This is a genomic window from Bacillus sp. LH1 (assembly GCF_057924895.1).
The window spans coordinates 1,955,731-2,186,416 of the sequence record NZ_CM175007.1; the positions used below are offsets into that span (position 1 = coordinate 1,955,731).

At 34.1% G+C, this 230,686-nt stretch carries 239 protein-coding genes, 8 pseudogenes and 4 other annotated features (2 of these 251 running past the window's edge); of the genes and pseudogenes, 190 read left to right on the forward strand and 57 right to left on the reverse strand.

From position 1 onward, the window contains the following. The 8 genes from ACX9TM_RS10260 to bcbE all read left to right on the forward strand — a co-directional run. Nucleotides 1-1,330, forward strand: partial view of an IucA/IucC family protein gene (locus ACX9TM_RS10260; protein WP_001163352.1) — the 3' portion only. 479 nt of this gene lie to the left of the window's left edge; the window shows 1,330 of its 1,809 coding nt (coding positions 480-1,809); its start codon lies off the left edge, out of view; its stop codon occupies nucleotides 1,328-1,330. Nucleotides 1,331-1,390: 60 nt separating this feature from the next. Then, nucleotides 1,391-3,229, forward strand: a complete 1,839-nt coding sequence (locus tag ACX9TM_RS10265) for an IucA/IucC family protein (protein WP_139256952.1) — start codon at nucleotides 1,391-1,393, stop codon at nucleotides 3,227-3,229. Further along, complete coding sequence (locus ACX9TM_RS10270; RefSeq protein WP_063219871.1) at nucleotides 3,216-4,454, forward strand: AMP-binding protein; 1,239 nt, start codon at nucleotides 3,216-3,218, stop codon at nucleotides 4,452-4,454. Before ACX9TM_RS10265 ends, ACX9TM_RS10270 begins: the two co-directional genes overlap by 14 nt. Next, on the forward strand, nucleotides 4,451-4,726 hold the full coding sequence (gene asbD, locus ACX9TM_RS10275; RefSeq protein ID WP_001250560.1) for a petrobactin biosynthesis protein AsbD: 276 nt from the start codon (nucleotides 4,451-4,453) through the stop codon (nucleotides 4,724-4,726). The genes ACX9TM_RS10270 and asbD overlap by 4 nt, the downstream gene beginning before the upstream one ends. A gap of 23 nt (nucleotides 4,727-4,749) precedes the next feature. After that, nucleotides 4,750-5,733, forward strand: coding sequence for a DUF6005 family protein (locus ACX9TM_RS10280; protein ID WP_000200729.1), 984 nt, complete (start codon nucleotides 4,750-4,752; stop codon nucleotides 5,731-5,733). Between the two features lie 37 nt (nucleotides 5,734-5,770). After that, nucleotides 5,771-6,613 carry a sugar phosphate isomerase/epimerase family protein gene (locus tag ACX9TM_RS10285; protein WP_000877687.1) on the forward strand — a complete coding sequence of 281 codons (843 nt, stop codon included), beginning with the start codon at nucleotides 5,771-5,773 and terminating at the stop codon, nucleotides 6,611-6,613. A gap of 122 nt (nucleotides 6,614-6,735) precedes the next feature. After that, entirely contained in the window at nucleotides 6,736-6,942 is a 207-nt protein-coding gene (locus ACX9TM_RS10290; protein WP_000113545.1) for an alpha/beta-type small acid-soluble spore protein, read from the forward strand. 235 nt (nucleotides 6,943-7,177) lie between these two features. Then, nucleotides 7,178-8,407, forward strand: coding sequence for a bacillibactin exporter BcbE (gene bcbE, locus ACX9TM_RS10295; protein ID WP_002197672.1), 1,230 nt, complete (start codon nucleotides 7,178-7,180; stop codon nucleotides 8,405-8,407). Between the two features lie 53 nt (nucleotides 8,408-8,460). Here the strand turns inward: bcbE and ACX9TM_RS10300 are convergent, their stop codons facing one another. Further along, a complete protein-coding gene (locus ACX9TM_RS10300; protein ID WP_001287303.1) occupies nucleotides 8,461-9,075 on the reverse strand; it encodes a LysE/ArgO family amino acid transporter in 615 nt (204 codons plus the stop codon). Between the two features lie 118 nt (nucleotides 9,076-9,193). Here ACX9TM_RS10300 and ACX9TM_RS10305 point away from each other — a divergent pair, with 118 nt between their 5' ends. Together ACX9TM_RS10305 and ACX9TM_RS10310 are read left to right on the forward strand one after the other, a co-directional pair. Beyond that, complete coding sequence (locus tag ACX9TM_RS10305) at nucleotides 9,194-10,636, forward strand: aminotransferase-like domain-containing protein (RefSeq protein ID WP_065382294.1); 1,443 nt, start codon at nucleotides 9,194-9,196, stop codon at nucleotides 10,634-10,636. A 12-nt stretch (nucleotides 10,637-10,648) separates the two neighbouring features. After that, nucleotides 10,649-10,816, forward strand: a complete 168-nt coding sequence (locus ACX9TM_RS10310) for a DUF3933 family protein (RefSeq protein WP_000816389.1) — start codon at nucleotides 10,649-10,651, stop codon at nucleotides 10,814-10,816. Nucleotides 10,817-10,928: 112 nt separating this feature from the next. On the opposite strand, the gene ACX9TM_RS10315 is transcribed toward ACX9TM_RS10310, so the two are convergent. Together ACX9TM_RS10315 and ACX9TM_RS10320 are read right to left on the reverse strand one after the other, a co-directional pair. Next, nucleotides 10,929-11,894: a patatin-like phospholipase family protein gene (locus tag ACX9TM_RS10315; RefSeq protein ID WP_000686807.1), complete on the reverse strand. Its 966-nt coding sequence runs from the start codon at nucleotides 11,892-11,894 to the stop codon at nucleotides 10,929-10,931. Between the two features lie 87 nt (nucleotides 11,895-11,981). Continuing rightward, nucleotides 11,982-12,122, reverse strand: coding sequence for a YjcZ family sporulation protein (locus ACX9TM_RS10320; protein ID WP_000540419.1), 141 nt, complete (start codon nucleotides 12,120-12,122; stop codon nucleotides 11,982-11,984). A 218-nt stretch (nucleotides 12,123-12,340) separates the two neighbouring features. Here ACX9TM_RS10320 and ACX9TM_RS10325 point away from each other — a divergent pair, with 218 nt between their 5' ends. The 4 genes from ACX9TM_RS10325 (at nucleotide 12,341) to ACX9TM_RS10340 (ending at nucleotide 15,202) form a co-directional block, all read left to right on the forward strand. After that, nucleotides 12,341-13,093 (forward strand): YwqG family protein, encoded by a 753-nt coding sequence (locus ACX9TM_RS10325; RefSeq protein ID WP_001034844.1) that lies wholly within the window; start codon nucleotides 12,341-12,343, stop codon nucleotides 13,091-13,093. Between the two features lie 150 nt (nucleotides 13,094-13,243). Then, entirely contained in the window at nucleotides 13,244-14,404 is a 1,161-nt protein-coding gene (locus ACX9TM_RS10330) for a transglutaminase domain-containing protein (protein WP_000520865.1), read from the forward strand. 107 nt (nucleotides 14,405-14,511) lie between these two features. Continuing rightward, a complete protein-coding gene (locus ACX9TM_RS10335; protein WP_001048104.1) occupies nucleotides 14,512-14,709 on the forward strand; it encodes a DUF4083 domain-containing protein in 198 nt (65 codons plus the stop codon). A 31-nt stretch (nucleotides 14,710-14,740) separates the two neighbouring features. Continuing rightward, nucleotides 14,741-15,202 (forward strand): NUDIX hydrolase, encoded by a 462-nt coding sequence (locus tag ACX9TM_RS10340; protein WP_000024999.1) that lies wholly within the window; start codon nucleotides 14,741-14,743, stop codon nucleotides 15,200-15,202. Between the two features lie 49 nt (nucleotides 15,203-15,251). On the opposite strand, the gene nadE is transcribed toward ACX9TM_RS10340, so the two are convergent. Then, nucleotides 15,252-16,070 carry an NAD(+) synthase gene (gene nadE, locus ACX9TM_RS10345; RefSeq protein WP_000174901.1) on the reverse strand — a complete coding sequence of 273 codons (819 nt, stop codon included), beginning with the start codon at nucleotides 16,068-16,070 and terminating at the stop codon, nucleotides 15,252-15,254. A 270-nt stretch (nucleotides 16,071-16,340) separates the two neighbouring features. On the opposite strand from nadE, the gene ACX9TM_RS10350 reads away from it, so the two are divergent. The 3 genes from ACX9TM_RS10350 to ACX9TM_RS10360 all read left to right on the forward strand — a co-directional run bounded on the left by ACX9TM_RS10350 (nucleotide 16,341) and on the right by ACX9TM_RS10360 (nucleotide 19,850). Then, nucleotides 16,341-18,221, forward strand: coding sequence for an FtsX-like permease family protein (locus tag ACX9TM_RS10350; RefSeq protein ID WP_065382526.1), 1,881 nt, complete (start codon nucleotides 16,341-16,343; stop codon nucleotides 18,219-18,221). 118 nt (nucleotides 18,222-18,339) lie between these two features. Next, nucleotides 18,340-18,627 (forward strand): AbrB/MazE/SpoVT family DNA-binding domain-containing protein, encoded by a 288-nt coding sequence (locus tag ACX9TM_RS10355; RefSeq protein ID WP_000648324.1) that lies wholly within the window; start codon nucleotides 18,340-18,342, stop codon nucleotides 18,625-18,627. A 275-nt stretch (nucleotides 18,628-18,902) separates the two neighbouring features. Then, nucleotides 18,903-19,850, forward strand: a complete 948-nt coding sequence (locus ACX9TM_RS10360) for a serine protease (protein WP_000099762.1) — start codon at nucleotides 18,903-18,905, stop codon at nucleotides 19,848-19,850. A gap of 42 nt (nucleotides 19,851-19,892) precedes the next feature. Here ACX9TM_RS10360 and ACX9TM_RS10365 read toward each other — a convergent pair whose 3' ends face one another. Continuing rightward, complete coding sequence (locus ACX9TM_RS10365) at nucleotides 19,893-20,201, reverse strand: ArsR/SmtB family transcription factor (RefSeq protein ID WP_001259909.1); 309 nt, start codon at nucleotides 20,199-20,201, stop codon at nucleotides 19,893-19,895. Between the two features lie 106 nt (nucleotides 20,202-20,307). Here ACX9TM_RS10365 and ACX9TM_RS10370 point away from each other — a divergent pair, with 106 nt between their 5' ends. The 4 genes from ACX9TM_RS10370 to ACX9TM_RS10385 all read left to right on the forward strand — a co-directional run bounded on the left by ACX9TM_RS10370 (nucleotide 20,308) and on the right by ACX9TM_RS10385 (nucleotide 23,227). Further along, the gene (locus ACX9TM_RS10370; RefSeq protein WP_065382319.1) at nucleotides 20,308-21,243 is read left to right on the forward strand and encodes an aldo/keto reductase; all 936 of its coding nucleotides are present in this window, start codon (nucleotides 20,308-20,310) and stop codon (nucleotides 21,241-21,243) included. A 47-nt stretch (nucleotides 21,244-21,290) separates the two neighbouring features. Further along, on the forward strand, nucleotides 21,291-22,466 hold the full coding sequence (locus ACX9TM_RS10375) for an MFS transporter (RefSeq protein ID WP_001082489.1): 1,176 nt from the start codon (nucleotides 21,291-21,293) through the stop codon (nucleotides 22,464-22,466). A 48-nt stretch (nucleotides 22,467-22,514) separates the two neighbouring features. Continuing rightward, entirely contained in the window at nucleotides 22,515-22,721 is a 207-nt protein-coding gene (locus ACX9TM_RS10380) for a hypothetical protein (protein ID WP_001101741.1), read from the forward strand. Nucleotides 22,722-22,864: 143 nt separating this feature from the next. Continuing rightward, nucleotides 22,865-23,227, forward strand: a complete 363-nt coding sequence (locus tag ACX9TM_RS10385; RefSeq protein ID WP_001198796.1) for a DUF805 domain-containing protein — start codon at nucleotides 22,865-22,867, stop codon at nucleotides 23,225-23,227. Nucleotides 23,228-23,426: 199 nt separating this feature from the next. Here the strand turns inward: ACX9TM_RS10385 and ACX9TM_RS10390 are convergent, their stop codons facing one another. Beyond that, nucleotides 23,427-23,651 (reverse strand): hypothetical protein, encoded by a 225-nt coding sequence (locus ACX9TM_RS10390; protein ID WP_000162602.1) that lies wholly within the window; start codon nucleotides 23,649-23,651, stop codon nucleotides 23,427-23,429. A gap of 84 nt (nucleotides 23,652-23,735) precedes the next feature. Next, a complete protein-coding gene (locus tag ACX9TM_RS10395; protein WP_000426317.1) occupies nucleotides 23,736-24,083 on the reverse strand; it encodes a DUF4257 domain-containing protein in 348 nt (115 codons plus the stop codon). A 196-nt stretch (nucleotides 24,084-24,279) separates the two neighbouring features. On the opposite strand from ACX9TM_RS10395, the pseudogene ACX9TM_RS10400 reads away from it, so the two are divergent. The 6 genes and pseudogenes from ACX9TM_RS10400 to ACX9TM_RS10425 all read left to right on the forward strand — a co-directional run bounded on the left by ACX9TM_RS10400 (nucleotide 24,280) and on the right by ACX9TM_RS10425 (nucleotide 29,415). After that, nucleotides 24,280-24,806 (forward strand): annotated as a pseudogene (locus tag ACX9TM_RS10400) (DinB family protein). 182 nt (nucleotides 24,807-24,988) lie between these two features. Further along, nucleotides 24,989-26,041: a ribosome small subunit-dependent GTPase A gene (rsgA, locus tag ACX9TM_RS10405; RefSeq protein ID WP_001073076.1), complete on the forward strand. Its 1,053-nt coding sequence runs from the start codon at nucleotides 24,989-24,991 to the stop codon at nucleotides 26,039-26,041. A gap of 302 nt (nucleotides 26,042-26,343) precedes the next feature. Then, a pseudogene (locus ACX9TM_RS10410) lies at nucleotides 26,344-27,282 on the forward strand (HAMP domain-containing protein); the annotation flags it as partial. A gap of 123 nt (nucleotides 27,283-27,405) precedes the next feature. Then, nucleotides 27,406-28,224, forward strand: a complete 819-nt coding sequence (locus ACX9TM_RS10415) for a methyl-accepting chemotaxis protein (protein WP_406741423.1) — start codon at nucleotides 27,406-27,408, stop codon at nucleotides 28,222-28,224. Between the two features lie 197 nt (nucleotides 28,225-28,421). Next, on the forward strand, nucleotides 28,422-28,727 hold the full coding sequence (locus ACX9TM_RS10420; protein ID WP_000539569.1) for a hypothetical protein: 306 nt from the start codon (nucleotides 28,422-28,424) through the stop codon (nucleotides 28,725-28,727). 322 nt (nucleotides 28,728-29,049) lie between these two features. Further along, nucleotides 29,050-29,415, forward strand: a complete 366-nt coding sequence (locus ACX9TM_RS10425; protein ID WP_063219878.1) for a DUF3979 family protein — start codon at nucleotides 29,050-29,052, stop codon at nucleotides 29,413-29,415. Nucleotides 29,416-29,449: 34 nt separating this feature from the next. On the opposite strand, the gene ACX9TM_RS10430 is transcribed toward ACX9TM_RS10425, so the two are convergent. Next, the gene (locus ACX9TM_RS10430; protein ID WP_000370205.1) at nucleotides 29,450-30,490 is read right to left on the reverse strand and encodes a YkvI family membrane protein; all 1,041 of its coding nucleotides are present in this window, start codon (nucleotides 30,488-30,490) and stop codon (nucleotides 29,450-29,452) included. 240 nt (nucleotides 30,491-30,730) lie between these two features. Here ACX9TM_RS10430 and ACX9TM_RS10435 point away from each other — a divergent pair, with 240 nt between their 5' ends. The 3 genes from ACX9TM_RS10435 to ACX9TM_RS10445 all read left to right on the forward strand — a co-directional run bounded on the left by ACX9TM_RS10435 (nucleotide 30,731) and on the right by ACX9TM_RS10445 (nucleotide 32,891). Continuing rightward, on the forward strand, nucleotides 30,731-31,174 hold the full coding sequence (locus ACX9TM_RS10435) for a Dps family protein (RefSeq protein ID WP_000105199.1): 444 nt from the start codon (nucleotides 30,731-30,733) through the stop codon (nucleotides 31,172-31,174). 103 nt (nucleotides 31,175-31,277) lie between these two features. After that, nucleotides 31,278-31,733, forward strand: coding sequence for a DUF3939 domain-containing protein (locus ACX9TM_RS10440; protein ID WP_000488210.1), 456 nt, complete (start codon nucleotides 31,278-31,280; stop codon nucleotides 31,731-31,733). A gap of 213 nt (nucleotides 31,734-31,946) precedes the next feature. Further along, nucleotides 31,947-32,891, forward strand: coding sequence for an alpha/beta hydrolase (locus ACX9TM_RS10445; RefSeq protein ID WP_000798324.1), 945 nt, complete (start codon nucleotides 31,947-31,949; stop codon nucleotides 32,889-32,891). 44 nt (nucleotides 32,892-32,935) lie between these two features. Here ACX9TM_RS10445 and ACX9TM_RS10450 read toward each other — a convergent pair whose 3' ends face one another. Next, entirely contained in the window at nucleotides 32,936-33,937 is a 1,002-nt protein-coding gene (locus ACX9TM_RS10450) for an LLM class flavin-dependent oxidoreductase (protein WP_000594045.1), read from the reverse strand. A 104-nt stretch (nucleotides 33,938-34,041) separates the two neighbouring features. After that, nucleotides 34,042-34,233, reverse strand: coding sequence for a DUF3896 family protein (locus tag ACX9TM_RS10455; protein ID WP_000683364.1), 192 nt, complete (start codon nucleotides 34,231-34,233; stop codon nucleotides 34,042-34,044). A gap of 177 nt (nucleotides 34,234-34,410) precedes the next feature. Between ACX9TM_RS10455 and ACX9TM_RS10460 the strand changes: the two genes are divergently transcribed. Both ACX9TM_RS10460 and ACX9TM_RS10465 read left to right on the forward strand, forming a co-directional pair. Beyond that, nucleotides 34,411-35,874, forward strand: coding sequence for a flavin monoamine oxidase family protein (locus ACX9TM_RS10460; RefSeq protein WP_065382096.1), 1,464 nt, complete (start codon nucleotides 34,411-34,413; stop codon nucleotides 35,872-35,874). 84 nt (nucleotides 35,875-35,958) lie between these two features. Further along, nucleotides 35,959-36,543: a GNAT family N-acetyltransferase gene (locus ACX9TM_RS10465; protein ID WP_065382095.1), complete on the forward strand. Its 585-nt coding sequence runs from the start codon at nucleotides 35,959-35,961 to the stop codon at nucleotides 36,541-36,543. 24 nt (nucleotides 36,544-36,567) lie between these two features. On the opposite strand, the gene ACX9TM_RS10470 is transcribed toward ACX9TM_RS10465, so the two are convergent. After that, nucleotides 36,568-37,470, reverse strand: a complete 903-nt coding sequence (locus ACX9TM_RS10470; RefSeq protein ID WP_065382094.1) for an aldo/keto reductase — start codon at nucleotides 37,468-37,470, stop codon at nucleotides 36,568-36,570. A 165-nt stretch (nucleotides 37,471-37,635) separates the two neighbouring features. On the opposite strand from ACX9TM_RS10470, the gene ACX9TM_RS10475 reads away from it, so the two are divergent. Continuing rightward, entirely contained in the window at nucleotides 37,636-38,586 is a 951-nt protein-coding gene (locus ACX9TM_RS10475; protein WP_000613422.1) for a CobW family GTP-binding protein, read from the forward strand. A 112-nt stretch (nucleotides 38,587-38,698) separates the two neighbouring features. Here the strand turns inward: ACX9TM_RS10475 and ACX9TM_RS10480 are convergent, their stop codons facing one another. After that, complete coding sequence (locus ACX9TM_RS10480) at nucleotides 38,699-39,169, reverse strand: GNAT family N-acetyltransferase (RefSeq protein WP_001048677.1); 471 nt, start codon at nucleotides 39,167-39,169, stop codon at nucleotides 38,699-38,701. 138 nt (nucleotides 39,170-39,307) lie between these two features. Further along, nucleotides 39,308-40,258, reverse strand: coding sequence for a metal ABC transporter substrate-binding protein (locus tag ACX9TM_RS10485; protein ID WP_001126148.1), 951 nt, complete (start codon nucleotides 40,256-40,258; stop codon nucleotides 39,308-39,310). Nucleotides 40,259-40,523: 265 nt separating this feature from the next. On the opposite strand from ACX9TM_RS10485, the gene ACX9TM_RS10490 reads away from it, so the two are divergent. Further along, nucleotides 40,524-40,673 (forward strand): hypothetical protein, encoded by a 150-nt coding sequence (locus tag ACX9TM_RS10490; RefSeq protein ID WP_000540932.1) that lies wholly within the window; start codon nucleotides 40,524-40,526, stop codon nucleotides 40,671-40,673. Nucleotides 40,674-40,788: 115 nt separating this feature from the next. Next, nucleotides 40,789-41,448, forward strand: coding sequence for an oxidoreductase (locus ACX9TM_RS10495; protein WP_001042735.1), 660 nt, complete (start codon nucleotides 40,789-40,791; stop codon nucleotides 41,446-41,448). 29 nt (nucleotides 41,449-41,477) lie between these two features. On the opposite strand, the gene namA is transcribed toward ACX9TM_RS10495, so the two are convergent. Further along, complete coding sequence (namA, locus tag ACX9TM_RS10500; RefSeq protein ID WP_025687615.1) at nucleotides 41,478-42,515, reverse strand: NADPH dehydrogenase NamA; 1,038 nt, start codon at nucleotides 42,513-42,515, stop codon at nucleotides 41,478-41,480. Between the two features lie 133 nt (nucleotides 42,516-42,648). Between namA and ACX9TM_RS10505 the strand changes: the two genes are divergently transcribed. The 6 genes from ACX9TM_RS10505 (at nucleotide 42,649) to ACX9TM_RS10530 (ending at nucleotide 47,519) form a co-directional block, all read left to right on the forward strand. Continuing rightward, on the forward strand, nucleotides 42,649-43,101 hold the full coding sequence (locus ACX9TM_RS10505) for a methylated-DNA--[protein]-cysteine S-methyltransferase (RefSeq protein ID WP_000283912.1): 453 nt from the start codon (nucleotides 42,649-42,651) through the stop codon (nucleotides 43,099-43,101). Between the two features lie 7 nt (nucleotides 43,102-43,108). Continuing rightward, nucleotides 43,109-44,113: a DUF2628 domain-containing protein gene (locus ACX9TM_RS10510; RefSeq protein ID WP_002195426.1), complete on the forward strand. Its 1,005-nt coding sequence runs from the start codon at nucleotides 43,109-43,111 to the stop codon at nucleotides 44,111-44,113. A gap of 84 nt (nucleotides 44,114-44,197) precedes the next feature. Next, nucleotides 44,198-45,859, forward strand: coding sequence for a peptide ABC transporter substrate-binding protein (locus ACX9TM_RS10515; RefSeq protein WP_025687478.1), 1,662 nt, complete (start codon nucleotides 44,198-44,200; stop codon nucleotides 45,857-45,859). 59 nt (nucleotides 45,860-45,918) lie between these two features. Further along, entirely contained in the window at nucleotides 45,919-46,335 is a 417-nt protein-coding gene (gene fosB / locus ACX9TM_RS10520; RefSeq protein ID WP_000943772.1) for a FosBx1 family fosfomycin resistance bacillithiol transferase, read from the forward strand. Nucleotides 46,336-46,348: 13 nt separating this feature from the next. Next, on the forward strand, nucleotides 46,349-46,894 hold the full coding sequence (locus ACX9TM_RS10525; protein WP_065211646.1) for a short-chain dehydrogenase: 546 nt from the start codon (nucleotides 46,349-46,351) through the stop codon (nucleotides 46,892-46,894). Between the two features lie 13 nt (nucleotides 46,895-46,907). Then, nucleotides 46,908-47,519: a phosphoserine phosphatase 1 gene (locus ACX9TM_RS10530; RefSeq protein ID WP_000858827.1), complete on the forward strand. Its 612-nt coding sequence runs from the start codon at nucleotides 46,908-46,910 to the stop codon at nucleotides 47,517-47,519. Nucleotides 47,520-47,564: 45 nt separating this feature from the next. Here ACX9TM_RS10530 and exsB read toward each other — a convergent pair whose 3' ends face one another. Next, complete coding sequence (gene exsB, locus ACX9TM_RS10535) at nucleotides 47,565-48,125, reverse strand: exosporium protein ExsB (RefSeq protein WP_000817482.1); 561 nt, start codon at nucleotides 48,123-48,125, stop codon at nucleotides 47,565-47,567. Between the two features lie 181 nt (nucleotides 48,126-48,306). Between exsB and cotH the strand changes: the two genes are divergently transcribed. From cotH to ACX9TM_RS10575, 8 genes are all read left to right on the forward strand, one after another. Beyond that, a complete protein-coding gene (gene cotH, locus ACX9TM_RS10540; RefSeq protein ID WP_065382093.1) occupies nucleotides 48,307-49,383 on the forward strand; it encodes a spore coat protein CotH in 1,077 nt (358 codons plus the stop codon). 104 nt (nucleotides 49,384-49,487) lie between these two features. Then, a complete protein-coding gene (locus tag ACX9TM_RS10545) occupies nucleotides 49,488-50,105 on the forward strand; it encodes an NUDIX hydrolase N-terminal domain-containing protein (protein WP_000153584.1) in 618 nt (205 codons plus the stop codon). A gap of 104 nt (nucleotides 50,106-50,209) precedes the next feature. Beyond that, the gene (gene uptA / locus ACX9TM_RS10550; RefSeq protein WP_000880691.1) at nucleotides 50,210-50,812 is read left to right on the forward strand and encodes an undecaprenyl phosphate transporter UptA; all 603 of its coding nucleotides are present in this window, start codon (nucleotides 50,210-50,212) and stop codon (nucleotides 50,810-50,812) included. 97 nt (nucleotides 50,813-50,909) lie between these two features. Continuing rightward, complete coding sequence (locus ACX9TM_RS10555; protein ID WP_000678845.1) at nucleotides 50,910-52,289, forward strand: putative polysaccharide biosynthesis protein; 1,380 nt, start codon at nucleotides 50,910-50,912, stop codon at nucleotides 52,287-52,289. A 332-nt stretch (nucleotides 52,290-52,621) separates the two neighbouring features. Then, nucleotides 52,622-53,563 carry a magnesium transporter CorA family protein gene (locus ACX9TM_RS10560; protein ID WP_000932389.1) on the forward strand — a complete coding sequence of 314 codons (942 nt, stop codon included), beginning with the start codon at nucleotides 52,622-52,624 and terminating at the stop codon, nucleotides 53,561-53,563. 198 nt (nucleotides 53,564-53,761) lie between these two features. Next, nucleotides 53,762-54,658, forward strand: a complete 897-nt coding sequence (locus ACX9TM_RS10565; RefSeq protein WP_065382092.1) for a permease — start codon at nucleotides 53,762-53,764, stop codon at nucleotides 54,656-54,658. A gap of 3 nt (nucleotides 54,659-54,661) precedes the next feature. Continuing rightward, nucleotides 54,662-55,531 carry a TIGR03943 family putative permease subunit gene (locus ACX9TM_RS10570; protein ID WP_000488043.1) on the forward strand — a complete coding sequence of 290 codons (870 nt, stop codon included), beginning with the start codon at nucleotides 54,662-54,664 and terminating at the stop codon, nucleotides 55,529-55,531. 119 nt (nucleotides 55,532-55,650) lie between these two features. Further along, the gene (locus tag ACX9TM_RS10575; RefSeq protein WP_000141164.1) at nucleotides 55,651-56,157 is read left to right on the forward strand and encodes an acyl-CoA thioesterase; all 507 of its coding nucleotides are present in this window, start codon (nucleotides 55,651-55,653) and stop codon (nucleotides 56,155-56,157) included. A gap of 126 nt (nucleotides 56,158-56,283) precedes the next feature. On the opposite strand, the gene ACX9TM_RS10580 is transcribed toward ACX9TM_RS10575, so the two are convergent. Further along, on the reverse strand, nucleotides 56,284-56,370 hold the full coding sequence (locus ACX9TM_RS10580) for a YjcZ family sporulation protein (protein ID WP_000505094.1): 87 nt from the start codon (nucleotides 56,368-56,370) through the stop codon (nucleotides 56,284-56,286). A 160-nt stretch (nucleotides 56,371-56,530) separates the two neighbouring features. Between ACX9TM_RS10580 and cls the strand changes: the two genes are divergently transcribed. The 4 genes from cls to ACX9TM_RS10600 all read left to right on the forward strand — a co-directional run bounded on the left by cls (nucleotide 56,531) and on the right by ACX9TM_RS10600 (nucleotide 59,335). Then, nucleotides 56,531-57,715, forward strand: a complete 1,185-nt coding sequence (gene cls, locus ACX9TM_RS10585) for a cardiolipin synthase (RefSeq protein ID WP_002023919.1) — start codon at nucleotides 56,531-56,533, stop codon at nucleotides 57,713-57,715. Nucleotides 57,716-57,746: 31 nt separating this feature from the next. Beyond that, on the forward strand, nucleotides 57,747-58,205 hold the full coding sequence (locus tag ACX9TM_RS10590) for a spore coat protein (RefSeq protein WP_000340527.1): 459 nt from the start codon (nucleotides 57,747-57,749) through the stop codon (nucleotides 58,203-58,205). 225 nt (nucleotides 58,206-58,430) lie between these two features. Continuing rightward, complete coding sequence (locus ACX9TM_RS10595) at nucleotides 58,431-58,610, forward strand: hypothetical protein (RefSeq protein WP_001045960.1); 180 nt, start codon at nucleotides 58,431-58,433, stop codon at nucleotides 58,608-58,610. Nucleotides 58,611-58,711: 101 nt separating this feature from the next. Beyond that, the gene (locus ACX9TM_RS10600; RefSeq protein WP_065382091.1) at nucleotides 58,712-59,335 is read left to right on the forward strand and encodes an NAD(P)-dependent oxidoreductase; all 624 of its coding nucleotides are present in this window, start codon (nucleotides 58,712-58,714) and stop codon (nucleotides 59,333-59,335) included. Nucleotides 59,336-59,359: 24 nt separating this feature from the next. Here ACX9TM_RS10600 and ACX9TM_RS10605 read toward each other — a convergent pair whose 3' ends face one another. The 3 genes from ACX9TM_RS10605 to ACX9TM_RS10615 form a co-directional block, all read right to left on the reverse strand. Further along, nucleotides 59,360-59,842, reverse strand: a complete 483-nt coding sequence (locus ACX9TM_RS10605) for a DUF456 domain-containing protein (RefSeq protein WP_000217339.1) — start codon at nucleotides 59,840-59,842, stop codon at nucleotides 59,360-59,362. A 1-nt stretch (nucleotide 59,843) separates the two neighbouring features. Next, nucleotides 59,844-61,151 (reverse strand): hemolysin family protein, encoded by a 1,308-nt coding sequence (locus ACX9TM_RS10610; RefSeq protein ID WP_000353738.1) that lies wholly within the window; start codon nucleotides 61,149-61,151, stop codon nucleotides 59,844-59,846. A gap of 208 nt (nucleotides 61,152-61,359) precedes the next feature. After that, nucleotides 61,360-62,229 (reverse strand): hypothetical protein, encoded by an 870-nt coding sequence (locus ACX9TM_RS10615; RefSeq protein WP_000055268.1) that lies wholly within the window; start codon nucleotides 62,227-62,229, stop codon nucleotides 61,360-61,362. Nucleotides 62,230-62,485: 256 nt separating this feature from the next. Between ACX9TM_RS10615 and cbpA the strand changes: the two genes are divergently transcribed. The 4 genes from cbpA (at nucleotide 62,486) to ACX9TM_RS10635 (ending at nucleotide 65,869) form a co-directional block, all read left to right on the forward strand. After that, a complete protein-coding gene (gene cbpA, locus ACX9TM_RS10620; protein WP_001220526.1) occupies nucleotides 62,486-63,133 on the forward strand; it encodes a cyclic di-AMP binding protein CbpA in 648 nt (215 codons plus the stop codon). Nucleotides 63,134-63,589: 456 nt separating this feature from the next. After that, nucleotides 63,590-64,927, forward strand: a complete 1,338-nt coding sequence (brnQ4, locus tag ACX9TM_RS10625; RefSeq protein ID WP_011110049.1) for a branched-chain amino acid transport system II carrier protein BrnQ4 — start codon at nucleotides 63,590-63,592, stop codon at nucleotides 64,925-64,927. A 65-nt stretch (nucleotides 64,928-64,992) separates the two neighbouring features. Continuing rightward, complete coding sequence (csaA, locus tag ACX9TM_RS10630; protein ID WP_001263013.1) at nucleotides 64,993-65,322, forward strand: chaperone CsaA; 330 nt, start codon at nucleotides 64,993-64,995, stop codon at nucleotides 65,320-65,322. Then, nucleotides 65,303-65,869, forward strand: a complete 567-nt coding sequence (locus ACX9TM_RS10635) for a DUF1572 domain-containing protein (RefSeq protein ID WP_000435830.1) — start codon at nucleotides 65,303-65,305, stop codon at nucleotides 65,867-65,869. Before csaA ends, ACX9TM_RS10635 begins: the two co-directional genes overlap by 20 nt. On the opposite strand, the gene ACX9TM_RS10640 is transcribed toward ACX9TM_RS10635, so the two are convergent. Continuing rightward, nucleotides 65,842-66,147, reverse strand: a complete 306-nt coding sequence (locus tag ACX9TM_RS10640; protein ID WP_002164560.1) for a hypothetical protein — start codon at nucleotides 66,145-66,147, stop codon at nucleotides 65,842-65,844. The genes ACX9TM_RS10635 and ACX9TM_RS10640 overlap by 28 nt on opposite strands. Before the next feature lie 4 nt (nucleotides 66,148-66,151). After that, complete coding sequence (locus ACX9TM_RS10645; protein WP_000770738.1) at nucleotides 66,152-66,448, reverse strand: hypothetical protein; 297 nt, start codon at nucleotides 66,446-66,448, stop codon at nucleotides 66,152-66,154. A gap of 88 nt (nucleotides 66,449-66,536) precedes the next feature. Between ACX9TM_RS10645 and spoIIP (ACX9TM_RS10650) the strand changes: the two genes are divergently transcribed. The 5 genes from spoIIP (ACX9TM_RS10650) (at nucleotide 66,537) to ACX9TM_RS10670 (ending at nucleotide 71,336) form a co-directional block, all read left to right on the forward strand. Continuing rightward, entirely contained in the window at nucleotides 66,537-67,691 is a 1,155-nt protein-coding gene (spoIIP, locus tag ACX9TM_RS10650) for a stage II sporulation protein P (RefSeq protein WP_001079278.1), read from the forward strand. Nucleotides 67,692-67,959: 268 nt separating this feature from the next. Then, nucleotides 67,960-68,457: a GNAT family N-acetyltransferase gene (locus tag ACX9TM_RS10655; RefSeq protein ID WP_000617568.1), complete on the forward strand. Its 498-nt coding sequence runs from the start codon at nucleotides 67,960-67,962 to the stop codon at nucleotides 68,455-68,457. A gap of 11 nt (nucleotides 68,458-68,468) precedes the next feature. Further along, entirely contained in the window at nucleotides 68,469-69,209 is a 741-nt protein-coding gene (locus ACX9TM_RS10660) for a M15 family metallopeptidase (RefSeq protein WP_000747649.1), read from the forward strand. 23 nt (nucleotides 69,210-69,232) lie between these two features. Further along, nucleotides 69,233-69,679, forward strand: a complete 447-nt coding sequence (locus ACX9TM_RS10665; RefSeq protein WP_000178293.1) for an NUDIX hydrolase — start codon at nucleotides 69,233-69,235, stop codon at nucleotides 69,677-69,679. 181 nt (nucleotides 69,680-69,860) lie between these two features. After that, on the forward strand, nucleotides 69,861-71,336 hold the full coding sequence (locus ACX9TM_RS10670; protein ID WP_065382147.1) for an amidase family protein: 1,476 nt from the start codon (nucleotides 69,861-69,863) through the stop codon (nucleotides 71,334-71,336). A 49-nt stretch (nucleotides 71,337-71,385) separates the two neighbouring features. On the opposite strand, the gene ACX9TM_RS10675 is transcribed toward ACX9TM_RS10670, so the two are convergent. Continuing rightward, a complete protein-coding gene (locus tag ACX9TM_RS10675; protein WP_001245231.1) occupies nucleotides 71,386-72,603 on the reverse strand; it encodes an MFS transporter in 1,218 nt (405 codons plus the stop codon). A gap of 274 nt (nucleotides 72,604-72,877) precedes the next feature. On the opposite strand from ACX9TM_RS10675, the gene ACX9TM_RS10680 reads away from it, so the two are divergent. From ACX9TM_RS10680 to ACX9TM_RS10705, 6 genes are all read left to right on the forward strand, one after another. Then, a complete protein-coding gene (locus ACX9TM_RS10680) occupies nucleotides 72,878-73,306 on the forward strand; it encodes an NfeD family protein (protein ID WP_000741976.1) in 429 nt (142 codons plus the stop codon). Nucleotides 73,307-73,308: 2 nt separating this feature from the next. After that, nucleotides 73,309-74,277 (forward strand): SPFH domain-containing protein, encoded by a 969-nt coding sequence (locus ACX9TM_RS10685; RefSeq protein ID WP_000226251.1) that lies wholly within the window; start codon nucleotides 73,309-73,311, stop codon nucleotides 74,275-74,277. A gap of 20 nt (nucleotides 74,278-74,297) precedes the next feature. Then, nucleotides 74,298-75,503: a stage II sporulation protein P gene (gene spoIIP / locus ACX9TM_RS10690; RefSeq protein WP_306427315.1), complete on the forward strand. Its 1,206-nt coding sequence runs from the start codon at nucleotides 74,298-74,300 to the stop codon at nucleotides 75,501-75,503. Between the two features lie 87 nt (nucleotides 75,504-75,590). Continuing rightward, entirely contained in the window at nucleotides 75,591-76,181 is a 591-nt protein-coding gene (locus ACX9TM_RS10695; protein WP_001166435.1) for a histidine phosphatase family protein, read from the forward strand. Nucleotides 76,182-76,187: 6 nt separating this feature from the next. Beyond that, nucleotides 76,188-76,964: a Cof-type HAD-IIB family hydrolase gene (locus ACX9TM_RS10700; protein WP_000278977.1), complete on the forward strand. Its 777-nt coding sequence runs from the start codon at nucleotides 76,188-76,190 to the stop codon at nucleotides 76,962-76,964. A gap of 39 nt (nucleotides 76,965-77,003) precedes the next feature. Beyond that, nucleotides 77,004-77,375 (forward strand): MFS transporter, encoded by a 372-nt coding sequence (locus ACX9TM_RS10705; RefSeq protein ID WP_011110050.1) that lies wholly within the window; start codon nucleotides 77,004-77,006, stop codon nucleotides 77,373-77,375. Between the two features lie 15 nt (nucleotides 77,376-77,390). Here ACX9TM_RS10705 and ACX9TM_RS10710 read toward each other — a convergent pair whose 3' ends face one another. Continuing rightward, nucleotides 77,391-77,852, reverse strand: a complete 462-nt coding sequence (locus ACX9TM_RS10710; RefSeq protein WP_065382145.1) for a DinB family protein — start codon at nucleotides 77,850-77,852, stop codon at nucleotides 77,391-77,393. Nucleotides 77,853-78,023: 171 nt separating this feature from the next. Here ACX9TM_RS10710 and alr point away from each other — a divergent pair, with 171 nt between their 5' ends. Next, nucleotides 78,024-79,199 carry an alanine racemase gene (gene alr / locus ACX9TM_RS10715; RefSeq protein WP_065382148.1) on the forward strand — a complete coding sequence of 392 codons (1,176 nt, stop codon included), beginning with the start codon at nucleotides 78,024-78,026 and terminating at the stop codon, nucleotides 79,197-79,199. A 22-nt stretch (nucleotides 79,200-79,221) separates the two neighbouring features. Here the strand turns inward: alr and ACX9TM_RS10720 are convergent. The 3 genes and pseudogenes from ACX9TM_RS10720 to ACX9TM_RS10730 all read right to left on the reverse strand — a co-directional run. Then, nucleotides 79,222-79,484, reverse strand: a pseudogene (locus tag ACX9TM_RS10720) (class I SAM-dependent methyltransferase); the annotation flags it as partial. Continuing rightward, nucleotides 79,485-80,354: a GNAT family N-acetyltransferase gene (locus ACX9TM_RS10725; RefSeq protein ID WP_000354420.1), complete on the reverse strand. Its 870-nt coding sequence runs from the start codon at nucleotides 80,352-80,354 to the stop codon at nucleotides 79,485-79,487. It abuts the pseudogene before it with no gap. A gap of 23 nt (nucleotides 80,355-80,377) precedes the next feature. Next, a pseudogene (locus ACX9TM_RS10730) lies at nucleotides 80,378-80,539 on the reverse strand (nitrate reductase); the annotation flags it as partial. 379 nt (nucleotides 80,540-80,918) lie between these two features. Here ACX9TM_RS10730 and ACX9TM_RS10735 point away from each other — a divergent pair. Further along, complete coding sequence (locus ACX9TM_RS10735; RefSeq protein WP_065382144.1) at nucleotides 80,919-82,127, forward strand: macrolide family glycosyltransferase; 1,209 nt, start codon at nucleotides 80,919-80,921, stop codon at nucleotides 82,125-82,127. 180 nt (nucleotides 82,128-82,307) lie between these two features. Further along, a complete protein-coding gene (locus ACX9TM_RS10740; RefSeq protein WP_000755126.1) occupies nucleotides 82,308-83,153 on the forward strand; it encodes a YitT family protein in 846 nt (281 codons plus the stop codon). Between the two features lie 89 nt (nucleotides 83,154-83,242). Here the strand turns inward: ACX9TM_RS10740 and pdxR are convergent, their stop codons facing one another. Next, on the reverse strand, nucleotides 83,243-84,658 hold the full coding sequence (gene pdxR / locus ACX9TM_RS10745; RefSeq protein WP_065382143.1) for a MocR-like pyridoxine biosynthesis transcription factor PdxR: 1,416 nt from the start codon (nucleotides 84,656-84,658) through the stop codon (nucleotides 83,243-83,245). Nucleotides 84,659-84,787: 129 nt separating this feature from the next. On the opposite strand from pdxR, the gene ACX9TM_RS10750 reads away from it, so the two are divergent. Together ACX9TM_RS10750 and ACX9TM_RS10755 are read left to right on the forward strand one after the other, a co-directional pair. Next, nucleotides 84,788-85,210, forward strand: a complete 423-nt coding sequence (locus ACX9TM_RS10750; RefSeq protein WP_001101108.1) for a GNAT family N-acetyltransferase — start codon at nucleotides 84,788-84,790, stop codon at nucleotides 85,208-85,210. 173 nt (nucleotides 85,211-85,383) lie between these two features. Continuing rightward, nucleotides 85,384-86,511: a metallophosphoesterase gene (locus ACX9TM_RS10755; RefSeq protein ID WP_000721379.1), complete on the forward strand. Its 1,128-nt coding sequence runs from the start codon at nucleotides 85,384-85,386 to the stop codon at nucleotides 86,509-86,511. 20 nt (nucleotides 86,512-86,531) lie between these two features. Here the strand turns inward: ACX9TM_RS10755 and ACX9TM_RS10760 are convergent, their stop codons facing one another. Then, nucleotides 86,532-87,158 (reverse strand): DUF1648 domain-containing protein, encoded by a 627-nt coding sequence (locus ACX9TM_RS10760; RefSeq protein ID WP_065382142.1) that lies wholly within the window; start codon nucleotides 87,156-87,158, stop codon nucleotides 86,532-86,534. Nucleotides 87,159-87,294: 136 nt separating this feature from the next. Between ACX9TM_RS10760 and ACX9TM_RS10765 the strand changes: the two genes are divergently transcribed. The 33 genes and pseudogenes from ACX9TM_RS10765 to ACX9TM_RS10925 all read left to right on the forward strand — a co-directional run bounded on the left by ACX9TM_RS10765 (nucleotide 87,295) and on the right by ACX9TM_RS10925 (nucleotide 116,712). Next, on the forward strand, nucleotides 87,295-87,861 hold the full coding sequence (locus tag ACX9TM_RS10765; protein ID WP_072770357.1) for a GNAT family N-acetyltransferase: 567 nt from the start codon (nucleotides 87,295-87,297) through the stop codon (nucleotides 87,859-87,861). Between the two features lie 6 nt (nucleotides 87,862-87,867). Further along, entirely contained in the window at nucleotides 87,868-88,428 is a 561-nt protein-coding gene (locus ACX9TM_RS10770; protein WP_063220146.1) for a 2'-5' RNA ligase family protein, read from the forward strand. After that, complete coding sequence (locus ACX9TM_RS10775) at nucleotides 88,425-88,910, forward strand: GNAT family N-acetyltransferase (RefSeq protein WP_000221051.1); 486 nt, start codon at nucleotides 88,425-88,427, stop codon at nucleotides 88,908-88,910. The genes ACX9TM_RS10770 and ACX9TM_RS10775 overlap by 4 nt, the downstream gene beginning before the upstream one ends. 12 nt (nucleotides 88,911-88,922) lie before the next feature. Further along, nucleotides 88,923-89,288 carry a cupin gene (locus tag ACX9TM_RS10780; protein WP_053564670.1) on the forward strand — a complete coding sequence of 122 codons (366 nt, stop codon included), beginning with the start codon at nucleotides 88,923-88,925 and terminating at the stop codon, nucleotides 89,286-89,288. A gap of 3 nt (nucleotides 89,289-89,291) precedes the next feature. Beyond that, entirely contained in the window at nucleotides 89,292-89,720 is a 429-nt protein-coding gene (locus tag ACX9TM_RS10785; protein WP_063220147.1) for a GNAT family N-acetyltransferase, read from the forward strand. A gap of 302 nt (nucleotides 89,721-90,022) precedes the next feature. After that, nucleotides 90,023-90,319 (forward strand): WXG100 family type VII secretion target, encoded by a 297-nt coding sequence (locus ACX9TM_RS10790; protein WP_000918601.1) that lies wholly within the window; start codon nucleotides 90,023-90,025, stop codon nucleotides 90,317-90,319. 126 nt (nucleotides 90,320-90,445) lie between these two features. After that, entirely contained in the window at nucleotides 90,446-94,207 is a 3,762-nt protein-coding gene (gene esaA, locus ACX9TM_RS10795; RefSeq protein ID WP_077393147.1) for a type VII secretion protein EsaA, read from the forward strand. Continuing rightward, a complete protein-coding gene (gene essA, locus ACX9TM_RS10800; protein ID WP_000595655.1) occupies nucleotides 94,179-94,682 on the forward strand; it encodes a type VII secretion protein EssA in 504 nt (167 codons plus the stop codon). Before esaA ends, essA begins: the two co-directional genes overlap by 29 nt. Before the next feature lie 4 nt (nucleotides 94,683-94,686). Then, the gene (locus ACX9TM_RS10805) at nucleotides 94,687-94,938 is read left to right on the forward strand and encodes an EsaB/YukD family protein (RefSeq protein WP_001007571.1); all 252 of its coding nucleotides are present in this window, start codon (nucleotides 94,687-94,689) and stop codon (nucleotides 94,936-94,938) included. A 73-nt stretch (nucleotides 94,939-95,011) separates the two neighbouring features. After that, entirely contained in the window at nucleotides 95,012-96,211 is a 1,200-nt protein-coding gene (essB, locus tag ACX9TM_RS10810) for a type VII secretion protein EssB (protein WP_065382455.1), read from the forward strand. 39 nt (nucleotides 96,212-96,250) lie between these two features. Beyond that, the gene (gene essC, locus ACX9TM_RS10815) at nucleotides 96,251-100,762 is read left to right on the forward strand and encodes a type VII secretion protein EssC (RefSeq protein ID WP_072770255.1); all 4,512 of its coding nucleotides are present in this window, start codon (nucleotides 96,251-96,253) and stop codon (nucleotides 100,760-100,762) included. Between the two features lie 12 nt (nucleotides 100,763-100,774). Continuing rightward, the gene (locus ACX9TM_RS10820) at nucleotides 100,775-101,197 is read left to right on the forward strand and encodes a YwqH-like family protein (RefSeq protein ID WP_000510565.1); all 423 of its coding nucleotides are present in this window, start codon (nucleotides 100,775-100,777) and stop codon (nucleotides 101,195-101,197) included. A 3-nt stretch (nucleotides 101,198-101,200) separates the two neighbouring features. Continuing rightward, nucleotides 101,201-101,500: a TIGR04197 family type VII secretion effector gene (locus ACX9TM_RS10825; protein WP_044307211.1), complete on the forward strand. Its 300-nt coding sequence runs from the start codon at nucleotides 101,201-101,203 to the stop codon at nucleotides 101,498-101,500. Nucleotides 101,501-101,512: 12 nt separating this feature from the next. Continuing rightward, nucleotides 101,513-103,063, forward strand: a complete 1,551-nt coding sequence (locus tag ACX9TM_RS10830; RefSeq protein WP_063220151.1) for a T7SS effector LXG polymorphic toxin — start codon at nucleotides 101,513-101,515, stop codon at nucleotides 103,061-103,063. Nucleotides 103,064-103,094: 31 nt separating this feature from the next. Beyond that, a complete protein-coding gene (locus tag ACX9TM_RS10835; protein ID WP_063220152.1) occupies nucleotides 103,095-103,892 on the forward strand; it encodes a hypothetical protein in 798 nt (265 codons plus the stop codon). A 101-nt stretch (nucleotides 103,893-103,993) separates the two neighbouring features. Beyond that, a complete protein-coding gene (locus tag ACX9TM_RS10840) occupies nucleotides 103,994-104,455 on the forward strand; it encodes a DUF5085 family protein (protein WP_063220153.1) in 462 nt (153 codons plus the stop codon). After that, nucleotides 104,452-104,895 (forward strand): DUF5085 family protein, encoded by a 444-nt coding sequence (locus tag ACX9TM_RS10845; protein WP_063220154.1) that lies wholly within the window; start codon nucleotides 104,452-104,454, stop codon nucleotides 104,893-104,895. The genes ACX9TM_RS10840 and ACX9TM_RS10845 overlap by 4 nt, the downstream gene beginning before the upstream one ends. A gap of 356 nt (nucleotides 104,896-105,251) precedes the next feature. Further along, nucleotides 105,252-105,485 carry a hypothetical protein gene (locus ACX9TM_RS10850; RefSeq protein ID WP_224742176.1) on the forward strand — a complete coding sequence of 78 codons (234 nt, stop codon included), beginning with the start codon at nucleotides 105,252-105,254 and terminating at the stop codon, nucleotides 105,483-105,485. 238 nt (nucleotides 105,486-105,723) lie between these two features. Next, nucleotides 105,724-105,952, forward strand: a pseudogene (locus tag ACX9TM_RS10855) (hypothetical protein). 470 nt (nucleotides 105,953-106,422) lie between these two features. Further along, nucleotides 106,423-106,683 (forward strand): hypothetical protein, encoded by a 261-nt coding sequence (locus ACX9TM_RS10860; protein ID WP_001016543.1) that lies wholly within the window; start codon nucleotides 106,423-106,425, stop codon nucleotides 106,681-106,683. A 12-nt stretch (nucleotides 106,684-106,695) separates the two neighbouring features. Continuing rightward, nucleotides 106,696-107,334 carry a hypothetical protein gene (locus ACX9TM_RS10865; RefSeq protein WP_048519319.1) on the forward strand — a complete coding sequence of 213 codons (639 nt, stop codon included), beginning with the start codon at nucleotides 106,696-106,698 and terminating at the stop codon, nucleotides 107,332-107,334. 400 nt (nucleotides 107,335-107,734) lie between these two features. Further along, nucleotides 107,735-108,142, forward strand: a pseudogene (locus ACX9TM_RS10870) (hypothetical protein); the annotation flags it as partial. A gap of 63 nt (nucleotides 108,143-108,205) precedes the next feature. Next, nucleotides 108,206-109,003 carry a hypothetical protein gene (locus ACX9TM_RS10875; RefSeq protein ID WP_063220156.1) on the forward strand — a complete coding sequence of 266 codons (798 nt, stop codon included), beginning with the start codon at nucleotides 108,206-108,208 and terminating at the stop codon, nucleotides 109,001-109,003. 94 nt (nucleotides 109,004-109,097) lie between these two features. Beyond that, a complete protein-coding gene (locus tag ACX9TM_RS10880) occupies nucleotides 109,098-109,376 on the forward strand; it encodes a hypothetical protein (RefSeq protein ID WP_001030798.1) in 279 nt (92 codons plus the stop codon). Between the two features lie 92 nt (nucleotides 109,377-109,468). Next, nucleotides 109,469-110,254, forward strand: coding sequence for a hypothetical protein (locus tag ACX9TM_RS10885; RefSeq protein WP_072770257.1), 786 nt, complete (start codon nucleotides 109,469-109,471; stop codon nucleotides 110,252-110,254). Nucleotides 110,255-110,453: 199 nt separating this feature from the next. After that, nucleotides 110,454-111,257, forward strand: a complete 804-nt coding sequence (locus tag ACX9TM_RS10890) for a DUF3952 domain-containing protein (RefSeq protein ID WP_063220158.1) — start codon at nucleotides 110,454-110,456, stop codon at nucleotides 111,255-111,257. A gap of 33 nt (nucleotides 111,258-111,290) precedes the next feature. Further along, a complete protein-coding gene (locus ACX9TM_RS10895; RefSeq protein ID WP_063220159.1) occupies nucleotides 111,291-112,106 on the forward strand; it encodes a DUF3952 domain-containing protein in 816 nt (271 codons plus the stop codon). Between the two features lie 147 nt (nucleotides 112,107-112,253). Continuing rightward, entirely contained in the window at nucleotides 112,254-112,301 is a 48-nt protein-coding gene (locus tag ACX9TM_RS10900) for a hypothetical protein (protein WP_229163603.1), read from the forward strand. 206 nt (nucleotides 112,302-112,507) lie between these two features. Next, entirely contained in the window at nucleotides 112,508-113,269 is a 762-nt protein-coding gene (locus ACX9TM_RS10905; RefSeq protein ID WP_000267152.1) for a hypothetical protein, read from the forward strand. Nucleotides 113,270-113,331: 62 nt separating this feature from the next. Then, nucleotides 113,332-114,090, forward strand: a complete 759-nt coding sequence (locus tag ACX9TM_RS10910; protein ID WP_063220160.1) for a hypothetical protein — start codon at nucleotides 113,332-113,334, stop codon at nucleotides 114,088-114,090. 62 nt (nucleotides 114,091-114,152) lie between these two features. Continuing rightward, nucleotides 114,153-114,923: a hypothetical protein gene (locus tag ACX9TM_RS10915; protein ID WP_000267165.1), complete on the forward strand. Its 771-nt coding sequence runs from the start codon at nucleotides 114,153-114,155 to the stop codon at nucleotides 114,921-114,923. Nucleotides 114,924-114,985: 62 nt separating this feature from the next. After that, nucleotides 114,986-115,762, forward strand: coding sequence for a hypothetical protein (locus ACX9TM_RS10920; protein WP_063220161.1), 777 nt, complete (start codon nucleotides 114,986-114,988; stop codon nucleotides 115,760-115,762). Nucleotides 115,763-115,914: 152 nt separating this feature from the next. After that, nucleotides 115,915-116,712 carry a DUF3952 domain-containing protein gene (locus tag ACX9TM_RS10925; protein ID WP_065382259.1) on the forward strand — a complete coding sequence of 266 codons (798 nt, stop codon included), beginning with the start codon at nucleotides 115,915-115,917 and terminating at the stop codon, nucleotides 116,710-116,712. A gap of 293 nt (nucleotides 116,713-117,005) precedes the next feature. Here ACX9TM_RS10925 and ACX9TM_RS10930 read toward each other — a convergent pair whose 3' ends face one another. After that, nucleotides 117,006-117,791, reverse strand: coding sequence for a GNAT family N-acetyltransferase (locus tag ACX9TM_RS10930; RefSeq protein WP_065382258.1), 786 nt, complete (start codon nucleotides 117,789-117,791; stop codon nucleotides 117,006-117,008). A 132-nt stretch (nucleotides 117,792-117,923) separates the two neighbouring features. Between ACX9TM_RS10930 and ytfJ the strand changes: the two genes are divergently transcribed. The 4 genes from ytfJ to ACX9TM_RS10950 all read left to right on the forward strand — a co-directional run bounded on the left by ytfJ (nucleotide 117,924) and on the right by ACX9TM_RS10950 (nucleotide 119,940). Continuing rightward, nucleotides 117,924-118,349 carry a GerW family sporulation protein gene (gene ytfJ, locus ACX9TM_RS10935; protein WP_000349991.1) on the forward strand — a complete coding sequence of 142 codons (426 nt, stop codon included), beginning with the start codon at nucleotides 117,924-117,926 and terminating at the stop codon, nucleotides 118,347-118,349. Nucleotides 118,350-118,509: 160 nt separating this feature from the next. After that, nucleotides 118,510-119,286 (forward strand): oxalate:formate antiporter, encoded by a 777-nt coding sequence (locus ACX9TM_RS10940; protein ID WP_000014087.1) that lies wholly within the window; start codon nucleotides 118,510-118,512, stop codon nucleotides 119,284-119,286. A gap of 51 nt (nucleotides 119,287-119,337) precedes the next feature. After that, nucleotides 119,338-119,658, forward strand: coding sequence for a hypothetical protein (locus ACX9TM_RS10945; protein ID WP_000761174.1), 321 nt, complete (start codon nucleotides 119,338-119,340; stop codon nucleotides 119,656-119,658). Nucleotides 119,659-119,727: 69 nt separating this feature from the next. Further along, nucleotides 119,728-119,940, forward strand: coding sequence for a hypothetical protein (locus ACX9TM_RS10950; RefSeq protein WP_000798747.1), 213 nt, complete (start codon nucleotides 119,728-119,730; stop codon nucleotides 119,938-119,940). Nucleotides 119,941-119,969: 29 nt separating this feature from the next. Here ACX9TM_RS10950 and ACX9TM_RS10955 read toward each other — a convergent pair whose 3' ends face one another. Further along, entirely contained in the window at nucleotides 119,970-120,308 is a 339-nt protein-coding gene (locus ACX9TM_RS10955; RefSeq protein ID WP_001253201.1) for a hypothetical protein, read from the reverse strand. Between the two features lie 205 nt (nucleotides 120,309-120,513). Between ACX9TM_RS10955 and ACX9TM_RS10960 the strand changes: the two genes are divergently transcribed. The 6 genes from ACX9TM_RS10960 to ACX9TM_RS10985 all read left to right on the forward strand — a co-directional run bounded on the left by ACX9TM_RS10960 (nucleotide 120,514) and on the right by ACX9TM_RS10985 (nucleotide 126,251). Then, nucleotides 120,514-121,194 (forward strand): class I SAM-dependent methyltransferase, encoded by a 681-nt coding sequence (locus ACX9TM_RS10960; protein WP_000160043.1) that lies wholly within the window; start codon nucleotides 120,514-120,516, stop codon nucleotides 121,192-121,194. 94 nt (nucleotides 121,195-121,288) lie between these two features. After that, nucleotides 121,289-122,977: a formate--tetrahydrofolate ligase gene (locus tag ACX9TM_RS10965; RefSeq protein WP_013141915.1), complete on the forward strand. Its 1,689-nt coding sequence runs from the start codon at nucleotides 121,289-121,291 to the stop codon at nucleotides 122,975-122,977. A gap of 90 nt (nucleotides 122,978-123,067) precedes the next feature. Continuing rightward, entirely contained in the window at nucleotides 123,068-123,595 is a 528-nt protein-coding gene (locus tag ACX9TM_RS10970) for a hypothetical protein (RefSeq protein WP_000460219.1), read from the forward strand. Nucleotides 123,596-123,614: 19 nt separating this feature from the next. Beyond that, nucleotides 123,615-124,784 carry a DEAD/DEAH box helicase gene (locus ACX9TM_RS10975; RefSeq protein WP_072770258.1) on the forward strand — a complete coding sequence of 390 codons (1,170 nt, stop codon included), beginning with the start codon at nucleotides 123,615-123,617 and terminating at the stop codon, nucleotides 124,782-124,784. 218 nt (nucleotides 124,785-125,002) lie between these two features. Next, on the forward strand, nucleotides 125,003-125,812 hold the full coding sequence (locus ACX9TM_RS10980) for a sugar phosphate isomerase/epimerase family protein (protein ID WP_000375204.1): 810 nt from the start codon (nucleotides 125,003-125,005) through the stop codon (nucleotides 125,810-125,812). A 55-nt stretch (nucleotides 125,813-125,867) separates the two neighbouring features. Further along, on the forward strand, nucleotides 125,868-126,251 hold the full coding sequence (locus ACX9TM_RS10985) for a VOC family protein (protein ID WP_072770259.1): 384 nt from the start codon (nucleotides 125,868-125,870) through the stop codon (nucleotides 126,249-126,251). Between the two features lie 45 nt (nucleotides 126,252-126,296). Here ACX9TM_RS10985 and ACX9TM_RS10990 read toward each other — a convergent pair whose 3' ends face one another. Both ACX9TM_RS10990 and ACX9TM_RS10995 read right to left on the reverse strand, forming a co-directional pair. Further along, on the reverse strand, nucleotides 126,297-126,935 hold the full coding sequence (locus ACX9TM_RS10990; protein ID WP_065211624.1) for a hydrolase: 639 nt from the start codon (nucleotides 126,933-126,935) through the stop codon (nucleotides 126,297-126,299). A gap of 29 nt (nucleotides 126,936-126,964) precedes the next feature. Further along, entirely contained in the window at nucleotides 126,965-127,951 is a 987-nt protein-coding gene (locus tag ACX9TM_RS10995) for a quinone oxidoreductase family protein (RefSeq protein WP_000644629.1), read from the reverse strand. A gap of 208 nt (nucleotides 127,952-128,159) precedes the next feature. On the opposite strand from ACX9TM_RS10995, the gene ACX9TM_RS11000 reads away from it, so the two are divergent. Continuing rightward, the gene (locus ACX9TM_RS11000; protein WP_000642662.1) at nucleotides 128,160-128,738 is read left to right on the forward strand and encodes a sigma-70 family RNA polymerase sigma factor; all 579 of its coding nucleotides are present in this window, start codon (nucleotides 128,160-128,162) and stop codon (nucleotides 128,736-128,738) included. Next, nucleotides 128,735-129,415, forward strand: coding sequence for a DUF3600 domain-containing protein (locus tag ACX9TM_RS11005; RefSeq protein WP_000050701.1), 681 nt, complete (start codon nucleotides 128,735-128,737; stop codon nucleotides 129,413-129,415). Before ACX9TM_RS11000 ends, ACX9TM_RS11005 begins: the two co-directional genes overlap by 4 nt. 103 nt (nucleotides 129,416-129,518) lie before the next feature. Here ACX9TM_RS11005 and ACX9TM_RS11010 read toward each other — a convergent pair whose 3' ends face one another. The 4 genes from ACX9TM_RS11010 to ACX9TM_RS11025 form a co-directional block, all read right to left on the reverse strand. After that, nucleotides 129,519-131,465, reverse strand: a complete 1,947-nt coding sequence (locus tag ACX9TM_RS11010; RefSeq protein ID WP_000466006.1) for an ABC1 kinase family protein — start codon at nucleotides 131,463-131,465, stop codon at nucleotides 129,519-129,521. A 110-nt stretch (nucleotides 131,466-131,575) separates the two neighbouring features. Next, a complete protein-coding gene (locus tag ACX9TM_RS11015) occupies nucleotides 131,576-132,010 on the reverse strand; it encodes a hypothetical protein (RefSeq protein WP_001170914.1) in 435 nt (144 codons plus the stop codon). An 85-nt stretch (nucleotides 132,011-132,095) separates the two neighbouring features. Then, on the reverse strand, nucleotides 132,096-133,067 hold the full coding sequence (locus tag ACX9TM_RS11020) for an MBL fold metallo-hydrolase (protein WP_000754964.1): 972 nt from the start codon (nucleotides 133,065-133,067) through the stop codon (nucleotides 132,096-132,098). 95 nt (nucleotides 133,068-133,162) lie between these two features. Continuing rightward, nucleotides 133,163-133,372, reverse strand: a complete 210-nt coding sequence (locus ACX9TM_RS11025) for a DUF3925 domain-containing protein (protein WP_000844985.1) — start codon at nucleotides 133,370-133,372, stop codon at nucleotides 133,163-133,165. A gap of 224 nt (nucleotides 133,373-133,596) precedes the next feature. Between ACX9TM_RS11025 and bsaA the strand changes: the two genes are divergently transcribed. Beyond that, on the forward strand, nucleotides 133,597-134,079 hold the full coding sequence (gene bsaA / locus ACX9TM_RS11030; RefSeq protein WP_000219440.1) for a glutathione peroxidase: 483 nt from the start codon (nucleotides 133,597-133,599) through the stop codon (nucleotides 134,077-134,079). Between the two features lie 83 nt (nucleotides 134,080-134,162). On the opposite strand, the gene ACX9TM_RS11035 is transcribed toward bsaA, so the two are convergent. The 3 genes from ACX9TM_RS11035 to ACX9TM_RS11045 are packed head-to-tail and all read right to left on the reverse strand — an operon-like array spanning nucleotide 134,163 to nucleotide 138,564. Then, nucleotides 134,163-136,391 carry a transglutaminase TgpA family protein gene (locus ACX9TM_RS11035; protein WP_065211622.1) on the reverse strand — a complete coding sequence of 743 codons (2,229 nt, stop codon included), beginning with the start codon at nucleotides 136,389-136,391 and terminating at the stop codon, nucleotides 134,163-134,165. Next, nucleotides 136,388-137,602 (reverse strand): DUF58 domain-containing protein, encoded by a 1,215-nt coding sequence (locus tag ACX9TM_RS11040; protein WP_000827536.1) that lies wholly within the window; start codon nucleotides 137,600-137,602, stop codon nucleotides 136,388-136,390. The genes ACX9TM_RS11035 and ACX9TM_RS11040 overlap by 4 nt, the downstream gene beginning before the upstream one ends. Further along, on the reverse strand, nucleotides 137,602-138,564 hold the full coding sequence (locus ACX9TM_RS11045; RefSeq protein ID WP_001135810.1) for an AAA family ATPase: 963 nt from the start codon (nucleotides 138,562-138,564) through the stop codon (nucleotides 137,602-137,604). The genes ACX9TM_RS11040 and ACX9TM_RS11045 overlap by 1 nt, the downstream gene beginning before the upstream one ends. Nucleotides 138,565-139,068: 504 nt before the next feature. Here ACX9TM_RS11045 and ACX9TM_RS11050 point away from each other — a divergent pair. From ACX9TM_RS11050 to narI, 4 genes are read left to right on the forward strand one after another with little or no spacing between them, the layout of a single operon-like run. Next, nucleotides 139,069-142,752, forward strand: a complete 3,684-nt coding sequence (locus ACX9TM_RS11050; protein WP_065382200.1) for a nitrate reductase subunit alpha — start codon at nucleotides 139,069-139,071, stop codon at nucleotides 142,750-142,752. Beyond that, nucleotides 142,742-144,217 (forward strand): nitrate reductase subunit beta, encoded by a 1,476-nt coding sequence (narH, locus tag ACX9TM_RS11055; protein WP_065382201.1) that lies wholly within the window; start codon nucleotides 142,742-142,744, stop codon nucleotides 144,215-144,217. Before ACX9TM_RS11050 ends, narH begins: the two co-directional genes overlap by 11 nt. A 19-nt stretch (nucleotides 144,218-144,236) precedes the next feature. After that, nucleotides 144,237-144,767 (forward strand): nitrate reductase molybdenum cofactor assembly chaperone, encoded by a 531-nt coding sequence (gene narJ, locus ACX9TM_RS11060; protein ID WP_000814216.1) that lies wholly within the window; start codon nucleotides 144,237-144,239, stop codon nucleotides 144,765-144,767. 17 nt (nucleotides 144,768-144,784) lie between these two features. Next, a complete protein-coding gene (narI, locus tag ACX9TM_RS11065; RefSeq protein WP_000969213.1) occupies nucleotides 144,785-145,474 on the forward strand; it encodes a respiratory nitrate reductase subunit gamma in 690 nt (229 codons plus the stop codon). Between the two features lie 136 nt (nucleotides 145,475-145,610). Here narI and ACX9TM_RS11070 read toward each other — a convergent pair whose 3' ends face one another. Continuing rightward, nucleotides 145,611-146,303 carry a Crp/Fnr family transcriptional regulator gene (locus ACX9TM_RS11070; RefSeq protein ID WP_000013865.1) on the reverse strand — a complete coding sequence of 231 codons (693 nt, stop codon included), beginning with the start codon at nucleotides 146,301-146,303 and terminating at the stop codon, nucleotides 145,611-145,613. 324 nt (nucleotides 146,304-146,627) lie between these two features. Here ACX9TM_RS11070 and moaA point away from each other — a divergent pair, with 324 nt between their 5' ends. The 9 genes and pseudogenes from moaA to ACX9TM_RS11115 all read left to right on the forward strand — a co-directional run bounded on the left by moaA (nucleotide 146,628) and on the right by ACX9TM_RS11115 (nucleotide 154,273). Further along, nucleotides 146,628-147,641 (forward strand): GTP 3',8-cyclase MoaA, encoded by a 1,014-nt coding sequence (gene moaA, locus ACX9TM_RS11075; protein WP_065382594.1) that lies wholly within the window; start codon nucleotides 146,628-146,630, stop codon nucleotides 147,639-147,641. Nucleotides 147,642-147,658: 17 nt separating this feature from the next. Continuing rightward, nucleotides 147,659-148,672, forward strand: coding sequence for a molybdopterin-synthase adenylyltransferase MoeB (locus ACX9TM_RS11080; protein WP_072770260.1), 1,014 nt, complete (start codon nucleotides 147,659-147,661; stop codon nucleotides 148,670-148,672). Nucleotides 148,673-148,713: 41 nt separating this feature from the next. Then, complete coding sequence (locus ACX9TM_RS11085; protein WP_065211618.1) at nucleotides 148,714-150,003, forward strand: molybdopterin molybdotransferase MoeA; 1,290 nt, start codon at nucleotides 148,714-148,716, stop codon at nucleotides 150,001-150,003. 44 nt (nucleotides 150,004-150,047) lie between these two features. Beyond that, nucleotides 150,048-150,518 carry a molybdopterin synthase catalytic subunit MoaE gene (gene moaE / locus ACX9TM_RS11090; protein WP_000149962.1) on the forward strand — a complete coding sequence of 157 codons (471 nt, stop codon included), beginning with the start codon at nucleotides 150,048-150,050 and terminating at the stop codon, nucleotides 150,516-150,518. Then, nucleotides 150,515-150,748, forward strand: coding sequence for a molybdopterin converting factor subunit 1 (gene moaD, locus ACX9TM_RS11095; RefSeq protein WP_000573688.1), 234 nt, complete (start codon nucleotides 150,515-150,517; stop codon nucleotides 150,746-150,748). Before moaE ends, moaD begins: the two co-directional genes overlap by 4 nt. Nucleotides 150,749-150,828: 80 nt before the next feature. Further along, entirely contained in the window at nucleotides 150,829-151,998 is a 1,170-nt protein-coding gene (narK, locus tag ACX9TM_RS11100; RefSeq protein ID WP_000841841.1) for a nitrate transporter NarK, read from the forward strand. Between the two features lie 274 nt (nucleotides 151,999-152,272). Beyond that, nucleotides 152,273-152,401, forward strand: a pseudogene (locus ACX9TM_RS11105) (PspC domain-containing protein); the annotation flags it as partial. Nucleotides 152,402-152,701: 300 nt separating this feature from the next. Further along, nucleotides 152,702-153,619 (forward strand): AEC family transporter, encoded by a 918-nt coding sequence (locus ACX9TM_RS11110; protein WP_000497498.1) that lies wholly within the window; start codon nucleotides 152,702-152,704, stop codon nucleotides 153,617-153,619. Nucleotides 153,620-153,853: 234 nt separating this feature from the next. Beyond that, a complete protein-coding gene (locus tag ACX9TM_RS11115; RefSeq protein WP_072770268.1) occupies nucleotides 153,854-154,273 on the forward strand; it encodes an STAS/SEC14 domain-containing protein in 420 nt (139 codons plus the stop codon). 186 nt (nucleotides 154,274-154,459) lie between these two features. Here the strand turns inward: ACX9TM_RS11115 and ACX9TM_RS11120 are convergent, their stop codons facing one another. The 7 genes from ACX9TM_RS11120 to ACX9TM_RS11150 all read right to left on the reverse strand — a co-directional run bounded on the left by ACX9TM_RS11120 (nucleotide 154,460) and on the right by ACX9TM_RS11150 (nucleotide 161,867). Further along, nucleotides 154,460-154,933 carry a precorrin-2 dehydrogenase gene (locus ACX9TM_RS11120; protein ID WP_000282587.1) on the reverse strand — a complete coding sequence of 158 codons (474 nt, stop codon included), beginning with the start codon at nucleotides 154,931-154,933 and terminating at the stop codon, nucleotides 154,460-154,462. Beyond that, nucleotides 154,926-155,636, reverse strand: a complete 711-nt coding sequence (locus ACX9TM_RS11125) for a sirohydrochlorin chelatase (protein ID WP_000676471.1) — start codon at nucleotides 155,634-155,636, stop codon at nucleotides 154,926-154,928. Before ACX9TM_RS11125 ends, ACX9TM_RS11120 begins: the two co-directional genes overlap by 8 nt. Continuing rightward, complete coding sequence (locus tag ACX9TM_RS11130; RefSeq protein ID WP_065382334.1) at nucleotides 155,633-157,057, reverse strand: uroporphyrin-III C-methyltransferase; 1,425 nt, start codon at nucleotides 157,055-157,057, stop codon at nucleotides 155,633-155,635. Before ACX9TM_RS11130 ends, ACX9TM_RS11125 begins: the two co-directional genes overlap by 4 nt. Nucleotides 157,058-157,115: 58 nt before the next feature. Next, nucleotides 157,116-157,433: a nitrite reductase small subunit NirD gene (nirD, locus tag ACX9TM_RS11135; RefSeq protein ID WP_000581982.1), complete on the reverse strand. Its 318-nt coding sequence runs from the start codon at nucleotides 157,431-157,433 to the stop codon at nucleotides 157,116-157,118. A gap of 15 nt (nucleotides 157,434-157,448) precedes the next feature. After that, nucleotides 157,449-159,854, reverse strand: a complete 2,406-nt coding sequence (nirB, locus tag ACX9TM_RS11140) for an NADPH-nitrite reductase large subunit (protein ID WP_072770262.1) — start codon at nucleotides 159,852-159,854, stop codon at nucleotides 157,449-157,451. Nucleotides 159,855-160,062: 208 nt separating this feature from the next. Next, nucleotides 160,063-160,770, reverse strand: a complete 708-nt coding sequence (gene ric, locus ACX9TM_RS11145) for an iron-sulfur cluster repair di-iron protein (RefSeq protein WP_000401371.1) — start codon at nucleotides 160,768-160,770, stop codon at nucleotides 160,063-160,065. A 203-nt stretch (nucleotides 160,771-160,973) separates the two neighbouring features. Continuing rightward, nucleotides 160,974-161,867 carry an excalibur calcium-binding domain-containing protein gene (locus tag ACX9TM_RS11150; RefSeq protein WP_000154137.1) on the reverse strand — a complete coding sequence of 298 codons (894 nt, stop codon included), beginning with the start codon at nucleotides 161,865-161,867 and terminating at the stop codon, nucleotides 160,974-160,976. A 208-nt stretch (nucleotides 161,868-162,075) separates the two neighbouring features. On the opposite strand from ACX9TM_RS11150, the gene exsG reads away from it, so the two are divergent. Both exsG and ACX9TM_RS11160 read left to right on the forward strand, forming a co-directional pair. Beyond that, nucleotides 162,076-162,228, forward strand: a complete 153-nt coding sequence (gene exsG / locus ACX9TM_RS11155; protein ID WP_000395679.1) for an exosporium protein ExsG — start codon at nucleotides 162,076-162,078, stop codon at nucleotides 162,226-162,228. A gap of 218 nt (nucleotides 162,229-162,446) precedes the next feature. Beyond that, complete coding sequence (locus ACX9TM_RS11160) at nucleotides 162,447-162,656, forward strand: hypothetical protein (protein WP_000824196.1); 210 nt, start codon at nucleotides 162,447-162,449, stop codon at nucleotides 162,654-162,656. 96 nt (nucleotides 162,657-162,752) lie between these two features. Here the strand turns inward: ACX9TM_RS11160 and ACX9TM_RS11165 are convergent, their stop codons facing one another. After that, nucleotides 162,753-163,592 carry an arylamine N-acetyltransferase family protein gene (locus ACX9TM_RS11165; protein WP_000988900.1) on the reverse strand — a complete coding sequence of 280 codons (840 nt, stop codon included), beginning with the start codon at nucleotides 163,590-163,592 and terminating at the stop codon, nucleotides 162,753-162,755. 553 nt (nucleotides 163,593-164,145) lie between these two features. Between ACX9TM_RS11165 and ACX9TM_RS11170 the strand changes: the two genes are divergently transcribed. Beyond that, nucleotides 164,146-165,747: an esterase/lipase family protein gene (locus ACX9TM_RS11170; protein WP_001238704.1), complete on the forward strand. Its 1,602-nt coding sequence runs from the start codon at nucleotides 164,146-164,148 to the stop codon at nucleotides 165,745-165,747. A 155-nt stretch (nucleotides 165,748-165,902) separates the two neighbouring features. Here ACX9TM_RS11170 and ACX9TM_RS11175 read toward each other — a convergent pair whose 3' ends face one another. Next, nucleotides 165,903-166,415 carry a hypothetical protein gene (locus ACX9TM_RS11175; RefSeq protein WP_000536148.1) on the reverse strand — a complete coding sequence of 171 codons (513 nt, stop codon included), beginning with the start codon at nucleotides 166,413-166,415 and terminating at the stop codon, nucleotides 165,903-165,905. A gap of 609 nt (nucleotides 166,416-167,024) precedes the next feature. Here ACX9TM_RS11175 and ACX9TM_RS11180 point away from each other — a divergent pair. From ACX9TM_RS11180 to ACX9TM_RS11195, 4 genes are all read left to right on the forward strand, one after another. Next, entirely contained in the window at nucleotides 167,025-167,300 is a 276-nt protein-coding gene (locus tag ACX9TM_RS11180) for a stage V sporulation protein S (RefSeq protein ID WP_000427801.1), read from the forward strand. A gap of 315 nt (nucleotides 167,301-167,615) precedes the next feature. After that, a complete protein-coding gene (locus ACX9TM_RS11185; RefSeq protein ID WP_002025705.1) occupies nucleotides 167,616-167,903 on the forward strand; it encodes a nucleoside triphosphate pyrophosphohydrolase family protein in 288 nt (95 codons plus the stop codon). Nucleotides 167,904-167,961: 58 nt separating this feature from the next. After that, nucleotides 167,962-168,267: a hypothetical protein gene (locus tag ACX9TM_RS11190; protein ID WP_000966109.1), complete on the forward strand. Its 306-nt coding sequence runs from the start codon at nucleotides 167,962-167,964 to the stop codon at nucleotides 168,265-168,267. A 203-nt stretch (nucleotides 168,268-168,470) separates the two neighbouring features. Then, a complete protein-coding gene (locus ACX9TM_RS11195; RefSeq protein ID WP_065382617.1) occupies nucleotides 168,471-168,764 on the forward strand; it encodes an HNH endonuclease in 294 nt (97 codons plus the stop codon). A 338-nt stretch (nucleotides 168,765-169,102) separates the two neighbouring features. Here the strand turns inward: ACX9TM_RS11195 and ACX9TM_RS11200 are convergent, their stop codons facing one another. Beyond that, a complete protein-coding gene (locus ACX9TM_RS11200) occupies nucleotides 169,103-169,384 on the reverse strand; it encodes a YolD-like family protein (RefSeq protein WP_042866846.1) in 282 nt (93 codons plus the stop codon). Nucleotides 169,385-169,607: 223 nt separating this feature from the next. Between ACX9TM_RS11200 and ACX9TM_RS11205 the strand changes: the two genes are divergently transcribed. The 8 genes from ACX9TM_RS11205 (at nucleotide 169,608) to ACX9TM_RS11240 (ending at nucleotide 177,417) form a co-directional block, all read left to right on the forward strand. Beyond that, nucleotides 169,608-170,726 carry a tyrosine-type recombinase/integrase gene (locus tag ACX9TM_RS11205; RefSeq protein ID WP_001265870.1) on the forward strand — a complete coding sequence of 373 codons (1,119 nt, stop codon included), beginning with the start codon at nucleotides 169,608-169,610 and terminating at the stop codon, nucleotides 170,724-170,726. Nucleotides 170,727-170,737: 11 nt separating this feature from the next. Further along, nucleotides 170,738-172,843: a tyrosine-type recombinase/integrase gene (locus tag ACX9TM_RS11210; RefSeq protein ID WP_000824133.1), complete on the forward strand. Its 2,106-nt coding sequence runs from the start codon at nucleotides 170,738-170,740 to the stop codon at nucleotides 172,841-172,843. Beyond that, nucleotides 172,836-173,216: a DUF6262 family protein gene (locus ACX9TM_RS11215; protein WP_000205101.1), complete on the forward strand. Its 381-nt coding sequence runs from the start codon at nucleotides 172,836-172,838 to the stop codon at nucleotides 173,214-173,216. The genes ACX9TM_RS11210 and ACX9TM_RS11215 overlap by 8 nt, the downstream gene beginning before the upstream one ends. A 328-nt stretch (nucleotides 173,217-173,544) precedes the next feature. Beyond that, the gene (locus tag ACX9TM_RS11220) at nucleotides 173,545-174,252 is read left to right on the forward strand and encodes a CotZ-related putative spore coat protein (RefSeq protein WP_001082941.1); all 708 of its coding nucleotides are present in this window, start codon (nucleotides 173,545-173,547) and stop codon (nucleotides 174,250-174,252) included. Nucleotides 174,253-174,378: 126 nt separating this feature from the next. After that, nucleotides 174,379-175,422, forward strand: coding sequence for a BclA C-terminal domain-containing protein (locus tag ACX9TM_RS11225; protein ID WP_011040467.1), 1,044 nt, complete (start codon nucleotides 174,379-174,381; stop codon nucleotides 175,420-175,422). A gap of 112 nt (nucleotides 175,423-175,534) precedes the next feature. After that, entirely contained in the window at nucleotides 175,535-175,879 is a 345-nt protein-coding gene (locus tag ACX9TM_RS11230; RefSeq protein WP_017562367.1) for a DUF3992 domain-containing protein, read from the forward strand. A gap of 342 nt (nucleotides 175,880-176,221) precedes the next feature. Continuing rightward, the gene (locus ACX9TM_RS11235; protein ID WP_000109855.1) at nucleotides 176,222-177,295 is read left to right on the forward strand and encodes a response regulator aspartate phosphatase; all 1,074 of its coding nucleotides are present in this window, start codon (nucleotides 176,222-176,224) and stop codon (nucleotides 177,293-177,295) included. Continuing rightward, nucleotides 177,292-177,417: an aspartate phosphatase gene (locus ACX9TM_RS11240; protein WP_000709201.1), complete on the forward strand. Its 126-nt coding sequence runs from the start codon at nucleotides 177,292-177,294 to the stop codon at nucleotides 177,415-177,417. Before ACX9TM_RS11235 ends, ACX9TM_RS11240 begins: the two co-directional genes overlap by 4 nt. Nucleotides 177,418-177,712: 295 nt before the next feature. Here ACX9TM_RS11240 and ACX9TM_RS11245 read toward each other — a convergent pair whose 3' ends face one another. Further along, nucleotides 177,713-178,495 carry a hypothetical protein gene (locus tag ACX9TM_RS11245; protein WP_065382441.1) on the reverse strand — a complete coding sequence of 261 codons (783 nt, stop codon included), beginning with the start codon at nucleotides 178,493-178,495 and terminating at the stop codon, nucleotides 177,713-177,715. 109 nt (nucleotides 178,496-178,604) lie between these two features. Between ACX9TM_RS11245 and ACX9TM_RS11250 the strand changes: the two genes are divergently transcribed. The 16 genes from ACX9TM_RS11250 (at nucleotide 178,605) to ACX9TM_RS11325 (ending at nucleotide 199,097) form a co-directional block, all read left to right on the forward strand. Further along, nucleotides 178,605-179,252, forward strand: coding sequence for an HD domain-containing protein (locus ACX9TM_RS11250; RefSeq protein ID WP_065382442.1), 648 nt, complete (start codon nucleotides 178,605-178,607; stop codon nucleotides 179,250-179,252). Then, nucleotides 179,249-181,144 carry an ABC-F family ATP-binding cassette domain-containing protein gene (locus tag ACX9TM_RS11255; RefSeq protein WP_000783160.1) on the forward strand — a complete coding sequence of 632 codons (1,896 nt, stop codon included), beginning with the start codon at nucleotides 179,249-179,251 and terminating at the stop codon, nucleotides 181,142-181,144. Before ACX9TM_RS11250 ends, ACX9TM_RS11255 begins: the two co-directional genes overlap by 4 nt. A gap of 75 nt (nucleotides 181,145-181,219) precedes the next feature. Beyond that, entirely contained in the window at nucleotides 181,220-181,951 is a 732-nt protein-coding gene (locus tag ACX9TM_RS11260) for a Bax inhibitor-1/YccA family protein (RefSeq protein WP_001260655.1), read from the forward strand. A 105-nt stretch (nucleotides 181,952-182,056) separates the two neighbouring features. Continuing rightward, nucleotides 182,057-182,311, forward strand: coding sequence for a DUF4318 domain-containing protein (locus tag ACX9TM_RS11265; protein WP_000975138.1), 255 nt, complete (start codon nucleotides 182,057-182,059; stop codon nucleotides 182,309-182,311). Nucleotides 182,312-182,472: 161 nt separating this feature from the next. Then, nucleotides 182,473-182,808, forward strand: coding sequence for a single-stranded DNA-binding protein (locus ACX9TM_RS11270; RefSeq protein ID WP_000982018.1), 336 nt, complete (start codon nucleotides 182,473-182,475; stop codon nucleotides 182,806-182,808). Between the two features lie 248 nt (nucleotides 182,809-183,056). Further along, nucleotides 183,057-184,184, forward strand: a complete 1,128-nt coding sequence (locus tag ACX9TM_RS11275) for a conserved virulence factor C family protein (RefSeq protein ID WP_065382586.1) — start codon at nucleotides 183,057-183,059, stop codon at nucleotides 184,182-184,184. A gap of 3 nt (nucleotides 184,185-184,187) precedes the next feature. Beyond that, a complete protein-coding gene (locus ACX9TM_RS11280; protein WP_000634884.1) occupies nucleotides 184,188-184,571 on the forward strand; it encodes a thiol-disulfide oxidoreductase DCC family protein in 384 nt (127 codons plus the stop codon). An 83-nt stretch (nucleotides 184,572-184,654) separates the two neighbouring features. Continuing rightward, a complete protein-coding gene (locus ACX9TM_RS11285; protein WP_000063706.1) occupies nucleotides 184,655-185,089 on the forward strand; it encodes a BrxA/BrxB family bacilliredoxin in 435 nt (144 codons plus the stop codon). A gap of 49 nt (nucleotides 185,090-185,138) precedes the next feature. Then, nucleotides 185,139-185,915 (forward strand): class I SAM-dependent methyltransferase, encoded by a 777-nt coding sequence (locus ACX9TM_RS11290; protein ID WP_000637459.1) that lies wholly within the window; start codon nucleotides 185,139-185,141, stop codon nucleotides 185,913-185,915. A 40-nt stretch (nucleotides 185,916-185,955) separates the two neighbouring features. Continuing rightward, nucleotides 185,956-186,170: a binding site (T-box leader), on the forward strand. Nucleotides 186,171-186,215: 45 nt separating this feature from the next. Continuing rightward, nucleotides 186,216-187,904 carry an arginine--tRNA ligase gene (gene argS / locus ACX9TM_RS11295; RefSeq protein ID WP_065382336.1) on the forward strand — a complete coding sequence of 563 codons (1,689 nt, stop codon included), beginning with the start codon at nucleotides 186,216-186,218 and terminating at the stop codon, nucleotides 187,902-187,904. 112 nt (nucleotides 187,905-188,016) lie between these two features. Continuing rightward, nucleotides 188,017-188,346, forward strand: coding sequence for a DUF2085 domain-containing protein (locus tag ACX9TM_RS11300; protein WP_000621475.1), 330 nt, complete (start codon nucleotides 188,017-188,019; stop codon nucleotides 188,344-188,346). Between the two features lie 29 nt (nucleotides 188,347-188,375). Then, nucleotides 188,376-188,594 (forward strand): hypothetical protein, encoded by a 219-nt coding sequence (locus ACX9TM_RS11305; protein ID WP_000498601.1) that lies wholly within the window; start codon nucleotides 188,376-188,378, stop codon nucleotides 188,592-188,594. A gap of 115 nt (nucleotides 188,595-188,709) precedes the next feature. Continuing rightward, nucleotides 188,710-189,291 carry an exonuclease/endonuclease/phosphatase family protein gene (locus tag ACX9TM_RS11310; protein ID WP_306299079.1) on the forward strand — a complete coding sequence of 194 codons (582 nt, stop codon included), beginning with the start codon at nucleotides 188,710-188,712 and terminating at the stop codon, nucleotides 189,289-189,291. Between the two features lie 282 nt (nucleotides 189,292-189,573). Next, nucleotides 189,574-193,776, forward strand: coding sequence for a bacteriocin-processing peptidase family protein (locus ACX9TM_RS11315; RefSeq protein WP_065382337.1), 4,203 nt, complete (start codon nucleotides 189,574-189,576; stop codon nucleotides 193,774-193,776). Nucleotides 193,777-193,868: 92 nt separating this feature from the next. Next, nucleotides 193,869-194,109 (forward strand) — a binding site (T-box leader). A gap of 53 nt (nucleotides 194,110-194,162) precedes the next feature. After that, the gene (gene ileS / locus ACX9TM_RS11320) at nucleotides 194,163-197,264 is read left to right on the forward strand and encodes an isoleucine--tRNA ligase (RefSeq protein ID WP_072770225.1); all 3,102 of its coding nucleotides are present in this window, start codon (nucleotides 194,163-194,165) and stop codon (nucleotides 197,262-197,264) included. Nucleotides 197,265-197,585: 321 nt separating this feature from the next. After that, nucleotides 197,586-199,097, forward strand: a complete 1,512-nt coding sequence (locus ACX9TM_RS11325) for a M36 family metallopeptidase (RefSeq protein ID WP_065211741.1) — start codon at nucleotides 197,586-197,588, stop codon at nucleotides 199,095-199,097. 106 nt (nucleotides 199,098-199,203) lie between these two features. Here ACX9TM_RS11325 and ACX9TM_RS11330 read toward each other — a convergent pair whose 3' ends face one another. After that, nucleotides 199,204-199,683 carry a hypothetical protein gene (locus ACX9TM_RS11330; RefSeq protein WP_001167912.1) on the reverse strand — a complete coding sequence of 160 codons (480 nt, stop codon included), beginning with the start codon at nucleotides 199,681-199,683 and terminating at the stop codon, nucleotides 199,204-199,206. A gap of 222 nt (nucleotides 199,684-199,905) precedes the next feature. After that, nucleotides 199,906-200,118: a binding site (T-box leader), on the forward strand. Between the two features lie 105 nt (nucleotides 200,119-200,223). Here ACX9TM_RS11330 and aspS point away from each other — a divergent pair. The 9 genes and pseudogenes from aspS (at nucleotide 200,224) to ACX9TM_RS11375 (ending at nucleotide 210,737) form a co-directional block, all read left to right on the forward strand. Continuing rightward, a complete protein-coding gene (gene aspS, locus ACX9TM_RS11335; protein WP_000377334.1) occupies nucleotides 200,224-201,522 on the forward strand; it encodes an aspartate--tRNA(Asn) ligase in 1,299 nt (432 codons plus the stop codon). Nucleotides 201,523-201,695: 173 nt separating this feature from the next. Continuing rightward, nucleotides 201,696-202,880: a glycerate kinase family protein gene (locus ACX9TM_RS11340; protein ID WP_061457143.1), complete on the forward strand. Its 1,185-nt coding sequence runs from the start codon at nucleotides 201,696-201,698 to the stop codon at nucleotides 202,878-202,880. Continuing rightward, nucleotides 202,877-204,307 (forward strand): SLC13 family permease, encoded by a 1,431-nt coding sequence (locus tag ACX9TM_RS11345; RefSeq protein ID WP_065382311.1) that lies wholly within the window; start codon nucleotides 202,877-202,879, stop codon nucleotides 204,305-204,307. Before ACX9TM_RS11340 ends, ACX9TM_RS11345 begins: the two co-directional genes overlap by 4 nt. Nucleotides 204,308-204,435: 128 nt before the next feature. Then, nucleotides 204,436-205,119, forward strand: coding sequence for a response regulator transcription factor (locus tag ACX9TM_RS11350; RefSeq protein ID WP_000504581.1), 684 nt, complete (start codon nucleotides 204,436-204,438; stop codon nucleotides 205,117-205,119). A 3-nt stretch (nucleotides 205,120-205,122) separates the two neighbouring features. After that, the gene (locus tag ACX9TM_RS11355; RefSeq protein ID WP_063220597.1) at nucleotides 205,123-206,481 is read left to right on the forward strand and encodes a sensor histidine kinase; all 1,359 of its coding nucleotides are present in this window, start codon (nucleotides 205,123-205,125) and stop codon (nucleotides 206,479-206,481) included. Between the two features lie 19 nt (nucleotides 206,482-206,500). Then, nucleotides 206,501-207,460 (forward strand): PepSY domain-containing protein, encoded by a 960-nt coding sequence (locus ACX9TM_RS11360; protein WP_000731146.1) that lies wholly within the window; start codon nucleotides 206,501-206,503, stop codon nucleotides 207,458-207,460. 108 nt (nucleotides 207,461-207,568) lie between these two features. After that, the gene (locus ACX9TM_RS11365; protein ID WP_000780494.1) at nucleotides 207,569-207,952 is read left to right on the forward strand and encodes a PepSY domain-containing protein; all 384 of its coding nucleotides are present in this window, start codon (nucleotides 207,569-207,571) and stop codon (nucleotides 207,950-207,952) included. Between the two features lie 129 nt (nucleotides 207,953-208,081). After that, nucleotides 208,082-208,330: a binding site (T-box leader), on the forward strand. A 116-nt stretch (nucleotides 208,331-208,446) separates the two neighbouring features. After that, on the forward strand, nucleotides 208,447-209,787 hold the full coding sequence (locus tag ACX9TM_RS11370) for a sodium-dependent transporter (protein ID WP_000814537.1): 1,341 nt from the start codon (nucleotides 208,447-208,449) through the stop codon (nucleotides 209,785-209,787). Between the two features lie 75 nt (nucleotides 209,788-209,862). Further along, a pseudogene (locus ACX9TM_RS11375) lies at nucleotides 209,863-210,737 on the forward strand (alpha/beta fold hydrolase). 36 nt (nucleotides 210,738-210,773) lie between these two features. On the opposite strand, the gene ACX9TM_RS11380 reads toward ACX9TM_RS11375, so the two are convergent. Both ACX9TM_RS11380 and ACX9TM_RS11385 read right to left on the reverse strand, forming a co-directional pair. Beyond that, entirely contained in the window at nucleotides 210,774-211,349 is a 576-nt protein-coding gene (locus tag ACX9TM_RS11380; RefSeq protein ID WP_000155287.1) for a nucleotidyltransferase family protein, read from the reverse strand. A gap of 35 nt (nucleotides 211,350-211,384) precedes the next feature. Then, on the reverse strand, nucleotides 211,385-212,182 hold the full coding sequence (locus ACX9TM_RS11385; RefSeq protein ID WP_000028911.1) for a lipid II flippase Amj family protein: 798 nt from the start codon (nucleotides 212,180-212,182) through the stop codon (nucleotides 211,385-211,387). A 190-nt stretch (nucleotides 212,183-212,372) separates the two neighbouring features. Between ACX9TM_RS11385 and ACX9TM_RS11390 the strand changes: the two genes are divergently transcribed. From ACX9TM_RS11390 to ACX9TM_RS11425, 8 genes are all read left to right on the forward strand, one after another. Further along, nucleotides 212,373-213,038: an HAD family hydrolase gene (locus ACX9TM_RS11390; protein WP_065382521.1), complete on the forward strand. Its 666-nt coding sequence runs from the start codon at nucleotides 212,373-212,375 to the stop codon at nucleotides 213,036-213,038. A 204-nt stretch (nucleotides 213,039-213,242) separates the two neighbouring features. Continuing rightward, on the forward strand, nucleotides 213,243-214,682 hold the full coding sequence (locus tag ACX9TM_RS11395) for a GntP family permease (RefSeq protein ID WP_000424337.1): 1,440 nt from the start codon (nucleotides 213,243-213,245) through the stop codon (nucleotides 214,680-214,682). A gap of 79 nt (nucleotides 214,683-214,761) precedes the next feature. Further along, nucleotides 214,762-215,964, forward strand: a complete 1,203-nt coding sequence (locus tag ACX9TM_RS11400; RefSeq protein WP_001158674.1) for an iron-containing alcohol dehydrogenase — start codon at nucleotides 214,762-214,764, stop codon at nucleotides 215,962-215,964. Between the two features lie 180 nt (nucleotides 215,965-216,144). Further along, nucleotides 216,145-216,837, forward strand: a complete 693-nt coding sequence (locus tag ACX9TM_RS11405) for an aspartate/glutamate racemase family protein (RefSeq protein WP_000848563.1) — start codon at nucleotides 216,145-216,147, stop codon at nucleotides 216,835-216,837. Between the two features lie 95 nt (nucleotides 216,838-216,932). Next, complete coding sequence (locus ACX9TM_RS11410; RefSeq protein WP_000493258.1) at nucleotides 216,933-217,406, forward strand: SAM-dependent methyltransferase; 474 nt, start codon at nucleotides 216,933-216,935, stop codon at nucleotides 217,404-217,406. Continuing rightward, nucleotides 217,403-217,843: a GNAT family N-acetyltransferase gene (locus ACX9TM_RS11415; RefSeq protein ID WP_001223868.1), complete on the forward strand. Its 441-nt coding sequence runs from the start codon at nucleotides 217,403-217,405 to the stop codon at nucleotides 217,841-217,843. Before ACX9TM_RS11410 ends, ACX9TM_RS11415 begins: the two co-directional genes overlap by 4 nt. Before the next feature lie 175 nt (nucleotides 217,844-218,018). Next, nucleotides 218,019-218,504, forward strand: coding sequence for a DUF2975 domain-containing protein (locus ACX9TM_RS11420; RefSeq protein WP_001050141.1), 486 nt, complete (start codon nucleotides 218,019-218,021; stop codon nucleotides 218,502-218,504). A gap of 10 nt (nucleotides 218,505-218,514) precedes the next feature. Beyond that, the gene (locus tag ACX9TM_RS11425; protein WP_000152532.1) at nucleotides 218,515-218,733 is read left to right on the forward strand and encodes a helix-turn-helix domain-containing protein; all 219 of its coding nucleotides are present in this window, start codon (nucleotides 218,515-218,517) and stop codon (nucleotides 218,731-218,733) included. A gap of 240 nt (nucleotides 218,734-218,973) precedes the next feature. On the opposite strand, the gene ACX9TM_RS11430 is transcribed toward ACX9TM_RS11425, so the two are convergent. Beyond that, nucleotides 218,974-219,501 (reverse strand): HAD-IIIA family hydrolase, encoded by a 528-nt coding sequence (locus ACX9TM_RS11430; RefSeq protein ID WP_000181785.1) that lies wholly within the window; start codon nucleotides 219,499-219,501, stop codon nucleotides 218,974-218,976. Between the two features lie 30 nt (nucleotides 219,502-219,531). Further along, nucleotides 219,532-219,963, reverse strand: coding sequence for a GNAT family N-acetyltransferase (locus ACX9TM_RS11435; protein WP_000009777.1), 432 nt, complete (start codon nucleotides 219,961-219,963; stop codon nucleotides 219,532-219,534). 153 nt (nucleotides 219,964-220,116) lie between these two features. Between ACX9TM_RS11435 and ACX9TM_RS11440 the strand changes: the two genes are divergently transcribed. The 6 genes from ACX9TM_RS11440 to ACX9TM_RS11465 all read left to right on the forward strand — a co-directional run bounded on the left by ACX9TM_RS11440 (nucleotide 220,117) and on the right by ACX9TM_RS11465 (nucleotide 224,963). Next, the gene (locus ACX9TM_RS11440) at nucleotides 220,117-220,827 is read left to right on the forward strand and encodes an ABC transporter ATP-binding protein (RefSeq protein WP_000921912.1); all 711 of its coding nucleotides are present in this window, start codon (nucleotides 220,117-220,119) and stop codon (nucleotides 220,825-220,827) included. Beyond that, nucleotides 220,820-222,034, forward strand: a complete 1,215-nt coding sequence (locus ACX9TM_RS11445; protein WP_000595443.1) for an ABC transporter permease — start codon at nucleotides 220,820-220,822, stop codon at nucleotides 222,032-222,034. Before ACX9TM_RS11440 ends, ACX9TM_RS11445 begins: the two co-directional genes overlap by 8 nt. Before the next feature lie 267 nt (nucleotides 222,035-222,301). Next, complete coding sequence (locus ACX9TM_RS11450) at nucleotides 222,302-222,889, forward strand: YpjP family protein (RefSeq protein ID WP_001134421.1); 588 nt, start codon at nucleotides 222,302-222,304, stop codon at nucleotides 222,887-222,889. 106 nt (nucleotides 222,890-222,995) lie between these two features. Continuing rightward, nucleotides 222,996-223,631: an HAD family hydrolase gene (locus ACX9TM_RS11455; protein WP_065382444.1), complete on the forward strand. Its 636-nt coding sequence runs from the start codon at nucleotides 222,996-222,998 to the stop codon at nucleotides 223,629-223,631. A gap of 1 nt (nucleotide 223,632) precedes the next feature. Next, nucleotides 223,633-224,019 carry a VOC family protein gene (locus tag ACX9TM_RS11460; protein WP_001094664.1) on the forward strand — a complete coding sequence of 129 codons (387 nt, stop codon included), beginning with the start codon at nucleotides 223,633-223,635 and terminating at the stop codon, nucleotides 224,017-224,019. 11 nt (nucleotides 224,020-224,030) lie between these two features. Then, complete coding sequence (locus ACX9TM_RS11465) at nucleotides 224,031-224,963, forward strand: aminoglycoside phosphotransferase family protein (protein WP_000692087.1); 933 nt, start codon at nucleotides 224,031-224,033, stop codon at nucleotides 224,961-224,963. 50 nt (nucleotides 224,964-225,013) lie between these two features. Here ACX9TM_RS11465 and ACX9TM_RS11470 read toward each other — a convergent pair whose 3' ends face one another. Next, the gene (locus ACX9TM_RS11470) at nucleotides 225,014-226,471 is read right to left on the reverse strand and encodes a serine hydrolase (RefSeq protein WP_000034322.1); all 1,458 of its coding nucleotides are present in this window, start codon (nucleotides 226,469-226,471) and stop codon (nucleotides 225,014-225,016) included. Between the two features lie 198 nt (nucleotides 226,472-226,669). Here ACX9TM_RS11470 and ACX9TM_RS11475 point away from each other — a divergent pair, with 198 nt between their 5' ends. The 4 genes from ACX9TM_RS11475 to ACX9TM_RS11490 form a co-directional block, all read left to right on the forward strand. Next, nucleotides 226,670-227,626, forward strand: a complete 957-nt coding sequence (locus ACX9TM_RS11475; protein ID WP_000679609.1) for a thymidylate synthase — start codon at nucleotides 226,670-226,672, stop codon at nucleotides 227,624-227,626. Nucleotides 227,627-227,645: 19 nt separating this feature from the next. Beyond that, nucleotides 227,646-228,134 carry a dihydrofolate reductase gene (locus ACX9TM_RS11480; protein ID WP_000637205.1) on the forward strand — a complete coding sequence of 163 codons (489 nt, stop codon included), beginning with the start codon at nucleotides 227,646-227,648 and terminating at the stop codon, nucleotides 228,132-228,134. Between the two features lie 155 nt (nucleotides 228,135-228,289). Continuing rightward, nucleotides 228,290-230,275, forward strand: coding sequence for a penicillin-binding protein 3 (gene pbpC / locus ACX9TM_RS11485; RefSeq protein ID WP_001227239.1), 1,986 nt, complete (start codon nucleotides 228,290-228,292; stop codon nucleotides 230,273-230,275). Between the two features lie 241 nt (nucleotides 230,276-230,516). Further along, nucleotides 230,517-230,686, forward strand: partial view of an FMN-dependent NADH-azoreductase gene (locus ACX9TM_RS11490; protein ID WP_000170025.1) — the 5' portion only. It continues 466 nt past the right edge of the window; the window shows 170 of its 636 coding nt (coding positions 1-170); its start codon is at nucleotides 230,517-230,519; its stop codon lies beyond the right edge, outside the window.

A 230,686-nucleotide genomic window follows, 5' to 3' on the forward strand; every position in this document is an offset into this window, starting at 1 on the left:
TTTATTATTTGGGCATTTAACTCATCCTACACCAAAGAGTAGACAGGGGATATTGGATTGGAAAAGTGCAATGTATTCTCCAGAATTAAAAGGAGAATGTCAGCTTCATTATTTTCGGGCACATAAAAGTATAGTAAATGAAAAATCATTATTATCAGATTCTACAACAATGATTATAAAAGAAGAATTAAGTAATGATGAGATGGTTAGTAAGGAATTTATAGCGAAGTACTGTAAGGAAGATCAATATGCATTAATTCCAATTCATCCGCTTCAGGCAGAATGGCTCTTGCATCAAGCTTACGTACAAGATTGGATAGTTCAAGAATTGCTTGAGTATATTGGTCCTGTAGGTAAGTATTATATGGCAACATCATCACTAAGGACGCTATATCATCCCAATTCGAAGTATATGCTTAAGTTTTCATTTCCGGTGAAAGTAACGAATTCAATGCGTATTAATAAACTGAAAGAACTTGAGAGTGGTCTTGAAGGGAAGGAAATGTTAAATACGGCTATTGGTGAAGTACGAGAAAGATTTCCAGGATTTGATTTTATTTGTGATCCAGCCTTTATTACATTAAATTATGGAACACAAGAATCTGGATTTGAAGTGATTATTCGTGAGAATCCTTTTTATAGTGAACATGCAAACGACGCAACATTAATTGCTGGGCTAGTTCAAGACGCTATACCTGGGGAGCGTACGCGGTTATCGAATATTATTCATCGCCTAGCAGATTTAGAAAGTAAAAGCTGTGAAGAAGTAAGCTTAGAGTGGTTTAGACGATATATGAATATTTCTTTAAAGCCAATGGTATGGATGTATTTACAGTATGGTGTTGCATTAGAAGCTCATCAGCAAAATAGCGTTGTTCAGCTAAAAGATGGTTATCCGATCAAATATTATTTCCGTGATAATCAAGGATTTTATTTCTGTAATTCAATGAAAGAGATGCTTAATAATGAATTAGCTGGTATTGGAGAACGTACTGGAAATTTATATGACGACTATATTGTGGATGAGAGATTTCGTTACTACTTAATTTTCAATCATATGTTTGGCCTCATTAATGGTTTTGGCACAGCAGGATTAATTAAGGAGGAAATTCTTCTCTCGGAATTAAGGTCTGTACTTGAATCATTTCTTCCATATAACCGGGAACCTTCTACATTTTTAAGAGAATTATTGGACGAAGATAAGTTAGCGTGTAAAGCAAATTTACTAACGAGATTTTTCGATGTCGATGAGTTAAGTAATCCATTGGAGCAAGCTATTTATGTGCAAGTACATAATCCACTAGTTAGAGAAGTGGCTGTTCGTTCATAAATAACGTTAAAATTTCACGTAATACAAATAATGGTATTTTGTCATAAGGTGGAGGGTTTTATGAGAGTGGACATGTATCATACGAAAGTATTGAAGGCGCTCGAATCAGAAGATTACATTTCAGTACGAAGAAGAGTGCTACGTCAATTAGTAGAATCGTTAATTTATGAGGGGATTATTACACCGGTTCGCATAGAAAAAGAAGAACAACTTCTTTTTCTAATACAAGGACTTGATGAAGAAGACAAAAGTGTCACGTACAAATGCTATGGCAGGGAACGGATGACATTTGGACGTATTTCTTTAGACTCATTAATAGTAAGAGTCCAAGATGAACAGCAAGAAATACAGTCTGTCTCGCAATTTCTAGAAGAAGTTTTTCGGGTTACTAGTGTAGAACAAGCTAAATTAGATTCTTTTATGCACGAATTAGAACAAACAATATTTAAAGACACGATTGCACAATATGAAAGAAATAATAAGAGAGAATATACTCAAAAATCTTACGATGAGTTTGAAAGCCAATTAATAGATGGCCATCCATATCATCCTAGTTATAAAGCACGTGTTGGATTTCAATATCGTGACAATTTTCAATATGGTTATGAATTTATGCAGCCAATAAAACTCATATGGATTGCAGCACATAAGAATTATGCGACTGTAGGTTATGAGAATGAAGTGATGTATAACAACATTTTAAAAGAGGAGATTGGCGATCGTAAATTAGAAGAGTTTATGGAACGAATTCGTAATAAGGGATGTAATCCAAAACAGTACGTGTTTATACCTGTTCACCCATGGCAGTGGGAGAATTTCATCATTTCAAATTATGCGGATCATATACAGGGTAAATTTATTATTTATTTAGGAACATCAGAGGACGATTATTGCGCGCAACAGTCAATGAGAACGTTAAGAAATATTAAGAGTCCAAAGAAACCGTACGTTAAATTATCGATGAATTTACTCAACACTTCAACACTTCGTACGCTGAAACCATACTCTGTTGTAAGTGCACCAGTAATATCAAATTGGTTAAATGATGTTGTAAGTAATGACGCCTATTTAATGGATGAAGCACGTTTAATCTTGTTAAGTGAGTTTTCAAGTGTAACGTATGACATGAATAAGAAAGCTATATATGGTTCATTAGGATGTATTTGGCGCGAAAGCGTTCACAAGTATTTAGATGCACAAGAGGATGCAATTCCTTTTAATGGTTTATACGCTAAAGAGAAAGATGGTACACCAATTATTGATGCGTGGTTGAATAAATATGGAATAAAGGATTGGCTACAATTACTTATTCAAAAAGCGATAATACCAGTTATACATCTTGTTGTAGAGCATGGCATCGCACTGGAATCACATGGACAAAATATGATTCTAGTCCATAAAGAAGGGGTGCCTGTTCGTATTGCGTTAAAGGATTTTCATGAAGGGCTTGAGTTTTATCGTCCATATTTGAAAGAAGTTGACAAATGTCCCGACTTTACTAAAATGCATAAAACATATGCGAATGGAAAAATGAATGATTTCTTTGAAATGGATCGCATTGAATGTTTGCAAGAGATGGTGTTAGATGCACTATTTCTGTTTAATTTAGGAGAATTAGCATTCGTACTTGCGGATGAGTATGGATTGAAAGAAGAACATTTTTGGATGATGGTTGTTGAAGAAATTGAAAATCATTTAAGAATATATCCACATTTGAAAGGTAGATTTGAAAATATTCAATTATATGCACCTACATTCTATGCTGAACAATTAACGAAACGTCGATTATATATGGATGTGGAATCGCTTGTTCATGAAGTTCCAAATCCATTGTATAGAGTAAGACAACTTATGAAACAAAAATCAGCTGTTACAGGGGGAAATTATGCTAATCGTTAATAAACAAGAGTATAGCAAAAGTGATTTTGAATTGAGATTACAAGTTTATGAGGAAATGGAACAATTTCAAAAAGCAGAAGGAAATAGATTTGCACTTTGTCTGAAAGATCCATTCGATATTATTACGCTTGTGTTTTTCTTAAAAGAAAAGAAATCATCAGTATTACTTATACATGAAGATACGCCAAAAGAAACGGCTATTGAAATGGCAAAGCGTGCAAATTGTGTAGGGATTTTATATGGAGAATATGGCGATTTTACAAAATTAGAAGTAGGGAACTTTTTACTAGAAGAGCCTTCTTTATTGCAATATAGTTCGGGAACTACGGGAGAACCGAAACTGATTCGTAGAGCATGGACGGAAGTTGATACAGAAATTACTGCCTATAATGAAGCTTTAAATTGTGAAGTAGATGAAGTGCCAATCGTTATGGCTCCTGTTTCACATTCATACGGACTAATATGTGGTACGTTATCAGCAATTACGAGGGGGAGCAAGCCTGTAATCATTACGAACAAAAATCCTAAATTCGCATTAAATATAGTTCGCAATACAGAAAAACATATTATATATGCAGTACCACTTATGTTACACATTATGGGGAGTTTTCCATTAGGAACGTTCCAGTTTCATAAAATTATGACATCAGGATCGCCTTTGCCAGAAGCACTATTTTATAAACTAAAAAAAATGACAACATATATGATGCAGCAATACGGTTGTTCTGAAGCAGGTTGTATTAGTATATGTCATGATATGAAAAGCCATTTAGATTTAGGAAACTCTCTACCTCATGCAAGTATAAGCATAGGTTCAGATGAAAATGCACCGGAAGAAATCGTCGTGAAAATGAATGATAAGGAAATTTTCACGAAGGATTTAGGGTATAAATCTGAGCGTGGCATTCATTTTATGGGGCGTATGGACGATGTAATTAATGTCTCAGGATTAAAAGTCTTTCCTATAGAGGTAGAAGAAACGATGCTTCGATTGGAAGGTGTGCAAGAGGCAATTGTATATCGGGGGAAACATCCTGTGATGGGCGAAATAGTTAAAGCGAAAGTGATCTCTCATGTTGATCCAGTGAAAATAAGAGAATGGTGTATTCAGCACTTACCTTCTTATAAAGTTCCGCATGAAATTGAAAGTGTAAATGAAATTCCTAAAAATAAAACTGGAAAAGTAAGTAGAAAGTTACTAGAGATGGGAGAGGTTACAACATGAGACGGGAAGCGTTAAAGAATGCCGTGTTAAAAATTATGATAGAAAAAATGGAACTGAAAAATGTAACGCATTTAGAAGAAACGATGCGCTTAAATCAAGATTTATATATAGATTCGGTAATGATGTTACAGCTTATTGTATACATAGAAATGGATGTAAAGCTATGCGTTCCAGAGGATGAGGTAGACCCAAAGGCATTTCTTACTGTAGGATCTTTGCTTGATTTTATGGAAGAGTTAGAGCCGTTACAGGAAGTAAATGTGAATAACTAACCTTTAGGAAAGTGGATGAGAGTATGACTTCAATTAAAGTGCACTGTTTAGTGAGTTGTTTTTGTGAAATTATAAAAAGGCGTAGCGACATTGATTTTCGTCCATTTTATTTTGGACTATGGGATGGAGATTTTGATATAACACAAGGCGGAATTATTTCATATCACTCTGAAAACATTAACCATGATCATTATTTACTTTGGTTTGAAAAATTGTACGGTATTAAAGTAAACGAATGGTATGATCATGCAAAAGATAAAGATAGCAATGTAGAAACGTTTTTAGAATTAGTAGAAAACAAGCCGGAAAATCGTTATGTCATTGTAATGGTTGATATGTCTCTATTACCAGAGAGGGAAAATAAATTTCATCAAAAACCGTTTCCACATTATTTAATGATATCAAAAACAGAGAAAGAAGAAGAGTGGTTCATGCTAGATCCTGATTTTCGTTGGGAAGGAAATATGGAAAGAGAAAAAGTACTTCACTCTATTCAAGATAACCCATTTGGTGGAGGTTATTTCATTGATATAGAAGGAATTGGGGAGCCAACGCAAGAAACAGTAGCTAGTTATTTCACAGAAACATTCAAAAAGAACGACAATGAACTGACTATGGAACTGAAAAATTTAATTGTAAAAATGGCAAATGAGGAAGAAGGATATGCGCTTTCTGGACTTGTAGCAGCAGTAAAACAAATACCAGTACTTGCAATTCGTAAATATAGTTATGAGCATGCCTTTGCATACTTCCGTGAAACGTTGCAATATTCGGAGCAAGAATTTGATTATTGGTGTGATCGGGTAGAGGATATTGTACAAGGATTTACAAATGTACAGTATCGTGCAATTAAAATGGCAATGACGAATAATAAAGGTATGCTAGTATCGATTATTGAAAAACTGGATGAAATGAATGCAATTGAACTGCAAATTAAGAAGGAATTAGAGAGACAGTTTCTATCATGGAAAGGTATGAAAACAAATCAATCTGTCGCAACTCTTTAATAAGCTAACTGAATTTAAGATAGGGGAGTTTAATACTATGAAATATTCGCTATGTACCATTTCATTTCGTCATCAATTAATTTCATTTACTGATATTGTTCAATTTGCATATGAAAACGGTTTTGAAGGAATTGAATTATGGGGGACGCATGCACAAAATTTGTACATGCAAGAACGTGAAACGACAGAACGAGAATTGAATTTTCTAAAGGATAAAAACTTAGAAATTACGATGATAAGTGATTACTTAGATATATCATTATCAGCAGATTTTGAAAAAACGATAGAGAAAAGTGAACAACTTGTAGTACTAGCTAATTGGTTTAATACGAATAAAATTCGCACGTTTGCTGGGCAAAAAGGGAGCAAGGACTTCTCGGAACAAGAGAGAAAAGAGTATGTGAAGCGAATACGTAAGATTTGTGATGTGTTTGCTCAGAACAATATGTATGTGCTGTTAGAAACACATCCCAATACACTAACGGACACATTGCCTTCTACTATAGAGTTATTAGAAGAAGTAAACCATCCGAATTTAAAAATAAATCTTGATTTTCTTCATATATGGGAGTCTGGCGCAGATCCAATAGACAGTTTCCATCGATTAAAGCCGTGGACACTACATTACCATTTTAAGAATATATCTTCAGCGGATTATTTGCATGTGTTTGAACCTAATAATGTATATGCTGCAGCAGGAAGTCGTATAGGTATGGTTCCGTTATTTGAAGGTATTGTAAATTATGATGAGATTATTCAGGAAGTGAGAAATACGGATCTTTTTGCTTCCTTAGAATGGTTTGGACATAATTCAAAAGAGATATTAAAAGAAGAAATGAAAGTATTAATAAATAGAAAATTAGAAGTAGTAACTTCGTAATGTGAAATGATGTGAGAGTCTCGTTTAGAGGCTCTTTTTTATGGTAAAAAATAACCAAAAATTTCCATGTATTTTAATTTGAATTTAACACAATTTATATATAAATAAGGAGGTGATTGGTAATGGCTAGAAATCGTAATTCTAATCAATTAGCATCACATGGAGCACAAGCAGCTTTAGATCAAATGAAGTATGAAATTGCACAAGAGTTCGGTGTACAACTTGGAGCTGATACTTCTTCACGTGCAAACGGTTCTGTAGGCGGTGAAATCACAAAACGCCTAGTAGCGATGGCAGAACAACAGCTTGGTGGCGGATATACTCGCTAAATGTATAAGGTTATAGGAGAAAGGAAGGATTCTTCCTTTCTTTTTTTTTCAATTAATTGGTATGGATATATAGTGAACAGAATTCAAAGAATAGAAGTAATACTATATTTTACCCAATTTCTTTTGTTGTGAATGGGAAGTATTAAAGATGTAATAGCCCTGGTGGAATGAAAATTATGTTCCAGCAGGGCTATTATATGGTAAGAAATATATGATGAAAGGTTCCGAAATCAACATGTTAAAAAAAGAAAACTGTTGTTTAATTGCGCTTGCATCAGTTCCACTTGTCATGACATTAGGGAATTCAATGCTCATTCCAATCTTGCCGACAATTGAAAAGAAATTACATATTTCATCGTTTCAAGTATCCATGATTATTACAATTTACTCTATCGTAGCCATTTTACTTATACCGATTGCTGGTTATTTATCAGATAGATGGGGACGAAAGATGGTAATGGTTCCGAGTTTGCTGATTGCGGCTATAGGAGGAGCTATAACTGGTTGGGTATCTTGGAAAGTTGATAATCCCTACACTTGGATATTAATCGGTAGAGCGATTCAAGGTATTGGTGCTGCTGGGGCAATGCCGGTTGTTATACCGTGTGTTGGTGATTTATACAAAGACGAAAAACAAGTTAGTACAGGCCTGGGAATTATTGAGACATCCAATACATTTGGAAAAGTGCTGAGCCCTATTTTAGGATCTGCTCTTGCTGCCATTGTATGGTTCTTACCATTTTGGGCGATTCCAGTTTTATGTGTCATATCAATTGTTTTGTTGCTTGTTCTAGTAAAGGCAAAGAAACAAGAAGGAGAAGTACCACCACTTAAAGAGTTTATAAAATCTATTCTGTCTACGTTTCGAGAAAAAGGAAGATGGTTAATTGCCATTTTTGCATTAGGTGCAATTATTATGCTTATTTTATTCGGAATTCTCTTTTATTTGTCGACTATACTGGAATCAAAGTATGACATTCATGGTATATGGAAAGGGTGTGTGCTTGCTATCCCGTTACTTGTACTGTCACTTAGTTCATATATGGCCGGTAAAAAAATTGGAGATAATCAAAATGTTATGAAGAAGTGTATTTATATTGGTTTTTTAATGGCAGCTGCATCAGTCATCATTCCTTTATTTATAAAAGGGATTTATTTACTACTTCTTTGTCTCGTTATTATGGGGATAGGGATTGGTATGGCACTCCCATGTTTAGATGCCCTCATTACACAAGGAATTGAAAAGGAGCAAAGGGGAACGGTTACGTCATTTTATAGTTCAATGCGATTTATCGGTGTAGCAGCTGGACCACCTTTATATTCTTTTTTCATGAAAGGGGCGGACCATGAAGTGTTTTATTTGACAAGTATTTTCGCTGCCATTGGTGCTATCATAGCAATCATTTGGATTAAACCAGCAAAGGATGCAAAGACGGTAAAACAGAAACCAGAGCCTACTTCATAATTTGTAAGAGAATTGCATGATGTTTTGAGTAACATGCAATTCTCTTTCGTTCATTAAGAATAAATAACTTGTTTTAACATATAAAGCGCGACACCCCATATGATGAGACCAGAAAATTTATTTAATAATAAAATTGTCTTTCCGGTTGAGTCTAGTCTTTTTAGAAATTTCCCCGCTAACGCTAAGCTTATAAACCAAATCCAAGAAACGATAATAGTTGCAAGTGTGAAAGCCCATTTTTCACTTCCTATGTATTGAATAGAATTTGTTCCAATTACACCGATTGTGTCTAAAATAGCATGTGGATTTAATAACGAAACGGATGCTGCGAAAAGGATTTGCTTTTTTAAGGGCATACTTTTTTCTTGTTTTACATCGTTGGAAGGGTTACTTCTCCAAATAACAAAGCCCATGTATAGGAGAAAGAAAAATCCAATTATATATAACGAGTTAGTTAGCCAAGAAAAAGTAAGGAGTACAAGGGAGACACCTTGCACTGCAATCAATATGAGTAACGTATCACATATAGAGGCAGTTAATACTACAGGGGCTGCCCTCCAAATGTTTGGTTGGCTCGCACCTTGGTTAAAGACAAAAACATTTTGTACACCTAATGGAATGATAAGTCCAAATGCAAGAATGATACCATGAATAATTGCTTCACTCATCATATTACCTCCTATTTTAATTCATTATGATAGTGTATATTGTATAGAAGAAATGAAAATTTGTATCCATCCATATGGTTGGGGAGGTTACCAACCAAAAAGAATATAAGGTGATATAATGGAAAGATTCGTTTGGAAACCGAATATGTCTCTAGCGACTCCTCTGTATAAACAAATAGAAACGTATATAAAAGAAAGGATCGTTAATGGAGAATGGACCGTTGGAACGAAATTACCTTCACAAAGAGATTTGGCCCATACATTTGGTGTGAATCGAAGCACAATTGTAATGGCTTTCGATGAACTAGTTGCAAAGGGGTACATAGAAGGGAATGGCAGGAAAGGAACAATTGTTGTAAATAATAATGAGAATGCTTCAACTTACGCACCCCCGCCTAATTGGCAGTCTTATGTAGAAACAGGACTTCATTATCCGAATCTCCCAGCTATTCAGGAGATTAATCAAGCTGAATTTTATCCACATGTAATTCGATTAGGAACAGGTGAGCTCGCGCCGAGTCTCTTACCTGAGAAAAAGATGAAAGAAATTATGAATAAGCTTTTAAAGTCAAATGTGAAGCTTGGGTATGAAGAGCCGAAAGGAAATTTTTATTTAAGGGAAAAGATTTCCGAATACTTAAAGGGGCATGGTATATGTGTATCTCCTGACTCTATATTAATTGTTTCAGGAGCAATTCAAGCGCTGCAACTTATCTCTATGGGGCTTCTTCCAAAAGGGGCATCCATCTTATTAGAGAAACCATCCTATTTATACTCGCTTAATGTTTTTCAATCCGCAGGAATGCGTTTCATTGGAATACCAATGGATGAGAACGGTTTAAATACATCATATATTACAAAATATAAGAAGCAATTTAATGCATCTATTTTATATACAATCCCGTCTTTTCATAATCCAACGAACTTTAGTATGAATGCGAAGAAACGAATAGAAGTGATGGAAATATGTAATGAAATTGGATTACCTATTATAGAGGACGCAGTGTATCAAGACTTATGGTTTGATGCACCTTGTTCGAAACCTTTAAAAGCCTATGATAAAAATGGAATCGTACTACATATTGGAAGCATGTCCAAAGTAATTAGTCCAGGGTTAAGAATTGGATGGATTGTTGGACCTGAGCCAGTAATTCAAAGATTGTCAGACATAAAAATGCAAACAGATTATGGTTCAAGCACTATATCTCAGAAAATTGCAGCAGAGTGGTTTACAAATGGTCTATATGATGAGCATTTGCGCTTTGTAAGAAGTGAATTGAAAAAACGAAGAGATTTTATGTTACTAATGTTAGATAAATATCTTCGTGAAATAGCAACTTGGCATGAACCAACAGGGGGATTTTATATATGGGTACATATAAAAGTACCCATTTCATATCGCAGTTTATTTGATAAAGCTCTGCAAGAAAAGGTTTTATTAAACCCAGGTACTTTATATGATAGAAGTGCAAATCAATTTTTGCGCCTATCGTATTCATACGCAACGTTAGAAGAAATTGAAATAGGTATAAAAAAACTTGCACAACTAATGAAAAAGTAAGAGGAGAAAGTAATGAAACAATATGTAATTTGCCAAATGATCAATGGAGAAAAATATTTAGCTGCTTATGCAGAGACGAAGCAAGAAGCGATTGAAAAAGCAGAACTGTTAGGATTAAGAACGGGAAATCGTTACATAGTTATTACTGCAGAGGAAGCCGAAGGGTTAACGTATCCTTAAACAATGTACGAGATTATATAATAATAAATAAGTCTAGTAATATAAGAAATTACTAGGCTTATTTATTATTAAGTTGTTAAACGTTCTCGTATTTATACGCAAAGTAATAATATTATGAGTCAAGTTGACGAAAAAATCGATTTGTCTTTCGATCTTGATTTCCTTTTCTATATTCATCGATATATTGCCTAAAGTTCCAAGCTTGTAAAAATTTATTAGCAGAGTTATAACCAGAATTGTAAAGCCATTCTTTTTCTTCCTTTGTCAGTTCAAAATTAGTACTTGTAATCGTTCCTGTTGGAATTGTAATCGTTCTTGCTTTTGATTCCTTATCTAAATGACGTAAATCATGAGCTTGCATCATTGTTTTAAATAGTCCTTTGAACATGGAAATAGGCTCGTTATAGTGAGCAGGATCAGCTTGAATCTCATCTTTTACAAAATGAAATCCGAAAGTCGGCCAGCGAGGAGCGGTAGGTGAATCGAAGATCCAAATTGGATAATTACTTAGAATTCCTCCATCAACCATATAACAAGGCTGTTTCCATTTTGGAGTTCTCCATTTTACCGGTTCAAAGAAGAAGGGGATTGTACTACTCATTCTTACCGCTTTAGCGATAGAGAAGCGATAATTTAAAAATCCGTAGTTTGGTAAGTCGTCAGGAAAGACAACCATTTTACCATTACTAATATCAGAGGCGATGATTTTGAGTTTGTTTAGATCCGGTAAATCAGTAAATAAATGAACACCTTTTTTTCGAAGTAATTCTTCAATCCATTCTTCTATAAATACATTAGAATATATACCTAGAGTAGTCCATGCACTGAGTCCCTTGCCGATAAAAGGAATTCTATCAATAAAAGTTCTTTTCGTAAATTTATTATAATCAATATCAGTTATAATCGTTTTTAACTCTGAACAAGAATATCCTGCCGCTAGGAGCGCTGCAATAATCGAACCAGCCGATGTACCAGCTACACGTTCCCATTCATAACCTTTTTCGGCTAACGCGCAAATTGCCCCGACATGCGCAATACCGCGCACACCGCCTCCTTCAAAAACACCATCAATCTTCATTAAACATACTTCCTTTCGAATGAAAGATTTAGAAATGGCAAAAAAGCACGTATTGTACGTGCTTTTTTACAATAGTTTTTTAGTTTACTAGCAGCCTACAAAGCCGCCCCAACAGCTAGCTCCGATGATGATTAGAAGGATAAATAAAACGATTAATAAAGCGAAACCTCCGTAACCACAACCGCCGCCACCGTATCCGTAACCACAGCAACTATATCCGTAACCCATGTGGAATTCCTCCTTATATTTAAAAATGAACGAGGGGAAAATGTACTGGAAGAACTAAAGAATTATCATGTTTGTAGGAACAATGTATAGTATGCTTTTTTAAACTTGTTCGCGTACGAAGGATAAGCCCGTTTTTGGGAGGCTTGTTGATTTTGTAAAGAATGAAGTATAATCTTTGTACTATGATATAAATAAGTATGTAAATGTAAGGAGAATTTATGAATAAAAAAATTGAAGTATTAATTGATAAATATGAACTAACACACTTGAAAGAAGAACTTATTAATACTGTATTTCCTTGTATAAAAGTTGTGCCAAAGCAGCAGGGAACTGTTGCGATAGGTAGTTCGAAAATGGGAGGAGTTCCTGATCTACCAGCTTTATTTGAATATCCAAAGCATAAAGGAAATCCACTACAATTTATCGCGCAATTTAACTTAAGTGATTTACAAAACGTTGGTATGGATCACAATCTTCCTAAGACGGGGATGCTGTATTTCTTTTGCATTGAAAATTATTTTGAAGAAAATGTGAATCTAACAGAAGCTGGGCGTGTACTTTATTATGATGTTCCTGTAGAGCAATTACGAAGAGAAAATGAAATACAAGCGAAATATAACCAGTGTGCAATTACTTTTGAACTGACATACAAATTACCAGAACTTTTCATTGAAGATGAGGCTGATTCAGATCGTTTCTTGCAATTACTTGAAGAGCTAATTCCAGATAACTACGATAACCATCAAATGTTTGGTGAGCCATTCTCTGTACAAGAAGAAGTGTTATATGAGACAGGAGAATATATGGGAGTAGACCCGCAGCAAATGACTCTTTTATTCCAAATTGATTCAGATCATAAAAATTGTAATATGGTTTGGGGAGAATTAGGGATGCTATATTTCTGTATTAGTAATGAAGATTTGAAAAATCAACGTTTTGAAAATACATGCTGTGTATTACAAACATGCTAATGAAAAAAGGTTGTTCTTTTAAAAAGAACAACCTTTTTATGTGAATTAGTTAATATGCATAATCTCATATGACCTATACGAAAAAGTATTGTATACTCTGAAACTATACGATACCTTTTCGTATAGTTATAGAATATAAGGAGTGACAAGATGGGAAAGACAAGTAAGTATGTGACAGCTGCCGCACTTTGTTCAACTATAGTAATGGGAGGCTTACAAGCATCATCTGTATCTTATGCAGCTACAAATCCGACTACAGTGACAGCACAATCAGATGTAAAGTTATTAGATGATTTCAGAAAAGAATTAAAAAAACAGATTGATAATCGAGAAGAAAATATTACAATCACATATAAAACAAAAGATAGAAATGCTAGAAATATTATGGATCAATTGTATGGTGAGTTTAATAAAATTGTAGATGCTGATGAGTATGTAAAATATAATGTAGCGTCTACTAGATATTCTATTAAAGGAATGCCAGGGGACTATACGTTTACACTGCAAGTAAAATACCGTGAATCAAAAGAACAAACTCAATATGTAAAAGCTCAGGCGAAATCAATTGTTGGATCAATTGTAAAACCAGGGATGGATGAGCATGAGAAAGTAAAAGCTATTCACGATTACGTTGTTAAGCATGTGTCTTATGATACGTCTTATCAAGCGTATACAGCATATGAAGCATTAGCGAATCGTTCTGCCGTTTGCCAAGGATATACATTATTAACGTATGAGTTGTTAAAAGAGGCAGGTATTCAAAATCATATTGTAACAGGCACAGGAAATGGACAAGCTCACGCGTGGAATTTAGTGAACATTGAAAACAAATGGTATCACCTAGATACTACATTTGATGATCCAGTACCAGATAAAGCAGGGCGTGTAACTTACTCATATTTTAATATGTCTGACGAACAGTTAAGTAAAGATCATGAATGGGATCGTAGCAAATATCCAGCGGCAACTACAAGTTATTTTGGTGAATTAACAAATAAAATAAAAGCTGGTAGCTCAAAGACTGTCGTATATGAGCAGATGTTAAAAGAAACAAATTTACAATACTTATCTGCAGAATACGGAGCAGAAAATTATAATGAATTTAAGCAAAAGTTGCAGCAACAGTTTGCAGCCAAACCAGAAAAAGTAGAAGTACGATATAAGCAGTCCATGGATGGGACGATGCAAGATATAAAGAAAGTATTAAATGAAATAAATTGGCCAAAAGGTGCAAAGCGTGTGTCTTATCAAGTAGCGCCTTATAGTGCATTGGCTGGTTATTCATTGGCGACAATTACATTTACGTATTAAGCAATGAGAAAGAGCATCTGTAAAAGATGCTCTTTTTATATTTGTTGATCACTTTAAAATATTGGGAATTATGTGATAAAATAAAAAGGAGAGGATGTGAATGCTGAATGAACTTGTTCGAAAGTAATATTTTTACATTGATATATACTTGTTTAGTAATCGGACTTATCGTTTTGTTTTTCATATCATTTACTTTGTTTATTAGAAGAGTATTACAAAGCAGCGTTGCAAAGAAACACCACGTGATTAATATGAACCAGAAGCTAGATCGAATCATTGAATTGCTTGAAAAAGATAAGAAATAGCGATAGAAGAGGTATGAAAAGGGGAATGAGAATGGCGAATTATATAAAAGAATTACGTGAAAAAGTAGGACATGATTATGTTTTCTTAAACTTTGCCGGTGGTTGTGTATTTAATAAAGAAGGAGAAGTATTACTGCAAAAAAGAGGAGACTTTAACGCTTGGGGCTTTCCAGGTGGTGCAATGGAGATAGGAGAATCAGCTGCGGAAACTGCAATCCGGGAAATAAAAGAAGAAACCGGGTATGATGTAGAAATAAATGAGCTTATTGGAGTGTATACAAAATATTTTCAATCATATCCAAATGGAGACAAGGCCCAGTCAATTGTGATGTTCTTTTCATTCTCAATAGTTGGAGGTGACAAAAAAGTAGATGGTGATGAAACGTTGGATTTGAAGTTTTTCCCGTTAGACGACATGCCACCGTTATTTTGTAAACAACATGAAGATTGCCTGCAAGATTTATTGGAGAAAAGAGTAGGGGTATATCGTTAACATATAAAAAAGAAGCTAAATGAAGATTAGCTTCTTTTTTATGTTTAATTTATTTCCACCAATCATCAAACATTGACGCTGGTACTTGTCTTTTATGCTCACTCACTGTGTAACGTTTTTCAATTTTCTCTGCAACGTCAGCTGGAACTGCTTTACCTTCTAAATAATCATCTAATTGATCATAAGTAATACCTAACTCTGTTTCATCAGCTTGACCTGGTTTTTCATCTAATAAATCAGCTGTTGGCATTTTTAAGTACAGTCGCTCGTCTGCGCCTAACTCTTGTAATAATGCACGTCCTTGGCGCTTCGTTAATCCCGTTAATGGTAATAAATCTGCACCACCATCTCCGAATTTTGTAAAGAACCCTGTTACAGCTTCTGCAGCGTGATCTGTTCCGATAACAAGTAGCCCTTTTTGTCCACCAATTGCATATTGAGTAACCATACGGATACGTGCTTTCACGTTACCTTTATTGAAATCTGTTAGTGATTCACCCAATAAGTTTTCATATTGATTTGAAAAAGCATCAACAGTTGAAGCAATATCAAATGCAACAGATTGATCTGCTTGAATGAATTGTAATGCTAATTGTGCATCATCTTCATCTTTTTGTACTTTATAAGGAAGACGCACGGCGATAAACGTTGCATTACCACCTTCGTTACGAATTTCTTCAACTGCAAGTTGTGCTAAGCGTCCTGCTAATGTAGAGTCTTGTCCGCCGCTAATACCAAGTACAAATCCTTTTGCACCTGTTTTTTTTACATAATCCTTTAAGAAATCAACTCGTTTACGAATTTCAACTTTTGGATCAATTACAGGCTGAACATGTAATGCTTTCATAATCTGTTCTTGTAATGTCATTATGTTTTCCTCCTATTCATATTAAAGCGGTAAATAAGTTTATATGTATAATGGTACATACTTCTATCCTTTATTATTTCGCAAAACTAACGAATATACAATAGGATGTGTGTATGAATATGAATGTAGTCATTATAAATAAAGTACTACGTATAAGCAATTTTTTTAAACCTTTCAAAAATGTAAGGTTTTTGTCATTTGAATCGATGGAAGGTATTTCCGCACTTTACTAATATAAAAACATAGATAGTAGAAGGGCGGAGAAGTAATATGAACATTAGAGAACTAGCATATCGGAATGTAACCCGAAATAGACGGACATACTCAGCCTATTTTTTGAGTAGTGCATTTGCAATTATGGCCTTTTTTGTGTATTCATTTTTTGCGTTTCATCCGGCATTAAGTGCAGGAGAATTAGGTCAGTACGTATTCGTAAGTATGTCTTTTGCACAGTCTATTATTTACTTATTTACATTCTTCTTTATTTTATATTCGATGGGAATGTTTTTAAAAACGAGAAAGCGTGAACTAGGAATTTTAATGATGCTAGGTATGACGAAATATCAATTAAAGCGTCTGATCTTTTTTGAAAATATTATGATTGGAATAGGGGCAATTATTTTTGGTATTCTTTCAGGTATGTTATTTTCAGGGGTATTACTATTTGTCGCTCCGATGATATTGAAACTAGATATCTCCTTATCCTATTACATACCGATGAAAGCAATTGTTGTAACAAGTATTATGTTTTTCATATTATTTATGATCATATCATTGTTTAGTGCAGGAATGATTCGTAAAAATAAAATTATGAAGTTGTTTAGAGGGTCAGCAGAGGCAAAACCGGAACCGAAAGCATCAATCATTTCTTCAATATTAGCAGTAGTATTGCTTAGTGCTGGCTATGTAGGAGCTCTTCTATCGCATGGCGCAATGGTATTTATTATGATGATTCCTGTTACAACGGTAGTTATTATTGGGACGTATTTGTTGTACAAGCAGCTGAGTGTCTTTATTATTCGATTATGTAAAAAAAGTAAACGTTTCTATTGGACACAGACTAATATTATTACGTTATCAGATTTAGCGTATCGCATGAGAGATAACGCAAGAATGTTCTTTATTGTAACCATTATTTCTACTGTAGCATTTTCCGCAATAGGGACATTAGTCGGCTTCGCATCCATGACGAAAGGGATAATGGAGAGACCAATTGCGTTTCATTACCATTCTAAGCAAGGGAATAGTAACGAATCACAACATATACAAATGATTGACAAAGGATTAAAGAAATATAATATAGCAGCTTCAAAAACTAATATTTCGACAAAGAAAACGGAGGAACAGTCGTTAAGAAGCGCCACTTTTATAAAAGAATCAGATTATAAGGAATATGCAAAGTTAACAGGAGAACCATTTAATACTGTAGCAAATAAAGAGGTTGTATTTTTGTCAGCTGATATACCAGGGCCAGCGATGAAAGAAAGAAAAGAAATTACTTTACCCAATATGAATGAAAGTTTAAAGGTGAAAAAAGTTACTTCATCTTCATTGGGGAAAATATTAAGAGGAAATGTTTATGTAATCTCTAATAATCAATATGATTCATTACAAGATGGATTTATAGAGACAAAAGATTATATGTATAAAACTGAAAGAACGAAAGATGAGATTGAAATTGGTAAAGAGCTTACGCATCAAATTAAACCGTATCAAGAACAGTCAACGTTTAGTGCGGAAGAGTACGAACAAAACCAAAGTTTACAAATTGCAGGACCGATTTTATTTGTAGGTTTCTTTATTGGTATAGTATTTTTCGTTTGCGCAGGAAGTTTCCTTTACTTCCGTTTATTCTCCGATTTGGAGGATGATGTTCGCTTGTTCGAAATGATTCGAAAAGTTGGATTGACGAGTAGGGAATTATCGAAGGTAGTTACAATTCGATTGGCGCTTTTATTCTTCGTTCCAATTGGTGTTGCAACATTACATGGGGCAGTAGCCTTAACGGCGTTAGGGCAAATGTTTGAGTACTCATTGTTTAAAGAAAATACAGTTGTATTAAGTATTTTCATAGGTATTCAAGTTGTATACTTCTTACTTATAAGATCCCGTTATGTAAAACAATTGAAAGAGAGATTACGTATGCATTAAATGTGTTTTTTTAACTCGAGTACAAAATTTTCTAAAAAGAGGCAAGTATTGCCAAAAAGTGATAAAATGGAAAAAGCGAGGTGAAAAAAATTAATAGAGAGAAAGGGGGGGGAGAAATATGAAAGCAACAGGAGTTATTCGAAAAGTAGACGAATTAGGACGAATTGTTATCCCTAAAGAATTACGCGATGTATTGGGAATACAAATCAAATCACCGCTTGAAATTTTTGTAGAAGCAGATAAAATCATTTTACAAAAATATCAACCTTACAATGCTTGCCAAATCACAGGTGATGTTTCAGAGCAGAACATATCATTAGCAAATGGAAATATTACTGTTGGGATAGAGGGAGCGGAATATTTAGTAAAAGAAATAGAAAAGTTTTTAAACAAGAGTGAGGTTTAGTCTTAATTTATATTATTTTTCAAATTACATATCATTCTTTTAAAAGACTGTAAGAGGACCATTAATTGGTCCTTTTATTTTGGTTATTAGTTGAATGACCCAGGCTGTTATTTCCTATAAATCATAGGGGAAATACAAAAGTAGTATAGAGTTAGTAAATGATGTTGAGAAATATTTGAAAAGAAGGAAAACAAAAAGAATAAAACGAATGTTACATTTACACGTATTCAAAAGTGGTCTGAAATGAAAATAATACATTTTCAGGAGGGATTACGATGAGTAGTACAGTGAATAAACAAAAAGGTATACAATTGATTCCATTTACCGTAAATAAGGTTGTAGAACAAGTAAATGAAATTCCACCAGGTGTACAACTGATTCACGCTCCGCAAGTATGGGGAAAGAGTGTGAAGGGGCAAGATGTAGTCGTTGCCGTATTAGATACAGGGTGTGATACTAATCATATAGATTTAAAAGATCGTATTATCGGCGGAAGAAATTTCACAAAAGATTATGAAGCTGATCCAAATGTGTATCTTGATAATAACGGACATGGTACTCATGTCGCGGGGACGATTGCAGCAACTGAAAATGGTGTCGGTGTATTAGGAGTTGCACCACTTGCTAAAATGTTAGTATTAAAAGTTTTAGCGGGAGATGGTTCTGGAAGTTACGAGCAAATTATTGAGGCAATTCATTATGCTGTAAATTGGAGAGGGCCGAATCAAGAGAAAGTGAGAATTATTTCAATGTCACTTGGTGGTCCGCAAGATGTTCCAGAATTACATGAAGCAATTCAAAATGCGGTAAAGCAGGATGTTCTCGTCGTATGTGCTGCTGGGAATAATGGAGATTGTAATGATAATACAGAGGAACTAGATTACCCAGGTGCTTACTCGGAAGTAATTGAAGTCGGCGCTGTCAATTTAGAACGGAAAATCACATGTTTTAGTAATTCAAATCAAGAAATTGATCTAGTAGCGCCAGGTGATGAAATATTATCTACGTATCCAGATGGGAAATATGCAGTGTTAAGTGGAACTTCCATGGCGACGCCGCATGTTGCTGGAGCGCTTGCCTTGCTCATTAAACAGTGTGAGCAAGAATACGGTCGAAAGTTATCAGAGCCGGAAATATATGCACAACTTATTAAAAGAACTGTACCTTTAGGGTATGAACGTACATCCGAAGGGAATGGATTATTAGATTTATTAAAAGAATAGAGAATACTAAAAAAACATTTCATATTCATATGAAATGTTTTTTTAATATGGCTCTGTCGCATGTAATACAACTTGTAATAAACCTGGGAATCTAGCATTTAAATCTTCTTCACGAATTGAAATGAAACGTTGTGTTCCTTCAAGGCGCGTGTACATAACACCTGACTCACGTAAAACTTTGAAATGGTGAGATAAAGTTGATTTCGCAATAGGGATGTTTAAAGCACCACAAGATTGTTCACTTTTCTCTAGTAACATATTTACAATTTGTAAACGAATTTGATCGCTAAGTGCATATAAGACAGAAGAAAATTGAATTTCTTCTCGATTTGGATGATAGAGTGTACGCATATTTCACCTACTTGTATAAGTTAAGATATTTGCACTATAACATATAAAGTGGTATATTTCTATTGTTCGAAAATATTCGAACAATAGAAATATAGGGGGAGAAAAAATGAAGTATACAAAATTGCAAAAGGCAGGACTAAATATTTCAAGGCTGGGTTTAGGTACAAATGCAGTAGGGGGACATAATTTATATGTTGATGTGAATGAAGAAGAAGGAAAGCGATTAGTAGAAGAAGCTATTCAGCAAGGGATTACATTTTTTGATACAGCAGATTCATATGGTTTCGGTAGATCAGAGGAATTAGTAGGAGAAGTATTAAAGGGAAAACGTCATGAGTTTATACTTGCTACAAAAGGTGGAATTCAACCGTTGTTAAATGGAGAAACTTATATTAACAATGAACCAAGTTACTTAAGGAATGCTGTGGAAAATAGCTTAAGAAGATTACAGACTGAATATATTGATTTATATTATTTACACTTTACAAATCCTGAAACAAGTTACATAGATTCAATCGGAGAGCTTACTCATTTAAAAGAAGAAGGGAAAATTCGTTCAATTGGAATATCGAATGTAAACATAGAACAATTAAAAGAGGCGAATCAACATGGTCATATAGATGTTGTACAATCTCCATACAATATGTTAGAACGTACAGCTGAGGAAGAACTGTTGCCGTATTGTATAGAAGCGGGTATTTCATTTATTCCATATGGGCCTCTTGCTTTTGGAATATTAGGCGGAAAATATACAGAAGATTTCAAATTAAATGAAGTCGATTGGCGTCAAAATGTAAATCTATTTGAAGAAAATACATATAAGAGTAATTTTAAGAAAGTGAATAAGTTAAAAGGGCTAGCGAAAGAAAATGATATTGAAGTGTCTCATTTAGCGTTAGCATGGTTATTAAATAAAGAAGGAATTGATACTGTTATACCTGGTGGAAAGCGGGCAGAGCAGGTAAGAGAAAGTGTGAAAGCGGTAGACGTTGCATTGAATGAAAGGGTCATGAAAGAAATCCAATCTATTTTAGAAGATTAGTTAAACAGAGGGAGAGTACCCTCTGTTTATATAAGGAGAAGGTCTAAATGAACAGAGTACTAGCTGTATTTTTTATGATAATGTTTATGATCGGTACAGATACTTTCTTAATTTCACCACTGTTGCCGACATTACAACAGGTGTATCATGTTTCAACTGAGTTGTCAGGATGGATGGTGAGTTCGTATGCTTTAGGGTATGCTGGATTTGCGCTTATTGCTGGTCCTATATCAGATGGATTAAACAGAAAAAAAGTGATGGTACTAGGTATGAGTTTTTTTGCAATAAGTACATTTTTTTGTGGAATTGCACCGAGTTTTTTATGGATGCTAACATTTAGATTTTTAGCAGGTGTAAGTGCAGCTTTTGTATCTCCACAAGTGTGGGCATCCATTCCGATTCTTATAGAGAAAAAGCAAATTGTGAAAGCAATTGGGGTTGCAACAGCAGGGTTATCAATCTCTCAAATTTTAGGGCTGCCACTGGGAGCTTATTTAGCAACGATACATTATACAATCCCATTCTATTTCATTGGTATATTATCAGCACTACTTGTCATTCTTATTTATGTTGTATTACCAGAAATACAGTCGGTTCATATAGGTGGAAATAAAAAAGCGATTTTACAGCGTTATAAACAATTACTTACAGATTCAAAGGTTTCACTTTCTTATTTTGCATACTTTGTTTTTCAAACCGGAAATTTTGCTGCATTTTCATTTTTTGGTGTATGGCTTTCCATTCAATTTGGCTTACAAGTTCATGAAGTAGGTACAGCTATGCTCGTATTAGGGTTAGGAAATTTAACTGGTAATATTTTTGGTCCTAGAATCGTAAATAAAATTGGTTATAACCTTTCTTTCTATGGTGGAATTATATTTACAGCAGTGCTATATGTATTACTTCCACATGTAAAGAACATTGTATTGGTGGAGTTATCGTTCTTTGCTTTGTTTTTTTGGACAGGAATTTTGTTTGTATTAATGATGAGGCACTTACAAAACATATCTAGTGTAGCAAGAGGAACAGGAGCCGCGCTTGCAAATGCTTCTATGTACATTGGTCAAATGATTGGTGCGGCAATAGCTGGAATGTTATTTGCAATATCTCACAATTTTATCCTTATAGGTAGTTTTACAGCGTTACTATATATAGGAGCTTTATTTTTGTTTAGAAAAAGTGAAAAACTTACTGAAAATAGTGAAACAGGAATCGCATCATAAAGCTTGTATAAATATTTCGCAAATCAGAATTAATAAGAGTGTGAATACATGAATGTGCTTTTAATTAAAGTGGTTACTAAAAGTATAGAAATAGTAGAAGAAATGTATTGTAACAAAGTTATGAGGAATCAAAAAATAAAAATCCCTATAAAGATAGGGATTTATATATCGGCATATAGTTCCTTGGAAAAGGATATACTTAGTTTAGCATATCGGACTACTTATATTTGTGAAATAGATGTGAAAGTAATGTGAAAAATGCCGAAGGAAAAAACTATTTAAATAGAGGGCAATTTAGATGGGAATATGGATTTTACATAAATATTGTGTTATATTTCTACTTATCTGTTAAAAATTACATATTTTAATTTTATTGGGGATAAAAGGGAGAGGTTTAAATGCAATGGTATTTGAAAGCTCTAAAGAATTATGGGAATTTTAGTGGTAGAGCTACGCGAAAAGAGTACTGGATTTTTAGTTTATCCAATATCGTAATTTTTTGGCTACTGTTATTTTTATCATCATTTTCAGAGGTGTTAGTTGCTATTATTGCGTTGCTATTTATGTTAGTAATGATTATACCAAGTTTTTCGGTTGGTGCACGACGATTACATGATATTGGGAAAACGGGATGGTGGCAACTATTAAATTTTGTACCGTTTGGTAGCGTTGTTTTACTTGTATTTTTTATCATTGAAAGTGAAGAAAATGACAATCAATACGGACCAAATCCGCATTCAGATTTAAAAGAAGCGATTTAATAAACTTATTTAGTTTGTAGCATTACTAGTTCAATTATTTTATCTATTATTAAAATGGTTTGCGTGGGCTAATATTATTAGGTTGATCTTTAGGTCTAGATGACTTTTGAAACTGTAAAAATGGAAAGATAAAGGCAGAGAGAATATAGCATGGAAAGAAAAAAATTCTAAATAAAAAGCACTGTTTTAGCTAATGTAGCTAAAACAGTGCTTTTCTCTTTGATTGAACGGTTGCAGCATTTTCATCATGTATACCTGCATCTTTAATAATTCGTTGTTTTGCTTTATTTAATAGATGGTTTACTGCTTCACCAAAATAGTTAGCTTCGCTTTTTGTGCGGGCTTCTCGTAAACATTTATAGTTTTCTAGCAGTTCCTCTTTTTCGGAGTTTGTTAAGAAATCTTCTATTTTCTTTTTTGTCATACGAAACACCCTTTCTCCTGACAAACGACGCAATAGAAAATATTTATTTCTCATTATAACAATAATTTTAAAAGAAAGTATACACTAACGTCGCAATAATTTGTCAATTTCTTGAATCTTCTCATCAGCTTTCCCAATTTGCGTATTTTTAGCCTGTTCGCCACCAAGAGCTTGATGTAGTAAAAAAGTTTGACCGGAAATAGCAGTTACAATGGATACTTTTATAATTTCTTTTATTGCGGTGACATCGAATAAAACGAGCCCAAGAAGTGCGGCTAGGCTACCAGTAAAAATATCAGTTAAAAATCCAAAATGAAAAAATGTTTTCAAACGGCGTGGAAGCAATAACTTACCTTGGTTATTGATTAGATGGGAAACGAAGCCGGTAATGCCACCAACGAGAACAGCGGTTAGCCATTGATACATCTCCATCGAATCCACTCCTTTTAGTGAATAAGATTCGATTATTTTATATTGATTCCTTTTAATATTTCATATAAGCATATTGAGAAAGTTTGTTTGGGTATAATTTGTATTCAAATTAATTGTAACAGAAAATTTAGATATATTTCAGTCTATTATATGAATCATTTTTACAATAATATGAATGCAGAAAGGGGTGCGTGATATGAATATAGATTATCGAATAAGAAGTGTAGTTGGTTATACAAAAAAATAGGGGAATTAGTAAGCCTGCTTGAGCATACGAGAGCTGTAACATTAGGCGAAGTAAAAAATTTATCAGTTGAGCAATTAGATTTAATTATTCAAAGCAGCGGAAATTCAATTGGTGCCTTATTAAAGCATATAGCAGCTATTGAAAAAGTTCATCAGCTTATTTCATTTCAAGATCGTGACTTTACAAAAGAAGAATTAGAAATCTGGGAAGATGCACTGTATTTAGGGGAAGCGGGTAGAGCAATCCGTGGTCATGAAATACAGTATTATGTACAACGTCTACAAAGTGTTCGAGAAGAATCTCTGAAGTATTTAAGTGAACAAGGTGATGAGTGGCTCATGTCAGAAAGAAAGTGGCCTAACGGTGTAGCATATAACCAGCACTATCTATGGTTTCATGTGCTAGAAGATGAAATTAGTCATCGAGAACAAATTAGAATGCTCAAAAACAAGTTATTTGAAAATTACGTAAAATAATGTAGCTTTTTATAGGAGAATTCCATATAATGAGAATAATTAAAATAAGAACGGGGTGATGTATTATGGCGAAAATAACTTATATGAATAATCAACCAAATACAAAGGTGGATGGAAAGGGCGATATTATATAAGGTAATTCGCAATCCTTCCACTTAGTACAAACTAGGGAGGATATTTATTTGAATCAAAATATTTTAGAATCTTTCGGCTGGGATTCATTTTTTGAAGAACAAGTTACAGAGAAAAATTATGAAGTAGGTCGTATTTTACTTGAGCATAAGCATATATATCGCATTATTTGTAATGATGGTGAATATATGGCAGAACTGTCTGGGAAGTTTCGGCATGAAGCGATTACGAAAGGCGATTATCCAGCAGTTGGTGATTGGGTGTATATAAAGAAAATAGAAGATGAAAAGAAAGCGATTATTCATCGTATTTTCCAGCGAAGAAGTTCTTTCTCAAGACAAGAGGCTGGAACAAGAACAGAAGAACAGATTATAGCAGCAAATGTAGATTATTTATTTTTAGTGAATGCACTTAATCATGATTTTAATGTTAGAAGGATGGAACGTTATTTATTATTGGCGTATGAAAGTGGCGCTATGCCAGTTATTGTTTTAACAAAGAGTAGTATATGTAATGATGTAGAACAAAAAATTGTAGAAACGGAAGCTATAGCAATTGGTGTTCCTATTTTCGTTGTTGATAGTTTAGAGCATACAGGTATTGATTCGTTGAAACAATTCGTTTCTTCAGGGAAAACAATTGCTTTAGTTGGGTCATCAGGGGTAGGAAAGTCAACTTTGTTAAATGCTCTAATAGGAATTGATGTAGCAAAAACGGGAGATATACGTGAAGAGGATAGTAGGGGGAGGCATACGACAACGCATCGAGAATTATTCCAATTGCCTAGTGGCGCTCTCGTGATTGATACGCCTGGCATGAGGGAATTGCAACTTTGGGAAGGCAGCGAAGCGATTCAAACAGCATTCTCTGATATTGAAGAATTTGCGACAACATGTCGTTTCCGTGATTGTAAGCATGAGAATGAACCAGGATGCGCGGTGTATAGTGCAATTGAAAACGGACTTATTACGATAGATCGTTTGAAAAGCTATAAAAAATTACAAAGAGAACTGGCGTATTTTATGAGGAAACAAGATGCAATCCTTGCCAGAGCAGAGCGTGATAAATGGAAGAAAATTTCTAAACAACATAAAAAAATGTAAAAACCAAAGGGGCCCCTTTGGTTTTTTCTATTTGTAAATTTTATAATAATATTATTCGTATATATAGACAAAGAGAAATTAATTGTTTAAACTTTACAAAGTATTCACCATAATAGGTTATGAAAATAATAATTAAGGAATGGGAAATATTCATAATTAACTCAATTTAACTTTTAAATTCGAAAATTAGGAGGTTCATAATGGGTAAACTATTAAATTTGTTTCGTGATATGAAAGTAGCAAAAAAGCTATTAATTTCATTCTTTGTAATTTTAATTGCAGCCGTTTCTATAATCGGGGGCATGTCTTATCAAACTGCTAAAAAGAATTTTGAATCACAAATTACGAGTAGTGCTAACGATAATATAAAAATATTAGATAATTTAATCAATCAAATGATTGAAGCAAAATTTAACGATGTGAATAACTTTGCACGAGTAATTCAAGGGAATATGTATCAAGGGGATAATCAGGATGAGCTAAGAAAGACATTATCTCAGTATATCAATTTGAATATAGATGTTGAACAAGTGTATGTTGCCGGTAATGATAAGAAATTTGTACAGGAACCAAATATACAAATGGCAGCAGATTATGATCCAACAACACGACCTTGGTATAAAGATGCAGTGGCAAAACAAGGTGGTATTGTTGTTAGCGAGCCATATAAGGCAAAAGGAAATGGACATATTGTCGTAACGATTGCAAAACAAACAGAAGATAAAAATGGGGTTGTTGCGCTAGATTTAAGTTTAGACAATTTATTAAAAACAACAAAGTTAATCAATATTGGTAAAAAAGGATATGCCTTCATTTTAGATGGAAAGCAAAAAATCATTGCTCATCCACAAGAAAAATCAGGGGATAAAGCAGCTGATTCTTGGGCAAAGAAAATTTATGAAGATAATCACGGTGCTTTTACATATTCTTATGGTGGTAGTGAAAAGAATATGGTATTTGCTACAAACGTAAAAACAGGTTGGAAAATTGGTGGGACGATGTACGCAACTGAAGTAATTGAAGCTGCTCAACCTGTATTTTATAATATGTTAATTGTTATGCTTATCTCATTAGTAGTAGGCGGGGCACTTATTTATTTTGTGACACTTTCAATTACGAAGCCTTTAAAGAGATTAGTTGTTACCTCTAAAGAAATAAGCGAAGGGGATTTAACGCAAACAATTGAAATCCATTCTAATGATGAAATCGGCCAACTTGCTAAAGGCTTTAATGAGATGACGAATTCGTTACGGACGTTAATTGGAAGAATTAACGATTCAGCTGGGCATGTTGCAGCGGCATCAGAAGAGCTAACTGCAAGTGTAAGGCAAGCAAGTGAAGCGACTGAGCAAATCACAATCGCAATGGATGAAATATCAAGTGGGGCAACGACGCAAACAACAAGCGTAGAAAATGGCGCTATGTTACTGTTTGATGTAACGGAAGGAATTCAACATGTAGCAAATAGTTCATCATCTATTAATACGGCTTCTGCACATACTCGTGAAAAAGCAGAAGATGGTGGGAAACTAGTAGGAAGAACAGTAAACCAGATGCAGTCTATTGCAGAATCGGTTTCACAATCAGATGCAGTTATACAATTACTAAATAATAAATCAAAACAAATTGGTGATATTTTAGAAGTAATTCAAAATATTGCAGATCAAACAAACCTTCTAGCTCTAAATGCGGCGATTGAAGCCGCAAGAGCCGGTGAGCATGGAAGAGGTTTCGCAATTGTTGCAGATGAAGTGCGTAAATTGGCAGAGCAGTCTAGCGTATCTTCTAGTGAAATTAGTAAATTAATATGTGAAATACAAGATGATATGGGTAAGACAGTCAAATCTATGAATCATGTAAATGAGGAAGTTCAATCTGGACTTGTTATCGCAAATGAAACGAAGCAAAACTTTGCTGAAATCTTACAATCTACAAATGAAATAGCTAATCAAATTAAGACGATGGTTGAAACGGCTAATGGAATGTCAAAAGGGGCAAATGAAGTATCTATTTCGGTAGGACAAATTGCAATGACAGCACAAAATAATGCGACAAGCACACAAAATGTTGCGGCTTCAGCTGAAGAACAGCTAGCTTCGATGGAGGAAATTGGATCTGCAGCAGGCACGTTATCTCAAATGGCTGAAGAGTTGCAAGGACTAATTGACAGATTTAAAGTCTAATAGAGAACAGACTATCCCCTAGTAGCATTATGCCAATAGAGGGTAGTCTGTTTTATTGTGTAAAATCAAATGGAGATGTAAACTTCCTTTATGACGTTTAAAATGGTATTTTGCATAATGTTTGTCGAAAAATAGAGGTATTTGTTAGCTTTGTGTATAATTATTAACGTATAGAATACAAATAAAAGGAGAGTATTATGGGAGTGTATTGGGGGACAAAAAGACATTCTTGGCTTAGTTACGTCTCATTTTGGCTAAGTATTTCATTTTTTATTGTTTTTCTAATTGAAGTGTTTATATTAAAAACACTTTCGAATAGCTCGGTGCAAATTGTTAAATATTTTTATTTTATATTTGTACCAGTAAATATTTTTCTTAGTTTAAAGTTACTATTTAAGAAGAATGAAAAGAAAGCGTTACCTATTTTTAGTTTCATTGTCTCATTATTATTTGCAATTTTAATAATCGTATTAGTTTTAGCAGCTATAGGGAAGGTCTTTTGAGGGGAGTGGTATAAGTCACTCTCCTTTTTTATTTGTGGTAGTCTTACTATATATAAAAGTGTGAATGCTGTGAGCTAATAAAAGCAGAGAGTAGACAATATTTGCATGGATTAAAGTCTGTCGTTATTTGAACTTGTAAGAGTGTATGGAGTAATGAGGTAATATACATAATAATGGAGATAGAATTAGTTATTTTATAAGTATGTATGAAGCAAATGAATACGGTAAGAACGTTGATATATGGTACAATAGCTATGGATAGTGATAGAGATAAAGGGTATATAAAATACTCATCGTTTTTTAGTAAGAGAGGGGTTATCTTATGCTATACGAGGATTTGGAGACATTATTTCAAACAGCTCCGAAAGAAGATAGAGGCGGATGGAAATATATAATCCAAGAACAAAATAATACATTTAAAATTGTTGATGAAATACTGAAAAATCAAATGAGTGTCGAATTATATTTTAATGAATACGATGAGGTGAAAATCACTTTATATAAAGATGGAATTCCCATTACGACTATGCAAAGAATTGTGATTTCAAAAGTTGAATTAGACGAAGATGAAGAAGGTATTCAATTTGTTTTAGAGCGCATGCCTAGTCGAATGATTCGGTTGCAGTTAAAGCCATATTTAGCATTAGAAATGGGACCGTACTGGGAAGTATGTGATGATTGTGAATGAGCATAAAAAAGCATCCAATAACATGGATGCTTTTTTATGTTTTTTGAAGTTGTTTAAACGCAATGATTGGCAGTATAACAATACTTACCCATCCGATGATAGGATATAGAATGTGAAGTAAGTCACTGTAACCGATGTAGCTAAAGCAATAACTAATTAGTAAAATGAAGAAAATAATATTGTTATTTTTCCACCCAGTAATAGATTGCATCTGTTTTGTCATTCCGAACACATTACCAACTAAAGTTGTGAAAACTTCACCGAAAATAATGAGAACGAAAAAGAAGTGAAAAGTTGCATTAAATCTTCTTATGACTTCAGCCATTGGGATGTTATATTGGTAAAATTGATCGACTGATAAGATTGCTAAATGGCTGCATAATAAAATTAAAGAAAGTCCAGCACCACCCAAAATCCCACCCCAAAAAATAGCTTTTCGATCTCTTACTTCACTGGCTAATGGGACGAGAACACTTTGGGCGAGAGAAAGATTTAAGGCGACATATGTAATAGGGCTAGTAATCCATTTCATATTCCAGTTCTCTGCAGGAATAGTGTTATTAATGGAAGGTGTACCGTGAAAAAAGGTTGTAATAGCAAGTCCGATAATAAAAATCATCATAATAGGTACGACAAGTGTATTTACTTCAAAAACACCTTGTAATCCGCGGCTACTTATAATAAGACAAGCGATAACTGTAATAAGAATACCGAGTTGTCTTGGTAAGCGAAGTTGCTCTTCAAATACTGCACCAGCCCCTGATAACATAACGCTCGTTACGCCGAATAAAACGAGTAATAATAATGTGTTTACAACATTCCCAAATACATCCCCAAATAAATATTTGTTAAATTCTTGCGCTGAAAATGCCCCGATTTGTGATGAAAGTAACATCATCTTTGTGCCAAGCCAAATAAAAAAAAATCCACTTACACATATGCCAATTGTCCCGTATAATCCATTCACTGTGAAAAATTCAACAATTTCTCGTCCAGTAGCAAATCCAGCTCCAACGACAGTTCCGATATAAGTAGCGGCTACTTTCTTTGCTACTTGCCATTGTTGATTGTCCATGTTATCCCTCTTTCTACTATGATGAGCTTGATGTACTATTATGCATATGTATGAGCTTGGACAATTAGACGTATGAAGTGTTTGAAAAAATACATGAATTTAATGATATTAGGGAAGCATTAAAGGTGTTAAAACTTTGTTACATATAAGCCAATTGTTCGAAAGGAAAGGGAATGTATGGTAAAATGTAATTAGGTTATTAAAAGATAAACATTACAAAATGATAAGAGGAGTGATTGTATGAGTACGAAAACAAATGTTGTTGAAGTATTAAACAAGCAGGTAGCAAACTGGAATGTGTTATATGTTAAACTACATAATTATCACTGGTATGTGACAGGGCCACACTTCTTTACATTACATGAGAAATTTGAAGAGTTTTATAATGAGGCTGGAACGTATATTGATGAGTTAGCAGAACGTATTTTAGCTTTAGAAGGTAAACCATTAGCGACAATGAAAGAATATCTCGCAACATCTAGTGTCAGCGAAGGGACAAGCAAAGAATCTGCAGAAGAAATGGTGCAAACATTAGTGAATGATTATTCTGCACTTATTCAAGAATTAAAAGAAGGTATGGAAGTTGCAGGTGAAGCTGGTGATGAAACATCAGCTGACATGCTGTTAGCAATTCATACAACATTAGAACAGCATGTATGGATGCTAAGTGCATTCTTAAAATAACGATAAATATAATAGAAACCCATTGAAAAATTATTTCAATGGGTTTTTTTATGATTTTTCAGTTTTCTTTTATGCTATAATATAGTAAAAAGGAGGCGATGCGATGTTTCGCTTTTTCAGAACTGGAAAAGAAGAGCGGGAAATTACGAAAGATGAATTAGAACAAGCGATGGCTCAGTTTTTAGAAACGAATGCTAATATCGTTTATACAGTATTAGTAAATGAAGATTATACAGTAAATTATGATTTGTTAAAACCGTATTTACCTGCATTTCCAACAAATGATTTTCTCATAACGAAGGAAACGCTTGAGGTATTTGAACATACAGCAGAAAATTTAAGCCTAGTGAAAGAAATTGATGTCGTACAAAAAGCAGTAGACCAATACGTAACAGAAAAAGAAATGTTCCCAATTGTTGAAGGTAGCGAAGATCGCCTCATATGCGGAATGAAGCTAGGACCTTACTTAAATCGTAGCTTAAAAAGAGACTTATATATTTCAGAAAAACATTATTTAGTTTCAAGTAAACCAGATAGAAAAAAACAAAAGAGCGGGTAGATGTAATGAAAACAACAATACATATATTGTTGTCTTTTTTTGTTTTTTAAAATATTGATTTTTCAGTCTATTATTATTTATACTAAATGTATTGGACAGGGAAGAGTAACTATTAAGCATCATTTTGAGAATAAGGTATTGTTAGCGTGGGTTATACAAAGTGGTATAAAGATTCGCAAAAAATATTATAAAAGGTTTCGGGGGAATTGGTACATGAAAAATAGCATGACTTACATTCAATTATTAAATGAAACGTTACGTTGTTATGCAAATAAAGGAAGTTTTGAAGCGTACAATTATATAATGGAAAACGCTACAGGTGTAATAGGGAATGAGGCGCAAATATATAATTTTAAGTATGCACTCGCAAGTGCATCGGGACTTGAAAAAGAAGCATTACATTTAATGAGAGAGGCCATTATAGAAAAGGGATTCTGGTATGGAAATGAGTATTTAATTTCCGACGAAGATTTAAAATCACTACATAAATTTGAAGAATTTCATACAATGGTGCAATTATGTAATGAAAGAGAAGAATTAGCACATAAAAAGGAAAGACCAGATGTGAAATATATATACAGCAAGAAAGAAGGAAATCTACTACTTACATTGCACGGTGACCAAGAAAATATTCAAATAGTAGAGCCATATTGGAAATCAGTTTTGACACAAGATTACACGTTAGCTTTACCACAGTCTTCACAAATTCAGTTTTCAGATGGATTTGTTTGGGATGATATAGAGAGAGGGAAAGAAGAATTAAAAGGGCATTACAATAAGTTTATAGAAAACCATACAGTAGAAAATGTAATCATTGGTGGTTTTTCTGCAGGGGCAAGAGTAGCTTTATATACGATTTTGCAAAAAGATATAGAGGTTGATGGTTTTGTTTTTATGGCACCATGGCTTCCCGAGATTGAAGAATGGGATGAGTTGCTAAGAGTGCTGCAGGATAAACATATAAAAGGATATATAGTATGCGGGGATCAAGATGAAGATTGTTTCGAATCCACGCAGCAATTTGTACAACTATTAAGAGAGAAGAATATAGAACATAAGTATAAAGTTGTCCCTGACTTAGATCATGATTATCCTATTAACTTTGAAGAGCTATTAAAAGAAGCTATTGAATATATAGGAAATGAAAACAATAAGTAGTAAGAAAAAGAGATGCATCATATGTGATGCATCTCTTTTTAGAATTATAAATTAAAAGCATTTGCTAATAAGCGATAAGACTTTAATTTATGTTCAAATTGATGAGTAATCGTGACAATCATAAATTCGTCAGTATTGTATGCTTTGCTTAAGTTTATTATTTTTTCTTTTACAGAAGACGGATCACCAACAATCATACGTTGACGATTTTCTTTTATACGGAATAAATCATAAGCGCTGTATGAATAATTTTGAGCAGTTTCAATAGAAGGTGTACCAGTAGTTCGTTTTCCTTGCTCTAATAATAAGATTGATAAATCTAAACTAGAAGCAATTTTTTCCGCTTCTTCATTTGTTTCTCCGCATATAACAAAAATGGCAACGATTGAATTAGGCTTATCTCCTAAAAATGAAGGCTGATATTGTTCTTGGTAAGCCCTCATAACTTCAGGGCCTCCAAAGCCATTAATAAATTGCGCAAATGCGAAAGAAGCTCCGTTGTTTGCAGCAATTTTAGCGCTCTCTCCGCTAGAACCGAGCATCCACATTTCAGGAGATGTTGGGATAACTGGAGTGGCTTTTAAGTTTGCATAGTGATGGTTTTCTGGTACTTGATCATGTAAGTACATTGCAACGTCTGCAATTTGTTCTGGATATTGATCAAGTGAGACCATTTTCCCTTCTTGAAGTGCGCGAGTTGCTATTGGCATACCACCAGGAGCTCTACCAACACCGAGATCGATGCGGTTCGGATACAGTGCTTCTAGAACACGGAAATTCTCAGCAACTTTATATGGGCTATAATGCGGTAACATAACACCACCTGAACCGACTCTAATACGGTCCGTTTTCGCGGCAATATGAGAAATAAGTATTTCTGGACTTGAACCAGCTAAGCTTACGGAATTATGATGTTCGGATACCCAAAAACGTGTGAATCCGAGTTTTTCAACTTCTTGTGCAAGCGTAACTGTATGTGAAAAAGCTTGGGCTGCTGTGCTACCATCTGAAATAGGTGATTGGTCTAATACACTTAACTTGATCATAGAATATACCTCTCAATCTTAATGTACATCCTATTATATATTTACTTATGAAAAATGCGTAGTGAAATGCTCAAAATGAAAAGCGGATAATCCTATTTCCGCTTTTAATGAGAAAATCCGCGTTCATAATGATTCATTTCAACCAGATTTAAAATATATTCATAGTTGTCAATTTCACATTTTAGCTGTTCACGTTCTTTTTCAGATAGTGTCATATTGCTAAGTTTTTTACATAAGTTTTGTTTCTTTAATTCTAAATGCTTTTTTGTAGCGTGGTAATCATAAGTATGTTTCATTTTTTAGTCACTCCTTCGTGCGGTTGCTATATTATACGAAGCATAAAGAAATATGAAATCTGTCTCTTATGTACTTTTAGTGAATATTCAAATTGCAATGGTGTTATGTTTATGGGGATGTATGAATAAAATGCACTAAACCACTAACGTCCATTTGATGAAGTAAGGGGTGGAATTGTGCAGAAAGATATAATGTATAACACTGAAATGGATGAAGCGTTAAAAGTTATAGATAAAGGATTGAAGAAGACGACAAATCCAAAACAAATTATTGTAGTGGGAGCTGGTATGGCTGGATTAGTTTCAGCATCTTTATTAAAGGCTGCAGGACATGATGTGAAAATTTTTGAAGCAAATAACCGGGTAGGTGGCCGTATAGAAACGGTTAGAATGGAAGATACCGGATTATATTTAGATGTTGGAGCAATGAGGATTCCATATTCGCATACATTAACGATGACATATATAAGAAAATTTGGGCTACAGGTGAGACCTTTTATTAATAGAAATGAGACGGATATTATATACGTAAATGGACGGAAAACGACGTTAAAACAATATGAAAAAGATCCAAGTATTCTAAGATATCCTGTGGAAATGAATGAAGTTGGAAAAACGTCAGAGGAATTATTATTGTTAGCGGTACAGCCCATTATAAATTTTATAAAAAAGAACCCAGAAAAAAATTGGGACGTTGTAGTAAAGGATTTTGGAAGATACTCTACTGGGCAATTTTTAAAGTATCATCCTTATCAGTATAATACTTACTTTTCGCCAGTAACAATTGAGATGATTGGTGTTCTATTAGATTTAGAAGGTTTTTTGGAACGATCGTTTGTAGAGACTTTACGCTTTCTATACATTATGCAAGAGGAGAGCGGATTTTGTGAAATTGTGGGCGGGAACGATAGATTGCCAAAGTCATTTTTACCGCAATTAGAAGAGAATATTATATATAATCAAAAATTAATGAAGCTACATCAACACGATAATGGTGTGACAGCTTTCTATCGGAACGAGGAAACTTTTGAATATAGTAGTATTACAGGAGATTTAGTTATTGTTACCATTCCGTTTTCGACAATGCGTTTTGTAGAAGTAGATCCGTTTGATTCTATATCTCATGAAAAATGGAAAGCAATTCGTGAATTACATTATATGCCTGCGACGAAAATAGGAATTCAATTTAAAAGCCGATTTTGGGAAGAACAAGGACAATTAGGCGGCAGAATTATAACAGATTTGCCAATTCGTTATGCCTATTATCCAAGCTATGGAATTGGGGAGAAAGGACCGGCTATGATGTTAGGTAGCTATACATGGTCTTATGACGCGTTGTTATGGGATGGTTTATCAAAAGGTGATCGTATTTATTACGCATTGCACAACTTAGCAACAATATTAGGTGGTCAAGTGTATGATGAGTTCATATCTGGAATATCAAAAAGCTGGACATTAGATCCGTATGCGCTTGGAGGGTTTGCACTTTTTCAAGCAGGTCAAGAATCTGAGCTACAACCAGCGATTGTCAAACCAGAGGGGAGAATATTCTTCGCTGGAGATCATACAACGCTATATCACGGATGGATTCAAGGTGCGATTGAATCTGGAATTCGTGTAGCGTTGGAAGTGAATGAGTAAAAGGTTTTCAATTCAGAAAATTCTTTACTATATAACTTGAGATGGATATTATTATATATAAAAGAAATATAGGGAGTGTTTACAGTGAATCCGTTATTATTCGATTTTCCTTCTGAATTTTATACTAACAGGCTTTTTATTCGAATGCCGAAACCAGGAGATGGTAAAGTTGTATATGATGCAATTCAGGCTTCAATAGAAGAACTAAAACCTTGGATGGTGTTTGCACAAAAAGAGCAAACAGAGCAAGAAGTAGAAGAAAGTATTAGAAAATCACATATTCAATTTTTGCAACGTGAGGATTTAAGATTACTAGTATTTTCGAAAGAAACAGGTGAATTTATTGCTTCAGCCGGATTACATCGTATTAATTGGGATATACCTCAATTTGAAATCGGATATTGGATTGATACAAGGTTTAGCGGAAAAGGCTATATGGTAGAGGCTGCGAAAGGTATAACGGATTACGCTTTTTCTGAATTGAAAGCAAACCGTGTAGAAATTCGTTGTGATTCTTTAAATAAGAAGAGTAGAGCGATACCTGAGAAATTAGGCTTTAAGTTAGAAGGTACGTTAGAAAGTGCGAGTGTTGCGGTAGATGGAAACGGATTAAGGGATATGTGTGTATTTGCCATGACTAGAAATACATATGAAAAAGAAGAGCTGTAAGAAAACAGCTCTTCTTTTTATGCATTATGGTACAGGATGCCCATTAGAGCTTTCGAAAATTGTAAACCATTGTTGACGGTCTAAGTTAACGTTTGTAGCAAGAGCAGCCGTTTTTACGCGATCTAATTTACCTGAGCCAACGATTGGCATCATATTAGCTGGATGAGCAAGTAACCAAGCATACATAACCGTATCGATATTAGAAACACCTAGCTCAGTAGCAACTTTTTGCACAGTTTCGCGTACACGTACAGCACGTTCTGATTGACCAGTAAAGATCTCACCACCAGCAAGAGGTGACCAAATCATTGGATTGATTCGTTTTTCTTGGCATAAGTCAATTGTTCCTTTTTCAAAATGCTCAAGCTGCAATGCAGAAACTTCAATCTGGTTCGTAATAAGTGGGAAATCTAAGTACGAACTTAACATATTAAATTGTGAAGGTAAGAAGTTAGATACACCGAAGTGACGAACTTTTCCTTCTTGTTTTAATTGTGAAAAGGCTTTTGCCACTTCATTTGGATCCATAAAAGGATCGGGACGATGAATAAGTAATACGTCAATATAATCTGTATGTAAATTTTTAAGTGATGCTTCTACACTTTGCATAATATGCTCTGCACTAGTATTGTAGTGAGCCACATATCGCTCTGGAAATTTCGGTGATGGGGGAGCGATTCCACACTTTGTAATAATTTGCATGTTTTCTCGTAAGGAAGGCTTTAATTGTAAAGCTTCGCCAAATAACCCTTCACATGTATATGCGCCGTAAATATCAGCGTGATCAAAAGTAGTAATTCCCATATCCATACAATCTTCAATGAAAGAAAGTAATTCTTGTTTCGTCATATTCCATTCTGCTAAACGCCAAAATCCTTGAATAATACGAGAAAATTCTAGCGTTTCGGCCATTTGAACTCGTTCCATGATAAGTACCCCCTTGATGAATGATTATTATTTTGAAAAGGCTTTCTTACTACATATTATTATATAGTTAGAGGGGCGTACAAACAATAAATATGTTTTGCTAAAAAAATGATTTTCTCTATATGCTATAATGTAGAAACATATAGCTAGAAGGAGATGTACGAAATGATTCCAGTAACAATATTAACTGGTTTTCTTGGATCTGGGAAAACGACATTATTAAATCGTATTTTATCAGAAAATCACGGTAAGAAATTAGCGGTGATTGTAAATGAAATAGGGCAAATTGGCATTGATAATCAGTTGATTATGAATGTGGAAGAAGAAATTATGGAAATGACAAATGGCTGTTTATGCTGTACTGTACGTGAAGATTTACTCGTTGCTTTAAAACAGTTACTGGACGTAAAAGCGGAAGGGAAAATGGATTTTGATGGTTTAGTAATTGAAACGACTGGCCTTGCAAATCCAGGCCCGATTATTCAAACATTCTTTTTAGATCCAGTCATTCAATCTGCTTACCAAATTAACGGTGTTGTAACGGTAGTAGATAGTTATCATATACATAAACATTTTGAAAAAGGATTAGAAGCAAAAGAGCAAATTGCGTTTGCTGATGTCGTTTTAGTAAATAAATTAGATTTAATTGAAGAGAATGAGAAAGAAAATCTCTTGCATGAAATTCAAGGAATTAACCCGACTGCAAAGTTAATTGAGGCGACTAACTGTGAGGTAGATATACCATCTTTATTACAAATCCAAACGTTTAAAACGAAAGATACGTTGCAAATTTACCCTCATAAAGAACATAACCACTTAGAAGGTGTGAAATCATTTGTATTACGTGAAGAACGTCCGCTGGATTTACAAAAGCTTAATGAGTGGATGTCAGCTGTCGTTCAAGAGCTAGGGGAATATTTATATCGTTACAAAGGAATTTTATCGATAGATGGAGTAGATAAACGTATCGTTTTCCAAGGTGTACATACGTTATTTGCTGCTTCGTACGATAGAGAGTGGCAAGAGGGAGAAGAGCGAGTAAGTGAAGTAGTTTTTATCGGAAGAGATATTAATAAAGAGTGGTTCCAAGAACATTTCGAGGAGTGTGTGAAATAAGTCTGCGTAAATTGTAGGCTTATTTTTTATGAGCACTCTATTAGATTGTAAAACAGAATTAAATAAGGGAAAGAAACTAAAAATTGATAACTGTATAATAAAAAGCCTGTTTTCACAGGCTTGTATTTTCGTCTATTAGTAACTCCATTACAACACCTACAACTGGACCTTCATCATCAATATCCCCATTTAAGCGGAAACCAAATGATTCATACAGTCCCATTGCAAGTTTGTTGTCTGGATGTAAACTTAAGTAAATTATTTTACATTCAAATTTTTCTTGTAAGAATTGAATGAGTAAGCGAAGGAAACGTTTTGCGTATCCTTTTCCTTGATATTGTTGGTCAATCATAAAGCGATCGAGCCATACACTTTTATGTTTTACTGAATACCATCCATACATTGCGTATCCTACAAGTGTTTCGCCATCATATAAACCTACTGACGTTCCGTTTCCTTCATATAATGATTCTGCTAAAGAAAACGCGTTACTTTCAATAAATTGTTGCTGATCTTTTGCGACGTCTAAAGCAACTACTGAACGCCAATTTTTTGCTGTTACTTCACAAATGTGAAGATTCATAATTCCAACTCACCTTCTAAATTAATATAGCTTTCAAGCTAATATGGATAATTTTACTTGTTATTTTGGTCAAGTCAAGGATAAATACATAAATAGGCAGCTGAATAACAGATTCAGCTGCCTAGAAAATATAATGGATTAGTTTGTTGCTTCTTTCAATGTATTTACGTTTTCTTCCATTAAAGTGAAGTAATCTTTATTATTTTTTGCATCATCTTCAGAAATAGTAGCTAAGTGATTTAAGCGTAAAACTTTTGTACCAGTTTCTTTTTGAATTACGGATGCTACTTTTGGAGTAGAGAACGTTTCGAATAAAATATATTTTAGATTATGTTCTTTTACTGTTTTTGTAATGTCAGCAAGCTGCTTTTGAGATGGTTCATCAGAAGCTGAAATTCCAGCGATAGGAATTTGTTTTAGGCCGTATCGTTGTTCCCAGTAACCATAGGCAGCATGAGAAACTAAAATTTCTTTCGTTTTTGCGTTCGCTACAGCTGCCTTAAATCCATCGTCTAAATCAGTAAATTTAGTTTGAAGTGCTGCAAAGTTTTTTTCGAATTCTTTTTTATGTTCAGGTTGTAATTCTACAAGTGCATTTTTAATTTTTTCTGCTTGTTTCATTGCTAGAGTAGGATCTAACCAAACATGTGGGTCTTTATCGTGATGATGTTCATCTTCTTTATGGCCATCTCCATGATCATGATGCTCTTCTTCAGTAGAAGCACGAAGCTCAATACCTTTAGATGCATTTACAATTTTAACATTTTCTTTTTGTAATGTTTTTTCCATTTTTTCAGCAAATGGTTCTAATTCAGCGCCGTTATAAACAAATAAATCGGCTTTTGCAACTTGTACTGTTTGTTTTTGACTTGGTTCAAATGTATGTGAATCTGCACCAGGTGGGTAAATTGCTTCAACATTTACATAGTCGCCACCAATTTTCTTTGCGAAATCAGCAAGTGGGAAAATCGTTGTATAAACTGTTAGCTTTCCATCTTTCTTGGCATTACTTTCTTTTTTATTTGAGCAGCCAGCGAAAATTAAGGTAAAAATAAGTAAGAATGAAAATATAGTCAATCTTTTAGGCATGAAGTTCTCCTCTTTTCTTTTTTACGGATATATTTTCCCCAATTATAGAAGAAAAATATCATTTTAATACAAAACGGAATAATTACGTTTTAGTTTGCGAACTTAGTATAATACATCTTTAATAAAGTTGCAATAAATAATAATCATTCCGATTTGTTTTTGTTATAAAGTTGTCAAATATAGGTGTATTATTTTTGCAAATGCATGCATATGTGACAACGCTGTTTTCATATATTGAAAAGGAGGTAAAGAGGGGGATGAGCGCTTGGGTTACTTAATGGAAGCTATTTTATTAATATTAGCGGTAGTATTGCCATTATCTTTCGTATTAATTTTTTTAAGAAGATTAATAAGTAATTTAGGGGACGCTACAACAATAACGAAATTACAAGAGAGAGATGAGAAAAAAGAGTGAGTAAAGCACTATGCGTACGCATAGTGTTTTACTTGTGGTAAAATAAGAGCAGGAAACTCCTAAAGGTTGTATTTTACTGAAGGAGAGAAAAGTAAAATAAGAGGTATATGCATATATGAATAAGCGAACAGCGTTAATACTTGGTGCAAGTGGTTTAGTTGGACAAGAGATAACGCGTCTATTACTTGAATCAGATTACTACGATTCGGTTACTATTTTTGTAAGAGAGCCAATGCAATTGCAACATGAGAAGTTACAGCAGAAACAAGTTGATTTTTCGGTATTAGAGGAATATAAAGAGTTCTTTGCTGTGGATGATGTTTTTAGTTGCTTAGGAACAACAATAAAAAAAGCAAAAACAAAAGCAAATTTTAAAAAAGTAGATTATGAATATACGTTACGAGCTGCTTGTTTAGCTGAAAAACAAGGGGTACAAAATTTCCTTGTCGTGTCTTCTATGGGAGCGAATCCTAAATCATTTTTCTTTTATTCACAAGTGAAAGGGAAAATGGAAGAAGAATTGCAAAAGTTAGTAATCGGTGGTATTCACATTTTTAGACCATCATTATTAGTAGGAAATCGACAAGAATTTCGTTTCGGCGAACAAATGGCTGAAAAGTTATCTCGTATTATTCCTTTTATATTTAAAGGGGCTTTCAAAAAGTATAAACCAATTTCAGCTAAAGATGTGGCGAAAGGGATGTATATAACCGCGCTGCGAGAAGAATCGGGTATCCATACTTATAATTCAAATGAAATTACAACGATAGAATAAATAAAACCGAGAAGAATGACTTCTCGGTTTTATTTATTCGTATGAATTTTCCCTGGTGCTCGCTTGTATTGATATGGTTCTTGCAATTCAAAGCCAAGTTCATTGGCCGCTATTCTCGGGAAGTACGGATTGCGAAGTAACTCACGTCCGATGAAAATTAAATCAGCTTCGTTATTATTTAAAATTTGCTCTGCTTGTGACCCAGTCGTAATCAATCCAACTGCACCAGTTGCAATGTTAGCATGCTCTTTAATATGTTTGGCGTATTGTACTTGATAACCGGGATACACATCAATATGTGCTGGTACAACTGCGCCAGAACTACAATCTATTAAATCTATTCCCTGTTCTTTCATCCACTTTGTATACTGAACATAATCTTGAACCGTTAGCCCGTCAGGGTGATAATCATTTGCTGAAATACGAACGAATATTGGTCCGTCCCAAACTTCATTTACAGAGTCGATAATTTCGCGTAAGAAACGATAGCGGTTTTCAGGTGAGCCGCCGTATTTATCCGTTCGTTTATTAGTAAGTGGTGATAGGAATTCATTGATAAGGTAACCGTGAGCGCCATGTAATTCGATAACATCAAATCCGGCTTGTTTTGAACGTAACGCGGCCCTCTGAAAAGCTAATATAGTCTCTTTGATTTGCTGTATATTCATTTCTACTGGTATCTTCATCTTATCATTAAAAGGAATTGCAGAAGGAGCGAAAGCATTCGTATCTAATTCAGCTTTTCTTCCGGCGTGAGCGAGTTGAATGGCAGCTTTTGCGCCGTTATCATGTATAAAAGTAGTCGTTTTATGTAAGCCTTCAATTAGGTTGTCATCCCAAATACCTAAGTCTTTGTTAGAAATTCGTCCTTCAGCTAACACCGCAGTTGCTTCAACCATAACTAAACCTACTTGGCCAGCAGCGCGAGTTCCATAATGAATGAGATGAAAATTCGTAACGCTGCCATCCTCATTCCCCGATGAATACATACACATAGGCGACATAACGATACGATTTTTTAGTGTAACGTTCTTAATTGTATAAGGTGAAAAAAGCTTGGAATTCATCAAATAGCCTCCTTGATTGAATTTTCTTATATTTTACCATTCTCTTTTTTGTTTCTCTAATAAAACGCTTATACGAAAAATTTTGTATATTCGTGTTACAATGACTAATATGAACTGAATTGGAGGATGGCATATGTACCAGGCTTATTATGAAAGCGAAGTAGGTTTGCTTGAAATTACAGCGAATCAAGAAGGAATTACGTCTGTTATATTTGTTGATGAACGACAAGAAGAAAATAAAAATGAAATGATAGAACAATGTATAAATGAGTTAGATGAATATTTTAAAGGGAAAAGAAAAGAGTTTACGGTCCCGCTGTCTGCGGAGGGAACAGCATTTCAAAAAAATGTATGGGATGCACTTTATACTATTCCATACGGCGTCAGTGCTTCATATTTAGATATTGCAGAGAAAGTTGGAAATATAAAAGCTGTACGGGCAATAGGAGGGGCAAATAGTCGGAATCCAATTTCAATAATTGTTCCATGTCACCGTGTAATAGGAAAGAGTGGAAAGCTTGTTGGATATGCTGGTGGTTTATGGAGGAAAGAGTGGTTATTAAAACACGAAGGTATTTTGAAATGACGTATGGATGGGAAGAGGGATTGTTTTGAAATGTATAAATTGTGGGCAACCTTGCGAGGAGGAACAGTTAAATTGTGCAAGTTGTCAGCGAAACTTGGATAATGAACAAGAGGAAGGTAGCTCGTTAATAGATAAAGAACTGGAAGTATATGTAGGGAGACAATATCCGTATTACAAAAGGAAATGGGATCTTGAGAATAAGCGGATTGCTAGGTGGAGCTGGAATGGTTGGGCTGCTATTTTCAATATAGGCTGGCTAGGATATCGTAAGTATTATGTACCAGCTGCTTTATTTATGTTGTTATTAGTAGCGTGTGATGCATTTTCGTATTATATGGGATTTAATGTAGCGTTGCCAATCATTAATATGGTGCCTCTTACGTTTTTATTACTCATTTTTATTCTGTTTGGAATGGGGATTTTTGCAAATGGATTATACTATCAATTTGTGGAAAGACGTATATACCGAATAAAAGCAAGAGAAATAAAAGATAAATCAGTTGAAAACTATCTAATCAATGATAGCGGCGGAACGAGCAAAATGGGAGCGACAATTGTTACTATTTTAGCAGTTGCTAGCATATTTTTTAGCCATTTCTTTTTTCCGACTGATCGAGACGTTATTCAAAAGGTTCGTACAAGCTCGCTTTATGAATATCCTTTCTTTTCAATAGGTGAATCTTTCGAAAATTATTTTCAAAATTCAGGTTGGATATATTATCGTGGAACGGAAGGGTTAGAATTAGTAGAATTCCAAGGGTATAACACCGGAACGCCAAGACAAAAGGTGAAGATTCAATTTGTTGTCGATTATAAATTAGGTGAAGTGGAACCATACTCACTTATGGTTAATGGTGAATCTAAAACTGAAGAAGAGTTTTTGAAGCTGATGGAAGAAATATTTAAAGTTCAAAATCCATTTGATATAGAGGATGGATTACAAGTAAATGCTATTCAAGAAAGCGGCTGGAAAGAAATTTCCGATCGCTTTTTTCTATGTTTGTTAAAATAAATATTTAAAATAATCAGAATCTTTTGTATAATGAAATATATTATATAGGATTTAACTTATACATATAGATTGGGGGAAGGAAGAATGAAGAGAAAGACAACAACAATTGCTGCACTTGCGTTAACGACGAGTGTATTGGTTGCAGGATGTGGGAATGGTGAGAAGGCTTCGACAACGAAGAAAGAATCGAATAAGGGAATGGCCGATAAACAAGTTTTAAATTTGCTAGAAACAGCTGAAATTCCTTCAATGGATACATCTAAATCAACAGATTCTGTATCTTTCCGTGTATTTGTAAATGCAATGGAAGGTTTATATCGTCTAGATAAAGATAATAAACCAACACCAGGTATGGCAAAAGATGTGAAGATTAGTGAAGATAAAAAGACATATACATTTGAATTACGTGATGCGAAATGGTCAAATGGTGATCCAGTTCGAGCACAAGATTTTGTATATGCATGGCAACGTACATTAGATAAAGCATTAGCGGCAGAATATGCATTCATTTTATTTGATGTGAAAAATGCACAGAAAGTAAATAAAGGTGAATTACCAGCAGATCAATTGGGTGTTAAAGCGAAGGATGATAAAACGTTGGTAGTAGAATTAGAGCAACCAGCACCTTATTTTCTTGAGCTTACGTCGTTCCCTACATTTTTCCCATTAAATGAAAAATATGTGAAAGAGCAAGGAGATAAATACGGATTAGAAGCAGATAAATTATTATATAATGGACCATTTACAATGAGTCAATGGAAACATGAACAAAATTATCAGTTGAAGAAAAATCCTAATTATTGGGATAAAGATACTGTAAAATTAGACGAAATTAATGTAAGTATTGTGAAGGAAACAAGCACGGGAGTAAATTTATATGATAGTGATCAAGCAGATCGAGTTATTTTAACTTCTGAATTTGTTGATAAATATAAAAAGAATAAGCCAGATGAATTTAAAACGAAGTTAGATCCACGCATATATTTCTTGCGTTTTAACCAAAAAAATGTAACATTTAAAAACCAAAAAGTACGTGAAGCGATTGATTTAGCATACGATAAAAAAGGAATTGCTGATGTCATTTTAAATGACGGTTCATTGCCAGCATATTTCTTAGTACCTGAAAAATTCACGACAGGTCCGGATGGAAAAGATTTCCGCTCTGTAAATAAAAACTTCCGTGATAGTAAAGATAATGCAGAGAAAGCAAAAAAATTATGGGAAGAAGCGAAGAAAGAGCTTGGTCAAGATACAATTACGGTTGAATTACTAAACGATGATAACGGTAGCCGTAAAAAAGTAGGCGACTTTATTAAGGAAGAACTAGAGAAAAACTTGCCTGGTATTAAAGTAAATTTGAAACAGCAACCATACAAGCAGAAGCTAGATTTAGAAAAGAAATTCCAATATGAATTCTCATTATCTGCATGGAGTCCTGATTATCCGGATCCAATGACTTATATTGATATGTTTGTTACTGGAAGCTCATTTAATGAAATGGATTATTCTAATCCGAAGTATGATGATTTAGTAGCGAAATCAAAAGGAGAGCTATTAAAAGATGATAAAGCACGCTGGAATGCACTTGCGGAAGCTGAAAAAATCTTAATTGGTCAAGACGCAGCAATTTCTCCTACGTACCAACAAAGTACAGCTTATTTAGAGAAGCCGTTTGTAAAAGGCATTGCTAACCATACGTTTGGCGGGGACTTCAGTTATAAATGGGCATATATTACAAAAAAATAGTATAATGAAAGGTGAGTGAATTTTCGCTCATCTTTTATTTGTATAAGGAGGAATTATAGTTGTTAAGGGGAATCAATCATATTTGTTTTTCGGTATCTAATTTAGAAAACTCTATTATGTTTTATGAAAAAGTATTAGAAGGAGAATTATTAGTTAAAGGAAGAAAATTGGCTTATTTTAACATATGTGGAGTATGGATAGCGCTTAATGAAGAGACGCATATTCCGAGAAATGAGGTTCATCAATCTTATACGCACATTGCATTTTCTGTTGAACAAGAAGACTTTAAATGTCTAATACAGCGATTAGAAGAAAATGATGTTCATATTTTACAAGGAAGAGAACGTGATGTAAGAGATTGCGAATCTATATACTTTGTTGATCCTGACGGTCATAAATTTGAGTTTCACTCAGGGACACTGCAAGACCGTTTAAATTATTATAGAGATGAGAAACCTCATATGACATTTTATTAGGGAGGGATAACATTTGCATGCACTTGTAATTGGTGGAACAGGAATGCTAAAGAAAGTTTCTATGTGGCTTTGTGAGAAAGGATTTTATGTTTCTATTATCGGGCGAGATGAAGTGAAATTAGAAAATGTTAAGCGAATGAGTTCTGCACCAGAAAATATTACATGCCTTTCGTTAGATTATCATAATGATGAAGATGTAAAGCTAGCTATTAAAAGTACAATTAAGAAAAATGGCCCAATCACATTAGTTGTTGCATGGGTACACACAAGTGCAAAGCATGTACTATCAAATATTTGTAAAGAACTAGATTTGTCGTCTAAAACATATAGTTTATTTCATATTTTAGGTAGTAAAGCATCACGTATGCCTGCACAAAAAATAGGGAGTACGCGATGTATTTATCATAGAATTATTTTAGGTTTTATTTTAGAAGATACATATGGAAGATGGCTTATTCATGAAGAGATAGCTGATGGAGTTATAAAAGGGATTGAAAGTAAACGAGCGGAGTGGATTGTAGGGAGAGTTGAACCGTGGGAATTACGACCAACATGGTGAGGGGGAGTAAGAAATGAAAACAACTATATATGTAACAAGGCATGGTGAAACAGAGTGGAATGTAGCGAAGCGAATGCAGGGACGGAAAAATTCTGCTTTAACTGAAAATGGTATAGTTCAGGCGAAACAATTAGGGAATCGAATGAAAGATTTACCAATCCATGCGATCTATAGTAGTCCGAGCGAAAGAACACTTCATACGGCAGAGTTAATAAAGGGGGAACGTGATATACCGATTATAGCGGATGAGCATTTCTATGAAATCAACATGGGTATATGGGAAGGACAAACAATCGCGGATATAGAAAAGCAATTTCCAGAAGAAGTACATCTGTTTTGGAATGAGCCACATCTTTTTCAGTCAACATCAGGCGAAAATTTTGAGGCCGTTTATGAAAGAGTAATTGAAGGGATGCAGCTTCTTTTAGAGAAGCATAAAGGACAAAACATATTGATTGTTTCTCATGCGGCAGCAGCAAAATTACTTGTAGGGCATTTCGCGGGAATTGAAATAGAAAATGTGTGGGATGATCCATTTATGCATAGTGCCAGTTTGAGCATAATAGAATTTGAAGAGGGTATTGGTAAAGTGAAACAATTTGCAGATATAAGTCACTTTCAATAAATGTAAAAAAGGCCGCAAAACGGCCTTTTTTGGGTGGTATAAAAACTAGCAGTTACGTTTTTTATACCAGAAGTGATCAAATTTCTTATTTTTGCAAGATGGGAATTTATGTCCGCCTTTGCAATCATTCCATTTGTGTCCGCTATCGTGACAGTCTTTACCATGATCACATGAATCATCGCAAGAGCCACCGTGTCCGTGAGGGAAGAACTCGCATTTTTTACAGTAACATCGTTTAGTCCAGTAAAATTTCTTTTCAAAGCGTACACATTTTGTAACGAATGTACAATGTTTTCTACGCGTACGTTTTGTAACTAAAACGCATTCTTTTCTACGCGTTACTTTCGTAACGAACGTCCATTTTTGAACGCGTACGCGAGTACATTTCGTAACAAATGTCCATTTTTTTACATGAGTACATTTTGTAACGAAAGTACAATGTTTCACACGAGTACATCTTGTTCTTGGGCAATTACAATCATCGCTACATTCAACTTTTGAAGAGCAATCATCATCGCATTCAAAAGTACTTGGATCTTGGTGTAAGAAATCCTCCATCCCAGCACTTTTGATTTCTTCAACAGCTTTTCTAATATCACGTTTCATAGAAATCCTCCTTATCATGTATTAAAGTGAAAAGGTATTCTTTTTCCTTAACATGATATGTATGTAGGCATCTTTCTGAACAGGACAAGAGTGTAATTTTATATAAATAGATGATTGCGGATGTATGGACAAGACAAGGCGCATACATTGAATGAAGAGAACTGAGAAGGGATGAGAAAACATGCTGCCTTCATATGATTTTTTTGTTCATCCAATGTACTTAGTGGAATTGAAAAAGGACATTTGGTCAGATAGTCCAGTGCCAGCAAAATTAACTTATGGAAAAAAGAAGTATGATATTGATATCGTATACCGAGGAGCTCATATTCGCGAATTTGAGAAAAAGTCTTATCATGTTATGTTTTATAAGCCTAAAAAATTTCAAGGTGCGAAAGAGTTTCATTTGAATTCGGAGTTTATGGATCCGTCTCTCATACGAAATAAATTATCTTTAGATTTTTTTCATGATATTGGTGTACTTTCGCCAAAATCACAACATGTATTTATAAAAATTAATGGTCAAATTCAAGGTGTGTATTTACAGTTAGAATCGGTTGATGAAAATTTTTTGAAAAATAGAGGATTACCGAGTGGTTCTATTTATTATGCGATAGATGATGATGCGAATTTTTCATTGATGAGTGAACGGGATAAAGATGTTAAGACAGAGCTCTTTGCGGGTTATGAATTTAAATATTCGAATGAAAATAGTGAAGAACAACTGAGTGAATTTGTATTTCAAGCGAATACTTTGACGAGGGAAGCCTATGAAAAAGAAATTGGGAAGTTTCTACATGTAGATAAATATTTACGATGGTTAGCAGGAGTTATTTTTACGCAAAACTTTGATGGTTTCGTTCATAACTATGCACTATATCATAACGATGAAACAAATTTATTTGAAGTTATACCGTGGGATTATGATGCGACTTGGGGGCGAGATGTACAAGGGAGACCACTTAGTCATGAATATATTCGCATTCAAGGGTATAATACGTTAAGTGCAAGATTGCTAGACATACCTGTATTTAGAAAGCAGTATCGAAGTATTTTGGAAGAAATATTAGAAAATCAATTCACAGTTTCGTTTATGAGGCCGAAAGTAGAAGGGTTGTGTGAATTGATTCGCCCATATTTACTACAAGATCCATACATGAAAGAAAAATTAGAAACATTTGATCAAGAGGCTGATATGATTTATGAATATATAAATAAAAGAAGAAAGTATATACAAGACCACTTACATGAATTAGATTAATTTTGAAAGAGATTGAAACGTTATCAATCTCTTTTTTTTGTATAATAAAGATGTATCAATAAAAATGAAGTAATATATTTGATAGAGAATGGGGATGCGGATATATGACGATTAAATGGATTGATTGGGTAAAACAAATACAATCTATAGCTCAAGCGGGTTTAACGTATTCTAAGGATGTGTATGATATTGAGCGTTTCCAGCAATTACGAGATATTTCTATTTCAATGATGTCACATTACACGAAAACAGATTGGGAAGTCGTAGAGAAATTATTTGCAAGTGAGACAGGCTATCAAACACCTAAAGTTGATATAAGAGCGGTTGTTTTTCAAAATGAAAAGTTATTATTTGTGAAAGAAAAAAGCGATGGGAAATGGGCATTGCCAGGTGGATGGGCTGATGTCGGTTACACGCCAACCGAAGTTGCAGCAAAAGAAGTTTTCGAAGAGACTGGTTATGAGGTAGATCATTTTAAGTTACTAGCTATATTTGATAAAGAAAAACATCAACCATCTCCATCGGCGACGCATGTATATAAGATTTTCATTGGATGCGAGATTATTGGTGGAGAAAAGAAAACTAGTATTGAAACAGAAGAGGTGGAGTTTTTTGGTGAAAATGAATTGCCTAATTTATCAATTGCTAGAAATACAGAAGACCAAATTAAAGAGATGTTTGCCTACATGAAAGACCCGCAGAAAGAGAAATTAATAGATTAATCCTGCTTGAATTGTACATATTGTTAAAATGAAGATATTGGCAGATTGCAGCCTTTATGTAATAATGGGAGGGTATGTGAAGAAAAAAGGAGATAAAAAAGAACATGTTAGCAAACATAATAGATCAGTTATTGCAATTTTTTGCAAGCTTAGGTTACTTTGGAGTAGCTCTTGCTTTAATGATTGAAGTAATCCCGAGTGAAATTGTACTTTCGTATGCTGGCTTTTTAGTAGCGAATGGTAAAATTAGTTTTGTGGGTGCAGTTATCGCCGGAACGATTGGTGGTACTTTAGCGCAAATCTTTTTATACTGGCTTGGATACTACGGAGGGCGTCCGGTTGTAGAGAAATATGGGAAATATCTACTTATTAATAAACATCATTTAGACATAGCGGAAGGTTGGTTTAAGCGTTATGGAGCAGGCGTAATATTTTCTGCGCGCTTTATCCCAGTAGTACGTCATGCGATCTCTATTCCAGCAGGACTAGCTAAGATGCCATTAAAACTATTTACACTTTATACGGTTGTAGCGATCATTCCATGGTCAATTCTATTTATATACTTAGGTGAAAAACTTGGTGGGAATTGGCGACAAATTAAAGAGTATGCATCTGATTACACACATTACATAATTATAGGAGCTGTTCTTTTTATTGCTCTATACTTTGGTTTGAAATATTTCAAAAAGAAAAAAGCAGCGCGTTAAAGTCAATGATTTTTCATTGGCTTTTTTTGTTTGTTTCGGTTCTAAAGAAAAGGAGTTGTCCATAATGTGTAATAATAAAGCGTAGCGGAGGAATGTGATGAAAGGGTCACCGTTTATACGTGGAACGATATTTTTAACGATGGCAACGATGATATCAAAAATGTTAGGGTTTATATATGTTATACCATTTACAGCGATGGTCGGTACGAGTGGTTACGTTCTATACACATATGCATATCGTCCTTATACCATCATGCTCAGTATAGCAACAATGGGATTACCGCTAGCTGTTTCAAAGATGGTATCAAAATATGATCAACTGAATGATTATCATACGGTTAAGAGAGTGTTGAAAAGTGGAATCGTGTTTATGTTTATAATGGGAGTCATTTCGTGTTTTACGTTATATATGCTAGCTCCGCATTTAGCTAAACTTGTCATCGATGGGAATGATCAAACGGGGAATAGTGTAGGAGCGGTTACTACTAATATTCGAATTGTAAGTTTTGCGTTAATACTTGTGCCAGTAATGAGTTTATTAAGGGGCTTCTTTCAAGGATTCCAATCGATGGGGCCTTCTGCATTAAGTGTAGTTGTAGAGCAATTTTTTCGGGTTTTAACCATTTTAATAGGAAGCTTTGTCGTTTTATATGTTTTAAAAGCTTCTGTTTCGCTAGCGGTTGGTATTTCAACGTTCGGTGCATTTATGGGAGCTGTAGGTGGATTAACTGTTTTAAGTGCGTATTATATAAGAAGGAGAAGGCACTTAAAGAAAAAAGAGATGGAAAGTATACCACAAACAACGAAATCTTTTTTCTCATTGTATAAGGAGCTCTTTACATATTCTATTCCTTTTGTTGTGGTGGGCTTAGCAATTCCGTTGTATCAGACGATTGATACATTTACAATTAATAAACTACTTATACAAATAGGGTATATGCAAGGAGAAGCGGAAAAAATTAATGCGATAATTGGTCTTGTTCAAATGGTTGTACTTATCCCGGTATCCGTTGCGACAGCTTTTAGTATGTCTCTCGTACCAGAGATGACGAAAGCTTATACAGCAGGAAATACGAAGCTATTGTACAAACATTTTACGAGAACAAATGTATTAGTAGTAGCAATTACGGTACCGGCGGCAATTGGAATGATGGTGTTAGCCAAACCTGTATATACTCTTTTATTCGGTGCTGGAAATGATCCAGAGATGGGGAGAATCATTTTACAGTATTATGCTCCTGCTTGCATACTATTTTCTCTTTTTACAGTAACGGCTGCTATGCTACAAGGAATCAATCAACAGCAGAAGACGGTGCTAGGACTAGTGATTGGAATTATTGTGAAGATAGTTTTAAATATTGTATTGCTTCCGTATTTCGATTATGTAAGTTTTATCATTTCAACATACGCGGGCTATACGATTTCAGTCGGGTTTAACTTGTGGATGCTTTCTAAATATGTTATAAAGGCAACATAAGCTTTTAAGGCAGAGAGCACTCTGTCTTTTTCTATGTTTATCCCGCTTTAACGGGCAGTGAGACCCTCACCGCACAATTCAGCGAAAGAAAAGAAGTTTGGTTGGGGGCGGATAACTCGTAAAAGCCCGATTTGTAAGGGCTAATAATTAGTGAGGATGAAGCCCTCCACTGATTAAAGTTTCACTTTATAATATTTTTCTTATAAAAACGTTTTCAAAATAATTTTTCTATTGAAATTTAAACGTATGTTTCATATGCTGAGAATGGCGGTTTAAAAACTGTGATTTAAGAGAGGTAGATTCCTACATGTAAAAAGAATCGGGGTGATAGTATGTTAAATATATATTTAACAGACCGAAACGGAAAACTACAAGAGATTGAGGAAATGCAAAAGGGGTGCTGGATTAATGTACTTCATCCAACAGAAGAAGAAATTCAATATCTAGTACAAACTTTAAATGTAGACTTAGATTTCATTAAAGACCCTTTGGATGATGAAGAACGCTCTCGTATTGAAAAGGAAGACAATAATACTTTAATTATCGTGGATATTCCGACAGTTAGACATGATGAAGAAGGAAATTCGATTTATGACACGATTCCAATAGGTATGATTGTGATGCCGGATTGTTTTGTTACAATCTGCTTAGAAGAGAATCCAATTTTTGAACGTTTTATTAATCAACGTATTAAAGAATTTTATACGTTTAAGAAGACGCGCTTTGCACTTCAGCTCTTATATACGATTTCTACTTATTATTTAAGATACTTAAAGCAAATAAATCGAAAAACAATTGATTTAGAGCATCAATTAAATCAGTCAATGAAAAATAAAGAGATTTTCACATTGTTAGGCCTTGAGAAAAGTTTAGTATACTTTACAACGTCATTAAAGGCTAATAAAATTGTAATTCAAAAGTTAATGCGTAATAGTACATTTTTAAAAATGTATGAAGACGATCAAGATTTATTAGAAGATGTATTAATTGAAAATAAACAGGCTATTGAAATGGCGGAAATATATAGTCACATTTTAAGTGGAATGATGAATACTTTTAGCTCCGTTATATCAAATAATTTAAATAGTGTTATGAAACTGTTAACGTCAATTACGATCATTTTATCTTTACCGACGATGGTTTCTAGTTTCTTTGGAATGAACGTAAAGGTTCCGTTTGAAGGGGAAGCCCACGGTTTTGTAATTGTACTCATCATATGTGTAACACTATCTTTCACGTTAGCTTTTGTTTTTTGGAAGAAACGTTACTTTTAACGATAAGAAAGCTGCTCTAGCATAGTTATATAACTACGCTAGAGCAGCTTTTTTGCTATGAAATCTCAAATTTTGAATAGAATATAACTTGTACAATGTAATGTATATAAAGGGTATGTATGCCATATAAACCTTGTTCAATTAATGAAATGGGGTTAAAATTACATATTGTTAATGAAAAGTTGGAGGAAATACATCATGGAATTGTTTCAATTACCGAAAGCATTCCTGCAAATGAATACAATTTTTATCTCCATATTGATCGAAGCACTTCCTTTCGTGCTCATTGGTGTATTTATTTCAGGATTCATTCAAATGTTCGTGACAGAAGATATGGTGGCAAAATGGATGCCGAAGAACCGATTTCTGTCTGTTTTATTAGCTACTTTTTTAGGTATGTTGTTTCCAGGTTGTGAATGTGGAATTGTTCCGATTGTAAGACGATTAATTGGAAAAGGCGTTCCACCATACGCAGGGATTGCATTTATGTTAACTGGACCTATTATTAATCCAGTTGTATTATTTGCTACTTATGTTGCCTTTGGGAGTAGTATGCACATGGTATGGTATCGTTCTATTGTAGCGATTATCGTAGCCATTATCGTTGGAATTATATTATCCTTTGTGTTTAAAGAACATCAATTAAGAGATGATCACTTCCCAGAAGTGAATAATAAGCGTCCACTGCGTAAAAAAATGTGGGATGTATGTACACACGCTGTTGAGGAATTCTTCTCAATGGGAAAATATTTAGTACTAGGTGCGTTAATTGCAGCAGCGGTACAAACGTTTGTACAAACTTCAACACTTCTTGCTATTGGACAAGGTCCGTTTTCTTCATCAGCTGTTATGATGGGACTTGCTTATATATTATCACTTTGTTCAGAGGCAGATGCATTTATCGCTTCTTCGTTCCAAAGTACGTTTTCAACAGCTTCACTTGTCGCGTTCCTCGTTTACGGACCGATGGTGGATATTAAAAATATGTTTATGATGCTTGCGACATTTAAAACTAAATTTGTAATTGTTGTTATAGTTACAGTTACTCTTGTTGTTTATGCAAGCTCACTACTCATTTATGCGATGGGGTGGTAGGTTATGTTTCGAGCATATATATTATTAGGTTTTACAATATTAATTGCGCAGCTTCATATTTCCGGTAACATTACGAAGTATATCAATATGAAGTATGCCTATTTATCAACAACAGCAGCAATTATTTTAGGTTTCTTAACGATTATACAAATTATCGTCGTTTTCCAAAAAGAGCACCAAAAGGAAAAAGAGAAAAATGATTGCAGTTGTGACCATAGCCATTGCGGGCATGATCATTCAAAAGATGAGAATACATGGTGGAAAAAAGCATTTTCGTACTCCTTGTTTTGTTTTCCAATTATCTCAGGGTTATTTTTCCCAATTGCGACGTTAGATTCGGATATTGTTAAAGCGAAAGGATTTCACTTTCCTGTTGCACAAGCAGAAAGTAAGGATCCATTTATGACAAGACAATTTCTAAGACCTGATACGAGCATTTATTACGGGAAAGAAGGATACCGTGGTGTAATGGAAAAAGGGAAGAAAGAGTTTGTTACGAAAGACAATATTAATTTGAAAGATGAAGACTTCCTAAAGGGTATGGAAACAATTTATAATTATCCTGGCGAGTTTACTGGGAAAAAATTATCTTTTAAAGGGTTTGTTTTTAGGGATGATTCTTCTAAAAAAGAACAATACTTCTTATTCCGTTTCGGTATTATACATTGCGTAGCAGATTCTGGTGTGTATGGTATGTTAGTGAAAAAGCCAGAAGGCGTAGAGTGGAATAATGATGACTGGATTCAAGTAGAAGGAGAGATAACTACTGAGTTTTATCAGCCGTTTCATGCGAATATTCCTGTATTAGAAGTAACAAAATGGAATAAAGTTGAACAGCCGAAAGAACAATATGTATTTAGAGGAGCCGATTGATAAAATCGGTTCTTTTTTGTGGACTAAAAGTTCTGAATGTTGTTAATATTAAACGTGTAGTTCATTTAGTATAGTGATTATTGAAATATTAGGGATAAATCATTAAAGGGGTGATAACAATGACAGAAGTAAAGGGGAAAACAGCCAATGAGTCAAGGGTGTTCAAAACGAGCCGAGTATTCCCAACAGATTTAAATGATCATAACACGCTATTTGGTGGGAAGATATTAGCGGAGATGGATATGGTTGCTTCTATTTCAGCATCCAGACATTCGAGAAAGGAATGTGTCACAGCATCTATGGACTGGGTCGATTTCTTACATCCTGTTCGTTCTTCAGATTGTGTTAGTTATGAATCTTTCGTAATTTGGACGGGAAGAACTTCGATGGAAGTGTTTGTGAAGGTAGTAGCTGAAGATTTAATTTCAGGTGAGAAGCGTATAGCGGCAACGTCATTCGTTACTTTTGTTGCACTTAGTAAGGAAAATAATCCAGTTCCAGTACCGCGTGTTATCCCTGAAACAGAAGAAGAGAAAGAATTACATCGTATTGCTGTGTTACGTGCAGAACAGCGTCATATACGTAAGGCAGAGAGTAAGAAAGTAGCCACATTGTTAACCTTTTGAGATGAATATTTAGCCATTTAAGTTACTATAGCAGTCGGAAATGGTTTTAAAATGAAAAGCGGACACCTAAAAATAGGTGTCCGCTTTTATAGTTTTTTCATCCACATATCATATGACAGTAGCTACTTAGCAGAAGCAAGCAGCACCGACGATGATTAAGAGGATAAATAATACGACTAATAGCGCAAATCCATTACCATGTGCGAAGCCCATTGTTATTTCCTCCTTTTATTTTAAGATACAACATACAATATGCAAATGAGCTATTGTTTGATATGGACATATATCATGCAATGACATATTTTCTTGAATGATAATGTAATAAAAAAGGGAAGATATAGAAATAACAGTAAGTGGAGAAAGGAATTTATCCATGAAGCACTTTTTCGCTATAATCCTTTGTTTAATAGGTGTATTCATTTGGATGAACATCGATGTGGAAATGGGGAAGGAAATGGCTAGTGAATATGAATTAGGACAAGTTCGATTAGGTGAATTTCAATTATATACGAACGGTGAAGAGTTATATAGAAAATTATTTGAGGATATAAACGATGCAGAAAAGTATATATATATCCATTTTTATATTGTAGGAAAAGATGAAATAAGCCAAGAGTTTTTACAGTTATTAGAGAAAAAAGCATCTAGCGGAGTAGAAGTGAAATTGTCAGTCGATCGGATAGGTGGATATAAGCTGAAGAAAAAGGTAATTAGCCGATTAAAGGAAAACGGTGTGAAGTTTACATTTAGTAAAAAACCGAAACTGAAAAATGTGTTCTATTCTTTGCATCAACGGAATCATAGACGTATTGTTACGATAGATGGAAAGGTATCATACGTCGGTGGTTTTAATATCGGAAAGGAGTACCTTGGACAAAATCCAAAGTTTGGGCCATGGCGTGATTATCACGTGCGCATCCATGGTGAGGGTGCAGCGGATATGGAAAGAAAGTTCGCCGAAGATTGGAAAGAAGATACAGGAGAAAAAATGCCTATACATGAAAGTATACCTACATTAGGGAATGTGAAATATCAATATTTATTTTCAAATGGAAAAGGCTTATGGGAAAAGTATGGGGCACTTTTAAAAAAGGCTAAAAAGTCTTTAATTATCGCTACACCATATTTTGTACCAAGTAAAGAAATGGTGAAAGAGTTAAAAGCTGCATTAAATCGTGGTGTTAATGTGAAAATTCTCGTGCCATTTAAAAGTGATGCCATATTGTTAAAACAAGCTGCCTATCCATATTTGAAAGATATGTTACATGCTGGAGCGGAGATTTATCAATATCGAAATGGATTTTTTCATGGGAAAGTAACAATTATTGATGGAGAAATTGTTGATATTGGGACAGCGAATTTTGATAATAGAAGTTTTTATTTAAATTGTGAGTCTAACTGTATCATATATGATAAAACAGTTGTTGATGAAGTATGGAGTCGATTACAGGTAGACTTTCATAAATCAAAACGATTTTCTGAAGAAGATTTTGAGAAAATTAGTAGATGGGATTGGTTTTTAGCGAGAATAGCGAATGTTTTAGCATCATATTTATAGTATATGGACAAAAGAGAAGGGAGGCGCTTTAATGGACTGTATGAAAGAATTAATGAAATATAGTTATATGCTAATATACAAGGTTGGAGAGTATGCTGGAAAGGTCAGAGACGAAGAATTAAAAAATCTATTACAGCACCATTTACCATATATGTTACAAGCATATAATGAACAAGTAAATTTTCAAGAAGGAGAGAATGTGCAGCATATAACCTGTGAAACAATGGAGTTTGATTTGCATGAAATGGGAAAGGAAACAGTTAGTAAATATACAGGGGATATTCATATTGCAACCAGTTATATTGCGCATTTGAAACGATTAGCTTTAAAGTTTGCTCAAGTTGCAGTGGAAGTTGCTAACCCAGAGTTTCGCTCATTTTTGGAAAATTGTTTCCTGAAAATGAACCGTTACGCTTATAGTGTGTGGCAATATGTTATGAAGAAGGAATATAAGATTACACATCTGTATGAAAATGAAAAGTTTGCATGAGAAACTAAGGCGAAATGGTATGCGCCTTAGTTTTTTTACGTCCATTGAGAGAAAAAACTAGTTTTATTGTGTATCGATTGGAAATGAAATATATAAATTAAAATTCGGTTTTGTTATCGGAAAATTTACAAAAATTTACCGTATATTTACTGTTTTTCAATCTCTCCTTTAAAAATAGAGAGTAATATGAGGTTGTACATATTCTATCACAAGGAGGAAACGCAAATGAACAAATGGGTTAAATCATTAACTGCTATGGCACTTGCAAGTTCTTTATTAATGGTAGGTTGTAGTAAAGGTGAGGACAAGAAGAAAGAAGACGACACAACAACACAACAAGAGGACAAAAAGGATAAAGAAACAAGCGGAACCGAGAAGTCTACTGATTCTAAAGAAAAGAAATAAAGTAATAATAAAGCTTCCTCTTATATATGAGGAAGTTTTTTTGTTGTAAATTGACTGAGATTATTGAAAAATAGAAAGAGAATGAAAGAGGGGGAAAACAAATGAAAGTATGTATATTGGGAGCAACAGGACGAGTAGGTTCAAACATAATTAATTTAGCATTAAAGGATTCAGCTGAAGTGACTGCATTAGCGCGTGATTTAAATAGAATAGAAATACAACATGAAAGGTTAAGAGTGATAGAAGGGAATGTATTGAACGAAAATGATATAAAGAAAGCGATAGAAGGAAGTGATATAGTAATTAGTGCACTTGGAACGGATCAAAATGGAACATTAGCGAAGAGTATGTCACAAATTATAAAGAAAATGGAAGAAGATGGGATTCGCAGGATCATAACAATAGGAACAGCTGGTATTTTAAAAGCAAGAACAGATCTAAATTTATATCGTTTTCAATCAACGGAATCAAAAAGGAAAACGACAACGGCAGCGGAAGATCATTTGGCTGCATATAAGGTACTAAGTAATAGTAATAATTTATGTTGGACAGTTGTTTGTCCGACACATTTAATAGATGGTGAGGCGACAGAGGTATATCGAACTGAAAAAGATATATTGCCAGAGGGTGGATCAAAAATTACAGTGGGTGATACAGCACACTTTGCATGGGATCTATGTAAGAAAAATATATATGAAAATAGTCGAGTAGGTATTGCATATTAAAAAACCATCCCGAAGTCGGGATGGTTAAAAGATGATATAACACAAGAAGATGATAATCATAATGATTTGGAGAATTGCTTTCGCTACTGTACTGCTTAAAAAACCAACTACAGTAGCGACTCCAACTAGAAAAGCATCTTTTGGCGATTTTTTATGTACTAGTTCTGTTATAAATACTGATAAGAACGGTATGATAATAAGTCCGAATGGTGGGAAGAAGAACGAGCCGACAATGATAGAAATCATTCCGACACGTTCACCCCATTTAGAACTACCGTATTTTTTTAAGAAATATCCATTTGCAATAAAATCAGCAACGAAAATGAAAAGAGTGAAAATGACTTGAATAATCCAAAAAGAAGTTGTTAATTCGCCTCCATTTATACCGAAATGGTAAATCAAATATCCAGCCCAGACAGCTAGTATGCCAGGGATAATTGGATAAATAAAGGCGAGAAATGAAACAACGAAACAGGCAATGATACAAATTGTTAATAAAACAGTCACTTTATAGCTCCTTTTTAATATCTAGTTTATGTACAGCAACTTTTTTGACTTGATGTCCATCAAGTTCTAATACTTTAAATTGAAAACCAGCATATTCAATGGAATAGCCAGCTTCAATATTTAAGTCAACTGCTTGAGAGAGAAGCCATCCTCCGATTGTATCTAAATCACTATCATCAATATGTAGGCCAAACATATCATTTACTTCAGAAATAAGCACCTTTCCGTCTAAAACAGTAAGCTTAGGTGTACGCTTTTCAATCATAGGTGATTCATCAGCATCGAATTCATCTTGAATTTCTCCAATGATTTCTTCAAGAATATCTTCCATCGTTAAAAGTCCGGCAGTACCACCATATTCATCCATAACGATTGCCATCTGAACGCGATTTTTTTGAAGGTGGACTAACGTTTTACGAATTGGAACTGTTTCAAATACAGTTAGAACAGGATGTATATAAGATTCAAGTGGTTTATAAATACCTTTCGTTTGATCATGGAATACTTCTTTCGTATTGATCATCCCAATGATATCATCTTTATCTTTTTCAATGATTGGATAGCGTGTATATTTTTCAGTAGCGACGATATCCATATTTTCTTCTAACGTATTTTCAGTAGACAAGCAAATCATTTCGGTACGAGGAACCATAATTTCTTTCGCAACTCGATCATCAAATTCAAAAATGTTATTTACATATTTATATTCGGTTTGGTTTATTTCACCGCTTTTAAAACTTTCACCTAAAATGAGTCGCAATTCCTCTTCAGAATGAGCAAGTTCACTTTCCTTCGCAGGTTCTAATCCGAGTAGTTTTGTGAAAAATATAGCTGTACTATTGAGTAGCCAAATGAATGGATACATAATTTTATCAAATAAAATAAGCGGTCTTGCAAATTTGAGTGTGATTGCTTCTGCTTTTTGAATTGCGAAAGACTTTGGAACTAATTCACCTAATACAACGTGGAAAAATGTAATAACACTAAAAGCAATAACAAAAGATAAAGTGTTAGCCATTGTTCCAGTAATATTAATTTTTTCAAAGAGCGGTCGTAGTATATGTTCCACAGTCGGTTCACCAAGCCAACCAAGCCCTAAAGAAGTGATTGTAATTCCGAGCTGACAAGCTGATAAATAAACATCTAAATTAGATAGGACGCTTCTTGCAGCTAAAGCTTGTTTATTACCTTCATTTGCAAGTTGGTCAATTCGACTTTTTCGTACTTTTACAACAGCGAATTCTGATGCAACGAAAAAGCCAGAAATAAGAATAAGTACAAAGATGAGAAAAATATTTAATATGTCCAAGCGTGTTCTCCATTCCAAGGTCTGGAATAAAGATGTCACCTCCTGCAATTATGTTATACTTTTATAATAAATCCAAATGAAAAGAATAGTCAAAGGAAAAGGGTAAATATTGGTATGTTTCTGTAATAGTTTTTGAATTTGCTGTTATTTTGTCCGCTATACAAAAGGAATAACCCCCTACTTTTAGATTATAGAGGGTTATTTTAAATTAAGGTTTTGGAACACTTCTCGTTAAAGTGTATGACTGTTGCTTGGAGTAGTTTGTGGTCCATAGTGTTTGAAGGAAAGAAAGTATGCTATATGGGATATAGAGTAGTAATAAGCCAATTGTAACAATTATAGGTGAATTTCCGCCAAATTGAACGATAAATTGTAACAGTCCATTTGCATGAAAAACGCATTCCATAAAAACGAATGAAAGAATAATGGAACCTAAAATTGATTTATGATTCGAAGTAAGCGCCAAAAACAATGTATCCACAAGAAAAGAATCATGTTTTATTTCATATTCATTTGTGTTTTTTAAGAAAGGAATCCATTTTTTTACTGCTTGCATAACGATAATCATGGAAGTACTACATACGATGATAAATGATGAGTAGTAAGGAAGGTTTATAAATTGTGCGATGTATAGAAGTAGTAATAAGACTGAACATTGTAATACTACAGTGCAAAAAGAGTAAGGTATCCATTTCAATACAGTAGTAAACTTTTTAAACGAGTTAGGTACTTTGAAAAATAAATGGCCGATACCCAAACTTATGAAAAATCCGATCGCAAGGGTAAAAGTAAAACGAACAATCGATATAAAATATATTTCCCATATGTAAGGGAATAATGGTGTTGAATGATTAGAAGTATGTATCATTTGGTTTGCTGAGAAAAAGATAGATTCATGCATCCAATCAACCTTTGGAATTGATATAGAAGAAAGCTGTGCGAAGTTTTGAAAAATGCTAATAAATCCATTTTGATAAGAGTAATTGTGTGTAATAAAAAGAGCTGGAATAGGACTTATGGCAAAAATAACAATAACACCAATTATAAATTTACATATATGTGAGCGTAATAAGGACATATAACCACCTACTCTTAGAATATTCAGAAAATTCTTATTCTTATTTTAGCTTTTTTTGAAAGAAGTTACAATATATTTTTCATTTAGTAATTCAGAGAGAAGATTTGATAGCAAAAATATACAAGTGAAGGATTCATGAATAAATTATGACAAGAAAATGAATAATTTTCAGAAAAATAAAATAAATTATTTATTTTTTTCTGAAAATATAATATAGTTATGGCACAGAAAGTATTTTAACATAAGGAGGCTTTTTATGAGGATTAAAGGGAATTACGTGCCGAAAAGGGAAGTTTTACTGTGCTCAAGTTCGATTACGATTGGGGAAGCGTTAGAGCATTTAAATAAAACGGGGTATCGCTGTGTACCAGTTTTAGATGAAAAAAAAGAGAAATTTTTAGGGAATATATATAAAGTAGATATTTTAGAATATAAAGGATCACTTGATGAGAGTGTAATACAATTATTAAACGATAAAGAAGGATTTGTGAGAGAAGATTCATCTTTCTTTAAAGTATTTTTTACAATAAAAAAATTGCCTTATTTATCAGTAGTTGACGAAAAAGGGGTTTTCCTTGGAATTTTAACGCATAAAAAAGTTTTTGAGTTATTAGAGGATGCATGGGGCGTTCACTCTAGTAAATACTCTGTCATGATTGGAACGCAAGACTATAATGGAGCAATCCAAAAATTATCGACAGTTTTAAAGAAATACACTGGTATTCAAAGTTTGATGACTTTTGATAATGATGCCTTATTAGTTCGTAGAATTATGTTTACATTAGGAGAAGAGTTTAACGACGGTGAATTAGAGACATTATTGAAAGATTTAGAAGATCACGGATTTAGAGTTGTGTATGTGGAAGAGATGAAAAATCCACGTGAAGTTGAAACGATAGAGTAACATAACAAAAGCCATCTAATTATATATTAGATGGCTTTTGTATGTTACGTGTATAAAGTTATTTGAAAATAACAATTGAATAATAGGTGAGATTGTAACAATATTTGTGTAAGAGAATAAAAAATGTAGATAATTTCGATTTTCAAAAAAATCAATTTGAAAATATGTTTTTATTTTGCAAATAAATATGTTACTATATGTGTGATAAAAACAAAGAGGTCTGACATCTACACTCCACGTAATAACACTCTAATGATTTGAAAATTCAAAAAAATCAAAATTCAAAATAATAATTGTATTAATGATTAGAGTAAAAATAAGGGGAATGGAGAAATTATGGAGAAAGACACTGCTTTGTAAGGGGCATATTTTATCATCTTGAGCAGAGAGGAGGATGCATAGCATATTGTAAAATATAGAGATAAACAATGAAAAAGTGCTATGCAAATGAAGAGCATGAAGGGACGTTTAAGGCCAGGTGATACGGTAGCAATTGGTTTAATGCTATTTGCATTATTTTTAGGAGCAGGAAATTTAATTTTTCCGCCAGTTTTAGGTCAACAAGCAGGAGAGAATGTTTGGATTGCTACAATAGGATTCCTTGTAACGGGAGTCGGATTACCCCTACTAGCTGTAACAGCTGTCGCGTTTGTAGAGGGGGACTTGAAAGCGCTATCTTCTAGAGTCCACCCTATATTTGCGTTTATTTTCCCATTGATTAGTTATTTAGCAATTGGACCATTTTTCGCGATTCCTCGTACTGGAGCTGTTTCGTTTGAAATGGGTATGAAGCCGTTTTTATCAGAGGCAATGGTTTCAGAGTGGTACATGCTATTTCTTTTCACGATAGTTTTCTTCGGAATAACGTGGTATTTATCATTAAATCCATCTAAATTAGTGGATTGGTTCGGAAAGTTTCTTACACCATTATTAGTATTAATTGTCGCTGTTATTGTCGGAAAGGCAATTATTGATCCAATTGGAGAGCCAGCTGCGCCGTTAGCTGCTTACAAAGAAAATGCTTTCTTTGGTGGATTTATTCAAGGATATTTAACGATGGATGCAATTAGCGCGCTCGTATTCGGAATTGTCGTTGTACAAGTTATCCGCTCTAAAGGGATAAAAGAGAGTAGTCAAATTGCAAAAATAACAGTAGTATCAGGTATTATTGCTGTACTTGGTTTAACGTTAATTTATTTATCACTTGCTTATCTTGGTTCAACAAGTACATCACTTGGTATCTCAGAAAACGGTGGCCTTATTTTAACGAATGTTGTAAATGAGCTATATGGGACGAGTGGTAAAATTTTATTAGGGCTTGTTATTATACTCGCTTGTTTAACAACTTCTGTTGGGTTAACATCTGCGTGTGCAGGTTTCTTTACAAACTTATTCCCAAAACTTTCGCATAAAACGATTGTAACAATGGTATGTGTATTTAGTTTAATTGTATCTAACCTAGGTTTAACACAATTAATCGCAGTAACATTACCTGTGTTAATGATCATTTATCCAGTTGCAATTGTATTAATCGTACTTTCGTATTTCCATAAGTGGATTGGGAAGCGTAATACAATTTATATTGGAGCTATTTTAGGTGCATTGTTAATTAGTTTCTTTAACGGTTTAGAAAGTGCGAAAATTAAAATTGACGCGATTTCTAATGTACTACAAATGTTACCGTTATATAACGAAGGAATCGGATGGTTAATTCCATCATGTATTGGCGGGATTCTTGGTTTCTTCTTCTATAAATCAAATGAATCAAGTGAATTACAAAAGAAAGGTGCTTAGGCACCTTTCTTTTTTTGAAGGGGATTTTTGTATTTTGTCTAAGTAATAATTGGGGGGAATGATAAATGGCTAATTTTGAAGATTTTTTAAATTTGGATTTGAGAATTGGAACTGTAATACATGCAGAGGAATTTAAAGAAGCGAGAGTACCAGCGATTAAACTAGCAATAGATTTTGGAGAAATCGGGATAAAGCAGTCAAGTGCTCAAATTACGAAAAGGTATATTCCAGAAGATTTAATCGGTCAACAAATCGTTGCTGTTGTAAACTTTCCACCAAAGCGTGTAGCTGGATTCAAATCAGAAGTGCTTGTGCTTGGTGGTGTTCCTGAAGCTGATGATGTTGTGTTACTTCAGCCTAATATGGAATTGCCAAATGGAACAAAAATTAGCTAGGGTGAAGGTAGGGGCTAATATGGATATCGGACGAGAATATTTGCAATGTGCGATTTCGAACTTTAAAGCAACAAAGAAACAAGGGGAACGGGCACTTTCTCAATTATCATATGAACAAATACAATGGTCTTCTCATGAAGAAACAAATAGTATAGCGATTATTATTAAGCATCTGCACGGTAATATGCGTTCTAGATGGACGGATTTTTTAACGTCTGATGGTGAAAAAACAGATCGTAATCGAGATGGTGAATTTGAAGGATGCTATCATTCAAAAGAAGAAACCCTTATAGCTTGGCAAGAAGGATGGAAATATGTTTTTAATACGATGAATACTTTAACGCCGGAACACTTATTGAAGACGGTATACATTCGCGGTGAAGCACATACTGTCATGCAAGCAATTGAAAGGCAAATTTCTCATTATGCATTGCATATTGGTCAGATTATTTACATTGGGAAGATGTTAAAAGAAAATGAGTGGGAATGTTTAAGTATTCCGAGAGGTCAGTCTGCGCGTTATGTAGAGAAAAAACGTTCAACATAATAATAAGAAAGAAACCGATAAAAAATAGGAAAAAAGAAAGTCAGCCAAATAATAGATGGTTCTGTAATCATAAGAATACTGCCAAAAATAAGTCCATATATAATAAGAAAGAAATTGAAAAGTGTATTCACAGGGAGAAATCGTGAGATAAATACTTGCTGTCGTTTAAAACAATCACTGTGAAATAAATAAAAGCGGAAGTACCATGTGGCTGTAATAAGGTCTTTCTTTCTCACAATTCTTTTTTTGCATGTATGACAGATAAATGGTGGTTGCATTTCATTACGCTCCATTTTTTATTTTCATAATAATGTGAGACAAAAGTAGGTACAAAGTGTATGTTCCTATATACGCTCCTGCAATAAGGAAAAATGGATTCAGTAAAATTCCATGAATGCTCGTCATGAAAACTAAATCTTGTATTAAAACATCGTATATATTAATGGAAATAATTGTACCAAGTACATATAGTGCCAAGTACGCAGAAATATGTAGCACAATAGAGATTTTTGGTTGCTTAGCGGACAAATAAAAAATGAATGATAGAGCGATTGGTAATATTCCTATTAATAGCTTCAATTCATTTCACCTCATTAACAATATAGCCGAAATTTTAACGGTCTATTCTCTAGGGCTTGTACATAACTTGAAATAGAGAGGTGATAGTATGAATCGGGGCTTTTTTTTTATGAAGTTTACAAATATGCGTAAGTTAGTTTTATTTGTTATTACTACAGTGCTAGCGACTTTTTTTCTTATTAGTCTGATGGTAACCTCTATGAAAGAGACAAAGTCAACGTATTTATATAATTGGTTAAATGAGTTATCGATGAATGGTTACATGTATGTACTTGGAAAAGAGAATCATTATTTTACACAGGAGTATCGAAATTTGAATCAAGATTTTTCAATTTCTTCTTTTCTCTTTTCTATGGCTACAAATATTCGCTTTAATGATGTACGCAGTTTTGTCGGGAAAGAGCTCCCGGGATTTGGTAAGTACGATACAGAAATTGTTATTGCGGGTGAGGGTACAAATTATTCTAACTTACCGATAGAGTCGAGTGTTCCTCTTGAAGAAGTAGTGAAGGAACGGACTAGTGGAACTGGACAAGCACCTAAACAAGATACGAATAAAGAGAAAAAACAGCCGTCCCAAACGACTGGGAAGAGACAAGTTGCGTTTATTTATCATACACATAGCTGGGAATCTTATTTACCTTTACTTAACTTAACGAATGACCCGAATCCGAATAAAGCAACGAGTTCTGTGTCGAATATTTCTATATTAGGAGATCGTTTCCGTGAACAACTAGAAGGTGAAGGGATTGGGGCTACTAACGATAAGAGTGATGTTGGTCAAAAGTTAATAAGTAAAGGTTTAAACAGTAATAGTTCGTATAAAATGTCACGAGAAATTGTGCAGCAAGCTATGGCTGGAAATAAAGATCTTCAATACTTTTTTGATTTGCATCGTGATAGTGCCCGAAAGAATGTAACGACAAAAACAATTGGAGATAAATCATATGCAAAGCTTGCATTTGTAGTAGGGAAAGGAAATAAAAACTATGAAAAAAACTTACAATTAGCGACAGCTTTACATGAGGCGATTAATAAGAAATATCCAGGAGTGAGCCGTGGGGTCATTCAAAAAGGGTTCCAGACAGGAAATGGAATCTATAATCAAGACCTATCAGGACAAGCGATATTAATAGAAGTTGGTGGTGTAGATAATACAGAGGAAGAATTGAATCGATCAATTGATGCACTTGCTAAAGCATTTGGTGAATATTTTTGGCAGGCAGAAAAAGTGAATGGATAAAGTGAATGGATAAAGTGAAACGTGAATTAGCCAGGACATCTATCGATAATTATTAGCTCACTTCAATCTTGGAAAAACGTAAGTGTAATGCTTGCGTTTTTTCTTTGTAATGGTGAGATGTCACAGAATAGACATAATTTGTCGTTGTTATAGTAATATCGAAATTTGTCAATTTATAGTAGGAGATTTACAAAGGGATTTTCGAGAAAGTAGAGAAAATCTTTTTATAAGGAAAACTTTTTATTATGAAACTGGTAGGGTGATTGAAGTGATTAGAGAGATCGAAATAGAAGATGCAGCATCATTTTTACAATTAAGTAAGCAATTAGATGAAGAAACGAAGTTTATGTTATATGAACCAGGAGAAAGAAAAACTACAGCTGAGCAACAAGAAAAAATAATCGATCGATTTATAGAAAATGAATATGCAACAATATTTGTAGCAGTTGAAGATGAGAGGATAGTAGGTTTTATATTAGTGAATGGAAATAACATTCAAAGAAAGAGACATGTGGCAACCATTGTAATTGGTATTTTGCAAGAGTATAACGGGCGAGGTATTGGGACGAGATTGTTTAAAGAGGTTGAGAAGTGGGCAAAATTACATGATGTATGGCGTTTAGAATTAACAGTAATGGCCCACAATACAAGAGCTCAGACACTATATAAAAAAGCTGGATTTGAGAAAGAAGGTGTCAAAAAAGCTGCTCTTATTATCGATGGAAAGTGCATCGATGAGTATGAAATGGCCAAATTATTAAAATAAGAGGTCGTTATATGAAAAAAAGATGGGCACTACTTGGTATTGTAGCTGCAATAATTATTGTTGGAGTAGCAGGAATCAATTATAAAATGTATAAGGATAAGCAGGCGCGGGAAGTAAGTGTAAATAGCATATTTCCGAAAGCGAAAGAAACGATTGCTAATATGGATGGGGATATTGCGGTAATTAATAATCCGAATTCAATGCTTGTACTTGTAAATAAAAGTAGGCGTTTACCAGATGGGTATAGACCGCCAGATTTAGTTATTCCGAAAGTGCGCTACTCTAGTGAAGGTGATCAAGAAAAGAAAAAGATGAGAAAAGAGGCAGCGAGGGCGCTTGAGGATATGTTTCAGCAGGCTGACAACGAGCGTATTTTTCTTTTTGCAGTTTCTGGATTTAGATCTTTTGATCGACAAAAAGCATTAAATACGATGTATAAAAAACAAGACGGGGAAGCAAAAACAGCAATGTCTAGCGCGGTTCCTGGCACAAGTGAGCATCAAACTGGACTAGCTATGGATATTACGTCTCAATCTGCTAAATTTCAGTTAGAGACAGTTTTTGGGGAAACGAAAGAAGGTCAGTGGCTTTCTGAAAATGCCCATAAATTTGGTTTTGTGGTTCGATACACAAAAGCGAAAGAAACGATTACGGGCTATCGGTATGAACCATGGCACGTAAGGTATGTGGGAAATCCACAAGCTACATATTTGTATGATAATCAACTGACGCTTGAAGAAGTAACAGAGTGAACAATTGAGGGGAGAGATGTACAATGACGATGTTATATAAGAAAAAAGTACATGCATATATTACAAGAGAACAAGAGGGGGTTATGCAATTACTTGTTTTTAAACATCGTGATATACATGAAGCTGGTATTCAAGTGCCAGGGGGAACGGTTGATGAAGGTGAAACGTTAGAAGCTGCTATATTGCGTGAAGTACAGGAAGAATCCGGATTGCGTCATTTATGCATAGAGCGGTTTTTAGCAGATTACATTATACATATGAAAGAAAAACAGGAGTATGAAAAACGCCACTTTTTCCATGTAACTTTACTAACAGATGTAAAGGATACTTGGGAACATATTGTAAGTGCTGGTGAGGAAGATAAAGGATTAGTATTTTGCTATGAATGGGTTGATATTGCAAAATGCCCTGAATTAGCTGGGAAACAAGGTGAGTTTTTACATTTATTAGATGAAGTATACGCACAGTAATGTAAGAGTCTGAAGCGAAGGTTAATCCGTTTCAGACTTTTTTTATTTTTCGGGAAATTAAAGGTGTTTAAATAAGAGTATTGAATTTCTTTAAAGGGATATTAATTTAGGATGTGTTGAGATGAAAAATTGAAAAAGTAAGGGGTATATGTTAAAAAAGTTCATATAAGGGAGAATATAAATGGAAATTCAGTTTAATTCAATCTTAAAAAAGGAATTAACAATTCAAGATATTCAAAATGAAATGGAATCTGGAAAGCTAACTTCAAAAGAGCTAGTGATGTATTATCTCTATAGAATTGCAAAGTATGATCAAGACGGGCCGAAAATCAATTCAATTTTAGAAATCAATCCAGATGCTATTTTTATTGCAGAAGCGTTAGATTATGAAAGAAAGACAAACGGCGTAAGGGGACCATTGCATGGAATACCTGTTTTGCTTAAGGATAATATTGAAACGAATGACTTCATGCATACAAGTGCAGGTACAATAGCTCTAGAACAAAATATAAGCAGTGAAGATGCATTTCTCGTTACTAAACTGCGAGAAGCAGGGGCAGTGATAATAGGAAAAACGAATATGACAGAATTAGCAAATGCAATGTCTTTTGAAATGTGGGCTGGATATAGTGCAAGAGGTGGTCAAACAATCAATCCATATGGAACGGGCAAGGATCATATGTTTGTTGGCGGATCTAGTACAGGATCTGCAATAGCAGTTGCTGCTAACTTTACAGTAGTATCTGTTGGGACAGAAACCGATGCTTCTATTTTGAGCCCCGCTGTTCAAAATTCTGTAGTAGGTATTAAACCGACTGTCGGTTTAATTAGTCGTAGAGGAATTATTCCATTTACTTATTCGCAAGATACAGCTGGACCATTTGCTAGAACGGTAACCGATGCTACTATTTTGCTAGGGAGTTTAACTGGAGTGGATGAGAAAGATGTAGTTACTCACAAAAGTGACGGTAGGGCATATCGGGATTATACATCTTACCTTGATGCAAATGGTTTAAATGGAGCGAAGATTGGTGTGTTTAACGATGCACCAAAAGATTATTACGAAAATGGTGAGTATGATGAAATCTTGTTTAAGGAAACGATCCAAGTATTACGTAATGAAGGAGCGACAGTAGTAGAAAATATTGATATTCCTTCTTTTCATAGAGAATGGAGCTGGGGAGTTCCGCTTTATGAGCTGAAGCATAGTTTAGATAACTATCTTACTAAATTACCTTCTACTATCCCGGTACATTCTATTTCGGAGTTAATGGAGTTTAATAAAAACATAGCAGAAAGAGCTTTAAAATATGGACAAACTAAGTTAGAGGGAAGAAAAGATTTTCCTAATACGTTACGAAATCCAGAATATTTAAATGCGAGATTAGAAGATATATATTTTTCTCAAGAACAAGGCATTGATTTTGCATTGGAAAAATATAATCTTGATGCGATACTGTTTCCTTCCTATATAGGTTCTACTATATGTGCGAAAGCGGGTTATCCGTCTATAGCAATACCAGCAGGGTATATGGAAAGCGGGAGGCCTTTTGGAATTACCATTGCAAGCAATGCCTTTAGTGAAGGGATATTAATTAAATTAGCTTATGCTTTTGAACAAGCGACAAAGCATAGAAAAATCCCCAACTTATCATGAATAGAATAAACAAAGAGGACAGGAATCCCTATCCTCTTTGTTTTAGTGATTAAATTGAAATATCGTTCTGCTCTGTCTTATGATATTTTAATAAACTAAAAGATAAACAAGCGGAACATAAAATAAGAATAGAAGCGATGATATAAATTGTACGAACACCGAACATATCAGTAATAATGCCAATGCTAAGCATAGATAGTCCAGAGGCTGTTGAAAGAAGTGCGCCATGTGCTGTATACATTTTTGATAATAAAGAAGGGGCGACACTTGATTGTAAAACAGTCGTTTGGGAAATATCTCTAATTTGATAACATGGTCCCATTAGAACACATAGAAAAAGCGCAATAAATCCGCTGCTTGTCATACCATATAAAAATGTAAGAATGCTAAATATAAGAGAGCTAATCGACATAGATCGTATTAAATTGTTTTGAATATAGGAACTCATTTTCCATGCTAATAGACCACCGATTAACGTGCCAACATAATAACTTGTATTAATATATCCCCACCATTCTTCGCCCTTATGAAGGATAGTCGTAACGTATGCCATCGTAATAGCACCAATCCATATTGTCCCTGCGAAAGTTTCGATTAAGTCCATATATGTAACGGTACGGAGAGAAGGATTTTGAAATAGGAGTTTCCAACCTTCCAATAAAACAGTACTTTTGGAAGAGGGAGAATCTGCTATTCTTTCAGTATGTATGGAACGTAATGAAAAATGTAATGCAATGCATCCGAAAATCATTAAAATGTTATTAATCATGAGTGTAGAAGTAGCGCCAATGAGAAGAACGACAATACTCGTAAATGAATAAGCAACGGCTTGCACAATTTGTGTTGAAAAGGAAAAGATACTATTTACTTTTACTAATTTTTCTTTCGGTGTAAGGCGTGGAAGAATACCGTATAATAATGGAGCACTCCACCCGCTACATAATGAAATGACAAAAATAAAAGTTAATAGAGCTATAATGTTTGTGGATAAGACCGGGAACAAAATCATTAATAATAGTAAAAAGACTGTTTTCAACCATTGGAGCGTATATAACAGCGTATAAGATGGAAAACGATTTATTATAAGTGGTGCAGAGATGTTAGCAATTAGATTTGTGATAACTTGTAATAATGGAAAAAGAGCAGTAATAGTAGCTGATTTAGTTGCTATATAAATATGAGTTGTAATAATCATTACATATACGATGTCAGCGAGAGTAATGCATATTTTGGAACCTAAATAGTAGATTAGTGACAGGTTTCTCAATAAGAATATCACCTCTATAAAAAATAGTATTTAGTAATTGTAATAATTGTAATTTAAAAATTAAAATTTTTAAAGAATTTAATTTTTTGTCACTTTTTGAAAGGGATTTTCATGTATAATGAAGAATATATTGATATAGTATTATATTAATGATCATTGTAACAGTGAATATGTACAATAGCTTGTAGCAAACGCCCAAGTGTAAGAAAGGGCGGATAAACCATTCTTTTCTTCATATACATATAGAAAATGAGAAAGAAAGTGAGGGTTGCATATGGCTGCTTGGGTAATTTGGTTTATAATAGCTGGTATTTTATTTATCGCGGAAATGTTGTCGATTACATTTTACATGCTTTGGCTTGGAATTGGAGCTGTTGTCGGAGGTCTTATTGCTTTGTTTGCTCCTGATGCACTACTGTTACAAGTTACTGTTGGTGCAATTGTAAGTTTAACTTTGACATTCTTTACGAAAAGAATTTCAAAAAACTTTCGAGAAGCAAAAGGTTTTACTGATACAGTAGATATGCTTGTTGGTAAAAGAGGGATTGTTATGCAAGCGATTACAAATGAAGCGAATGGTATTGTGAAGGTGGATGGAGATACTTGGACAGCTATTGCAGATTCTTCAATTGATGCTGGAGAAAAAGTCGTTGTTATAAAGAGGCATAGTACTATATTACAAGTGAAAAAGGAGAGTGAATAAATATGGTAGCATTAACGTTAACGATTATATTCGCACTAATTGTAGTTACATTTATCGCATTAACAATTAAAATTATTCCTCAGCAAAAAGTTGGGGTTGTTGAAAGATTTGGTAAGTTTCAACGTATAATGCACCCAGGGTTAAATATTTTAATACCAATTGTAGATCGTGTTCGTGTATATCATGACTTACGCATTCAACAAACGAATGTACCACCGCAAAAGGTAATTACGAAAGATAATGTTCAAGTAGAAATTGATACAATTATTTTCTATCAAATTGTTGAACCAGAACTTGCGACATATGGTATTTCAAACTATGAATATGGTGTTCGTAATATTACTTCAGCAACGATGCGTCAAATCATCGGTAAAATGGAACTGGATGAAACGTTATCTGGTCGTGAAAAAATTTCAACAGAAATCCGCTTAGCGCTTGATGAAGCAACAGAAAAATGGGGCGTACGTATTGAACGTGTCGAAGTTGTTGATATTAACCCGCCAAAAGATGTGCAAGCATCAATGGAAAAACAAATGAAGGCTGAGCGTAATAAACGTGCGATTATTTTAGAAGCTGAAGCAGCAAAACAAGATAAAGTCCTTCGCGCTGAAGGAGAAAAGCAAAGTAAAATCTTGATGGCTGAAGGGGATAAAGAAGCACGTATTCGCGAAGCTGAAGGTATAAAAGAAGCAAAAGAATTAGAAGCACAAGGGGAAGCACGAGCAATTGAAGAAATTGCAAAAGCAGAACAAAATCGTATTGAATTGCTTCGTGAAGCGAATTTGGATGAGCGTATACTTGCTTACAAATCATTTGAGTCATTAGCTGAAGTTGCAAAAGGACCAGCAAATAAAGTCTTTATTCCGTCTAATGCAATTGAAACACTTGGTACTCTTGGGGCAATTGGAGAAATATTTAAAGAAAAACAAGCGAAGAAACTACTTTCAAATGATACAGGAAAAGAACAATAAAAGTGAGGAAGAGAAATGGTATACCATTTCTCTTTTTTTGTGCGTATATTCTGAAAAGCTTGTACATATCCATGTATAAAGAAGGTGATGCAGTGAAAAAGTATGCAACTCGAATACATGGGAAGAAGCTGATTTCGTTACTCCTTTTATATGCGCTAATAGTAATTATGATAGCGTCGATTTTGACGTCATTTTTACATACAATGAAATCGAATTATGCAAATCAATGGTTTGGAAAAGTATCGATGCAAGGTTTTGTTCAAATGATAGAAAGTGAGAATCGCTATTACGGATTTGATTATTTTAAGAAGAATAAAAGAGAGTCAGTTGGGAATTTAATGTTCTCTATCGCGACAGATTTGAAAATTAAAGATTTAAGAACATTCGTCGGTAAAGAAGTACCTGGTATGTCAAAGTATTATTCTAATATTATCGTAGCTGGGGAAGGGACAAACTTGACAAATATCCCAAATGAATCTAGTGTACCGATTGAAGAAGTAACGAAAGAACGGGAAATAGCAAAAGATAAAGTTACAGAAGCGGAAAAGAATAATCCGGTTCAGAAAAAGAACGGAGCGAAAAAAAGTGAAAGTGCAGTATATATTTATCATACACATAGCTGGGAATCCTTCTTTCCATTATTACCAGGGGCAACTGATCCATCTAGCCCAGATGTAAATGTGTCTTTACTGGGGAAACGTATGAAAGAGCAACTTGAAGGACAAGGAATTCCGGTAGTTCATGATAAAACGAATATGGGTGATTTATTAGCGAGTAAAAAGTGGGTATGGTATCAGTCATATAAAGCGTCTCATGAATATGTAAAAGAAGCATTAGCACAAAATAATAAAATTGCGTTTCCGATTGATATACACCGTGACGATCAGCGTAAGAAAGTAACAACAAAAGTAATTAACGGAAAATCGTATGCAAGATTATATTTTATAATTGGGATGGAAAATGAAGGCCGTGCTGAAAATGAAAAAATTGCAAGAGCGATCAATAGTTATTTAGATGAAAACTATTACGGATTAAGTAGAGGGATTTTTCCAAAGTATAAAAAAGATGGAAATGGCGTTTATAACCAAGATTTATCGAAAAATGCGATGTTAATTGAAGTTGGTGGTGTTGATAATACGTTAGATGAATTATACAACACAATTGATGTGTTAACAGAAGCGTTTAGTAAATATTATTGGAATGATGCGGAAAAAGCGAATGGATGAGGGACGGGAGACCGTTCCTTTTTTATTTTGGAATCTTAAAATGTGATATAATGGAATTTTATGAATGTTAAATAAAGGGAGAGAAACATGCAAATACTACTAATACGCCACGGAGAATCAGAAGCTGATATTTTACATGTGCATGAAGGTCGAGCTGATTTTGAGTTAACTGACAAAGGGAGACAACAAGTACAAAGACTTGTACAGAAAGTGAAAAAAGATTTTGCACCAGATTTCATTTGGGCAAGCACATTAAAACGCGCTCGTGAAACGGGTGAAACATTAGCAGAAGCAATTGGTTGTCCAATTCAATTAGAAGAGGAATTAATGGAGTTTAATAATGGAGTGCAAGCAGGCTTATCATTTGAAGAAGCAAAGAAATATCCAGAGCCAAAGTTTCTTCATGATCGTTTTGAAAACGGGGAATCGTTTATTGAGTTTCGAATGAGAATAGAAGGAATCTTTTCTAAAATCTTGACAGAGAATACATATGACCGAATTGCAATTGTTGCCCATGGGGGCGTAATTAATAGTCTATTACGTGCATTTTTCAAAATGCCAATTTCAATGGACTACTATTTCAAAATGGGAGATACGGGAATAAGTTTAATTGAAATTGAGGGTGAACAAAAAACGGTGCATTTCATTAATGATACGAATCATTTGGACGGGATGTAAAGACTTATGTACAAAGTTGTATTTTTCGATGTTGACGGTACGTTATTAAGTGAGATTGATAGAAGCATGCACGAAAGTACAAAAGAAGCGGTACAAAGATTAATAGATAAAGGAATTCACGTAGTTGTTACAACTGGAAGACCATATAGTTTATGCTCACAATTTAAGGAACTAGGTATAAATACGTTTATTTCAGCAAATGGTGCACATATAAAATGTGGGAAAGAAGTTATACATAAATCAGTACTTTCAAGCGAAATCGTTCATGATATTTCAAATTTTGCTGAATTACATGGTCACAGTGTTTCTTACTTTACAGAAGAATTTGCAATGAATAATATTGCTTCCAAAGATGAACGTGTCATGCGAGCGTTAAATGAAACTTTATATTTAGAGCAGTATCCTGACAAAGTTAGAAACTTATCAGATGAGATGTATTGCATATGTCTGTATGCTGATGATACAGAAGCTCAAAAATTCATTGAAAGATATCCAGCACTTACGTTTGAGCGTTTTCATGGTTACGTTATAAATGTATTGGAAGATAGTAAAGTATCGAAGCTAACTGCAATTCAAAAAGTATTGGAACATTTAAACATTAGTAAATTAGAAGCCATTGCTTTTGGCGATGGTGGAAATGATATTGAGATGTTGCAGTATGTAGGATTAGGAGTTGCGATGGGAAATGGTGGAGAGGAGTTGAAGAGAAGGGCTGATTTCGTTACAACGAAGGCGAGTGAAGGCGGAATTTCTTATGCCTTAAAGAAGTTGCGCATTATTTAAAACTAATAGTTAGTCAGTGTGAAAAATCCTGTTTTATTAATGGCTTTTGTTAATATGTATACTGTTTTAGGGAATTATTTGAGCTCTCCTACTTACAATTTAACTGCAGAACAAATCCTTTATTTTCGCTTAGCAGGGCTGTTTGGTATGTTGCTCTCACCACTTGCAGGTCGTTTAACAAAGAGGTTTGAAGTAAGGAAAGTTCTTCAAGGAGGATTGTTGATTGCTATTTTTAGTCTAAGTTCAATAGGCTTTGTTTCGTATCTATCTCTACTTGTAATGATGAGTGTCTGTTTTGTAATAGGTATTGCTATATCCGTTCCGTCTTTAGTTTCTCTTGTAGGTCAATTAGGAGGGGAAATTAGGAATGATACTTTTTATTGGTTTTGTAGCTTCTCTATTTATAATTAATGAATGAGTGGAAAATCACTCAAATAAAGGAATGCGAGGATCGTTCATATGCTCGCATAATAAAATATGAATTTGTCCACGATGATGATAAAAGTGTGCAACGATTTCAAGTAACCATTCAAAGCGCGAATAAGAAATACCCCAATAGGCAGTCATAACTTCTGCTAATTCTATTTGGGAGTAGGAAAGAAATGTTTTAGAGAGAAGGTTGTAACCTTCAATCATCGTTTGTTGCATGTGAGCAACTGTTACGGGGGTACGTTCTATATAAAAGGTATGTAATTCTTTTTCTGGAATACTATTTAAAATGAGTAAATCAGCATGACAAATAAGAGAAAGATGTGCACACATTTCAAATAATGATCGTTTTGAGTGAATCGGTTGTATTTTTAAATCGTTTTCACTATATTGGTTAAGCATATCAATAGAAGTATCAATAGCAACTTTTAGTTGATGCAATGCAGATTGAACAAACATTGTAATTCTCCTCGTCTCCGTATATAATAGTTTCTTGAGGATATTATATCATACTCAAAATTCCGAAAATTCTAGTAGTTTGACTAGCATAATGAAAAGTATTATATTGTAAAAGGTCATATGAAACGTGAAATAGAATGGAATGCAATTATTGAGTTAGGAGTTAGACCAATGAGTTTGAAATATGGAAGAGATACAATTGTAGAAATTAACTTAAATGCTGTAAAACATAATGTAAAAGAATTTAAAAAACATGTAAATGATGAAGAAATTAAGATGATGGCTGCTGTAAAAGCGAATGGGTATGGCCATGGGGCAGTTGAAGTTGCCAAAGCTGCAATTGAAGCAGGAATACATCAACTTGCAGTTGCATTTGTAGATGAAGCAATAGAATTAAGAGAAGCAGGAATTACTGTGCCGATTTTAATTTTAGGATACACACCAGTAGCGGCTGTAGAAGATGTAATTCAATATGACGTTATGATGACTGTTTATAGAGTAGAAGATTTACATGGTATAAATGAAATTGCAAACCGTCTTCAAAAGAAAGTACAAATTCAAGTGAAAATTGATACAGGAATGAGTCGTATCGGTTTACAAGAAGAAGAAGTTAAACCATTTTTAGAAGAATTAAACCGTATGGAGTATGTAGAGGTAGTAGGGATATTTACGCATTACTCTACGGCAGATGAAATCGATAAATCATATACGAATATGCAAACAAGTTTATTTGAAAAAGCTGTTAATACAGCGAAAGAATTAGGAATTCAAATACCATATATTCATAGTTCAAATAGTGCGGGATCAATGGAATTAAGTAACACATTTCAAAATATGGTACGCGTTGGAATAGGAGTGTACGGTATGTATCCGTCAAAAGAAGTGGATCATTCAGTCGTTTCTTTACAGCCTGCGTTGTCGTTAAAATCAAAAGTAGCTCATATTAAACATGCGAAGAAGAATCGTGGTGTAAGTTATGGGAATACGTATGTAACAACTGGTGAAGAATGGATTGCGACTGTACCAATTGGTTATGCTGATGGTTATAATCGTCAATTATCTAATAAAGGCTATGCGTTAATTAACGGGGTTCGAGTACCTGTTATTGGCCGTGTTTGTATGGACCAGTTAATGTTGGATGTTTCAAAAGCGATGCCAGTACAAGTAGGAGACGAAGTAGTATTCTACGGTAAACAAGGTGAAGAAAATATCGCAGTAGAAGAAATAGCGGATATGTTAGGTACAATAAATTATGAAGTTACATGTATGCTAGATAGAAGAATTCCGCGTGTCTATAAAGAAAATGACGAAACAACTGCAGTTGTAAATATATTAAGAAAAAACTGAATCATTTCGATTCAGTTTTTTTATTCATATCAAATGCGAATATACCCTCGTTATGTAATACGGAGTAAACTTTGTGAAACACACTTTTTAGTTCATCTAAATTAAACTATCACCGGCAGAGATGACCAGTCCCGCAACAAAGATCTAATATACGAGAGTAGGGAAGAGCATCTTGTAAAACGAGGCTGGGTAGGAGTATTAAACAAAATGTCTCCAATGTTTATTATAGATGTTTGCTAAAATATCATAATTAGAATAAATTGTTTTTTTAACATATGTATTCACCTAAAAATTCATTAAATTATAATAGTCATGCCTCGTTTTAATTTCAAAACCACATTGTGTATATAGTTTTAAAGCGTGGATATTTTTTGTTTCGACGTCTAATTCAATTGTTGAAACTCCTTCTGTAATAAGGGTATGTACTATATTACAAAGAATATCTTTTCCGTATCCTTTACCTTGATAAGAAGGATGAACGGCGAATCCTGATAGTGTAGTAGATTGCTCTTGTTTAGAAACTGTAATTGTTCCTATCACTTTTTCAGCAATAAGGGCACTGTAAACTTGATGGGAAGATGAATTCATCATTTTTTGTAACCATGCAGTCGTATTTTCTACTGAATCACCAAAAGCTTTACTAGAAATTTTAATAAGATCAAGAAGTGATTCTGAAGTTGCAAGAGTAAGCTGTATATTATTATCTGTTGTTTTTTGAATTTCGTTTGTTTTGCACTCCATACTATATTCACTATATAAATATGGTAACTTCATATGTTTTACAAATTCATTCCCAGAAATAGAATCCCCATTAATAATAAGAAGAGCTTCATCTGTCTCTCTATTTTGTATTTCTTTCATTGCAGTTTGTAAAAGGATAGTTCCGAAACGTTGTTTTCTAAAATGAGGATGTACAAAGCCTATTAGTTCAAGCTTTGTTGGTCTTTCGAAATCATACATATTTAAAGCGCCAATTAATTGAGTACCGTTATAAAGAAGAAAATCGTTTATATAATCTTCATTTCGATTTTTTAAAAAGTTGATATGTAAATCTGAAGAGTAATCAAGATTGTCTTGTTGCCCACAAATATAAGCCAAATCCTTCATTTGCTGTATTTCACTTTCTGTTACAGAACGCTTTTTCTGAATATCCATTGTATACTCCCTCTCATTCGTATTTAAAAATAGGATGGGTGACTTAACCATTTTTTTAATTCCACATTACCTTGCACAGATAACAGTCGGTATAAATAACGATAAGGCTGTCTATATTCTTCTAAGTGAGGAATAGACATAATTGTTTCGTAACCACTTTTAAAGACATGTGCTTCTTTTTCTGTAAATTCCATAAATTCATTATATAACAGATGATGTGTTATGAGGATAAAGATAAAAAGATAGACAGTATACTTACATTTATAGTGAAAACTCATTAAAAATATTATATTTCTCTATTTTTGTATGAATTGTCTAAAAATAATGGTGGTAATACTTGAATGTAAGACTCGTATCTTTAAATCTATGAAGAGTAAAAGTAAAATTAAGCATTCATTTATAAGATTGTGAATCACAATAATGTAGACTATAGAAAATATTTCTCAATAATAAAATGAAGAGAAAAGCATGAAGAAGTAGAATGCATTCATTTATAATAGACTTAAATTAATTAATATAATTAATTGTTAATTTTATTATATTAATTGGATAGGAGAGAATGTTATGGCAAATGTACTCGTAATAAATTTTCCTGGGGAAGGTCATATTAATCCGACTTTAGCTGTTGTAAGTGAGTTAATTCAGCGAGGGGAAACAGTTGTTTCTTATTGTATTGAAGATTATAGAAAGAAGGTTGAAGCAACAGGTGCGGAATTCCGAGTGTTTGAGAATTTTCTCTCTCAAATTAATATTATGGAACGAGTAAATGAAGGTGGGAGCCCTTTGACGATGCTATCTCATATGATTGAAGCATCAGAGCGTATTGTTACTCAAATTGTAGAAGAAACAAAAGAAGAAAAATATGATTATTTAATATATGATAATCATTTTCCAGTAGGACGTATTATAGCGAATATTTTACAATTACCAAGCGTTTCATCCTGTACAACGTTTGCTGTTAATCAGTACATTAATTTTCATGATGAGCAAGAATCGAGACAAGTAGATGAAATGGATCCATTATATCAATCTTGTTTAGCGGGAATGGAAAGATGGAATAAGCAGTATGGAATGAAATGTAATAGTATGTATGATATTATGAACCATCCTGGTGATATTACGATTGTATATACTTCAAAAGAATATCAGCCACGTTCAGAGGTATTTGATGAATCGTATAAATTTGTAGGTCCATCAATTGCTACTCGAAAAGAAGTGGGGAGTTTTCCTACCGAAGATTTAAAAAATGAAAAAGTGATTTTCATTTCTATGGGAACAGTTTTTAATGAACAACCTGCTTTGTATGAAAAATGTTTTGAAGCGTTTAAAGATGTTGATGCGACAGTCGTATTAGTCGTTGGTAAGAAGATAAATATAAGTCAATTTGAAAATATCCCGAAAAACTTTAAGTTGTATAATTATGTCCCGCAATTAGAAGTTTTACAGCATGCTGATGTATTCGTGACACATGGTGGTATGAATAGTTCGAGTGAAGCGTTATATTACGGTGTTCCATTAGTTGTAATTCCGGTAACAGGAGATCAGCCATTCGTTGCAAAACGATTGACTAAAGTAGGGGCAGGCATAACACTTAATCGTAACGAGTTAACCTCTGAATTGTTACGTGAGACTGTAAAGAAAGTAATGGATGATGTGACGTTTAAGGAAAATAGTCGTAAAGTGGGAGAGTCGCTTAGAAATGCTGGTGGATATCAAAGGGCAGTTGAGGAAATATTCAAATTAAAAATGAAGCCGTACGTAAAGATTAAATAGATGTTAAAAACACACTTACTTTTAATTTGTAAGTGTGTTTCTAGTATTACGCGTTACATGTGTTACATAAAAATAGCGATAAAGGTGAAACTTTTCTGTATATAAATCGATACCTTTGAATTAGTAGTAAAATTACGTTAAAATAATACTAAGAAAATATATAAGTTTTGGGGGTAATGAATGAAGAAAGTATTTGAATACGTATTATTAACAATTGGCTCAATTATAGTAGCAGGTTCATTAGAGCTTATTTTAGCACCTAATGGATTAGTAGATGGCGGGGTAACGGCTATTGCTATTATGGCAAATAAAGTCGCAGGATTGCCGCTTTATGGTGTGTTCTTAGGAATTAATATCCCAATTTTATTATTTACTGCAAAAGTAATGGGAAAGAAGTTTTTTATCCGTACATCTTATGCGAATGTAGTTACAACACTCGGATTAATTTATTTAAAACCATTTCCAGCAATTACGACTTCTGAGTTATTAATTGTACTTTATGGTGGAGTACTGTTTGGAATTGGTGTTGGGATTGTTGTTAAAATGGGTGGAGCAATTGACGGTTCGGAAATGTTAGCAGTTTGGATGAATAAACACTTTAATGTACCGATTAGTACATTTTTACTTGCAGTAAATGCAGTTATTTTCATCTTTGTTGCCATTTTATTTTCAATCGAACAAGCGATGTTCTCGTTAGCAATTTTCTATATTGTTACGAAGATGATTGATTTTATACTAGATGGTATTAATCAAGGTAAGAGCGTTATGATTATTTCTGGTAAGAATAAAGAAATAGGCGATTTACTTATGAAAGAATTGCAACTATCTGTTACGTATCTACATGGAGAAGGTGGTTTTTTAGGGGAGCATAAGAGAATCATTTATTGCATTACAAACCGATTCATTTATCCGAAAATGAAAGATCTCGTTCTCTCTGTAGATCCAACCGCTATAATTGAAGCTTCCTATTCAACAGAAACGACTGGTGTGAAACGTCCGGGAAGGAAAGCTAGGTCAGGTGAATAACTAGAAGAAGGCTGTCCAAAAAGTTATTTTGGAACAGCCTTCTTTTTTATTTTGTTGAATTGTTAACATGTTACAAGTTAAACCCACTGTTAACAAGTTTCCTTGCAACTAGGAAACCAAGCGTCTTTCAATAATATAGCCAACGTTTCAATTTTATTTTCCGGAATACTACCAAAGCCGAGTAATACGTATGATTCCTTACGTAAATCATTCACGAAATCATATGGAGAAAGTGGGTATAATTTAACGCTTTGTTTTTTAGCGGATTCAATCAGTTCATTTTCATTCATACTGTTATTTACACATAAAACAATATGAAGTCCGGACTGTTCGCCAAGAATTTGAACATTAGCCCCCATTTCTTTCGTAATGGATTTTACTAACGTATGATGTTTTCTTTTATATAGTGTACGACTCCGATTAAGGTGACGTTCCCAATTCCCGTTTCGTATAAAGTTAGCAAAAGCAAGTTGTTGTATTGTAGCGACTGTTTGTTTGAAAATTCCATGCAGTTCTTGGTATATCTTTAAAAGGTGTGGTGGTAAAACAACATATCCCATTCGTAAAGAAGGTAAAAAAGATTTTGAGAAAGTTCCCATATAAATAACGCGTTCATTTGAATCAAGACTTTGTAAAGAAGGAATCGGCTTACCAGCGTAGCGAAACTCTCCGTCATAGTCATCTTCAATAATGTATCCATTGCAATCATTAGCCCACTTTAACAATTCTAATCTTCTAGATAAAGGCATAATAATCCCGAGTGGAAATTGGTGTGATGGTGTAACGTATGCGACATTGGAATTTGTATTGTATAAACTAGAAATATCAATCCCTTTTTCATCCAATGGTATGGGATGAATTTGTCTATCACAGCTTTTAATAATTGCGTGTATACGGTGAAATCCAGGGTTTTCAATGCCGTATTCTTTTGTAGGGCCAAGCAGTTGAAGCAGTAGCCAGAGAAGTGGCTGTGTTCCGGCGCCGATCACAATTTGATCAGGTGAAGAATGTACACCGCGAGAATGATATAAATATATTGATATATGCTCTCGAAGAGCGAATTCACCTTGAGGATCTTCTTTGGCAAATAGTGCATTTTCGTATGTAAGTATGGATTCTTGTAATGCTCGTTTCCAATTTGTAATCGGAAATGCATTTTGATCAATAAGCCCTTGGCTACAATCATATTCAAATTTTTCTTCTATCAAATTGTTCGTCTTCTTTGCTGCATTTCGTTTTTTATTTGGGATAATGTCAATATCGAAATTTGCTACAAAAATACCACGTTTCGGTTTACTTTCTGCATAACCTTCAGCTAATAACTGTTGATAAGCTGATTCAACAGTAATGCGGCTAATATTAAGTTGTGATGCTAAATTTCTGTGTGAGGGTAGACGTGTGCCAACAGAAATAGTCCCTTGTATAATTTCAGCTTTTATATATTCGTAAATTTGCAAGTAAATAGGTGTGTTACTTTGTAATTGCAATGGGATAGTAAAACCCATATAAAACTCTCCTTTAAAACTGGCCTTATAAAAAACACTTAAACTGCCACTTAAGTAAAGGGCAGTTGCTTTCTATAATAATGATATAACATTTAGAAAATTATTTAAATAGTTAAGGGAGAGTTAAAAATGAATGTTAAAGAAGTAGTAACAGAAGAGCAATTACATGACGTATTACCTGTTTTACAGCAATTAAGAACGAAACTTTCAAAAGAGGAAACAAGCTCTTTATTTCGAAATATGAAAGAAGAAAATTATAAACTATTTTCGCTGCGTAATGAGGATGATGAAGTTGTTAGCCTTGCAGGTGTAGCAATTTGTACGAACTTTTATAATAAGAAACACGTTTTCGTATATGACCTTGTAACAGCAGAAGCACATCGTTCAAAAAGACATGGGAAAGTATTACTTTCGTATATAGAGAACTGGGGAAAGGAAAACGAATGTGAGTCTATCGTCCTCACGTCAGCATTTTCAAGAATTGATGCTCATCGTTTTTATGAAAGAGAAGGGTATGATAAGGTGAGTTATTCTTTTCATAAAGAATTATAAAAAATAAGAAGAAGTTGTCCCGCAAAAGTTGGGAACAGCTTCTTCTTATTTTTTAAGTTATTATTAAACCGTAAATAGGTTGTAAGTTATGGTATATGTATTTGAAAAGGTTATATAGTGTATTTTGTCGAATTGTTTTAATTTAATAAAGAGAATGATTGGAGCGCTTATACTTGAAAAAAATAAAGAAACTATCAATCCCTAATGATGCTAGAGTTATCGTCATATCTGATATTCATGGAGAATTAAATCTTTTAAAAGAAGCACTACATAAAGTTAACTTTAAAGATGAAGATTATTTAATTATTAATGGAGATCTTTGCGAGAAAGGACGAGATAGCGTAGGCGTAGTAAACTACGTTATGAATCTTGTAAAGAACAATTCAAAGGTTCACGTTGTTGAAGGGAATTGTGAAGTTTTAGTTGATGCTCTTCTAAATGAAAATCCTGATCTTATTAATTATTTATGTATGAGAAAGCACTCGATTTTTAATGAATGGCTAGAGCGATTAGGTTTTTCAGTTCATGAGGGCACTTCAATTCGTGAAGTGAAAGAAGCATTGTTAAGTGAATTTTCACAAGAACTATATTGGCTAACAGAGTTGCCAACAGCGATTGAAACAGAAGATTATATTTTTGTGCATGCCGGTCTAGAAGATAGAGTAGATTGGAAAGAAACAGAGCGCAAAAATGCGATAGCAATGCCACAGTTTTTTAATAAATCACATAAAGCAAATAAGTATGTAATAGTTGGTCATTGGCCTGTCGTAAACTATTCTGAAGAAGCACCGTCTAACAATCCAGTTATTGATAAGGAGAAAAAAATTATTGCAATTGATGGAGGAAATGCAATTAAAGAAGCAGGGCAATTAAACGTATTTATTATTCAGAGGAAACAAACCGGCGATACGTTTTCTTATACATATGTAGACTATTTTCCAGAGTACGAAGTAATAGCGGATTTTAATGCGAATTCAGAAATGCAGGGCGGAGTGACATATCCGTATTATTACATAGAGCCTATCGAGAAGATGCAAGATTACACCGTATGTAAACAAAAGGAAACGAATAATTTACTCACTGTAAAAAATGAATATATGAAACAACTTGAGTCAGGTGAATATACAGTGAAAACCGATATTTCTTGTGCGCAAATAAGCGTTAGGAAGGGAGATATCGTTTCTCTCATTGATGATAGCTGTTCAGGATATGATTTAATTAAAAAAGATGGCGTAGAGGGTTGGATAGGGAAAGGGATTTTAGTTGAGATAGAAAAAGTGAAAAATAAAACATTAAGCTGAAATAGGAGGGGTATAACCTCCTATTTTTTTAAAGGAGTAGATTGCTTGCTGTCTTTAATAAGTAAATAAATCGTACTCGGCAGAATGATAAGCGTCATTCCTAAAAGAATTGCTAGTATAGCATAACCTCTATAGGGAGCAGAAACGATAAAAGGAAGTATCGCTAAAAAAATACCTGCTATCATCATTGAAATACTACTAATATTTGAAGCTCTTTTTTCAAGGTACTTATCATTCCATTCTAATGAAACGGTTGATTTAGTCGTATCAATTTTGGAACTGAAATAACCTATTAATATAAATAAAAGCCCTAATGCTAAAAATATGAAAAGATCAAGAGGAAGTGAAAAGCCAAGAGCGATGAGGGCGATGACAATATCGACAAAAAATAAGAATAGTAACATTGTGTTGCCGATCCAATGGAGAAATTTCTGGTTACTCGCTACTTTAGATAAAGCTAAAAATACAAAGAATAAGAAGGAACATATAATTATATTTACGATTACAAAAGTGCTTTTATCCATTGTTGATGTAGGCGTTCCATTAAAGTCCCATTTCGTAACAATACTTAATGGTAAGAAGAAATAGAGAATAATATTTGTCATAATAATAGTAAGAAATAAAGCAATACTAAATCGATTCTTCACTGAATCACCAGCTTTCTAAATCAATAATTGGTATCTAATAACAAAATTATACAATATAATATATGATATTAGTTTTGATTTTTCTGAAAAAATATTATAATTATATATGAAATAAAGAGGAATGCAGGAGGGAATTATGCAAAACGTTGTATTAAAGGGGAAGAAAGTTACAATTCGTACAATAGAAGAATCAGATATAAAAACATTATGGAATATCATATTTAAAGAAGAAAGCCCAGAATGGAAGAAATGGGATGCGCCATATTTCCCGTTCTCAATGCAAGAATACTCTTCCTATAAAGAGAAGATGCAAACTCGTTTGCAAGAAGAACCACTGTCAAATTTAATTATAGAAAATAACGGTCAAATCATTGGGACAGTCGGGTTTTATTGGGAATATAAACCGACGCGTTGGTTAGAGATGGGGCTTGTGATTTATGACCCAACATACTGGAATGGTGGATACGGTACAGAAGCATTGACATTATATAGAGATTTGCTATTTGAAAAAATGGAGATTGGTAGAGTAGGAATCACGACTTGGTCTGGCAATGAACGAATGATGAAAGTAGCGGAGAAAATAGGAATGAGCTTAGAAGGTAGAATGCGAAAGTGTCGTTATTATAACGGAACATACTACGATTCTATTCGAATGGGCATGATTCGTGAAGAATGGGAAGCGCTATGTGTAACGAAGGGGTGAGAAAGATTGTACGCTATTATTGCTACATTTGATCGTGTGTTTACTCATAAAATTACAGAAATGCAAAATGAATTAACAAATGTAATTGGAACAAATCAACTAGCTGGAGTAGAACCTCATATTACGTTAGCTGATTATAATGAGTTAGATGTTCATTTGTATACGGAGAAACTAGAGGAGTTTATAGCTATTCAAGAAAATATGGATGCAGTAACTTTTCCTTCTGTTGGAATTTTTCCTACTAATGGAACGGTCTTTCTAGCACCGACTGTTATCGATGAATTGTTAAAACTTCATCATTCTTATCATGATTATTTTAAAACTTTTCATGACAACCCAAATTCATATTACGTACCGGGAAAATGGGTTCCGCATTGTACAATTGCAAATAGATTACATACAAAGCAGTTTTTAAGTGTAATGGAATATATTTATGGGAAATTTGATTTTGCAACAGCTTCAATTGAGAAATTAAAATTAATTAAGGTGAATTATGAAAATGGTTCTGCCATTTCTTCTAGTATATTAGCAGAATATAATTTAAAGAGAATGGAGACATCGAGATGACATATATAATTAGAGAAATGAAGCAAGAAGATATTCATGCTGTACAATCAGTAGCAAAAATAGCTTGGCATGATACATATGAAGGCATTATTCCGAGAGAAATTCAAGATAGTTTTTTAGACGAGGCATATTCTGATGAAAAAATGAAATATCGTCTTAAAAATACACATTTATTCGTTGCGGAAGAAGAGGGTGAAGTAATAGGGTTTGCGAACTTTTCACCTGTTAGACTACAAAACGAAGCGGAATTAGGTGCGATTTATTTGTTACCAGATCAGCAAGGAAAAGGGATCGGAAGTGCTTTATTACAAAGAGGGATTAAGGAATTAAATGGGATACGTAAATTGTACATACATGTAGAAGCAGCAAATGAAAAAGGAAAACGCTTTTATGAAGCGAAAGGTTTTGCTGAATTAGAGCAATTTGAAGAAGACTTTGAAGGACATATGATGCAGACAGTAAGGATGGTTTTATACGTATAAGGAGGACTAGCAATGAAAATTTTTGATTTTAGTGAAAAAGTAGGAAAGCACATATCAGTATTTCAATCTAATTTCATAATGTCGAAAATAGTAAACCATCAAGGAAATGTACATATCGGTGCTATGCATTTACACGAGAATGGAATCATCGGTAATCATGAAGCAGTTGTATCTCAACTGCTTCTTATTGTGGACGGAGCAGGATATGTATGTGGGGCAAATAAAAAAAAGATAAAGGTAGAGGCGGGACAAGCTGTGTTTTGGGAGAAGGGAGAGCTCCATGAAACAAGTACAGAACAAGGATTAACGGCAATTGTTATGGAAGCGGAGAATCTTGAACAAGGGATAGTAATGCCTATTATTCAAGGGGAGTTGTGAAAAATGATAATTAAGGCGAATCAAGAAGATACCAATGAAATATTAAAATATGCGGCGCAATCGCTTTTTGAAGGGACGAGAGGGAATTGTCAATTAAGTACCGAGAAAGCGATTGAAATTACAAAGCCGATTGTAGAAAAAGGAGCATATTATTTAATCGTTAAAGAAGCAAATAAAGTAATGGGATGGATATTAATAGGGGAAAATACAGACTATTTTTCTCGTGAAAAACTTGGATTTATATATGAATTGTACGTTTTCCCAGAATATCGCGGGAGAGGATTATCGCGAGAACTGATGGAAGCTGGTATTAAGGAATTACAGGAGAAATATTCAGAAATTAGGCTGAATGTATTTACTGGGAATTTTGCAAAAGAGATGTACGAAGAGTTTGGGTTTGTTGAAAGGCAGGTAATTATGACTTTGAAGTGAGTATTATAGTCTGAATGGGAGAAAATAATGATTTAGTGGCTACTTTCTCGCTGGGATTTAAAGTGAATAAGTCCCTATAAATATATAAAATAGATGGTTTGCCTTTATTTTATAGTAGATTTCTAGAGTGTGCTTAAAAAAACAAATTAGTATTATACAATATATCGTTATTATAGTAAAAGAGAAATTTTGGAAAAATATCATTTTTTTGTTTAGAAATTTTTAAATTATTGATATAATCAATTTGTAGAATTGATTATTGGTTAATTTTACTATTTTTTAATTTTAAGGGGGATTTAATAATGGCAGGACAAATTCGTATGTCACCAGAGGAGCTTAAATCGAAAGCGACTCGATATGGACAAGGTGCAAATCAAATTGAGGACATTTTACGTCAACTACAAAACTTACAAAATGAATTAAGAGGAGAATGGGAAGGTCGTGCTTTCGAAGGTTTTGACCAACAGTTCAATCAATTAAAGCCAAAAGTACAAAACTTCGCACAGCTATTACAAGAAATTAATATGCAGCTTAATAAAACTGCAGAAGCTGTTGCTAGACATGACGAAGATCTTTCTCGTAATTTCGGTCTACAATAAGACAGATAAAAAGAAATATATAATTTAGCCATGCAACCATACGTTGTATGGCTAAATTACTTTAAAACTAGAGTAAGATACGAAGTCTTTCATTAGATAGACTCGCAGTCGCAGGAGTGATAAGTAGTGAAAAAGTTCAAATGGAGCATCTTGTTGTTTATTATTTTAGCTCTTGTACTATCAACAGGGGTCTCCTATTTAGCATTAAATCAAAATGTTAAGAAAGCTAATGAGAATACTACACCAAAAATGACAGTTGCGTTGGTAAATGAAGATCAGGGCACTGTATTTGAGGGCAATAAAATAGCGTTTGGAGATCAATTTGTTAAAAATGTAAATAAAAATACGAAACAAGAATGGTACGTAGTTAGTCGCGGGGTAGCAGAAAATGGATTGAAAAATAATAATTACAATATGATGATTGTTATTCCAAATGATTTTTCTAGGAAAGCAGTTGCGATTGATTCAGAGATTCCGGAGAAATTAACTTTAAACTACAAAGTAAATGCAACTGGGAATAAGGATTTGAAAGCTGAGGCAGAAAATACAGCTTCTGTTATTTTAGAAGATTTCAATAAGCAAATAATCGACGTTTATTTTGCGAGTATTATCGGTAAGCTACAAGGTGCACAAGATAATATAGGTAAAATAATTGAAAAAGGAAACGTTCAAACAACTATGTATAAAAAAGATATACATAGTCCGTTAGCAAATTACACAAATCAATTTAAAACAGTACAAGATTATACAGGTGTTTCTGTTAATAGTTTCAAAGGATTTCAGGATGTTTTAAAAGGTTTCGGTCAAGCGTTAGATGAAGGGAATAAATCAAACAGTACGTACTTAGATGGTTTTAATAACTTTCAAAAAATGCAAACTGATAACAATTTGTTAGCGAATAATTTCACAAATCAATTCAATCAATATATGAATGATATGAATACAGGCGATGCTTTAAAGCAATTAAGTGCATTGGAATCCGCTAATAAAATTATTTCAAATCAATTTACGTTTTCAGAGAAAGAACCGAATATTTTAACTGATGCTGCAGCGATTCAAAAATATTTAGCAGATGTAAAAAAACAAGTGTCTGAATATGATACAGAACTTGCAGGGAAGTTAGAAAGTGATATTCAAGAGACGGTAATTAAGAAGTTAAAGCAATCAATGTCGAATGATGGAAAGCAAGAAATCTTTATAAATACATTAATGAAACAACCAGATGTTCGAATAAAGAAACAAATCGAGAATTTAATTGCGAAATTACCTAGTTTAAACATGGAAGAAATCGGTCAAAGTGATTTACCAGATGCGACGAAATTACAACTGCAAAATGTAATTCAATTTACAAAAAAATATAATCAAGAAAATAATTTTTATTATGATCCTGTAAATAAAATATCTTTAGGAAACGCAATTAAAGAAGTAAAGGATAGACTTTATACAGAGGGAATTACATTTAGTGATACTGCGAAAGTAATTAAAATGGAATCTGCACAAACTTTGAAGATAAGTATTCCGGAAGAGTTTGAACTATATGGAAGTACAGAAGCTTTGAAGATTGATGATGTGGATTACACAAGTATGTTTCTGGAGAAAAACGGAGAAATCACTATACCTCCTCGTAATGAAGGGGATATAAAAATTAATCTGAATGTGAAGTTAAAAGATCCAAACATCAATATAGATGTTTTCTCTCCTGTAATGTGGCAGTGGGAATTGAGTGGGACTCATAAACCTGAAAAAGAAAAACCTAACAAAGAAGATAAAGGAACACAAACGGAAAATAGCAAGGTGGAAAATGTGGTTCATAAGTCACAGTATGGCATAATGCCGTTAGTACACAATGCTAAAACGCCTATTATCAAAAAAATGGAAAACACAACAGGCAATAATGAAGGAAGCCAAGGAGGCGGAACAGGGAAAGATAACGGAACTGGAGGAAACCCAGGAGGCGGAACGGGAACAGATAACGGAACTGGAGGAAACCCAGGAGGCGGAACGGGAACAGACAACGGAACCGGAGGAAACCCAGGAGGCGGAACGGGAACAGACAACGGAACCGGAGGAAACCCAGGAGGCGGAACGGGAACAGATAACGGAACTGGAGGAAACCCAGGAGGCGGAACGGGAACAGACAACGGAACTGGAGGAAACCCAGGAGGCGGAACGGGAACAGACAACGGAACTGGAGGAAACCCAGGAGGCGGAACGGGAACAGACAACGGAACTGGAGGAAACCCAGGAGGCGGAACGGGAACAGACAACGGAACTGGAGGAAACCCAGGAGGCGGAACGGGAACAGACAATGGAACTGGAGGAAACCCAGGAGGCGGAACGGGAACAGACAATGGAACCGGAGGAAATCCAGGAGGCGAAACGGGAACAGATAACGGTAAAGTTACTGAAAGTACAACGAATCAAGTAGTACATCAAAAAGCAGAAGTATTAACAAAAAATATATCTAGTGTATTAATAAAAGAAGCAGTAGATACAGTCGAAAGTTATCAAGGTTTAATGAGCCTTTACGAAATGTATTATGGGATTGATTTAAGAACGAAAGATGTAGGTCCTAAGTTAGAAGAGGGAAGTTTAGATGCAATTGCGACGGACCAATCTTTGTACTACGTATTAAATAAACAAAGCTTAATTGATTTAATTTCAAATCTTGTTTCATCAAGTATTACTACAGAAATAAAGCAAGATATGTCAGGTTTAAAACAAAAAATAAACTCTTATCAACAATCTATTACTAGTGCGGATCAAAATTCTATGCTACTAGCGGAGAAATTAAATGGAACGACGCAACAAGCAACTAGTATGAATGAAAATTTAGGAGAGTATGTAAAAGGTTTAGCGAAATGGCGTGAGAATAGCTTAAAACTAGTTGAAGAGCAGCAAGTATTAACAACAAATCATGCTGGTGAGCAAACAGCTGTTTTATCGTTAGATTCTGGTATTAAATCATTAATGATGCAAAGTCAGTCATTGGTCGAAAGTTCGAAACATAGTTTAGCAACTTCAGACGATGTATATAAAACATTTGATCAAATTAATGGACAAGCAAAAGAAATTCAAGACAGCGGAACGACAATTGTTTCAAAAGCTGATTTATTATTAAACGACTTTACGAAGAAAATGGAAGATGATAAATCATTCTCCAAAAACTTTACGAAAATTTTAGCGAATAGTCGTATTGGAGATCGTCAAAATGAAATGCTATATGACTTTTTAGCTAGTCCAGTTCAAAAGCAAAATGATGGAGTAATTGTAGCAGGTAATGCTTTTACACCTTACTTAATTGTATTAACTTGTTTCATTGTTGCATTATTTACAGCATACGCAATTGCGAATCAAGAAAAGAAACGAATGCAATCAGATCATTTTGAAGAGAAATTCTCATTAATTGATATGAATGTACCAACTACAGTAGTAGCTTTCGGTATATCAATTGTGGAAGGGATTAGTATAGGTATCATTTCTGGGCGTCTTTTAAAGTTCGGTCAGGATCAAAGTTTACTATGGATTGCGTTCATCACATTTATTATGATGGCGTTTGTATTGGTCTCAACCTACTTATTACGACAAATAAAAATGGTAGGTATGTTTATACTATTAGTATTTTTAAGCATGTACCTATTTTTAACTGAGGCAGTTGGAAGTAAAGTAGATCAAATGTCCTCTGTCGGAAAGATACGTCAATTCTCACCGCTTCAGTATATAGAAAGTTTTCTAAATGATTTTATTAGTGGTAAAGATACTGGGAAAGTTATTTTTGTCGTATTGTTTGTAATTGCCATTATTGGATTGGTTAGTAATCTATTTGTATGGCATAAGAAATGGGAGGAAAAAGAAGTAAATGATCAAACAATGGAGCATAGTGGCTAAGTTATCATTTCTCTCTATCCTTTTACTGTTTGTCGCGCTACCGATAAGGAGCGCGGCTGACAGTTATCTTGGTGATGATGGGAAGATTAAGTTTAAAGTGGATCGACTTGAAGAAAGCGACCAAGAAAAAAATAAAAAGGAACATAAAGAAACAGAATTAGATAAAGCATCGATTGAGTTATTTAACAAAGATATAGAGGAAGAAATTGAGAAAAAGAAAAAGAAAGAACAAAAAGATATGGAAGCTTTGCGAGATTCTCTTTTTACAAAACCAAAAGAGAATAATAGTGTTAAAGATACGAAAAATAGTTTATTTAGCAGTGAATACATTGTCAGAAAAAGTGCAGATGAAGTAGCGAGTAATGAAACAATGAATGAAGAGCCAATTAGTATAACAATAATATTATTATTTGGCGGCGGCATTCTACTTATTTGCATCGGTATTTATACGGTTCTTCGTAAAAGTTGGAGGTAAAGCGATGGCAATACAAACACATATCAATGTGACAGTAGATTTTAGTAAATGGAATGGAAATACATATGATTTGCGTATTCCGAATCATCAATCTATTAAATATTTATTAAAAAACTTATTAGATACGCTAAAGATTGATAATCATGAAGGTTCACATTTTGTAATTAAAGTGAAAAATAAGTCAATTGTTTTAACAGATAATGATCGTTTAATTGATCACCAAATAACAGATGGAGATATTTTGCAAGTTTTATAAAGAATATTTTTTACTTTTAGTTATTTGAAAATAAGTTATTACGGGTTATAAAGAAAAGGAGAAGAGGATAAACATGACGGAAAAAATAATTCAAATTGATGCAATGAACTATCAATTTCAAATTGAAAAAGAAAATTGGAAATTGGAGATGACCAAATCTCAAACACGTATAAAAGACTTCCGTCAATTCGATATAATTACGGGTGTATCATCTGAATTTGTACCATTAACAATAGAAGAAACGGATGATATGTTTGCGTTTCTATATCAAGTAGATAAAAAATTATATAAGTGGGACGATCTTAGCCGTTTTGGAAGAAATGAGAAATTAAGACTACTTCGGAATGTTGCGCAGTTTCGTAAATATTTAAATAAACGAATCACGTTCTTTTTACATCCAGACAATATAGTTTTTAATGCTAATTTAATACCAAGTATTATACATAGAGGAATTCGAGATATTGTTCCGCCAACCCCGTTATTAGAAGAGCAATTTTTAACACAATATAAGTGTCTAATTATTGCTTTATTCTCCCAAAAACATAACTTTGATGATTTGTATGCTGGGTTACTAAAAGATGCAAAAGAAACAACATTTGAACAGACCGTTGCTCAAATGGAAAGCTTAGATGCATTACTGCAGTTTCTTGATGACAGCTTTGAGAAGGAACAAACAAAAACAGAAAAAAATATGCAGTTAGTACCTAAAAAAAGCTATAAATCATTTAAATACTTAGCTTTTTCCTTCATAGCGGCGACAGTTATTTTAGCTGCTCCTTTAATATATTTCACTTTTATAAAATTTCCTTATCAAAATAAATTGTTAGAAGCAAATGCAAGTTTCATAGCAACTGATTATGACAAAGTCATTACGCAATTGAATGAGGAGGAGTTTGAATCATTACCGATTGCATCTAAATATGAGTTAGCATTTGCATACATTACATCTGAAAAATTAGGTGAAGCTCAAAAGAAATCGATTATGAAAAACATTAGTTTGAAAAGTGATGAAAAGTATTTGCTGTATTGGATGTATAACGGAAAAGGTAATTTTGATAAATCATTAGATTTAGCTAAGACACTTGATGATCCTCAGCTTATTATGTACGGCCTTGTTAAACAAATTGAATCACTGAAAAATAATCCAGATTTATCAGGGGAAGAACGTGATCAAAAGTTAAAAACATATGAGCAACAATTAGATGAATATAAAAAGAAATATGGCAATTCATCAAGCGATAAAAATTTGTCGGACACGGAGAAAAAAGAGTAAGCACTTGATGAGACAGTTGAAAAGGAGCAGTGAACACGGATGGAGCAACTATTAGTATTGACTTATGGAGACAAAATATATAAGTGCACATTACATCCAAATGAGCAATCAATAGTGTCGATTGGAAAAGAGTGGACAAATGATATTACGAATCCAAGTTTAGAACAAGAAGTAGAGTTAAAGTGGAATAATGAAGTAAATGCTTGGATGGTACAGGAGCAGTTAATAGAATTTAATAAGGAAATTGAGATTGGGAAAACAAGAGATGTGAGCTTGAAAATCTTTATATCTATTGTTGGCACAACTAAAGTGTTTGATATTGGAACGAAACATTCTCTTACAGTGAGTCAAAACGATTACGATGATATTTCTATTACTGGGACTAGTGTCGATTTAATGCTATCTCGCGAAACGTTGTACGATTCTTTTAAAGTGAACGTGTATGGCGGGGATGTATTTCATAATTATACGAAGTTAAAAGATAGCGTTATGTTGGAATCAGGAGACGTATTATATTTTGATGGTATTTTATTGGAGATTGGTAGTGAAGACATTCAAGTACTTTCTTCAGAAGATAAAGTGAAATCTGAGTTACCTATTTTAGTAGAATCAGAAACGAATTATCAAAGTGGTTATCCAGACTATCATCGTTCACCACGTATTATTTACCGTGAACCAGAAGAGAAAATGACAATTGCAAAGCCTTCAAGTATGCCATCAAAACCAACGGAGCATTTAGCAAGAATCATTGCACCTTCACTTGTCATGATTGTCGTAACTGTATTACTTGCTATTTTCATGAAATATGGAATGTTTATTATCGCATCGATTGCGATGACATTAGTAACAATCATTGTTTCTGTCACATCGTATATTAAAAATTTGAAGCAATATAAAGTCGACATTGTTGAACGAGATAAAAGCTATAGAGAGTATATAAAACAAAAAACGAAAGATTTACATGCAGAAAGTGAAAAACAGCGTCACGCATTACATTATCACAATCCAAATGTAGAAGTAATACGTAATATGGCAGTTCAAGTAAATCCTCGAATTTATGAAAAAACAATGTTACATCATGATTTCTTAACATTTAGCGTTGGAACAGGACAAGCTAATACGAGTTTTGAAATTCAATTTAATGAAGAAGAATTTAGTCAAACGAAAGATGAATTAATTGATATAGCACGTGAACTAAGACAGCGTTATCTATCATTGGAAGATGTACCAGTTGTAACAGATTTAATGAATGGACCAGTCGGTTATATTGGTCAACGCTCTTTAGTGTTAGAGCAATTACAATTATTAGTTGCACAAACGGCTTTATTCCATAGCTATTATGACTTGCAGTTTATTACTATTTTTCCGGAAGAGGAAAAAGAAAAATGGGATTGGATGCGCTGGTTACCTCATGGAAGTGTTCGCGATATAAATGTACGTGGATTTGTATACCATGATCGTAGCCGTGATCAAGTGTTAAATAGTTTGTATCAAATATTGAAAGAACGAAAATTAAAACTAGATGAAAAAAGTTCTACTAATGAAAAAATGTACTTTGCACCGCACTATGTCGTTCTCATTACAGATGAAAAACTAATATTAGACCATGTTGTTATGGAATTCTTTAATGATGACCCGAGTCAATTAGGTGTATCGCTTGTATTTGTACAAGATGTTATGCAAAGTTTACCGGAGCATGTGAAAACGGTAATAGATATAAGAGATGCAAAACAAGGGAACATCATCTTAGAGCAAGGAGAACTTGTTAACCGTCAATTTAAGCTAAATCATGTGCCAAAAGGATTCAATTTAGAAGATATTTCACGGGCATTAGCACCATTAAATCATTTGCAAAACTTAAAAAATAGTATTCCAGAAAGCGTAACATTTTTAGAAATGTACGGCGTTGAAAAAGTAAAAGAACTGAATATCACAAGTCGTTGGGAGAAAAATGCAGCGCATAAATCTTTAGCTGTACCACTTGGATTACGTGGGAAAGAAGATATCGTAAACTTAAACTTACACGAAAAAGCACACGGACCACACGGATTAATAGCAGGTACAACAGGTTCAGGTAAATCGGAAATTATACAATCGTATATATTATCTCTAGCAGTCAATTTCCACCCGTACGAAGTAGCCTTTTTACTAATTGACTATAAAGGCGGCGGAATGGCGAATTTATTCAAAAACTTACCGCATTTATTAGGAACAATTACGAACTTAGATGGAGCGCAAAGTATGAGAGCGCTCGCATCAATTAAAGCTGAATTACAGAAAAGACAACGATTATTTGGTGAAAATGATGTAAACCATATTAATCAGTATCAAAAACTGTATAAAGAAGACTTAGTAAGTGAGCCGATGCCGCATCTATTTTTAATTAGTGATGAATTCGCGGAACTGAAGTCAGAACAACCAGAGTTTATGAAAGAGTTAGTTTCAACAGCGCGTATCGGTCGTTCGCTCGGAATCCATTTAATATTAGCTACGCAAAAACCGAGTGGTGTTGTAGATGATCAAATTTGGAGTAACTCGAAATTCAAACTAGCATTAAAAGTTCAAAATACGTCAGATAGTAATGAAATTTTAAAAACGCCAGATGCTGCTGAAATTACATTACCAGGACGTGCTTACTTACAAGTTGGGAATAATGAAATTTATGAACTATTCCAATCAGCCTGGAGCGGAGCAGACTATGTAGAAAACAAAGAGGATAAAGAACATTTAGACGCAACAATCTATGCAATAAATGATCTAGGACAATATGAAATATTAAGTGAAGATTTAAGTGGCCTTGGTAGCAGTAAAGAAGTAATAAGCGTACCATCTGAACTGGATGCTGTTATTGACTACATTCACGATTACGCAGAAATAAATGAAATTGAAGCGTTAGCTAGACCGTGGTTACCACCACTTCCAGAAAGCGTATATTTACAAGACTTACACGCTATTCAGTTCAAAGAAGCATGGACGAAAGAAAAGAAACCATTAAAAGCAACAATTGGTCTACTAGATCAGCCTGAATTACAATCACAAACACCATTAACACTAGATATTAGTAAAGACGGACACGTAGCGGTCTTCTCAAGTCCAGGCTACGGAAAATCAACATTCTTACAATCAGTCATTATGGATGTAGCTCGTCAGCATAGTCCGGAGCATTTGCATGTGTATTTATTAGACTTCGGAACAAATGGCTTAATGCCATTAAAATCTTTACCGCATGTGGCAGACATCATTACATTAGACCAAGTTGAAAAATGCGAGAAATTTCTTCGTCGCATAGAAGACCTATTAAAAGATAGAAAGCAATTGCTAAGTAAATATGGTGTTGCGAGTCTTGAAATGTATGAGAGAGCTAGTAAAGAAGTATTACCAACAATATTAATTACGTTAGATAACTATGATGCTGTTAGAGAAGCTGGATTTGTCGAAGACTTTGAACGCATTATTGCACAAATTGTACGTGAAGGGGCAGCAGTAGGAATTCATTTAATGCTTACGGCTACACGTCAAAATGCATTGAGAGTACAAGTAAATACAAATATTAAACTACAAATTGCTCTATATATGATAGATGAGGCAGAATCTAGAGCTATTGTAGGAAGAACAGACTTAAAAATTGAAGAATTAGCAGGCCGTGGTTTAGTTAAAATTGACGAACCAACAATCTTCCAAACAGCTTTACCGACAAATGGAGAAGATGTCCTTACTCGAATTGAAAATATACAAGCTGAAGGAAAAGAGATGGATTCCTTCTGGGATGGAGAAAGACCGAAAGCAATTCCTATGGTACCTGAAGTTCTGGAATACAAGGAATTCATTGCATGGCCAGAAACAAGAAAAATTATTGAAGCAGGCAAACTAGCATTTGGTGTAGAGACAGAAAACGTTACGCCTCTCGAATTAGATTTAACGGAAGCGTCTAATATTGTTGTAGGGGGAATTAAGAAAGATGAAGTTGAAAATGTAGTTCATCAATTCCTTCAACAGTTAGCAGATAGTGGACACTTTGATCTAGGTTTAATTGATACAAGAACACGCAATTTCTCAAACTATAGAGAGAGCGCTGCTTTATATGTAGCTGAAAAAACAGGAATTGAGAAAACGATTAAACAAGTTACAAATGCTTATAAATCGAGAGAAGCGGCGTTTAAAGAAGAGCAGGAAGCATCAAGTGAAACAGTGAACCCGGCAGAATTTATTAAGAAATTTAAGCCGATTGTAATCGTAATTGCAGATGTAAATGATATTTTAAGTAATTTAGAAGATAGCGATATATATAGTTTGGCGGAATTAATAACAAATGGTGCATTTATGGGCATCCACTTCGTAATTGGATGTGATGTTGATTCAATTGACAGTCGATACGACTTAGTTTCAAAAACAATAAAAACGCAATCTCATGTTATTTTACTTAGAAAATCATCAGGCCAAATGGTCTTCGATGTATCTAATAAAGATTTAAGTAGTACAAAATTAAATCCATTTGAAGGGTATTTTGTTGAAAATCGTTTTGCTACTAGAATTAAAGTGCCAACTATTTAAGGGGGGATTTGCATGGGGATAGAGGAATTAAATAGTCAAAAATCGGGTTTATTAAGTAGTATAAGTCATCAACAAGGGCAATTGGCTGAATTACAAATGAAACTACGAAGGCTAATAACTGCTAAAGGGAAATTTGTAAATAATCTTGAAGCAATTAAACAAAATCAAGAGCAGTTTAAGTCTTTAGAAATAAACGAGAGTAGTTGGAAAGGGCAAAGAGCAACTACTTTTAAAGAAACATATGAACAACAAGTCATTTCGAATTTAGGGAAGTTTATCGGAGAACTAGGGAGAGTGCAAGAAGACATCGATCAAGCTATACGGCGGCTTGAAAGAGAAATCGCTACATGTGAGTCTAGTATTCTTTCTCTAAGTAGAAGTGTTTCAATGGTTGACGCTAGTATTCAAGTAGAAGTACAGAAGGCGGGGAAATGATAAATGGGGGAAATTAAATTAAATAAAGGGGTATTTGATGCGAAAGTAAGTGATTTGAAAAGTGGTGCTAGTGATTTAGGTAAGACTAAATTTAATGGTATGCAGTTACATCGTACAAATTTGACTAGGCTGATTCAATATTGTGAAGCAATTGAACAGTTATCTCAAAAGGTGCAGCGATACGAACAGATATTAGAAAATGACTTAAATAAAATACAACAAACTGGGGAGAAAATAGTCGAAAAAGACGAACAACTTGAAAAACAATTAAGAATGATAGATTCAAATTATCATGCAAAATAGGGAGGGAGAAACGTGGATAAAAATATAGAGTTACAAGAAGTAAAAGAACTTCAAAGTAGATTTCAAGCAAGTGCCACTGAGTTGAATCAACAGTTTGAATCATTATTAGGAAAGATAGCGGATTTTAGTGAGATTAATTCATTTCAAGGTGCTGCTGCTGATGGAATTAAAGGCCATTTATCTAGAGTTCATGGAAGTGTTATTTCAGGTTGTATGGTCGCAGCAGAAAGCTTAAGCATGCAATTTGAAAAAGCAATAGAAGATTTTAATAGTTCTGTTGATAGTGATGCAGATACGAAAATTTATGGGAGTTATTTAGATAATGTAAAGCAAAAAATTAATGGGTATAGTAACAGTTTTAATCAATCGAATGAATTAGCACAACAGACTATCAGTTCAATTAATGATATTGTTCCGATCCATTATCCCTCATCATCAGGAATTTCTGAAGGGGTTGAAAAAAGTCAAAAAGAAATCAGTGATACGTTAGAAAAACTAGAGGCTTACAATAGTCAACAAAATGATCTTCAAAATTTTGATGACATGTTACGCGGATTAGATGGTGCTATGAGACAAATACAAGAGACTGAAGGGAACTTTTCTAGTGATACAACCGAAAAACTTCTGTCTGAAGGAACCTTCGCATCTATAGTTGGAGTAGCTAAAATGATTGCGGGATATACGGGTAAAGCGAAAAAAGGAGTAGTCGGATTATTTTCTGGTTATTTACGCCTTGTTTACATGAAAAAAAATTTGGGATTTGGTGTTGATTTTGATGTTAATGCTCGAAAAGGAAAAGGGGCATATGTATTTAAAACTTTAAACGATGCCGATATTGTAGCGGCTTCCAAACTTTTAGCTACAGATGCAAATGAAGATGCTATTTTTAAATTTATTTTTAAAGATAAATTTAAAGTCAAGTACAACAACGAAACAAGAAATGTAATAAAACAAGCAAAAAAAGATATTTATAAATTGCCTGAATTTAAAGCAGGTGAAGATTTTATGATGACTCGGAAGGAAGAAGGTTTTTTTAAGGCATTTAAAAATAAATGGACAGATTCATTTGGGACCGAATTTCAAAAGAGCATTGACGAATTCAATTTTAAGAAATGGCCAGAGACATTTAAAAAACTCAAAGGTACTGGGACGCTCTTCAAAAGTGTGGCAATTATGGGAACAGGGCTGACAGTTGTAGATAATGCTATAAAGTCACAAGATGATGGATTTCAGCTACAGGATGTAAGAGATGTTGCATTAGATACAGGTGTGGACTTAGCATATGCAGCGGGAGCAGCAGCAACTGGAGCGGCGATTGGGACTGCGCTAGGACCACTTGGTACCTTGGCAGGAGGAGCGGTAGGCGCAGTGGCTGGTGTTCTAATCTCAGTAGGTTTAAACACAAAATCTGATAGATTGGGAGGCGAAAGTGTAGTTAGCGGAACAAAGAAATTAGTAAAATGGGCGGTAAATATGAACGATAATTTAAAGTCTGGAAATTATAAAGAATTTACGAAAGAGAATGTAACAGTTATAAAAAAATTGAAGTCAATATTTTGGTGATGAATATAAAATTTGAAAGTAGGATAAGTAAATGTGGAACATAAAAGAAGAAGATTTAGACTTTTTCAAAGTTACAAATAAAAACCGATTAAGTCCTGATGGTGTAATGGCATTTTTAGTTGGAGTCTTTGTATATGCTTCATTACCGATGTTTTTTATTGTTTTGGGTTTTTTACAACTTGGTTGGGAGGCTTATCCAAAATCTTTTGAACGAATAATTGTTTCTGTAGAGTTAGCATTATATATTCTGCAAATCCTTTTTTTGATTATCTATTCATTTCCGAAATTAAGATTTAAATTACAAAAGTTACAAGCCGTTGTAATTGTTTTTAACTCGTTTCAGGTTGCAACGGTAGGTTATGCGTATGTATTAATTGAAGCAATATTTGGATATTCTTGTGAAAATCTAACAGTATTTTATGTAGGTCTATTATTATTAGGAGCGATAATTACTCATATTGTAATAACAATCCATACTTTTAAAAAAGCAAAATATGGAGGCTATAAGTTAGAAGGGGAGTCAGCCTCATTTTTTACTAATACAAAACTTTGGATGTTAATTGGAATGTTTATTTATATAGTTGTCCTTTTGATATTAATCTTTGCAAGTATTCATTTTGCGCTAAAGCCAATGGTGTTCTATTTTTTACAAACAATAATATTATATGTATTTGCCGTTGCATCAGCAGAATTCGTCCTATTGGTGTATTGTCGCTTTAAATTTCCATCATTTAATATTACGTGGGAACAACATGAAAAGGAACGCCAAGAATTTATAGCAAATAGAAAAAGAATCAGAGAAAAAGAACAAAAGAAAAATAAAAATTGAAATGAGATTTGTAAATGATAGTCATAAACTGTTTTTTTTATGTGCGTGGAAGAATCTATTTGTGAAGAAATAAATAAATCACTGTATAAGGGGTAGAGATTATGAAAGTTCAGTATAAAGCATTATCGCTTTTAAATTTAATAAGCATCACTCAAATTGTAAAAAAAGATAATTGGTTATTACCAGCCATCGCACTTAGAAATCAAGTAGTTCATAACGATATATACCCAATAGGACCTGTTCTTTTTACGTATTCACCATTAGAGAATGAACCGGAATATGGTGAATATATGTATTGTGTCCCAGTGAATGGAAGGGTAAATATGGAAGGGGATTCATCTTATGAGTATATTGATGCAATTCTTATTGAAGAAGCACTTTGTGTTAGATTCTCAGATGAAGACGGTGATATTGAAGACGCTTATCGTGTTTTAAATGAATTTGCTGAACAGAATCATATGAAATTAGATAGTAGCTTTTATCACGTATGTTTAGATGTATATGGTGATATGTGGTTGGATATATATGCTCCTATTATTGAAGTAGGTGAATTAGTGCGATGATAGTTGAGGAACAAAGCATTGCTTATACAAATGTTGTATCGAGAGAATATTTTTTTCACTATACTGATATGGAAAAAGTAATAGAAGATTTATTGACAGAAATTGCGCAAGCGAATTTAACGGTCAAAGGTCCAATGTTTTATGCCCTGAAAAATGTACCATCAGATGGAGATATGTTTATTGAATTATTTATGCCAGTATATGAGAGTAGTATTCCTAAATCAGAAACAATGAAGTTTCGAAGTTATTACTATGTTGATAACATGCTAATGAAAAGATATGCAGGAGATTTTGAAACATTAACAGAGTATGCATATGCTGAGATTCTTCAGTATATGGAAGATAATGAACTTGATATGGTCTCACCTATTTATCATATTTTTAGCGGTGATGAAGAGCTACAGTATGTTGAAATAAAAATTGCAGTGGATACACAATAATAATTTAGTGTACTTTTAGTAATAAAGATATGAAAAGTAAAACCCTAATTTTAGTTTTGTTTTATAGAAGAATATAAAGGTATTCTTGAATTAAGAGTTCTAATTGTTATTTTTAGTAGTAAGGGGCCTAGCCTACATATGTGGTTATTTTCAAAAGAAAAACCTTTGTACTTTCAGTAAGAGTGTGGGGATAAAACTGGGGGATTAATTGAACAGAAAATATTGGATAAAGTATCGATGGATGATTGCATAATAGCTGTTGAAATGCTTGATATATTGTTTATATACCTAAATTTGCAGAAGAACTTGCAGCGATTTTATATGTTAGTAATAAAGAATTATCCCGAACGGTTGCTATGTTTGTTGGTACATTTGAAATTTTTGTACAAGTTTCAAACACAACAAAAGTTATTATTCAATGTATTCCGGTAGATGAAGAAATGGAAGAAGAAGTATTTTTGGATATGAAAGTGATTGATTTTAAATATAAGAAAAAATCCACTGACGAAGAGAAAGAAGCAATAGCAGAGTGGATGCTGGAATATAAAAAGATGTGTAAAACAATAGCAGAGCACTATGGAATAGCTTAAAAAGAATCATTATTATAATGTAAGAATATCTGAGATTAATAGAACCTTCTCTTCTGGTTAGAATGAGGAGGTTTTTTATTCTAAGATCTATATGTAATTGATTGAATAATTCGACATGAGATTTTTCAGTTGGATCAATCTGTATGGGTAGTAGTTACGTGCTATAGTTTGCTTTGTTGCTATTTTGAAGGGGAAAGTTTATTCAAAAGTCAATTTGTAAAGAGAGGAAGGTGTTACTTTGAATAAGGAGCGGGATGTTTTGAAAACAGAGAAAAGTTTTTTTGAAAGGACAATAGTATCTATATAAAGCGTTAGAATATACAATGATTCTAATAATAATGTCAATATTTGTGATAATTGCTGCTGTTTATTTTAAAATATATGAGGGTATAGGGGCGGGTGTATTCCTCTTAATCTCGTCATTATTTGCATATGTGGTGTTTTTTAAGAAAAGTAAAAATGCCTAAATTAATAGTGAAAATAAAATTAAAAAGATTAACTATAATACGTTATTTCAAGAGGGAAAGTTTTGAATATGGCATGAATGTATAACAGCAAGAAAACCTTCTCTTTTCATTAAAATGAGAAGGTTTTTATATTTAATCTACATGATTTAAATGAATGTAGTTAAAGGTGGGACACTTGAATGTGTGATATAAAAGAAGATTCAGATAAATTCAGGATGATATGTAAACATCGTTGGAGTTCTGAGGATGCTTTAGGATTTATGATAGGAGAACAATAAGGGAACGTAATGAAACTAAAAATGCCTAGAGTAACTGGTGACAGTATGAAGTTAAAGAGGAAAGCGAAGCAAGATTATGTGAATTATGAAAAGTCTTTTCATAATAATAAATCATTCTAAGGGAGCTGATTTGTTTTGAAGAATTGAAGATCAATTTGCAGCTAAAGTTTAAAATGTGGCGGAGTAAGTTGGGTGAATCATAGACGCAAGAAAAAGAAACCGAAACAAATAAGAAAAGAAGCTGTTCAGATAAAACCGATAGTAGAAGAAAAACCACTAAAGAAGAGTAGCAAAAAGTTAGTTGATATTCTTCTAGGTATTCTTCTTTTCCCAATTTTTATATGGGCTGTCTTGGAAGGTTCTACAACACAAGTAAGCAAAGGGAAGACTTTCCTTATTATCGTTTTCTTTCTCTTAATTGCAATAGGGTTATCTATGATAGGAAACAAATAAGGGGGAGTGCAGATGTTTAAGAAGAAGGAGAAAAAAAACATTTACGTTAGATTGGTAAACACACAAGGGGAAATCATTCGAGAGTTTAATTGTACAGAAAAAGACTTGCGAAAAGTAAAAGAAAATGGTACTGAAATTCGTTTGGTTGGAGATAACTCATATGAGATGGTAGCAACCGATGAACAACTAGAAAAACTAGCAAGAGCTGAAGCAGAAATCGAAGCGGAAATTAAGGCATGGGAAGATGCTTTAAATGAGAGTTTGGATGAACGGGAAGAAAGAGAAGCGAGACAGAAGGAATTGAAAGAAAAGAATAAATGGAGTACAAAGAAGAAAGTAATCGTATTTGGACTGATATTCTTTGTATTTATTGGATTACCTATTATCGAAGGGTATCAAAATAGTAAACTAGTTGAAGAAGGTACATCATTACATGCAGAAATTGTAGGTAGGCATGTAGAGAAGGAATTCATGTTTACACACCCCACACTAGTAGTTGAGGTAGATGGTAAAAAGCATAATGTATGGGTAAGTGAAGAGACATATAACGGAGCAGAGTGGTTAGGTAGACTAAAAATCATCAAAACAAAAGATGGTAAAGTTGAGAAAGACCCTAGATATGAGGGTGAAGACTTAATTACGAGTTATTAAGCAGTATGTTTTTAGTATTCGCTTCTCTCAAATTAAATAACATTATTATTTGCAAAAATCGAATCCATTAAAATAAAAAACAAATTTTAAATAACTGTAATAACCTCCTAGCATATTGTTGATGGGAGGTTATCACCTTTCTGAAGATAAAATTAAAGAGCTATATTATCTTGATACAATTGTGATGACAGTAATGTTTTTACTAAGTGAGTGCAGTTTCGGGGAAACAAAAATAGAGTATGAGGGATATGCTTAAGTGAAAGAGAGAAGAATATTTAGAGCTTTTGAGGAGAAAGAAGGCTATTTGAACTATCAAAAGCATTCTGATTATGTACGGTAATTATACATAAAAGATTATCTAAATTTAGTTACACAAAGATGAATGTACTTAAAAAGTTAGATTACATTAGTATATGTAGGTTTCTTATTTATAGGAGCAGTGATTGTTCATATTGTGACAACGATTGATACGTTTAATCAGGCAAGTGAAGGTGCATTTAGCATGAATGAAAGATCCGCTTCCTTTTTTAGTAAAACAAAAGAAACTATGATGAAAGGGGCTTTAATATACGCATTAATCCTACTTATTTTGATTTATTTTCATAATGATTATACGTTTGATACTTTGATTGGATATGTAATAGGTACTGTTTTACTATATACAGTAGCCGTTGGTGCAGCAGAATTCCAGCTATTGGTGTACTGTAGATTCAAATTTAAATCATTTAATATGACTTGGGAAGAAAATGAGAGAATGCGTGGGAGAACTCGAAAACAAAATAAAAAATTCAAAACGAAAAGTAAATAAGGGTGAAATAGAATTTAAGTGTATGAGAATTATTTAAAACTATATAGAAGGTGAAAAAACTGAATGTGGAATATAAGAGAAGAAGATATGGGTCTTTTTGAAATTGAAAATAGAAATCGATTAAGTCCGGATTATATAAGAATCTTTTATGTAGGAGTTTTTGCATATACTTCTATACCCATGCTTATTATGTTTTTAATTTTTTTGCTGAATGGTGATAAGATTTCTTTAACTCCTTTTGAGAAGATGGTTGTACAAACTGAAGTGAAATTGTATATTTTGGAGTTCGTTTTTTTAATGTTATTCATGTCTAAAAAAATTGCTTTTAAATTACAGAAACTCCAAACCATTGTGACTGTATTTTATTCTTTTCAGTTAGCAACATTACCATTTATGGCTATGGTGGTGGAAGAAATCTTTGATTTTCCATGTGATAATAAAACACTGGTTTATGTTGGTTTAATACTATTAGGTGCAATCTGTATGCACATTGTGGCAACGATTGATGTTTTTAGAAAAGCAAAGCATGGGGGATATAAATTGGAAGGAAAGGCTGTCTCGTTTTTTACTAATACGAAATTATATTTATTGATTGGAATGACAATCATTGTAATAGTTCTACTTGTATTTATTTTTTTAAACCTTAATTATGCATTTGATGAAATGGCAATTTATGTGATACAAACAATAATATTATATACATTTGCTGTAGTATCAGCAGAATTCGTCCTGTTAGTGTATTGTCGCTTCAAATTCCCATCATTTAATATTACGTGGGAACAACATGAAAAGGAACGCCAAGAATTTATAGCAAATAGAAAAAGAATAAGAGAAAAAGAACAAAAGCGAAACAAAAACTGAAATGAAAGTTGTAAATGATACTTGTAAACTTATATTGAAGATAGAATGAATACATTATTCATAAATTAACTAGTAAAGGGAGGAATGTAATATCTTGAATAAAGATTCTAAAGCTGTAAAAAAAGAAAAAGGTTTATTTGAAAGTGTAATAGCACCTATTATTGTGGGGAGTATGTTTATCTTTTTAATTCTATATAAAATAGCAGAGTTTCTGGGGAAGTGGCTCATTATTTTGTCAATACCGAGCTATATTGTTACTATGTTTATTTTTTTATACCAGAAAGAATATGGAGGTGTATTGGTTTGTGGAATAGGCTTAATACTAATGCTATCGCTGTATTTTGTGTTTGTTAAAAAAAGTAAAAAAGGCTAGTTTAATATGAAATACCAAAAACACTTATTTACTCTTAGTTTGTCTACAAAAATAGAGTTATTACATGATTTTAGAAAAGATGGTGTAATTATATGTGGAATATAAAAGAAGAAGATTTAAATGAATTTAAAAGTACTTGCAAGAATCGCTTAAGTCCCGATTGGGCGACAGGATTTATGTTTGGAACGATGTTTTTTATTTCTTTAATAATGTTTTTTCTTATTGGAGGGTTAATAAGGTTTGGTTGGAGTTATTACCCGACTCTCTTTGATAAAATAATTGTTAGCCTTGAGTTAGTGCTTTATAGTCTTCAAGTAATTTTTTTAATTATTTATTTGTTTCCTAAGATGCCATTTAAATTTCAGAAACTACAAACACTCGTGGTACTATTATATGCGTTTCAGCTAGGCACTATAACATTTACAATGTTGATAATTCCAGGAGCGTCAAATTATTCAATTGATCAAGTTACATTAATGTATGTCGGGTTATTATTTTTAGGTGCAGTCATTTTACATATTTTAGCGACTATTGATACTTTTAGACAGGCAAGTAAAGGGGCATTTAATACGGGAGAAGAGTCCTTTTCATTTTTTAGTAAAACAAAGAGGACTGCAATTAAGTGTGCTCTAATTTATGTGTTAACTCTTCTCATTTTAATTTATGTGCATAATGATTATACACAAAATATTTTAGGATTGTATGCGGGAGGAACTCTAATCATGTACGCAGTAGCCATAGGTGCAGCAGAGTTTCAATTATTAGCTTATTGTAGATTTAAATTTCCATCATTTTATATTTCGTGGGAGGAACATGAAAGGGAACGTCAGGAATTCTTAAAGCGTTATAAAGAGAGAGAGGAAAAGAAAGCAAAATAAGTTTTGGTTTCTGAAAATTCGAACAGAATATATAAACAATTAAGGATTGTATAGAAATCGATGCTATTAAAAATTAAAGTATCTTCAATATAATCTGTATGAGTAAGTAAATATCAGTAAGTAAAGGTGAAATGTATTACTTTCCAAAAAGAAACATAATGAACTTAAAAATGCCTAGAGAAATCAACGGGGTGTCAGTATGAAGTTAAAGAAGAAAGCCAAGATGATGATAGTTCTGTCAATAATAGCAAATTTATTAAGTGGATGTGGTTTTGGGGAGACGAAGATAGAGTATGAGAGATTAGTAAAGGCGTTGGATGAAGGTGATATGAAGACGGTTATGTCTGCGAGTGATGGCGGGTATGCTTATGTAAAAGAAGAGATTAGGGATAGCACGTTTTGGGCGGAAAATGATAATCGCATTAGCGTTGTATATCAAACAACAGGAGGAGTATACAATATTAAAGAAAAAAAGTTCTATGGAACAACTTTGCAAGAAATTGCTAGTTCATTAAATAGTGAGCAAAAAAAAGAAGAGATTGTATATAGAACTAGTATTAAATATGAAGATAATCAATCAAAAAGTCCAGATCAAAATTTGGATGTTTCGAATGTTCGATTTATATTTAATAGATTAAAGGGAATAGATAGTTTAAGACCCAAAAAAGATAAAAAAAGATTTAGTGAGTCATCCAAGGTAACATATTACTTAACCGAATCGGAATTTCAAGAAATAATTAATGATAAGTTAAAGGCGGACTACGATAAATTTGATGAAGCAATATTATTAATGGAATTTAGTTCGGCGAAAGATTCAAAAGAAAATCCAATGGAATTCACTACAATAAGCATCACAATGGGATATGAAAAAAAGAATAAAGAAGGCCGATTAATAAGGCATGATCAAAAAATGGCAATCTATTTAAATAGTAAAGAAGATAACGATAAAGCTTCTAAAACCCGATATGAGGAGTATGAAAAACAATATTTGAATAATAAGTAATGTATAAAATAAGGGGAAAGGTGTAATTATGGCATGAGTAAAAGGTTAGTTAAAAAAATAGTTATTGTAATGACAGTAACGTTTTTACTAAGTGCGTGCAGTTTCGGGGAAACAAAAATAGAGTATGAGAGATTAGTAAAGGCATTGGATGAAGGGGATATGAAAACGGTTATGTCTGCGAGTGATGATGGATATGCATATGTGAAAGAAGAGACTAGCGAAAGTACTTATGAAGAAAAAGAAGATGGTGAACATAGCAGGATAATATATCAAACAACCCATGGAGTATATAATGTGAAAGAAGACGACTTATATGGGGAAACAACTCAAAAGGTTGTTACTGATATAAAAAATGATAAAAACGTTGGTAGTAATCAAAATTACAAAAAAGAAACTGTCTATAGTACAAATTTGAAAAATGAAAAATCCCGTTCAATAGCCCAGAATCAAGGCATAGATGTTTCATATGTAAAATTAATGTTTAGAGGATTAAATGAACTTAGTAAATTGAAACCGAGTGAAGATAAAAAAAGATCTAGTGAACCGAGCATAATAAGCTATGATTTAACTGAATTACAGTTTAAAAGCATAATGAATGATAAGTTAAATTTAAAATATGATAAATTTGATTCTGCAATATTGATGATCGAATTTAATACGCCTAATGATACAAAAGAAGATCAAATGAGAATAATACAAATAACAATATCAGTAAATTATGAAGAACGAAAAGAAGATAAGCTTATAAAACGCAATCAAGAAATTTCAACATATTATCATACCAGAGAAGAGAATAATCAAAGTTCCAAAAAAGAATATGTAAATTATGAAAAAGAGTATATAAATTAAAAATAATATATTTTGATTGAATTTTGAGAATGATAAATGTTGTGAGGATATGAGTAAAGGGGTAGTGAAAAATAGTTACTGTGATAACAGTTATGTTTTGCTGAGCGCGTATAGTTTTGGTAAATCAAAATAGAGTATGAGAGTCTAATAAAGGCATTGGATGAAGGTGACAAGAAGACGGTTATACTTAATTGAAAGAAGAATATTTGGAACTTTTGAGGAAAAAGAATACTACTTGAACCATCAAAAGGCATTCTGGTTAGATGATTATGGTAATGATATACCTAAAAGATTATCTGAATTTAGTTGTACAAAGATCTATGTACTTAAAAATATTAAGAATGTAATAGAATTTTAGTGCACGAAAATTATTTAAACTGTATAGAAGGGGAAATGTCAGGGTGTGGAATATAAAAGAGGAAGATTTAGAAGCATTTCGGATGACATGCAGAAGCCGTTTAAGTCCAGAAGGTGCTACGGGTTTTATGCTTGGAACAATATTTTATATTTCAATATTTATGTTTATTATTTTTGTAGGTGATTTGAATTACTACAACAATTTTTTTGATAGAACAATTGTTAAAACTGAAATTGTGTTATTTAGTATTCAAATTATATTTTTAATTATATATCTATTTCCGAAAGCATGTTTTACATTTCAAAAGTTACAAACGCTAATCGTATTACTATATGCGTTTCAACTTGGAACGATATTATTTGTAGTTTCAATTATTTCTGAAATGGCTGATAATTCGATTGGTAGGATGTATACCGGGCTACTAGTTGTAGGAGCAGTTATTATCCATATTGCAGCAACGCTAGATACATTTAAACAAGCAAGTGAAGGTGCATTTAGTGGTGATGAAAGATCCACCTCGTTTTTTAGTAAGACAAAAGGAGCTATGATAAAGGGGGCTATAATATATATATTAATACTACTTATTTTAATGTATTTTCAAAATGATTATTCAATTGATTTTTTTGTTATGTATGGAGTAGGAACTGTTTTAATGTATGCGGTTGCGATCGGAGCGGCAGAATTTCAACTATTGGTGTACTGTAGATTTAAATTCAAGTCATTTCATATGTCATGGGAAGAGAATGAGAGAATGCGTGGGAGAATTCGAAAGCGAAATATAAAATCCAAATCGAAAAGTAAATAAGAGTGAAATAGAATTGAAGTGAATGAAAATTATTTAAACTGTATAGAAGGTGAAATGTCAGGGTGTGGAATATAAAAGAAGAAGATTTAGATAAGTTTCGAATGACATGTCAAGGGCGTTTAAGTCCTGAAGGTGCTGCGGGTTTTATGCTCGGAACGATATTTTATACTTCATTATTTATGGTTATTATTTTTGTGGGAGGAATGGATTATTATACTACCTTGTTTGATAAGGTAATTGTTAGGATTGAATTAGTGTTATATGGTTTGCAAGTAATGTTTTTAATACTATATTTATTCCCTAAAGCTCGTTATAAATTTCAAAAATTACAAACGCTCGTGATATTATTATATGCATTTCAACTTGGAACTATCGGATGCATGTTATTTGTTCTTTCTGGGATGATAGAGCATTCAATTGATCGCAATACATGTGTTTATGTAGGGCTATTAGTATTAGGTGGAATTATTGTTCATATTGTGACAACAGTTGATACATTTAAACAAGCAAGCGAGGGTGCATTTAGTAGTGAAGACAAATCAGCTTCGTTTTTTAGTAAAACAAAGGGACATGTTATACAAGGTGCTGTAATTTATGTGTTAATTCTTCTTGTTTTGATTTATATAAATAATAATTACTCATTAAACACAATGTTTGGTTATGTTATGTGTAATGTTGTTATGTATGCAGTAGCAATAGGAGCAGCAGAATTCCAGCTCTTAGTGTACTGTAGATTCAAATTCAAGTCATTTCATATGACGTGGGAAGAGAATGAGAGAATGCGAAAGCGAAATACAAAATCCAAAACGAAAAGTAAGTAAGAGTGAAATAGAATTTTAGTGCACGAAAATTATTTAAACTGTATAGAAGGGGAAATGTCAGGGTGTGGAATATAAAAGAAGAAGATTTATATAAGTTTAGGATGACATGTAAAGATCGTTTAAGCCCTGAGGGTGCTATGGTTTTCTTTATTGGAGGGATAGTTTATACTTCAGTATTTATGTTTTTTATTTTTATGGGGGGCTTGGAGTATTATAATACTTTCTTTGACAAAACAATTGTTAAAATTGAAATTGTTTTATATAGCTTACAATTCATCTTTTTAATTCTATATTCATTTCCAAAAGCACGTTATAAATTTCAAAAGTTACAAACGCTCGTTGTAATATTATATGCATTTCAATTAGGTACAATAACATTCACAGCGTTGATTCTTCCTGGGATTTCTGAGGATTCAATTGACAGAATTACATTAATATATGTAGGTATGTTATTCCTAGGAGCAGTCATTGTTCACATTGTGACAACTATCGATACGTTTAAACAAGCGAGTGAAGGTGCGTTCAGTAAGGATGAAAGATCTACCTCATTTTTTAGTAAAACAAAAGGGAATGTGATGAAGTGGGCTACACTATATACACTAACCCTTCTTGTTTTGATTTATTTTCATACTAATTATGCGTTCGATGTCTTAGTCCTTTATGTGGTAGGTACTGTATTAATGTATACAATTGCTGTCGGTGCAGCTGAATTTCAGCTATTAATGTATTGTAGATTTAAATTCAAGTCATTTCATATGTCATGGGAAGAGAATGAGAGAATGCGTGGGAGAATTCGAAAGCGAAATAAGAAATTCAAAACGAAAAATAAATAAAATATTAATAGAATTTTAGTGCGCGCAAAATAATTGAAACATATAGAAGGTGAAGAGCCAGGATGAGGAATATAAAAGAAGAAGATTTATATAAGTTTAGGATGACATGTAATGATCGTTTAAGTCCTGAGGGGGCTACAGGATTTATGTTTGGAGGAATACTTTATAGTTCAATAGCCGTTTTTTCTATTATTGTATCAGGTGGTTGGGAGTACTGTATGGTTCTCCTTAATATAGGAATCGTTAAGCTAGAAGTGTTGTTATATGCTCTGCAAGTAATTTTTTTCATTCTATATTTATTTCCAAAAGCTCAATTTAAATTTCAAAAGCTACAAACACTTGTTGTATTATTATACGCACTTCAAATGGCTACTATATTACTTACAGTTTTAGTTGTTTCTGAAATAGCTAATAATTCAATGGATCGTAGTACATTGAATTATGTATGTTTGCTATATTTAGGAGCAGTAATTTTTCATATTGTAACAACAATAGATACATTTAAATTGGCAAGTGAAGGTGCGTTTAGTATGGATGAAAGATCCGTATCCTTTTTTAGTAAAACAAAAGGAACTATGATGAAAGTGGCTTCAATATACGCATTAATCCTTCTTATTTTGATTTATTTTCATAATGATTATGCGTTTGACACTTTTATTGGATATGTAATAGGAACTGTTTTAATGTATACGATAGCCATAGGAGCAGCTGAATTTCAGCTATTAGCATATTGCAGATTTAAATTTCCATCATTTAATAAAACGTGGGAGCAACATAAAAGAGAAACTCCAAGATATCAAAAGAAAAATAAAAAAAGTAAATCGAAACGTAAGGCATAAAGAAAGTGTGTATTGTAAGTTTTGATGATGAAAAAGTAATAATTTATAGGAGAGTATTTGAACTACGAAAAGAAAATTTACTTATGTAAGGTGATAAAAGTGATTAGTAGGTTATCTAATTGAAAATATAGAGTGGGTAGTGTGATGATGAAATGAACAAAAAAAGGGTTTCTAAAATGATTCCTATCATAATAGCAATCAGCCTATTACAAGCATGTAGCTTTTTTGAAGAAAAGATAGAGTATGAGCCATTTGTCAAAGCTTTGGATGAAGGTGACATGAAAAAGGTTATGTCCGCTAGTGATGATGGATATGCGTATGTGAAACAAAGAGGTATATATAGTACATATGAGCAAAAGGAAGATGGAGAGCATAGAAAAACAATCTATCAAACTTCGGAAGGGATATATAATACGAAAGATAAAAGTTTATATGGAAGTACAACACAAGCGGTTACTTCAGCAGTAGACAGTAAAGATAATAAAAAAGAAGGTGTTTATCGTACCAATATTATGTATAAAAATGGACAGGTGAAAAGTCCGGATTCAAATCTGGATGTTTCATACGTAAACTTAATTGTTGATCGTTTAAAAGGAATAGGGAAACTAAAGATGAAGCCCGGAGATGATATAAAAAAGTTTGATCAACCTAGTACAGTTGGATACAAATTAACTGAATTAGAGTTTCAGAGTATCATTAATGATAAGTTGAAAATACAATATGATGAATATGATGGTGGATCGATTGTACTGCATATAGATTCTAAATATGGTTCAGAGCAGATATTGGAAGTAAGTATTGTAATAAATTATAAGAAGCGAAATGATGAAGGTAAGTTAGTAGAATATATATCACAAATACATACATCTTTTGATAGTCACCAAGGTAATAATCAGGATGCGAGACAGGAATATATTGATTTTAAAGCAAAGTATAATAAGAAGCAGTAATATTAAGAAGGGCATTTGCACGTAAAGATAATAGTGATATAAGTGTGATAAATCTTTCATAAATATTTCTATTTGTAGCGGAAAGAATTTGAGAATAAACAGGTAGCCCCAATTGCTGGAGTAGATGCAACAATTGGGGCTTTTATGTGTCTAAATTTAGTTTGAATGCATACCGTTTTTTAGTTAGAGTCCTTGCTCCTCAAGTAGTTTCTTCATAACAACGGTTTGAAGTTTTTGTGTAATCTGCTTTTATTGCTAAGTTACAACTATTTCCTCTTATAGAGTACTTCTTATTATCGATACATCGTCCACATTCCAATGTCTTTAAATCCTAGTCGTTTATAAATTCGTCCAGCAGCTGGATTGTTATAAAATAAACAAAGTGTTCGGTCTTCTTTCGTAAAGTCTTGGATCATTTTTTGTAATATGAGTGAAGCGTAACCATTTCCGCGATAATTCGGGTGTGTACATACACCAACTACCATAGCGGATAATGAATTTTCAGCGGAAGTAGAGGCGGATGCGATGATCACGCCATCTTTTTCAATATAGTATGTGCGTCCTGTATTTGTTTCGATAGCCTGCCTTAATATTTTCTCTGATTCATTGGTAGTCGGAAATTCAGCGATGTCACTTCGTAATTTCATAATTCGCTCTATATCATCTAGTGAGGCAAGTTTAATTGTTTCATGAATTGGTGTGCTAGGTAAGTTGTTGTCATTTAGACATTCACAAAAATACATTTCATTTTTGACGCCTAATTGTAGACTTGGAGCAGTTTCAAACTTTTCTACAATGGTTGACTTACCAGAGAGTTTAAGCGGCTTATATGTGGAAAGAAGTGCCTCATAATCAGTGGTAATAAATTCTTCTTTACTATAGGGTATAAATGAATCGTGGAATCGGAGTAGAATTGATTTTAATGTTCCATTCTCTTTAAATACTCCCCATAATTCTTGAAAATCTGTGTCATAACCGAAAGCTTCAATATCTCCAATAATAAACAAGTTAAGGGCTGCTTCTTCTTTTAGGTAAGCGAATACTTGTTCATGATCTTTCTTTGTTAATTTTCGCATCATAACGAATCGACCTCTTTTTTTATTTTTCTAAATATTACAACTTAAGTTTTTTGAAATCAATATAAAATTTTATGTTTAGTTCACAAACTTTCGGAAAAACTAGGAAAGATATGACAAAGGAGGTTATGAACGGTGGATCATCCAATTCAAGGGTTAATGAAAGCAGCAATGGAAAATTTAAAAGAAATGGTCGATGTAAATACGATTGTTGGAGAGCCTGTTCAAACGGCTGACGGTGGTGTGGTGTTAACTGTTTCTAAAGTAGCGTTCGGTTTTGGAGCAGGAGGTTCTGATTTCCAAACGAATGATGGACAAAGAGCGAACGGTAACCCTGCATTTGGTGGCGGTAGCGCGGGTGGTGTTTCGATTACACCAGTAGCATTTCTTGTGGTGAATAAAGATGGAGTAAATATTCTGCATCTACAAAATGCGACACATTTAGCAGAAAAAATGATTGAATTAGCTCCACAAACAATTGATAAAATTCAATCGATGTTCCAAAAAGAAGAAAAGAAAGAGGGAAATCATCATCCTCAAAACCCTGATGAAATCCTTTAAAAACGCCTGCTTATGAGCAGGCGTTTTTTCTTGTAATCACTATGTAATAAAACACATGAAATTGTAAATAGTTTTTGAAGTTTTTTCTATGTTTCTAAAATTTTTCATGTTAAAATATGCTATAGAATTGAAACATATAAAACGAAGGTGGCTAGGTGCTTTGTCTGGAGGATCTGACCAAGTAAAGAATATGATATATATTAATGGTAATCGTCGAGGTCATTGTTTTATTACATCAGGAATTACGTTTAAAGAGTTTGCGAGTAACATCCCTTCACCGCTTCATCAAGTGTTGCTTTTAAAGCACAACTTTGAATGGACGGATTTTCATTATCATACTTTATTTGAATATGTTGAGGAAGAAAATATACATAAGTTAATTCAAGCAGAGATTGATGAATTTGATGAATTTTGTTGGGTAGATTTTGATGATGCAAGCGATTTAGATGAATTAGAGCCGAAAGAAATTGCAGAATTATTATATTTGGCTCACAAAAAAGAACCACTTGCAAGAACATTCTTTCCGCTGTTGAAAAATAGATTTGTTTATTTTTCACATGATGACGGATGGTACAACAAAGTGTATTATCGTAGAATTGCTGATTTTGTAGGAATGTTAAGTAAAGTCATTCCGTATAAACTCGGTGCTTTCGGTAAGAAACGTTTTTCTTTCTTCCAAAAATCAAAAATTTTCCCAGCGATTTCAAAAGAATTGATTATGGGACTTATTCCACTCATGGAAGATGGTCTTTACATAGATCTAGCAGGGAAGATTGAGTCAAGAAGAGGTCTTGAAATTCCGGTATATGTAGTTGGTTCGTATGAAAGTACGGATGAGGTGTTAGATAATATCGATGAATTGAAAGAGGAAGCAACAGAAACAGGTTGGCTCATTTTTGATAAGAAAGAACAAGAGTGGCAATGGGTTGTTGACTAAGAAAACTTGGCGTATGAAGTCAAGTTTTCTTGTCATTTGAAAGGAGTACAAATGAAGAAATATTATACAATTGTGGGTATTATAAGTATTATTCTCGTGGCAATATTACTTATAACTTGTCCGAAAGAATCAGATTTTAAAGTGTATGTACAGGATAAGTATGCGTTGAATTGTAATGAGAGTAGTTTTGAATGCACGCAAAATGTAGATGGTAAAAAAGAAAAACTACAATTTGAAAGTACAGATGCACGAAATGGTGTATTCTTTATGACTGTAAAGCAAACATTTAAAACAGAAGCTGGTGTTTCAAAAGAATATAGCGGAGTAGGAATGTTTGGTACATTTCTTTTTGTTTCAGAGAAGACTTTCTAGTAATAGAAGGTCTTTTTTTTATGCTTATGTTCATATAGATGAAGTAAGACAAGCATAGGAGGGGTATTGATGAAGAACACATGTATCGTTTGCGGTGGTGAGGAGTTTTTTTCCTCAACGTTATATGCACGTACGAAACAAGATTGGGCATATGCACCAAACATGTATCGATTTGAAAAAGTATTTATTGAGCATCGAGATGAAGAAAATTATCCAGTGTTTCAAGAAATTACAGCGAAACATTGTTGTGGATGCGGCCATATTATGTTGTATCATGAATGAACACACCAAGCATAACTTGGTGTGTTTTTTTAAAACGCTGACAAAGCAAGCGGATAAAGTAAAGTAAATAAAACAGAAAAACTACCAAAACCAATTGCTGTATATCCAAGTGTTCTTGCTCCGAAATTGACAGCTAATAGACCAACTAAAATTGCTAGGGAGCCGAGCGTAACTGGATAAAAAGCAATGGAGAATAACGAAAGAAATAAAGCGACATAGCCTACCATTGCACCGGTATTTGTACCTTCTATTTCATTTGCAATTTCTTTACGCTTATGTCTAATTGGAATGCCAGCTGGTGATATTTCAGCTGCATACTCTTCGTTTTTTTCACCACTTTTAAAATGATGATTTCTCTTTCTTCGCATGTACATCCCTCTCTTTCAATTGGGTGTACCTATAGTATCTTTCATAAAGAGAAGAACATGAGTATGAGTTAAACCCAAGTAAAGCAAAAATTGGAGAATAAAGATTCCTTCATTAGCATGTATATCTCCTTATGAAGATAAAACAGGAATTTTGGAAAATGACGTAGAATGAAATGAGTGATAAAGCGTGAAGGTAGGGGAATGTATGACGAAATTTAATTGGCATGAATCAGCAGAAAAGAAATGGGATAGTAGCGCAGAGTTTTGGAATCAAAATAGTCAAGAGATGTGGGACAGTGGTAGCAGAAGTACAATTATTCCGTTTTTTGAACAATACGTGAAGAAAGAAGCACAAGTGCTCGATGTTGGTTGTGGTGATGGGTACGGTACATATAAATTAAGTCGCGCAGGCTATAAAGCAGTGGGAGTAGATTTATCGGAAGTGATGATTCAAAAAGGTAAGGAGCGCGGAGAAGGACCAAATTTATCTTTTATAAAAGGAGATCTTTCTGCATTACCATTTGAAAATGAGCAATTTGAATCAATTATGGCAATTAATTCTTTAGAATGGACGGAAGAGCCATTACGAGCGTTAAATGAAATAAAGCGTGTGTTAAAGAAAGATGGATATGCATGTATTGCAATTTTAGGGCCGACAGCAAAGCCACGAGAGAACAGTTATCCTCGCTTGTATGGAAAAGACGTTGTTTGTAATACGATGATGCCTTGGGAATTTGAACAGTTAGCGAAAGAACAAGGTTTTAAAGTTATAGATGGCATCGGCGTATATAAGCGCGGAGTAAATGAGAAGATGTTAGGTCAACTACCTACAGAGTTACAACAATCGTTAACATTCTTATGGGTATTTATGTTAAAAAACGTATAAAGAAATGAAAGAATTTTTAGGAGGTAAATAAGTGCAGAAAATACAAAAAACTGATACAATATCATCAGAACCAATTAAAGGGGGACTAGGGTATATGACAACTACTACAACAGTGAAATCCGATATTGAAATCGCACAAGAAGCGAGTATGAAGAAGATTCAAGAAATTGCAGCTGATTTAAATATTTTAGAAGATGAATTAGAGCCATACGGGCATTATAAAGGTAAGTTATCTCTTGATATTTTTAAGCGCTTACAAGATGAGGAAGACGGTAAAGTTGTTTTAGTAACAGCGATTAACCCAACTCCAGCTGGAGAAGGTAAATCAACAGTAACAGTTGGTTTAGGTCAAGCTTTTAACAAAATTGGTAAGAAAACAGTAATTGCACTTCGTGAACCATCTCTTGGACCGACGATGGGATTAAAAGGTGGAGCAGCAGGTGGCGGTTTTTCACAAGTCGTACCAATGGAAGACATTAACCTTCACTTTACTGGAGATATCCATGCGATCACAACTGCCAATAACGCATTAGCAGCGTTTATTGATAATCATATCCAACAAGGAAACACACTTGGAATTGATACGCGTAAAATTGTTTGGAAACGCTGTGTTGACTTAAATGATCGTGCCCTTCGTAACGTAGTAATTGGTCTGGGTGGACCTGTACAAGGTGTACCACGTGAAGACGGTTTTGACATTACAGTAGCATCTGAAATTATGGCCGTGTTCTGCCTTGCAACAGATATTCAAGACTTAAAAGCGCGTCTATCTCGCATCGTAGTTGCTTATAACTTTGCAAATCAACCTGTAACGGTTAAAGATTTAGGTGTAGAAGGTGCGTTAACACTATTATTAAAAGACGCATTAAAGCCGAACTTAGTACAAACGTTAGAAAATACACCAGCTATCATTCATGGCGGACCATTTGCGAATATCGCTCACGGTTGTAACAGTGTTATCGCTACAACAATGGCAGCAAAATTAGGTGATTATGTTATTACAGAGGCTGGATTCGGTGCTGATTTAGGCGCTGAGAAGTTTTTAGATATTAAAGCTCGTGCAGCTGGCATTAAACCAGAAGCAGTTGTTATTGTTGCGACGATTCGTGCGCTTAAAATGCATGGCGGCGTTGCAAAAGATCAATTAAAAGAAGAAAATGTAGATGCATTAGCAAAAGGTATGGAAAACTTACAGAAGCATGTTGAAACAATTCAAAGCTTCGGTGTGCCTTTCGTAATTGCAATTAATAAATTCATTACAGATACAGATGCAGAAGTTACATACTTACAAGAGTGGTGTAATGAGCGTGGCTATGCAGTATCCTTAACAGAAGTTTGGGAGAAAGGTGGCCAAGGCGGAGTTGACCTTGCTGAAAAAGTACTAAAAGAAATCGAAAAAGGTGAAAACAACTACGCACCACTTTATGAATTAGAATTACCATTAGAAGAAAAAATTCGTACAATTGCTCAAAAAGTATATGGCGCAAAAGATATTGAATTTGCTCCGAAAGCACGTAAGCAATTAGCTCAATATGAAGGAGAAGGTTGGAGTAATCTACCAGTTTGTATGGCGAAAACACAATACTCTCTTTCTGACGATGCAACAAAATTAGGTCGTCCATCTGACTTTATCGTTACAATTCGTGAGCTAAAACCATCTATCGGTGCAGGCTTTATCGTTGCGTTAACAGGTACAATGTTAACAATGCCAGGTCTTCCAAAACAGCCAGCAGCACTTCAAATGGATGTAAATGAAGATGGAAAAGCAGTAGGTTTATTCTAAAAGGTTGTAATTCATCTCGTTTATCTGTAAACTATATATACATCAAGTGGCGCCTTTCCATCGAAAGGCGCCTGTTTTTTGGAGGAAATTATGTTTGATCCAACTGCTTTTGACAATTTAAAAGTAATCGTAGAAGGTGCTGTGTATGATTTTGATCTACATGGAGATATTCTTGTAACAGATCGAAAAGATATGATGGATCTTGCTTCATTAAGTCGCATATATCATATCTCATTTCAATTAACAGAACCGTTTGAACCATTAGTAGAAGCAACATTTTCATTATCTGTGGATGCAAAGAACTTGTCTGGTGAAATACTAGAAGTGCCTCAGTTTACACCAGGTTGTGAGATGAAGCTAGCATTTTCATTCCCGTTAGAACAACCAGAAGTAAAATGCGAAGAAATTGAAACATTAATGCGTTCTATATGGGGAAAAGAAAGAATGATTATGCAGAAAGTTTCATACGAATATAATAAGCAAGCGATTTCATATCATAATAAGGTAGAGGTTCTATTTCAAAAAGCGATTACAGAAGACCATGTTGATGATTTAATAGCTGTTATTTCACACATGATAGAAACGGTGCGAACAATACAGCATTTTCTTCAAAAATAGAGATAAAGGAGAAAAACAAATGATAAAAGATATGCAACCATTTTTACAACAAGCTTGGGAGAAGGCTGGTTTTAAAGAGTTAACTGAAATTCAAAAACAAGCGATTCCAACTATTTTAGAAGGACAAGACGTTATAGCTGAATCTCCAACTGGAACAGGAAAAACATTAGCGTACTTATTACCCCTTTTACATAAAATTAATCCTGAAGTAAAACAGCCACAAGTTGTTTTTTTAGCGCCAACACGTGAACTTGTAATGCAAATTCATGAAGAGGTTCAAAAGTTTACAGCAGGAACTGAAATTTCAGGTGCATCTTTAATTGGTGGTGCAGATATTAAGCGCCAAGTTGAAAAATTAAAGAAACACCCAAGAGTAATTGTCGGTTCACCAGGCCGTATTTTAGAATTAATTCGTATGAAAAAGCTAAAAATGCATGAAGTAAAAACAATTGTATTTGATGAGTTTGATCAAATTGTAAAGCAAAAAATGATGGGCGCAGTGCAAGATGTAATTAAATCAACGATGCGCGATCGTCAATTAGTATTCTTCTCGGCGACAATGACAAAAGCGGCAGAAGATGCGGCACGTGATTTAGCAGTGGAACCACAATTAGTACGTGTAACACGTGCAGAATCAAAAAGCTTAGTTGAGCATACGTATATCATTTGTGAGCGACGCGAAAAAAATGATTACGTAAGAAGAATTATGCATATGGGCGATGTAAAAGCAGTTGCGTTCTTAAACGACCCATTCCGTTTAGATGAAATTACTGAGAAATTGAAATTCCGTAAAATGAAAGCAGCGGCTCTTCATGCAGAAGCAAGTAAACAAGAGCGTGAAGCGACAATGCGTGCTTTCCGCGGAGGGAAATTAGAAATTCTACTTGCTACTGATATTGCAGCACGCGGTATCGATATTGACGATTTAACACACGTAATTCATTTAGAGTTACCAGACACAGTAGACCAATATATTCACCGCTCAGGACGTACTGGACGTATGGGTAAAGAAGGAACTGTCGTGTCTCTTGTAACACCACAAGAAGAGCGTAAATTACTACAATTTGCGAAAAAACTAGGCATCGTATTTACGAAGCAAGAAATGTTCAAGGGATCATTTGTAGAAACGAAACCGAAAGCACCAAAGAAAAAGAAACCAGCATTTACTGGGAAGAAAAAGCCTAGATAAATGATAGGGAAGGCGTAACTATTTGTAGTTACGTCTTTTTTGTTTGTAAACAAGCGATAATGGGAATTGTATTAGTGTTTTTAATGTGCCTATCATATATATGCTTCTACTGGGAGTATCGAAAAAAGGGTAGTTTATTTATTTGGTTTATACGAGGAAATAATATAAAAAAAGTCGAATATTAAACTGACACGAAATAATAAAAAGAAGGTACACATATGGATAGGAAATTAGGAATGTTTTTAAATACGAAACATATTGAAGTAAACGAAGGAATACAAAAAGCAAGGGAATGGGATTTAGAATATATTCAATTATATGCTATGAATAAAAACTTTAACTTAGCTAATATCTCAATGGTAGAATGGAATGCTTTAAAGAAAAGCTTATCTTTTAATGGAATAAAGATTCCATCATTAGCAATTAGTTTTGGAGAAAATGGAATTATGGGAATAGAAGCTGAGAGTGCAATAGATCAGTTTAAATATATTACTGACAGAGGTTTGGGGCTTGGGGCAAAGATCATAACAGCTCATATGGGAAAAGTTCCAGATGATGAAAAAAGTGCCTACTATGATAAAATGCTACGTGTTTGTAATGAAATAGGGGACTTAGCGTTCAGATTTGGAGGATTCTTCGCCATTGAGACGGGATCTGAAAAAGCAATAGTATTAAAACGATTTTTAGAAACTGCAAACTCGAAAGGACTAGCTGTTAACTTTGACCCAGCAAATTTAATAAGTGATGTAAATGAAAATCCGGGAGAAGGTTTGTTACTACTAAAAGATTATATAGTACAAACTCATATTAAAGATTGTACAAAGGTGAAAAGCGATAGTTCAAGTAAGTATATTGAAGTCGCAGCAGGGAATGGTGAAGTAGATTTCGATATATTCTTCAAAGTATTAGATAAAATTGGATTCGACGGATATAACATGATTGAAAGAAATGATTATTTTGATGAACTGGATGGGATGAGTCAGTCGATAAATTTTGCAAAGAAGTACATACCAACTCAAAAGGAATAACGATAGTATTTGTAGAAAGCTACATAGAATATAAAAACCATTAGGGGGAAATGTAATGATCCATAAAGTAGGACAAATTATGTTATATGTAAATAATCAAGATGAGGCAGTAAATTTTTGGACGGAAAAGGTAGGGTTTCATGTAGTAGCAGAGGAAGATAACAAGCAAGGAATGAGATGGATTGAAATTGCTCCGACTAACGGTGCAGAAACGAGCATTATATTACATAATAAAGAAGTTATTTCTAAAATGAGCCCAGAATTGAATCTTGGTACACCGTCCTTAATGTTCTTCTCAGAAAATCTTGATCAATTATATACAGATTTAACAAATAAAAATATTACTGTTGGAGAAATGGTAACTATGCCTTCTGGTAAAGTGTTTAACTTTGCTGATAGCGAAGGGAATTATTTTGCGGTTATGGAGAAGAACCAATAATAATATTGCTATGTGAAAATCCCCCTCAAATATATTTGAGGGGGATTAAATTTTTGAAGTGGATTTTTCATTAGAGAGTTGTTTAATAAAAAATACTCCTTTTTCAATCGCTGTCTCAATATAGCCAACGATTTGGTCAAACGTAAATACTTGTAAGTCTTCATGCAAATGTTGCTTTGGATACAACATATCTTCAAAAAGATACTTTCGAAAAGCTAAAACGTTTTCTTTAGAAACCTCTTCAATATCCACAATGTGAGCCTCTTGATTGAGAAGAGAGAAAAGCTGTTGTTCTTGATCGTAATGATGAAGCAACTTTGCATTTAACAATTTAAAATCGTTATAGTACAGGGGTGCGATAGTTTCGTCATTCTCTATTCTATTTTTTAGCCAAGGTAGAAAAAATCCACTTAGCCAATTATCATCGGCAATGAGATGGGTATAATAGCCTAAAACAAATGGGGAATCTATATGTGATTCATATTTATGAAAAAATGAATCATAATCTATTCTTCTCGTATAGTTCTTCGTTGTACCGGCATAAAAATGTGAGGTTCCTTTTTCTTTTTTTGAATGAACAGCATCAGGGGCTACAGCTCCAAGTAAGAAAGAAGTCTTATCGTGAATAGATAGTTTCTCAGCAATACCGTTAGCGATAATAACATGCATAATTCGTGATCCCATGAATGCCACCTCTGTTTCCAGTATTCATTTCAGGAAGAGGACTGAACAGTTAGTATTACTTTCCCTGTACTTTTTCTACTTTCGACCCATTCATGTGCTTTCCCTGCATCTTGAAGTGGAAAAGATTTCGTAGCCTTAATTTGTAAACGTCCGTCACGCAAATAACGGAAAACTTCATTTGCAGTTTCTTGGAGCAGTTCAGGACGCTTTTTTCGTGTGGTTCCAAAGCTAAAACCGAGTATAGAGCGGCAACTTGCATGTAAATCTTTCGTTTGAAAGTTACCAATTTCACCGCTAGCATTACCGAAATGAACGAGGCGACCGTAATAAGCAAGGCAGTTTAAACTTCTTTCAGAAACAGTTCCAGAAATAGAGTCCAAAATAATATTCACTCCTTCTCCGTTTGTCAGCTCATTGACTTTCTCTACAAAATCTTCAGTTTGATGACAAATTACATAATCAGCTCCAGCATCTAAAACGATTTCTTTTTTCGTTTCACTTCCGACAGTACCGATAACTGTTCCAGCCCCTAATCGTTTTGCAAGTTGAATCGCGGTAGTACCAATTCCGCCAGCAGCTGCATGAATCAGCACGGATTCATTTTGTTGAAGCCTTGCAACATTCACGAGTAAATTATAGCTTGTGAAAGATACGATCGGACAAGCAGCTGCAGTTTGAAAGTCGACTTCATGGGGTAAAACGAAAGTGAGATTTTCATTTGAAACAACGTACTCTGCGTAAGATCCATTTTGAGGAAAAGCAATGACACGCTGTCCAGGTTGAATATTTTTCACATGAGAACCGACGCGTTCTACAATACCAGTTGCATCTATTCCTGGAATAAAAGGTAGTGCTTTATCTCCTTTTTTGCCATAACGTGATTTAATATCAGCGAAATTTACACTAGTAGCAACAACGCGAATTAAAACTTGATCTTCTGAAATAGCCGGTATATCCAAATCTGTATATTTCATCACTTCAGGACCACCGAACGACGTTACAACGATAGCTTTCATCATATATCCTCCTAAATTTGACTATATAAATCATTTTAAATCTTTATCAGAAATTGGAAAATTATATAATAGTTATGCGTGGTTATAAGTGAAGCTTATGAACTCATCGGATCATAATATTAATTTATATAAAAAATTTTTTCGGAAAAATCGAACGAAATATGAATTACTTGCCAATATATAGTGTAAGACAAAGGAGGGCTGGAATATGAAGGCTGAAATAGATTACGCACATTTAATTCGATTAACTTTATCAGGAAATAAAGAAGCGTATAGCGAATTGTATGATGTAACGATTCAAGAAGTATATAAAACAGCACATTTTTTAATTGAAGATAAAACGGATGTAGATGATGTCGTTCAAGAAGTATACATACAGCTATATGAATCGCTTCGTAAATATGATAGCGAGAAGCCATTTCGCCCTTGGCTAATTGGGCTTGCGATTAAACAAATTCATTCTTATAGAAGAAAGAGGTGGATGCGACTACGAATTATAAAAAAAGCAGAAGAGCAAAGAAAGCCAGTGCAAATTGATTTTTCTAACGATGTTGTAAGTAAAATATCAAACCAAAAACTAATCGAACTCATTCATAAATTACCGTATAAATTGAAACAAGTTATTATCTTAAGATACTTACACGAATATTCACAAGAAGAAGTAGCACAAATATTACATATTCCAATTGGTACAGTGAAGTCTAGAATTCATGCGGCATTAAAGAAACTACGTCAAAAAGAGCAAGTAGAAGAAATCTTTTTAGGAGAGGTAGGGAATGTGAAATGAGTTTAGATTGTAGAGTTAGAGAATCTATACGAGAAGAAGCGAAGGGGATTGTTGCCCCGCCGGAGTTAAAAGAAAAAGTAATTGTTCAAATCAAAATGAATCGCGGGGGAAATAAGGTGAAGAAACGTCTTATCGCCGGAGTGCTTGCAGCAGCATTTTTAATCCCTACGACCGGTTTTACATATCAATCTATTATGGCGGATGGTATATACGGATCTTTTGAGAATTTAAAAAAACACGCCGGAGCGATGACGTTAGAAGCGTATATGCGTTTTAATGCAAAGTTATCAGAAGCGAAAGATGAAATGGACACGAAGGAATATGAGGAGTTTACAAAAGAACTAAAAAAATTAACAAATGCAAAGCTTGCGTACGGAGATTCGAATGGTAATATAGATTATGATGGATTATCACCAGCAAAAAGAGAAGAAATGAAAAAGGTAAGTATGGGCCTTCAACCATACTTTGATAAATTAAATGGTCATAAATCTAGTAAAGAAGTATTAACGCAAGAAGAGTTTGATCGCTATATGGAAGCTTTAATGACACATGAAATAGTACGAGTGAAGACAAAATCAACTGGTGCAATAAAAATAGAAGAAGTACCTGAGGCGTACAAAGAAAGATTTATTAAAGCGGAGCAGTTTATGGAGTATGTAGATGAAAAGGTGCGATAAGTAGAAAAGCTCAAAGCTTTCTTTCGTTTAACTATTACATATTGATTATGTAAACAATAAAAAATGAGTATACAATCTACGTGATTGTATACTCATTTTATTATTACTTAAATTTTCTTACCGCATGAATAGCGACTCTTACAAGTAATATCGCACTTATAAATAAACCACCGTAACCAACGACACTTAAAAATTGATCATTTGGCTCTGTCGCACTGTTTGCTAAATGCAATACGCCTACCGAAATCCCACCAAATGCAGTTCCAATAAACGCAATGAGGAATTGTGAGATAAATGTAGTAATAAACGATGCATTTGTTTCGTCAGAGAAAAAGCCAACCTTAACGGATAGTTCTCCGTTTTCTAGTTTTGAACTTAAATCATCTAGTTTTCTAGGAATGCGTCGCATGGCAGGTAACATAGCGAGTAATTCGTTTGTTGCAGCTTCTTTTAAACTAGAATAATTGTTAACTGGCATGAAACTAGCTGCATGATCTTTCGCAAAGCGTTTCGCTTCGTCCATTAAATTGAATTCGGGATTTAGTTGCAGCATCGTTCCTTCTAGCGTAATTAGAGAGCGGAAAGCCCCTGCAACCATTGGATAAAACGCTAATTCAAACTCAGCGATTATTTGAAACAACCCTTGAATAAATTCTTCAGAACCGTTTGTAGAGCCGTACGTACTTTGGATTAATAATTGGCTGATAGATTGTTCTAATCCTTCTTTATCAACATTTGGTTTCTTTTCAACTAATTGAAGCAGTCCATCAAGCAAGACATATGAATTTTTGCGCTCAAAGCCAATAAGTAGCCGCTTGAATGCATCTTGTTGTAGGGTTCCTAATCTTCCGACAGAACCGAAATCAAGTAATGCAGGAGTGCCATCACGAAGAATATACACATTACCTGGATGAGGGTCTGCATGGAAAATACCTTTAAAGAAAATTTGCTCTAAAATACAATCAAAGAGTTGCCGTTGTACTTTTTTCGTATCAATTTGTAATTCATTTAATAATGCTGACCCACTTTTAACACTTACTCCATCTAAAAATTCAAGCACAAGTATTTTTGAATTACTGTATTTTTTATATACTTTCGGTATTTTTACTTTCGTTTCACTATTTTTTAGTGAATCAGACACTTGTTCGAAGTTACGAGCCTCAATTTTGAAATCAATTTCTTCTTTCATTGCGATAGAGAAGCCATGTGCTAAATCAAGAAAGCCGATATTTTTAGCCCAAGTTGATTTGTTGGAAATCCATAAAGAAAAGTGAATTAAAATATCTAAGTCACGTTTAATTGTCTCAGAAATATTAGGACGTAGTAGTTTAACGACGACATCCTGGTCGTTTTCTTTCAACTTTGCTTTATGTACTTGGCCAATAGAGGCGGCAGCTAACGGTTCCATTTCAAAGGAGCTGAAGATTTCATCTTTTGGTGTATGTAGTTCCTTTTTCAATATTTCTTCAACTTGTTTTTGTGATAAACGTGTTACATTTTCCTGAAGGTTTGATAACTCGTGAATAAAAACAGGTGGTAATAAATCAGAGCGAGTTGATAAAACTTGTCCGAATTTAATAAATACACCACCGCATTCTTCTAGTGTATTTCGAAGTGAAGTGGCGAGCTTACGATCTGCTTCTGGTGAGCGCTTTAAAGCTAAATATTTTCCCATTCCGTGTTTTATTGCAATAGAAGAGACGCGCATATATCTTTTTTGTCTACCAATCTTAGCGAAGAATTTTGAAATAGGATTTCGGCTTTCCGTTACTACGTCATCCATTTCGCCACGTCTAATAGGATCAAATAATTCAAAAACTAGGTAACAAAGCATCGATACAATTAATGAGCTTCCTAGCCAAAAATATCTATCAACACCGACAACCGATTCATCTTGATAACGTAAATATAAAAACCAATACAGAGCAGACGTAAGTGAAACACCTACAGTGGCTGCACTTGCTTGTTTGAAAAGATTTAGTTTTGTACCAATGAGTCTACCACTAATAAAAGACATAATGACTGCTAGTAGAAAAAATTGAAAAAACATTGTATCATTCCTCCGAAATTTATTCGATAACTGTATTATACAGGAATATAAGTATTCTAAAAACAAGCCAAGGCAGTACAATCCTTGACTTGCACGATTAAATAGAGCATTCAATTATATTTTTTCATCGTTGCATTGTCCTTTTGTATAAAACAATCTAAAAGGGAATAACCAGCTATTAAACTAATAATCGTAACAAAAGTTGTATTTATTAGAATAATATTAACTAAATAAGGTAGGTATTCGGCAAGTGGTGAAAAGAGTAGTGCTGGGGAAAAGGAAATGAATAGTGTAGGCACTGTAATAGCAATAAATTTATCCGGTTGAAAGCTCCAGTTTTGTTTACTCGTTTCGCGATTAATAGATTGAAGGAATCGTAATAAAATGCCAACTATAAGAGGGAAGAGTGTAAAGTAGAATAATCTTGGATAAACGTTAAAGTTCACTTGTGCATCTGTATCTAAATAAAATTGAATTTTTACTCCTACAAATAATAATAAGACGATAAATAATGTGAAGCAGAGGTATAGCATCAATTTTTGCATTATATTCCACCATCCTTTACTCAAAATATATTCAAAAAAAGAAGAGATATACAATAACTACTGTTGTATATCTCTTCTTTTACTGTTAGTTAATAGTGGAGTTTGCTTTTTCTTGCTTCGTGAAATAATCAATAATGCCCATTGCGCTAATTTCTATATCTAAATGTAAAATATTATAAACGGAATGATCTGATGGAACGTTTAACTTTGTAAGATGAGAAGAGATTTTATCCATTAACAAAGTTTGTAAAGCTTTAGTCGCTTCATCGAAATCATTATACTTGTCAAAGACTTCCTTACCAGTCTGAACGAAAATAGGTAGCCAATGTTCCAATTGATTGTATACTTCTGTAACATGAGAGGATGCGCCGTAATGACCGAAATAAATAGTATCTACATTCATGCTTTGAATGTGATTTTTAGAAGCAATCATCGCATCTGGTTGGAATTGTGAAGGGGACGTTGATGGTAGATATAACTCTACATCAACGTCTGCGAGTTCTCTATAATAAATTCCAATTGTATCACCAGTAAAAATCCCGTTTGTTAATGAATCGTGAATGCTAATATGGTGCTTCGCATGTCCTGGTGTATCATAAAATGTAAGGGTGCGGTCTTTTGCAATTTTTAACATATCACCATGTTGTACAATATGAACACGTTCTTCTTCAATTGGAAGAATTGGGTCAAAGAGTTTATCGAAATCTTCTTTGTAGACAGCTTTTGCACCTAAAATAAGTTTTGTTGGATCAATCATATGACGAGCACCACGAGAATGCACATATAACGTAGCATTTGGGCACTTTTCCATCATTAAACCAGCTGCGCCAGCGTGATCTAAATGCACATGTGTAACGATAATGTTTTTAACATCGTTTAAATCAATATGTAATTGTTGTAAGCCGTCTAAAATATACGGAAGAGAAGGGGCTGCACAAGTTTCAATTAAAGTAATATCGTCACCTAATAAAACGTACGTACCTGTTCGTTCATTATGCTGTAAATCGAAATCATCAATAAGATATAGGTGAGAAGATAATTGCTCTACTTTTTTCATAGTTACCACTCCTTATATACTGCATGTTTTTATTATACGCTAAAATAGAAAAAAGGCAGAAAACGAAGCTCGTCTTCTGCCTTTTTGTAATATTATTATTTCGTTTGTTGTTTATTAACAGACATAATGAACAGTCCAACAATCCCGCCTACTAATGGAAGCATAATCTCTCCTGCTAAATTAAAGTAGGAGCTTAAGAATAAACCATTTACATCGATTACCCAGCCAGTAACATACAATAACATCATATATAGTACGAAATAAAACTCGCGATTTGAAATCGTTTCATGTTGTGCAGTTTTCATAATGAACACCATCCTTTTCTTTTATAATGGAATATAAACTGTCACATTTTGTTCACAATTCAATTGTAAAACTTTCCATCATAAAAGTCTAGTAGTTTGTGTCGAATTTTCGAACAGAAATAAAGCGCTATCATTACAACTTATAAGTACGTAATAAGAGCTGTATATTCACGAATGTAGTATAGTATAAACATAGAATGATAGTGAAGAGAGGGGCAAAGACAATGACAGTTTATGATTTTTCAGCTAAAACAATTACAGGTGAAGAAAAATCGTTAAAAGATTACAAAGGAAAAGCACTTCTTATTGTCAATGTAGCTAGCAAATGTGGTTTCACACCACAATATAAAGGATTACAAGAGGTATATGATAAATATAAAGACCAAGGACTCGAAATACTCGGATTTCCTTGTAACCAATTCGGGGGACAAGAACCAGGTACAGAAGCGGACATTACTAGTTTTTGTGAATTAAACTACGGTGTAAACTTCCCGATGTTTGCAAAGGTTGATGTGAAAGGTGATAAGGCTCACCCTCTATATACATACATGACAGAACAAGCACCAGGTTTACTTGGTATGAAAGCAGTGAAATGGAATTTTACAAAGTTTTTAATCGGAAAAGACGGGAAAGTAGTAGGGCGTTTTGCTCCGCAGACGAAGCCGGTAGATTTAGAGGTTGAGATTGAGAAGGTGCTTGGAGAATAATTAGGAGTTTCACTTTATTAAAAAACGTCTCAAAGAACAATGTAGTTCTTTGAGACGTTTTCTTTAAACTCACATTTTCAAGATTAAATAACTGTATCAAAGCCATCTGATTTAGGTAGAGAAGCTGCTTTTTTCATAAGCACTTCCCATAAGTGTACAGATTTCTTCCATTCTTCTGCAGCCTGCTCCTGTTTATACATAGCGTTCTCATAACTGGCAGTAAGTTGTTGCATATCGGCCGAGTTGTAAAGTGTATCGATATGGAGAGCGTATTCTCGGAATGTTTGACTTTCACTCCGTGGTATGCCAATTCTCGCAAATTGTTTTAAAAGTGCACCGTAAGCTTTTTGATAAACAGCATCATTTTTTCGGTATTTATAGAAATGAATAATAAGAAATGTCATCCAGTTCATTCTAGTGGTGAAGAGAATGTATCCTATAATACTAATTAGTATCGTAGAGAGGAATACGTACCACCAAGAAAAACTAGTTTTAGAATTTGTGACCTTTTTAGTAGAAGCTTCTTCTGTATTTTCTATTAAACTTTTAAGTTTTGCTTCATTATTTCGTTGTTGTATTTGCTCGTTATTAGAATTATTTGCTTCGCTATTTTGTGAAATAGGAGCAGGCGTATTATTTATAAAATTATAGGGATTGGTAAATCCTTTTGTTGGTTCGAATGGAATCCATCCGTATCCTGGGAAATATACTTCGACCCAAGAGTGTGCGTTATCGTTCGTGATTGTATAAACATCCGCACCTTCTGCAGAGGCAAGTGTATTGTCAAGAGTTCCTTCTGTATAGCCTTTTACCCAGCGAGCAGGAATCCCGGCAGAACGAAGTAGTACAATCATAGACGTCGAAAAATTATTACAGTAGCCGCTTTTTGTATCGAAAAGGAATTGATCTACATAATCTTGGCTTTTGGCAGGGAATAAGACATTCGTTGATTCGTATGTAAAAGAGTTGTCTGTGAAGTAATTTTCAATAGCTAATACTTTATCATATCGGTTGTCTTTATCATTTGTAAGATTGACAGCCAAGTCTTTTACGCGCTGTGGTAATGACTCGGGAAGTTGTGTGTACTTTGTCATAAAATAAGGGTTTGTTTCTTGACCTTCATTTGTTTTTACAGCTTTCAAGTTTTCTATGGAAAACTCAGGGATCTCATATGTTACTTTATACGAATGTAAAGTAGTAGAAGAGTCTTCATTCATTGTATAAATTTTTTCTGAAAACGGGTCAACACTGTATGATACATCAGAAGAAGCCTCAACTGATACTAATCCTGCTGGATAGGTAAGGTGAGGGTAACTTTTTTGCATGGTAATTGTTGCCTCAGTCGTTTCCGTTTTTGTATTTTGTTCGTACCAGCTTACGACGTCGTTTTTATTTTTAAAAGAAATCTTTTTCGGATTTTCAGAAATTCCCCAGCCTTTTCCTGTATAGAAATCTTTTGTTTCTACTCTCCAATAGTGTTTGTTTTGCGTTCGTGCTGTGAAAACAATTGTAGGATCCGCCTTAAAAGGACCACCTAATCGCGAGTCATCTAAACCATACCCAATTGTAGAAACTTTTTGTTCTTTACTTGCTTCAGATGTGTTGAATTTTAAAAAATCCATTGGGTTTGGCCATTGAGGGCCAAATTTTGGAGCAAAGTATGCGATGGTTACTAATAATACAATAAATATTGTAAGTGGTCTAAGTAATTTTGAGATTTCCCTAGCATAATTTTGTAAGTGTTCACGCTCTTTTATTCGTTCTACTTGAAGAAGACTAAGCATAAAAAATCCGATGACAACAGTTCGAATAATAGCGTAGTTTGCATTGTATAAATGTAAGTTATGAAAAGTTGCGATATAAATAATAGTCAATACAAGAAATAGAAACCCACGTTTTTTATGAATAATCCAAAATGAAGTGAAAGAACTCAAAAACCAAAATGAGAGAAAAAATAAAACCGTCGGAAAAACTGGAGAAATATCTAGTAAATTCCCTTGGAAAAATAGGGAGGAATTTCGAGACATATCAGAAAAGAATGTTGTTAGCCAAGATGGATTTATAAAAGCATTTTTATAATATAGGGAATGAATGATAAATAGGACTGTGACAATTTTTATTGGAATCTGCCACCTCGTCTGAAAAAAAGAGAGAGCGAAGCAAATTCCTATAAATGTTACGAAAATATCTAATCTACCTACATTTGTAATGCCTATAAGAGGTCTTAGCCATTCTAGTAAAAGAAGAAATACACATGCATGCATAAAGAATCTGTTCGTATCCCACTTGTATTTTGTTTGTAATGTTATCATTTGCTCACCTCAAAAAACACGTTTGTATACCGGTTTTCATAAACCGTGTTTACAAATATTTGTCGTTTTTTTAGAGTTTCTATTATACTGATTTCTCGGTGTGAAAGTTGATTCGCTTTTTCTTTCACGACAAAAACCATACATTTTCTATTTTTTATAGCAGCACAATCAGCCGCCTTTTGAATATCGGGAGAAAGATTACTGGTCACGAGTATAACCGTGACGGGCTCATAAATTTTTCTTAGTTCCATGTCTACACTCTGGGAGAGCGGGAATACACTGTCTGCTTGCACTTTTGCTAAATGACAAAGGATTTGTTGTAACTGCGTATCTCCATTGTCTAAAGGGAAGATAGTTTGTTCTTTTCCGATAGACACGAATGATGCTGGTGAATTTTGTTTCAAGACAGCCCTTACGATAGAGGCAGTAAATGTGACGACTGATTCGAATAGAGGAGACTCAGTTCTGTCTATGAATATCATGACATTATGGCTGCGCTGCTGTTCAAACTCTTTTGTCATAATATTGTTTGTTCGTGCAGTTGCTTTCCAATCAATCCATGAAAAGCGATCACCAGGTTTATAGTCTCTGACACCGACAGAGATTGTAGAGTCTTTTGCTGAATTTATATTTGCTGAAAGCGCTCCTTGTTCGAAATGATTTTCCAATTGTCGATATGCTATATCTACATACTGGGGATAGACTAAAAATGTATCTGGAACTGAAAAAGTTACTTCTTTCTCTATCATACCGAATAAATCGCCAGTTTTGACACGAACGCTTGAAAAAGTGTGCTCGCCTCTAGGGATTGTGTCAATAACATATTGAAACGAAATATTTCGTTTCAATCCTGGGAAGAGTACTACCTTATTCATCTTTGTTTGTTTACAACTTATAAATTGTGGTGGCAGTTCATCTTCTATAACTAAATAAAGTAAGGGGAAAGGAAGTTTTCTTTTTATTGTAATCGTGCTTACAAATTGTTCTCCTACTACATATCCATTTTGGTTTGTTATTCGTTTTACTTCAGCGTCCCGTAAAGCGTAGAAGGGGAGTAGTAGCGAATAAAGAGCAATGGGAATTATGCTGTAAAACAAAAACCAACTGACAAACCCGCCTTGAAACATAGCGTACATAAATGTTAAGACTAGGCATAAAGGGAGTAGCAATAACTTCATAACGTGATATAGCGCTCGCAGCATTCGTTTCATCAAGGGTTCATCGTCCTTTGAGTAGGCACGGTAGTTCGTGCAACGATTTTTGCGATAACTTGTTCGCCAGTTATTCCTTCAAATTTTGCTTCCATTTTTAGAATGAGTCTATGTGCTAAAACGTAAGGAGCTAAAAATTTAACATCGTCTGGAATAACATAATTCCTGCCATGGATAAATGCATAAGCTTGTGAAGCTTTCATTAAAGCAATCGAGCCACGTGGACTTGCACCTAACTGTATAGAACTGTACGTACGAGTCTGATTAACAAGCTTTACAATGTAATGCTTAATTGCTTTGTCCATACTTACTACCCGTACGCTTTGTTGTAAATAAAGTAATTCTTGTATTGTAGTAATGGTTTGTAATTGAGAGAGTGGATTTGTTTTTTCCATCCGGTTTAAAATTTCAAATTCTTCCTCTGGTGTAGGATATCCCATTTTTAGTTTCAATAAGAAACGATCGAGCTGAGCTTCTGGTAGAGAATATGTTCCTTCATATTCGACCGGATTTTGTGTAGCCATGACAAAGAACGGTTTTGGTAAAGGTCTTGTAATGCCATCTATTGTAATATTGCCTTCTTCCATACATTCAAGTAAAGCAGATTGTGTCTTTGGAGATGTACGATTAATTTCATCAGCAAGTACAAAATTCCCCATAATTGGTCCAGGCTTGAACTCAAATTGGAGCTCTTTCGGATTATAAATAGAAACTCCTGTTACATCTGACGGCAATAAATCAGGTGTAAATTGAATTCGCTTATAATCAGCATCAATGGATTTAGAAAGAGCACGTACTAGCATTGTTTTCCCGACACCAGGAACATCTTCTAATAGCACATGACCTTCAGCTAAGAGAGCTGTCAAAGCTAAGATTGTTTCTTTTCGTTTTCCGACCATTATTTTTTCAATATTATTGATTATTTTTTCTACAGTGGGATGTAATGAATCAAGCTGGGGCATCGTAATCCTCCTAATGTTATTATCGTTTTCTAATCAATTTAGTGGACATATTTCTAATTCTATATGTAGATAGTAAAGGTCTAACTTAAATTCTGAGAATATTCAGATTATTTATTTCAATTACATCTAGTATAATTGTTTCCGTAACTAAGGGCAATACAGTAAATAATGATTTGTAGTTTTATGTAAAATAAGACTCGATATAAAATAATAACATTGGGAAAAATATTTTTACATACAATTTATACTCTTTTCCTTATGGCAGTTTTGAAATAATATCAAAACTCTTTTTCTTTTGCAAAATAGTCGATACCTCAAAATACTATTCTCCTAATAATTACGATTAACCATAACCTTTACAACGGAACAAAAGGTTTTCTCACAAACTTATTTTCTACTGAATTTTTGACAATCTCTTGAACTGTGCGAAATGTCACATCTGCATTTTACAACTTCTCTTATAGTAAGGGTATGTAAGAGAGACGTATTAAAGGAGTGAACAGTATGAAGAAAAAACCTTCAGCACTAATGAGACGTTTAAAATATTTTTCACCAATAGATCGATATAACGATAATCATACACAAGAAACATATGAAGATCGCGAATGGGAAAATGTGTACAGAAAGAGATGGCAACATGATAAAGTAATCCGCTCTACACACGGTGTGAACTGTACTGGTTCATGCAGTTGGAATATATATGTGAAAGATGGAATTGTAACTTGGGAAGGGCAGGAGCTTAATTATCCAACGACAGGTCCTGATATGCCAGATTTTGAACCACGAGGATGTCCACGTGGAGCAAGTTTTTCTTGGTATATCTATAGTCCACTTCGTGTGAAATATCCGTATGTACGTGGTGTTCTATGGAGTATGTGGCAAGAGGAACTAAAAAATAACGAGTCACCACTAGATGCTTGGAAAAGTATTGTGGAAAACCCTGAAAAAGCATGTAAGTATAAGCAGGCGCGTGGTAAAGGTGGATTTATTCGTGCGAATTGGGATGAAGTATTACAACTCGTTTCAGCTTCTCTACTTTATACAGTAATTAAATACGGGCCAGATCGAAATGTTGGCTTTTCACCAATTCCAGCTATGTCGATGTTAAGTCATGCAGCTGGTAGTCGCTTTATGCAACTTATGGGTGGACCAATGCTTAGTTTCTATGATTGGTACGCAGATTTACCACCAGCTTCTCCGCAAATTTGGGGTGATCAAACAGATGTACCAGAAAGTAGTGACTGGTATAACTCTGGTTACATTATGACATGGGGTTCAAATGTACCGATGACGAGAACACCAGATGCTCACTTTTTAGCAGAGGTTCGATATAAAGGAACGAAAGTCGTTTCTGTCAGTCCTGACTTCGCTGAATCTACAAAGTTTGCGGATGATTGGATTAGTGTGAAACAAGGTACAGATGGTGCACTTGCGATGGCAATGGGGCATGTGATTTTACAAGAGTTTTACGTAGATAATCAAGTGGAATATTTCACAAAGTATGCGAAGCAATATACTGATTTTCCTTTCTTTGTCACATTGAAACAAAAAGGAGATCAATTCGTTGCTGATCGTTTCTTAAACGCTGCTGATATTGGACGCGAAACGAAGTTAGGAGAATGGAAACCTGTTCTTTGGAACGAGAACACGAATGATTTTGCAACACCTCATGGCACAATGGGCTCACGTTGGGATAACGAAAAGAAATGGAACTTGCGTTTAGAAGATGAAGAAACAGGTGAAAAGATTGATCCACGTCTTTCTTTACTTGGAATGGAAGAATCGATTGGAACTGTACAAATTCCGTACTTCTCTGATGATGGAAACAAAGTATTAGAATGTACAATTCCAGTGAAAAAGGTTATGACAGAAGAAGGCGAAGTGTTCGTTACAACTGTATACGACTTAACGTTAGCAAATTACGGTGTGAACCGAGGGCTCGGCGGACAAGAACAGAAAGACTTCAATGATGATGTACCATTTACACCTGCATGGCAAGAGAAAATAACAGGAGTGAAACGAGAGCTAATCATTCAAATCGCTCGTGAGTTCGCACAAAATGCTGTGGATACGAACGGTCGCTCAATGATTATTGTCGGAGCTGGTATTAACCATTGGTTTAACTCAGATACGATTTATCGCGCAGTTTTAAATCTTGTACTTCTCGTCGGAGCACAAGGAGTAAACGGCGGTGGTTGGGCGCATTACGTTGGTCAAGAAAAATTACGACCAGCGGAAGGGTGGCAAACAATCGCGATGGCAAAAGATTGGCAAGGGCCACCGAAATTACAAAATGGTACATCCTTCTTCTATTTCGTAACAGATCAATGGCGTTATGAAGATACACCTGTTGGACATTTAGCATCACCAGTGGAAGGAAACTCTCGTTATCAACATCATGGTGATTACAACGTATTAGCTGCACGACTTGGCTGGTTACCTTCTTATCCGACATTTGAGAGAAATGGAATTGAATTATATAAGGAGGCTGTTGCTGCTGGTGCAACAACGCAAGAAGAAATCGGAAAATATGTTGCACAAAAATTAAAAGAAAAAGAACTGAAATTTGCGATTGAAGATCCAGATAACAAAAACAACTTCCCGCGCAACTTATTCGTATGGCGTGCGAACTTAATTTCAAGTTCCGGTAAAGGACATGAATATTTCTTAAAACATTTATTAGGTACAACAAACGGGTTAATGAATGACGACAGTGATTCATTACGACCAGAAGAAATTAAGTGGCATGAAGAAGCGCCAGAAGGGAAGCTTGATTTACTCATTAATTTAGATTTCCGTATGGCTGGAACAGCACTGTATTCTGATATCGTATTACCAGCTTCAACTTGGTACGAAAAACATGATTTAAGTAGTACAGATATGCATCCATTTGTGCATCCTTTTAATCCAGCAATCGGTTCACCGTGGGAAGCACGCTCTGACTGGAATATTTTCACTTCACTTTCTAAAGCTGTGTCAGATTTAGCAAAGAAAATAGATCTTGAACCAATGAAAGAAGTTGTTGCAACACCACTTCTTCATGATACACCGCAAGAATTAGCGCAACCACTTGGCAAGATTAAAGATTGGAGTAAAGGTGAATGTGAACCAATCCCGGGTAAAACGATGCCACAAATTCATGTTGTTGAAAGGGATTATAAAACGATTTATGACAAAATGACAGCACTTGGACCAAATGCCGGAAAACAACCGATTGGTACGAAAGGGATCTCTTGGTCAGCAGAAAAAGAGTATGAGCAATTAAAGAGCAAATTAGGAGTTGTTCGAACGGATACTATTGCGAAAGGTTGCCCAGACATTAAAGAAGCAATAAATGCTGCTGAGGCAGTATTAACACTTTCTTCTACAACAAATGGTCATATGGCTGTAAAAGCATGGGAAGCACTTGAAAAACAAACGGATTTAAAACTACGTGATTTAGCAGAAGAACGTGAAGAAGAATGCTTCACATTTGAACAAATTACAGCACAGCCAAAAACAGTAATTACTTCTCCAGCCTTTACAGGTTCTGAAAAAGGTGGACGCCGTTACTCACCATTTACAACAAATGTGGAACGTCTTATCCCTTGGAGAACGATAACTGGTCGACAATCTTTCTACTTAGACCATGACATGATGAAAGAATTTGGTGAAACGATGGCAACATTTAAACCAATTCTGCAACATAAACCGTTCCGTAAATCACGGCCCGAAGTAGAAGGGAAAGAGATTACACTAAACTATTTAACACCGCATAATAAGTGGTCGATTCATAGTATGTACTTCGATTCATTACCGATGTTAACGCTATTTAGAGGTGGTCCAACTGTTTGGATGAATAAAGAGGACGCTGCTGAAGCGGGTGTTGCAGATAATGATTGGATTGAGTGCTTTAATCGTAACGGTGTTGTTGTAGCGCGTGCTGTTGTAACGCATCGTATACCGAGAGGAATGGCATTTATGCACCATGCGCAAGATCGTCACATTAACGTACCTGGTACGAAATTAACAAGTAACCGCGGGGGAACACATAATAGTCCAACTCGAATTCACGTAAAACCGACACATATGATTGGTGGATACGGTCAATTAAGTTATGGATTTAACTATTATGGTCCGACTGGGAACCAGCGCGATTTAAACGTTGTAATTCGCAAACTGAAGGAGGTAGATTGGCTTGAAGATTAAAGCACAAGTCGGAATGGTAATGAACCTAGATAAATGCATCGGCTGCCATACTTGTAGCGTAACGTGCAAAAACACCTGGACAAATCGTCCAGGTGCTGAATATATGTACTTCAATAACGTAGAAACAAAACCTGGAATTGGTTACCCGAAACAATGGGAAGATCAGGATAAATATAAAGGCGGCTGGGAATTGAAAAATGGTGAAATTCAGCTGAAATCTGGTTCGAAAATGAAACGTCTTATGAACATTTTCCACAATCCAGATCAACCAACAATTGATGATTACTTTGAACCTTGGAATTATGATTATGAAACATTAACAAATAGCCCACAGCGTAAACATCAACCAGTTGCTCGTCCGAAATCAGCAATTACAGGCGAATTTATCGACAAAATTGAATGGGGTCCAAACTGGGAGGACGATTTAGCAGGCGGACATATAACAGGATTACAAGATCCGAACGTAAAGAAAATGGAAGAAGAAATTAAAACAGATTTTGAAAACGTCTTTATGATGTATTTACCACGCATATGCGAACATTGTATGAATCCATCGTGCGTATCATCTTGTCCATCTGGTGCAATGTATAAACGTGAAGAAGACGGGATTGTACTTGTGGATCAAAATGCATGTCGTGCTTGGAGATTCTGCGTATCATCTTGTCCATATAAAAAAGTGTATTTTAACTGGCAAACGAATAAAGCTGAAAAATGTACAATGTGTTTCCCACGTATTGAGGCTGGTATGCCAACAATTTGTTCAGAAACATGTGTAGGACGTATCAGATATATTGGGGTAATGCTATATGACGCTGATAAAGTAAAAGAAGCAGCGTCTGTTGAAGACGAAAAAGATTTATATGAATCTCAGCTTACTGTTTTCCTAGATCCAAATGATCCAGAAGTGGCAGCTGAAGCGAAAAAACAAGGCATTCCTGAAGAATGGATTAAAGCGGCACAACAGTCACCAATCTATAAAATGATTATCGATTGGAAAATTGCTCTACCTCTTCACCCAGAGTATCGTACAATGCCAATGGTTTGGTATATCCCGCCGCTTAGCCCAATTATGAATATGGTGGAGGGAAAAGGTAGTAACTGGCAAGCAGAAGAGATTTTCCCTGCTATTGATAATATGCGTATTCCAATTCAATATTTAGCGAATTTACTCACTGCAGGAGATGAATCACATATTCGTCTTACATTGAAAAAAATGGCTGTTATGCGAACGCATATGAGAGCAATGCAAATTAATAAAGAACCAAATGAAGCTGTATTAAAAGAACTTGGCTTAACGAAACAGGATGTAGAAGATATGTATCGTCTTCTTGCTATCGCAAAATATAAAGATCGTTTTGTTATCCCGACATCTCACAGAGAACAAGTTGCAGATTTATATAGTGAACAAGGAAGCTGTGGTTTAGCATTCGCAGGTGGTCCAGGCTCTTGTATGACAATTTCTTAAATAAAGGGGGCAGAAAAATATGAAACAAAGTTTACAAACTGCTTTTTCTTGTTCTTCATTCCTTCTCTCCTATCCTGAACTAGGGTGGAGGGAAGCTTTAACTGAATTACTAGAAGAGATTGAAGCGATTGAACAGGACGATGTTAAAGCTTCACTTGCAACATTTATAAAACAAGCGCTAAATAAAACGAATGATCAATTGATTGATAGTTACGTATATACATTCGATTTTGGTAAGAAAACAAATATGTATCTTACTTATATGAACACTGGTGAACAAAGAGAAAGAGGTATTGAATTACTGGAGTTAAAACAGCATTATAAAAAATCAGGTTTTGAAGTAACAGATAAAGAATTACCTGATTATTTACCGCTATTGCTTGAGTTTTTTGCAAATGCAAATGAGCAAGACAGTGAACCAATTATGAGTAAATACAAGGAAAACATACAAGCATTACACGTTCAGTTAAAAGAAGCAGGTAGTATGTATGAACCAATTCTTGCGGCTGTTCTACTCGCTATCGATACATGGGGTGTACAGACAAATTAGAAAGGAGAGTTGTTAAAATGATGGATCAATTTCTATGGGTATTGTTTCCCTATATCATTTTTGCAATCTTTATCGGTGGACATATTTTTAGATACAACTATGATCAATTTGGATGGACATCAAAATCTAGTGAACTATTAGAAAAGAAAATGCTCCGAATCGGAAGTCTATTATTCCACTTTGGGATTATGTTCGTAATTGGCGGTCATGTTATGGGGATTTTAATTCCAGAAGCTGTATACCGTTCAATAGGTATTTCTGAGCATATGTATCATGTAGTAGCAATTAGTTTTGGGCTTCCGGCAGGTGTTGCTTCTATCATCGGTTTAATTATATTAACGTACCGCCGCGTAACTGTAAAACGTATCATTGCAACGAGTACAAAGGGAGATTATATTGCGCTTATTTTATTACTTATCGTAATGCTAGCAGGACTTTCTTCAACATTTTTAAATATCGATTCAAAAGGATTTGATTATCGTACAACAATTGGCCCTTGGTTCCGAAGCCTCTTTATTTTCCAACCGAAAGTTGAATATATGATGGAAGTACCAGTATGGTTTAAAATTCATATTCTTGCAGGGATGGGTTTATTCGCAGTATGGCCATTTACAAGACTAGTACATGTATTTAGTGCCCCAATTAAATATGTAAGCCGTAGTTATGTAATTTACAGAAGACGTATTCCTAATGAATTGAAAAAATAATACTGCTGTAAACGGATAGGAGCTAATGGTTAAAACGAAACGAGGTCTAATATGGAAGGCCTCGTTTTTGTTTACAGAGGGAATAACCGTTAATAAATGGCTTAAATTGAAAAAAGATTAGCATCTAAATAAGATGCTAATCAATGCTACAAACAGAAGCAGAGCAATCTTCACAAGCAATTTCACATTTTAAAAATTGTAAATCGTGGATTGTAATCTTTCCTTTATGAATTGAAATTGTACCTTGCTTTTTTAATTCATTTAACATTCGATTTACACTTTCACGTGAAGTTGCACAGAAATTAGCAAGTTCTTGATTTGTTAATGGTAAATCGATGAGAATCCCATTTTCTTTTAATATACCGTAACTATTTGTCATTCGTATAAGGGTAGAATACAGGGCACCTTTTTTGCCGTGTAATACTAAATCTCGGAACTTCGTTTGCATTCTTCTTAAATGTTCACTAATCCATTTCATAAATTCAAATACGAGTGCAGGTTTTTGGAGTAATGCTTTTTCTAACGCTTCACGCTTTATAACGCCTACTTCCACATCCTCAAGACATTTTGAATTTAATAAGTATTTCGCATTGTCCGTGAACAATGTTAATTCTCCAATAATGTCATATTCTGAACAAATTCGAAGTGTTAATTCTTGTCCGTCAGCACTTAGTTTACTAATTTGTACTTTTCCTGAGTGGATGATATAGAGCTCTGTTGCCTCCATACCTTCTTGAAAAATAAAACTACCTTTTTTTATCTGCATTTTATATTCAACAGATGCAAGTAATTCTTTTAAATCTTGAGATAATGTCATACTGTTTGCCACAGTGATCACCTTTCTTCTTATAAGCAATACATTTCCTATTTTGAGTGTAAATATGATGAAAATGCAAGAGCTATTTTAAAAATAAATTGAAATTTCAATGACCGTAAGGGGAAGAGATTTTCAGTTTTTAGTTTGAAAAATTCAATACACAAAGTAGATGAGATTAAAGATGTGAACAAAATTCGAACGGATTTGTGAAAAATTTTTGAATGGGGAAAGTAATGTGAGAAAAGTCACATTGAATATGTAGCTTCTTTTTTATAATAAAGGCAAATAAAAAAATGAAAGCTTACTAAGGATTGCAGCAGAAAAGAAGGGATATAGATGCACGAGAACATAAAAGATTCTTTAAAGCGGCCACTTCAAGATTTACGTATTTCAGTTATTGATCGTTGTAATTTTAGGTGTACATACTGTATGCCTGCAGAAGTGTTCGGACCTGATTACGCTTTTTTAAAGGAAGAGCTTTTATTAACGTTCGATGAAATAGAAAGGTTAGCGAGATTATTTATAAGTATGGGAGTTAATAAAATTAGGCTTACTGGCGGTGAACCTTTATTGCGTAAAGACTTATCGACGTTAATTGCAAGACTTACAAATCTAGAAGGCTTACAAGATATTGGACTCACAACAAACGGAATTCATTTAGCAAAACAAGCTAAGGCGCTAAAAGAAGCAGGATTAAAGCGTGTGAATATTAGTTTAGATGCAATAGAGGATCATGTCTTCCAAAAAATTAATGGAAGAAATGTAAGTACGAAACCTGTACTGAAAGGAATTGAAGCAGCGAAGGAAGCTGGATTAGAAGTAAAGGTAAATATGGTCGTAAAAAAAGGGATGAATGATAGTAAAATTCTTCCTATGGTTCGTTATTTTAAAGAACAAGAAATACAGTTACGTTTCATTGAGTTTATGGATGTAGGCAGTACGAACGGATGGAACTTTGAGCAAGTCGTTACGAAGGAACAATTAATAGAGAAAATTAATCGTGTATATCCAATTGAGCCCGCTCAGCCTCGTTACTTTGGAGAGGTTGCGAAATTGTATCGATATGTAGGGAGTAATGCAGAAGTGGGATTTATTACTTCTGTTTCTGAGTCATTTTGTTCTTCTTGTACGAGAGCACGTATTTCGGCAGATGGTAAGTTTTTTACGTGCCTATTTGGAGAAAAAGGAACGGATTTGCGAACGCTTCTTCGAGAAAATATTTCTGATGCCTCACTATTAAAAATTTTACAACATACATGGCGATATAGAACAGATCGATATTCAGATGAAAGAACGGTTGAGAGTGCAAGTAAACGTCCAAAAGTTGAAATGTCTTACATTGGTGGATAGTGAAAGGAGGATTTCTTATGCAAGAGCGTTATTCAAGACAAGTGTTGTTTTCTGGAATTGGTGAAATGGGACAAAGAAAAATAAGAGAAAAGCATGTGCTCCTAATCGGTGCGGGTGCACTAGGGGCTGCGAATGCAGAAGCACTCGCTAGGATGGGAATTGGGAAATTGACAATTGCCGATCGTGACTATGTCGAATGGAGTAATTTACAACGGCAACAGTTATATACAGAAGAAGATGCAAAACAATGCAAACCAAAAGCAATTGCAGCGGCAGAACATGTAAGAAAGATTAATTCTGAAGTGGAAATTGTACCAGTTGTAATGGATGTCACAATGCAAGAAATAGAAGAGTTAACAAAAGAAGTGGATCTCATTATAGATGCCACTGACAACTTCGATACGCGCCTACTTATAAATGATATTTCACAAAAAGAAAATATACCTTGGATATACGGTGGATGCGTTGGAGGTTACGGTGTAACGTATACAAGTCTTCCAGGAAAAACACCATGTTTTCGCTGCTTAATGGATCATCCGATGGGCGGTGTAACATGTGATACAGCGGGAATTATTCAGCCAGCTGTACAGATGGTTGTTGCTCACCAAGTGACAGAAGCAATGAAAATATTGGTGGATGATTTCGAGACGCTACGAGGAACAATGTTATCATTTGATATTTGGAACAATCAATTTCTCTCATTAAAAGTAAATAAACAGAAAAAAAGTACATGTCCATCTTGCGGAAATACACGTACGTACCCAAGTTTAACATTTGAATCACAGGTGAAAACGGAGGTGCTATGCGGACGGAATACAGTTCAAATCCGTTCAGGAATAAAGAGAGTTCTAAATTTAAACGAAATTCAAAAAAGATTACAAAAAATTGTACATGTCCAAAAAACGCCGTACTTACTATCATTTCTAATTGATGAATATCGTTTTGTTTTATTTACAGACGGTAGGGCATTTATTCATGGGACAAATGATGTGAAAATAGCAAAACGATTGTACGCAAAATATATAGGATGAACAGAGAGAGTTTCCCCCTTATTAAAACGAGGTGAAAAAGAATGTTAGCAAAACGTATACCGATTCCAGTGGCAGAAGCAGTTGCACGAGTAATGAAATATGCTCATCAAGGTGAAACAGAAGAGGTTTCTCTTATAGAAAGTTACGGAAGAACGCTTGGAGAAGATGTTATTGCAGATCATGATGTCCCGCATTTTGATCGCTCTCCGTACGACGGGTTTGCGATTCGATCAGAAGATACGAAAGAAGCAAGTAGTAGTAACCCTATTCAGTTTGAAGTAATTGGTGAAATTGGAGCAGGGGTTGTTTTTACAGAAGAAGTGAAAGCATTTCAAGCTGTCCGTATTATGACAGGAGCCGCAATTCCGAGAGGGTGTAATGCGGTTGTTATGTTAGAACTAACGGAAGGATTTGAAAAAAACGAAAAGACTTATATGACATTAAAACGCTGTTTCACAGCCGGTGATAACATTTCTTTTAAAGGTGAAGATGTAAAACAAAATACTATCCTTGTGAAAGAAGGGACTGTTATTAATCCTGGAGTAGCAGCACTTCTTGCTACGTTTGGTTATAGTACGGTATATGTTATAAAACAACCAGTGATTGGAATTGTAACGACGGGTAGCGAACTGCTTGAAGTACATGAAAAATTAAAGCCAGGGAAGATTCGAAATAGTAACTCCTATATGATAGCTGCTCAAATTGAACGAGCAGGGGGGATTGTACAGTATTATGGGCAATTCGCTGACGATTTTGAGACGTGTTATAACACTGTAAAAAAGGCGATAAAAGAAGTTGATATATTAATTACAACTGGTGGTGTTTCAGTAGGAGACTATGACTATTTACCTGCCATCTATGAGAGATTACGAGCTAATGTACTTTTTGACAAAATAGCGATGCGACCAGGAAGTGTGACAACTGTAGCTGAGGTAGAAGGAAAATTACTATTTGGTCTATCTGGTAATCCTTCTGCTTGTTATGTCGGTTGTGAATTATATGTTAGACCAGTGATTGGAAAATACTTGCATAGGGAAGATTCGCACATATATCGTGCAGAGGCAATTTTACAAAAAGACTTTCCGAAAGCAAACCCATTTACTCGTTTTATAAGAGGGAGAGTGGAAATTGTAGATGGGCAATTACAAGTTACACCAGTTGGTTTAGATAAATCTAGCGCAATTTCTTCACTTGCAGAAGCGAATGCATTTATCGTTTTGCCAGGGGGAACGAGAGGATTTAAAGCTGGAATTACTGTTTCGGTACTGTTATTAGAATCAAACAACGGAAGTGAGTGGCCGTGGGAAGAGCCGCTTCGATCATACAAGTAATAGAAAAATAGGTTGCTAACTTATATAAAGATAAGAGGTGCAAAATGACACATACGTATTATGAAGTAATTGATACACCTATTTCAATTGAAGAAGTTACAAACAAAGTAATTCGTCGTGAGTGTGGTGCGGTTACTACTTTTATTGGTACTGTTAGAGAATTTACGAAAGGTCGACGTACACTTTGTTTAGAGTATGTAGCTTATAAGACAATGGCGGAGAAACAGCTTGAGAGAATTGGCACTGAAGTAGGAGAGAATTGGCCGGGGATATATGTCGCTATTACACATCGCATTGGTACATTACAAATTTCTGATCTTGCTGTTGTCGTTGCTGTTTCTACACCACACCGGAAAGCTGCCTATGAGGCGAACGAATATATTATGGAGCGTATTAAACAAATTGTTCCAATTTGGAAGAAAGAGTTTTGGGAAGATGGTGAGTCATGGATAGGTGATCAGTTAGAGAGGGTAACATATGCAAATGGTGAGCCTAGAAAGGAGATGAGAATATGATTGAAGTGCTATTATTTGCACATTTACAGGAAGAAGTAAGTAAGTCGTCATTGCACATAGATTGTGAAAATATTACAGTTGCGAAGCTGAAGGAAGTACTCATTAAGAAATACAACATAGCAATTTCAAACGAGATTATGGTCGCGATAAATGAAGAGTATGCAAATGAGAATGACATCATTCAAACTGGCGATATCGTAGCAATGATTCCGCCAGTAAGTGGTGGTTGATTCTTTTCAGCCTAATCATGTTAGGACGTGATTAGGCTGGAGAGAATGAATATAACTATGCATACATAGGAGGGAACAGGATGAAAAGTCCTAATTTTCAATTAAGTTTACAAACTTCTAATCTAATTATCGGTTTTATGGTATGGGTCATTTTATCATCATTAATGCCTTATATTAAAGCGGATATTCCATTAACTGCGGGACAAATTTCTATGGTCACAGCAGTACCTGTTATTTTAGGCTCTATTCTTCGTATTCCAATTGGTTATTGGACGAATCGTTTCGGAGCAAGAAAATTATTCTTTATTAGTTTTATTCTATTATTATTTCCTGTTTTTTATATTAGTGTTGCCAATTCTATGATGGATTTAATTATTGGTGGATTATTTGTAGGAATCGGTGGTGCTGTATTCTCTGTAGGAGTAACTTCTTTACCAAAATACTTTCCGAAAGAGAGTCACGGTTTTGTAAATGGTATTTACGGTGTCGGTAACGCCGGAACAGCAATTACTTCGTTTTTAGCACCTGTCATTGCAACTTCAGTTGGCTGGAGAACGACAGTACAATGTTATTTAGTTTTACTTGCAGCGTTTGCACTTATGAACTTTTTATTAGGTGATCGTAAGGAGAAAAAAGTGAATACACCACTAATGGAACAAATAAAAGGTGTATATAAAAATGAGAAACTTTGGTTTTTATGTATCTTTTACTTTTTAACATTCGGATCATTTGTCGCATTTACAGTATACTTACCAAACTTTCTAGTATCTCACTTCGGATTAGAGAAAGTAGATGCAGGTATGCGGACAGCCGGATTCATCGTACTCGCAACAATTATGCGCCCGATTGGTGGTTGGCTCGGTGATAAGTTTAATCCATTTAAAATATTAATCTTCGTATTTATCGGTTTAACACTTTCAGGTATTATTTTATCGTTTATGCCAAGTATGAACGTGTATACATTTGGTTGCTTACTAGTAGCATTTTGTGCAGGGATTGGTAATGGTACAATCTTCAAACTCGTTCCAATGTATTTCTCAGAACAAGCTGGTATTGTAAATGGTCTCGTATCAGCTTTAGGTGGACTAGGAGGATTCTTCCCACCGCTAATTTTAACATTACTATTCCAATTAACAGGTCATTATGCAATTGGATTTATGGCGCTATCAGAAGTCGCACTTGCTTGTTTAATCATTACAGTATGGATGTATAGCCAAGAGAAATTGTTAGTGATGTTAAAGAATCATTAATAAGGAAAAAGAACCATCCCAAAGTATATTGGGATGGTTCTTTTAGTAATAGGCTTCAACATGTTTTTATTGATATCTCAATAAACGCTCGTTTTCTATAAGAATGTGTTTTTAAAATGAAAAACAGAAGGCTTATGGAATTTTATTTTAAAATATAGAAGTCAAAAGTTATTCATTTAAAGGGTAGATTAGTGAAGGAAATCTTAAATCTATTCTAAAGATCGAACTCATTTTTAGAATGCAAATATTTAATTGAATCGGGATGTTTAGATGAAAAAAATATAAGTCCACTCAAGATAAACAAGTATCAGGTGTGTTAGGTGGTTTAAGCGACAAGTATGGGATTGATGTAAGTATTCTTCGCATAGTAACTGCAGTATCAGATTTTTTTAGGGCCAAATTTTTTGGTAAGGCTAACGGATATTGTGAAAAAAGTACTACACTAAAGAATACAGTTTAGTTCAATAAGATAAAATTATGAATTTGTATAAATAATCCATAATTTTCTTTATGAGTTATATTTGATATGTTAAAGAAAAGAGAGGGGAGGGAAATGAAATAAGAATTTTTGATGAGCATTTTCATATTATCGATTTCAGTTTTCTGATTATTGAGAACTAAGGGTGTTTTCCGATGAATGAAATGTGTCCACATTTAGTAAAGCGTTTAATCCAACTAAAATATATTTAGAATGAGGTTTTAAATGTTTGTATTCATTATATTAGACGTAATATTACCGATATTAATATTGATGCTAATTGGTGCAATCTTACAAAGAAAGTTCCAATTTAACTTAAAGCAGCTATCTACACTTATTACTTATTGCTTAATGCCAGCGGCTGTATTTGTGAATATATATGATATTCGTATAGAAACAGGTTTGTTGCTCCAGATAATATACTATTTAATGCTTTATAGTCTGAGTCTGATCATAGTAAGTCATTTCATTTCAAAAATATTAAAGTTAGAAAAAGGAGAAAGTGCAGCTCTAAAAAATAGCATTTCGTTAATGAATTCCGGTAATTATGGGTTACCGGTAAGTCAATTGATTTTCAGTCACAATCCAGTGGGGGTTTCCATTCAAATTTTTATTGTTATTTTCCAGAATCTTTTAACTTATTCATATGGGATATATAACTTACTATCAGCAACAAAAACAATCGGAGGTATTATTCAATCATTTCTAAGACTGCCTGTATTTCATGCACTCGTATTAGGGGTTTTCTTTCAATCTTTTACAATTCAAATACCTAATTCTATCTTTATTCCTCTTAATCAGCTTGCGAATGGTTTTGTTGCAATAGCACTCATATTGCTAGGGGCACAATTATCTAACATTAAACTTAATTTTTTCCATCGAGTCATAACATGGGCTTTAATTGGAAGGTTACTGATGGGACCATTATTAGCACTTGCCGTAATATACATACTAAACATCGATGGTATTGTTGCACAATCATTATTTATTGCAAGTTCTTTTCCTACTTCAAGAAATACATCAACCATTGCTATGGAATATCAAATAGAGCCTGAATTACATGCACAAATCGTTTTATTTTCAACACTTTTCAGCATTATTACAGTAACTGTCGTTATTTATTTGTCATATATTTTGTTTTGAATATACGTGTTAAAACGAATAGATTTGAGGCGGTAAATGATGGCGGAAATCCCATAGATATGAGAAGAAAACAGTCTATGATATATTGGGTATCGTTTACAATTGTACCATGTCTGATAATCAAGTAGCTTAGCGAAAAAAGACACAATTTCGCTTATAATTGACGTTACATGAGCTTAGTTTGATAGCGGTGGGGTGGGAGTGTCAAGTAAGAAATTTTTCTTTATTGATTTTATGCGGTTTTTCCGCAAAATTGTAACTAAGGGGGATTCCAAGTTGAGTAAACAGAATATCAGCACAACAGTTTCAGGAGATATAATTGTTACCCATCTAGTTGGCAATATAAAAACAGATGATGTGTATGAATGGTTTAATGTTTTTGAGCAGGTTTGTCAGCAATTCATTTCTGAAGGGCGGAAATACAAATTGTTGGTGGATAGAAAAGGATACACGCCAAATCATTTTTCTGTTCAAAAAGTATGGAAAGAGAAGTTCTTCAATGAAATCATTTTGAATAACAGTAAGGCAATTGCATTTCTCCTTGAAGAGGGGGAGATAATGGATTATTTACAACAATCTAATACGAAAGAATCTGTGAGATTTTTTGATGATTATGAACAAGCGCTAATTTGGTTGAATGAATATCCAATATAAAACCTGTATTGAAGCAGTTGCTCTCAAGCAACTGCTTTTTTGTCCGTAATTGTTGCCGTTATTTTTCTTCACAGATTCTTGTCCAATTGTTTGTCTGATCCTAAAAAACGAAACTAAAGCAAAAAGAACAAACGCCTCTAAAAAACGTTTGTTCACAGTTAATTACTATTTTAGCTAAGTGATAGATTACATTTTATGAGTACGAGAAAGTCTTTTTATAAGTTTAGGAAGGACAGAAGTTAATTCCTGTTTCATACGCTTCGTAAACGATGGGTCCATACCTGAAGTCGAAATAGTGACAACATATTCATCATTTCGTATGACGCCAGGTGTGTGAAACGATGATGCTGTACCATCACTTACAACGTTAACCCACTGGAACTCATGAGCGGCCTGTTTGACCATCATATTTACAGCATGTTGATTTGTAGCTGCATAAATTAGATGAGCATCTTTAATATCATCATTACTAAAAGTTTTTTGCTTCCAAGTAATATAAGAAAGTTCCTTCATTTCCTCGCAAATTTCTGGGCTGACAACAGTGACGAAAGCGCCTGTATCTTTTAATCCAGACGCTTTTCGATATGCAATTTTACCTCCACCAATGATAATGACAACTTTATTTTGTAGATTAAACATAAGAGGGTACATGTTATACATATATGCATTCCTCCATTCGTTCTAATAATGTTAGTTTCATATATGTATCAAACTGAAGACAGTTACAGGGCGTAACATGATTATATTTTTTTGTATGCAATTTAATTTTTTGAAGTAATAATCCGGTAAAGAGAAGGTACGGCATGACATATACATGGGACGCAGTCGATGTTATAGCCTTGAGCTCAGCAGCAAAAGAGGGAGTTCCTTTCGTTAAAAAGGAACAGGATACTGGCATACCAAGTTTTCGTTCGACAGCTGCTCCGATTTGTTGTAATTCATGTATCGGTTGTGGATCACTACTGCCTCGCCCTACGAGTAAAATACTACTACCTTGCATTGGCATAGCTTCACGTATTCTTTTCACTACAAGTTCCACCATATGTGGATGTGTACTAAAAGGAGGTACAACTGAAAATGTTATTTGTGGATATTTCTTTTGTAGTTGTTCTATTTCAAAAGGAATATCACGTTTATAGTGAGCTGCTGCAAATAATAAAACAGGTACAATCATTATTTCAGTTACTCCCTCTATTATCGTTTCTGTAACTGCATCCGAAATAGTAGGTGTCGTTAGTTCTAGAAAAGCTATTTTTTGAATTCTTTCGTTTCGCTCTTTCATAACAGATTGAATAAATTGAATGAATTGTTCATTACCTTCTTGTAGCCGGCTTCCATGTCCAACATATACAATTCCTTTCATTGTCTCACCATGTCTTTCTTCATAAGAGTTTCTTGTAATTGATGATCTACGTTATGAAACCCAACTTTATTTGCATAGTGTAAAGTTGGAACGTCGGTATACGAGAATGGGAGAGTAAGAATATTGATAAAGCCAAGGCGTTTTATTTCTGCTAGAAACGTATCAATAGAAGCACGACCTTCAAATACAATGCTATCCCATGAGAATTCAGAAAGAATACGTGAATGAATTTCATCGAAGCGATGATCAATTGTGTACTCATGAGTCATCATATAGGAACCAGCACCAATTTTTTCTTGAATAACAGCAATTCGGTTAATGTTTCGTCCTAAATAAATCGTTGAATTCGAAGAAAATTGCGCAGGTTTACTGAACAATCCATATTGCATGAGCTTTTCTTGAATAGAAAGGTTCATATACTGAAGTTCTGCCTGTAAGGAACGAATATCTTTATGATATTTACTGCATGATTGCATTAAGATGTCTACACTGTCAGCGGAACAAAATACAAGACGATCAACGTTAAAAATCTTATTGATTTGTTCAGAGGTTACTGTGTATTCTTTCTTTTTGAAAGTTGGAATTTGATATATTTCTGCACCGGACTCTTGTAACTTTTGCTTTATTGCGCTTTTTTTATTTGTTGCAGCTGCAAATAAAACTTTCTTGCCGTGCAATGGTTTACGTTCTTTCCAAGAGATTTGATTCCGCAAAGTAACAACATCACCAACAATTGTCATAGAAGGATTAGAAATATTTTCGTTGTTGACAATAGAAACAATGGTAGACAGTGTCCCTGTGACAACGCGCTGTTTACCAGTTGTACCCCATTCAATGACTGCTACTGGCGTATCTTCTTTTTTTCCTGCTTGTAGTAAGTTTTCACAAATTGTAGGTAAGTTTTTTATACCCATGTAGTAGGCCATCGTGTCGCTATTGTGAGATGAATTATATTTTCCATGATCGGTTAAGGGACCTTTTGCATGTCCGGTTAATAAAGTGACACTATTACTGTAGTCACGGTGGGTGAGGGGAATACCTGCATAGCTACTAGCGGCGATGCTAGATGTAATGCCTGGTACAATTTCATATGGAATATTTGCTGCTGCTAAAGTTTCTGCTTCTTCACCAACACGGCCAAAAATAGATGGATCTCCGCCTTTTAATCGGACAACAATTTTGCCCTCTTTCGCAAATTGAAGAAGGTGTGCGTTAATTATTTCTTGTCGCATAATATGATTCTTTGGCATTTTTCCGCAATACATAAGTTCACATGTTTGTTTTGTATAGCTAAGAAAGAAAGGGTTTAGTAAACGGTCATATAAAACAATATCTGCACGTTTTAAACACTCTATCGCTTTTTTTGTAATAAGCCCTTCATCACCTGGTCCTGCACCAACTAAATATACATATCCGTTCATAATTGCACCTCATCAATTTTTATTTAAAAGGAAGCCAGAGGAGGCTTCCTTTCGAAAATTACATGTATAAATAAATGTCACCGTCAATAACTTCTACTTCGTATGTTTGAATACAGCCGTCATCAGGTTTTTGAACTTCACCTGTTAGTAGTGAGATTTTCCAATCATGCAGTGGACAAAAGACGAATTCTCCAGACACAATCCCTTCTGCTAACGGTCCGTTTTTATGAGGACAACGATTTTCTACAGCTCGAATATCGCCATTTGAAAGGCGGAATAGGGCGATAGACATACCTTTCATTTGCACTTCTTTACCGATTTGAATAGCAAGATCTTCCGCACGCATAACTTTTATTTTTTCTTTCGTGTGTATCATTTAGATCACAGCTCCTTATTTCACAGTTTCTACTTCATACATCGCTTTTAATGATTTCGTTTCTAGTGCTTGTCCCCATGCTTCCGTATATGTTCTACGAGCTGTTTGGAAACGTTCATTTAACGTAGTAACCATACTTGCATCTTGTAGTATTTCTTTTATGTGATCGAAGCCTAAACGTTCTGTCCAGTAGGCGGTACGCTCTCCGTAAATACCAGTTTCACGATAATATTGCATGTAAGCTGCAGCGATGCGAAGGACATCATCTTCAGTAGGGACAATCATTACAAAATCAGCTTCACGTACTTCTGTACCACCATTTCCACCAATATAAAGTTGGTATCCATTTTCGACACAAACAACGCCAAAATCTTTCGTCAGTACTTCCGCACAGTTACGCGGACAGCCCGTTACACCCATCTTCATTTTATGAGGTGTATCTACCATTTCTAATGATTGTTCAAGGAGCATACCAAGTCCTAATGAATCTTTCGTACCGAAACGGCAGAAGCGAGAACCAACACATGATTTTACATTACGAAGCGATTTTGAATATGCATATCCAGAAGTCATATTTAAGTCAGCCCATACGTTAGGTAAATCTTGTTTCTTGACACCGTATAAGCCAATTCGGCTTGCACCGGTAATTTTCACAAGTGGAACATCATACTTCTTCGCAACTTCAGCAATTTTCATTAAATCATCAGCTGTTGTAACGCCTCCGTACATACGTGGAATAACAGAGAATGTACCATCGTGCTGGATGTTACCATTCATTCTTTCATTAACGAAACGGGACGATTTATCATCTTCATATTCTTCTGGAATCGCCATACGTAAATAGTAGTTTAAAGCAGGGCGGCATTTCGAACAGCCGTCTTCATGTGCAAAACCAAGAACATTTCGTACTTCTTTTGGAGATTTTAAGCCTTTCTCGTGAATGGCTGCTACGACTTCATCACGGGATAAAGGTGTACATCCACACATACCGGCAGATTGCGCTGAGGCATCAAAAGCATCTCCAAGTGTATGAGATAAAACTTGTTCCACAAGTGGACGACATTTACCACAAGAACCTGCGGCTTTCGTACAGCCTTTAACTTCTTCAAAAGTCGTTAACTCTTGTTCTAAAATGGCGTGAACGATTGAACCTTTCGTAACACCATTACATCCACAAATCGTGTCATCCGCACTCATTGTAGCAACGTCAAATTCACTTTCTTCACCAGCTTTGTGAAGAAGGGAAGCTGGTGTATATTCTTGTATATCTTCTTCCTTCTTTAACATGCTAAAGAGACGTGTACCGTCAGCTGTGTCACCATATAAAACGATACCGACGACTTTATTATCACGAATTAATACTTTTTTATAGGAACGTTTACATTCATCAAAGATTGATATTGCTTTCGTTTGATCATCTTCATAAATTTGACCAGCAGAGAATAAATCACAACCTGCAACTTTTAATTGCGTACCGACGATACTGCCCGAATATCCATCAGTTTGTAAATTTGTTATATGTTTTGCTAGTATCGCACCTTGTTCATAAAGAGGAGCAACAAGTCCATATGCGATACCGTCATGCTCTGCACATTCTCCAACTGCATAAATGGACTCATCATTTGTTAGCATATAGTCATTGACTACAATACCGCGATTTACAATTAAACCGGCATCTTTTGCTATTTGCGTATTTGGGCGTATTCCGACAGCCATTACGATTAAATCACAATCTACAACTTCACCATCTTCAAATTGAATGCCCTCAACATGGTCTGTACCAAGAATTTTTACAGTTTTCTTTTCCATTAGAAATTTCATGCCTTGCGCTTCTAAATCTTCGCGCAGAAGAGAAGCTGCTTTCGTATCTAGTTGTTGCTCCATTAAGTTTGGCATTAAATGAACAACATGTAGGTCCATCCCTAAGTCAATAAGACCTCTTGCGGCTTCTAAACCAAGTAACCCACCACCAATGACAACAGCCTTTTTCTTTTCATTAGCGGTATCAATCATAAATTGTGTATCTTCAATTGTTCGAAATCCTGTTACACCAGGGAGAGTGGAACCTTCTACAGGCAAAATAAAAGCACTAGAACCTGTTGCGATAATGAGTTTGTCATATGTAAGAGTACGATTCTTTTCTGTAATAATAATTTTTTCTTCTCGGTTAATACTTTGAACTTTTTCATTTGTATACAAAGTTATTTCGTTTTCTTCATACCAACTGTATTCATTTATAATGATATCTTGCATATTTATTTTGCCTTGTAAAACATGAGAGAGCATAATACGGTTGTAGTTTGGATGAGGTTCATCTCCAAAAATAGTAATCTCATATGAATCACTATCATGTTTTAATATTTCTTCCATACAGCGTATGCCAGCCATACCATTTCCGATCATAACTAAACGTTTTTTCATTTTCGTTTCCCCTTTTTCTGTGAAATGTTGAACAAAGGATTATGTTTTTATTATAGAAAATCAAAAAAGGAAGAGATGTGATGTTTATCACATTTTTATAATGATTCACAAATTGTTAAAATTCGGATTTATTTGAGAGGGATGTGTATAGTCTTTACCAAATGAAAGAGCAGGACATAAGTATGTATACTCATGTCCTGCTCTTTATTTATGCTCTCGTAATGGCACGTGGAAATAAAATATTATTTTCTAAATGAATGTGCTCAAATAAATCAGACTCTAGCGCTTCAAGACGTTGGTAAACAAGTCGATAAGTACCGCAAGCTCCTTCTGGAGGAGTAAAGTCATTTGTAACTTTACGAAGTTCTTTAATAATGTTGCCTGCGTGGTTATGTTCATTTTCCAACTCATCTACTATTTTACGTAATTTCACATAGTTTTCGTCAATTGGATTTTGTTCAAATTCTAAAATTAATGGGAAATCTTCTGTTTCTTCTTTAATTAAATGCTGTTCTAATTCCATCTTTAATTCGTGAAATAGCTTATGAATTTGAGCTAAGTGAGGCTGACTTGCTCCGTGGACGCGTAATACTTTCGTCACATACGGACTTAACTGTGGTAATTCTTCATTTAAATAGCGATGATGCTTATTTATAACATAATCAATCAATTCACGATAAGAAGCATTTTTCCAATCAATTTCAGATTCATTTAATCGTTTCGTATTATGATAAAGCGTATTTAATTCTGTAAGTACTTCTGTTGCTGATAAATTTCTTTCATGAATTGCATCAATAAGTGGTTTATTACCACCACAACAAAAGTCTATTCTATATGATTTAAAAAGATTACTAGCTTTTGGAAATTGTGTAACAATCTCACCGACAATAGAAGTTTCAGTAAATGTATGTTCCATATGAATGCCTCCATAAAGTTTGAATGTAATATCTAAATTAAGAATAGCAATAAATGAAAAACAATGTGGTGATTGAAATCACTTATAATGTGTCAATTTTAAGGATAATCAAATGAGTTTTATAAAAGGAAGAGGGAGAGGGAATTCGTCATAATAGTTTCTGATAATAAAAAAGAAGCTTACTAGAAGCTTCTTTTTTACTACTATTTTTCACATGCAACTCCATCGCCATCACGATCAAGATGTGAGTCATAACCTGGTTGTCCTTTATATAGAGGAGCTTTCCCGGCAGCTCTAACTGCGGCACAATTTTTGTAATATGCACTACTAGTATTTCCTGAAGCAGGTTGTGTTTGAGCTTGCTGTGCTTTTTGCTCTTCTTGTTGCTTACGAGCTTGTTCATCAGCCTGACGTTTTTGCTCTTCTTGTTGCTTACGAGCTTGCTCATCAGCTAGGCGTTTTTGCTCTTCTTGTTGCTTACGAGCTTGCTCATCAGCTAGGCGTTTTTGCTCTTCTTGTTGTTTACGAGCTTGTTCATCGGCTAGACGTTTTTGCTCTTCTTGTTGTTTACGGGCTTGTTCATCAGCCTGACGTTTTTCATCCTCTTGCTTACGAGCTTGTTCATCGGCTAGACGCTTCTCATCTTCTTGCTTTTGAGTTTTTTCGTCCGCCTCTTTTTTCTTTTCGCTATCTTTCTGTTCTTCATTGTTAGAAGCAACTTTTGTACTAGTTGCTGTCGTTTTTTCAGAAGAAGGATCTGAAATACCTGATAGCGCAACAAAAATGACAAATAATACGGCTGTAATAATAAATTGTTTTTTCGCTACACCTGTTTTCTTAATAACAGATAAGATTGCTAGAACAAGGAAGAATATAAATAGAATGAAACTTAAAGTAGAAAAAAACTCGACGACGGGGTGTTCCGATTTTGTTGTACCGGCCGTTATTAATATAATAGAAATCATAAAAAGAATAACGGTAGGACGTCCATATTGTTTTGCTTTTCCATTTTTCTTAAAGAATGAAATAATACATAAGATTAAAAGAATAAAAGCAATAAAAAATAAAGCTGCACCAATATTACTTAAAATCGTCATTTTCATACCTCCATTTGTAAGATTCTTCTTATTGATTATATAGGAACTTATTGGATATTACACGTTTTATATAAATTTAGAAAGTTAATATTTTTACTAGACTTATAAACATTTATTTTGTATATAAGGAAAAATAGATATATTTCCTATTACGTTTTGAAAGAGATTTCATAAATTATAGTATATCGATTGAAAGGAGGAGATTTGAATGGAATTTCAATTGTTGGTAACTTGTATATTACAAGAAGGTAATGCTTACTTTTTAGTAACGAAGGTAGACGATGTTATTACGTTAAAAGTACCGATTACTGCGGGAGTAGCAGGTTTATTTTTAGCTTTAGGTGTACCAAGATGTTCTTAATTTAAATCTCTATAGTAGAAGGGGAAGGGACATGCCTTCCTTTTCTACTATTACATAATATAATTATGTAAACTTGAATATCATATTTGTGATAGCACGTTTGAAATGGACATGCATATACTATAATGTTTCATTGGATGTTAGCGGTGAAAGGTAGTTTTAATAAGTGCATCCAGTGATGTTTTTAAGTTATGAAAATAAAAGAGGTGCTATTATATATGAAAAGAAAAACATTTGATATTCCAGTTACATTGCGAAGAGAGTGGTTTTTACTAGAGTTAGCTTATTTAACGAAAAAATATGGAATTGAAATTGCAACTAGCAAAATGGATGCTGCACCGTTTTTAAGAGATCAAGTTACAGAATCAAAGATAGGGGAAGGGTTACAATACGATAAATATGATGATGAATATATAATTGAAAATTAAAGGGTAACAACAAAATTAAATTAATTTATAACAAAGTATAAAATAAAGCAGATTCTAAATATAGAATCTGCTTTATTATGAAGTACTTGTAGTCAACTAACCTCTTTCTAGTGTTTTTCCTACATATTTCTCTTGCGTTATTCCAAAAGATTCACGAAGAATGCGAGCATAATCTTTAGATTCTATTGGTCGTTTATTTTTAGTGCCTTTAAAGGTTTCTGTATAATTTTTATTTGTTAATGATATGTGACCATAAGTAGTTAATTTACAAGTGATAGCCCCTTTATTAAAAGGAGATTCTTTATGCTCTACAATCACTTTTTGAATGTTATTCACTTTTTTCTCATCTATTGGATCTATAGTGAAAGCATAGCCTATTTTCCATTCGTTTGAAGGTTCAGATTGTAAGAAACTTGTAGATTCCCCGTTAGCTCCTTTTCTCATTTCTAAAATATGCGTACCTTTTCGAGTATTTCGCTTACGAATTCGATATTCTCCTGTTTGAGAGGAGATGACTTCTCCGTTAAAAGGGACTGGATGTAAAGGGAGATGAGATGCAAAACCTGCATCCACAACATAATCTTTATCCTCATGACTTAATATGATAATGACATGACCATCATCGGGTTTCCATTTATTATCGTACAGATCATAAACAGTACCGGCTACTTTGTATACTTGAAACCCACAATCAATTAAAAAATAATACAATAAGGAGTTTAATTCATAACAAAGTCCACCTCGTTTTTGAATAAGTAACTTTTCTATTAAGTTATCTTTTGAGATATTTTTAATAGTACCAGCCATAATATCAAGATTTTCATAGGGGAGAATCATTCCCATTTTTAAGAGAATTTCATCTAAATCATCAAATGTTATTTCTTTTGCAGGAATTTTTAAGCGTTTAAAAAACTCCTTTTGTAAATTGGTCATCATAAAGTATTCTCCTTTCTTTTTACAGAATTTTCTTCTGCTCACCGATAGGTTAGTACTTCTAAAAAGTTAATTCAAGTGCGCGGAAATTATCATAATATATGTTTCTGGAAATGTGATTTTCTATTCTGAAATTTCAGTTTAATTTTTAATCGTAGGAAAGTCTTATAATATAAGCTCCTTTAAAATTAGTTTGTATTTAATGAAAAGAAAGTACATATCTTTATTATATTTTTAAATAACTAACTAGTAATAAAATGTTTTTTCACTAAAATTTTTTCAAGATTTGTATGCTTTATATAAACAATATTGATTTAAAAAATATCTGGATGTAGCTAAGTTAACAATTATTGAGAAACTTTTTTGTCGTATTCTATCAAAAGGAAGAGGTAGAAACAAAGAGAATAACGAGAGTTAAGGAAGAGGGTATACAACTAGTAACCTTCTAAAAATAGGGCTAACATCTTTTTAAAATAAAAGATTAGCTATTATTAAGGAAGGGAAAATATAAAATATTATAAAGAAAACCTTCTTTCAAAAAAATAGGGGGAGTAATATGCGACTGATGAGAAGATGCGTGGCCTTACTAATTGTATTTTTTATCATGGCTCCAACGATTAGCACAAATGTACAGGCAGAAGTTGTAAAAGAGCTTGGAAAGGGGTTTCCTGATACAGAAGTATTCACACCTGGAGAATGGTTTTTAGGCCAAAAACCTGCTAATTATGATGAGAATAAACCGCCAATTCTCTTTGTACAAGGAAGAAATGGTAATGCTGATAGTTGGTATGGAAAGACAGTATATCATGATATAAATGATATGTATGATTATGCTTTAAAAGCAGGCTATCAAACAGTGTTTATACAATTGTATGATGCAGCGGGGAAAGGTTCGGCTAGTCAGTGGGATAACGGAAAATTGTTGGCACAAAAACTTGAAGAAATATATAATCATTTCGGTAAGAAAGTTAATATTGTAGCGCATAGTAAAGGTGGAATTGATACACAAGCTGCATTAGTTGAATATGGTGCGAATCGATTTGTTGGAAATGTTATTACACTTGCTACACCGCATCACGGCTCAAATTTAGCAGATTTGTCATATAGTTGGTGGGCAGGGTGGCTTGCTTCTATATTAGGTCAAAAAGATGATGGTACGTACTCGTTACAAATAGGTGAAATGGCAAAGTTTCGTTCAATAATAGATAACAACCCAGCAGCTAAATTAAACCGTTACTATACGGCTACTGGAACTAGCTGGGGGCCAACATTTTCTGCATTATCTATGGGTGGGTTATATTTATCATCGTACGGTTCAAATGATGGACTAGTAAATGAATGGAGTGCCAAGCTATCGTACGGTACACATTTATTTACAGATTCCAGATTTGATCATGACAATATAAGAAAAGGATCAGCTGTTTTTGCACGAATTGAACCATATTTACGTACGACAAATGTGGGATTACCAGCTTTAGTAGCATCCAGCACTAGTTCAAATGAAAATCTAGAACAATTAAATACAACTTCAAATCAAAATATTTTAGGAGGCGAATTACCACAAAATCAGTGGATAGAGCAAAGTATTTCTGTTGATAAAAAGGCTGAAGGAATAGTTTCTGTACTAACTGCTTCTTCTGATGTTGAAGTACAAATGGTATCTCCAAAAGGAAAAATCTATGCAAATAAAGATAGCGCTATAACTACTAGTGAAGGCGAATCTTTCTTTAATGGGGCGACAATTAGAACATTTAAGTTTGATAAATTGGAAGTAGGCGAATGGAAAATCAAAATGATGGCGAAGCAGTCGAAAGATGCATATTTAGTTGTAAGCGATTACAAGGATGGCGCGCCATTTGTTCTTCAAATGCCTACAAAAGTTAAAGTAAATAAACCTGAGTATAAACTGAAAAAATCACCTGTAGCACCTGAAATGAAAGGGGATCTTTCCATAACAGTAAGAGTCGTTAATAAAGAAGGTAAGTTAGTCTCTGAATTTAATGAATTACAAAATGTTAATACGAATACATTTACAGGTGCTTTGAAAGATATAAAACAACCGGGAGTATATAACGTTACGATGGATATAAAAGGGATGAATAAAGAAGGAAAATCATATAATCGTACGATTGTTAAGTCGGTTTATGTAGAGAAATAAGGAAGAATAAATAAGTATAATAAAAAAGTGCAGAAATCTTGTGTTAGAAAGAATTCTGCACTTTTTTTGCGTGATGAAAGATAATAAAAGTCGAAGAAAACTGTTATTCAATAAAAAAAGGTGCTGAAATAGCATCTGAATGTAAAGAAATAATATTAACTTAGTTTTGTAACTGTTAATTCAACTGAATTTATACCATTGTCACAAGTTACAATACTTTGACGATTAAAACCACTATTATTTCTAAGTTGAAGAGTTGAATTAGCAGGCACTGTAACAATCGTTTCGCCAACGAGTTGAAGACATTCGTTATTTGATGAAGTATTCATTTGAATAGCGAAGTCACCTTGACTATTAGCAAGTGGATTGTTATTTAAAAATATAGTTATGACTGGGATATGTGGAAATACAGGATTTAAAGTAGTATTAATACTGGAAATGAACGAAACTCTATAATCACCAAATTGTCTAAAGTGTATAGTAGTAGGATTTAGTAAGGAAACGCCTCCTGCTAAAGGTCCAACGTGATTAAATGGAAAAGGATCGCCAAAAGGAACAGTTATAAATTCAGTTTGCCAAAAAGTTCCGTATGCAGGACAGCTGCGTTTATGTGAATGGTCACATGAACATTTTTTATACGAGTTTGAAGAATGATAGTATGAACCCAATATATTACCTCCTATTCTTAATAAATTTAAACCACATAGTAGTTTATGAAGGTGAATCACAATTGGCGTGTATGCTTGTACTATAAAAGGAGATAGATGTGGAATATAAAGTGGTCAAATGATGAAATGTAGTATTTGGGTATTACCTGTAACACCTTTTGAAGATGATAAGGTTCATAATTTGATAGAAAAATAAATGGAATTTCTAAATAGATTGAAGTAACGAGGAAACGTTTATCCCGCTATTTTCCGAGCAGTAAGACTCCCATCTCAAAATTCAGCGAAAGCAAAGAAGTTAGGTGGGGATGAACAAAACCCCCACTCATTAAAGTTTCACTTTACTATATTAATTTCATCTGACAAACAGCAATATTATCTTTCGCTGTATGGATGTTATCATTTGGTGAAGTTATGGCATTTAACTGTATGTATATTAGGTTATTCAGTTTATTTTTTTATTTGCGTAGCTGAGCAGGAAGAAGTCAGAAAATATAGAATAATGTACATATGAAGCATCGTTTGTTTTTGGTGTGAATAGTAATTAAAGATACGCTAAAATATTTAAAATTGTAACGAAAGAGAGATTAAATAATAGAGGGAGCAACTTACATGGAAAATATATTAAAGGTATCTTCAAAATCAAGCCCAAATTCAGTCGCGGGTGCAATAGCGGGTGTACTAAGAACAAGTGGTAATGTGGAAATTCAAGCGATTGGGGCTGGAGCTATAAATCAAGCGATTAAAGCAATTGCGATTGCAAGAGGGTTCGTCGCTCCAAGTGGTATTGACTTAGCCTTCGTACCAGCATTTCAAGAGATTTCTATCAATAATGAAGAAAGAACAGCGATTAAATTAATTGTAGGTCCTAGAAAGAAAAGGTCTTAGTAGAAGAGAGTGTTACTATAAGGGGAAAAGACCAATAGACTTCCCATGTTAGATACGTTATTTTATGTAACCGATCCTTGGGTGTGGACATGACATTATGCCGGACACATGTCTGTTAAGTTCTCCTTAAACTTAGCGAGTGTTCTAGATACTTAAAAATGCCAAATCCTTTATGATATAAGGGATTTGGCATTTTTGATGTTTTTAAAAATAAACAACCCTAAAACTGCTCATTTAGAAGTTTTAGTTTTAGTTTTAGTAGCGGCCATTGAACGTTTTTATGATAGTTTACCTGATAAATAGAAGAGTTTACCAATGAAAAGTAACTGGGGGATTCAAAAAATGAATCAAACTATTTTAGAGAAAGTCCTAAAATTTCGGGATGATAGGAACTGGAAGCAGTTCCACAATCCTAAAGATTTAGCTATTTCTCTTTCTTTAGAGGCGAGTGAGTTGTTGGAGAATTTTCAGTGGAAAAGCAGTGAGGAAGCTGTAGAAACAAAAAAAGAAGACATGAAAGATGAGTTGGCAGATCAATTGGATATTGACTTAGAAGAGATTATTATAAACAAAATAGAAAAAATAATAAAAAATATCCAGTAGAGAAATCTCGAGACTCTAAAAAGAAATATAATGAAATTTAAAAAAGGTGGAATTAAATATGTTATATCTTTTTACTGCAAGTAAAGATAGTGCTATAAAAAATTTGGAAGCTACTATTGAAAAAACATATCCTATTTCTACATGTTTAGCAGATTTAGATGCCGATACAGTAACTAAACTTAAAGATAATGAATTACATGAGAATGTATGTATGTGGGGAGCAACTCCTGGTTCTTCAAATGTTGATAGATGGGAAAAGTTAAAAGAGGGTGACGGGATTTTAGCGTATTCTAAAGGGGAATTTAAGTTTTTCGGGACAATTTTTGCTAAGACTCATAACCCAGATGTGGCTAGAAAAATTTAGAAAACAAACGATAATGATGAAACTTGGGAATACATCTATTTTATTAAGGACCTAAAACCTGTAAACATTAAAGCAATCGAATTCGCAGCTTTCTTTGGCTACAAATTGAACCATACACCACAAGGATTTACTAATATTGATTCGGATTTTAGTAAAGTAAAGATTGCAGAAGAAGAGAAATCGGAAAATCGAAAAAAACTAAAATGGAATCTGGTAGGGAAGTATGGCCTCGTGATCCGAAAAAAGCTAAACAAGCTATTAAACAGGCAGAATTTAAATGTGAAATAGATGACACACATGAAACATTTGTATCGGAAGCCAGCCGAAAAAATTATATGGAGGCCCATCATCTAATACCGTTAAGAATGCAACATGATTTTGAAAATAGTTTAGATGTTGTTGGAAATATAGTTAGTATATGTCCGAACTGTCATAGGTTGATTCATTATAGAAGAGACAAAGATAAGAAAAAAGTTTTAGAACTTCTCTTTGAATAAAGAAAAGATTCTTTGAAGAAGTTCGGTATTGAGGTATTTCTCAAAGAACTATTTGGATACTATGGAATTCTAAAATAAGAATATTCATAGCTATACGGAAGGTAGAATGTTTCATACTTAAACATAGGTATTATTGTGATGGAAATTTAAATTTCGTCATTTGAAAGTATCAATAATTTGTATTATTTTTATAGGGTTATATATTTTTCTTTTGCTCTGCTGTATAGCAGAGCTCTTTTTTTGTCGTACAAAAGCCACCTATATATGTGAAGTGCACCCCAATTGTTAGGCTGTGTCTAACAATTGGGGTGCACTTCAGTCCTGTCGGGCGGCTTCTTTTAATTTATATTCACCAATTCATCAAACTTAAACTTAGTATTCAAACCAAAAGCATCTGTACAATATATAGTTTTCGTCATCGGTTCAATATGTAATACATTTATGTACATGTCTTGCACCATTCCATCACGATAGTATGAGATATGTATTTCTTCTTCCTCGTGAAAAGATTGCATTAACGCTCTTTCTATTCGTTCCATAGTATCTTGTGTTAAAAAAGGTTTAGGTACTTTATATTGTTCCTCAAACATTCTATGTATTTCCTCGTATTGCTCCGGTATTGAAGCAAACGGTTAACTCTACTATAATAAAAAGCGAATAGTATGTTTAATATACGAGCCTATTATTCTTTTTTATCACATTATATAATGATTAACTATATGTTAGTAATTTAGTATGTTATGTTTAAAATGTAAGGTGGGTTTTGTAACCGGAGGATAACTTCTATAAGGTAGGTGTAAAAATAATTGTAAGATTCAGTATGAAATCTAGAGGAGGAATTCTATGCGTGTACAAGAGATTTTGCTTGAGAACAGTAAGAAATATATGCTAATTGATGAAAAAGGGATTCCGATTGTTCCAGTAGTAAAGTATCTCAAATATTTGGACAGTACAGGTAAAAGTAGGAATACTCAAAAGACATACTGTTATGCCTTAAAACAATATTTTTTATATTTAAGAGAAACCGAGAAAAATTACAAAGAAATAAAACTAGAAGACTTAGCAGATTTTGTTGGTTGGTTACGTCATCCGTATACTAGTTTACATGTAGCATCTATTACTCCTGTGAAATCAAAAAAGACTGAAAAAACAGTAAACTTAACCGTTACTGCTGTTACAAATTTCTATGATTATTTATACCGTAACGAAGAAATATCAAAAGACATGAATGAAAAACTAATGCGTCAGATTTATGCAGGAGGAAGAACACGATATAAGAGTTTTCTACATCATATTAATAAGAATAAGCCCTCTATTCGGAATGTATTAAAAGTAAAAGAGCCTCGTAAAAGAATTCAAATACTAACAAAAGAGCAAGTGCGACAAACTTTCACAGCTACTACAAATATACGAGATGCTTTTCTTATTCAACTTTTGTTTGAAACGGGATTACGTATTGGAGAGGCTCTTTCTCTATATTTGGAAGACTTTATATTTGACTACAAAAAAGGACATCGGATTCGCTTGAGGGATCGAGGAGAATTAGAGAATGGTGCAAAGCTCAAAACAGGAGAACGAGAGATATTTGTATCACAACACCTTATGGATTTGTATGATGATTATCTATATGAAATTATTGATGAACTGGATATTGAAACAAACTTTGTCTTTATTAAGCTACGTGGAAGAAATATGGGTAGACCTATGAATTATAGCGATGTAGAATCCCTCTTTAAACGATTGCGAAAGAAAACAAAAATTGATATTCATCCTCACTTGTTACGACATACACATGCCACCATATACTACCAAGAGACAAAGGACATCAAACAAGTACAAGAGAGACTAGGACATGCTCAAATTCAAACAACAATGAATTTGTATCTCCATCCTTCGGACGAAGATATCCGTAAGGATTGGGAAAAAGCACAATATGCATTTAAAATCGATGAAAAAAGCTGAAGGTGGTAAATATGAAGCGAAAACGACAAATAAATATAGGAGAAGTAAATTTTCATGAACGATTGAAGTATGAGCTTTCTAGTTATATAGAAAAAACAATCCAATCTGATGGATCTGTTACCACTAACCGTGTGGACAATCCCTATTTTTTAATGAATAACAATTGGAATATCAAATTTTTAAAAAGTATCCCTCAATTTCGGAAAATGGCGGATAATTACAAGGGGAAACGTCGAAATGTACATTTTCGAATAAATAGTCCAACTGTTAATCTTGAAATAAAATATGTATGGTATCAAAAATTATTCAAAGAACAGTGGGCACTAAGTAGCGGTTTTAATCAAAAAGCCGCACTTTTAACGAAATTATCCATTTTTCTTAACGAAAAGTACCCTTACCTTCCCTCTTTATTTGATTTGGATATGGAGAGGGCTGAACGGGAATGGTTGTTTTGGTTAGAACAACATGGAATTCCCACAACAAAGACATCAAAGACCACAATGTTCGACGAATATACACATAAATCCCCCGCAGCAACCTATTTTCGTATCATTCATTCCAACTTCTTGGTGTTAGCAGATTCGCGTAATGAATGGGAAAAAGATCGTTGGGATGTACGGATATTACATAGCCAATATGGGATATACTACAGCAAAAGTTTAACCGCACATTTTCTTGATTTTACTGGAATAGAACCAATGAAAATAAGACATAGTACCAAAAAGTATATTAAGCAACGTTTAATGGGACGACAAGATCTTTCATTCGCTACAGCAAGAGTTTATTCAAGAACTTTAACTAAATTTTTTTCTTTCATATTTTCATTAGAACCAACATGGAATGATTTGAAAGGTCTCAAACGATCTCACATGGAGCTATATATTCAATGGTTTCATGAAGATACCAAAAATAAAAAAATTGAAAATCCAGAAAGATATATATCAGAAGGTTTAAAGATTATCAGTAAGTTTTTAGGAGATATTCAAAAATACGAATACGACATTGCCCCAACTACAAATGTAAGATTATTAATTTTCCCAGGAGATAAACCAAAAGTGAAAAAAAAGCCCTATGGGCAAATTGATTATATTCCTGACTTTGTACTGGAACAATTATTCGCTCATCTTAACGAACTACATAAAGACATCATACCGGTGGTATGGGTAGCGTTTAAAACAGGCCTTCGCATTTCAGATGTATTAGAACTTACAACAGATTGCCTTGTACAATTGAATGGTAAATATTCTATTGTAACTGATATTGAAAAAACGTTTGTACAAGGTCATCGAATCCCAATTGATGAGGAGCTCGCAAAAATTCTTTCGGTTTTAATTTCAAATTCCAAAGAAAATAGCACACAAGATAATAATCCAGAAAAATACATTTTTGTACGATATCAAGGGATACGAAAAGGTAAGCCTTATACACAAGCATGGATTCGAAAACATTTGAATGAATTAGCAAAAAAGAAAAATATTGTAGATGAAAATGGTGATATCTTTCGTTTTAAGACCCACCAATTTCGTCATACGTATGCTGTAAAGTTATTGAATGGAGGTGCAGATATTTTAACGGTACAGGAATTACTTGCTCATGCTTCCCCCGAAATGACTTTACGATATGCTAAGCTATTAGATGAAACTAAACGAAAAGCATTCGAATCTGTTATAAATCAAGGAGTCTTCAGCTTTGACTTGAACGGTGAGGTACAAAAAATTAATGCTGGTGAAGATATTCCTAAGGATATATTACAAGCACTCTGGCAAGAGCATAAACTAAATGCAATGGATAATCCTTATGGAACGTGTCATGCACGATTAAAAGGAGATTGTCCACATATGGAAGCTCCACCTTGTTTGACATGCAATAGTGGTAGCCCTTGCAAAGACTTGGCTATTGGATTTTCAGAACTGGATATTGAAAAATATGAGTTACACATAAAAACAACAGCAAGAGCTGTAGAAGTAGCTAAACAGCATAATCGTGAAGATATGATTGAAAAGCATGAACGAAATTTACACCGATATCAAAGGATTTTAAACAATATTCGAGAAGGGAATATTATATTTGGTCGACAAAATCGCATAAAACGAAAGTATGGTGTGAAACATGACTAGTTATGATCGTACAGAGCAGTTAAAAGCAATTCATGCATCCAGAAAGGCAATTACTTCTCAAAAGGTTGATGAAGCGATTCAAAGGCTCTTACGAGCCAATCAGAATATTAATTTTAATAGCGTAGCAAATGAGGCAGGTATCGCTAAAGCAACCCTGTATAATAATCAGAAATTTCGTAAACGAATTGAAATCCTACGCCAACAACAAGCGAAAATCCTTACATCGAAACAAATAAAACGTGAGATAAGTGATAGCAATAGAGATGTAATTATTGAATCGTTGAAGCGAAGACTGAAAAAAATGGAAGAAGAAAATAAACAACTGAGAAATCAACTAAAGGTGGCATACGGAGATATATATAAACAGATATAAAAAGATAAAGAGATTTTATTTTTAAAGCACATTTACGAAACTCAGATTTAATTATAATACTTATTTCATACTAGAAATTCTACTATTAGTTAAATCTTTATAGGGTCATATTATTTTATTTCATAATTCGAATACCTTTATTAATATTAGCCCTAATTTTATTTGTGTTTAAATTTCTTGAATAACATATACTGTAACGAAAATATTATATTTTTTACAATGTTTTGTACCTATCATTGTCTTTTGATGAAATTTAGTTTTCGTCAAAAGACAGTTGAAATTTAGTTTTCGTCAAAAGACAGTTGAAATTTTAAGGGATGATTTAAAAATGAATAGATGGCTTGCTTTAGAATTAGAAAAACTTGTAGAAATTAACAAAACTCCTCATTCTGCAAAATGGCAAACTACGCCACCTTTTTGTTTATTTAATTATGATGGAAAATTATTAACCTTAGCAGGTAACACTAAGAAAGGCCAATTTACTACTCCTTTTTTTATAGTCAAAGCAGTAGATACTAAAAAAAATTGTGCCTTGCTGGAATTATTATTTCCATTTCCGATTATAGAAAATAAACACAACCAAAAATTTCCGCTAAATAAATTTTGCTGTGTGAAAAAATTATTCCATACAAAAAGTAAATTATTTGTAAATCTTGCTGACTTTTGTGGTTTGACTTTTGTAGAAATTCCAGTTTTCGATTATTTGACAAAATCAAGAATGATAAAAGATAGCTTTTGTTTAGCTTTTTGTTTATTACAAAATTGTCCACCTCAAAACATATGGGAAACAAGCAAAAAACATCTAAATAATATTACCACTATAACAAGTTCTTATAACTATGGAACAGATTCAGAATTACAAATGTTTTTATATACTAAAACCAAAACTTATAAAATGTTTATCCCGAAAGGACATTGTCAATCTCTTACTATATCAGATTTGAAATATATTGAAATTCTCACTCCACAAAAATTTGTCGCGGGTACTATACAAATACAACTTAATTATTGTTATAAGGAAAAATACTATTTCTAAAAACATAACAATTACAAATTATTGTAATTGTTATGTTTTTTATTTTATCCATGTCCACAATCTAAAAAAGGACATACACTATTAATAAATTAATTGGACTATTCATTAAAAAGGAGCGTTTATAAATTGGCAAATAGACTAAATTTCACTGGACCACTTGGATGTTGTGGTATTAGTGGGAAAACAGGCCCCACTGGACCAACAGGTCCTACTGGAGTAACGGGTTCCACTGGACCAACAGGTCCTACTGGAGCAACAGGTTTCACTGGACCAACAGGTCCTACTGGAGCAACAGGTCCTACCGGAGCAACAGGCCCTACTGGAGCAACAGGTCCTACCGGAGCAACAGGCCCTACTGGAGCAACAGGCCCTACTGGACCAACAGGTCCTACTGGAGCAACAGGTTTCACTGGACCAACAGGTCCTACTGGAGCAACAGGTCCTACTGGAGCAACAGGTCCTACCGGAGCAACAGGCCCTACTGGAGCAACAGGTCCTACCGGAGCAACAGGCCCTACTGGAGCAACAGGTCCTACCGGAGCAACAGGTCCTACCGGAGCAACAGGTCCTACCGGAGCGACAGGTCCTACCGGAGCAACAGGTTTCACTGGACCAACAGGTCCTACTGGAGCAACAGGTCCTACCGGAGCAACAGGTCCTACTGGAGCAACAGGTCCTACCGGAGCAACAGGCCCTACTGGAGCAACAGGTCCTACCGGAGCAACAGGTTCCACTGGACCAACAGTAACCACTAACTCCATGTTTGCCTCTAATACAATTGGTAGCGTTATTAATGTCGCTTTAGGTAGCGCTACGAGTATTCCTCTTCCTAATAATCAAAACTTAGATGGTTTTACAGTCAATGGTACAAATACCACTTTTACAGTGCCTCAATCAGGGAGATATTATATTACTTATCAAATTAATACTACAGCTGCAGTAGGTATTGGTGCTGGTTCAAGAATTTTATTAAACAATACTACTCCTATTCCTGCTTCTATATTAAGACCAGCTCTAAGTGTATCCGCTTTTAACAATGATGTTATAGTTAATTTAAATGCTGGAGATACAATCCAATTACAATTATTTAGTAGTATTCTTTTAGTTGCTACACTTCTGTCGATTGGAGGATCGGTTGGAGCTGCCTTAACAATCATTAGGGTTTCGTAATATGTATCTCTAACAAAACTTCTTTTAAACCGTAAATTTAATTGTCCAAACAAAATAGAAAAATCAAACATATAATAGTGTATCTTGTTCATAAATTTAGGAGGGGTTCATGTTGGCGCAAATAGGAAATTGCTGCACTGAACAATTATGCTGTGTAAATGATGCTGTATGTTGCACTATTATTTTAGATGATACCGGTGGTACCGCTTTACCTATTTGGGATGATGCTACTACTTTTGTAATAAATGGGACAATTATGGTGGAAAATAACGGAACAGTTGGAGTTGGACCAACAGCTGCTCTCACTGTAAACGGAACAGCTGTTGGAGGATTTGTAGTTGCACCAGGTGAATGTAGATCCATTACGATGAATGATATAAATTCCATTGCAATTGTGGGAGCCGGAACAGGTACATCTAGTGTTAAAATTTCTTTCTCGATAAATTATAAATTCTAATATAATGAGAGATAAAAGATGATACATGTTAGTCATGACTAACATGTATCATCTTTTAATTTTCGTGACTTTTAACAAATTAGGTCTTGATAACGAATGGATTCCATTTCACCATACCTCTTCCACGTACTACAGGAAAGCCGTTATATTCCATGATGTAATACCTCACGTTTGTTTTTTTAACTCCACTACAAACAAACGTGTGTTCTTTTTTGGTTTGAAATGGGACCATTTTGTTAACATGAATATTCAAAAATAATTTTTTCAAGTTAGAATATTCAAAAACTTATTTATGCAAACAAGCATGTCATGATAACATTTAACAAAAGGGGGTAGAAGTAGATGAGTGTTGACATTATTTCTAAAGAAGAAATCACAAAATTATTAAACGACTGGTATCAAGCTATGATTTCACAACGTGTATTACAGTCTCAGAAAATAAAAGAAGATATTGCAAATAAAATCAATAATATTAAGGAAGACCAAACAATATTAGTCTACTACGCTTTATTGAATGCACGGTATAAACTGCTAATTCGGGATATGGATAGTACAAAAGATATTCTGGACAAAATCGAGCCTTTACCAGAGTCTACAGAGACATTTTTAGAGTACTATCATCATTTATTTAAAGCAATTTACGCTATTAATAAAGCAAACCATAGTGAAGCAAGAATGCAATTTGAAAAAGCTGAAACGTTTTTAGAGTACATGCATGATGAAATTGAAAAAGCTGAATTTAATTATTGGCTTGCAGTCCATTACTATCACGTATTAAAACCGATCCTAGCAGTTCAATTTGCTACAAAGGCGAATGAAGTATTTTCAATTAGTCCAGGGTATGAATTAAAAACTGCAGCATGCTTAAATACTTTAGGAATGGCACACATTCGACTAAATGAATTCGAAAGTGCAGAGGAATATTTACTTTCAGCACTAGGTACCTTCCAAAAATCTAATGATGAACTTCTTATTAAACGAGTTAAGCATAATTTAGGACTTTTATACGCAAGTCAAAACATGCCAGAGTTAGCAATTAAACACTTAGAGGATTCATTAGAAAATAACGCTAAAACTATGTTTCTTTTAGCAAGAGAACATTTTAAGTTAGGTTATAGTCATATCGCTAATGAATATATTGAGAATGGCTATAAGATTAGCGACTTATGTTATCGTCATCATTTCCGAATTTTAAAAGCAGTACATAACTATGTACCGCAAGAAGAATTAGAAAATGTGGTTATAGAAGGTATTTCGTATTTTGAAAAAGAAGAATTATATGATTGGGTAAAAGAATATGCTTCTCTTTTAGGTGAAATATTCTATGGTTCAGAAAATCATAGAAAAGCAAGCAAGTATTTGCACATCGCTTTAGATGCAGACAAAAAGAGCATAGAAAGAAGGGCGCTAAAATGAAAAAAGCAATCTTATTAATGATGATGTTATCCGCTGTTTTTACTTTTGGTCTTACTAATGCAAAAGACATACCACAAAACGAAGCAATTGAAGTGTTTATGGATCATGGAGAACATATTTAAAACCTAAGGAAGAGGGCGCTTATAGTGTCCTCTTTTTAATATCTATTATTTATATGATGAGGTTGCAGGTACGTCTTTTGGTTATTGTTTGATAAACGTAAGATGTTTCTAAAAATGTGTATACAAAGGTGTATTTTTGTACTGTATATGTTCACGTACTATATAAAAAGTATGAAAATCTATAAAAATAATTATTTCAATAAAATTTGTTTTAGATATTAAAAAGTGCCAAAACCCTTGTGGTATAAGGGGTTTGGCACTTTTGTGTTTTTTATATTTTATCAAATAAACAACCCTAAAACTGCTCATTCTTCTCCCAAGATTCAACGATATAATGTGCAATCGTCGGATTGAAGCCTTTACCAACTAAAAACATAATCGCAGCAACTTCTGTTAATGCGTGTTCGTGTGATGTATGTTTTGCTTCATTTAAACCGTAATCTACCCATGGTTTTACGAAATCTAGTACAGGTTTCTTGAAAGGTAAAAATTGTGTACCGACAACTTGTTGAATTTGTTGTTGTGTTGGTTCAGTAATTGGTCCAGGTGGTAAGATTTGTGGTTGTGTAATGTCTAGTGTTGGTCCGGGCGGTAAAATTTGTGGCTGAGTTGGATCTATTGTTGGTGGTTTAGGTGGTGAGACACGTGCGTCGTAGTTTGGTTGATACATTTGTTGTTGATATTGCGGTTGTTGTGGTTGAGTTGTGTATGGGTTTTGTGGTGCTGCATATGGATTTTGTTGATATTGTTGTTCTTGGTTTTGTGGTGTTGCATATGGATTTTGTTGATATTGTTGTTCTTGGTTTTGTGGTATTACATATGGATTTTGAGGATATCGCTGTTCTTGATTTTGTGGTGCTGCATATGGATTTTGAGGATATTCATAATTTGGACGTGTGTCATATGGATTTTGTTGAAATTCAGTTTCTTGGTTTTGCGTTGTTGCATATGGGTTTTCGTCATATTGTTGCTCTTGCTGTTGTAACTCTTGTTCTTCGTATTGTTCTGTGTATCTCTGTTCTTGTTGTTGAGGATACAATGGTTGCCTTGGATAAGGCGGTTGATTATTATAGAACATGTTTATTCCTCCTTCATGATGATGCCTACCACCTAGTGTATGGGCGGACAAGAAAATATGTGATGAAAAAATGCGGGCGTGTTACAATAAGTAACTGGGTGAAGATAAAATGACAAAACAAGAAAAAATTCAAAAAACAATTACTTTTGTAAAACATATTTTAGAAAAAGATGCGAGTGGGCATGATTGGTATCATATTGAACGTGTACATAAAATGGCGATTTCTTTATCTGAGCAAGAAGGTGGAAATCGTTTTATAATTGAAATGGCAGCATTACTTCACGATGTGGCAGATGAAAAGCTAAATGAAAGTGAAGAAGCAGGAATGAAAAAAGTTTCTGATTGGTTAGAAGGGCTACGTGTTGAAGAAGAGGAAAGTAAACATATTCTTCATATCATCGCCAATATGTCTTATAAAGGTGGCCATGGCGGCACAGTAGAGTCACTTGAAGGGAAAATTGTTCAAGATGCGGATCGTTTAGATGCTCTTGGTGCAATAGGAATTGCTCGTACATTTGCATATGGTGGGGCGAAAGGGAGATTAATGTATGACCCAACTATTCCGCCGCGTGAAGAAATGACGAAAGAAGAGTATAGAAAAAATAATGATCCATCTTTAAATCATTTTTATGAAAAACTTTTGAAATTAAAAGATTTAATGAATACGAATGCAGCAAAACAAGAGGCTGAAATTCGTCATCGTTATATGGAACAGTTTATTGAACAATTTATGAAAGAGTGGAATGCACAAATATGAAAATGTTAACTGTGGAGAACTTATCAAAATCATATGGAGAAAAGCCGTTATTTGATGGATTATCATGTAGTATTACAGAAGGACAACGTGTCGGAATTATTGGTGTAAACGGAACTGGTAAATCGACATTATTAAAAATTATTGCAGGATTAGAAGCTCCTGATACAGGTGATATGACGCATTCACGTGGGTATACAATTAGTTATTTATCACAGCAACCAGAGTTTGATGAAAAACTGACAGTATTAGAGCAAGTGTTCCATGGTGATACACCTTTAATTCGTCTTCTTCGTGATTATGAAAAAGCACTATTAAATATTGAAAAAGATCCAAGTAATGAAAAAGTACAGGAACAATTATTTGCAGTGCAGCAACGTATGGACGCAATGAGTGCATGGGAAGCAAATGCAAATGCGAAGTCTCTTTTAACGAAATTAGGAATTACGGACTTCACTGCAATTGTTGGGAATTTATCTGGTGGACAGAAAAAACGTATTGCAATGGCACAATGTTTTATTGAAACACCGGATTTATTAATTTTAGACGAGCCTACGAACCATCTTGACCATGAGACAGTTGAATGGTTAGAAGAATATTTAGCGAGATATACAGGTTCGGTATTACTTGTAACCCATGATCGTTATTTCTTAGATCGTGTGACGAATCGTATTTTTGAATTAGATAATGGTAAACTATATAGCTACGAAGGAAACTATAGTACATTTTTAGAAGCGAAAGCACTTCGTGAAGAGCAAGAATTGGCACAAGAATCGAAACGCCAAAATTTATATCGTCGTGAACTTGCTTGGATTCGTCGTGGTGCAAAAGCCCGTTCTACGAAACAAAAGGCGCGTATTCAGCGTTTTGATGAGCTAAAGGCACAAGAAGGACCAGCTGCAAAACAGTCAGTTGATATTGCACTAAGCGGAAGTCGTCTAGGAAAGAAAGTACTTGAGTTAAAAGATGTAACGAAAAAATTTGGCGATAAGACGGTATTACATAATTTTAATCATATTGTGAAACCGGGTGATCGTATCGGAATTATTGGGGCGAATGGAAGTGGGAAATCTTCCCTATTAAATATGCTTGCAGGTAAGTTATCTCCTGATAGTGGTGAAGTGGAAGTAGGACAAACTGTAAAAGTTGCTTATTATACGCAAGAAAATGAAGAGATGAATTTAAATCAGCGTATGATTGAATACATTAAAGAGATTGCAGAAGTTATTCATACGACAGATGGAAAAGTAATTGGTGCATCTCAAATGTTAGAACGTTTCTTATTCCCGACACATTCACATGGTACACCACTTGGTAAACTATCTGGTGGTGAAAGAAGACGTTTATATTTATTACGTATTTTAATGGGAGAACCAAACGTACTTTTACTTGATGAACCTACGAACGATCTAGATACACAAACATTAACAGTACTAGAAGATTATTTAGAAGATTTCCCAGGTGTCGTTTTAACTGTATCGCATGACCGTTACTTCTTAGATAAAGTAGTAGATGAACTGTTCATCTTTACTGGCGGAGGCGAAGTGCGTGAGTTTCTAGGTAGTTATACAGATTATTTAGAAATGGAAAAAACGAGAGAACTTATGGAGAAAGCGGAAGTTCAAAAAGAGAAAAAAGTTGTAGAAGAAGCTCCAAAACAACAACGTAAACGTAAACTTTCATACAATGAACAGCGTGAATGGGAAACGATTGAAGATACAATTGCCGAACTTGAAGAGAAAATTGAGTCAATTGGAGAAGAACTTGCGAAAGTTGGATCTGACTTCACAAAGGCACAAGAATTATCTGAAGCACAGCAGAAAACAGAAGAAGAGCTAGAAAAAAAGATGGAAAGATGGAGTGAACTATCAGACATCGTTGAAGGATTAAAATAAAAACAAGCTGCATATATTGAAAAGTAAAGAGAAAAACTTTACACTATTGGTAGAACCTATTTTAGGAGGGAAAAAATGAGAACATCTAATCCAATGTTGAAAAAAGAGGCATTCCGTAAAGAGGGAGCAAGTGCTTCTGCGATGACGATTGGCGGAACAGTAGGCAAAACGTTCATTATGCTTATCTTGCTACTTGCAACGTCTGTCTATTCATACATACAGATGATGCAGGGGACGATGAAGATGCCAGTATTAATTGGTGCTTTAATCGTTGCGGCAATCATCGCATTTGCGTCTATGTTCTTCCCGCGTATTTCACCTTTTGGTGCACCAATCTATGCAGCGGTAGAAGGGGTTGTGTTAGGAAGTATTTCAGCAGTTTATACAATGAAATTTGGCGATTCTATCGTTTTAAATGCTGTATTACTAACAATCTCAATTCTATTTGCAATGTTAGTGTTATATGCAACACGCGTAGTAAAAGTAACGGATAAATTCCGTACAGGCGTGATGGCAGCAACACTTGGAATTATGGTTATGTATTTAGTCGTATTTCTACTAAATATGTTTGGTGTAACTGTTCCATACATTCACCAAGGTGGTACAATCGGTATTATTATTAGTGCAGTTGTTATTGTAGTTGCTGCATTAAACTTATTACTAGATTTCGATTTAATCGAAAATGGTGTACGTAGTCAAGCTCCGAAATATATGGAGTGGTATACTGCGATGGGACTAATGCTTACATTAGTATGGTTATACTTAGAAATTCTTCGTTTCGTTTCGTACTTTACGAAAAATGACTAATAAAAAAATCCTGCATGAAAAATGCAGGATTTTTTTATTTTCAAAGATATATTGAATGTATGGTATAATATGGATGATAGCAACTTGAAGTGAAGGAGATGGAATATGATGAAAGAGAAGAAGGGGATTATGAAAAAACTATTTTCTAAAAGTTTTTTCATAGAACTAGATGAAGCTTTAACGTATCCATCATCAAAAGTTATTACTTCAGCGATTGAAGGATATGCAACTGAATGCAATGAAAGACTAAAATTTGAGAGTAAAGTTAAACCGATTACTTTCTACTTAGAAAATGCAATGTACCGTGCTGAAATAAAGATGGCTCGCGGAGGATATTACATATCTTGTACTGAAGTGTAATAAATTTTGAAACCATACATGTTTGAACTATGTATGGTTTCTTTTTTTGTTTTGTAAGGTCTAAAATAATACTTTTTACTTACGGATATATCATTTTGTGCTTTTTACCATTCAAACATTTCTCCTTACAATGAAGAAAAACATGTGAGGTGGTATAACTTATGATGAATCGAGTTGTATTAATCGGTAGATTGACAAAGGAGCCAGAATTATACTACACAAAACAAGGCGTCGCTTATGCACGAATATGTGTTGCGGTGAATAGAGGATTTCGAAATAGTTTAGGTGAACAACAAGTCGATTTTATTAATTGTGTCGTTTGGCGCAAATCGGCTGAGAATGTAACTGAATATTGTAAAAAGGGATCACTCGTTGGGATTACAGGGCGTATTCAGACTAGTAATTACGATGATGAACAAGGCAAGAGAATATATAGAACTGAAGTTGTGATTGAGAGTATTACCTTTTTGGAGAGAAGGCGGGAGGGGGCATCGTAATAAAAGGTGATTTTAAGTAATAGCTTCGGAAAAAATTGTGGAAAGTATTTTAATAAACTTAATGGATAAAAAATAAAAATCATCGGAAACGAAAGCTTTTAAAATCCCGTTCCTAATTTAAAATGTAAAAATAATGAAATAGTATGGTAGCGGGAAGAAAGTAGTAAAATTAAGCATCCGAGTAGGAGTATAGAGTGATAACATGTTACAATACAGCTAAGAACATGCAATAAAGGAGAGTTTTTTACGTGAAGATTAAAGCAATTGAACCGACGCCAAGTCCAAATACAATGAAAGTTATTTTGAATGAAGTATTACCATCAGGAGCACGTAATAATTATACAAATGAAAATAAAGAACAAGCACCAATACAAGTGCAAGAAATTTTGAAAATTGAAGGCATTAAAGGTGTATATCATGTAGCCGACTTTTTAGCAGTGGAGCGAAATGCGAAGTATGACTGGAAAGTTTTATTACAACAAGTTCGTGCTGTTTTCGGCGAAGAAGTATTGGAAGAAAGTGAAGAACAACAACTTGCTCATTTTGGAGAAGTGAAAGTGTTTGTTCAAATGTTCTTTACAATTCCAATGCAAGTAAAGTTAACAGATGGAACGACGGAAGAACGTGTTGGTTTACCAGATCGTTTTAAAGAATCAATTATGAAAGTGCAAATGTCTGCACCAAACGTTGTAAAAGAGCGTAAATGGGTAGAACAAAGTACACGTTACGGTAATTTTGAAGAAATTGGGAAAGAAGTAGTGGAAGAGATTGTTGCTGCTTATTCAGAAGAACGTGTAAATGAAACGGTTAAAGAATTATTAAATCAAGCGGGTGCTGTTGAAGTAACGATTCAAAAGCGTGAGCCATATAAAGTAACAGAAGAGATGATGAAAGATTCTGACTGGAAAAACCGTTTTGCAGCATTAGAACAAATGGATCCTACTGAAGAAGATATTCCAGTGTTGAAGATGGCGTTAGATGATGAAAAAGTTTCAATACGCCGCTTAGCAACAGCGTATTTAGGTATGGTAAAAGGTGATGAAGTATTACCGTTATTATATAAAGCGTTGTTAGATCGCTCTGTAAGTGTTCGCCGTACTGCAGGAGATTGTTTATCAGATGTAGGTGATCCGGCAGCGATGTTCGTTATGATTAAATCTCTGAAAGATCCAAGTAAATTAGTACGCTGGCGTGCAGCGATGTTCTTATTTGAACTTGGAGATGAAAGTGCGATTCCAGCATTAAAAGCAGCGCAAGATGATCCAGAGTTTGAAGTAGCCATGCAAGCACGTCTAGCATTAGAGCGTATTGAAGGCGGAGAAGAAGCAAAAGGTTCTGTATGGAAACAAATGACGGAGTCTCGTAAAGGGGAATAATGTATGATTGTTTTCTATGATAGTTGGTGTCCGATGTGTACGGCCGTTGCAGAACGTACGAAAAAATTAGATAAAAAGGGTAAGATGAAATTTGTTTCATTTCGAAATGAAGATGTAGTTGAGAAGTATGAGCTTTCTCAAGAACTACAAAGTAAGATGGAACAAAGACTGTATATTTTTAAAAATAATAAGTGGTATGACGGTATTCAGAGCATAGATGTATTAGCAAAGGCCGTTCCATCTTATTGGTTTGCAGTTCCTTTTATAAAGCTATCTATCGTACTTGGTTTTGGAAGTAAAGTATACGATTATATCGCTAATAATAGAAAACTTGTTCCAGTGGGACATTGCCGCGGTGGGGTTTGTGAAATCCCTACAAAAAAATGAAATCATCGTTATCTTTCTTTTGCACCTATTAATAGAGCGTGATATGATGAATTTGGAATGAAAGTTGAAGGAGAGATTACAAGATGTCAAATGCTTATGAAGAATACATGCGCCAAATGGTAATCCCAATGCGCCAAGAGTTAGTGCGTTCTGGGTTTGAAGAGTTAACTACAGAAGAAGCTGTAACAGAATTTATGGAAAATACATCAGGTACAACTTTAGTAGTTGTAAACTCTGTTTGTGGTTGTGCAGCTGGTTTAGCACGTCCATCAGCAGGTCAAGCGGTTGTTCGTGCTGAAAAACAACCTGATCATCTTGTAACTGTATTCGCAGGTCAAGATAAAGATGCTACTGCAAAAATGCGTGAATACTTCGGAGAAATTCCTCCATCTTCACCATCTATGGCATTATTAAAAGGAAAAGAAGTTGTTCACTTTATTCACCGTCATGAAATTGAAGGTGCAACTATGGACGAAATTATTACGAACTTAGAACAAGCTTTCGAAAAGAATTGCTAAAGAAGGGGGAGAGTAAATCTCCCTCTTTTCTTTATATAGAGGTGAAACAATGATCGTAACAACAGCAGGAAGAACGAACAAAGAAATGACAGATTATGCAAACGAGGTAGCAGCAGAATTAAATGCTTCTTTCGTTAAACGTAATGACATACCGGTACATAAGCTACATGAGCAGTATGAACAAGATGTGCTTGTCGTAGGGAAGAACCGATTAGCTATTTATCCAAAAGGTACGGAAGAATCGTTTTTCTTTCATCCGAACTCAGCGATGTTTCGTGTGAAAAGGTTAATGCGTGGAGAACACGATCCGTTTGTACAAGCCACGCAATTAGAGAGAGGAATGACAGTGTTAGATTGTACGCTCGGGATGGCATCAGATAGTATTGTAGCTAGTTATGTTGTTGGGGAAAGCGGAAAAGTAACAGGACTTGAAGGCAATGAGTATATGGCTTATATTATGGAAAATGGTTTGAAAACATGGTCTTCATCTGTTTCTGAAATTGATGAAGCAATGCAAAGAATCCAAGTAAAGCAAACGGAGCATTTTTCATTTTTAGCGCAATGTGAAGACAATAGTTACGATGTCGTTTACCTTGATCCGATGTTTGAAGAAACTGTCATAGAATCCGATGGAATTAAAGGATTAAAACACTTCGCTTTGTATCATGATATTACTGACGAAACAATTGCGGAGGCAAAACGAGTGGCGAGAAAACGTGTCGTTTTAAAAGATCATTTTCGTAGTTCTAGATTTGAAAAACACAATTTTTATGTATACAAAAGAAAAAGTGCTAAGTTTCACTTTGGTGTAATTGACCCTTGCTAATTGTTTGAAAAGATGTATAATAAGCAATAATTAATTAAATATACTGTCTGTGATGAAGAGAGTAGTCTTTTTTAGAAGGAAAGCGAGCTAGGGATGGTGTGAGCCTAGTACGGAAGAAAAAGATGAAGCGCACTTCGGAGATGCTTCTTGAACGAATAGTAGAGAAAGCCGAGGCCCCCTGTCCTCGTTATAAACGGGAAAGTGGTTCGTAACGAACAACAAGGGTGGTACCACGGGTTAAAACTCGTCTCTTTTTTAGAGACGAGTTTTTTGTGTTTTAAAAAATAAGGAGGTTGTATCATGGATTATAAAATGCAGTTTGCGGAAAGTTTATCTAATATTTTCACGAATGAATTAACGCAAAAACAAATTTTAGATTTAATTGAAACACCGAAACAAGATGAATTTGGAGATGCAGCGTTCCCATGCTTTTCATTAGCGAAGCAATATAAAAAAGCACCAGCTCTTATCGCAAAGGAAGTTGCTGAGAAATTCAATGATCCGTTTTTTACGAAAGTAGAAGCCGTTGGTCCTTATGTAAATGTATTTTTCAATCGTGAAACTGTAAGTGATGCAGTATTAAAAACAGTTTTAGCGGAGAAAGAAGAGTTCGGTCAAAACCACTTTGGCTGTGAAAAAACAGTAGTAATTGATTATTCCTCTCCTAATATCGCGAAACCTTTTTCGATGGGGCATTTACGTTCTACAATGATAGGAAATTCGCTGAAACATATCGCTGAAAAATGTGGCTATGAAGTTGTAGGGATTAATTATATAGGAGATTGGGGAACACAGTTTGGAAAGTTAATTACGGCTTATAAAAAATGGGGAAATGAAGCAGTAGTTAAAGAAGATCCAATACGTGAGCTATTTAAGTTATATGTCCAATTCCATGAAGAGGTAAAAGACGACGAAGAACTAGAAGAAGAAGGACGTGCTTGGTTTAAGAAACTAGAAGAAGGTGATGAAGAAGCGGTAGAACTTTGGAATTGGTTTCGTCATGAGTCCCTTAAAGAATTTTCTCGCATTTATGAACTTCTCGGCGTAGAATTTACTAATTTTCAGGGAGAAGCATTTTATAATAATTTAATGGAAGATTTTATTGGGATTTTAGAAGAACATGAGTTGCTTGAACAATCAGAAGGTGCATTAGTCGTTAATTTAGAAGAAGAAGGAATGCCGCCTTGTTTAATTAGAAAATCAGATGGTACGACGATTTATGCAACGCGTGACTTAACGGCAGCTTTATATCGTCAAAACACTTATGGGTTTGATAAAGCGCTATATGTTGTTGGTCCAGAACAAAGCTTACATTTCAATCAATTTTTCACCGTATTAAAAAAACTTGGCTATACTTGGGTTGATGGTATGGAACACGTACCGTTTGGCTTCATTTTAAAAGATGGTAAGAAAATGTCGACACGTAAAGGAAGAGTTATTTTACTTGAAGAAGTACTCGAAGAAGCAATCGAACTTGCAAAACAAAATATTGAAGAGAAAAATCCAAACTTAAAACAGAAAGAAGAAGTAGCAAAGCAAGTCGGTGTTGGTGCAGTCATCTTCCACGATTTAAAAAATGAGCGTATGCATAATATCGAATTCTCATTAGAAAATATGCTGAAATTTGAAGGAGAAACAGGACCTTACGTACAGTACACACATGCACGTGCTTGTTCTATTTTAAGAAAAGAAAGTGTAGAATTTGAAACATGTACATTTGCTTTAAAAGACGATCATAGCTGGAGTGTCGTAAAATTACTAAATAAATTCCCGCAAATAATTGAAGCAGCTTTCAATAAAAATGAGCCATCGATTATTTCGAAATATATATTAGATGTAGCACAATCATTCAATAAATATTACGGTAATGTTCGTATATTAGAAGAGAGCAAAGAAAAAGACAGCAGACTCGCATTGGTTTATGCTGTGACGGTTGTATTAAAAGAAGGATTACGTTTACTTGGGGTGGAGGCACCTGAGGAAATGTAACATAGTAGTAAACTGACAAACTGGGTCTAGTATAAACCTGGTTTGTTTTTTTATTGGATATATATTTTTTTTGCAAAATCAATTAAAATCTTTTTAGAGAGGGTGATTCATATTGATTCGAACTTTTATTTTACAAATTCCTTGTCATAGAAGATTAGATAGGAGTTTTTTTAAACTACAAAAGTACATACCTTTATGTGCGCGTTGTACAGGCATGCTTATTGGTATTTTAATGTTTCCAATTTATTTTTATATGACACCTTCATTTCTTTTGGCAATCATACTATCATTTTTCGCTCAAATTCCGTTACTTATCGATGGGTTCACCCAAAAGTGGAAATGGAGAAGTAGCTCAAATTTGCTAAGAATAACTACTGGTGTATTAAGCGGTAATGGTATGGGATTATTCATTTCCTCTAGTGTTATATGGATATTATCTTAAGATATATAGTAATGGAGGTATTTACATAGATGTTCTGGATTTACTTAATTCTAATTTTTATTTCAGGCGGAAGTGGAATTGGTTTTATGATTCAAAATAAGTATACAGAAGCAATAATAGCTTTTGTTATTTGTATACTATTGTTTGGGCTACTGTATTATTATCTTAAAAGAAACAAAAGAAAGAGAAAAGCAGATTGTGACGATTTAGACTGTACGGATTGTTTTGATTGTGATTGTACTTGTTAAATTTTTCTTCCAAATAAAAAGCTAGTGTATTATTAAAAATACACTAGCTTTTTTGCTTTGAAATTTTAAGAAAAGTGTAGGAATACGGCTATTATATAGAGAACTTTAGTTTTGTATATTTAAGGAGTACCCTGATTCTCCAGATGAAGGATTAGCCTTTTTAAGTAAAATACCTATTATAGATGAAGAAGCAATTTGGGAAACTGATATAGATGAATCAAATTATTGTGCTATTCGAATCATGTTTACATATAAAGGTTGCAATTTAGGAGTTACGAATGTTCATTTAAATTGGAAATCTAATAGAAAAAGACAAGAACAAATGAATGCCGTGAATAATTGGATTACAAATAAAGTAAGTGATTACGAATTATTATGTGGTGATTTTAATGATGATCCATATTCAATGGTGCATCAATACTTAATTCGGAAGCATTGGATAGATGTAGCTCAGTTTAAAGAAATCGAAGAGAACATGATAGCTCAACCAACTTTAGATTATAGAAAGAATCCGAATTTAAAAGGTGATGTAAAGCAAGAAAAAAGATATGATTGGGTCATGATACAAGAAAATGCCGCATTTGAATTTCCTACGATTGAAAACGTATCTATATTTGGGGATTCGGTACTAACTTCAACTGGTGTGTTTCCTAGTGATCATTACAGTGTTTTTGTAGAGTTGAAATTTAATGAATGAGAAAAATGTCATTTTTTGTTGGTAAGTCGATATTCACCGTATAATCGCCGATATAATTTCATGTACTGTTTTTAACTAACAAAAGATAGGATACACATGTTACGTTATTCTATATAATCAAACAAAATACAGAGAAAGACAATCATTTTTACTATATTTTGTTATAAATTTGAATAATATTAATTAATACTATCCATTATAAGAGATTTTAGTTGAATACATACTATATGGTGTGTAAAATCTAAGCAAGTAGCAGTATAAATATAAATTCGAGGTGAATGCATGCTAGATTTTAAGCAGTTAGAAACTTGTTTAAAAGACAAGAGATTTGTAGATGGATTACAGGAAATAAATAATGAAATTGCATATATAAAAGAAACGAATACTTTATCCTATGTGAAGAATTGGCTTGCCAATATTCCTTCGCATAAGGAGTTCGATATATTAATTCGTCTTACTGATGAAGGGCTTATGCACCAATACAGTTCATTCCTCATTCGTTACGCTTATAAAAAATTCCCAAATATGAGAACGCTCTCTTTATATTGTGATGAGTTAATTGATGAGCGGAAAATTCTTGAAGCAGAGCAGCTGTTAAAAGAAACTTTAGAAGAGAGTAATAAAAAAGAAATAGATGCAGATTTTTTAGCGAAAACATATTTTACGTTAGTACGATGTCTTTTAGAAATGAAACGAAACGAAGAAGCGTTAATGTATATGCAAAAAGCAGAGGAGTACAGTGCACGCGCAGTGTTTGATAAATGGGGCTACGTTTATATGCATACAGGTGAATGGGAGAAAGCGGAAGAACAATTTATTGCTGGCATGCAGCATAAAGATTGTGAAGAGTTATCTACCTATTTATTATCACAATTGTATGCGAATAAAGGAGAACAAAAACGCGCGATACAGTTAATCGATGATGCAATTGTAAAATTCCCACAAGTACCATATTTTCATTTTGAGAAGATAAAGTATTTATTAGATTTAGAGCGATATGAAGAGATGTTAGCGGTAATAGATAACATAAATACTCAGCTGCCGTATCATGCCTATAATACTTACTTTGTACATTTACGTGCAGAAGCACTGTACAAAATGAATAAATTTGCAGATTTACAAAAACTATTAAAAGAAGAAAAGAGTTTAAAAGAATCTTTATATCATAATTTAGAAAAAAATCCGGATGGAAAAAAGGTTCACTTGCCGATAGTTCCTATTGTACAAAAGGATAATTATTGTGTTCCGACAAGTTTAGAGATGATGTTGCGTATATGGGGAGAGAAACGTACACAAGATGAAATAGCAGAGTTTATTTTTGATATGACAGGTTCGAAGTTTTCAGATACTGTTTCTTATTTAGAAGAATTAGGTTATGAATATCGTTATTTTAAAGGGAATGAAGAGAATTATAAGAGACTGATTGATGAAGGAATTCCTGTTTTATTAAGTATAGATATTGAGCATGCTTCACACGTACAAGTTCTATCTGGATATGATGATACATTGCAAGCTTTCTATGTTCAAGATCCAAACTTTATAGAACCAGTTCTTGTGGAATATAGTAAATTACAAGAAAAATATCGTTATACAGGCTGTTTAGCAATCACGTTTGTTCCGAAAGAAAAGAAGGAGCAACTAGCGTTTCTAAGTGAGGAAGAAAATCGTTACTTTAAATCTATTTTTTCTCTTACGGATCATTTAGATGAACATGACAAAGAGGGGATTAGTAACTTAGTACAATTTTTAAAAGAAACGAGTGATAATCCAAATACGTGGTTATATACGATAAAGCACTTAGATGTTGAAGTAGATAAAGAATTTATTTTATATTGTATCGATAAGTTAATGGAAAAGTTTCCGAACTCGGACTTTGTTAAATTGCATGGTGCACAGTGTTTTATTCGTCTTCAAGAAGTAGAGAAAGCGGAGCAAATGCTGACAAGCGTTGAGAAGAAAAATAATCGTGCTTTATATCATTTAATAAATGGAAGATATGCTTTTGAGCAGGAAAGTTATATAGAAGCGATTTCAAGCTTTCGTTCATCGTTACAATTAGACGCAGATCAGCCTATTGCTTGGAGTTTTCTCGCTTTATCCTATATGTATATTGATCAATCTGAAAAAGCATTGCAATACTCTCAAGTTGCGTTAGAGCGTAGTCCTGAAAGGTTCACTTTAACAAATCACGGTTTAATATTAATAGATTTAGAAAGATATGAAGAAGCATATGAAATCTTTAATGACTTGTTAAAAGAGTATAAATATGAAGCGCATGTATGGTATGAACGAGCGAGATGTGCACATCAACTAGGGAAATTATATTTAGCAATAAAAGGGCTTAAAGTAGCGATTCGTTTGGATAGTAATGCACCTTACATTTATACGAAACTTTCGGAAATATACGAATCTGATTTGAAGGATGAGGAAAGTGCGAAAGAAATTTTATTAAACGGTATTGAGAATTGTGATGATAAAGCACCTCTTTACGTAAAATTAGGTGATTATCATTTTCAAAATGATAGCTTGGAAGAAGCAGAAGTATTGTATAAGCGTGCTTTAGAAGAAAATGATGAGGATGTTTATTCTCACTTCGGACTTACACAAGTTTATATGGCAAGAGAACAATATAAGGAAGCAAAAGAATATATACTTGGTCTTGAGAAGCAAATTGAAAAGAGCCAAGATTTCCTCATGAATGCAGGAATGGTTTTATGGGATGCTGAAATTGAACTTGGTGGAAATGAAGAAGGGTTTAAAGTAGCACTATCTAAGTTAGAAAATGGTATAAAGAAAAGTGATTATAATGTAGCAAGTGCGTTAGATGAATATGTGAATCGAATTAAAGGAACGGAATTTGTACAACGAGGTATAGCATTTTTAAGAACGTTACACAAAGAAAGAAATGAAGTAAGTGAGTACGGTTGTTATGCAGGTATTTTATATGAATCTATTGGACAGTACGGCCAAGCGATGAAAAGATATAATAAGGCGATAGAACAAATGGAAACGGCATTACCGTATTACCGAATTGGTGAAACACTTATGGCATTAGGGCAATTGACGGAAGCAAAACAAGCGTATGAAACATGTTTAGAGCTTGATGGGAATTTCGTAGGTGTACATTTACAGCTTGCGGAAATATACGAAAAAGAAGAAAACCGTTCTAAAGAACAAAGTCATATGGTTCAGGCGATGAAAGAAGAGCCGTTGCATATTAATATGGAATATTTAGCACAGCTTTCAGTAGATATGAATCTTCAGGAAGAATTGCTGACTGAACTAGAACAATTAGTGGACGAAGTACCTGAAATATGGCGTTTAGATGCGATTGCATATGTGTACGGAGCGATGAATGAAATAGATAAAGAACAAGCACAGGTTGAATACGCACTACAATTAGATGGTGAGCATATAGAAGTTCTATATCATTATGCAAAAGTATTAGTGAAAAAAAGAAATGTAAAAGCAATTGAAGTTGCAATGAAAGTAATACAAAAAGATTTTGATAATGAACGTATATTTGATGTTTATGTAAAAGCAGTAGAGCAACATAAAAAATTGTCTAACATACGAGATTTTCTTCATACGTTAAAGGTGAAAAAAGCAGAAAGGAGTACAGCATTCATGTATGCTGCAGCTGCGGTTACGGAAATATGGATTGAACGCCAGCTGCATGAACAGCCAAAACGATCTATCATTACGAGAGCTTTTTATCGTATGAAAAATCGTGCGAAAGAAATTTCAATGGTTACTATGATAATTGATTTATATGAAATCTCTTTAAAGTTAAATCCGAAAAATAGTATGGCAGCACAGCGATTTGCGCTATTTTATGAGAATGTAGAGATGAATAAAGAAGCAATAGAGATTCTGCACACGTCACTAGAAAATAAATGGGATTATGACGTAGCGAAGCAACTTGTAAATCTTTTCGTTGAGTGCGAGGAAGAAGATATGTTAAGAGATGCTTTGGAATTAACGAAACAAATGGTTCGAGAACTACCAGATGATTATGATACTCTTCTTCTGCAAGCACAAGTATTTTTTAAAGCAGGGGAAGAAAGAAAAGCAGAAAAGATTATCTTGCAATTAACAGAGCAAACACCGTTTGTAAGTAGAGCATTTCTTGCTTTAGGAGAAATATATCAAAGTCAAGAAAGGTTTGAAGAGGCAATTCATGTATTAGAAAATGCTTCTATACATCATCCAAATGAAACAGCAATTCTTCTTTCTTTAGCATCTTCATATCATGGTGCCGGCCAAACGATAAAGGCAGAAAAAATAACAAATGAAGTATTAATAATTGACGCGAGTGATTTGTTAGCAAGATATGATCGAGCTTGTTATTTAGCACAGTTAAATAGAAATGAAGAGGCGAAGGAAGAGCTTGAATTTGTCCTTCGTGAGGATGAATCGGGATTCTTTGCTGAACTTATTGAGGATGATGAAAATTTAGCAGCATTGCGAGAGTTTGAAAAGTAATTGTATAAGAATAGGGGAAAAAGATAAGGATATATTTTGAATTAGTTGACAATTAGTTGCTAAATGGCATAAAATAACTTTTAACAAAGTATACAAATCTGAAGACGAGAAAGAGTAAAATAGTGAGCTGTTCTCCAGAGAGCCGGTATATTGCTGAAAGCCGGTGTGCAGACGTTATTTGAAAATCATCTCCGAGGAGCCGAGGCTGAAAGTAAGTAAGCCCGGACGGATGTCTACCGTTACAAAGAACACGTATGATAGTACGTTGCTAAGTGCTATTAGTGAAAAAGCTAATAGAATTAGGGTGGTATCGCGGGTAAACCCGTCCCTACTTTATAGGGACGGGTTTTTTGTGTGCTTTAAAATATTCAAAGGAGTGATTGTATATGGAAAAAGTAGATGTAAAAGAATCAGCTGTAGGAAGAGAAATGCGAATTCGCAAACAGTGGAACGAACAAAATATTTTCGAACAATCAATTCAGAATCGAGAAGGCGCACAGTCTTTCGTATTTTATGAAGGACCACCAACGGCGAACGGACTACCGCATGTAGGTCATGCACTTGGACGAACAATTAAAGACTTAGTAGCAAGATATAAAACGATGGCTGGTTATAAAGTGTTAAGAAAAGCAGGATGGGATACACATGGTTTACCTGTAGAATTAGGCGTTGAGAAGCAACTTGGTATTTCTGGTAAACATGAGATCGAAGAATATGGCATTGAACCATTTATTCAAAAGTGTAAAGAGAGTGTTTTCACATATGAGAAGCAGTGGCGCGAATTCACTGAAAGTATTGGTTATTGGGTAGATATGGATGATCCGTATGTAACTTTAAAGAATCCATATATCGAAAGTGTATGGCATATTTTGGGGACAATCCATGAAAAAGGATTGTTATATAAAGGACATAGAGTTTCACCATACTGCCCAAGCTGCCAAACCTCATTGAGCTCACATGAGGTTGCACAAGGGTATAAAACAGTAAAAGATTTAAGTGCAACTGTGAAGTTTAAAGTGAAAGATAGTGAAAATGAGTATTTCTTAGGTTGGACAACGACACCTTGGACACTTCCAGCAAACGTTGCGCTTGCTGTCCATCCAAATATGGAATACGTTAAAGCAAAACAAGAAAGTCATGTATACATTGTTGCGAAAGAACGTGTACAAGAAGTATTAAAAGAGAACTATGAAGTATTATCTGTTCATAAAGGCGAAGAATTATTAAACACATCTTATACAGCGCCATTTCCGATGAAAGAAGTTACAAATGGTTACCGCGTTATTGCAGCAGATTTTGTAACGGGAGATAGTGGTACAGGACTTGTTCATATTGCTCCAGCATATGGAGAGGACGATTATAGAGTTGTTCAAAGTGAAGGATTGTCATTCTTGCACGTTGTAGATGAAAAAGGTGAGTATACAGAGGCAGTACCATTTTTGAAAGGGAAATTTGTAAAAGATTGTGACGTGGATATCGTTCGTTATTTAGCGAAGGAAGGTTTACTGTATCATAAAGAAAAATATGAACATAGCTATCCGCATTGCTGGCGTTGTGATTCACCACTACTTTATTATGCAGGAGAAAGTTGGTTAATCCGAACAACTGCAATTAAAGATACATTTTTACAAAATAATGATTCTGTTACTTGGTATCCGGATCATATGAAACATGGGCGCTTTGGTAAGTTTTTAGAAAATATGGTGGACTGGAATATTAGCCGAAATAGATATTGGGGAACGCCATTGAATGTATGGGAATGTGAAAGTTGTGATCATCAGTTCGCACCGAAAAGCATTGCCGAATTAAGAAAGAATAGTACGAAAGAAACACCAGAAGATTTGGAATTGCATAAGCCTTATGTAGATGAAGTGCAAGTCTGCTGCGGGAAATGCGGAGGCACAATGAATCGTACACCAGAAGTGATTGATGTTTGGTTTGATAGTGGTTCTATGCCATTTGCACAATATCATTACCCATTTGAAAATAAAGAGTTATTTGAAGAGCAGTTTCCAGCGGATGTTATTGCAGAAGGAATTGATCAAACACGCGGCTGGTTTTATAGTTTATTAGCAGTATCAGCACTATATACAGGAAAAGTACCGTATAAACGAGTGTTATCACTAGGGCATGTTTTAGATGAAGTAGGGCAGAAAATGTCTAAAAGCAAAGGAAATGCACTAGATCCAGTTGATTTAGTAGATAAATTTGGTGCAGATGCGCTAAGATGGGCTTTACTTGTTGATAGTGCCCCGTGGAATGCGAAGCGTTTTTCTGAAAGAACAGTACTGGAAGCGAAATCTAAATTTGTAGATACATTAGTCAATGTGTATAGCTTCTACGTTTTATATGCAAATTTAGATGAGTATAATCCCAAAGAAACGTATGATGTAAAGCTTACGAAATTAGACGAATGGGTATTATCAAGATTGCATAGTACAACGAAAAAAGTGAGAACTGCACTTGATGATTATCAATTTACGAATGCAGCTCGTGAAATTGCAGCACTTGTAGATGAAGTGAGTAACTGGTATGTAAGACGCTCACGTAATCGTTTCTGGGAATCTGGTATGAACGCTGAGAAAGCAGCTGCGTATGAGACACTTCATGAAGTGCTTGTAACAATTAGTAAATTAATTGCACCATTTACACCGTTTGTCGCGGAAGACATTCATCTAAATATAGAAGGAAGCAGCGTTCATTTAGCCGATTATCCAGTTGTAAATGAATCACTACTTCAACCAAAATTAGAAGCGGAAATGGATGCTGTTTTACAAGTTGTTGAACTTGGAAGAAGTAACCGTAATCAGCATTCTTTAAAAGTAAAACAGCCGCTAGCAGAACTTGTATTACTTGAGCATAACGAGAATGATATGGATTGGGAATCTTATCGTGATATCGTTATGGATGAGTTAAATGTAAAAGCGTTCCATGTTGAACTCGATGAAACAAAATACACATCATATCAATTGAAGCTTAATTTTAAAACAGCGGGGCCAAAATTCGGTAAAAATGTGAATGCAGTGAATGGTTGGCTAAAACAATTATCACAAGAAGAAGTACAAAACTTTGTATCAACAGGAAGAGCAGTTTACGAAGCAACACCAGAAGGAGAAGTAGTTGTAACTGCTGAAGATGTGTTAGTTGAGAAAGTTGCAAAATCAGGATTCTCTAATACGACTAACGGACAATATACAGTTATGTTAGATACGAATGTAACGGAAGAATTGTTACAAGAAGGAGTAGCGCGTGAATTCATTCGTGCGGTTCAAGAATACCGTAAACAGTTGAATTTACCAGTTAATTTACGAGTCGATATTATTCTTGATACAGAAGAAGAACTACAGCGAACGTTAACGAACCATAAAGATTTATTGGAAGAAAACTTACTCGTTAAACAATTTACATTTGGTCACTTAACGAACGAAGATGATGAACTTTCTTTAGGTGAAACAAAACTTAGAATTAAATTAAGTGCAGCTAATTAAAGAAAAAAGGAAGTTGGAATGATTCCAACTTCCTTTTTTGTATGATTAGAATTTATTTGACTATACATTCGATAGGACCACTAGCAATTGTCTTTTTTCATAGCGTACCGAACACAATACTGTAGAAATATATTTCTACAGTATTGTGTTCAATTTATACATAAATATTGAGAAAATTTCACTTACCCTAAATGGAAAGGTAATAGAAGTGTTCATAGAGAATTACTCGTAGATTCAATTTTTATCCATCCATTTTGCGGGGAATGATTGCCTAGTGGTAATGGGATAAGGTTGAGCTACTTTATTAGGGGGAGTGGTTCTATGTTTAATAAAAAAATGGTGGCAATGGCAATGACTGTACCGTTAATAATGGGGACGATTTCTACGGTTTCGGCATTGGAAAAACAACAGCAAGTAAAGTTAGAAGCTTATTCGCCACAGAAAAAAGCAACTGAATATTTAAAAGAAAATGCTGCGCAGTATGGATTGAAAACAGACCTTTCAGACTTGCAATATATTTCTACAACAGAAACGTCAGTAGCTTCATATGTTAGGTTCCAACAAGTTGTTAATGGTGCACCTGTATTTTCAAAACAAATAACAGTTACGCTTAACGGAGAGGGAAAGGGAGTACTCGCTGTTTCTGATTATCAGCCTGTTACAGGTGTGAAGGAAGTAACGACAAAAATTAGTGAAAAAGATGCAATACAAAAATCAATGGCGTATGTTGGAGAAGCAAGTGAGCAAAATTTATGGGCTCCTACAGATAAAGAGTTCGGATATATTGTTGAAGAAGGAATTGCTCGTCCAGTATATAAAGTTGTAGTCCATTCTAATAATCCATTTGGTGCATGGGAAACATTTATTGATGCAGAAAATGGAAAGTTAATTAAAAAGGTTGATATAAACCGAAAAGCTGAAGGGTCAGGAAAAGTATTTTTACCTAACCCAGTTGTATCTAGCGGTAGTAAAGTAGGCTTAAAAGATAATAACGATGCAGATTCAACAGCTCTAACGAACCAACTGAAAACTGTTACGTTAAAAGGTTTAGATGGAACAGGATTTTTAATTGGAGAGTATGTAACGATTTCTTCAAAAGCGAGAACAAAATCTACAAACTTACAATTTAACTATACACGTGCAAATGATAGCTTTGAAGATGTGATGTCATATTATCATATTGATACATTGCAACGTTACATTCAAAGTCTAGGATTTAAAAATATTAATAATCGTTCGATTAAAGTGAATGTGAATGGAACAACAGCTGATAACTCATTCTATTCACCGACAACGAAAGCTTTAACATTTGGTACTGGCGGTGTTGATGATGCAGAAGATGCTGGAATTATCGCACATGAATACGGACATTCAATCCAAGATAACCAAGTTCCTGGCTTTGGTAGTTCAGCAGAAGGCGGAGCGATGGGAGAAGGATTTGGCGACTTCCTAGGTGCTACGTATGAAGATGCTGTATCGACTACTGGATATGGTAAAGCATGTGTTGGAGAATGGGATGCGACAGCTTATTCTAGTTCAGATCCAACATGCTTACGCCGATTAGATACGAATAAAGTATATCCGAAAGATATAACGAATGAAGTGCATGATGATGGTGAAATTTGGGCTCAAGGCCAATACGAAATGGCACAAGCTTTTGGCCGTGATGTAGCAACAAAAATCATTTTACAATCACACTGGTCATTAACACCAAACTCTAAATTCAGTGATGGAGCGAAAGCGATTAAGCAAGCGGATGCTCTTTTATATGGCGGACAACATGCTGCTGATATCGATCGCATTTGGGCAGCGAGAGGCATTAGTACGAATTAATATAAAAAGTCGTGGCATTATAAGCCACGACTTTTTAATTTGCTTAAGAACTGGTACTAGTAAATAAAGCTATATCAATGATAGTGTGAATATATCCGTATCCCATTTACTTTTTGGCTTCTTTAAAAACAAAATGCTCTTTAAATTTTCTAGATTCAACTTTTTGACCATTTCGCATCGATCGGAATGGGTGTTCTTGCCATGTAATAATAACATCAACTTCATCTGCTTTTGTAGCAACGGGTAAATTAGCGTGTTCAAATCCAGTTTTTCCACTTGCCAAACGACTTTCCTTTAGGGAAAAGAGTTCATATTTCGTTTTCTTATTTGGTTCGTTGCGGAATACTTCGACGTTTACATTATATACTTCACTATTCCCGACATTCTTTACTGAAAAATGATATGTTTGAAATTCATCTTTTTTAGCTTGAAGCATATTCTTGTTTGTTTTTTTCGGTTTATCAATATTCACTTGCCATTGATCAGAGTTTTGAGAGATTGGTAAAGATTTTGGTGAATAGGCATACGTTTCGTTTACTACAATTAAGCAAAACAAAAGGAGAAAGAAACTAATTGCTTTTTGCATAAACACACCTCGCTTTAAAATTTTTATTAATATGCGTAAATGAATTAGTTTTTATGTAAAAATTGGAAAATGTTAAAGGTGTAATTTTGGATTTAATACATAAGAATATGTATTACAAAATTAACTTTTCACACTTTAGAAGAAGTTAGGAGTTATAAAACCAGAATGTTTCAAAAAAAGCTTGCGTTTTATAAGCTGAGGAGTTAGAATACTCTGTAAATATAAAAAGTGATGATCAGGAAAAGTACATGGTGCAAAGGTCTACAGAGAGCAGCCGGTTGCTGGGAAGGTTGCGATACCGCATGATGGAAAGACACCTGTGAGTGTTGCTTTGAACGTGATTATTAGTAAAAGCAAACGGTACCTACCGTTATCAGGGCTAAGATGGTCAATATGACAATTTGGGTGGTACCGCGGAAAAAATCCGTCCCTATTTATAGGGGCGGATTTTTGTATTCTTTGAAAGGGGGTGAGTGACCGTGGATGATGACGATGACAACAATAACGTAAATAAATATAAAATTACTGGAGGGAAAAATAATGGATTCAATAATGAAGCGTTCACTCACAAAAGAATGTACAAAGAAAAGCGGAAAGGTTGTATTACTTCAAGGATGGGTAAAAAAGATTCGACATCTTGGAAATGTTAGTTTTTTATTATTACGGGACAGAACAGGAGTAATTCAATGTGTATTAGAAAATGAATTGGCCGGATATAAAGTTGATGTAGAAAGTGTTGTCCATGTAATCGGTGAAACAGTCGAGACGTCGAAAACAGAATTGGGTGTTGAAGTACTTGCTCATGAAGTGAAAGTAATAAACGGTGCAGAGCCACTTCCATTTGAAATAAATAAAAAGAAGTTACAAGTTGGCTTAGATCAACTACTTAATGAGCGAGTAATATCATTAAGGCATGAGCGAACCGCAGCGATTTTTAAAGTGAAATCTACACTCGTTCAGAGCTTTAGTGAATTTCTTATAGAGAACGATTTCACACGGATCTTTACGCCGAAAATTGTTTCGCAAGGGGCAGAAGGAGGAGCAAATGTTTTTAAGCTTCCATACTTCCAAAAAGAAGCTTATTTAGCACAATCACCACAGTTTTATAAGCAAATGATGGTGGCAGGTGGGTTAGAACGAGTTTTTGAAATTGCACCTGTATATAGAGCGGAACATCATAATTCTTCCCGTCATTTGAATGAATATATATCGTTAGACGTAGAACTTGGTTTTATTCATGATTTTTATGAAGTGATGCAACTAGAAACGGATGTTTTACGATATATGTTTCAACAAGTAGCGAAAAAATGTGAAATAGAACTACAACTATTACAAATAGAAGTACCTGTTATTACTGAAATACCTAAAATTACATTGTTAGAAGCACAAGAAATTTTGAAAAGTAAGTATCGTAAAGAATCTCCTGTAGGGGATTTAGATACAGAAGGTGAAAAGTTACTAGGGAAATATGTAAAGGAAACATATAATAGTGAATTTGTTTTCATTACACATTATCCGAAAGAAGCGAGACCGATGTATACGATGCAAAATAAAGAGAATCCAGCTATTACTGATTCATTCGACTTATTATATAAAGGGCTAGAAATAACGTCAGGGGCACAGCGAATTCATAATTATGAATTGTTACTCGCTTCGTTTAAAGAAAAAGGATTACATCCAGAGAAATTTCAATCTTATTTAAATACATTCCGATATGGTTGTCCACCACATGGAGGTTTCGGAATTGGGTTAGAAAGGATTGTATATAAACTATTAGAATTAACAAATGTACGAGAGGCTAGTGCTTTTCCAAGAGACTGTACAAGACTTATCCCTTAATAATGAGGAGGAATGTATCCGTTGTGCTATTTTATAGTACAACGGTTTTTTAGTTCCTAAAATTCAGCACTTTCTCACCAGATTTTAATGTAAGCTTAATTGTGCTCTCTTTTTTCACCTTTAATATAAGCCGTAGATACGAAAGATATATAAGGTGAAGGGAGAAATAATACATGCGTATTTTAGTTGTACCATCAGGATTTAAAGAAAGTTTAGGGGCGAAGGAAGCTGCTGATGTAATGAAAGAAGGGATTTTAAAAGTTATGCCACTTGCTACTGTAGAGACTTTACCAATGGTTGATGGTGGGGAAGGTTTTACAGAGACAATTATAAATATTACTGGTGGAAAAATGTATAAAGTACAAGTAATGGGACCTGTTGGAGATGAGATACAATCTTATTTTGGTGTTTTTGAAACGAGAAATGGTGAGCGTACAGCTGTTATTGAAATGGCTGCGGCGGCTGGGCTACGCCTTGTACCGAGAGATTTACGTGATCCAAGAAAAACGACTACTCATGGTGTTGGACAGTTAATAGAATTAGCTTTAAATAAAGGGGTAGATCGTATATTAATAGGGTGTGGTGATTCAGGTACATCTGATGGAGGAGCTGGTATGGCTCAAGCATTAGGTGTAAAGTTTTTAAATAGAGATGGAAAGGAATTGCAAATTCAAGGAGGAACATCTTTATTACAAGTTTCGAAAATAGATACATTACAAGTAGATCCTAGATTAAGGCATGTTCAAATCGATGTTGCTTGTAATTGGTTTAATCAATTATGCGGTGAGCATGGAGTAGCTAGAGTGTTTGGTCCGCAAAAGGGTGCTAACGAAGAACAAGTAATAGAACTAGAAAAAGCATTGGAGCGCTATGCTTCTATTATAAAAAAAGATATAGGTATAGATGTACATCATACACCAGGAAGTGGTGCATCTGGCGGTCTTGGTGCTGGACTACAAGCTTTAATTGGGGCAACACTTCATCCGAGATACGATATTATTATGAAGTATATGGATTTAAATAAACTATTGTTAAAGTGTGATCTTGTATTTACCGCGGAAGGAAGTATAGATTTTCAAACACCACGTGGAAAAATTCCAGCTGAGGTGGCTAAATGTGCAAAAAAATATGGGTTACCAGTAATAGCGTTAGTAGGGACAGTCGGTAAAGGAGCACGTATTAATTATGATTATGGAATTGATGCATATACAAGTATACTACCAATGCCATCTTCTTTGGAAAATGCATTTTCAAATGCAGAGAAATGGCTTCGTGATTGTACAGAGAGTACGATGCGTACAGTGTTAGTCGGTTATCAAATCGCTTCTCGGCTGAATAAAAGTGGGTACGTATCATGATTGAAAAAAATGTAGTGGAATTACATGTGAATAGTACTGATAATCCGAAAACTAAGCCATCTTGGGTTATTCCCGTAGCGCTTATATTAATGGCAGAAATAGTTCTTTTGCTTCCATCATCATTAACGATGGAAGCGAAATGGAGTTTGTTTGGATTTTGCTGTGCAATTATATTATGGACAACAACAACGATAAATTCGGCCTATATTGCACTCGGTTCTGTATTATTTCTAATTATTTCAGGAACAGCAAAGCAAGATCTTTTATTTGATTCGCTAGCTTCGGATGTGATTTGGCTTATGATCGGTTCGTTTATTTTAGGAAGAGCACTTCAAATTACCGGTCTAGCTGAAAAAATGACGTACTTTGTTGTAAATCGCGCTCGTAATATATCAGGCTTATGCTGGATTTTAACGATGAGTATTCAAATACTTGCCTTTTTTATTCCATCTACATCGGGACGCGCAGCGGTTGTATTACCTGTTTTTCAAGCTATATCTAAAGAAATTGGAAGTAGAAGAATTACGAAAGCATTAGCAATTTTAATGCCTACTGTTATTTTAGTTTCAACAAGTTCCACAATTATTGGTGCAGGCTCACATTTAATCGCGCTAGATATGTTAAAGGAATTTAATAATAAAAACATTACGTTCGTAAAGTGGTTAATATGGGGATTACCATTTGGAGTCATAATGAGCTTTATATGTTGTCGCGTAATATTATTTTTATTTTTAGATAAAGAAGAAGTAAAGACGAAACTACAGCCGAAAAAAGTGCAGGTTAAATTATCAAGAAATGAAAAATATACAATAACTATTTTAATAGCGATGGTAACTTTTTGGTTAACAGAGTCGTTACACGGTTTGGAAATTGCTACTGTAACTATAATCGGAGTTTTTTTATTAACTTTACCAAAAGTCGGTGTGATGAAGTGGAAAGAAAGTTTGAAAGGTGTCTCCTGGAACTTAATTTTATTTGTTGGAGCAGCAATTGCATTAGGAAAATCATTAATGGAAAGTGGTGCAGCGCAATGGATTATGCAGAAGTTATTTTCTGTAACAAAATTTATTGATGATCAATCAATTTTCATTGTGCTACTAGTAATTGTTATTCTTTCCGTAACATCACATTTATATATTACATCTCACACTACGAGAGCAGTAATTTTTATTCCGCCACTACTATACTTTGCAACTAGTCTACAATTAAATGAAGTAGCTGTCTTATTTATAGGTATTGTTGGAATGAATTATTGTTTAACCTTTCCGGTCAGTTCTAAGGCACTATTATTATTTCAAGAAAGTGATAGAGAAACTTTTCAACCACAAGATTTATTAAAATTAAGTAGTTATTTAAGCATTATTTATATATTTGTAATGGTTATATTTTACTATGCATATTGGCAATGGGTTGGATTGTCTCTTTAAAAATCAGGAATATATTTCATTCCTGATTTTTTTCATTAAGGATAAAATATATTGGGTATTTTTTCTTTTGAAGGAAAGTATTACTTGTTATACTAAAATGGTGCAAATATATATTATAGGAGGCTTTTATGGGAGAAAGGATTTTAATCGTTGAGGATGAAGAAAAAATTGCTCGTGTCGTGCAGTTAGAATTAGAATTTGAAGGATATGAAAGTGAAATTGCAAAAACAGGTACAGAGGCAATGGAAAAGTTCAGCAATGGTAACTGGGATTTAATATTACTTGATGTAATGCTTCCAAATATAAGTGGGTTAGAAGTTCTTCGAAGAATACGTTTGAAAAATGCTGTAATACCTATTATTTTATTAACTGCTCGTGACTCAGTTGTTGACAAGGTTAGTGGTTTAGATCAAGGAGCAAGTGACTATATCACAAAGCCTTTTCAAATAGAAGAATTATTAGCGAGAATTCGTGCTTGTTTAAGAATTTCAAATGTAGTAAAAGAAGAGGAAAATAGTAGTTATCAAATTGCAGATTTATATTTAGATGAGAAAACGAGAGAAGTGAAAAGAGGGGATAATCTAGTCGACTTGACACCACGTGAATTTGATTTATTACTCTTTTTAATGAAGCATGAAAATCAAGTGTTAAACCGTGAGCAAATTGTAACGAATGTTTGGGGATTTGATTATTATGGCGATACAAATGTTGTTGATGTATATATTAGATATTTGCGTAAAAAAGTAGATTGTAATGTGGACGTACCACTTATTCACACTGTTAGAGGTGTTGGGTATGTCTTAAAGGGGTAATGTATGAAAATTAAAAATAAAATATATTTATTCTCTACAGTATGGTTACTACTTATTTTATTAATTATTAATAGTTCAATATATTTTTTGTTTTATAAAGTGACTACGAACGGAGAGTTAGAACGATTGAAACGTGAGGCAATACATATCATTGATGGAATGAACGCAGATTCAGCAAAAGAAGTAGATGCAATAAGTCTATTGCAACCATACTTACCTTCAAACGGTATGATTAGAATTATTAATGAAAATTCAAAGGTAATGATTAGGCAAGAAGTAGATAGTACAAAACCAATTCCGGCATTAAATACGAAATTTGAAAGAAAAGAATCCGCTGGAATTTATGAGAAGAACGAGGGTGAATTTGCTTATATAAAAATGCCAATCATTTGGAATGATGGGAAAATCGTTTCGTTAGAAATGACAGAACGTTTAGATAGTTTGCAAGAGAATTTAAATATGTTAAAAAATGTATTAGTTATTGCATCACTTTTCGTTTTAATTCCATCTTTTTTTGCGGGAAGAATGTTAAGTAAACTCATTTTAAAACCTGTAAATTCTTTAATACAAACAATGGAGCATATACAAGATAGAGGGATATTCAAAAAAATACCGCTTGAGAATAAATCAAAAGATGAATTGCACATAATGGGAACGACATTTAATAAAATGATTGATTTATTACATCAGAACTTTGAAAAGCAACAACAGTTCGTTTCAGATGCTTCGCATGAATTAAGAACACCGTTAACAGTTATTGAAAGTTATGCGAAATTATTAAAAAGATGGGGAATGAAAAAACAAGATGTTTTAGAAGAATCTGTAGAGGCGATATACTCTGAAGCAGTAAGAATGAAAGGCATGACAAATCAAATGTTACTGCTTGCCAACAGTAGTGCAGAGTGGAAGTTGGAAACGAAAGAATCAGATTTAGTTCGATTATGTAAGATGACTGCGGAACAACTAGAAAAAACATATAATCGAGATTTTCGTGTTATTACAGAGGAAGAAAAGATTATTGTAAATATTGACGAACAAAAAATAAAACAAGTATTAGTAGTTTTATTAGATAATGCAATGAAATACAGTAAAGATTCAATCGATATGATAGTAGGAATACAAAAAGAAAAAGTCTTTTTTTCTATTCAAGATTACGGTATGGGAATTCCTAAGGAAGATATACAGAAAGTGTTTGATCGTTTCTTTCGAGTTGATAAAGCGAGGAGCAGGGAAACAGGGGGTACTGGTTTAGGTTTATCGATTGCCAAACAAATTATTGATGCTCATGAAGGAGATATACAACTTGAAAGTGAAGAAGGAAAATGGACGAAAGTTACAGTAAATTTACCTCATTTTTTATAAAGGGATAGGAGCTTTATAAATGAAAAAGAAATGGAAAATTGCATTGTTCGTTTGCTTTGCGGTTGTAAGTGTAGCGTTTGTATCACAACGTATTGTTTCAAAGCAAGGAGAAAGAATATTATCTGAGAAGCAAATTCAAAGTATTGTATCTGAACAGTATCCTGGGAAAATTAAAAGTATGAAATTAGTAAATAAAGGGGAACAAGATTTTTATAGGGTAAACCTTTCAAATGAACAAGGTTTATATGAAATAATAGTAGATGCCAAAAATGGGGAGGTAAAACGTGCAAAAGAAATAGCATTAAAAAGTAATACAATAACGAAAGAGAAAGCAGAAGAAATGGCGCTACAGGAAGTACAAGGTGTAATTAAACATACTATATTAGAAAAGAGAAATGAGATAGAAGTGTTCGTAATTACGGTAGAAACAAATGATAAGAAAAGTAAGGTAGTTGAGATTGAAAAAACAACTGGTAAAATTCAATTGTCAGAAAAACCGATGACAAAAATTACAGAAGAGCAGGCAAAAGAAATTGCAGTGCAGCAAGTGCCAGGGAATGTAAAGGGAATTAGGCTTGAGCAAAAAAATGAAAAAAATATATATGTAATAGAAATAGAGAAAAGTGCAAGTGAAAATGTAATCGTAGAAATTGAAGAAACTACAGGCGCTTTAATTGGTAGTTCACAAATACCAAAAGTTATAACAGAAGAACAGGCGAAAGAAGTTGCGTTACAAAAAATACAAGGTGGATTTATTGAGAAGGTAAGTATAATTGATATAAATGGTACGGCTACTTACCAAATTATTATAAAAAAACAAACTGAAACTGTTGATGTAAGAGTACATACAATAACAGGAGAAATTTTATCAACTACAGCAGTAAATAACGCTATTCAGCAAAAGGAGCCATCTCAACAACAAGATGACGATGATCAAGAAGAAGGCAATGATAATCAAGATGATGATGACGAAGGATAATCACAAAAATAAACGGATTCTCATCAAATTTTAATGTTTCTCACAGTTTTTTTTCATTTTAACATTTTAGTATGTAAGTAAGAAAGAAATGAAGAGGGGGAACATGGAATGAAATTATGGATTGGAATCGTGATGGTGCTTTTCATTGCTGGAGGGACAGCATATGGTGTAAATGCAATGGAACATGAAGAAATACGATATAAAGAGAGAGAAGAAAAAAGTTACGAAAGTAAAGAGTTTAGTCCAGAAATAGCTAAGCAAATTGCAGTTGAAAAGGTAAATGGAGTTGTAGAGGAAATTGATGTAGAACGTATGGATGATAAGGGTGTATATGAAATAGAGGTAGAAACAAACGAAGATGAGGAAGAAATATATATTAAGAAGAAAAACGGGAATATTATAGCGGAAAAGGAATTTGAATTTATTAAAAATGAAGATGAAGATGATGACCAAGGTGAAGACGATATGGAGTATGATGATCTAGATGATTAATAACATCGCCCTATTGTACAAAATTACAACAGAACATTCTTTTCGAAAAAAATTAACATATTCCTTGACAGTTACAAATATAACCGATATACTTCATATTAATTTCAAAAGAAAATATATTCTAAATATTACAATGTGTTGAATAGGAGTAGTAAGGTCATGTATTTGTACAGAGAGCTATGGGTTGGTGTGACATAGTCAAATGACATCCTGAACTCGCCTGGGAGCAGTAAGGTGGAACGGAATTACATTCTTAGTAAATCTTAACGGTTAACCTTCGATATTAGGTTTGTAATCAAACGATTACTACTAAGGTGGATTCATAATGGAATCAATAAGGGTGGTACCGCGTTAAGTAAATGGCTTAGCGTCTCTTTATATAGAGATGCTAGGCCGTTTTTTTATTATATGGAAGAAGAAATGGAGGGTTTATTTGAATAGGTTTATAAAATTTGTTTATTTATATAAAAAGATTTAATTGGGAGGAAAATGAGATGAAACAGACGGAGCAATGGACTTCGAAATTAGGTTTTATAATGGCGGCAGCCGGATCAGCAATTGGACTTGGTGCGATATGGAAGTTCCCTTATATCGCTGGGAAGAGTGGGGGAGGAGCGTTCTTTTTAATATTTATATTATTTACTGTTTTAATTGGACTACCGCTACTTATAGCTGAATTTATGATTGGACGCAGTACGCAGAAACAAGCAGTTGGAGCATTTAAAAGCATCGCACCAAATACAGGATGGCATTGGATTGGACGCCTTGGTGTTGGAACGTGTTTTATACTACTTTCATTTTATAGTGTTGTAGGTGGATGGGTATTAATTTATTTATTCAGAGGAATAACTGGACAACTGATTACGCCAGGACAAAATTACGGCACATTATTTACTGAAACAATTGGGAATCCTGCTTGGGCTATTATGGGACATTTCGCTTTTATGTTCATTACGATATGGGTTGTATCAAAGGGTGTACAAAACGGAATTGAAAAAGCAAGTAAATATATGTTGCCAGCATTGTTCGTTTTATTTGTCGCTCTTATTATTCGTTCGTTAACACTTGATGATGCAATGAAAGGTGTGAAGTTTTTCTTACAACCAGATTTCTCAAAGATTACTTCGGAAAGTATTTTGTTCGCAATGGGGCAATCATTCTTTGCAATTAGTATCGGGATTTCAATTATGGTTACGTATAGTTCCTATTTAAATAAAAAAGAAAGTTTACCAAAATCAGCAATAACAATTGTTGGATTAAATTTATTTGTTTCATTATTTGCAGGTCTTGCTATTTTTCCAGCCGTATTTTCATTAGGAATGGAGCCAACAGAAGGACCTGGATTACTATTTATCGTATTACCATCTGTATTTAGTCAAATCCCATTCGGTGGATTTTTCTTAACAGTATTTCTTGCACTATTTACATTTGCGACATTAACATCAGCATTTTCTCTACTAGAAACTGTTGTTTCAGCATTAGCAAATGGTGAACAAGAAAAGAGAACGAAATTATCATGGCTGATCGGTTTCGGCATTTTCTTAGTAGGTATACCATCAGCGTTATCATTTGGAGTATGGAGTGATATTACGATTTTCGGAAAGAATATTTTTGATGCAGTAGACTTCTTATCTAGTAATATATTAATGCCACTTGGAGCACTATTTATTAGTATTTTCGTTTCATTCAAAATGGAGAAGAAGGTACTAGAAGCAGAGTTTTTTGTAGGTGGAAATTATGGAAAGAAAGTATTTACTTGTTGGGCATTTTTACTTCGATTTGTAGCACCACTTGCAATAATTATCGTCTTCTTAAATGTGATAGGAATTATTTAATATTAAATGTTATAATATTCAGTAAAAAAAGGGGTGGTGATCATAAAGGAAAATTTGATAGAAGCAGGGAAATACATGAATATTAGAGGGAAAAAGCTATACGTTGAAACACATGGAAATCCTAAAAATAAGCCAGTCTTATACTTGCATGGTGGACCAGGAGAAAGTTGTTATGATTTTTCATTTCATCAAGCGGAACGTTTAAAAGATTCTCTATATGTAATTATGATAGATCAAAGAGGTGTTTGTCGCTCAGAAGAAATTACTGAAGACGAAGCTTTTGGATTAAATGATTTGATTGAAGACTGTGAGGAATTAAAAAAGTATTACAAATTGAGAAGTGGTCTATAATTGGACACTCTTTCGGTGGATATGTAGCATTGCTTTATGCGTCGATATATCCAAGTTCAATAGAGAAAATAATATTTGAAGGACCAACTTTTAATTTTGCATTAACAAGTAGGGCTTTGTTACAAAAAACAGGGCATTTATTAAAAAAGTATGGAAAAGAAGAAATAGCAAAAGAATGCTTTGCTTATTCATCTAGCGATGCTAGTTCAGAAGAGTTGTCAGAAGCTTATATAAGATTAAGCGCTGAATTAGAAGAAAAAAGAATGGAGATTTACAATAATAAGGAAGATAGGACAGATGAGAGTTTATACAGTGATGAAGAGTGGGAAATATTTTCAAATCGCTCCAAAATTCACTTTGATAGATTAAAATTAGAGGGAGCATGTCATACATCATTATTATCAAAAATAAAAGATGTACAAAATCTAATGTTATTAATAGTAGGAAAACATGATGTAGTAACGTGTGAAGAACAAATTAAAACATTTAATAAAGATGCCCGAAACGGCAAGTATATCGTATTTGAAGAGAGCGGTCATTCACCTCATTATGAGGAAGCAGATAGATTTGCAGAAACAGTCATACATTTTTTGAAATGAAGAAAAGGGTGCTTCTATAAATGAGAGGCACCCTTTCTAAATTTCTGGATATGTGATTGTGATGCTAGGCCACTTACTTTGCCAATTCTTTTTTATAACTCTGTTTTTGTACATATGTAATCGTTCTTTCGATTTAAGAAAATGAGCTGTTGGTTTCACTTGTAAGGAAAGGACATCTTCAATACCACATGGGGCTGTTAAGATAACGTTGTTTAGTTCATCAAGTGTAACTCCTAAAGCCGTTGCTGTTTCAGGGAATTTAGATATAGCATTAACAGAAGAAGAATATGGTGGCATATTATTCACTACATGCATACGAGCTTGATTTTTTACAGACCAAGGGATAGTAGCATCAATATTCATTAATTTCGTTTCTAATGATTGTTCGTATATCTCATCTTGATGTAGACTATCATAATAAATTACATCAACATCAGGCATAGCCGTTTTAGCTTCATAGTCATGTAAAGTATCCCAAATTTTAGAACGAACAAATCCGGCACAAATCCACCAATCAGGTAGCTCTAGTGATTTTGCCATTTGTAATACATTCATCATCCATTCGTCGTTTTCTATTAAGCGAATGATATCTTGTTCTGTTTGTATAGTCATTTGTTATCTCACCTGCTTTTTTTTAGAGAGTAAATTTAATTCATAAGCTTTATAATCCATGTAATCCAGTAAGCACCTGGTATGAATAACAGTTGAGCAAGTAATGTACCAAAAAGTCTAGAAATCATTAGCCAAGCATACATTTTACTCATTGCTTCAGCACCTTCTTCTGATTGAAGAGCTCGCTCTGTTAAAAGAGCAATACGTGGATCTAGTAGCACTGTTAATAAAATAGTAGCAAAACCATTAATAAGACCAGAAGCTGTAGTGGCTTTTGTTGCGAAAGCTGGAATTAAAAAAGAAGCATATAGTGCGGAAAGAACTCCCGCTGTATAAATTGCAGTAGCGAACATGTTAATAAGCATTATACGCTTTGGAATACCGCCGATACGCAGTCTATGAATCATTTCTAACTTTGGAAAGCGGACATATTTTTTTGTGTACTTTAATTTTTGAATGTTATTCGTTTTCATCATTCGAATGAAAGAACCGTCTGTTTCAAAGTTTTGAATGACATATCCAAATAGTTTTGTCAAAGTTGGATACAGTATAATCGCAAGCAATGTACCGATAGAAGCAGATAATAGTACAAGACGTATAATATGCTCTAAATCAATAGAAGGATCTAGTTTTGCTTCGTCCACAATCCCGCCAAGTAAAAAGGCTTGTAGTAAGTTTGACGTTCTTGAAATGAGTAATACGATTCCTACGACGGATAATGCGACAGCAATCTTCTTTAAACGAACCCCCGCTAATCGAATACTATAAGAGCTTGTTTCAACTGCGTGGATTACAATTGTGAAAGCCATTATAAAAATTAACGTAATTGACATTTGTTTCACCAGTTTCTATTAAAATAATTGTAACTTTTTTACTTTATCATATCTATCGTATTTTGTAACTGAAAGTATGTGACATATGGAAATTGATTTTTCGAAAAAATAGATAATGATAGTATAATAGGGAGAAGTGGAAGAGATGTTAGCAGTTATTTATACAGCAAATTAAGTGGAGGAATGAAACATGTATAAAACATTTCTATTTGATTTAGATGGAACTTTAACGGATCCGAAAGAAGGAATTGTAAATTCGGTTTTGTATGCGTTAAAAAAAGTAGGAATTGAAGAAGTACATATAAGTGAGTTAGATTCATTTATAGGTCCTCCTATTCAGCAATCATTCGTAGAGAGATATAATATGAGTGAAGGAGAGGTTGAACGTGCAGTTTTTTACTTCCGTGAGTATTTAAAGCAGCGTGGATTGTTTGAAAATAATGTATACGAGGGGATTCTGAAGCTCTTGCAACAATTAAAAAGTTCAGGGAATCGCATATTTGTAGCAACTTCAAAGCCCACTGTATTTGCGAAACAAGTTATAGAGCATTTTCAATTAACGAATTATTTCGAAGACATCATTGGAAGTAATTTAGGTGGTACGAGAATAAAAAAAGAAGAAATAATTGCTCATATTTTACAAAAAAATGAAGAACTAAATAAAGAAGAAATGATAATGATTGGTGATAGAAAGCACGATATAATAGGTGCAAATCAGAATGGAATTGCTTCAATTGGTGTTTTATATGGCTATGGCTGTGAAAAAGAACTGACTGAAGTTAGTGCGACCTACATAGTGAAAGATGTTGAAGAACTGTATCATTTTTGTGTAGAGAAAAATTTAATACAGCAGTAAATATAGATTCTAGCAATCCCTTTATAACGTATGACGATGAATTCGTTTCTGTTTAAAGGGATTTTTCATATGTAATCGAATAATTATAATTAGACATTTTTAGCATAAAAATTTGTATGAATAAGAGGAGGGATGTCAGAATTAAAAGATTAGTAGAAATTTATCAATAAATTTTAGAATATTCTGTTTAATGGAGGGGTAAAATTGGAGTTAGTTATTATATTATTAGCACTAAGTTTACTTATGTTCGTAGCATACAGAGGTTTTTCTGTTATTTTATTCGCACCGATATTTGCATTATTTGCAGTATTTTTGACAGAACCTAGTTATGTATTACCTTTCTTTTCTAATATCTTTATGGAGAAAATGGTTGGATTTATAAAATTATATTTTCCTGTGTTTTTATTAGGAGCAATATTTGGAAAAGTAGTGGAAATGTCAGGAATTGCAGATTCTATCGCAAAAACAATTATTGAGTTAGTTGGTGAAAAACGTACTATATTAGCGATTGTATTAATGGGGGCTATTTTAACGTATAGTGGTGTTAGTGTGTATGTAGTAGTGTTTGCTGTTTATCCGTTCGCAGCTAAGTTGTTTCGACAAGCTAATATTCCAAAGCGTTTAATCCCTGGAACGATTGTTCTTGGAGCAGTAACGTTTACAATGGATGCGTTACCTGGATCACCACAAATTCAAAATGTAATACCTACAACATTTTTTAAAACGGATATTTATGCTGCACCGATACTTGGGATTGTAGGAGCAATTTTTGTTCTTACAGTAGGTTTACTATATTTAGAGAGTAGACGTAAGAAGGCAAAAGGGGCAGGTGAAGGATACTTTGGTTTTAATGATGGAAATACTGAAATGGCAGCATCTTTGCAAGTAGAACAAAAAAATATGCCATTAACTAATAACATTGAAATCACAAGAGCACAACAACTTATTGCATTTATACCACTTATTTTAGTAGGTGTAATGAATAAAGTGTTTACTATTATGATACCGAAGTGGTATCCAAGCGGTTTTGATTTTTCTGCAATTGGTATGAAAGCATTTGGAAAAGTAGAATTAAGTGCAGTAGTAGGAATTTGGTCTGTAGAATTGGCACTTATTATAGGGATCTTAACAACGTTATTATTATATTGGAAGCGAGTAGTAACAGGTTTCCAAGCTGGATTGAATACAAGTATTGGTGGAGCGCTACTTGCAACGATGAATACAGGAGCTGAGTTTGGATTCGGTGGTGTCATTGCAGCACTTCCAGGTTTCGCAATTATGAGAGATGGCATCTCTGCTACTTTCACAAATCCGTTAGTGAATGGTGCAGTAACGACGAATATTTTAGCTGGAATTACAGGCTCGGCATCAGGAGGAATGGGAATAGTATTAAGTGCAATGGGAGATAAATTTATTGCAGCGGCCAATCAATTTGATATTCCATTAGAAGTTATGCACCGTATCGTATCAATGGCATCAGGAGGAATGGATACACTACCACATAACGGGGCTATTATTACTATTCTTACAGTAACAGGATTAACACATAAACAGTCATATAAAGATATATTTGCTATTACAATTTTGAAAACGGTTGCTGTATTTTTAGTTATCGCATTCTATACTTTAACAGGACTCTATTAAAAAATTTGAATCGTAAAGATTCATCAAATCGATAATTTATGTTATAAAATATTAATTAGGATAAGAAGGGGTGGGGGACTTGCAAGAGGTTTCTGAGTTTCGTATGCCAAAGTCGGTATTATATGGAAGGAATTCGCTTGAAAAACTGGGAGAACAATCAAAAAAGTTAGGGAAAAGAGCTTTTATAGTTACTGATACAATTATGGAGAAATTAGGATATGTTGAAAAGTGTATGCAACAACTAAATAAGAAAGGTATTACTGTTAGTACATATAATAAAGTGGATGCTGAGCCTACAAATATACACGTATTAGAAGCGTTATCTCTTTGTAAAGAGGAAAAGTGCGATTTTATTATCGGTATTGGTGGTGGAAGTTGTATTGATGCTGCGAAAGCGGTAGCGGTTTTATATACAAATGGTGGAGAAGTTGAGGATTATGTCCAAAAGGATATTAAAATAGAAAACAATCCACTACCACTTATTGCAATTCCAACAACTTCTGGTACTGGATCGGAAGTTACAAGTGTAGCAGTAATTACGAATAAAAAAACAGATGTAAAAATGATGATGAAGCATCCTAGTTTTATACCGAAAGTAGCAATTATAGATCCAGTTTTGACAAGTTCGTTACCCCCACAAATTACGGCAGCAACAGGAATAGATGCGTTATGTCATGCGATTGAAGCTTATATTTCTAAATTTTCACAACCACTTACAGATGTACTTGCTCTTTCAGCTATTGAAAGTATTATGAAATATTTACGTATAGCATATGAAGATGGACGTAATATGGAGGCAAGAGAAGCGATGATGATTGCTTCTTTACAAGCTGGAATTGCATTTTCTAATGCATCAGTTACATTAGTTCATGGAATGTCAAGGCCAGTGGGAGCATTATTTCATGTACCGCATGGAATATCAAATGCCATACTATTACCTACAGTGTTAGAGTTTACAAAAACAAGTGCAATGAAAAGGTTAGCAAAAATTGGACGTAGTTTAAATAAGGATTTGTATTCGAATTCTGATGAGGAAGTAGCAGACTACACACTTGGTGAAATAAAAAAACTTTGCTTTGATCTTCGTATTCCAAATTTAAAAGAATACGGAATCGATGAAATTGAATTTGAAAATGCTATTTCTAAAATGGCATCAGATGCAATTGAAAGTGGTAGCCCAGCTAATAACCCACGTGTTCCATCATATGATGAAATCAAAGAGCTGTATCGAGAGTGTTTTAATTATAAGTATAAAGAATTTATAAAAACATCAGATTGTTAATTTCAGAATATTCTATAAAAATTTCCTTGGAAATGAAAGTAGAATTATTCTTTATTATTTCCATATTTCCGTTAAAACAAGACTTTATATTCCAAACTTAAAGTCTTGTTTTATTATGTATAATATACACAATAAAACGTTGTTATTAGTTTTATAAAAATAGTTTAGGTAGGTGTTTATATGAAAACGATAGGTCTTATAGGTGGCATGAGTTGGGAATCAACTTCTGAATATTATCGAATTATTAATGAAGAAATAAAAGAGAGATTAGGAGGGCTACATTCAGCAAAATGTTTGATTAATAGTGTGGATTTTGAAGAGATTGAACGATGTCAGTCTAGCGGAGATTGGGATGGTGCTGGAGAAATTCTAGGGAATGCGGCATATTCATTACAAAAGGGAGGAGCAGACTTTATAATCATTTGTACAAATACAATGCATAAGGTAGTTGAAAAAATAAAGGAAAAAATTGATATTCCAGTCTTACATATTGCTGATGCAACTGCAAAAGAAATTAAAAGAAAAGACATTCAAAAGGTTGGTCTGCTTGGAACTAAATATACAATGGAGCAAGATTTCTATAAGTCACGTATTGAAGAGCATGATATAAAAGTAATAGTACCATCAGGAACAAATAGAGAAAAAGTAAACGAAGTAATATATACAGAATTATGTTTAGGAAAAATAGTAGTTCAATCTAGAGAGTATTATAAAAGGGTTATAGAAGAATTAGTACAAGAAGGAGCACAAGGAATTATATTAGGTTGTACGGAAATAGGTTTATTAATAAAGCAAGAAAACGTATCAGTCCCGATATTTGATACGACCCATATACATGCAATTGAAGCAGTCAAGGTAGCTTTAGATAAATAGATTATAATTATATTATGTAAACTTAATTCGTATATCTGGAAAACATTCAGAAAATACTTTATAATGTAAGTGGTTACATTTGAGGGGGAATGCGTATGTTTTCAGTTCAACCAATCGCATTTGTACATAATGAAAGAAAGGAAATAAAAGATGATGAGTGGGGAGAAGTAAGATCACGTATAACTTTAACTGAAATGTATGCAGAAAAAAGTATACAAGGGATTGAAGATTTTTCTCATATTGAAGTTGTTTTTTATTTTCATAAAGTAACTGACGAGCAAATTCAGTATTTTGCTAGACATCCTAGAAATAATAAGGATTATCCTGAAGTAGGTATTTTTGCACAGCGCGGGAAAAATCGTCCGAATCGCATAGGTGTAACAATTGTAAAGGTGATCAAAAGAGAAGGTAAATCAATTATTGTTGAGGGATTAGATGCTATTGATGGCACTCCTATATTGGATATAAAACCAATAATGAAAGAGTTTATGCCGACAGAAGAAATACACCAGCCTAAATGGGCAACGGATATAATGAGACAGTATTGGAAGGGGAATGTAGTAAAATGAGAATATATGAAGCAACAATTGCAGATTTAGATGGACTGGCATCAGTTTTTAATAACTATCGCATGTTTTATAGACAAGATTCTGATTTAGAAGGGGCAAAAGTATTTTTACGAAATCGAATTGAGAGAAAAGAGTCTGTTATTTTCGTAGCAGTTGAAGACGACGAATATATTGGATTCACGCAACTATATCCATCATTTTCTTCCATTTCAATGAAAGAATTATGGATTTTAAATGATTTATTTGTACAAGCGGCGAAGCGTGGAGCCGGAACAGGTAAAAAATTATTAGAAGCTGCTAAAGAATACGCATTAGAAAATGGAGCAAAAGGTGTAAAATTGCAAACAGAGATTGATAATTTATCAGCACAACGATTATACGCTGAAAATGGCTATTTGAGAGATAATCGTTATTTCCATTACGAATTAACGTTTTAAAAAATTAAGTTGAAAGAGGCATTTTCAAGAAAAAGAATTTCTTTGTAATGAGAAATTCTTTTTTATTTTTGCCTAAATTAAAAAACATGACAAAAATAAAACGATATTTATTTATTGTTAAACAATAAATGTTGTGATAAAATTATGTTGCCATTAAATAAGTGAGGTATTGTAAATGAATCTTAAACGAAGTTCAACAATGTTCTTAAAAGTAATTATTTTTCTTGCTGGAATTTCAGTGCTTGCTTTATGCATATTTTTAGTGCCGGAAATGGCGGATTTCACAGCGAATTTGTATCCTAACATTGCTCCGATAAAATATCTTGTTTTCATTGTAATGTATGGAGCAGCTGTGCCTTTTTACGTTGCTCTTTATCAGGCTTTCAATCTTTTACAGTACATTGATGAGAACACAGCGTTCTCGGAATTATCAGTGAAGGCGTTAAAGAATATAAAGCGCTGTGCAATTACAATCAGTGGTTTGTATGTATTAAGTTTGCCACTTTTTCATTTTATAGCGAAAAAAATGGATCCTCCTATTGGGTTAGTGGGACTCATTATCGTTTTTGCTTCGCTCGTTATCGCCGTTTTTGCTGCTATCCTCCAACGACTTCTACAAGAGGCAATTCACATAAAATCAGAAAATGATTTGACGGTTTGAGGTGGCGGATATGACAATCATTATTAATATTGACGTCATGTTAGCAAAACGAAAAATGAGTGTAACGGAGCTTTCAGAGAAGGTTGGAATTACGATGGCGAATCTTTCTATTTTGAAAAATGCGAAAGCAAAAGCGGTTCGTTTTTCAACATTAGAAGCGATATGTAAAGCTTTGGAGTGTCAGCCAGGGGATATTTTGGAGTATAAAAACGATGAGAATACTCAATAAAAACAGATAACAAATGTAAATAATAGAAGTCAATAAAGAAGGGATAGCCACTAAGCTATTCCTTCTTTACGTTAATTGCTGTTACTAATAAAAAATATAATTTGAATTGCAATGTTTGCGTATCAAAAGGGAACTTGCTACCTTTTGAGGTGATCCGTTTTGTGGAATACAATTATTTGCCAAAAGGCTATTTTAACTATGTTTTAAATTATTTCGGGTGAATCAAAATTTTCATTTGTATTATAGTTGATTTAAAACCCAGTTTGTTGCATCTTCAAAGTTATCTGCAATGTAGTTTGGTTCAATATGTGCCCATTTGTCTCGGTACGTATGCAAAGCATCATACCCAGCGCCTGTTCGGACTAGAATCGTAGTCGCATTTACTTTTGCTCCTGCAACAATATCAGTCCAACGATCACCAACTACAGCACATTGTGTTAAATTAAGTCCATGTTTTTTTGCTGCTTTAAGCAGCATGCCTGTACTTGGTTTACGGCATTCACAACCATCACCGTGTTTATGAGGACATACATAAATATCATCAAAACCGAAGCCTTCTAATTCTTGTACAAAATCGGCTACAGTTGCTATTCCATCTGCGATACCGGGTTGATTTGTGAAAGAAAAAATTTTTATATTTTTAGCTTTTAGTTTTTGCAAGGATGTTTTTGTGAATGGAAATAATGTAAAAGATCCTGGATAATGTATTGTAGTGTCACCACCAATTGTACCGTCACGATCAATGAAAATTGCTTTAATGTTTGTCATAGTTATAGTCCCTTCACTTTATAAAGTAGTTTAAAAATATTTTACAAATCGGTAGCCATTTACTTCATAACCTAATTTTTTGTAAAAAGGATGAGCTTCTACTCTTTTTGTTCCACTAACTAGCCATGTGCCAATGCAATTATGTTTCTTTGCTAATTGCTCGGCATAATCCATCAAAACTTGTCCAATGCCTTTCCGTCGTATGTTAGAATCAACGCTAATAATTGAAATCTCTCCATAACGTGTTACATCTTCTAAATTTTCACGTATGCGAAATCCAAGTAATCCAAATATAGCTTCTTCTTCCTCGTAAACATATAAAAAATCAAACGGACTCATTTGTACGAATTGTAGGCGGTTGTTCATATCTTCATAGGAAATAGAGGAACCTTTTAATTCTTTCGTTAAAGAACAAAGTGCGTCTATATCATCTATCGTTGCTTCACGAATTTGAAAAGACATATTATCAACTCCAATAAAATGTAATCAAACATTTAATATTCTGTTAAAAAATGTTTTTTCCTGCTATGAAAATAAATATTTTATAATGATATATAGATAGTTATATGTTATTCTTTTCCTTGATTGTATTGGAAATGGAAAGAAGGGGAATGCATGTTAAAAGTAAATATCCGCTCAGCTGGATATGAAATAGGCGAAAAAACAATTCATGATATAGTTTTTTCTATCGAAAAAGGTGAACTAGTTGCTCTTATTGGAGCAAATGGTGCTGGGAAAAGTACGACGATTAAAACGATACTCGGATTACTTGTAAATATGGACGGTGAAATATCATTCGGTGAAAAGAAAAATCCGTATGCATACGTACCAGAACATCCAACATACTATGATTACTTGACGCTCTGGGAACATATTGAATTATTAATGGCAGCTCGTGGAAGTGAAATGGGAAGTTGGGAAGAACGAGCGGAACAATTATTACATACTTTTCGAATGAATAAGCATAAACATGAGTATTTATCAAAGTTTTCAAAAGGCATGAAACAAAAGTCTATGCTAATATTGGCGTTTTTAACTGAGCCAGATTTTTATATCATTGACGAACCTTTTATCGGTTTAGATCCAGTAGCTACGAAAGAGTTTTTAAATTATTTATATAAAGAAAAAGAGCGCGGGGCAGGAATTTTACTTTGTACGCACGTATTAGATACTGCTGAAAAAATTTGTGAAAGATTTTTACTCATTTCACAAGGTACATTAGTCGCAGATGGACATTTAGAATCTATTCAAATATTAGCGGAAATGCCGGGTAGTTCATTATTAGACTGCTTTGATGTAATTGTAAGGCGTGAACAACATGATTAAACAACAATTTTATAAGAGATTACGCCATGAACTTGAGCGGAAATGGAAGTCTATACGTTCGGTAACAGATTGGACAGTCGCATTATATATTATTATTCCAGCACTTATATTTATGGGAATCTATTATCGATCGCTATGGATAAATGAATTATCAACGGAAGAGACGATTTATTTCGGATTAGGATTACTCGCATTTTATCTAGTAACATATCCAAGAGGAGTTCGTTCATTTTTTGAGCAAGCGGATAGTTTATTTTTAATTTCGTATGCAACACATATGCGAAAATTAGTCCAGTATGGCATGATGTACACATTTGTTCGAATAGCGATAACGAATATAATAGTAGTCGTTATTATGTTACCAGTGTTGATGAAAAGTATCGAAGTAACAGAGATACAAGTCCTATTATTTTGGGTATTCTTTACTATATTTCGATTTATGTTGTCGTTGTTAACGAGATTTGTTCATGTACATGTGGGGAAACGATGGGTTTTATGGATTGTAAAAAATGTAGTATTTTCTATGAGCGTGTCCTTTTTTGGAATTAGTTTATTTTTTATTTATAAAAATCCGTTGTATTCAATTCTATTTATCGGTCTAGTAATTTTCTTAAGTAGTGTATTAGTAAAAGAGAAAATGAATTATAAAAAGTTCTTTTTTAAAGAAATCGAGAAAGAAAAGGAGGAAAGCATGCGCTGGACGAGCGGAATTATGCAAGTTGGTGGTCATGCGGCTAAACCGAGTAGTTCGAATAAAAAACCGTGGATGTTTCCGCGCTCTAAAAGACTTTTAGGGAAAAAAGCTGATTCTCGTATTGTCGAATCTTTTTTGAAAGAATTTTTCCGTACAAGTACTGCACGAATATTTTATATTCAAATTGTATGTATCAGTACTGCAAGTATAATTATGACTCCAAGGTGGATTGCAGCTATTGTTCTCGTATTTGCTGTAGTTGCAATTTCTCGCTATGCACGTGATTATTGGAATGAATTTACGAATAAGATGTTTCTTCGTTTATATTGTGATGAAGGGAAATTACTATTGTTAAGATGGAAGGCAGATCGTTATTTACTACTACCAGCAATACTTTTATATGGAATAGTTATACTTTCACAGTTTTATTTATTGCCAGCTGTGGTAGGCAGCGTTGTTTTTATTTTATTAATTGTATGGATTGTATTTGTACCAGTAAAAAAGAGCCAGTGACGGCTCTTTTTCTAGTCTGTAACACATTGATAAATAAAATATACTAAAACGAGTATACTTGCGGCGGAATACATGACATCTAAAGTCATCTGATCGCCTCCTTATTGTTGTTGTATTTTTATTGTATGAAATCTTACAATTTCATATTCAAGTGAAAAATATGTGAACGTTAACAAAATTGTAAAGTGCAAAAATTACAATCATTTTGTATAATAGAAGAAACCACCGTTATATAAAAAATAATGAGTGAAAGGGGAGGGAACATAAATGCCAAATTGGTTTAGAAAAACCTTAGTCGCATTAATTACCGTGTTTACATTTGGTTTAGTGACGCCTCCTTCCATATTACTTGATAATGCCAAAGCTGCGGACAAGCCTACGAGCACAGCTGGGCAACAAAGTTTGGAGAGCACGTCCTATACATATGAAGAAACGAATGACAGGTTAACCACCGATACTTTTATTACTTATGCAATGCAAGAAGCAGAGAAGCAGTCGATGCAAAAGTTTGGTACTAAAATTGGTCCAGTAATTGAAGATGAGTTTAAAGATGTAATATTACCGAAAATTGAAGAGGCAATTGCTGAGCTTGCTAGTGATGTACCAGAAGATTCACTACAATCATTAGCGATTTCTCAAAAACCAGCTGGTGGAAATAATGAGAAGATTTTTCACGTCTACGATACGAAATCTGGAAATGATTTATTGCGTTTCCATGTAAGAAGAGATCATCCACCGCAAGATGGTTATTATTTTAATTTCCATTACCACCGTTTTGATGATGGATACTCTGGACATCATGAGTTAGGAAATATTTATTGGAATACGAATGTACCACCGAAATGGTTGTCTTAAAAAGAACAAGAGAAAATCTTGTTCTTTTTTATTTTTATAGAAGGGACAGACACCTATGTTGTTGAATAACATAGGTTTAGAAAAAAGAAGCAAAGGGAGTATGGGAATGCAAAAATATATTGTTTTTGACTTTGATGGCACATTAGTAGATTCACAAAATATATTTGTACCGATTTATAATCAACTTGCTGAAAAACATGGGTATAAAGCAGTAAAGGAAGACGAAATTGAACATTTACGTAAATTAACGATGCCAGAGAGATGTAAACAACTTAATGTACCACTGTATAAACTACCGATATTAGCGTTGGAATTTTATAAATTATATCAGCCTGCTATAAAAAATCTCGTTTTGTTCCATGGGATGAAAGAAGTATTAGATGAACTACATAAAAAAGGCTACGGAATTGCAGTCATATCATCGAACTCAGAAGAGCATATTCGGGCGTTTTTACACAAGAATGGTATCGAAAATATTCAAGAAGTGTATTGTTCTAAAAATTTGTTTGGTAAAGATAAAATGATAAAAAGATTTTTGAAATCAAAAAAAATAACAGAGAAAGATATGTTATATGTCGGTGATGAACAGCGAGACGTAGCAGCGTGTAAAAAGGCTGGAGTGAACGTAATTTGGGTATCTTGGGGATATGATGTTATTGAAACAGTGAAAAAAGATGCACCAGATTACATGGTTCATAAGCCGATAGAAATTGTGCAAGTAGTACAAGGAGCGTATTCTTAATATGAATACACTGCGAGCAGGCATTCATCATATTGAATTTTGGGTAGCAAATTTAGAGGAATCCATTTCTTTTTATAATAAGTTGTTTTCCATAATTGGGTGGAGAAAGTTAAATGAAATAGCATATAGCACAGGAGAAAGTGAAATATACTTTAAAGAAGTAGATGAGGAAATTGTAAGGACGTTAGGGCCTAGACATATTTGTTATCAAGCTATTCATAGAGAAGTAGTTGAGGAAGTAGCAGATTTTCTTTCTAGTACGAAAGTGAAGGTAATACGTGGTCCAATTGAAATGAATCATTATTCGGAAGGTTACTATACGATTGATTTTTACGATCCGAATGGATTTATTGTAGAAGTTGCCTATACACCAAATGCAGAAATGTAAGGGGAATAGATATGAAGATAATTACAGCATGGCAAAACAATATACAAATAGTAAAAAATGCAGTGGATATTAAAGAAATTTCTAAAGGTTTTTCACCTGATAAGAAATATATAATTACGAGTGCGAATAATGATAAATATTTATTGCGGACAGGCGATATAAAAGAGTATGAAAGAAAGAAAATAGAGTTTCAAATTTTAAATGAAATGCAAAATCGTAGTGTGCAAGCACAAAAACCAATTGAAATAGGTTTGTTGGCAGAAGAAGGTTTATGCTATGGCATCTTTTCGTATTTAGAAGGGGAAGATGCGAAGAAGTTATTGCCTACGTATTCACCAAAAGAACAATATGATATTGGTATAGAGGCAGGGAAAGATTTAGCAAAAATGCATACATATGAAGCTCCTAATAATATACTTCCATGGTATGAAAGAGCAATGAAAAAACATAGTAAATATTTAGAGGCATATAAAACATGTGGAATAAACATAAAAAATGATGATAAAATCATAAAGTTTATTGAAGAAAATGAAATATATTTAAAGAACCGCCCAAATCGATTTCAACACGATGATTTTCACTTAGAAAATATAATTGTACGGGATGGAAAATATGTAGGTGTTGTTGATTTTAATGGCTACGATTGGGGCGATCCACTTCATGATTTTGTGAAAATTGCACTGTTTGCAAGGGACATTAGTATTCCGTATTCAATCGGACAAATAGAAGGATACTTTAATAGAAAAATACCAGAGGAATTCTGGACATTATACACGGTGTACGTTGGTATGACAGTTTTCTCCTCAGTTGTCTGGACATTACGAGCAGCGCCGCATATGTTAGATGATATGTTAGAGCGCCTTACTATAGTTTTAGAGGATCATAATAACTTTGAGTTATCGAAGCCAATTTGGTTTCAATCAGATAAGATTGATATGAAATAGAAAAGGTAGGTGTGATTCGCACCTACCTTTATTTTTTACCATCAAAATACTTATTTAATTTTCTTAAATGTAAGCGGCTGAGTACTTAATGTAGCTGGTACATGTAACTGAAGGGATGGGAATTCACCACTTACATTCATTTCATAAGCGAATAATAAGCTCATTTTCATTTGGAATAAGTCAACTTTTGCAGAGAAGATGTCGTAATGATGATGCCCTAATTGAATATCCATTTCCATAAATTGTACATATAACGAATCATCTCGTTTGTATACTTGTAATGTTCCGTATGCAGGATGTTCAAAAGTACCAGTATAATCCTCTAACTTGTGCGAAGGTGTAGTCCCTTTAATTTGTTCAGGGAGGGATTCAGTTGCTTCTTTCATCATTTCCTTCATTTTTTTAGTATCTTCTACAGCACGTTTATGCCAATCAATGGATTCTAATTCAAGTAGTTCGTCATAAATTTGATTAGCGAGATAAGTAGGAAGTAATGTTCCTCCAGCATTCGTTAAAATGACAAGGCCTATGTTTTCTGTTGGTATGAATGAAACAAGCGCTGAAAATCCATCGATATTACCGCCATGATGAATCACTTTTTTACCACGATAAGCGCTAATAAACCAACCAAGACCGTAACTATTTAATGGAGATTCAGGGAGTGATAAAACCGGTTGGTCTGGAATTGAATTGTGTGGTGTATACATTTGTTGTAATAATTCAGAGGAGATTAATTCATGATCTCCAAATTTTCCTTCATTTAAGTGGAGAAGTACCCAATTTGCCATATCTTCAATTGTGGAATTAATACACCCAGCAGCGCCAACTGTATCGATGTTACGGAATGGAACTGCTTTTATTTCACCGTCATTTTCAATGTAAGGTAAAGCGTAATCATCTGTAGTTTGTGAATCGTTAACAGAGAAGTTTGTATGTCTCATATTTAAAGGTTCTAAAATATGTTCTGTAGTGTATTGCTCCCACGTTTGATTTGTAATGTTTTCAACAATGTAGCTAATTGTTGCATACATTAAATTGTTATATAGAAATGCAGTTCGGAACGGTGCATCAAGTGGTAAATGTTTTATTTTTTCAACGAGATCTTTTCGAGATAAGGAAGAACTGTACCAAAGAGCCTCATGACGACTCACTCCAGTTCGATGAGAAGCTAAATCCCGTCCTGTAACTTGTGAGCTAGCAAGTAGTTCAGATAAAGTAAAGTTAGGTATATAAGACTGGATAGGGGTATCCCAATTAAACTTTTTTTGCTGTGCTAACAAGCTTAATGAAAGTGTGCCAAATGCTTTCGTTGAGGAACCGATTGCGAATCGAGTATTCGGTGTAACAGCCTCTTTTGTTTCTATATTACGATAGCCGAAACCTTCTGAAATAATAACTTCACCGTCTTTTATAACAGCGACAGCAGCACCAGGAACATTTAAATCCTTCATCATTTTTTCAGCCGTTGTTTGTAAAGAAGTCATAACAGGCGTTTCAATTTTAGACATACTTCTAACCTCCAAATATAAATTTTGTTCTACCGCACTATACTTTCGGTAATAGAAAATGAAAACCTTTTTATATTTGGAAAGTTAATAATTTTGTAAGAATTAGCGCAAGAAATTTTATTAATTAGGATTATTAAATTTATCATTTTTCATGTTATGATAAATTGCATATACGATTGAAAGAAGGTTTTCCTACATATGAAACATGCTGAAAATGAATACTTAAATTTATGCCGCCATGTAATGGAACATGGTACGAAGAAAGAAGACCGTACAGGGACAGGCACTGTATCTGTATTTGGATATCAAATGCGTTTTGATCTAAGTAAAGGTTTTCCTTTATTAACAACAAAGAGAGTACCGTTTCGCCTTGTAGCAAGTGAACTGCTTTGGTTTATGAAAGGTGATACAAATATTCGCTATTTATTGCAGCATAATAATAACATTTGGAATGAATGGGCTTTTAAGAGCTGGGTAGAAAGTGATGAGTATACTGGCCCTGACATGACTGATTTTGGTCTTCGCTCACAACAAGATGAAGAATTTAAAGTACAGTACGACGAGCAAATGGAATTGTTTAAAAAGAACGTTTTAGAAGATGATGAGTTCTCAAATAAATATGGTTATTTAGGAGACGTTTACGGTAAACAGTGGCGTGCTTGGAAAACGACAGCTGGTGAGACACTTGATCAATTAAAAGATGTAATTGAAATGATTAAAAAAACACCAGACTCACGTCGTTTAATCGTTTCTGCCTGGAATCCAGAAGATGTACCAAGTATGGCCTTACCGCCTTGTCATACGCTATTCCAGTTTTATGTAGCAGATGGAAAGCTTTCTTGTCAGTTATATCAAAGAAGTGGTGACATATTCCTTGGGATTCCATTTAACATTGCAAGTTACTCACTACTAACACATTTAATTGCACATGAATGCGGACTTGAAGTGGGAGAATTTGTTCATACAATTGGTGATGCACACATTTATACAAATCATTTTGAACAAGTAGAAAAGCAATTGGCACGTGAACCACGTCCATTCCCGAAACTTACATTAAATCCAGATGTGAAATCTGTTTTCGATTTTGAAATGGAAGATTTAACGATTGAAGGATACGATCCGCATCCAGCAATTAAAGCACCGGTTGCAGTATAATTGTAGAGGAGATGAAAAAATGATTGTTTCATTTATGGTCGCTATGGACGAAAATAGAGTAATTGGTAAAGATAATAATTTACCTTGGCGTTTACCGAGTGAATTACAATACGTGAAGAAAACAACGATGGGTCACCCGCTTATTATGGGAAGAAAGAACTATGAAGCGATTGGTAGACCACTGCCTGGAAGACGTAATATTATTGTAACTCGTAATGAAGGGTATCATGTTGAAGGTTGTGAAGTTGTTCATTCTGTAGAAGAAGTGTTTGAACTATGTAAAAATGAAGAAGAGATTTTTATTTTTGGTGGAGCGCAAATTTACGACCTCTTTTTACCTTATGTAGACAAGTTATATATAACAAAAATCCATCATGCATTTGAAGGAGATACATTCTTCCCAGAAATAGATATGACAAATTGGAAAGAGATTTTTGTAGAAAAAGGTTTAACGGATGAAAAAAACCCATATACGTATTATTACCATGTATATGAGAAACAACAATAATAAAAAAGATTGATGTGAGAATTCGCATCAATCTTTTTATTTATATTCACCAATATAAGTTTATAGATGAGATTCGATAGTGCTATAATGATAGGTAGCATGTAAAAATGCTAAAATTTTCAAAAGTACTAATATAGAAAGAGGAGGAGAATCGATTGAGAAAGATATGGGGGATTCTTTTTCTTTGCTTAACATTCATGTTAGTTGGATGTGGTAAAGAAGAAAAACCACAAGAAGCGTTTGATACATATGTAAAAGCGTGGAATAAACAAAAATTTGCAGATATGTATGATCAACTATCAAAAAATGCAAAAAAAGATATTTCAAAGAAAGAGTTTACTGAGAAATATGAAAAAATTTATTCTGGTATCGAAGTGAAAGACTTAAAGGTAGAAACAGGGGAAGTAAAAGAAGATAAAAAAGATGAAGGCCCTGTTCCTTTTAAAGTAAGCATGGATACAGTTGGTGGTAAAATTACATTTGGTCATGAAGCAAAAATGGTGAAAGAAAAAGATGGAGATAAAGAATCTTGGAAAATAGATTGGACTCCTGATTTTATTTTCCCAGGCATGACGAAAGATAGTAAAGTGCGTATGCAGACAACACAGCCAAAACGTGGTGAAATATACGATCGTAATGGAAAAGGTCTTGCAACGAATGGGAAAGCTTCTGAAATCGGATTGATTCCTGAAAAGTTAGGCGATGCTGCTCCGCAAACGAAAGAAACAGTAGCGAAGTTATTAAATATGTCTGTAGAAGAAATTGATCAAAAATTAGCTGCTAAATGGGTAAAACCAGGGTATCTCGTACCAATTGGAATTTTGCCTGAAGGGGCAACACAAAATACGTACATTGATTTACCAGGTGTTTCAACAAAACCTGTAAATGTTCGTACATATCCGTTAGGGGAAGCGGCAGCTCATCTGACTGGTTATATTGGAAAGGTAAATGCTGAAGATTTAAAAACGCTACAAAAGAAAGGCTATCAAGCTGATGACCCAGTTGGTAAAGCTGGTTTAGAGCAAGTATTAGAGGAAAAGTTACGCGGTAAAAAAGGTGGCCGTGTCTTTGTAGAAGATGCGCAAGGAAAAGAAATTAAAAACTTGGCAAAAACAGATGCTGTTGATGGAGAAAATGTAACTTTAACTATTGATAGTGCTGTTCAAGAAAAAACGTATAATGAAATGAAGGGTGAAGCTGGTTCAAGTGCAGCAATTAATCCGAAAAGTGGAGAAACAATTGCACTAGTAAGTAGTCCAGCATATGATCCTAATATAATTGCACGAGGGACATCGAAGGCACAACGCGAAGCTTGGAATAATGATCCGAAAAAACCAATGACAAATCGCTTTACACAATTGTCGGTACCAGGTTCTGTATTTAAACCTATTACAGCTGCAATTGGTCTTGAAACGAAAACGATTGATCCAAAAGAAGAGTTGAAAATTGAAGGATTAAAATGGACAAAAGATTCTTCTTGGGGTAATTACTATGTAACGCGTGTGAAAGATGCAAATCCGATTGATCTTGATAAGGCGATGAAATACTCGGATAATATTTACTTCGCACAAGAAGCTTTGAAAATCGGAAAAGACAAGTTTATGAGTGAAGCAAAAAAATTCGGATTCGATGAGAAACTACCAATTGAATATGGATTCCCTGCTTCTAAAATTGCAAATGACGGCATTAAAAATGATATTCAAATGGCAGATACGGGATATGGACAAGGACAAGTATTAATGACTCCTCTTCATTTAGCTTTAACGTATGCGCCAATTGTAAATGATGGAACGATTCCGTCACCGTATATTATTAAAACAGATAAACAACCAAAAGCTTGGAAAGAAAATGTAATTTCTAAAGGAAATCAGGATATATTAAAAACTGCAATGACGAAAGTAATTAATGATCCAGATGGTACAGGGAAAATTGCTAAAATTGATGGCATGACTCTTGCTGGAAAAACAGGTACAGCGGAATTAAAAGTATCAAAAGAGGCCGAAGGAAAAGAACTAGGTTGGTTCGCTGCATTTGATTTAAATTCCCCAGATATGGTCATTACAATGATGATTGAAGATGTAAAAGGTAGAGGCGGAAGTAATATTCCAGCTGAAAAAGTAAAACATGTATTTCAAAAATAATATGTAATAGTAGGCTATCTCTATAAGTTGTAGAGGTAGCCTATTTATATGAAAGAGTTTGTAATATCCGTATACTAAATTTTAAGGAAACAAAGTAAATCATTAACTTACGAAAAAAAAGTAGCTATTTTTTATTGACATTGATTAAAACTTTTTGTATTATACTTACATAAGGTAAGTTATTAACTTTCGAAAAATAAATCTTGAATTAAAGATAAAGAGAAAAAAGGGAGAGAATACAATGACAAAAGTACTATTTATCACAGCAAATCCAAATTCAGCAGAAGGTTCTTTCGGAATGGCAGTAGGGGAAGCTTTCATCGAAGCTTATAAAAACGAACATCCACAAGACGAAGTTGTAACAATTGATTTATTCAACACTACAGTACCAGCAATTGATGCAGATGTATT

Excerpts from the sequence above, each read along its gene's own strand:
- brnQ4 (WP_011110049.1), top strand. The coding sequence starts at position 63,590 with ATGAAGGGACGTTTAAGGCCAGGTGATACGGTAGCAATTGGTTTAATG.
- ACX9TM_RS11460 (WP_001094664.1), top strand. The coding sequence starts at position 223,633 with ATGAATACACTGCGAGCAGGCATTCATCATATTGAATTTTGGGTAGCA.
- ACX9TM_RS11180 (WP_000427801.1), top strand. The coding sequence starts at position 167,025 with ATGGAAAATATATTAAAGGTATCTTCAAAATCAAGCCCAAATTCAGTC.
- ACX9TM_RS10700 (WP_000278977.1), top strand. The coding sequence starts at position 76,188 with ATGTACAAAGTTGTATTTTTCGATGTTGACGGTACGTTATTAAGTGAG.
- ACX9TM_RS10955 (WP_001253201.1), bottom strand. The coding sequence starts at position 120,308 with ATGCGAAGAAAGAGAAATCATCATTTTAAAAGTGGTGAAAAAAACGAA.
- ACX9TM_RS11445 (WP_000595443.1), top strand. The coding sequence starts at position 220,820 with ATGATTAAACAACAATTTTATAAGAGATTACGCCATGAACTTGAGCGG.
- ACX9TM_RS10985 (WP_072770259.1), top strand. The coding sequence starts at position 125,868 with ATGATCCATAAAGTAGGACAAATTATGTTATATGTAAATAATCAAGAT.
- ACX9TM_RS11035 (WP_065211622.1), bottom strand. The coding sequence starts at position 136,391 with ATGATAACATTACAAACAAAATACAAGTGGGATACGAACAGATTCTTT.
- ACX9TM_RS10470 (WP_065382094.1), bottom strand. The coding sequence starts at position 37,470 with ATGGAACGAGTTCAAATGGCCGAAACGCTAGAATTTTCTCGTATTATT.
- ACX9TM_RS10965 (WP_013141915.1), top strand. The coding sequence starts at position 121,289 with ATGACAACTACTACAACAGTGAAATCCGATATTGAAATCGCACAAGAA.
- ACX9TM_RS11150 (WP_000154137.1), bottom strand. The coding sequence starts at position 161,867 with ATGACGATTTTAAGTAATATTGGTGCAGCTTTATTTTTTATTGCTTTT.
- ACX9TM_RS10875 (WP_063220156.1), top strand. The coding sequence starts at position 108,206 with ATGTGGAATATAAGAGAAGAAGATATGGGTCTTTTTGAAATTGAAAAT.
- ACX9TM_RS11350 (WP_000504581.1), top strand. The coding sequence starts at position 204,436 with ATGGGAGAAAGGATTTTAATCGTTGAGGATGAAGAAAAAATTGCTCGT.
- ACX9TM_RS10285 (WP_000877687.1), top strand. The coding sequence starts at position 5,771 with ATGAAATATTCGCTATGTACCATTTCATTTCGTCATCAATTAATTTCA.
- ACX9TM_RS10835 (WP_063220152.1), top strand. The coding sequence starts at position 103,095 with ATGTGGAACATAAAAGAAGAAGATTTAGACTTTTTCAAAGTTACAAAT.
- ACX9TM_RS11385 (WP_000028911.1), bottom strand. The coding sequence starts at position 212,182 with ATGTCAATTACGTTAATTTTTATAATGGCTTTCACAATTGTAATCCAC.
- ACX9TM_RS10515 (WP_025687478.1), top strand. The coding sequence starts at position 44,198 with ATGAAGAGAAAGACAACAACAATTGCTGCACTTGCGTTAACGACGAGT.
- ACX9TM_RS10705 (WP_011110050.1), top strand. The coding sequence starts at position 77,004 with ATGGCTTTTGTTAATATGTATACTGTTTTAGGGAATTATTTGAGCTCT.
- ACX9TM_RS11085 (WP_065211618.1), top strand. The coding sequence starts at position 148,714 with ATGTTAGCAAAACGTATACCGATTCCAGTGGCAGAAGCAGTTGCACGA.
- ACX9TM_RS10425 (WP_063219878.1), top strand. The coding sequence starts at position 29,050 with ATGCTATACGAGGATTTGGAGACATTATTTCAAACAGCTCCGAAAGAA.
- ACX9TM_RS10945 (WP_000761174.1), top strand. The coding sequence starts at position 119,338 with ATGAAGAAATATTATACAATTGTGGGTATTATAAGTATTATTCTCGTG.
- ACX9TM_RS11000 (WP_000642662.1), top strand. The coding sequence starts at position 128,160 with ATGAAGGCTGAAATAGATTACGCACATTTAATTCGATTAACTTTATCA.
- ACX9TM_RS11305 (WP_000498601.1), top strand. The coding sequence starts at position 188,376 with ATGTTCTGGATTTACTTAATTCTAATTTTTATTTCAGGCGGAAGTGGA.
- ACX9TM_RS11285 (WP_000063706.1), top strand. The coding sequence starts at position 184,655 with ATGTCAAATGCTTATGAAGAATACATGCGCCAAATGGTAATCCCAATG.
- pdxR (WP_065382143.1), bottom strand. The coding sequence starts at position 84,658 with ATGGGTTTTACTATCCCATTGCAATTACAAAGTAACACACCTATTTAC.
- ACX9TM_RS10970 (WP_000460219.1), top strand. The coding sequence starts at position 123,068 with ATGTTTGATCCAACTGCTTTTGACAATTTAAAAGTAATCGTAGAAGGT.
- ACX9TM_RS11025 (WP_000844985.1), bottom strand. The coding sequence starts at position 133,372 with ATGAAAACTGCACAACATGAAACGATTTCAAATCGCGAGTTTTATTTC.
- ACX9TM_RS11455 (WP_065382444.1), top strand. The coding sequence starts at position 222,996 with ATGCAAAAATATATTGTTTTTGACTTTGATGGCACATTAGTAGATTCA.
- ACX9TM_RS11470 (WP_000034322.1), bottom strand. The coding sequence starts at position 226,471 with ATGTCTAAAATTGAAACGCCTGTTATGACTTCTTTACAAACAACGGCT.
- ACX9TM_RS11260 (WP_001260655.1), top strand. The coding sequence starts at position 181,220 with ATGAGAACATCTAATCCAATGTTGAAAAAAGAGGCATTCCGTAAAGAG.
- ACX9TM_RS10615 (WP_000055268.1), bottom strand. The coding sequence starts at position 62,229 with ATGTCCTTATTACGCTCACATATATGTAAATTTATAATTGGTGTTATT.
- ACX9TM_RS11315 (WP_065382337.1), top strand. The coding sequence starts at position 189,574 with ATGCTAGATTTTAAGCAGTTAGAAACTTGTTTAAAAGACAAGAGATTT.
- ACX9TM_RS10265 (WP_139256952.1), top strand. The coding sequence starts at position 1,391 with ATGAGAGTGGACATGTATCATACGAAAGTATTGAAGGCGCTCGAATCA.
- essA (WP_000595655.1), top strand. The coding sequence starts at position 94,179 with ATGATCAAACAATGGAGCATAGTGGCTAAGTTATCATTTCTCTCTATC.
- ACX9TM_RS10545 (WP_000153584.1), top strand. The coding sequence starts at position 49,488 with ATGACGATTAAATGGATTGATTGGGTAAAACAAATACAATCTATAGCT.
- ACX9TM_RS11235 (WP_000109855.1), top strand. The coding sequence starts at position 176,222 with ATGAGTGTTGACATTATTTCTAAAGAAGAAATCACAAAATTATTAAAC.
- ACX9TM_RS11165 (WP_000988900.1), bottom strand. The coding sequence starts at position 163,592 with ATGATGACCAATTTACAAAAGGAGTTTTTTAAACGCTTAAAAATTCCT.
- exsB (WP_000817482.1), bottom strand. The coding sequence starts at position 48,125 with ATGAAACGTGATATTAGAAAAGCTGTTGAAGAAATCAAAAGTGCTGGG.
- cotH (WP_065382093.1), top strand. The coding sequence starts at position 48,307 with ATGCTGCCTTCATATGATTTTTTTGTTCATCCAATGTACTTAGTGGAA.
- ACX9TM_RS11190 (WP_000966109.1), top strand. The coding sequence starts at position 167,962 with ATGTTATATCTTTTTACTGCAAGTAAAGATAGTGCTATAAAAAATTTG.
- ACX9TM_RS10590 (WP_000340527.1), top strand. The coding sequence starts at position 57,747 with ATGGACTGTATGAAAGAATTAATGAAATATAGTTATATGCTAATATAC.
- alr (WP_065382148.1), top strand. The coding sequence starts at position 78,024 with ATGAGTTTGAAATATGGAAGAGATACAATTGTAGAAATTAACTTAAAT.
- ACX9TM_RS10670 (WP_065382147.1), top strand. The coding sequence starts at position 69,861 with ATGGAAATTCAGTTTAATTCAATCTTAAAAAAGGAATTAACAATTCAA.
- narI (WP_000969213.1), top strand. The coding sequence starts at position 144,785 with ATGATGGATCAATTTCTATGGGTATTGTTTCCCTATATCATTTTTGCA.
- ACX9TM_RS10350 (WP_065382526.1), top strand. The coding sequence starts at position 16,341 with ATGAACATTAGAGAACTAGCATATCGGAATGTAACCCGAAATAGACGG.
- ACX9TM_RS10440 (WP_000488210.1), top strand. The coding sequence starts at position 31,278 with ATGTTTCGCTTTTTCAGAACTGGAAAAGAAGAGCGGGAAATTACGAAA.
- ACX9TM_RS11040 (WP_000827536.1), bottom strand. The coding sequence starts at position 137,602 with ATGAAACGAATGCTGCGAGCGCTATATCACGTTATGAAGTTATTGCTA.
- ACX9TM_RS10885 (WP_072770257.1), top strand. The coding sequence starts at position 109,469 with ATGTGGAATATAAAAGAAGAAGATTTAAATGAATTTAAAAGTACTTGC.
- ACX9TM_RS10850 (WP_224742176.1), top strand. The coding sequence starts at position 105,252 with ATGTTTGTTGGTACATTTGAAATTTTTGTACAAGTTTCAAACACAACA.
- essC (WP_072770255.1), top strand. The coding sequence starts at position 96,251 with ATGGAGCAACTATTAGTATTGACTTATGGAGACAAAATATATAAGTGC.
- ACX9TM_RS11355 (WP_063220597.1), top strand. The coding sequence starts at position 205,123 with ATGAAAATTAAAAATAAAATATATTTATTCTCTACAGTATGGTTACTA.
- essB (WP_065382455.1), top strand. The coding sequence starts at position 95,012 with ATGACGGAAAAAATAATTCAAATTGATGCAATGAACTATCAATTTCAA.
- ACX9TM_RS11110 (WP_000497498.1), top strand. The coding sequence starts at position 152,702 with ATGTTTGTATTCATTATATTAGACGTAATATTACCGATATTAATATTG.
- ACX9TM_RS10990 (WP_065211624.1), bottom strand. The coding sequence starts at position 126,935 with ATGGGATCACGAATTATGCATGTTATTATCGCTAACGGTATTGCTGAG.
- ACX9TM_RS10390 (WP_000162602.1), bottom strand. The coding sequence starts at position 23,651 with ATGACAAAAAAGAAAATAGAAGATTTCTTAACAAACTCCGAAAAAGAG.
- ACX9TM_RS10790 (WP_000918601.1), top strand. The coding sequence starts at position 90,023 with ATGGCAGGACAAATTCGTATGTCACCAGAGGAGCTTAAATCGAAAGCG.
- ACX9TM_RS10975 (WP_072770258.1), top strand. The coding sequence starts at position 123,615 with ATGATAAAAGATATGCAACCATTTTTACAACAAGCTTGGGAGAAGGCT.
- ACX9TM_RS10385 (WP_001198796.1), top strand. The coding sequence starts at position 22,865 with ATGCAATGGTATTTGAAAGCTCTAAAGAATTATGGGAATTTTAGTGGT.
- narJ (WP_000814216.1), top strand. The coding sequence starts at position 144,237 with ATGAAACAAAGTTTACAAACTGCTTTTTCTTGTTCTTCATTCCTTCTC.
- ACX9TM_RS11185 (WP_002025705.1), top strand. The coding sequence starts at position 167,616 with ATGAAAAGTAACTGGGGGATTCAAAAAATGAATCAAACTATTTTAGAG.
- ACX9TM_RS10480 (WP_001048677.1), bottom strand. The coding sequence starts at position 39,169 with ATGAATCTTCACATTTGTGAAGTAACAGCAAAAAATTGGCGTTCAGTA.
- ACX9TM_RS11330 (WP_001167912.1), bottom strand. The coding sequence starts at position 199,683 with ATGCAAAAAGCAATTAGTTTCTTTCTCCTTTTGTTTTGCTTAATTGTA.
- ACX9TM_RS10365 (WP_001259909.1), bottom strand. The coding sequence starts at position 20,201 with ATGCGTACACTCTATCATCCAAATCGAGAAGAAATTCAATTTTCTTCT.
- ACX9TM_RS10380 (WP_001101741.1), top strand. The coding sequence starts at position 22,515 with ATGAATGTGCTTTTAATTAAAGTGGTTACTAAAAGTATAGAAATAGTA.
- ACX9TM_RS10725 (WP_000354420.1), bottom strand. The coding sequence starts at position 80,354 with ATGGATATTCAGAAAAAGCGTTCTGTAACAGAAAGTGAAATACAGCAA.
- ACX9TM_RS11020 (WP_000754964.1), bottom strand. The coding sequence starts at position 133,067 with ATGAAAAAAGTAGAGCAATTATCTTCTCACCTATATCTTATTGATGAT.
- ACX9TM_RS11005 (WP_000050701.1), top strand. The coding sequence starts at position 128,735 with ATGAGTTTAGATTGTAGAGTTAGAGAATCTATACGAGAAGAAGCGAAG.
- ACX9TM_RS11125 (WP_000676471.1), bottom strand. The coding sequence starts at position 155,636 with ATGAAAGGAATTGTATATGTTGGACATGGAAGCCGGCTACAAGAAGGT.
- ACX9TM_RS11370 (WP_000814537.1), top strand. The coding sequence starts at position 208,447 with ATGAAACAGACGGAGCAATGGACTTCGAAATTAGGTTTTATAATGGCG.
- ACX9TM_RS10580 (WP_000505094.1), bottom strand. The coding sequence starts at position 56,370 with ATGGGCTTCGCACATGGTAATGGATTTGCGCTATTAGTCGTATTATTT.
- ACX9TM_RS10710 (WP_065382145.1), bottom strand. The coding sequence starts at position 77,852 with ATGTTTGTTCAATCTGCATTGCATCAACTAAAAGTTGCTATTGATACT.
- ACX9TM_RS10330 (WP_000520865.1), top strand. The coding sequence starts at position 13,244 with ATGGGAAAGACAAGTAAGTATGTGACAGCTGCCGCACTTTGTTCAACT.
- ACX9TM_RS10775 (WP_000221051.1), top strand. The coding sequence starts at position 88,425 with ATGACATATATAATTAGAGAAATGAAGCAAGAAGATATTCATGCTGTA.
- ACX9TM_RS10270 (WP_063219871.1), top strand. The coding sequence starts at position 3,216 with ATGCTAATCGTTAATAAACAAGAGTATAGCAAAAGTGATTTTGAATTG.
- ACX9TM_RS10335 (WP_001048104.1), top strand. The coding sequence starts at position 14,512 with ATGAACTTGTTCGAAAGTAATATTTTTACATTGATATATACTTGTTTA.
- nadE (WP_000174901.1), bottom strand. The coding sequence starts at position 16,070 with ATGACATTACAAGAACAGATTATGAAAGCATTACATGTTCAGCCTGTA.
- ACX9TM_RS10680 (WP_000741976.1), top strand. The coding sequence starts at position 72,878 with ATGGCTGCTTGGGTAATTTGGTTTATAATAGCTGGTATTTTATTTATC.
- ACX9TM_RS11245 (WP_065382441.1), bottom strand. The coding sequence starts at position 178,495 with ATGTTCTATAATAATCAACCGCCTTATCCAAGGCAACCATTGTATCCT.
- ACX9TM_RS11250 (WP_065382442.1), top strand. The coding sequence starts at position 178,605 with ATGACAAAACAAGAAAAAATTCAAAAAACAATTACTTTTGTAAAACAT.
- ACX9TM_RS10840 (WP_063220153.1), top strand. The coding sequence starts at position 103,994 with ATGAAAGTTCAGTATAAAGCATTATCGCTTTTAAATTTAATAAGCATC.
- ACX9TM_RS11210 (WP_000824133.1), top strand. The coding sequence starts at position 170,738 with ATGAAGCGAAAACGACAAATAAATATAGGAGAAGTAAATTTTCATGAA.
- ACX9TM_RS10475 (WP_000613422.1), top strand. The coding sequence starts at position 37,636 with ATGATTCCAGTAACAATATTAACTGGTTTTCTTGGATCTGGGAAAACG.
- ACX9TM_RS11195 (WP_065382617.1), top strand. The coding sequence starts at position 168,471 with ATGGAATCTGGTAGGGAAGTATGGCCTCGTGATCCGAAAAAAGCTAAA.
- ACX9TM_RS11390 (WP_065382521.1), top strand. The coding sequence starts at position 212,373 with ATGTATAAAACATTTCTATTTGATTTAGATGGAACTTTAACGGATCCG.
- ACX9TM_RS11440 (WP_000921912.1), top strand. The coding sequence starts at position 220,117 with ATGTTAAAAGTAAATATCCGCTCAGCTGGATATGAAATAGGCGAAAAA.
- ACX9TM_RS10305 (WP_065382294.1), top strand. The coding sequence starts at position 9,194 with ATGGAAAGATTCGTTTGGAAACCGAATATGTCTCTAGCGACTCCTCTG.
- ACX9TM_RS11345 (WP_065382311.1), top strand. The coding sequence starts at position 202,877 with ATGATTGAAAAAAATGTAGTGGAATTACATGTGAATAGTACTGATAAT.
- ACX9TM_RS11255 (WP_000783160.1), top strand. The coding sequence starts at position 179,249 with ATGAAAATGTTAACTGTGGAGAACTTATCAAAATCATATGGAGAAAAG.
- ACX9TM_RS10575 (WP_000141164.1), top strand. The coding sequence starts at position 55,651 with ATGACAGAAGTAAAGGGGAAAACAGCCAATGAGTCAAGGGTGTTCAAA.
- ACX9TM_RS11410 (WP_000493258.1), top strand. The coding sequence starts at position 216,933 with ATGTTTTCAGTTCAACCAATCGCATTTGTACATAATGAAAGAAAGGAA.
- ACX9TM_RS11450 (WP_001134421.1), top strand. The coding sequence starts at position 222,302 with ATGCCAAATTGGTTTAGAAAAACCTTAGTCGCATTAATTACCGTGTTT.
- ACX9TM_RS11270 (WP_000982018.1), top strand. The coding sequence starts at position 182,473 with ATGATGAATCGAGTTGTATTAATCGGTAGATTGACAAAGGAGCCAGAA.
- ACX9TM_RS11205 (WP_001265870.1), top strand. The coding sequence starts at position 169,608 with ATGCGTGTACAAGAGATTTTGCTTGAGAACAGTAAGAAATATATGCTA.
- ACX9TM_RS10595 (WP_001045960.1), top strand. The coding sequence starts at position 58,431 with ATGAACAAATGGGTTAAATCATTAACTGCTATGGCACTTGCAAGTTCT.
- ACX9TM_RS10370 (WP_065382319.1), top strand. The coding sequence starts at position 20,308 with ATGAAGTATACAAAATTGCAAAAGGCAGGACTAAATATTTCAAGGCTG.
- ACX9TM_RS10780 (WP_053564670.1), top strand. The coding sequence starts at position 88,923 with ATGAAAATTTTTGATTTTAGTGAAAAAGTAGGAAAGCACATATCAGTA.
- ACX9TM_RS10415 (WP_406741423.1), top strand. The coding sequence starts at position 27,406 with ATGGATGAAATATCAAGTGGGGCAACGACGCAAACAACAAGCGTAGAA.
- ACX9TM_RS11220 (WP_001082941.1), top strand. The coding sequence starts at position 173,545 with ATGAATAGATGGCTTGCTTTAGAATTAGAAAAACTTGTAGAAATTAAC.
- asbD (WP_001250560.1), top strand. The coding sequence starts at position 4,451 with ATGAGACGGGAAGCGTTAAAGAATGCCGTGTTAAAAATTATGATAGAA.
- ACX9TM_RS10660 (WP_000747649.1), top strand. The coding sequence starts at position 68,469 with ATGAAAAAAAGATGGGCACTACTTGGTATTGTAGCTGCAATAATTATT.
- moaD (WP_000573688.1), top strand. The coding sequence starts at position 150,515 with ATGATTGAAGTGCTATTATTTGCACATTTACAGGAAGAAGTAAGTAAG.
- ACX9TM_RS10785 (WP_063220147.1), top strand. The coding sequence starts at position 89,292 with ATGATAATTAAGGCGAATCAAGAAGATACCAATGAAATATTAAAATAT.
- ACX9TM_RS11360 (WP_000731146.1), top strand. The coding sequence starts at position 206,501 with ATGAAAAAGAAATGGAAAATTGCATTGTTCGTTTGCTTTGCGGTTGTA.
- ACX9TM_RS11215 (WP_000205101.1), top strand. The coding sequence starts at position 172,836 with ATGACTAGTTATGATCGTACAGAGCAGTTAAAAGCAATTCATGCATCC.
- ACX9TM_RS11365 (WP_000780494.1), top strand. The coding sequence starts at position 207,569 with ATGAAATTATGGATTGGAATCGTGATGGTGCTTTTCATTGCTGGAGGG.
- ACX9TM_RS10505 (WP_000283912.1), top strand. The coding sequence starts at position 42,649 with ATGTACCAGGCTTATTATGAAAGCGAAGTAGGTTTGCTTGAAATTACA.
- ACX9TM_RS10435 (WP_000105199.1), top strand. The coding sequence starts at position 30,731 with ATGAGTACGAAAACAAATGTTGTTGAAGTATTAAACAAGCAGGTAGCA.
- ACX9TM_RS10825 (WP_044307211.1), top strand. The coding sequence starts at position 101,201 with ATGGGGGAAATTAAATTAAATAAAGGGGTATTTGATGCGAAAGTAAGT.
- ACX9TM_RS10570 (WP_000488043.1), top strand. The coding sequence starts at position 54,662 with ATGTTTCGAGCATATATATTATTAGGTTTTACAATATTAATTGCGCAG.
- argS (WP_065382336.1), top strand. The coding sequence starts at position 186,216 with ATGGATTATAAAATGCAGTTTGCGGAAAGTTTATCTAATATTTTCACG.
- nirB (WP_072770262.1), bottom strand. The coding sequence starts at position 159,854 with ATGAAAAAACGTTTAGTTATGATCGGAAATGGTATGGCTGGCATACGC.
- ACX9TM_RS10845 (WP_063220154.1), top strand. The coding sequence starts at position 104,452 with ATGATAGTTGAGGAACAAAGCATTGCTTATACAAATGTTGTATCGAGA.
- ACX9TM_RS10930 (WP_065382258.1), bottom strand. The coding sequence starts at position 117,791 with ATGATGCGAAAATTAACAAAGAAAGATCATGAACAAGTATTCGCTTAC.
- ACX9TM_RS10320 (WP_000540419.1), bottom strand. The coding sequence starts at position 12,122 with ATGGGTTACGGATATAGTTGCTGTGGTTACGGATACGGTGGCGGCGGT.
- aspS (WP_000377334.1), top strand. The coding sequence starts at position 200,224 with ATGGATTCAATAATGAAGCGTTCACTCACAAAAGAATGTACAAAGAAA.
- ACX9TM_RS10555 (WP_000678845.1), top strand. The coding sequence starts at position 50,910 with ATGAAAGGGTCACCGTTTATACGTGGAACGATATTTTTAACGATGGCA.
- ACX9TM_RS10820 (WP_000510565.1), top strand. The coding sequence starts at position 100,775 with ATGGGGATAGAGGAATTAAATAGTCAAAAATCGGGTTTATTAAGTAGT.
- ACX9TM_RS10325 (WP_001034844.1), top strand. The coding sequence starts at position 12,341 with ATGAATAAAAAAATTGAAGTATTAATTGATAAATATGAACTAACACAC.
- ACX9TM_RS11290 (WP_000637459.1), top strand. The coding sequence starts at position 185,139 with ATGATCGTAACAACAGCAGGAAGAACGAACAAAGAAATGACAGATTAT.
- ACX9TM_RS10290 (WP_000113545.1), top strand. The coding sequence starts at position 6,736 with ATGGCTAGAAATCGTAATTCTAATCAATTAGCATCACATGGAGCACAA.
- namA (WP_025687615.1), bottom strand. The coding sequence starts at position 42,515 with ATGAATTCCAAGCTTTTTTCACCTTATACAATTAAGAACGTTACACTA.
- ACX9TM_RS10890 (WP_063220158.1), top strand. The coding sequence starts at position 110,454 with ATGAAGTTAAAGAAGAAAGCCAAGATGATGATAGTTCTGTCAATAATA.
- narK (WP_000841841.1), top strand. The coding sequence starts at position 150,829 with ATGAAAAGTCCTAATTTTCAATTAAGTTTACAAACTTCTAATCTAATT.
- ACX9TM_RS10640 (WP_002164560.1), bottom strand. The coding sequence starts at position 66,147 with ATGCAACCACCATTTATCTGTCATACATGCAAAAAAAGAATTGTGAGA.
- ACX9TM_RS10740 (WP_000755126.1), top strand. The coding sequence starts at position 82,308 with ATGAAGAAAGTATTTGAATACGTATTATTAACAATTGGCTCAATTATA.
- ACX9TM_RS10280 (WP_000200729.1), top strand. The coding sequence starts at position 4,750 with ATGACTTCAATTAAAGTGCACTGTTTAGTGAGTTGTTTTTGTGAAATT.
- ACX9TM_RS10510 (WP_002195426.1), top strand. The coding sequence starts at position 43,109 with ATGGGAAGAGGGATTGTTTTGAAATGTATAAATTGTGGGCAACCTTGC.
- ACX9TM_RS10750 (WP_001101108.1), top strand. The coding sequence starts at position 84,788 with ATGAATGTTAAAGAAGTAGTAACAGAAGAGCAATTACATGACGTATTA.
- ACX9TM_RS10450 (WP_000594045.1), bottom strand. The coding sequence starts at position 33,937 with ATGATCAAGTTAAGTGTATTAGACCAATCACCTATTTCAGATGGTAGC.
- ACX9TM_RS11380 (WP_000155287.1), bottom strand. The coding sequence starts at position 211,349 with ATGACTATACAAACAGAACAAGATATCATTCGCTTAATAGAAAACGAC.
- ACX9TM_RS11340 (WP_061457143.1), top strand. The coding sequence starts at position 201,696 with ATGCGTATTTTAGTTGTACCATCAGGATTTAAAGAAAGTTTAGGGGCG.
- ACX9TM_RS10735 (WP_065382144.1), top strand. The coding sequence starts at position 80,919 with ATGGCAAATGTACTCGTAATAAATTTTCCTGGGGAAGGTCATATTAAT.
- ileS (WP_072770225.1), top strand. The coding sequence starts at position 194,163 with ATGGAAAAAGTAGATGTAAAAGAATCAGCTGTAGGAAGAGAAATGCGA.
- ACX9TM_RS10360 (WP_000099762.1), top strand. The coding sequence starts at position 18,903 with ATGAGTAGTACAGTGAATAAACAAAAAGGTATACAATTGATTCCATTT.
- moaE (WP_000149962.1), top strand. The coding sequence starts at position 150,048 with ATGACACATACGTATTATGAAGTAATTGATACACCTATTTCAATTGAA.
- ACX9TM_RS10685 (WP_000226251.1), top strand. The coding sequence starts at position 73,309 with ATGGTAGCATTAACGTTAACGATTATATTCGCACTAATTGTAGTTACA.
- ACX9TM_RS11325 (WP_065211741.1), top strand. The coding sequence starts at position 197,586 with ATGTTTAATAAAAAAATGGTGGCAATGGCAATGACTGTACCGTTAATA.
- csaA (WP_001263013.1), top strand. The coding sequence starts at position 64,993 with ATGGCTAATTTTGAAGATTTTTTAAATTTGGATTTGAGAATTGGAACT.
- ACX9TM_RS10950 (WP_000798747.1), top strand. The coding sequence starts at position 119,728 with ATGAAGAACACATGTATCGTTTGCGGTGGTGAGGAGTTTTTTTCCTCA.
- ACX9TM_RS10925 (WP_065382259.1), top strand. The coding sequence starts at position 115,915 with ATGAACAAAAAAAGGGTTTCTAAAATGATTCCTATCATAATAGCAATC.
- ACX9TM_RS11130 (WP_065382334.1), bottom strand. The coding sequence starts at position 157,057 with ATGAACGGATATGTATATTTAGTTGGTGCAGGACCAGGTGATGAAGGG.
- ACX9TM_RS11475 (WP_000679609.1), top strand. The coding sequence starts at position 226,670 with ATGAAACATGCTGAAAATGAATACTTAAATTTATGCCGCCATGTAATG.
- ACX9TM_RS10495 (WP_001042735.1), top strand. The coding sequence starts at position 40,789 with ATGAATAAGCGAACAGCGTTAATACTTGGTGCAAGTGGTTTAGTTGGA.
- ACX9TM_RS11015 (WP_001170914.1), bottom strand. The coding sequence starts at position 132,010 with ATGCAAAAATTGATGCTATACCTCTGCTTCACATTATTTATCGTCTTA.
- ACX9TM_RS10300 (WP_001287303.1), bottom strand. The coding sequence starts at position 9,075 with ATGAGTGAAGCAATTATTCATGGTATCATTCTTGCATTTGGACTTATC.
- ACX9TM_RS11170 (WP_001238704.1), top strand. The coding sequence starts at position 164,146 with ATGCGACTGATGAGAAGATGCGTGGCCTTACTAATTGTATTTTTTATC.
- ACX9TM_RS10420 (WP_000539569.1), top strand. The coding sequence starts at position 28,422 with ATGGGAGTGTATTGGGGGACAAAAAGACATTCTTGGCTTAGTTACGTC.
- ACX9TM_RS10445 (WP_000798324.1), top strand. The coding sequence starts at position 31,947 with ATGAAAAATAGCATGACTTACATTCAATTATTAAATGAAACGTTACGT.
- spoIIP (WP_001079278.1), top strand. The coding sequence starts at position 66,537 with ATGAATCGGGGCTTTTTTTTTATGAAGTTTACAAATATGCGTAAGTTA.
- ACX9TM_RS11415 (WP_001223868.1), top strand. The coding sequence starts at position 217,403 with ATGAGAATATATGAAGCAACAATTGCAGATTTAGATGGACTGGCATCA.
- ACX9TM_RS10310 (WP_000816389.1), top strand. The coding sequence starts at position 10,649 with ATGAAACAATATGTAATTTGCCAAATGATCAATGGAGAAAAATATTTA.
- ACX9TM_RS11115 (WP_072770268.1), top strand. The coding sequence starts at position 153,854 with ATGCGGTTTTTCCGCAAAATTGTAACTAAGGGGGATTCCAAGTTGAGT.
- ACX9TM_RS11480 (WP_000637205.1), top strand. The coding sequence starts at position 227,646 with ATGATTGTTTCATTTATGGTCGCTATGGACGAAAATAGAGTAATTGGT.
- moaA (WP_065382594.1), top strand. The coding sequence starts at position 146,628 with ATGCACGAGAACATAAAAGATTCTTTAAAGCGGCCACTTCAAGATTTA.
- ACX9TM_RS10375 (WP_001082489.1), top strand. The coding sequence starts at position 21,291 with ATGAACAGAGTACTAGCTGTATTTTTTATGATAATGTTTATGATCGGT.
- ACX9TM_RS10430 (WP_000370205.1), bottom strand. The coding sequence starts at position 30,490 with ATGGACAATCAACAATGGCAAGTAGCAAAGAAAGTAGCCGCTACTTAT.
- ACX9TM_RS10980 (WP_000375204.1), top strand. The coding sequence starts at position 125,003 with ATGGATAGGAAATTAGGAATGTTTTTAAATACGAAACATATTGAAGTA.
- ACX9TM_RS11465 (WP_000692087.1), top strand. The coding sequence starts at position 224,031 with ATGAAGATAATTACAGCATGGCAAAACAATATACAAATAGTAAAAAAT.
- ACX9TM_RS11435 (WP_000009777.1), bottom strand. The coding sequence starts at position 219,963 with ATGTCTTTTCAAATTCGTGAAGCAACGATAGATGATATAGACGCACTT.
- ACX9TM_RS10340 (WP_000024999.1), top strand. The coding sequence starts at position 14,741 with ATGGCGAATTATATAAAAGAATTACGTGAAAAAGTAGGACATGATTAT.
- ACX9TM_RS11280 (WP_000634884.1), top strand. The coding sequence starts at position 184,188 with ATGATTGTTTTCTATGATAGTTGGTGTCCGATGTGTACGGCCGTTGCA.
- cbpA (WP_001220526.1), top strand. The coding sequence starts at position 62,486 with ATGAGGATTAAAGGGAATTACGTGCCGAAAAGGGAAGTTTTACTGTGC.
- uptA (WP_000880691.1), top strand. The coding sequence starts at position 50,210 with ATGTTAGCAAACATAATAGATCAGTTATTGCAATTTTTTGCAAGCTTA.
- ACX9TM_RS10805 (WP_001007571.1), top strand. The coding sequence starts at position 94,687 with ATGGCAATACAAACACATATCAATGTGACAGTAGATTTTAGTAAATGG.
- bsaA (WP_000219440.1), top strand. The coding sequence starts at position 133,597 with ATGACAGTTTATGATTTTTCAGCTAAAACAATTACAGGTGAAGAAAAA.
- ACX9TM_RS10530 (WP_000858827.1), top strand. The coding sequence starts at position 46,908 with ATGAAAACAACTATATATGTAACAAGGCATGGTGAAACAGAGTGGAAT.
- ACX9TM_RS11080 (WP_072770260.1), top strand. The coding sequence starts at position 147,659 with ATGCAAGAGCGTTATTCAAGACAAGTGTTGTTTTCTGGAATTGGTGAA.
- nirD (WP_000581982.1), bottom strand. The coding sequence starts at position 157,433 with ATGATACACACGAAAGAAAAAATAAAAGTTATGCGTGCGGAAGATCTT.
- ACX9TM_RS10560 (WP_000932389.1), top strand. The coding sequence starts at position 52,622 with ATGTTAAATATATATTTAACAGACCGAAACGGAAAACTACAAGAGATT.
- ACX9TM_RS11405 (WP_000848563.1), top strand. The coding sequence starts at position 216,145 with ATGAAAACGATAGGTCTTATAGGTGGCATGAGTTGGGAATCAACTTCT.
- ACX9TM_RS11425 (WP_000152532.1), top strand. The coding sequence starts at position 218,515 with ATGACAATCATTATTAATATTGACGTCATGTTAGCAAAACGAAAAATG.
- ACX9TM_RS11010 (WP_000466006.1), bottom strand. The coding sequence starts at position 131,465 with ATGTTTTTTCAATTTTTTCTACTAGCAGTCATTATGTCTTTTATTAGT.
- ACX9TM_RS11120 (WP_000282587.1), bottom strand. The coding sequence starts at position 154,933 with ATGTATAACATGTACCCTCTTATGTTTAATCTACAAAATAAAGTTGTC.
- ACX9TM_RS10995 (WP_000644629.1), bottom strand. The coding sequence starts at position 127,951 with ATGAAAGCTATCGTTGTAACGTCGTTCGGTGGTCCTGAAGTGATGAAA.
- ACX9TM_RS10960 (WP_000160043.1), top strand. The coding sequence starts at position 120,514 with ATGACGAAATTTAATTGGCATGAATCAGCAGAAAAGAAATGGGATAGT.
- ACX9TM_RS10865 (WP_048519319.1), top strand. The coding sequence starts at position 106,696 with ATGTTTAAGAAGAAGGAGAAAAAAAACATTTACGTTAGATTGGTAAAC.
- ric (WP_000401371.1), bottom strand. The coding sequence starts at position 160,770 with ATGGAACATACATTTACTGAAACTTCTATTGTCGGTGAGATTGTTACA.
- ACX9TM_RS11160 (WP_000824196.1), top strand. The coding sequence starts at position 162,447 with ATGAAAAGAAAAACATTTGATATTCCAGTTACATTGCGAAGAGAGTGG.
- ACX9TM_RS10455 (WP_000683364.1), bottom strand. The coding sequence starts at position 34,233 with ATGAAACATACTTATGATTACCACGCTACAAAAAAGCATTTAGAATTA.
- ACX9TM_RS11045 (WP_001135810.1), bottom strand. The coding sequence starts at position 138,564 with ATGCCCCAGCTTGATTCATTACATCCCACTGTAGAAAAAATAATCAAT.
- ACX9TM_RS11050 (WP_065382200.1), top strand. The coding sequence starts at position 139,069 with ATGAAGAAAAAACCTTCAGCACTAATGAGACGTTTAAAATATTTTTCA.
- ACX9TM_RS11240 (WP_000709201.1), top strand. The coding sequence starts at position 177,292 with ATGAAAAAAGCAATCTTATTAATGATGATGTTATCCGCTGTTTTTACT.
- ACX9TM_RS10565 (WP_065382092.1), top strand. The coding sequence starts at position 53,762 with ATGGAATTGTTTCAATTACCGAAAGCATTCCTGCAAATGAATACAATT.
- ACX9TM_RS10635 (WP_000435830.1), top strand. The coding sequence starts at position 65,303 with ATGGAACAAAAATTAGCTAGGGTGAAGGTAGGGGCTAATATGGATATC.
- exsG (WP_000395679.1), top strand. The coding sequence starts at position 162,076 with ATGGAATTTCAATTGTTGGTAACTTGTATATTACAAGAAGGTAATGCT.
- bcbE (WP_002197672.1), top strand. The coding sequence starts at position 7,178 with ATGTTAAAAAAAGAAAACTGTTGTTTAATTGCGCTTGCATCAGTTCCA.
- ACX9TM_RS11265 (WP_000975138.1), top strand. The coding sequence starts at position 182,057 with ATGATGAAAGAGAAGAAGGGGATTATGAAAAAACTATTTTCTAAAAGT.
- cls (WP_002023919.1), top strand. The coding sequence starts at position 56,531 with ATGAAGCACTTTTTCGCTATAATCCTTTGTTTAATAGGTGTATTCATT.
- ACX9TM_RS10895 (WP_063220159.1), top strand. The coding sequence starts at position 111,291 with ATGAGTAAAAGGTTAGTTAAAAAAATAGTTATTGTAATGACAGTAACG.
- ACX9TM_RS10600 (WP_065382091.1), top strand. The coding sequence starts at position 58,712 with ATGAAAGTATGTATATTGGGAGCAACAGGACGAGTAGGTTCAAACATA.
- ACX9TM_RS10920 (WP_063220161.1), top strand. The coding sequence starts at position 114,986 with ATGAGGAATATAAAAGAAGAAGATTTATATAAGTTTAGGATGACATGT.
- ACX9TM_RS11430 (WP_000181785.1), bottom strand. The coding sequence starts at position 219,501 with ATGACAAACATTAAAGCAATTTTCATTGATCGTGACGGTACAATTGGT.
- ACX9TM_RS10695 (WP_001166435.1), top strand. The coding sequence starts at position 75,591 with ATGCAAATACTACTAATACGCCACGGAGAATCAGAAGCTGATATTTTA.
- ACX9TM_RS10765 (WP_072770357.1), top strand. The coding sequence starts at position 87,295 with ATGCAAAACGTTGTATTAAAGGGGAAGAAAGTTACAATTCGTACAATA.
- ACX9TM_RS10665 (WP_000178293.1), top strand. The coding sequence starts at position 69,233 with ATGACGATGTTATATAAGAAAAAAGTACATGCATATATTACAAGAGAA.
- ACX9TM_RS10315 (WP_000686807.1), bottom strand. The coding sequence starts at position 11,894 with ATGAAGATTGATGGTGTTTTTGAAGGAGGCGGTGTGCGCGGTATTGCG.
- ACX9TM_RS10485 (WP_001126148.1), bottom strand. The coding sequence starts at position 40,258 with ATGCCTAAAAGATTGACTATATTTTCATTCTTACTTATTTTTACCTTA.
- ACX9TM_RS11420 (WP_001050141.1), top strand. The coding sequence starts at position 218,019 with ATGAATCTTAAACGAAGTTCAACAATGTTCTTAAAAGTAATTATTTTT.
- ACX9TM_RS10355 (WP_000648324.1), top strand. The coding sequence starts at position 18,340 with ATGAAAGCAACAGGAGTTATTCGAAAAGTAGACGAATTAGGACGAATT.
- ACX9TM_RS10395 (WP_000426317.1), bottom strand. The coding sequence starts at position 24,083 with ATGGAGATGTATCAATGGCTAACCGCTGTTCTCGTTGGTGGCATTACC.